Below are 230686 nucleotides of genomic sequence, written 5' to 3'. Positions count from 1 at the left end.
TCTTTTTTGGCAGCAGCACTGGAAAAAATGTGTTGGCGGCAAGAGCTTGCACCCAATGGTATACTTTTCCTTTTGCTCCTGTGGGGACGACCCCGCTCGATGTGGGGGCTGTATGGCGGGGACGACCCTGCCGCCTCAGGAGAGTGTGTATGGCGTGGATCATTCTGGTATTGGCCGGTTTGCTGGAAATCGGCTGGGCCATCGGCCTCAAATACAGCGCGGGGTTTACCCGCCTGGTGCCGTCCGTACTGACGGCTGTCTCCATGCTGGGCAGCGTGGTGATGCTGGGCCTGGCCTTGCGCACCTTGCCGCTGGGCACGGCGTATGCCATCTGGACGGGTATCGGCACCGTCGGCACGGCCATCTTCGGCATCATGGTGCTGGGTGAACCGGCCAGCGCTGCGCGCATCGCCTGCATCGCATTGATCGTGTCCGGTATCCTGGGCTTGAAACTGCTCAGCCCTCAATAAAGGATACAAGAATGAGTCTCGCCATGACGTATTTCTACCTGGGCATCGCCATCATCGCCGAAGTCATCGCCACCAGCGCCTTGAAGGCGTCCGATGGCTTCAGCCGCTTGTGGCCCAGTGTCATCACCGTGATTGGCTACAGCATCGCCTTCTGGTGCTTGTCCCTGACCTTGAAGGTCATTCCTACCGGCATCGTGTATGCGATCTGGTCCGGCGTGGGCATCGTGCTCATTTCCGCCGTCGGCTGGTTCTGGTTCAAGCAAAGCCTCGATACGCCGGCCTTGATCGGCCTGGGGCTGATCATTGCCGGCGTGCTGGTGATTAACCTGTTTTCCAAGTCCGTAGGGCATTGATCAGAAACTGCTGGCCACCCGCGCCAGGTAATACCACTCGGCATTGGGTTGCGCGTTGACGTCCGGGAACAGGATGTAGGCGTCGAATTCGGCCGTCACGGGCGTGCCGTCTGCGCGCACGCCAATTTGATCACCGTGTTTGACCTTGTCAAAGCTGGACCAGGTCTTGATGAAGCGGTCATCCGCGTGCAGCTTGTCGTGCACGACGACCATGTTCAGCGCTTCCATGTCGGCGTCGGCGATCGGTTCAGGCTGTGGCGCATCGATAAAGCCGAGGAAGGCCAGCGTGTTCATGATGGCGCGGTAGGCGACATCTGGCGCGGCCGGGTCTGCGTGCTGGCCGCATTCCAGGGTCAGGGCATAGCCACCCGTCGAGCGCATGTATTCGGTGGTGCCCACGCCATAGCGCAAGACCAGGCCCACCTGGTCGCTATTGCCCAGACGGCGCTGCACGCCCTGGCCATATGCATGCAGCCAGCCATCGACGAAGCGGCGCACGCCCAGGCGGCGCGCCAGCGCGCGTTCCTTGTCTTCATGTTGAAACGGTTGCAGCGGGCCATCGTTGTTGCGCGGTCCCACCATGACGAAGGGCTGGCTGTCGGCGTTAAACGAGTGCAAGTCGAGCAGCACGTCGTGTTGGCCCAGCAAGGGGCACAGCCAGTTGGCGATGCGGTCTTCGAAATCTTGCGGATTGTCATTCGGAAACAGATTGCGGTTCAGGTTGCGGTCGCCGCTGCGCACGCCCTTGGCGTAGGCCAGCGGGTTGGTGATGGGCACGAAGGTGACGCTGCCGGCCACGATGGAGAGGGCGCCGCTGTCGAGTTCAGCCATCACGCGGTGGATGCCCTTGGTGCCGCAGGTTTCATTGCCGTGCACGGCGCCCGTGACGATCAGGCGCGGGCCGCTGCCCTGGCCCGTGTAGTTGATGGATTTGAAGTGGAGTGCGCTGCTCATGCTGGACATATCCTATGCTGTTGCGGGAAGGGAAAGCGGGGTCGGCATATTTTAGCGGGATTCGCCGTGCACGCTTGCAAAAAGTTGGCCATGGCAAGGTGCGGCGTGGCATGATCGGCGCCACCGTTGTTTTCCCTTGCCGATTTCATGTCCAGTACGCTCCATCCTTCCCGCCTGTATGGCCTCGATACCTTGCGCGCGCTGGCCATCGTGCTCGTCTTCATGAACCATTATCTGCTGTTCGTCAGCGAGGGAGGGGCGTTTGGTTTCTGGGGAGAAATCGGCTGGGTCGGCGTGGACCTGTTCTTTGCCCTCAGTGGCTATCTGATCGGCAACCAGATTTTTGCGGCCTTGCGCAGCGAGCACGGCTTTTCCTTGCCGCGTTTCTATGCGCGGCGCTTCCTGCGCACCTTGCCCAGTTTCTATGCCGTGCTGGCGCTGTACTATCTGTGGCCCGCATTTCGCGGCGAGAGTACGCTATTGCCGCTGTGGAAATTCCTGACCTTTACGCAAAACATCAACCTGACGCCGGGCACGGCGTTTTCGCATGCGTGGTCCTTGTGCGTGGAAGAGCAGTTCTATGTGCTGCTGCCGGCCGTGGCGTTGCTGATCGCCGCCTGCCGCAAGTCCTTGTTGTGGGCCTGGCTGGCCGTGGCCGCCAGCTTGATCGTCGGCATGCTGCTGCGCGCGACTTTGTGGGATGAATATGTACAAGTGCCGCGCGGCGGGCTCGGCTATTACAAGTACATTTACTATGCGTCGTGGTGCCGCTTCGACGAACTGGTGGCGGGCGTGGCGCTGGCGCTGCTGAAAAACTACCATCCTGCCGCCTGGACGCGCCTCACGTCCTACGGTAACCGGATCTTGTTGGCGGGAATCGCTGGCACGGCGCTGATGTTTTACGTGTTTCTCACCGATCACTACGGCTATTGGGTGACCGTGCTCGGCTACCCGGCCCTGGCTACCAGTTTCACTTTGCTGTTGATCGCGGCACTGAGTCCCGCCAGTGCACTCTATCAACTGCGCGTGCCGGGCGCGGCCAGCCTGGCCCTGTGGTCGTATGCGATTTATTTGCTGCATAAACAGCTGTGCATCCTGCTGCGCCCGCTCTTGCAGGATATCGGTTACGGGCCGGACAGCCTGCCGGCGATCCTCGTGATGATTATTCTCAGCATTGCCACGGGCTGGCTTTTATATGCATTGGTGGAAACGCCGTTCATGCGCTTGCGGGCGCGCTATGTTCCCGCCAATCATGCGTGACGGCTACATCTCGATCATTACATATCGATCACGTCCAGTCCCCGTGGCGTGCCCACCAGCAATTCCAGGATCGCATGCACGCGCAGATTCGTGTCTTCATGTTCCGTGTTATAGATCAGGGCGCGCAGGCCGGGCACGGCTTCCGCGATATGATCGCTGGCGTAGGCGTTGATCAATAACAAGACCAGGTCGGTGGCGCCCGCGCCGGGCTGGCGCCGCAACCGGTCGTGGATCACGTTCAGCAGCGCGCGCTGCATGCGCGGCGTGGGATTGCTGATGTAGGCGAAGACGCTCGGCGTGTTGGCGATGGCCGCGCAGATGCGCCGCTCGATCTCGTCGGGCTTCACGTCGGAGGCGATATCGAAGTACGCGGCGTCCCAGCGCGTGCGCGCATACGGGTGATTGGGCGGGAAGGAGTCGGCCGTTTCAAAACCGCAGATGCGGCTCAGGGTTTTCAGCCAGGCTAATATAGTGGAGTTCATGCCGCGATTCTAGCGGCATTCCGCGTGTGCCGGGCCGACTCTGTATAAAGAGGGCTGACGCCCGGGAAGCGGATGAAAAACAGATTAAAGTTTCCTGTAAAACAGCCCTTGTCATTCTGGGAAAGCCTCTCTATAATGCTGGTCTTCGGGGCGGTTAGTTCAGCTGGTTAGAATACTTGGTCGACATCCAAGGGGTCGGGGATTCGAATTCCTCACCGCCCACCAGAATTTTGCAGTAGATAGTTTTTAAGCTGGCGCAAGCCGCAAGCGGTCATTTGAAATACAATGATTAACAAAAGTTTTACGGGCGGTTAGTTCAGCTGGTTAGAATACTTGGTCGACATCCAAGGGGTCGGGGATTCGAATTCCTCACCGCCCACCAGAATGCAGTTAGAGAGAAAGGGTAAACCGGTTATGACACCGCGAACTACTACCAAGCTTTGGGAGTGACGCTAGTCGAACGGGTTTCCTTTGTCTCAAGAAAGTGAAAAACGCGGCTAGTCCGCGTTTTTTTGCGTCTGCGTTTTCCTTTCAGTATTTTACCCATCACATCGCAGTTTTACCTGGCGCCAGCGCCGATATGGAGATCAATATGCTTACAATCCGACTTCCCGATGGTTCCGCCCGTCAATTTGACGGTCCGGTCACCGTGGCCCAGGTTGCGGCCAATATTGGTACCGGCCTGGCCAAGGCTGCCCTGGCCGGCAAGGTCGACGGCAAGCTGGTCGATACTTCCTACCTGATTGAGCAAGACGCGGAGCTGGCGATCGTCACGGACAAGGATGCCGACGGCCTGGAAGTGATCCGCCACTCGACGGCCCACTTGCTGGCCCATGCTGTCAAGGAACTGTTCCCGGACGCACAAGTGACCATCGGTCCTGTGATCGACAACGGTTTTTACTACGACTTCGCCTACAAGCGCCCGTTCACGCCGGAAGATCTGGTGGCGATCGAAAAGAAAATGGCGGAACTGGCCAAGAAGGATGAGCAAGTCACGCGCAAGGTGGTTGCCCGCGACGAAGCCATCGAGTACTTCAAGAGCATCGGCGAAGCCTACAAGGCTGAGCTGATCGGTTCGATTCCGGCCGACCAGGAAGTGTCGCTGTATTCCGAAGGCAAGTTCACGGACTTGTGCCGCGGCCCCCACGTGCCATCGACGGGCAAGCTGAAAGTCTTCAAGCTGATGAAGCTGGCCGGCGCCTACTGGCGCGGCGACTCGAAAAACGAGATGCTGCAGCGTATCTATGGCACGGCCTGGGCCAAGAAGGAAGATCAGGAGCTGTATCTGCACAACCTGGAAGAGGCGGAAAAGCGCGATCACCGCAAGCTGGGCAAGCAGCTCGACTTCTTCCATTTCCAGGAAGAAGCGCCGGGCCTGATCTTCTGGCATCCGAAAGGCTGGTCGATCTGGCAGCAAGTCGAGCAATACATGCGCAATGTGTACCAGGTCAACGGCTACCAAGAAGTCAAGGCACCGCAAATTCTTGACCGTGGCCTGTGGGAAAAAACCGGTCACTGGGATAATTACCGTGAAAACATGTTCATCACGGAATCGGAAAATCGCGCGTATGCACTGAAGCCGATGAATTGCCCTGGCCACATCCAGATTTTCAACAATGGCATGCGCAGCTACCGCGACCTGCCATTGCGCTACGGCGAGTTCGGCCAGTGCCACCGCAACGAGCCGTCGGGTGCCTTGCACGGCATGATGCGCGTGCGCGGCTTTACGCAGGATGATGGCCACATCTTCTGCCTGGAAGAGCAGATCGCCGGCGAAGTGACGGCTTTCCACCAGCAGGCGATGGATGTCTACACGGCGTTTGGTTTCACGAATATCGACGTGAAGCTGGCCTTGCGTCCCGATAATCGCATCGGTACCGAAGAGTCGTGGGATTTCGCCGAGGAATCCTTGCGTTCGGCCCTGCGCGCCTGTGGCGTGGAATGGACGGAATTGCCGGGCGAGGGCGCTTTTTATGGTCCGAAGATCGAATACCATCTGAAAGACAGCCTGGGCCGCGCATGGCAAGTGGGCACCGTGCAGATCGATCCGTCGATGCCGGGCCGCCTGGGTGCCGAATATGTGGCCGTGGACAACACGCGTCAGGTGCCGATCATGCTGCACCGCGCGATCGTCGGTTCGCTGGAACGTTTTATCGGTATCCTGATCGAACACTATGCGGGCGCCATGCCGTTGTGGTTGTCGCCAGTGCAAGTGTCGGTGTTGAATATTTCCGACGCTCAAGCCGACTATGTACAGGAAGTTACAACAAAACTGCGCAAAGCGGGGCTGCGCGTGCAGGCTGATTTGCGTAACGAGAAGATTACCTATAAAATACGTGAACATTCCGTACAAAAATTGCCTTACATCTTAGTAATTGGCGACAAAGAGCGGGATGCAAATACAGTGGCCGTGCGGGCGCGGGGCAATATCGATCTGGGTGTCATGTCCGTCGATGCCCTGATTGAGCGACTCAAACATGAAGTCGACACCAAGGCCTGACGAGGAAACTCGCTGCACGACCGTCTTACAAGATTTTTAAAGGAAATTACAATAGCTACTGACAAGTCACATCGCATCAATGGCGAAATCACTGCCCCTGAAATGCGTTTAAGCGGGGTCGATAACGAGCCACTCGGTATCGTAAGTTTGGCTGAAGCCTTCCGCCTGGCGGAAGAGGCAAACGTCGACCTGGTGGAAATTGCGCCTACCGCGCAGCCACCGGTTTGCCGTTTGATGGACTACGGCAAATTTAAGTATTCGGAGCAAAAGAAAGCTCACGAAGCCAAATTGAAGCAAAAGATCATCCTCGTGAAGGAAGTCAAATTCCGTCCGGGGACTGATGATGGTGACTACAATATCAAGTTGCGTAATCTCATCAAGTTCCTTGATGAAGGTGATAAAACCAAAATCACGCTGCGTTTCCGCGGTCGTGAGATGGCGCATCAGGATATTGGCTTCCGCATGCTGGAACGTCTGAAAGCCGATCTGGAGCCGTATGGCCAGGTCGAGCAGTTCCCGAAGATGGAAGGCCGCCAAATGATCATGGTTCTTTCGCCGAAGAAGAAGAAGTAAGCTACAATAGCGTTTTACTGTGAGTCGACGTGATTTGCGCCAGTCTTGGTGCGGCACCAGATTCCAGGCAGAATTTGCGCGGCCCTGACAGCAATGTCCGGGCCGCGCGAACTGTAGCGGACTCGCATCCGCTGCACAGCATGTGAAAGCAGGCATCTAAGCGCAGCGTCGTGTTGCCACCTGCAATCCTGTTATAAATGGAGCTGTCCGTAAGAGGACAGATTGCTATGCCTAAAATGAAGACCAAAAGCTCTGCGAAAAAACGTTTTCGCGTGCGCCCGGGTGGTACTGTTAAATGTGGTCATGCGTTCAAACGCCACATCTTGACCAAGAAAACCACCAAGCTGAAACGCGCTCTGCGCGGTACCACCAATGTCGCTGCGTCTGACGTGAAATCCGTCTACCGCATGATGCCGACTGCTTAATCTCACACTCAATATAAGGAGTTACTATGCCTAGAGTAAAACGTGGGGTTACAGCTCGTGCCCGTCATAAAAAGATTCTTGTTCAAGCTAAAGGCTACCGTGGTCGCCGCAGCCGTGTATACCGTGTTGCCAAGCAAGCAGTTATGCGCGCTGGCCAATACGCTTACCGCGATCGCCGCAACAAGAAACGCGTTTTCCGCCGCCTGTGGATCGCCCGTATCAACGCCGCTTCCCGTGAGCATGGCGTAACGTACAGCGTATTCATGAACGGCTTGAAAAAAGCAAATATCGAACTGGACCGTAAAGTCCTGGCCGATATGGCTGTGATGGACAAGCCAGCATTCGCTGCGATTGTCAACGCAGTTAAAGCAAAAATCGCTGCGTAAGCATCGGTGATTGCAGAACGTCATCCGTAGGGTGACGTCATAAAGAGCGGGGCAGGGGTTTTAACACCTTATGCCCCGTTTCCGTTTTTGATTGTTGGACTTTTGATAACCGAGTCCAGAATTGATGTCCAAAACAGGAAATGCCGCATGAACTCCCTAGAAGAACTCGTCGTCTCGGCCCAGGCTGACTTTATCGCCGCCGCAGACGCTGCCGCACTTGAAAACGCCAAAGCCCGCTACCTGGGCAAGACTGGCCAGATTACCGAAATGATGAAGGGCCTGGGCAAACTGGACCCGGACGCGCGCAAGGCGCAGGGCGCCCTGATCAATGCCGTCAAAGTGCAGATCGAAGACGCGCTGACGGCGCGCCGTGATGCACTGGCCGATGCCCAGATGCAAGGCCGTCTGAACGCCGAAGCGATCGACGTGACCTTGCCAGGCCGTGGCCGCATGCCCGGCGGCATCCATCCGGTGATGCGCACGTGGGAGCGGGTCGAGGAAATCTTCCGCTCGATCGGCTTCGACGTGGCCGACGGCCCCGAAATCGAGAACGACTGGACCAACTTCACGGCGCTCAACAGCCCGGAAAACCATCCAGCCCGTTCCATGCAAGACACGTTCTACATCGACGGCAACGACACCGATGGCAAGCCCTTGCTGCTGCGCACGCACACCAGCCCGATGCAGGTGCGCTATGCGCGCACGCATACGCCGCCGATCAAGGTCATCGCGCCGGGCCGCACCTACCGCGTCGACAGCGATGCCACCCATTCGCCGATGTTCCACCAGGTCGAAGGCCTGTGGATTGCCGAAGACATCAGCTTTGCCGACCTGAAGGGCGTGTACCTGAACTTCGTCAAGGCTTTCTTTGAAACGGACGATTTGCAAGTGCGCTTCCGTCCATCGTACTTCCCGTTTACGGAACCGTCGGCCGAGATCGACATCGCCTTCGGCTCGGGTCCCTTGAAGGGCCGCTGGCTGGAAGTGTCGGGCGCCGGCCAGGTGCATCCGAGCGTGGTGAAGAACTTCGGCCTCGATCCCGAGAAATTCATCGGTTTTGCTTTCGGCTCCGGCCTGGAACGCTTGACGATGCTGCGCTATGGCATCAACGACCTGCGTCTGTTTTATGAGGGAGATTTGCGCTTCCTCAAGCAGTTTAACTAAGGCGTTTCATTATTCCATGTCACTCGATGCGCTGGAGCGTGCCCTTGCATGCTCGCGCATTGAACATTTGAAAGCTTGATTATGCAATTTTCCGAAAACTGGCTCCGTACCATGGTCGATCCGAAGATGACTTCGGACGAACTGGCCCATCTGCTGACCATGTCCGGTCTCGAAGTCGAGGACGTCGATCCTGTCGCCCCGCCATTCTCGAACGTGGTGGTGGGCCTGGTCCTGGAGATGGAAAAACATCCGAATGCGGACCGCCTGAATGTGTGCCAGGTCGATGTCGGTACGGGCACCATGCTCAACATCGTCTGCGGCGCGCCCAACGTGCGCCCGGGCTTGAAAGTCGTCTGCGCGATGGCGGGCGCCATGCTGCCGCCTGGCGCCGATGGCAAGCCGTTTGAAATCAAGGTGGGCCAGCTGCGCGGCGTCGAGTCGCAAGGCATGCTGTGCTCCGCGCGCGAATTGAAATTGTCGGAAGAAAACGCCGGCTTGATGGAATTGCCGGACGACGCGCCGATCGGCCAGAATTTCCGCGATTACTTTGCCTTGAACGACTTGAAATTCACCATCAAGTTGACGCCGAACAAGGCGGACTGCCTGTCCGTGCTGGGTGTGGCGCGCGAAGTGTCGGCGCTCACGGGCGTGACCCTGAATGTGCCGCAGTTCCGCACCGTGCCGGTGTCGAGCGACGAAATCCTGCCCGTCAAAGTCAGCGCGCCTGACCTGTGCGGCCGTTTCACGGGCCGCGTCATCCGCGGCTTGAACGCCCGTGCCGCCACGCCGGACTGGATGAAGCAGCGCCTCGAGCGCAGCGGCCAGCGTCCGCTGTCGGCCCTGGTCGACATTTCCAACTATGTCATGCTGGAACTGGGCCGTCCTAGCCACGTGTTTGACCTGGCGAAGATCCACGGCAGCCTCGACGTGCGTTGGGGCAAGGCGGGCGAATCCGTCAAGCTGTTGAATGGCAACACCATCGCCGTCGACGAATGGCTCGGCGTCATTGCCGATGAGCAGGAAATCGAATCGCTGGCCGGCATCATGGGCGGCGACGCCAGCTCGGTTTCGGACGATACGGACAGCATCTACCTGGAAGCGGCATTCTGGTGGCCGAACGCCATTCAAGGTCGCGCGCGCCGTTTGAATTTCTCGACCGATGCGGCGCACCGCTTCGAGCGCGGCGTCGATTTCGCCACCACCGTCGAGCACATCGAGCGTATCACGGCCCTGATCGTGGAAATCTGCGGTACGCCGGCAACGACCGTCGGCCCCGTCGACGACCACGTGGTGAACTTGCCGCAGCGCCAGCCTGTATCGATGCGCACGGCGCGCGCGCAAAAGGTCATCGGCGTGCCGCTCAACGATGCGCTGATCGCCGATATCTTCACGCGTCTGGCCCTGCCATTCACCCTGGCGGACGGCGTGTTTTCCGTGACGTCGCCCAGCTACCGTTTCGACATCGAGATCGAGGAAGACCTGATCGAGGAAGTGGCGCGCGTGTACGGCTTTGAAAACATCCCGACCCTGCCGCCCGTGGCCGCGAACGTGATGCAGATTGCACCAGAAAATACCCGCTCCCTGTTTGCGGTACGTCATGAGTTGGCCGACCTGGGCTTCCAGGAAGTGGTTAACATGAGCTTTGTCGATGCGGCATGGGAGCGCGATTTTTCGGGCAACACCAATCCGATCAAATTGCAGAATCCGATCGCCAGCCAGATGAGCGTGATGCGTTCCTCGCTGATCGGCAGCCTGATCGCCAATGTGCGCTATAACCTGAACCGCAAGACGAACCGCGTGCGCATCTTCGAAGTGGGCGCCATCTACCAGCGCGACGACAGCGTGGAAAACGGTCCCTTGTCGGTGGCTGGCTACGCCCAGCCGAAGCGTGTGGCTGCCATGGCCTACGGCGCGGTAGCCGACGAGCAGTGGGGCCAGCCAGCCCGCACGGTCGACTTCTTCGACGTGAAGGCGGACCTGGAAGCGCTGTTCGCGCCGCTGGTCTTGCGTTTCACCAAGGCGGAGCACCCGGCCCTGCATCCGGGCCGTTCGGCCAACGTGGAACTCGATGGCAAGGTCATCGGTTTCATCGGCGAATTGCACCCGCGCTGGATGCAAAAGTACGACTTGCCGCTGGCGCCCGTGCTGTTCGAAGTGGACGCCGCTGCCCTGACGCAAAGAGTCGTGCCCGTGTACCAGGAAATCTCGAAATTCCCTGGCGCCAGCCGCGACCTGGCCGTGGTCGTCAAGCAATCGGTAGCGGTGCAGGATCTGCTCGACAGCTTCCACGCCGCCGCCAAGGCAAGCGCTGCAGCGCGTATCGTGCAAGCCATTGTTTTATTTGATGAATATCGTGGAAAAGGGCTGGAAACGGATGAAAAAAGCCTTGCTTTCCGGATTAGCTTGCAAGATACTCAAAACACCCTGCAAGACGATGTCGTCGATGGCTTGATGGCTGTCCTGATCGATGCTGCCAAGCAGGGCCACGACGCGAAACTGCGTTCGTAATACCGGACTGGCCGTCGCCTTGCGTGACGGCCTTTCCGTCGTCAACCGTAGACGAGCTTGCCATGTGGCGGGCTCGGGCGCACAGAAAAGGCAGGGCAGGAAAATTAATAACAGCGACGTTGATTCCGCCGTACTGCAATCCGCACTGGCTGCCGATTTGCATCGGGCCATGCTGGTTGCCAAGGTGCGCCAGGAAGCGGAAAAAGATTTACCCACCTTGACCAAGGCGGAACTGGCCGAACTGTTGTTCGAGCAAGTGGGCCTGAACAAGCGCGAAGCGAAGGATATGGTCGAGACCTTTTTCGACGAGATCCGCAATGCGCTCGAGCGTGGCGAGGCTGTCAAGCTGTCCGGTTTCGGCAATTTCCAGTTGCGCGACAAGCCGCAGCGGCCGGGCCGCAATCCGAAGACGGGCGAAGAGATTCCCATCACGGCACGCCGTGTCGTGACTTTTCATGCGAGCCAGAAGCTGAAAAGCATGGTCGAAGAGACCAGTCCGCTGGCACGTGCTGCCTGAGTGAGTGGCGATGAACGAGCGCATCAGTAAAACCGAGTTGATCGCCTTGCCGCCCATTCCGGCGAAACGCTATTTCACGATCGGCGAGGTGAGTGAGTTGTGCGGCGTCAAACCGCACGTACTGCGCTACTGGGAGCAGGAGTTTTCCCAGCTCAAGCCGGTCAAACGACGTGGCAACCGCCGTTATTATCAGCACCATGAGGTGCTGCTGATACGCCGTATCCGCGAATTGCTGTATGAACAGGGCTTTACCATCAGTGGCGCGCGCAACAAGCTCGATAGCCGTGGCGCATCGCATGCCGTCCTCGACGAATTGCCTGTGCTGCCGGCCATGCCTGTCGTGCCGCAGGAAGCACCGCTGGACCGCGTGTGGATACGCAATGAATTAATTGCGATTTTAAACTTGCTAAAATAAGATTTGTACCAATATAGGTCGGGTTGTCCGATACCGGCCGACTAGCTTACTTGGATTGCATGGGCTTGCCGCCCGGGCGCTGCCGCTAGCCTGCGGCGCGCCATATTTTGAATATAATGTTAATGTTGCGTTTTTGTTAGTGACGCTAAGCCGGAGCAGCGTGCAGGTTCCGGTAGTCTTTCCCAGGCCAGGAAAATTTAAGGGGAAACAATGATACGCGTTGCCATTTGTGATGATCACCAAATAGTACGAGCTGGATTCAAGCAGATTTTTTCGTCGTCAAGCGATTTCAGTGTGGTGGCGGAAGCCGGTACGGGGCGCGAAGCGCTCGATATCGCCCGCCGCGAAATATGCGATGTATTGCTGCTCGATATAGCCATGCCCGATCAGAGCGGCATCGATACCTTGCGCACGATCCGCCAGGGCCAGCCGGAATTGCCCGTGCTGATACTCAGCGGCTATCCCGCGCAGCAATACGCGCTGAACCTGTTCAAGATGGGCGCGAATGGCTATCTGAACAAGGAATGCGAAGCCGATGAGCTGATGACGGCCGTGCGCACCGTGTTCCAGGGGCGCCGCTACGTCAGTTCCACGGTGGGCGAGTTGCTGGCGCAGTCGTTCGACCGCGACACGAATGCGGCCCTGCATACGGAATTGTCGGACCGCGAGTTCCAGGTCTTCCTGCGCCTGGCGCGCGGCGCGACCGTGTCCGATATTGGCGTGGCCTTGTCGTTGAGCATCAAGACGGTGAGTACTTACCGTACGCGCATCATGGAAAAAATGGGCTTGCAATCGAACAGCGACTTGACCTATTACGCAATGAAAAACAATTTGCTTGACTAGCGCTGCGGTGCGATCATGGAAACATGATCGCTCAGCCAGCTAGCCAGCACGACTTGTGCAGTGCAGCAGTCTGTGGCGAGGACTATAATTGGCCGGCGCCGGCGCTATTTCTTGCGCCGAACCTTGCTAAGGATGCACATCAGGATGTATTTCACCGTTGAACCGGCCCCGAATCACCGCCTGCCCCTGTACAAGACGATCCTGTGCGTCACTTGCGCCTTGCTGCTTGTACTCAATGGTTTCAGCCTCTATCATAACTTGCAGTCGCTGAAGGGCACGAATGCCTTGCTCAGCCAGAGCGCCCGCGTGGCGGACCGCCTGCAGTACTTGAACGTGCTCGTGCTCGATGCGGAAAGCAGCTTGCGCGGCTATTTCATTTCCGGCTCCGAAACGTATCTGGGCCCGTCGAAGACGGCTGCCACCGAAATCGACAACGAATTGAACGAGCTGCAAGCCTTGCTCGCGGGCAGTCCCACCCAGCTGAAAAACCTGGCGCAATTAAAAAGCTTGATCCGCCGCAAGATGTCGATGCTGCAAGAGTCGATCGAGGTCTACAAGCAGGGCGGGCTGGCTGAAATCGTCAATATCTCGCGCGTGACCGATGACCGCGCCACCATGGACGAAATCCGCCTGCAGGTGGTGATCATGACGCGCGAACAGAATGAAGCGCTGTCGTCCGGCAGCGCCGCCTTTTATCATGAGTACCAGAAAGCCGTGCTGCTTGGCATCGGCATCAATGCCCTGGCCATCCTCGTGCTGATCATGTTTTACCAGCTGGTGCGGCGCAGCTTCCAGAACCGCGCGGCCGTCGAGTATGCCCTGCAAAATGCCAACGACACGCTGGAATCGACGGTCAGTAAGCGCACGGAGCAATTATCCGTGCTGTCGCGCCATTTGATCAGCGTCAATGAAGTGGAGAAGGCGCGCCTGGCGCGTGAGCTGCACGATGAGCTGGGTGCCCATTTGACGTCGATCAGCATGGACCTGGGCGCCGTCACGCAGCAACTGGCGCACACCCAGCCGGAACTGGCCGCGCAATTGCGCCGCGCCAAGGCGACCCTGCTGGAAACGGTGGAACTGAAGCGCCGCATCGTCGAGGATTTGCGCCCCAGCCTGCTCGATAACCTGGGCCTGTGCGCCGCCATCGAAAGCTATTGCGAGGATTTTGCGCGCATGAGCTCGGTTCGCTGCGAAACGGACGTGGCCATCAATATCGATAACCGCGAAGCCACCCTGACGATTGCCCTGTTCCGTATCGTGCAGGAATCGCTGACGAACATCCTCAAATATGCGCGCGCCGGCATGGTCAGCGTGACCTTGAAGCGCAATGAACACGGCCTGGTGCTGCGCGTGATCGACGACGGCATCGGCATCACCGAGGATGCGCTGCAAAAACCCATGTCGCACGGCTTGCTGGGCATGCGCGAGCGGGCCTTGCTGCTGGGCGGCACCCTCACCGTGCGCCAGGGGCCGGAAGGCAAGGGCACTTGTGTGGAAGCCGTGATTCCGCTGCCGCTGACGCCGGAACCGGAAGAGCTCGACGAAGACGCCAGCGTGTGAGTGTTTTTGGATGCAAAAAAATGGCCGGGCATGCAGCCCGGCCATTTTTTTATCTATGCAGATCAGCAGCGGTTCAGCAGCGCGACACGTCGCGCAGCAAGCGGTCGTATTCCGTCTTGGCGACCTTGTAGCACTCGCCCGCATAGCACTCCAGGCCGGCGCGGTCCAGCACCGTGATATTGCCGCGGCGATAGTGGATCAAGCCTTCATCTTGCAGTTTGCCGGCGGCGGCCGTGATGCTTTCGCGGCGCACGCCCAGCATGATGGAGATCAGCTCTTGCGTCACTTTCAATTCGTTCGATGGCGAACGGTCCAGGCGGTCCAGCAGCCATCGGCACAGCTTTTGCTCGATCGAGCTGTGGCGTCCACCGACGGCGTTCTGCGCCATTTGCGCAAACAGGGCGTTGGTGTAGCGCATCAGCAACTGGGGCAGGGCGCCGCCTTGATTGAAGGCGTCGCGCAAGCTTTGCGTTTTCAGGCGGTAACCGTAGCCGGCGCTTTGCACGACGGCCGTGCACATGGCGCGCTCGCCTGCCAGCAGCGAGGCACCCGCCACGCCTTCATGGCCGACGACGGCGATTTCCGTCGTGGCGCCATCTTCCATGACATACAGCAGCGAAATGATGGCGGTGGTGGGGAAATAGCTGTATTCCAGGTTGTTACCGTAGGCATACAGTTCCTTGCCGAAAGGCAGTTCCACCAGTTCCAGGTCTTCGAACAGCGATTCGAGCGCGGCGCGTGGCAGGGCGGCCAGCAATTCATTTTGTTGGGCACTGCTGAGGCTAACCCGCGACGCAAGCTTGATTTCCCGTCCAGCCGCCGGCATGGCGCGCGGCAGCAACTGGTTCTTCTGGACCGGGGTGATAAGTTGAGTATGGCTCATAGTATTCCTCACAGGCTTTTTACATCGGAGTGCGACTGCCGCGTTGCTGGTTAAAAAAGCTGCCGTACTCATGTGGTAACGGCGTTTTTTTTCGACCGCGCGGTGCAGATCGCGATGTAGCTACTTTAAGAGCTTATGTAAGTGGCGAACATAAGATTAGCAGTCGCCACCTTGTAGTCTCTTTTGAGGCGAAATTGTAGTCCTTGTCCTACATGCACACTTTAGCCTAACTAGCCTTGCGCCGTTCTGCGCGATTTTGTGATATGACGCGCGGCTTATTGGCGCTCCACAGGCCGGCCGGACGCACGCTGGGCAAGCCGTCGCGCATGCTTGCTGCGGGCGCCGGGCGCGTGCCTGGCACCTCGTGCTGCCCCAGGCGGAAGCGGCTGACGGCCTGCGTCAGCGCCTCGCCCTCTTGGTGCAGGCGCTGCGAACCGGCGCGCGCCTCGTCGACCAGGCCCGCGTTCTGGCGCGTCATGTCGTCGATTTGCGCCAGCGCGCCGTTGATGCGGGCGATCTCGCCATTCTGTTCGGCGCCGGCGCTGCTGATGCGCCCGATCACCACGGCCACCTGCTGTACCGCATCGACGACTTGCCGCATGGTGTTGCCGGCGGCATTGACGAGCTCGCCGCCCGCATCCACGGTGGCCACGGAATCGCCGATCAGGCGCTTGATTTCCAGCGCCGCTTCATTCGAGCGCTGCGCCAGACTGCGCACTTCGGCGGCGACGACGGCAAAGCCGCGTCCTTGTTCGCCGGCTCTCGCCGCTTCCACGGCTGCATTCAGGGCCAGGATATTCGTCTGGAAGGCGATGCCGTTGATAACGCCGATGATGTCGACGATCTTGTGCGAGCTGGCCTTGATCGAGGCCATGGTCTCGACCACGGCGCCCACCGTTTGCCCGCCGCGCAGGGCCACGTCGGCCGCCGTCGCCACCAGCGTGCGTCCCTGTCCTACATGGGCTTCGTTGCGGCCCACAGTGGCCGTCAGCTCGCGCATCGAGTCCACGGTGGCGCCCAGCGCGTCCGCTTGCGTGGCCGTGTGGCCGGACAGGGCCGCATTGCCCTGGGCGATATCGGCGCCGGCCGCCGCGATGACGGCCGCGCCGCCGCGGATTTCCTGCACCAGGGTGGCCAGGCCGTGCGTCATGGCGCCGAAGTCGCGCACCAGGTCGCCAATTTCATCATGCGCCTGCGAGGTGATGCGCTGCGACAGGTCGCCGGCCGCCGCCGCGCCGACGGCCAGGCGCAATTGCGTCACGTCGCGCGCGAACGCGGCATAGAAACCCGCGCACAGGTAGGCGGCGGCCAGCAGCACCAGCAACATGGCCGCCAGGATCAGGCCGCGGCGCGCCTCGTCGCGGGCGATACGCTGCGCCAGCAAGTCGTCCAGCGCGCTGGCCGAGGCGCCGGACAGCGCGTGCAGGGCGTCGATGGCTTGCATGCCGGCCGCGTGGAATTGCGCGCCCGAGGTCTGGTCGTAGGAGTTGGTCACTTCATTTTTCGTGCGTTCGAGGAAGGCCAGTGCCGTCGGCACGGCTTTCAGGGCCGGCTGCAGGCTGGCGCGCAAGGCCGGCTTGGCGGTGAGGATTTCGTCGAAGCGGGCCGGCAGGCGTTCCAGTTCGTGGCGCGCGATCAGGGCGTTGGCGTTGACGAGTTGATCTTCGTTCGCTTCGAACAGGCCCGTGTCGATGTAGGCCGCGCCGCGTCCGGCGATGTCGGACAGGCTCTCGGCCAGGTCGGGCAGGGTGGCCGTGAAGACGGCGCTCAGGTGGTTGGCGCCCGCGTCCGGGTCCAGGCTCAGGTGCGAACGGTCGGCCACCAGCTGGCCCAGTTTGGCCGCCTGGCGCAGCAGCGCCGTGTGCGCCGCGTAGCTGTCGCGCGCCGCGAGGCCCGCCTGGCGGCCCAGCAGGGCTTGCCACTGCTTGGTCAGCTCGGCCGCCTGCGGCAGGCCGGCGCCCGCTGGCAAGCGCGCCAGGGACGCCAGCGCGGCCGTGATGCGCGCATTGACGGCCGAGTTGTCCATGCCCGCCTTGCCGCTCAGGCGCAAGTGTTCCAGGCCGCGCCGTTGCTGCAGCAGCCGCGTGCCTTCCTGCAGCTGGCGCACATAGGCCACGCCCCGCTGCGCATCCTGCGCCTGTGCCAGCGACTTGCCCAGCTCCGAGATCAGCAGGGTGGTCGCCAGCGCCAGCGGCAGCAGGAAGACCAGGCAGACCAGCATGAATTTGGGCAGCAGGCGCAAGCGCTGCATGAGGCGGATGGCGGGGGTAAGGAGGATTTTCATCGGTTTTCCAGGGTAGGGTGACAACATTTCTGCAATGCAATGTTGCCTGCGGATTGTGACCCCTTGATGAAGTGGGCAATTTTGCTTTCCGCCCGAGTGAAGCAGTTCACACGGAAGTGCGATCCTTCTGTAAAATCGAGGGTTTTTTGCGAGGGCCATATTATGGTCACCAATATGGCCAACGAGAACGACATCACTACCCCCGATTCCAGCGACAATGCGGACAACGCCGCAGCGTCAGCCAGCAGCAAGGCGCCTGCCGTGATCGCGCGCGAAGTGGCGCGCCGCCGCACCTTCGGCATCATTTCCCACCCGGATGCGGGTAAGACCACGCTGACGGAAAAACTGCTGCTGTTCTCGGGCGCGATCCAGATGGCCGGTACCGTCAAGGCGCGTAAGTCGGGCCGCCACGCGACGTCGGACTGGATGGAGATCGAGAAGCAGCGCGGCATTTCCGTCGCCTCCTCGGTGATGCAGTTTGAATTTCGCGGCCACGTCGTCAACCTGCTCGACACGCCGGGCCACCAGGACTTCTCGGAAGATACCTACCGCGTGCTGACGGCAGTCGACTCGGCGCTGATGGTGATCGATGCGGCCAAGGGCGTGGAAGCGCAGACGATCAAGCTGCTGGCCGTCTGCCGCATGCGCAATACGCCCATCGTCACCTTCATGAACAAGATGGACCGCGAGACGCGCGATCCGCTGGATCTGCTCGACGAACTTGAATCGGTGCTGAAGATCCAGTGCGCGCCCGTCACCTGGCCGATCGGCATGGGCAAGAACTTCCGCGGCGTGTATCACCTGCTGAACGACGAGATCATGCTGTTCAAGGCCGGCGAAGAAAAAGCCGACGGCGCCTTCGAAATCATCAAGGGCATCGACAATCCGCGCCTGCAGGAGATGTTCCCGCTCGAGATGGACCAGTTGCGCATGGAAGTGGAGCTGGTGCACGGCGCATCGAATCCGTTTAACCTGGAGGAATTCCTCTCCGGCGTGCAGACGCCCGTGTTCTTCGGTTCTGCCATCAACAACTTTGGCGTGCGCGAGATTCTCTCGGCGCTGGTCGACTGGGCGCCGGCGCCGCGCGAGCGCGACGCGACCGTGCGGTCGGTGGCGCCGTCCGAGCAGCCGTTTACGGGCTTCGTTTTCAAGATCCAGGCGAACATGGATCCGGCGCACCGCGACCGCATCGCCTTCTTGCGCGTGTGCTCGGGACGTTTCGAGCGCGGCATGAAGGTCAAGCATTTGCGCCTGGGGCGCGAGATCAAGGTGTCGAACGTGGTGACCTTCATGGCTTCCTCGCGCGAACAGGTGGAAGAAGCGTACGCGGGCGACATCATCGGCTTGCCGAACCATGGCAACATGCAGATCGGCGACAGTTTTTCCGAAGGCGAGATGCTGACCTTTACCGGCATTCCCTACTTCGCGCCAGACTTCTTCCGCTCCGTGCGCATCCGTAATCCCTTGAAAATCAAGCAGTTGCACAAGGGTTTGCAACAGCTGGGCGAAGAGGGCGCGGTACAGGTCTTCAAGCCGGTGCAGGGCGGCGAACTGGTACTGGGCGCCGTCGGCGTGCTGCAGTTCGAGGTGGTGGCGAGCCGCTTGCTCAACGAGTATGGCGTCGACGCCGTGTTCGAAGGCACCAGCATCAGCAGCGCGCGCTGGGTCAGTTGCGACGACAAGCGCATCCTGCAGGATTTCGAGAACGCGCTGGGCCACAACGTGGCCTACGATGCGGCCGGCAACATGGCTTACCTGGCCACGTCGGGCGTGAACCTGCGCCTGACGGAAGAGCGCTGGCCGAAGCTGACGTTCCACGCGACGCGCGAGCATTCGGCCAAGCTGGCTTGATGTAGCGGGTGATGTCGGATTACGCGCTGCGCGCTAATCCGACCTACGCCGACCTACGCCGACCTACGCCGACCTGCCTGTTCATGGTGTGCTGCTGTAGGTCGGATTAGCGGCGGCACGCCGCGTAATCCGACACCATCGTTGGCGCAATTCAAGCCGGCATGACGGTGCGCGTACTCCAGTCGCGCCGCTCCAGCAGCAATGCCGTCAATTGCGCCGCCGTCATCGGGCGCGCGAAGAAAAAGCCCTGCACGTTGTCGCAGCCGGCTTTTCTCAAAAACTCCACCTGCTGCAGCGTTTCCACGCCTTCGGCCACCACTTTCAGATGCAGGCTGTGCGCCATGGCGATGATGGCAGTGACGATGGCTTCGCCTTCGCCGGGCAGGTCGTGCACGAAGCTGCGGTCGATTTTCAATTGATCGATCGGCAGGCGCTTCAGGTACGACATCGAGGAATAGCCGGTGCCGAAATCGTCGATCGACAGGTGGATGCCCGTGTCCTGCAGGCGCCGCATCAGTTCCACGTTGGCGTGGATATTGTCCATCAATACCCCTTCCGTGATTTCCAGCTCCAGCAAGCCATGCGGCAGCTGCGTCTCGTGCAGGATGGCGCGGATATCGTCCATCAGGCCCGGGTCGCGCGCCTGGCAGGCCGACAGGTTGACGGCCACGTGTTCGAGCGAATCGAGCAGGCCGGCCTTGCACCAGCTGGCCGCCTGGCGGCAGGCGCTTTGCAGCACCCAGCGCCCCAGCTCGACGATGATGCCGCTTTCCTCGGCCACGGGGATGAATTCGCTGGGGCTCAGCTGGCCCATCTCGCGGCAGTTCCAGCGTACCAGCGCTTCCACGCCGACGATGCGCCCGCTGCGCAAGTCGATCTGCGGCTGGTAGTGCAGATACAGTTCCTCGTTTTGCAGGGCGCGGCGCAGGTTCGCCTCCATGCGCAGGCGGCGCTGGGCGCGCAATTCCATTTCGGCCTTGAACACGGCATAGCGGTTCTTGCCCTGGTGCTTGGCGTGGTACATGGCCGTGTCGGCATTGCGCGTGAGGGTGGCCACGTCCTGCGCATCGAACGGATACAGGCTTACGCCGATGCTGGCGCTGACATATAGCTGGTGGCCTTCCAGCGCGAACGGCGCGGCCAGCACGGCGAGGATCTTGCGCGCCACGCTGGCCATTTCCGAAGCGTCGTCGGCCGGTTCGACGATGACGACGAATTCGTCGCCGCCGATGCGGCAGATGATGTCGGTGCCGCGCAGGATCGCCACCAGGCGCTCGGCGACGAGTTTGAGCAGCTGGTCGCCGCAGTGGTGGCCCAGCGTATCGTTGACCACCTTGAAGTTGTCCAGGTCCAGCAGCAGCAGTCCCACGCTGCTGTCCTGGCGGTCGGCGCGCGCCAGCGCGTAGGCCAGGGCGCCGTTGAATTCATGGCGGTTCGGCAGTTGCGTGACAGGGTCGACGTGGGCCAGGTAGTGCAAATGGCTTTCCGCATGCTGGGCGGCGGTGCGCGTGCGGCGCACCATCAGGACCGTCAGGCCGAACGCACACAGGCAGACCAGCAGGGTGAAGGCGGCAAATTGCGCCAGGCTGCCGAACAGCGGCGCCAGGCTGGCGCGCAGATACAGTGCGCCGCCACCGGGCAGGTTTTGCAGGAGGGCGGCGCTGCCGTCCAGGTAATCGATCTGCAGGCCGCTGCGCGGCGCTGCGGGCACGGCATCGCTGGCGCTGCGCGCGTAGCGGGCGAATGGCGTGCCATACGGACTGAAGAGCAGTGCTTGCCGGACATGCGGGGCGGCGGCGAGGGGCGCGAGCACCTGTTGCGCCGCCAGGCGATCATCGTGGCGCATGGCCTGGGCAGCGGCTGGCGCCAGCATGTCGGCCTGGATGCGCAGGTCGCGCTGGAGCGATGCCTGGAGGGAAAACAACTGGAAGAGGACCAGCAGCAGGCTGGCCGTGGCCAGCATGGCCGCTGCGGCCAGCAAGTTCAGCCTGGCTATCCGGTCACCGCGCAACTGCACCGAGGGCAGCATCAATGGCAGCATCATGACGCCTTCTCCTGCCGGCCCCGCTTGCTGCCGCCCCGTGTGATCCCGCCTCGCCCTGCCATACTTTGCGTTCCAGTCTGATGAAAACCGAAGTGAGCCGGAACTCTCAACGTGTTGCTAAGTGTTGCTAAGGCCGACATCTTGTCATTTTGCGGCGTGAAAGTACAGCGTACGCGGCAATTTAGTGGGCATGCCGCAAGCCGGTAGCCGCATGCAAGGCGACAAGTCAGGCGGAAAAGGCGGGACGTGTCTTTCGAATAATAATGTAATCTGAATTTTAATCCTTTTTTTAGCGGCGGGTTTTTGCCCCTAAAAACATGCTGCAGGTAAACAAAATGTCATGCAGAGTAACTTGCATGCCTGCAGCCGTCACGGCAGGGATTAACTTTTTGTCCGTATCGGCCAGTGCAAGTCATTGATTTTAATAAATTTTAATGAAGAATGCGAGAACGCTATGGCCTTGCTCCGCGAGTTCGTCCATAATCCGCTGATGATGGACGTTCTGATGCTGTTTATTTTGTCTGCTGCGGCCAAGTAAACTGCCGTCAGCAAAACCGGACGTCGCCCTAATGATCAATAGTGAGGATATCTTGGAAAAAAAACCAAAAATTATTTTGTCGTCACAAGACCTGGAACGACTGGAAGCGTTGTTGTATGCCTTGGGAAATAACTTGTCGCCGGACAAGGCCGCCTTGCTCGATGAGCTGGGCCGTGCCGAGGTGCTTGAGCCGCAAGAAATACCGCCCACCGTCGTGACGATGAATTCCACCGTGCGCTTCACGGTGGAAAACAAGGAAGAATTCTGCCTGACGCTCGTGTATCCGAAGGATGTGGAAGGCCAGGCCGACCGCATTTCCGTGCTGGCGCCCGTCGGCAGCGCGCTGCTGGGCTTGTCCGTCGGCGACAGCATCGCCTGGCCCATGCCCGGTGGCGTGGTGAAGGTGAAAATCGAGGAAATCGTTTACCAGCCTGAACGGGCCGGCGAATACCACCGCTAAGCGCGGCAAGCAGTGATGGCGGACGGCGCCTGCCGTTCGCCTGCCAGGCCGTGTTCCCAATAGTCAACTATTGCGTTGCACGCGCACCACCAGCCATCCCGCCACCACCGTGAACGTGACGATGATGGCGACGATGATCCAGAAGCCCTGCGGATGCTGGGCCAGCGGAATTCCCCCCACGTTCATGCCCAGCATGCCGGCGATGATATTGATCGGCAAGGCCAGCACGGTGACGATGGTCAGCACGAACAGGCTGCGGCTGTTTTCCTCGTTGACCCTGGCGGCAATCTCTTCCTGCAGTAATTTGATACGTTCCTGCAAGGATGACATATCGCTGAGCACCACCGAAAACTCCTCCGTCGACTGGCGCAATTCCAGACTGTCGAGCTCCGACACCCACGAAGGCGGGCGTTGCAGCAGGCGGAACAGGGCGGCCGGTTCCGGCGCCAGCAGGCGCTGCAGCCGCACCAGCACGCGCCGCATGGCGCCCAGGTCTTCGCGCTTGGGCACCAGGCGCCCGGCCAGCAAGTGGTCTTCGATATCGTCGACCCGCGCCACGGCATCGCGCACGATGTTGACCAGCACGTCAGCCTGATCGCGCAGCAGATGGATCAGCAGTTCCACCGACGAGCGGATCGGCTCGTGGTTCTTGATGACGGCCTGGCGCAAGCGCTCGATCGACTGCAGCGGCGCGCGGCGCGCCGTGATGACGAGGTCTTGCGCCACACTGGCCCACATGGTGGAAATGTCGGACGCTTCGAACGAGAAATTGTGCACCACATCGTTGACCACGGCGATCAGGGTGTTTTCTGCCTGTTCGATACGCGTCGAGCGGGAACCCTGGTGCAGCGTCTCATAGAATTCGTCGGCCAGCTGCGTATGCGTCATCAGCCATTTTTCGCTGGCCGCGTGCGATAAATTGAAATGCAGCCAGACGAATTGCTGCGCCGGCCTGGCCGCGCCATCGGCCAGCCAGGCCAGTGCGGCCGCCGAGTCGAGCGCCAGCGGCTGCGCTTCGCGGCCAAACAGGAAGCCCCAGACCAGGCCCGAGGTGTCCGAGCCGTAGGTAAAACCGGCAGTTTCCATCGCCATCGTGAATCTTTCTCGCGCAGTGTAATTGATCGTCGCGCGATTTTAATACACGGATGTGTCGGGAAAATGACAAGGCCACCGCGATGGGTGGCCTTGGTGGGGACTACAACCGCATTTTAGTCGCGGCGCGGATTATCGGGCCTGCGGTCATCGCGGTTCGGTACGCCATCGCCGTCGCGGTCGTGGCGGTTGCCATTGTCGCGGTCATGGCGGTTGGGGATGCCGTCGCGGTCGCGGTCGCCGTTCGGTCCGCGTGGCGACCAGCGGCCTTGCTCCATCTGCCAGCGGCCATCGCGCTGGTTCCAGGCGGGTGGCGCATACGCATAGCCGGGGCGTTCGGCGATCCACACACCCGGTGTCCAGGCGTAGCGCTGGCTGCGCCATTCCCAGTGGCCGGGCGCCCAGGTGTAGCCGTGGCGCGCGCGCGGGATGGCTTCGCGGCGCGGTGGCGGCGGGGCGATGCGGATGTCGTCATAGCGCACGGGCTGCATTTGCGCGGCGACCCAGCCGCCACGATCCAGGCGCCAGCGGTTGTTCTCTTGTATCCAGGCGGCGCGGCGGTACTGGTTGCCGCCGCGTTCGCGCAGCCATTCGCCGCCGCTCCAGACATGGCGCTGGCCGTCCCAGTTCCAGTAACCCGGTGCCCAGACATAGCCGGCGCGCGGCACGGGGGCGCGTTCAAAGCGTGGTGGAGGCGGGGCGTTGCCGACGACAATGCTCACGCCGAGCTGATTCTGTGCCATCGCCTGCGCCGGCAAAAAGGCCGCGGTGCTGATGGCAAGCATGGCTGCTGCGTAGAGTGCGATGGGTTTCATGGTGTGCTCCATTTCGGTGATTGCGTGAAATGGACTATAGGCGCTTGCTGGCGGTTTTTCGCCTTTGATTCAACTTATTACAATTGACACAATGCTGTGTGTCCGTGTATCCGTGGCCGATACAAATGGCGGCCTGGCGCGTGGCTATGTACGCTGCGCCAGGCGGCATACGCTCAGCATCGATGGCTCACAGGGTGCTGGCGGTGGCGTTGCCCAGCAAGGCTTGGCGTTCCTCGATCAGCGAGATTTTCTTTTCCTGTTCCGTCAGGCGCTTGGCGCTGACCACCACGACGGGGATGGCGCTCGCTTGCGCCGCAGCGGCGGTCCTGGCTACCGATGGCTGCATGAAGCTGACATAGCTGGCGCCGCAAGCGATGGCGACGGCGACGGTGAAGATGGCTTCCATGTTTTTCAACGTTTTCATGATGCTTCCTTTCGGGTGGCGGGTGGGTATGTATGCACTGTAGCCAAGGGCGCGCCAGCGCGCCATGCGGATGCGACCAACCGTGGTTTTGGCGGGATGGCCTGCAAAAAAACGGCGCTGAAATGCCAGCGCCCGGGGCTGGCGGGCGACCGCTTGAATTGAGGCCTAATTAGCCCTGTATCCGTGCATATGAATGCACTTGCCGCATGGCATTATTTAACGCTGCACACTGCCGCGCGCGGCAAGTGCAAGGCCAGCTGTCCTGCTAGAATCGGCATGGCGGCCCCGTCGCGTGGATAAAAATATCATCAGGAGTCACATATGTTCCAATTGTTTGGTTTTGGCGGCGCCCGCTGCCCGCGTTGCGAGCACAAGAACGGCGCTGCCGCCGGCTATTGCGCGCAATGCGGCTTGTCGCTGGGCGCCCCCGACAGCGACGCGGTGCTGCATGCCAACCAATGGCATCTTGCTGATGGGCAACTGGCCCTGTTCTTCGGCGTGCGCGAGCTGTCCTCGCTGTTCGGCGGCGCGGCGCGGCGCCTGCAGGTGCCGGCCGAGTCGCGCGCCTGGATCGTGCAATCGGACGCTTTCACCTTGATACCGGCCGGCGACTACGACAGCGCCGCCTTCTTCGCGCGCCTGCCCGCGCTGCTGCCGGCGCGTCCGGCCGAAGTGCTGATCGCGCGCGCCGACGCCGTGCATCTCGAATTCGACCTGCCCGGCCTGGCCAGCACGGAACTGCTCAACGTCGCCGCGTCCTTGCGTATCGATATCGCGCTGGGCCAGCCCGATGCGTTCGCGCGCCAGTTCATGCGCGCGCCGGGTGCCGTCACGCGCGCCCACCTGCACGCCTTGCTGCTGCCATCCGTGCGCCAGATTGCGCTGGAATTCATCGGCAGCCGCGCGCTGCGCGAGATGGATGCGAATGTGGATCTGCGGCCCGAACTGAACGAACGCCTGCAATCGGCGCTGACGCAACGGCTGGCGCCATCCGGCCTGGCCGTGGCGCGCGTGGAGACGCTGGCGCTACGCCATGACAAGCGCGACGGCAACGCCGACGCCGCCATCGGCACCCTGTGGCTGGGCGGCTTGCCGGCGCAGGAACTGGAGCAGCACAGCCTGGAGCGCATGAAACAGCTCGACCAGTTGTATGACGAGGAAGAGTGGCAGCGCATCCGCCGCGAAGAACTGGCGGCGCGCCATGCGCATCGCCGCGCCGAGCTGCAGCAGGATGCGACGCTGGAAAAAGCGGAGCTGGGCCACCAGGAAGCGGAGCGCCTGCAGGCGCTGCGCGGACGCCAGATCGACCTGTATGGCCGCATCCTGGAAGCGAAATCGCGGCGCCAGGCGCTCGACCACGGCGCCGCGCTGGCGCTGGGCGAGCTGGAACAGGAACTGGCGCAGAAGGGCGCACAGCGCGCCGATGAAACGGCGAACTGGGAACATGTGCGCGCGCTGGCCGCCATCAAGATGCGCAGCGAGCTGGAACTGTCGCAGCTGCATGGGCGCGAACAGATCCAGCTGGCGCAGCAGCGCTTTACGCATCAGGTGCACTTGCAGTCGATCGCGCAGCAGATCGAAAGCGCGCTGCTGATCGACGACGAGACGGGCCGCCGCACCCAGCTGGCGCGCCTGCGCCAGGCGGAGGCGGATGCGGCCCAGCGCGAGGCGCAGCTGGAGGCCGAGCAGCACCAGGCCGCCTGGCAGGGCCTGATGCTGGCGAATGCGGCGCGCAAGCGCGAAGCGGAGCGGGTGCAGGAGTGGGAAGACCAGATGCAGCTGGCGCGCCAGCGCGAATTGCTGCGCGCCGAGGCGCACAAGGATGCAGCGGCGCAGGTGCAGGCGGCGGACATCGCGGAAAAAGTCGCGGCGCTGCGGCGTGGCGGCGCGCGCGAAGACGCCATCGCGCAGCAGGAAAAGCTGTTGCGCACCATCGAGGCCGACGGCGTGCACGCGCGCCAGCTGCAGCAGCAAACGCAGCTGGCGCAGCTCGACGCGCTGGCCATCGAGGAACAGCGCCAGCAGCTGCGCCAGCTGGAACAGGAAGCGCAATGGCAGCGCGACTTGCTGGCCATGGCGCAGCAGCGCGAAAGCGATTACGCGCGCTGGAAGGGTGAATACGAAGCCCTGCTGGCGCAGCAGGCGCATGCGGCAGAACTGGCGCGCATCGATATCGACCGCATCGAGAAAATCGGCAGCTTGAGCGACACGGGCAAGCTGGCCATGGCCGCCGGGCAGAATGTAAGCGCGCTGGCGCAAGTGCTGAAAGTGCAGCTGCAGGCGGGCATGAGCGCCGAGCAGATTCACGCGCTGGCGGCGCTGGCGGCGGCCGAAAACAGTATCGCGCCGCTGGACGCCATGCGCATGGCGCAGGATAGCGTGGCGCAGGAGCGCAGCTACCTGGAAGGCCAGGCGGAACGCGAACGGCGCCAGCAGCTCGACCTGATCAATTTGCAGAACGCGGCGCACGCGCATGGCCTGTCGGCGCAGGCGCAGCTGGGTGTGGCCGTGGCGCAGGCGCTGCAGCCAGGCGCGGCCTCTGCCGCGCCGGCCCGCTGCAAGAACGGCCATGCGCAGCGCGCGGGCCATCCGGAAGATAAATTCTGCGCCGCCTGCGGCGTCGCCCTGCAGCCTTGATGGAAGCGTTTCACCCCAGATGATGCAAAAAGCACGAGACAAACTGCGGGAACTGCGCGCCCTCCATGACGACGGGCTGCTCAGCGAGCAGGAATTTGAGCGCCGCAAGAATGCCATCCTCGACGCCGAGTACGCGCCGCCCGGCGCCGCACCTGTGGCCGCGCCGCTGCCGGTGCGCCAGGGCACGGAGCTGGGCTTCATGACGGGCCAGGAAATCGGCCCGCAAAACCGCCGCTACCGGCTCGAACGGCTGATCGGCACGGGCGGCATGGGGCAGGTGTGGCAAGCCACCGACCTGGCCACGCACGCGGAGCTGGGCAGCAGCGAAATGGTGGCGCTGAAGATCTTGCCGCCGCAGTTGACGCAAAGCGCCACGCACGCCAAGCTGCTGATCGAGGAAGCGACCCAGGCGCGCAAACTCGCGCATGAAAACATCGTGCGCGTCTACGAGTGGGCGCAAGATCCTGCCACGGCCAGCTATTTCATCATCATGGAATGCCTCGATGGCGAAGACCTCGAACACTACCTGGGCCGCCAGGGCGCGCTGCCGCTCTCCAGGGTGCAGGAATTGCTGCAGCCGGTGGCCGAGGCCCTGTCGTATGCGTGGGAAAAGCACAAGCTGGTGCACCGCGACATCAAGCCGGGCAATGTCTTCCTGACGGCGAAGGGCGATATCAAATTGCTCGATTACGGCATCGCCACGCGCGTGCGCAATGCGGACAGCAGCCTGGCGCTGGACATGCCGAACGCGGGCACGCACGGCTACCGGGCGCCCGAGGCCGGCGCCAACCAGCGCCAGCCTAGCCCGCGCCTGGACGTGTATGCGGTGGCCGTGATGATTTACCAGATGCTCGAAGGGCGCATGCCTTTCGACGATGCGCGCAGCGCCAGCCATTTGCCATCAACCCCGCAAGCGCTCAATGCGGCGCAGTGGCAAGTGCTGCAGAACGGTTTTTCGCTGACGGCGGAATTGCGGCCGCTATCGGTGCAAGCCTTGCTGGAAAATCTGGAGCGTGCTGCCGGGCCGTCGCCCGAAGAACTGGCGGAACAGGCGCGCCAGCAGCAGGCGCGCACGGCGCAGCAACAACGGCAGGCGGCGCTGGCCGCCGAACAGGCGCGCGAGGAAGAGATCAAGCGGGCCCGGATACGCCAGGAAGAACTGGACCAGCGGCGCAAGGCGGAAATCCATGCCGCCGCACTGGAAAAGCAGCGGCAGGACAAACTGCGCCGCGAACAGGAGGCGCAGCGCCATTTCGAAGCGGAAGAGGCGCGCAAGCTGCGCAAGGAAGCGCTGCGCGGCCAGTTGCGCGCGCGCCGCGAAGCCGACGCCGCCACGGCCTTGCAGGAGCATCAGGAATTGCAGCGCAAGGCCATCGTCGCCAAGGCGGAGGCGGCCTATCGCGCCGAGCAGGAACGCGCGCGTCGCGCAGAGGCCAGCCGCGCCGCCGCGTCGGTCCCTGCGCCGGCATCCGCGCCGGCGCCAGCAGCGGAATCGGAACATGTGCAAGCGGTGGCCAATGCCGAAGGCATCTTGCGCGACGATTTCCTCGATGGCGCGGGGCAGGGCCCGGAACTGGTGCTCATTCCCAGCGGCCGCTTCCAGATGGGCGCGCACGAGGCGGAGCACAAGGCCGCCATCCAGGCCGGCTCGCTGCAGGCCTGGCTGGAACGCGAGACGCCGCAGCACTGGGTCGGCATCGAGCGCCCGTTCGCGCTGGCGCGCCACCCCGTCAGCGTGGGCGAATGGCGCGCCTTCGTCAAGGCGACCGGCTGGGGGGGAGGTTCCGAGACGGACTGGGACAATCCCGGTTTCGTGCAAACCGATCTGCACCCGGTGGTCGGCGTGAGCTGGAATGATGCGCAGCTGTACCTGGCCTGGCTCAGCGAGCGCACCGGGCGGCAGTACCGCCTGCCCAGCGAAGCGGAATGGGAATACGCCTGCCGCGCCGGCACGCGCACGGCCTTCAACGTGGGCGACACGATCAGCACCGAGCAAGCCAATTACGACGGCCTGTATGTCTACAACGGCGGCCCGCGCGGCGTGTACCGGGGCGGCACCACGCCGCTGGGCAGCTTCGCGCCGAATTCCTGGGGCTTGTTCGACATGCATGGCAATGTGTGGGAATGGGTGCAGGACGTGGTGCACGACAATTACGACGGCGCGCCAGTCGACGGCAGCGCGTGGGAAGAGGGCAGCGACAGCAGCCGGCGCATCCTGCGCGGCGGCTCCTGGCTGTATCACCCGCGCTATCTGCGCTCGGCCCTGCGCAACGCTTTTTCCACCGTGCTGTCGAACGACATCGTCGGTTTCAGGGTGGCGCGCACGCTCGATTAATTTATTGTTAAATATGTCATCTTGGCCGATACTTCATGCACCTTAACCGTGCCGGAGTGTCCGTGTTCAAACGCCGCCTGCTGTCCATCGTGTTCGCCTGCCTACCCGTCTCTGTCCTGGCCAGCGACTTGCCCTCTTATCCCTTCATCCATGCGACGGGGACGGCGTTCAGCTTTGTCTTGCCCGACCTGGGCGAGATCGATTTCGACGTCAGCGTCTTCGACCCCTCGCCCGAAGCGGCCACGCTCCTCGTGCAGACGCGCATTACGGAAGTCAAGGCGCTGCTGGTGGAGCAGGGTTTGCCCGAGGCGGCGGCCGGCATCGAGGTGCGCGACGTGCGCAAGGAAATCCGCAAGGGCGCGGAACAGGACCCGGCCAATCCGCAGTACCTGATCAAGGCCAGCGTGCATATCAATGTGGCGGACCTGTCGAAATGGCCCGCCGTCATGCGTCCGCTGCTGGCCATGCCCAACCTCGATGCGTTTGCCGTCACCTTCGGCGCCACCGAACGCATCCGCCTGGAAGAGGAATTGATGGGCGAAGCCGTCAAGGATGCACAGCGCAAGGCCGATGCCATGGCGCGCGGCTTCGGCAAGCGCGTGGGCGCCGTGGCCGGCATCTCCTCGGACCAGCTGAAAAACCTGGGCAATGCGGTGGGCCTGGTGCCGTCCGACCGTTACCAGCGCGCGAACAGCCGCCAGCGGCAAAATCCCGACGACATGCTGATGGTCACCGTCATGAAGATGGGGCAGACGGTGGACGCCCTGTTCCGTATCAAATAGCCTGGCGCCCGGGGAGCTGGCTGCGCAAAGCGGGCAAACGGTGTAAATTGTGGCTTTCCAAACGCTCCAAGGAACGCCATGACCATCAAAGCCATCCGCGACCAGTCGCAACCCATGCGCCACATCGTGCACGTGCGCGATCACATCATTTCCGCCGACGCCTCGGTGGCTGAAGGCGGCGGCGATGCCGGTCCTTCACCGCACGACCTGTATGACGCGGCCCTGTCGGCCTGCAAGGCGCTCACGGTGGTCTGGTACGCCAAACACAAGGGCATCCCCCTGGAACATGTGGAAGTGTCGACCGAGCGCGATGCCAGCGAAGAGCGCAAGGGCGTGTACCGCCTGGCCGCCACCCTGCACCTGAGCGGTGACTTGAGCGACGCGCAGCGCCAGGAATTGCTGGCCGCAGCCGGCAAATGCCCGCTGCATAAATTGATGACGGCTGTGACCACCGAAGTGACGACGGTGCTGGCATGAGCGCGGCCATCCTGAAAAGCCACGAAAAGGACCTGGGCGGCGGCTTTGTCGTGCGGCGTTTGCTGCCGTCCGCCGTCAAACAGGCTGTCGGCCCCTTCATTTTCTTTGACCATTTCGGCCCCATTGACGTGGCGCCCGATGCCAACCACGACGTGCGCCCCCATCCGCATATCGGCCTGGCCACCGTCACCTATCTGTTCGAAGGCGCGATCGACCACCGCGACAGCATCGGCTCGTACCAGCGCATCGAGCCGGGCGCCATCAACTGGATGACGGCCGGGCGCGGCATCGTGCATTCCGAGCGCACGCCGCACGACCTGGCCGGCCAGCCGCACCGCACGCACGGCTTGCAGCTGTGGGCCGCGCTGCCCAAGGCGCATGAAGAAGACGAACCGAGTTTCACGCACACGCCGCAAGCCGAGATTCCCGTCGTGGCGCTCGATGGCGCCATCGTGAAAGTGTTGATCGGTTCGGCGTTTGGCCAGACCTCGCCCGTGCGCACCTATATGCAGACGCTGTACCTGGACGTGGCGCTGCAGGCGGGGCGCGAGCTGCGCCTGGAAGGCTTGCCGCCGGAAGCGGCGGTGTATCCGATCAGCGGCGAGGTGCTGCTCGATGGCGTGGCGCTGGTGCCGCATACCATGGCGCTGCTGGAGGCCGGCGCCGTGCCCGTGGTGACGGCAAGCAGCGGCCCGGTGCAATTCGTGGTGATCGGCGGCGAGCCGCTGGACGGCCACCGCTTCCTGTTCTGGAATTTCGTCTCGTCGAGCAAGGAGCGTTTGTCGCAGGCGGCCGACGACTGGAGCGCCCAGCGCATGGGGAGCGTGCCGGGCGAGATGGAATTCATCCCGTTGCCGAAGGCGCCCCTGCGCCCGGCGACCTGAGTCCCTCTTAGAAACGCGCGCGCAAGGTCAGTTGCGCCTTGCGCGGCTCGCCATAGAAATTGCCCCAGGCCGGCGCGCCCACCGTCTGGTAGTAGCGCTTGTCGAGCAGATTCGTCACGGACAGTGCCGCCGTCCAGTTGCGGTCGATCTGGTACGCGGCGCGCGCGCTCCACAATGCATACGCGCCTTGCGCCACGGTCACGTCGCGCGTGACGCGCGAGCTTTCCGTCTGGAAGTTTACGCCGCCGCCCACGCTCCACTTTTGCAAGGCGCCGGGCAGGCGGTAGTCGCTCCACGCGCGCAGCATGTGGCGCGGCGAGTAGGTGCTGGCAAACATCACGCCCGCATTCGAGGTCTGCTCCAGGTACTTGAAATTGTTCAGGGTGTAGCCGGCGAACAGCTGCCAGCCCGGCGCCACTTCGCCGCTGATTTCCGCGTCGAGGCCTTCGCTGCGTACCTTGCCCGCCGAGAAATAGCACTCCGTGCCGCTGGTGCAGATATTGACCAGATCGGCCTCGGCGCGGTTGCGCTGCTCGATGCGGAACAGCGCCAGCGAGGTGTTCACCTTGCCGTCGAACAGTTCACCTTTCACGCCCACTTCCAGGTTGCGGCCTTTCAGCGGATCGAGCAGGGCGCCAGCGGCCGTGCGCTGGTTTTGCGGCTGGAAGATGTCGGAGACGCTGGCGTAGCCGGACCAGCGCTTGTCGAATGCGTAAATGACGCCGCCATACGGTGTGACGACGCCGTTTTCGCGGGACGGATCGAGATATACCTCGCCCGTGTCGCGGTACACGCTGGTCGATTTGTAGTTCGACACGCGCGCGCCCGCCACCACGGTGAGCGGGTCGCTGACGCTGAAGCGGGCCACGCCATAGGCACCCGTCTGCGTCATCCTCGTCAGACTGTGGCCACCGCCATATTGTTCTTTGCGTATCCAGGCATCGCTCGGTTCCGCCACGCCGTGATTCGGTTGCAGCGCGCTATTGGGCAGCTTCATCATGGCCAGGCTGTAGTCGCTGTCGCTTTGCAGCCGGTTCGTGCTGACGCCGGCGCTGAAGCCGTGGCGGCGGCCGAAGGCGTTGAATTTGCCATCGAGCGACAGATCGAGTCCCTTGTTGTTGGTGCCGTAGTCGAACACGCCGGCGTACATCATCATGCCGGCCATGGTAGCCGGGTTAAGCGCGCCCAGGTTGAACATGTATTTCACGTCGTGCTGTTCGCGCGTGTAATTGGCGCTGGCCTTGAGCGACCAGTCGGCATCGAAGCGGTGTTCGAATTCGGCGAAGGCGGCCGTCTGGCGGCTGTCCCAGCGGTTCCAGTCCGCGCCGAGGTAGGCCGAGCGGGGCAGTTTCGGGTCGCTGCCATCGCGGTAGCGGGGCATGCCCGAGAAAAACGGCGTCGACTTCAGTTTTTCGTAGCTGGCGCCTGTCGTCAGCTTGCTGCCGGGCGCCAGGTCGAATTCCAGCACGCCATACAGCACGTCGGTGCGGCTGTCGGCCACGTCATAAAAATAATCGCGCTGCTCGTGCGCGGCAACGACGCGGCCGCGGATGCTGCCCGAGTCGTTCAAGGGGCCGGTGACGTCGACTTCGCCGCGCACGTCGTTCCAGCGGCCGGCGCTGAGCGCCAGCTGCACCTGTTTTTCCGCCAGCGGGCGTTTGCGCACCATGTTGATGGCGGCGCCCGGCGAACCTGTGCCCTGCAGCAGGCCTGTGGCGCCGCGCACGATTTCCACGCGATCGAGCATGGCCGTGTTGCTGGTAAAACTGTTCGCCTGCGGGTAGAACATGGCGCGGTTGACGCCATCGAACTGGTACGTGTCGACCATGAAGCCGCGCGAATACACATAGCGCCCGCCCATGGGGCTGTCGTACATGGTGATGCCGGTGGTATTGGCCAGCACGGCGTCGATGGTATTGAGGTTCTGGTCGTCCATCTTCTGGCGCGTGACGACGCTGACGGACTGGGGAATTTCGCGCAGGGTTTGCACGCCCTTGCCGACGGTGACGGCGCGCGCCGCGTACGAGTTGCTGTGTTCACTGACGGGGTCGCGCTCCATGCTGGCGCTGATCGTCACAGGCGCCATGGTCTTTTCCACGCCGGTCGCCGAGGCGGAGGTTGGCGCCGCCTGGCGCAGCACATACGCGCCGTTCGGCAACTGCAGCGCTTCCAGGCCGCTGCCGGCCAGTACCTGGGCAAAGCCCTGGCCGACATTGAAGCTGCCGCGCACGCCGGGCGAGCGCAGGCCGCGCGTCTGCGCGGGATCGGTCGACAGGCTGACGCCGGCGGCGACGGCAAAATCGTTCAGGGCGGTGGCCAGCGGGCCGGCCGCAATGGTGTAGGCTTGCGGCGCGCTGGCGGCGGCCTGGCCTTGTGCCAGCGCGGGTACGGCGAGGAAGGCGGCGGGGGCGGCGCACGCCATGGCCAGGACGGCCAGGCGGATGGCGCGCGCGGCGGGATGGAGGACGGGGGTGGTCAGCTGCATGCTTGGTCTTTCTGCTCTAAAGGGATAAGGATTGGCGTATGAATCGGCTACTTACCTATCAAGCCGAAGCAGCGCAGCGAAACACCAACCCCTGGCGCAAAAAAACTGAAAATAATCAGGTTGAACGGGCCGACACCGTGGCCCAGTAGCGCGTGAAGTACGTCACTTGCAGGCCGTGCGAGGCGCACAGGCTTTCCAGCACGGCGTCGATATCGTCGAGGCGGTAGGTGCCCGTGACGGGGCGCCGCGCCACTCTGGCGTCGCAGGCGAGACGCCCGCGCCGGTAGCGCGCCAGTTCCGCTACCAGTTGCTGCAGCGGCCAGTCGGCGGCCACCAGCATGCCGCGCAGCCAGCTGTCCTGGTGCGCGGGCATGGCCAGCACGGCTGCCAGGCCCGTGTCGGAGAAGCGCAACTGCTGGCCCGCTTCCAGGCGCCGCACGGCGTCCGGGCGCGCCGCGCAGCGCACTTCCACCGCGTGTTCGAAGACGCTGACGACGCTGCCGTCCGCATCGCAGCGCACGCCGAAGCGCGTGCCCAGCGCGCGGATCACGCCGTGCGGCGTATCGACCAGGAAGGGGCGGGCATCGGATGCCGTCGTGATCAGGATTTCGCCATGGTGCAGGTGGATGCGGCGGCGCGCGGCGCTGTAGTCGATATCCACGGCGCTATCCGTATTGACCTCCATGCGCCCGCCATCGGCCAGGGTCACGTGGCGGCGCTGGCCCGGCGCCGTGCGCAAGGATGCCGTCAGGGCTTGCCATGGACCCGATTGCAAGCCCGCCTGGCCCAGCACGATGCCGCCACCGGCCGCCACCAGCACGGCGAGTATTTTGGCGGCGGCGCGCCGGCGCTGCTGTGCCGCCTGCAGGGCGGGAATCGCCAGCGCTGCCGGTATCGCGCCCAGTTGGCCGTCCATGCGCTGCAGCAGCTGCCAGGCCCGTTCATGCTCGGCGCTGGCGTCGCGCCATGCCTGCACGGCGGCCGGGTCGGCGCTGCCGCACTGGAGTTCCACATGCCAGTGGGCGGCGGCGGCCAGCACCTTGCGGCGGATGGGCGACGAAGCGGAGGCCGATGCGGTGAACATCAGGCGGCCGCCAGCAGCAGGCATTCCGTGTAGGCGCGCACCAGGTGTTTTTTCACGGTCGGCAGGGACACGCCGAGGCGCCGGCTGATCTCCACATAGCTGAGCTCCTCGATTTGCGCCAGCAGGAAGATGGTCCGCGTGCGCGCCCCCAGGCGGTCGAGCAGGCGGTCGACGGCGAGCAGGGTTTCGATGATGATGGCATGCGTTTCGGCGCTGATCGATGCCGGCTCGGCCTGCTGCGCCAGCGCTTCCAGGTAGGCATGTTCCAGCGCCTGGCGCCGGTAGCGGTCGATCAGCAGACCGCGCGCGATGGTCGCCAGGTAGCCGCGCGGCTCGCGCAGGGGCGCCAGCAGTGTCACCTCGCGCTTGCCCAGCAGGCGTAAAAACGTGTCCTGCGCCAGGTCGGCCGCCTCGGCGCGGTTGCCCAGCTTGCCGCGCAGCCAGCCATACAGCCAGCCGTGGTGTTCGCTGTACAGGGTGGTCAGGGGGATGGCATGGACGGGACTGATGGTACTCACTGCGTTCTCCAGGCAAGGGATGAGCTGGGCTGACGGAACGCGGGGTGCCGGCTGGCTGGGCTGTTTGAGAATGATACGCATTATCACATTGCCACGCCGCCGGCGTCAATTCGCGTCAGCCACCGAGGCGCCAGCGCGCTTGCCACTGTTGCAGATCCGCCCAGGCCGTCTGGAGTGCGCCAGCGGACCAGTGCAGCAGGCTGTCCAGCGCCAGCACGGTGCGGCGCAGGTGGATGCCATCGAAAAACACGTGGTCGGCCACGACGGTGGCGGCCAGCCAGGCGGCGAGGATGACGATGATGTCGTGCCGGCCGCTTTTCCACCAGCGCAGCGAGTGGCGGCGGAAAATCCACGGCACGCCCAACGGATTGGGCCAGTCGGCCAGCAGATGCATGATGCCGCCTGCGGCAAAGCCGAACAGGGGCGGCGCCCACAGGTGGTGCGGCAATTGCAGATACGTGTAGACGAGCAGGGCGATCCAGGCCAGGCCCCAGTGCGTCCAGGTGCGGTGCGTGATCCACAGCCGGTGCGTGCGCGCCCACCAGGCCACTTCCAGCCAGTCCGGCGCCGTGCCGCCCAGTGCGCCCATCACAAAGGCGAGCATGCTCAGCACTTGGTAGGGGCCACCGGCGCCAGCGTGCGCGACCAGGGCTGCGGCGATCACGCCGGCAGCCCAACCGGTCGCATGATGCGCTTTGTTGGAAGCCATAGAAAATGTAAAACGCCATGCGGGCGCTGTGTGAAATACAGGGGAATATTAACTGGATGAATATACAGTATGCAAGGGCGTAGAGGGGTGAATTTTGCAGAATATCTGGCGATAATTTGTTAAATTGTGTGTCGGCAGGGCCTGGCTAGCGGACTCTGCAAGTCATGCCGGGCATTCAAGTGTGTTATGCGACTGATAATGCAATTGGCGCAGGGCGCGCTATGCTGAAAGCAGTCTTGTGTTTTGAAGAGGTCTCGCCATGAAAATCCCGCGCGAATTGCAGATACCCGCCATCGTGTTTACGCTGGAAGCGGTGTTTATTCTGGGCTTGTCGATGATTTTCCTGGTGCTCGTTCCCCGCTAGCGGGTAGCGTGGTGCCAGGAAGCGTCGTCAGGCGGTCAGCGCGCTGCTATCGCACAGCGCCGCGCCTTCGGTGCGGATGATCCAGCATTCCGGATACGGTTCGCTGGCGAAGCGGTTGTGCCGCGCGAAGCCGCTGAGTTTATCCAGCGCAGTGGCGGTGGCCAGCGCGGTTTCCTTGCCGCTGGCGTTATCGAGGTGCCAGAAACCGCCGTTGCGGTGGAATAGCACGGGCAGGCAGCTGGCCTGCGGCGTGGCAAGGTGGCTGGCCGGCGTGGGCTGGGTGTCCGGCAGCAGCAGGTAAAAACATTCGGCGCGGGCGCCGTGGTCGATGCGGTGCAGGATCACGCCGTGCGCCAGGATGGCCGTCACGCTGAGCACGACGATGCCTTTGATGCTGGCAGACAATTCGATGCGCATGCCCAGCCGCAGGGCGACGGGTTTGTGCTTGCCGGGCCACGCGCCGTCGAGCAGCATGCCATAGCGCGATACATCCTCGATTTCAAAGCCCTGCTGTCCGCGCCGGATGATGGCATGGCGGCCCGACAGGCGGCGCGTCAAGCCATTGTTATCCTGGCCGTCGGGACTGAAATGGCTGAGCAGCACATCGGCTTCCGGGTCCACCAGTTCGAAGCGGCCCAGCATGCATTCTTCCAGCGCGAACAGGCGGATCTGGCGTTGCTCGCCCGCTTCCGGCGCCGCATTGACGAGGCAGGCGGCCTGGCTCGGGTGCGGATGGCAGTGGCTGGCGGCGGGCAGGTCGACTTCGATCAACTCCTCGTCCCAGGCGATGGTGGTAAAACCCATGTCGATCTTGCCTTGCGGCGCAGATAAATCCACGTGGGCGATGCCGGCATTGCGCGCCGTCACGTCGAGGTTGCAGCCGTCGCCGCCCGTCACGCGGGCGATCGAGGCGTCGTCGGCCATCACGCGCACATTCTTGTGCGTGCTGAGGAAGATCTGGTGGATTTCCGTCAGCGTGGCGTCGCGGCGCGGCACCAGGATGACGAAGGTGCACACCCATTTTTGCGCCACGGCGCCATCGACATGGCTGTGCACTTCCACTTCGATCTGGTATTGCCCGTGTTCCTTGTTGCGCGAGGAAAACTCGACAAACACGGGGCGCCAGTCGCCGCGCGTGGTGCGCACGAAATCATGCTGCACCTGGCCACGGGGGATCAGATCCGAGCGCAGGCGCAAGGTCAGCTGCGGCGCGCAGGCGGCGCTCATGCCGCGCAATTCCATCTTCAGGGTTTGTCGTCCGCCTGCCGCGCGGGGATCGAAGCCGCTGATGTGCAGGTGGGCTTGCACTGGCTGGTAGGCGGGCGGCAGCGTTGCCGGCGCAACGGGCGCTGGCGTGCATGCCGGGGCGGCCGCCGCCGGTGAGGAGCGGCTTACCGTTTGAGTGGCAGCATCGCGAATAACAGCATCGCGAATATCGGAATCATGCGCAGGGGCGTGCGAAAGCGCCGTTGCCGATGGCTCGGAACGGGCGCTGCGCAGTGCGGTCAACAGGTCGTAGCTGCTGGGAGCAGTCATCGCTTGCGGGTGGTTGCCCGCACAGACTGTATCCCCAGGCAAGACCCAGAACGTACAGTGCGGGTGCTCCGGGTTGCTGCATTTTTTCATGACATTCTGACTCGAATCGAGCGGGGATATTTTGCCCTTTGGTCTAAATGAGAGCTTACGCGCTTTTGCGCCTGCTTGGCAACTTTCGCGGCCTCGGAATGCGCACTTTTTGCCCAAATTCATGTCCCTGGTCACACCCCTTCATATGTGTCATGGAAACTATTGCTCAAAAACACACGTTATGTCTTTCTGGATATGTTATTTTGATATTGCATGGGGTCGCGTCGCGTCAATGCGCGGGCGCGCCGGCCGGGCATTTTTACGCCCGCGATGCGAGCCAGGGGCATTTTGCCTTATGCTGGTCGTTCCCCCAATGCTTGAATCGAGAGACGATCATGCCCGCCCAACGCCCACTCCAGCTTGCCATTGCCTATGCCGCCACCTTGTGCGTCTTCCTGGCCATCGACGCCCTGTGGCTGGCGGTGCTGATGAAGCCCGTGTACGCTGCGGCGCTGGGGCCGCTGCTGGCGGAGTCCCCGCGCTGGGCGCCGGCAGTGCTGTTCTATCTGCTGTACGTGGCGGGGCTGCTGGTGTTTGCCATTTTGCCGGGCTTGCGCGCGCGGCGCGGGCGCACGGCGGCGGCACTGGGGGCACTGCTTGGACTGCTTGCCTATGGCACCTATGATTTGAGCAACTATGCCACCTTGCGTGACTGGCCGCTGGGCCTGACGGCGATCGACATGGCCTGGGGCGCCGTGCTGTCGGCCGTGTCGGCGACGGCCGGTTATCTGGCGGCTAGCCGACTGGGGCGCTGAACGCCGCCTCGAAGCGCAGCGTCAGCAAGGTAATGTTGTCGCTATGTAAACCTGTTGGCGGATCGGAGAGGAAGTCGTCGAACAGGGCGCTGACGGCCTGGGCAGCACTCTTGCCGGCACACAAGGCGGGCCAGCGTGCCGTGAGCGCCAGCGGATCGTCACACGCCCAGAAGCCGTCGCTGGCCAGCACATAGTGGGCGCCGGGGCGCACGCGCAGCACGCGGCGGTCGCCCAGATGCCCCAGGAAGGGCGGCAAGGTGGATGCATCGAGGCCGCGCAGGGGCTTGTCGAGCTGCAAGCTGTCACTCAGGGCATTGCCTAAAATAAATGCCTGCGAGATTTGCGGATGGTGTTCGCCGTGCACGGTGGCGCGCCAGCGCGTCTCGTCGAGCGCGCCGCGCATGGCGTACACGGTGGCCGGCACGTGGTCGACGGTGAGAATGCTGGCCACGCCATCGGCAAGTTCATACAGGCGCGAATCGCCCACGTGATACAGCAGCGGCGCTTCGCCGGGTGGCACTTCCAGCAAGGTCAGGGTGGTGCCCGGCGGTCGCGCCTGGGCTGGCGTGCTCCTGGCGAAATCGTCCTGCAAGCGCGTATGCAGAGCGTCGAGCCTGGCTGCCAGGCTGGCCGGGTCGAGGCAGGCGGGCATGGCCAGCAAGCCTTGCACGGCCGCTTCCGCCGCCTCGCGCCCCTGGCCGTGGCCGCCCATGCCGTCGAGCACGGCTGCGCGCACATGGCCGCGCGGCCAGCCTGGCACCTGGCAGTGGAATGGCGCCTGCCGCGACAGGCAGACGGCGTGGCCGCTGGCATCGATCAGCAGGAAGTTGTCCTGGTTTTCGCGCCGCGGCAGGGGGCCGGCGCCCACGCTGCTGCCGGCGGCGGCATCGAGCCAGGGGCCGAAGTCAAGCGCGTCTTTGATTAAATGCATCGGTTGAACGGTCCACGCGGCCAGCAATGTTGATATAGGATACAGCTTAGCTGAAATTGTGCAGGGGCGATACCTTGCTTATCTAACAAAAAAACCTGCGACAGCAGGCTGGCGCAGGTTTTTCATGGTGCAGGGCGGCGCTTAACGGCGATGGCCCCAGCCGTGACCGTGGCCGTGACCGCGGTCATGGTAGTCGCGGCGGCCATGGTCGCGGTAGTAGCCGCGGCCCGGTTGCACGTAGACGACAGCCGGTGGGCCGTAGTAGCGTGGTGGCGGCGCGTAATACACGGGCTGTGGTGCCGGCGCGTAGTACACCGGTTGCGGCGCAGGCGCGTAATAGGTTTCGCGGTAGCCGCCACGGTAGCCGCCGCGATAGCCGCCACGGTCATAATGGCGGTCATTCGTGCTGATGCTGTTGCCGACGGCGGCGCCTAGCACGCCACCGACGATCGCGCCATTGCGCCCGCCGGTGCTGTTGCCAATGGCCGCTCCGACAACGGCGCCTGCAACGGTATTGAAGTCGCGGTCACCGGCGACTGCGGCCGAAGACACAGCCACTGCCGCTACCATTACCGCACCCAGGAGTTTCTTGTTCAACATGGCATTTCCTTCCATTCCGGCGAGATCACAATGATCTGCATGGACTGGACTATAGCTGCTGTCACCAGCTTGTTCCACGTCTAATACAACTTCTTACACTCCTGCCCCGATGGTAACAAGTCAGCGCAGGCGCGCCTGCCATTCGGGCCGCAGCAGGCTGTACATTTTGACATCGCGCATCGCGCCATTGATAAAAAACGCCTGGCGCAGCAAGCCTTCCTCGGTAAAGCCGTTCTTTTGCGCGATGCGCTCGGAGCCGATGTTCAGCGGGTCCATCAGCAGCTCCAGCCGATGATACGCATAGGCGTTGAACAGGTAATCGACCACCAGGCGCGTCGCTTCGCTGATGTAGCCGCGCCCGTCCCGCTGCCGGTCGAACAGGCGGTAACCGATCTCGCGCGAGGCTGGTGTGCGGCTCTTGAAGTGCGTGATCGTGCCGATGATGTGCTGGGCTTTGTCTTCGATGAGGAACAATTCGCTGTCCTCGGTGACAAAGCCCGATTGCAGGAAGTCGCGCCGCATGGCCTCGGGCGACTTGAATTGCATCGAGAAAAACTCGCCGCGCGAGGGCAGGTCGTTGACGAGGGAAATATAGGCATTCAGGTCGGCGGCCTGCAAATGCCGGACGTTACAGAGTGTTCCCTTGAGCATGGCGGTATCCGGTAGCGATCACGATCTTGATGGTAATCGACTCCGGGGGGAGAGGCAATCGATCCCGTAAAAGTTGCTGCAATGACAGAATAAATACGCTATCGTAGAAAGCCGCGCCTTGCCCCTGGCCACGGCGTACCCGCTTCGACCTCGTTGACTGGAATTGACACTACATGCATAGCATCCTGACTGGCGCGCCACTGCGCCGTTCCGCCTTATTCATTGCCCTTGGCTGCGCCGCCAGTGCCGGCGCCTTTGCCGCCGCGCCAGGCAATGCGCCGCAAGCGCTGGCGCAGGTGCGCGACACGGCGCTGCACAGCGACTGGGCGTATGCGCGCCTGGCCGACATGACGGATCTGATCGGCCCGCGCCTGTCCGGTTCCGCTGGCGCGGCCGCCGCCGTGCAGCAGGTGGCCGAGACCATGCGCCAGCTGGGCGCCACCGTCACCTTGCAGCCCGTGAAAGTGCCGCACTGGGTGCGCGGTGTGGAAACGGCGGACATCGTCGATTATGCGGGCCGTCCGCAGGGCGTATCGCAGCGCGTGGTGCTGACCGCCCTGGGCGGTTCGGGCGCCACGCCGGCCGCCGGCCTGACGGCGCCCCTCATCATCGTCAAAAGCTTCGAGGAACTCAAGGCGCGCGCGGCGCAAGTGAAGGGCTCCATCGTGCTGATCGACACGCCGTTCGACCAGGAGATGGCCGAGCGGGGCCTGGCCGGCGTGACTTACGGCCAGGGTTCGCGCTTCCGTTTCAATGGACCGAAGGCGGCGGCCGACCTGGGTGCGGCCGCCGCGCTGGTGCGTTCGGTGGGCGGCGCGAACTTCCGCATCCCGCATGCGGGCGCCACGGGCCTCGATGACAACAAACGCATTCCCGCCGCCGCCGTCACCGTGGAAGACGCCTTGCTGATCGGCCGCCTGGCCGCACGCGGCCCGATGAAAATGCATTTGACCCTGACGCCACAAAACCTGCCCGAGGCGGACAGTTACAACGTCATCGCCGACTGGCCGGGCACGGACAAGGCCGACGAAGTGGTAGTGGTCTCGGGCCACCTCGATTCCTGGGACCTGGCGACGGGCGCGCACGACGACGGCGCCGGCGTGGTGGCGGCCATGGGCGTGGTGGAAACCCTGAAAAAGCTCGACTACCGTCCGCGCCGCACCATCCGCGTGATCGCCTGGATGAACGAGGAAAATGGCGGCCGTGGCGGCCAGGCCTATTTCGAGGCCCACAAGCAGGCGCTCGGCAAACAGTATGCGGCCATCGAGATGGACAGCGGCGCTGGCCGTCCGTTCGGCATCAAGGCCAGCGTGGGGCCGAAGGCGGAAAAACTGTTTGCGCCGTTGCTGGCCGCCCTGCAACCGATGGGCGCGCACGCCTTCACGCGCCGCGACGCGCTGGGCACGGGCGACTTGCACCGCCTGGAAACGGGCGGCGTGCCCAGCTTCGAGCCGCTGGTCGACAGCCACAGCTATTTTCACTACCACCACACGCCGGCCGACACGCTGGACAAGGTCGACCCGGATAACCTCAAGCGCAACGTGGCGCTGATGGCGTCGCTGGCCTGGTTCCTGGCCAATATCGACGGCGAGATCGGCCGCGCGCCGGAGCAGGGCGAGTAAGCGCCTATGTCGCTACCCGACCTGAACCTGTTAATCACGCTCGATGTGCTGCTGGCCGAAGGCAGCGTCACGCGCGCGGCGCGGCGCTTGCGTCTGAGTCCATCGGCCATGAGCCGCGCCCTGGCGCGCCTGCGCGAGACGACCGGCGATCCGTTGCTGGTGCGCGCCGGCCGTGAACTGGTGCCCACGCCGCGCGCGCTGGAGCTGCGCGCAAGAGTGGGGTCCCTGTTAGGCGAGGTGCTGGCCGTACTGGGTCCGGCGCAGCAGCTGGACCCGCGCCAGTTGGCGCAGACATTCACGCTGCGTGCGAGCGACGGTTTCGTGGAAAATTTCGGCCCGGCGCTGCTCGCGCATATCGGCGCGCAAGCGCCTGGCGTGCGTCTGCGCTTTGTGCAAAAGCTGGACCGCGAAAGCGTGCAGCTGCGCGAGGGCAGCATCGACCTGGAAACGGGCGTGATCGGCAGTCTCACCAGCCCGGAAGTGCGCACGCGCAGGCTGTTCAGCGACCGTTTCGTGGGCGTGGTGCGCAACGGCCATGCGCTGGCGCAAGGCGACATCAGCGCCGAGCGTTATGCGGCCGGCCAGCACGTGCTGGTGGCGCGGCGCGACCAGGATACGGGACCGATGGACGACGCCCTGGCCGCCCTGGGATTGCAGCGCACGATCGCCAGTATCGTCGGCGGCTTTACGGCGGCGCTGGCGCTGGCCGCCGGCTCCGACCTGATCGCCACCGTGCCGGAACGGCATACGGGCAATCTGCGCGCCGGCATGTTCAGCTTTGCGCTGCCGCTAGGCATGCCCGACCTGACCGTATCGCTGATGTGGCATCCGCGCATGGATGCCGACCCGGCCCACCGCTGGCTGCGCGGCTGCGTGGTCGACGCCTGCGCGGCCCGGATCAACGCCGGCTGATGCCGCCGGCAGCGGCCTGCTGCGCGGGCCCGTCGAAGCCGCCGGCCATGGCCGTGTAGCCATGTGCCGTGGCGATGGCCACGTCGCGCTGGGCAGTCACCAGCTGCTCCTGCGTGGCCAGCGCGATGCGTTCCGCTTCGAGCACGCCGAGCAGGCTTTCCGCTCCTTCCTGGTAGCGCACCCTGGCCAGGCGCGCGCTTTCCTGCGCCAGCTGGTGCGCCTCGCGCAGTTCCGCATGGCGGCTGCGCAGCTGTACCCATTGCGCGATGGCGCTGTCGGTTTCTTCCAGTGCCAGCGCCAGCGCCTTGTCGAAGCCGGCCTGCGCGGCCAGCACTTCGGCGCCTGCCGCGCGGGCGCGGGCGCGGCGCGTGCCGCCATCGAACAGCGGCAGGGTAAAGGCGGCGCCCGCATGCCAGCGCGCCGCGTGGCCGCCATTCCAGTCGCCGGCCACGCCGGAGGCGCCGAACAGCGCGCCCAGGCTGATGCGCGGGAAGCGCTCGGCGATGGCAGCGCCTTCGCGCGCGCTGGCCGCCGCCAGCGCACGTTCGGCCGCGCGCACGTCGGGCCGGCGCAGCAGCAGGTGGGCAGGTTCATCCGTCAGCAGGGCCTGTGGCAGCGCCAGCGGCATCGGCTGGTCGAGCGCCGCCAGTTCCGGCGCATCGAGGCGCTGCCCCGTGAGGGTCGCCAGGCGGTTGCGCGCCGCGCGCTCATCAAAGTTCAGGCTGGGCAGGCGGGCGCTGGCAAGGCGCATCTGCGCCTCGGCGCGCATGCGTTCGGCCGGCGCCGCACGGCCCGCGTTCTCGCGCTCGCGCACCAGCCGCAAGGTACCGGACTGGTTCGACAGCTGCTCCTGCAGGCTGGCGCGCATCTGCTGCGCGCCGCGCAGCACCAGGTAGGCATCGACCACCTGCGCCAGGATCAGGCGCCGCACGTCGTCGCGCACGGCGGCGCGTTCGTCCGCCGTGGCCTCGGCAGCGGCGATGCTGTGGCGCACGCGGCCGAACAGGTCGAGTTCCCAGCTGAAGACGGCGTTCCACTGTACCGGCGAGGCGATGTGCGGCTGGCCGTCGCGGCTCCCGATCGCCGCCAGACGCGCGCGCCCGGCCTGGACATCGAGGTCCGCCGCTGGCAGGCGCGCGCCGCGCGCCGCTTGCGCAAATTCGCTGGCGCTGGCCAGGCGCGCGGCGGCGATGCGCACGTCGTCATTGTCTTGCCAGGCGCGTTTCACTAATTGATCGAGCCTGGCGTCGCCCAGTGTTTGCCACCACAGCGCCGGCGGGGCGCCGGCTTGCAGCTCCGGTGCGCCGGCGGCCGAGGGCAGGACCGGCAGCTGCGCAGTAGCGAGCGCCCGCGTCGCCGTGGGCGTGCCGACGCTGCAGCCGGCCAGGGCCAGCAGCGTGGCCGCCAGCAAAGGCGCCGTGCGGCGCCGGCTTAGCAAGGTAAAAAACAACGGTGTAAACAACAGGCCGGACACGGTCACGCCCAACATGCCGGCGAAGACGGCCGTGCCCATCGACTGGCGCATTTCCGCGCCCGCGCCGGAAGACAGCATCAGCGGTATCGCGCCCAGCAAAAAGGCCAGTGAGGTCATCAGGATGGGCCGCAGGCGCGTGCGGGCGGCGGCGATGGCCGCCTCGCGCGCATCGGCGCCGGCCGCCATCGCCTGGCGCGCGAATTCAACGATCAGGATGGCATTCTTGGCCGCCAGGCCGATCAGCACCACGATGCTGATCTGCGTCAGCACGTTGTTGTCCAGGCCGCGCCACGACACGCCGATCAGCGTGGCCAGCACGCAGCTGGGCACGATCAGCACGACGGACAGGGGCAGCAGCCAGCTTTCAAACAGGGCTGCCAGCAGCAGATACACGAGCAGCACGGCCAGGCCCAGCACCATGCCGGTGCTGCCGCCCGCGTGTTTTTCCTGCAGCGCCAGTTCCGTCCACTCGTAGTCGAAGCCGGCCGGCAGGCGCGCCTTCAGCAGTTCTTCCAGCGCTGCGATGGTTTGCCCCGTCGAGTAGCCAGGCTTGGTGCTGCCCTGGATTTCGGCCGCTGGATACAGGTTGTAGCGTGGCACGCGGAACGGCGCCGTGCCTTCGCTGAAGGTGGCCACGCTGCCCAGCGGGACCATGTCGCCGTTGACGGCGCGCGTCTTCAGGGCTGCCAGATCCGCCACGCTGCGCCGGTAGGGCGCGTCCGCCTGGGCGGTGACGCGCCAGACCCGGCCCATCAGGTTCATGTCGTTGACGAACACGGGCGCCATGTAGCTTTGCAGGGTCTCGTTGAGGCGCAGCAGCGGCACGCCCAGGTATTCGGCCTTGGTGCGGTCCAGTTCAACCTTGATCTGCGGGCTCATGGCGTTGAACGGCGTGAAGGCGCCCGTCACCGAGGGCAGCCTGGATGCTTCCTCGACGATGCCGCGCGCGGCCGCCTGCAAGGCTTGCGGTCCCAGGCCGCCCGTGTCGCGCAGCATCAGCTTGAAGCCGCCGCCCGTGCCGATGCCGCGCACGGACGGTGGCGGGATCACCATCACGCGCGCCGCGCTGATGGGCGCCAGCTTGCCGCGCAGGGCGCCCAGCATGGCCGGCCCGTCCAGGCCATCGCTGGCGCGCGCGCCGAAGTCCTTGAACATGGTGAAGATGACAGCCGTGTTGGGCGCCGACGTGAACGTGGCGCCGTCGGTGCCGACGAAGGCGGCCGTGTGAGCCACGCCGGGATGGCTCATCAGGCGTGCCGTGGCATCCTGCACCACTTCGCTGGTGCGCGCCAGGGTCGAACCGGCCGGCAGCTGGATCGAGACGATGGCGTAGCCGCGGTCCAGTTGCGGCACGAAACCGTGCGGCGTCGCGTCCAGGCGCCACAGGGTCAGGCCCGCCAGCACGAGGTACACGGGCAGCATCAGCCAGCGCCGCGAGAGGATGCGTCCCGTCAGCCGCACGTAGCCGCCCGTCAGGCGGGAAAAGCCGCGGTTGAAAATGCGCATCCAGCGCGCGCCCAGGCTGTTGGCATCGTGCTGCGGTTTGAGCAGCAGTGCGGCCAGGGCCGGCGACAGCGTCAGCGAGACCAGCGCCGAGATCACGGTGGAGGCGGCGATGGTGACGGCGAACTGGCGGTAGAACATGCCGGAGATGCCGTCGATGAAGGCCGTCGGCACGAAGACCGCCACCAGCACCAGCGCGATGGCGACCAGGGCGAAGCCCACTTCATCCATGCTGCGCTGCGCCGCAGCGACGGGACTCATGCCTTCCTCCATGTGCCGCTCGACGTTTTCCACCACCACGATGGCGTCATCGACGACGATGCCGATCGCCAGCACCAGGCCGAACAGCGACAGGGTATTGAGGGTATAGCCCATCGCGGCCAGCACGCTGAAGGTGCCGACGAGGGACACGGGAATGGCCAGGATGGGAATGATGGCGGCGCGCCACGAGCCGAGGAACAGCAGCATGGCCAGGCACACCAGCAAGGCCGCCTCGAAGATGGTGTCGCGCACCTTGTCGATCGAGGAGCGGATGAATTCGGTCGGATTGTAATAGGTGTGGTAGGCGACGTCCTGCGGGAAGTCGGCTTGCATTTTGGCCAGCAGGTCCAGCACGCGGTCGCCCGTGGCCAGCGCGTTCGAGCCGGGCAGCAGGCTGATGCTCAGCGCGATGGCCGTGCGGTTGTCGACAAAGCCGCTTTCCGTGTAATCCTGCGCGCCCATTTCGACGCGCGCCACGTCGCGCAGGCGCACCACGCCGCCGCCGGCATGGGCGGCCACGACGATGGCTTCGAATTCGCCCACGTCACGCAGGCGGCTTTGCGCCTGCACCTGCACCTGGAAGGCGCCGTCGCTGCCGCCGGGCGGCTGGTTCAATACGCCGGCGGCGACCTGAGAATTGGCTTGCCGCACCGCCGCGATCACTTCCTGCGCCGTCAATCCCAGCGAGGCCACGCGCGCCGGGTCGAGCCAGATGCGCATCGAGAAGTCGCGCGCGCCGCGCGTGTAGATGTCGCCCACGCCTTCGACGCGGGCCAGCTTGTCCTTGATGGCGGTGCCGATGAAGTTGGAAATGTACTGCTGGTCGCGCGTGCCTTTCGGCGAATCGAACAGCACCACCATCAGCTGGTCGGGCGATGCCTTCTTGACGGCCAGCCCCAGCCGGCGCACGGCATCGGGCAGGCGCGCTTCTGCCACCGCCACGCGGTTCTGCACCAGCGACTGCGCCTGTTCGACGTTGGTGCCCGCCTTGAACACCACGCTGACGGTCAGCTTGCCGTCGCCCACCGACTGCGAGGACATGTAGAGCATGCCGTCGACGCCGTTGATTTCCTGTTCGATCGGCGCGGCGACGGTATCGGCGATTTCCTGCGCCGAGGCGCCAGGATAGTTGGCCTTTACGGTCACCGTGGGCGGCACGATCTCGGGAAACTCCGAGATCGGCAGGCGCATGGCCGACACCGCGCCCACCACGGTGATGAGGATGGACAGCACGATGGCAAACACGGGACGGCGGATGAAAAATCGGGAAAAACGCATGTTCTCTCCTTATGCGCCGTTGGCGCGCGCAGCGGCCACCAGCACCTGGTCGCCCGGGCGCACCTTGGCCGCGCCGGAGACGATGACTTTTTCGTGCGGTCCGAGGCCGGACAGCACGATCTGCTTGTCGCCCCGCAGGCCGCCCAGTTCCAGCTTGCGTGGCGCCACCTTGCCCGCCGCGTCCACGACGAACACCATTTTTGTGTTCTGGTCGCTGAGGATGGCGGCGTCGGGCACCAGCAGGCGCTGCTGCGCCGCGCCGACGGGAATGCGCACGCGCGCAAAGCTGCCCGGCATGATGGCGCGGTTGGCATTGGCCAGGCTGGCGCGCAGGCGCACCGTGCCCGAACGGGCGCTGATTTCGTTGTCGACAAAGTCCACGCTGGCATCCTGCGCGGGGCCGCCGCCGTCGAGCGCCAGCTGCACCTTCGATGGCAGCCTGCTGTGCTGGCGCAGGCGCTGGAAATCCGCTTCCGACAGGTCGACCATGGCGCGCACGGGGCTGTGCGCAACGATGGTGGTCAGCACGCCGCTCTGCGCCGCGCCGCCGGCCACGTAGTTGCCGACATCGACGCGGCGGTCCGACACGGTACCGGCGATGGGCGCGCGCATGGTGGTAAAAGACAGTTCCAGTTCGGCGCTGCGCAATTCCGCCTGGCTCAGCATGACGGCCGCCTGCGCGCCTTCCAGTTCGCCGCGCGCCCGTTCCAGCTCCTCGGTGCTGGCCGCGCCCGTTTGCTGCAGCCGGTTGCTGCGCTCGAACTGGGCCTTGGCCAGCTTGCTGCGCGCATCGGCCTGGGCCAGGCTGGCCCGGGCACGGTCGCGCGCCGCGGCGAAGGGGCGCGGGTCGATGACGAACAGCGCATCGCCGGCCTTGACCTGCTGGCCGTCGCGAAAGGCGATCTGCTGCAAATAGCCGGACACGCGCGAGCGCACTTCCACGCGCTGCGACGCTTCGATGCGGCCCGTGTAGTCGAGGGTCGCCTGCACCATCGACGATTCGGGCAGCGCCACTGACACGGTGGGCTTGGGCGGCGGGCCGCCAGGCGCGGCCTGGGAACGGCCGCAGCCGGATAACGTGGCGTTGCTGGCCAGGGCCAGCAGCAGTAACAGCGGGACGGGCAGGGACGGGATCGGACGGGGGCGCATCATGCGGGGTCTCCGGAAGGCGTGGGGGGCTTGGCCAGGGCGCAGCCGAGCGCGAAAATGGCCAGCGCGGCGAGTATCAGCGCGCTGGCGACGGCAAAGGTGGCGTGCATGCCGCCGATCATGGCGGCTGGCGGAGCACTGGCGATATCGCTGGTGCCGGCAGCGAAGACGGCGCCCATCACGGAGGCGCCCGTGATGAGGCCCAGATTACGCGACAGATTGAGCATGCCGGAGATGACGCCGCGCTGCTCGGCAGCGATATCGACCATCACGGCTGTATTGTTGGCTGCCTGGAACAGCGCATAGCTGGCCGTCAGCAGCATGATCGGGACGACGTAGCCGGCAATGCCCAGGCTGGCGGGCAGCAGGGCCAGCGCCAGGCAGGCGAAGGCCGCGCCGCACAGGCCCGCGCCGCCCATGCGCTGCGAGCCGTAGCGGTCCACCAGCCAGCCGGACGGCACGCCGCAGAACGCCGCCACCAGTGGCCCGGCCGCCAGCACCATGCCGGTGGCGGCCGTGCCGAGGCCCAGGCCGCGCGCCAGGTAGAAGGGGCCGACCACCAGGGTGGACATCATCACCGTCGAGACCAGCATGCTGGTCGCCAGGCCGGCGCTGAGCACGGGCGCGCGCAGCATGGCCAGGCGTATCAGCGGCGCCGGCGCCTTCAGTTCGGCGCGGACGAACAGCATGGCGCCGACGCAGGCAGCCAGCAGCAGCGCCACGTTGCGCGCGCCGAAATGGCCGCGCCCCAGGGTCATGGCCAGCGCATAGGCGCCCAGGGTCAGGGCCAGCAGCACGGTGCCGCCGTGGTCGAACACGGGCCGTTTGGCGTTGGCGCCGCGCTGGTCGGCTGGCAGAAAGCGCCAGGCCAGCAGCAGCGCCACGCCGGCCAGCGGCACGTTGACGAGGAAAATGGCTTGCCAGCCGAAGTGCGCGATCAGCAGGCCGCCCAGCGCGGGGCCGAGCGTGGTGCCGACGGCCGACATGGTGCCGAGCAGGCCCATGGCGCTGCCCGTCCTTGCCTTGGGCACGGTGCTGCCGACAAAGGCCATGGTCAGCGCCATCATGACGGAAGCGCCCAGGCCCTGCAGGGCGCGCGCGGCAACCAGCAGCCACAAGGTGGGCGCCAGCGCGCACAGGATGGAGGCAATGGCAAACAGCGCGATGCCGGCCAGCAGCAGGCGGCGCCGGCCGAGCAGGTCGCCAAGGCGGCCCACGCTGACGATCAGCGCGGTGATGGCCAGCAGATAGGCCAGCACGATCCATTGCACATCCTGGAACGGTGCGTGCAGGGCCCTGGCCATGTCGGGCAAGCCCACGTTGGCGATGCTGGTACTCAGCGCGGGCAGCAGCATCGCCAGGGACAGGCTGGCAAGCGCGCCGCGCACGGGTGTGGTGACGCTACCGGCTTCGGTGGCCTGCTGCTCGGGTGGAGCGGGTTTTGACGGTGCTTGCATGGCGTGGTGGATCCTCGAATAGGGTCACCACATGGTACTGAGGGATCTGGCATGGCGGAAGACGCATCATTTGCATTGTGTTATTGCGTTTGACGCCATGTGAGGAGCGGTGCCTTCGGACTTCAATCTGAATAACCCTGCATAGCGTCCGCCGCGTCGTGGCGGATGCCCCACCACGGCAGATACGCATGGTTTTCGCCGCGCGCGCGGAACCACGGTTTGTCGTGATTGATGGGCCGCACTTTGTCGGGTGGCGACACCAGCACGCCCGTGACGCTGGCAGGATCGCTGGTACCCGCCACCAGCACCGGCTTGCCGACGTGGTTCGCATGGGCGATGCCCAGGGCGACATTGGTCAGCGCCGTGCCGGCACCCATTTCGCCCAGCAGGGCCGGTGTATTGAAGGTCTGCGGCAGGAAGTCGAAGCCCGGCACTTCCATGGTCAGCGCCTGCGCCAGCTGGCCCAGCCGGTCGGATGACGAGGGCAGGGTCCTGTTGGCGTCGTGGATGACGTAACCGATGTCTTCTTCCGTCTTGCCGCCATGGCGCGCCGCTTCGGCAAATACGGCCTGCCACGCCTGCACGGCGCGCGGCGGCTGGTCCTTGCTCAGTTCAAAGTCCGCCACGCTTTTCGTGGCCGGATAGCCTATCCACGCCAGCGCCGCCCGTTCCGTCTTGTAATCAGGGCCGGCCAGCACCAGCAGCACCAGGTTTTCATTGATTTGCATGGTTTTCGGCCGGCTCGGCGCATCCCAGTTCATGACCCATACGGTTTGCTGCGGATGCGCTTCCAGATAGGCCAGCGCGGCTTGCAGGGAGGCGAAGCCCGCGTTGTTGCCACCCAGGGTGATGCGCACATCGGGTGGGGTGGCGCGGGTCCAGAGGGTGGAGAAATTGACATTGCCGATATTGAATGTGTTGGTGATGCGTTCGCGTATAGTGTTTTTTGCCTCTTCCGGGTCCAACTTACCCGCAGGCAGGGCATATTCGACGCGGATGCCTGCCAGTTCCCGCCAGTTTTGTTTTTGATCCTTGGGATAGACCCGATAAAAGTAGGTGGGGCTGGAGTAGTAAATGTCATGAAATATGCTGGTTAATTTCCGCACATATTTATAGTGATAGCCCTTCAAGGTTTCCGTGCCATCGAGATCGTGGGCAATGGGGGCGACGGCCTGCAAGGTGCTGAACCCCCTGGGATCCGTCCTGACCATATCGTCATTTTCGTTGGGCTTGGCCAACCCCAACGTCCATAGCAGCTGCCACTCGGTCGGATAGTCGAGCCGCTGCAGGGGATTGAGCCACTGCAGGCCCACCACTTGTGCCCGGAAGGGAACGTGGGCCGTGATTGTTGGGAGATCGTCTTCTTTCTGCACAGGCTGTACGGTGCAGGCTGTCAATAGCGCAAACATGGCGAAAGCGGCGACGGCGGCTAATGTGCGCAGTTCGCGCTGACTTATTACGTAAGCCATCAATCCACCTCACTGCGAGTAGCCCTGCATATCGTCCGCCGCGTCGTGGCGGATGCCCCACCACGGCAGATACGCATGGTGTTCGCCGCGCGCGCGGAACCACGGCTGGTCGTGATGGATGGGCCGCACCGTGGCCGGCGGAAAGACCAGCACGCCCGTGACGCTGGCAGGATCGCTGGTACCCGCCACCAGCACCGGCTTGCCGACGTGGTTCGCATGGGCGATGGCCAGGGCGACATTGGTCAGCGCCGTGCCGGCGCCCATTTCGCCAAGCAGGGCCGGAGTATTAAATGTCTGCGGCAGGAAGTCGAAGCCCGGCACTTCCAGGGTCAGCGCCTGCGCCAGCTGGCCCAGACGGTCGGAGGAGCTGGGCAGGGTCTGGCTGGCGTCGTGGATGACGTAGCCGATGTCGGTCTCCGTCTTGCCGCCCTGGCGCGCCGCGTCGGCAAATAGCGCCTGCCAGGCTTGCACGGCGCGCGGCGGCTGGTCCTTGCTCAGTTCAAAATCGGCCACATTTTTCGTGGCCGGATAGCCTATCCACGCCAGCGCCGCCCGTTCCGTCTTGTAATTGGGGCCGGCCAGCACCAGCAGCACCAGGTTTTCATTGATTTGCATGGTTTTCGGCCGGCTCGGCGCATCCCAGTTCATGACCCATACGGTTTCCTTCGGATGCGCTTCCAGGTAGGCCAGCGCGGCTTGCAGGGAGATGAAGCCTGCATTGTTGCCGCCCAGGGTGATGCGCACGTCGGGTGGGGTGGCGCGGGTCCAGAGGGTGGGGAAGTGGGTGTTGCCAATGTCGAAATTGCTGATAATTTCATCTTTTATTGTCTGATGAACTTCTGCCGGATCAAATTTTCCTCCAGGCAGGGCATACTCCACGCGTATGCCTGCCAGTTCCCGCCAGTTCTGTTTCTGATCCTTGGGATAGACGTGGTAGAAGTAAGTGGGGCTGGAAAAATAGATATCGTGGAAATTGCTCATCAGCTCTTGTAAATACTTATGGTGGTAACCCTTGAACGTTTCCTTGCCATTGATATCGTGGGCAATGGGGGCGACGGCCTGCAAGGTGCTGAACCCCCTGGGATCCGTCCTGACCATATCGTCATTCTTGTTGGGTTTGGCCAGCCCCAACGTCCATAGCAGTTGCCATTCGGTTGGATAGTCGAGCCGCTGCAGTGGATTGAGCCACTGCAGTCCCACCACTTGTGCCCGGAAGGGAGCATGGGCCGTGTTTTTTGGGAGATCGTCTTCTTTCTGCACAGGTTGCACGGCGCAGGCCGTCAATAGCGCAAATAGGGAGAAAGCGGCGAGCATGGGCAGCGCAAGGAACTGTTTCATGAGTTCTCCAGGTGAATGGATAGTCTGGTGACCTGCATAGCTTGGCCAGTTGAGCCAGAGCGCAAGGCAAATGACTATGAAAGATGCGGCGAGCGCCCAGGCCAGTCGCTGGCGCGGCGTGGCAATGAATTTACGCACCGTCAGTCCTCAGCGCAAAGTTGGTGGAAGGGTCGGCAGGCCTGGCATTCTGGCGCTCGTCAACGATGCTTTCTGGCTTTTTGGCGGGACTATCTTTATCATTTGCCCATTCAAACAGAGGTACTCCTTTAAATTTCCCCTTGTTGTAATACTCGAAAAATTCTTTGTTTTTATCGGTATTCTCCAGTCCTTTTAGTATTTGCCAATCCGCCGCGACCCTTAATTCGCGCAACGCCTCCTGCCTGATCGTGCACACCCCCACCGCCACGTCATACGCCAGCGCCTTTTGCGCATGCTCGGGATTGGTCATGATGGTCGAGTGATCGGTGGCGTGGGTGTCGATGTTGGCGGCCAGGTAGTTCTGAATTTCGTTCTTGCGCCAGGCATTGAATTCCTTGCTAGCTTCCTCCGGCTTGTCCACCGCCATCACAGGCTTGCCTTTTTCGACCAAGCCGTCGCGCCTGGCCTGCATGCGCAGCATGCCATTCTGTTCGTAGCGCAGCGCCGCCTCGGTTTGCGCATCGCCCTTGCCCTGGGAGCGGTAGGGCGCATACGCGCCATCAGTTTCGGCGGCGCGGTCCTTGTGCAGGGAGTCGGCAGGGGGATCGCAGCCTTCGTCAAACTGATCGCTGATGTCGGCAAAGCGCTTCGAGTGCGGCAGGAATACCTCGGGCAGCTTGGGCGCCTTCATCGGCAGCCGCCAGGACTTGGGTGGCAGGGCGTTGATGCGCGTGCCGGCAGTCTTGGCGAGAATGATGACGATGGGCGCGAACAAAAAGGTCAGTATCTTGCGCCCGATGCCTTTGCTGGCCCGCATGCCCTTTTCGATCGAGTACTCGGCGACCAGTGAACGCGGGTGCCAGAAATCAAGGCTGTCCGGCGTCAAGGGCTGGCCATGGCGCTGCCAGATATCGTAGTCCTTTTCATTTTCCTGGCCGACAAGGTGGTTTTGCGCAAACACGCGCTGCGTGAAGATGCCTTCGCCGCCCGTATCGGCAATTTCCTGCGCCGACATGCCGCGCCAGCCTATGCCTTGCACGGGGGTGGCCGAAATCACCTGGTCGTGCGGATTGAAATACAGGGTGACCCTGCCATAGGTAGAGCCATGCAAGCCGTAGTCTGCGCGGTCGAACGCGGCCGTGTAGCTGTCCTTGCGTTCAGGCTTGCGATTGGCGCTGCACTCGTCGACAAAGGCGGCATCCTGCTGCATGGCCGAGCGTGTGCGCAGGATGTTAAAAAACGCTTTCAAGGTTTGCGTGCGGGCTTCATACTTTTGCCGGCCCGTATTGCCATGCCCATCCTTCAAGTTGCCGCTGACCCAGTTTTCCGTGAAATTGCTATCGAGCAGGCTGTAGGGCGGGTTGCACAGTACGTAACAGTCGGCCACGGCGGACGCGCCCAGCGTTTCGCCGAGAAAGGCGGCCGCCATGGCCACCATATTGCCCTGGCTATGGCAGACGATGGTGACGGGTGCGTCGTACTGGCACGCCCTGATCGACTGTACGAGACGCGCCAGGCGCCACGCGGCGAACACGAAATACGGGCGCGGCGGGCAGGCATACACTTGCCGGTCATTCGTCGGGTTCATGTGCTGGATATGCATCCACAGGAACAGTTCTTCCGACAAACCCTGGCCCCACAGATCGGGCAGGGCGCTGCAGCCGTTGGCGAACGGCCCGCCGCCCCAGTAATTCTTTTCGTTGAGATAGATGCCGTCGCCGAATGCCTGCAATTCATCGCCGTTGGCCTTGTAGCCCCAGCGGAAGCGGATCACGGGCGAATTGGCATCGTCCGCTTGCAGGAAGGTGGTGGCATTGCGCTTGGGATTGAGGAAGCCGTCATCCGTCAATTCGCGTGTGTAAGTGGCAGCCTGCATCTGCCCGGCGGCCGGGCCGGGAATTGCCAGGTCCTCATCGCGGCGTTTCAGGCGGGCATTCAGGCCTTCGCACAGGCCTTGTTCCGCCTGCTCATACCATTCACCGTCGGAATTGACGCCGTGCACAAAGATGACGATGCCGGGACGCGGCAGGCGCGTGACGGCCTTGAGCAGCGCATGGCTGAACAAGGTCGTGCCTTCGGCTTCGGCGAGCAGGATGCAATTATTGTCGAGCGTAGGGTCGGGCGACATGCGGGCGCTCCATCCAGAATGGGGAAGGGAAAACAGCTGCGCCCAAGCAAGCCCAGGCAATCTGCACTGTATGCGGATTGCCCGGGGTGAAACTTGCGTGGTGTCAAGAAAGGAGGTGCGAGGGGCGGGGAGTGCCCGAGGCAATCAGATCGCGTTCAGCGGTATTTTGAGGTAGCGCACGCCGTTGTCTTCCGGCTCGGGCAGCTTGCCCGCGTTGATGTTGACCTGGATGGCGGGCAGGATCAATGTCGGCATGTCCAGCGTGGCGTCGCGGCCCGTGCGCATGGCCACGAATTGTGCTTCCGTGATGCCGTCGCGCAAGTGGATGTTGCTGGCGCGCTGTTCCGCCACCGTCACTTCCCAGCGCGGCGCGCGGCCGTTCGGTGGATAGTCGTGACACATGAACAGCCGCGTTTGCGGCGGCAGCGCCAGCAGGCGCTGCACGGAGCGGTACAGCAGGGACGCGGAGCCGCCTGGAAAGTCGCAGCGGGCCGAACCCACGTCCGGCATGAACAGGGTGTCGCCGACGAAGACGGCGTCGCCGATCTGGTAAGCCAGGTCGGCCGGCGTATGGCCGGGCACGTGCAGCGCGCGCACTTCCAGCTTGCCAATATGAAACACCTGGTCGGGCGCGAACAGCTGGTCGAACTGCGAGCCGTCGGCCCTGGCGCCGTCCTGGTGGTAGACGGCTGCGAACGCCTGCTGCACTGTCTGGATGGCGGCGCCGATGGCCACATCGCCGCCCAGCTGCTGCTGCAGGTAGGGCGCGGCGGAGAGGTGGTCGGCGTGCGCGTGGGTTTCCAGCAGCCAGCGGCACTGCAAGCCGTGTTCGCGCACGAAGGCGATCACCTTGTCGGCCGAGGTGGTCGAGGTGCGGCCCGCTTTCGGGTCGTAGTCGAGCACGGAATCGATGATGGCGCAGTCCTGGCCATCGGCCTCGTACACAACATACGTGACGGTGGCGGTGGCGGGATCGAAGAAAGCTTGGATTTGTGGGGTCATCGCGGCGGCAAAGTACGGACAGGGAAGGGCATTATATCGCCAGAGTGCGCTAAAAAAATGCTGAGAATTGACCTTTGGCATGCGAAAAACAGATAAGGAGTGCGCGGCAGTCGTGCGCACCCTGGCGCTTGCAGCGTGGTAACCTCATCCCACAAGGAGAAATTCATGAACGATATTACTGCACGCAGCGAACAGTACCGCGGTTTTACGATTTCGGTGACCCCGCAAAAGGACAACGACGATTTATGGGATTTTACCTACCGCCTGCAGCGCGAGGGCGAGAGCGCGGCGCAAGCGATTACGCGCAGCCGCACCCTGGGCGGCTATGCGGCGCCCGAGACGGCTTGCACGGCCGGGATAGAAGTGGCCAGGACGGAAGTGGATAATCTGCTGCGTCCTTGAGCCAGCGTAAATCGTTTAGCCCGAAAGTCAGCCTGACCGTGCGCCGGCGCCTGAAACACGTCGCTAGCGGTCCCGCTTCATGCTACGATTTCCACTATTGAGTCAGTCACAAGGAGGCACCCCATGGAAAACAGTTCTAAAATTCACTATAAAGGCTGGGAAATCGTTCCCCTGGCCGTGCCCACCACCGATGGCAAATGGTCTGCCAGCTGCGACATCGAACGCGCCACTGCGGAAGGCCTGGAAGTATTCGAAGGCTCGACCATGCAGTTCGTGCGCGACGACGAGGACGGTGCCATTGCCGCCGCCTGCGAAGAAGCCGTGCGCCAGATCGACAACATCATCGCCAATCCGCTGGTGCGGCTGGCTTAGCTCCTGAATTTTCAGCAAACCTGCAGCCGGCGCCCGCCGGCTGTTTTTTTATGTGCGCGCCCGGTGGCAGTCTGGTCTGTTTCATGTTTCAATGTTTCAAATGGAATGATTGAAACATATTTGAAACATCATTGACATGCATCGTGACATGCTTGTTCCCTTGCGTGACACTGCACGCCACGCCGATACCTGGCCGTTTCCCCCGTATGGCACCGCGTACTGGCGTCCTTTCCGGGTGGATGCGCGGCCCTGGCACGGCATTTGCAATACTGATGCTCATAGCCACTCCGTGAAACATTCGGGACCATCCGAAACCCATAAGGTGAACACATGACTCAATACTCCGCAGGTGCCGCATTCCGCAAGGCCGTCCAGGAAGAATCCCCGTTGCAAGTCGTCGGCGCCATCAACGCCAACCACGCCTTGCTGGCCAAGCGCGCCGGTTACAAAGCCATTTATTTGTCCGGCGGCGGTGTCGCGGCCGGCTCGCTGGGCTTGCCCGACCTGGGCATTTCCAGCCTGGATGACGTGCTGACCGATATCCGCCGCATCACCGACGTGTGCGACCTGCCGCTGCTGGTCGATGCCGACACGGGCTTCGGTTCGTCGGCCTTCAACGTGGCGCGCACCGTGAAATCGATGATCAAGTTCGGCGCAGCCGGCCTGCATATCGAAGACCAGGTGGGCGCCAAGCGCTGCGGTCACCGTCCGGGCAAGGAAATCGTCAGCAAGGAAGAAATGGTCGACCGCATCAAGGCAGCCGTCGATGCGCGCACGGACCCGAACTTCGTCATCATGGCGCGCACCGATGCGCTGGCCGTCGATGGCCTGGAAGCGGCACTGGAACGCGCCGTCGCCTGCGTCGAAGCGGGCGCCGACATGATCTTCCCGGAAGCCATCACGGACCTGGAGATGTATGCCACGTTCGCCAAGGCCGTCAACGTGCCTATCCTGGCCAACATCACGGAATTCGGTTCCACGCCGCTGTTCACGCTGGACGAATTGCGCAGCGCCCATGTGGGCCTGGCCCTGTACCCGCTGTCGGCCTTCCGCGCCATGAACAAGGCGGCCGACAACGTCTACCGCGCCCTGCGCCGCGACGGCACGCAAAAGAACGTCGTCGACACCATGCAGACGCGCATGGAGCTGTATGAATCGATCAACTACCACGACTTCGAGCAAAAGCTCGATGCGCTGTTCGCCGCGCAAAAGAAGTAAGCACCTATACAAGAGCGGGCCTTGGGAGGCCCAGGCCCGCCGCACTGGACCGACAATCATCTTCTGGAGAACACTATGACCGCACCGCAAGTCGCTACTTTCAAGCCTAAAAAATCCGTCGCGCTGTCTGGCGTTACTGCCGGCAACACGGCGCTGTGCTCGGTCGGCAAGACCGGCAACGATTTGCACTACCGCGGCTATGACATCCTGGACGTGGCCGACAGCTGCGAGTTCGAGGAAATCGCCTACCTGCTGGTGCACGGCAAGCTGCCGACCGCCGCCGAATTGAAAGGCTACAAAGCCAAGCTGAAGTCCTTGCGCGGCTTGCCGTCGGCGGTCAAGTCGGCCTTGGAAGCGCTGCCGGCCGCCGCCCACCCGATGGACGTGATGCGCACGGGCGTGTCCGTGCTGGGCTGCACCCTGCCGGAAAAAGACGACCATAACGCGCCTGGCGCGCGCGACATCGCCGACCGCCTGATGGCGTCGTTCGGCTCCATGCTGCTGTACTGGTACCACTACAGCCATAACGGCAAGCGCATCGAAGTGGAAACGGACGACGACTCGATCGGCGGCCACTTCCTGCACCTGCTGCACGGCGAAAAGCCGTCGGCGTCGTGGGAAAAAGCCATGCACACGTCCTTGATCCTGTACGCGGAACACGAATTCAATGCCTCGACCTTCACCAGCCGCGTCATCGCCGGCACGGGTTCCGACATCCATTCGGCCATCACGGGCGCCATCGGCGCGCTGCGCGGCCCGAAACACGGCGGCGCGAACGAAGTGGCGCTGGACATCCAGAAACGCTACGACAACGCCGATGAAGCCGAAGCGGACATCCGCGAGCGCGTCGCCAACAAGGAAGTGGTGATCGGCTTCGGCCACCCCGTCTACACGATTTCGGACCCGCGCAATAAAGTCATCAAGGAAGTGGCCCGTTCGCTGTCGCAGGAAGCCGGTTCCACGAAAATGTTCGACATCGCCGAGCGCCTGGAATCGGTCATGTGGGAAATCAAGAACATGTTCCCGAACCTGGACTGGTTCTCGGCCGTGTCGTACCACATGATGGGCGTGCCGACGGCGATGTTTACGCCGTTGTTCGTCATTTCGCGCACTTCGGGCTGGGCCGCCCACATCATCGAGCAGCGCATCGACAACAAGATCATCCGCCCGAGCGCCAACTACGTGGGCCCGGAAGACCTGGAATTCGTGCCGATCAAGGACCGCAAATAATGAGCACTGCATTGACTACCCCGATGAACACCTTGCACCGCAAGCCCTTGCCGGGCACCCAGCTAGACTACTTCGACACGCGCGCTGCCGTCGATGCGATCCAGCCAGGCGCCTACGCCACCTTGCCGTATACCTCGCGCGTACTGGCCGAAAACCTTGTGCGCCGCTGCGACCCTGCCACCCTGAACGCGTCGCTGAGCCAGTTCATCGAACGCCGCCGCGACCTCGATTTCCCGTGGTTCCCTGCGCGCGTCGTCTGCCATGACATCCTGGGCCAGACGGCCCTGGTCGACCTGGCCGGCTTGCGCGACGCCATCGCGGCCCAGGGCGGCGACCCGGCCCTGGTCAACCCCGTCGTGCCGACACAGCTGGTGGTCGACCACTCGCTGGCCGTCGAATGCGGTGGTTTTGACCCCGACGCCTTCGCCAAGAACCGCGCCATCGAAGACCGCCGCAACGAAGACCGCTTCGATTTCATCGACTGGACCAAGAAGGCGTTCAAGAACGTCGACGTGATCCCGCCAGGCAACGGCATCCTGCACCAGATCAATCTGGAGCGCATGTCGCCGGTGATCCAGGTGCAAAATGGCGTGGCCTATCCCGATACCCTGGTGGGTACCGATTCGCACACGCCCATGGTCGACGCGCTGGGCGTGATCGCCATCGGCGTGGGTGGCCTGGAAGCGGAAAGCGTGATGCTGGGCCGCGCTTCGTGGATGCGTTTGCCCGACATCATCGGCGTCAAGCTGACGGGCAAACCACAGCCGGGCATCACGGCCACCGATACCGTGCTGGCGCTGACGGAATTTTTACGCAAGCAGAAGGTCGTCTCGTCCTACCTGGAATTCTACGGCGAGGGCGCTTCGCACCTGACCCTGGGCGACCGCGCCACGATTTCCAACATGGCGCCGGAATTCGGCGCCACGGCCGCCATGTTCTACATCGATGCGCAAACCATCAAGTATTTGAAACTGACGGGCCGCGACGACGAGCTGGTGAAGCTGGTGGAGCTGTACGCCAAAGAGACTGGCCTGTGGGCCGACAGCCTGGTCGACGCGCAGTATGAGCGTGTGCTGACTTTTGATCTGTCGTCCGTGGTGCGCAATATCGCCGGGCCGTCGAATCCGCACAACCGCGTGCCGACGTCGGAACTGGCCGCACGCGGCATATCAGGCGTGGTGGAAAACGAGCCGGGCAAGATGCCGGACGGCGCCGTCATCATCGCGGCCATTACCAGCTGCACCAACACGAACAATCCGCGCAACATGATCGCCGCCGGCCTGATCGCGCGCAATGCGAACCGCCTGGGCCTGACCCGCAAACCATGGGTCAAATCGTCGCTGGCGCCAGGCTCGAAAACGGTGGAACTGTACCTGCAGGAAGCGGGCCTGATGACCGAGCTCGAAACATTGGGCTTCGGCGTCGTGGCGTTTGCCTGCACCTCGTGCAACGGCATGTCGGGCGCGCTCGATCCTGTCATCCAGGAAGAAGTGGTATCGCGCGATCTGTACGCCACGGCCGTTTTGTCGGGCAACCGCAACTTCGACGGCCGCATCCACCCGTACGCGAAACAGGCTTTCCTCGCCTCGCCGCCGCTGGTGGTGGCCTACGCGATCGCCGGCACCATCCGCTTCGACATCGAAAAGGACGTGCTGGGCATCGCCCCGGACGGCAAGGCTATCCAGTTGAAGGATATCTGGCCATCCGACGAGGAAATCGACGCCATCGTCGCTTCCAGCGTCAAGCCGGAGCAGTTCCGCAAGGTGTACATCCCGATGTTTGCCGCGCAGGTGGACGACGGCATCAAGGTCAGCCCCCTGTACGACTGGCGTCCGCAGACGACGTACATCCGCCGTCCGCCATACTGGGAAGGCGCGCTGGCTGGCGCACGCCCATTGAAAGGCATGCGTCCGCTGGCCGTCCTGGGCGACAACATCACCACCGACCATTTGTCGCCATCGAACGCCATCATGCTCGATAGCGCGGCTGGCGAGTATCTGGCGAAGATGGGTTTGCCCGAAGAAGACTTCAATTCCTACGCCACGCACCGGGGCGACCATCTGACGGCGCAGCGCGCCACGTTTGCCAATCCGACCCTGAAGAACGAGATGGTCATCGAGGATGGCAAGGTCAAAGCCGGTTCGCTCACGCGCATCGAGCCGGAAGGCACGATTTCGCGCATGTGGGAAGCCATCGAGGTGTACATGGAGCGCAAGCAGCCATTGATCATCATCGCCGGCGCCGACTACGGCCAGGGTTCCTCGCGCGACTGGGCCGCCAAGGGCGTGCGCCTGGCTGGCGTGGAAGCCATCGTGGCCGAAGGTTTTGAACGCATCCACCGCACCAACCTGGTGGGCATGGGCGTCTTGCCGCTGGAGTTCCTGCCTGGCGTGAACCGCAAGACCTTGGGCCTTGATGGCAGCGAAACCTACGACGTCGTGGGCGAGCGCACGCCGCGCTCCACGTTGACCCTGCTCGTTCACCGCAAGAACGGCGAAACGCTCGAAGTGCCCGTCACCTGCCGTCTCGACACGGCGGAAGAGGTGTCGATCTACGAGGCGGGCGGCGTTCTGCAACGCTTCGCGCAGGATTTCCTCGAGTCGTCCAAGGCAGCGTAATGGCGATGTGATCGCGCAATTCACCCCAAACGCAAGGTCTGGGGTCGGACCCTCAGGGTCCGACCCCGGCATTTCGCCGTTGGGTTTAATCAGCCATTCAACGCAGGAATTTCAATGACCCACGTACCCCAAATCAAAATCCCCGCCACCTACATGCGCGGCGGCACCAGCAAGGGCGTGTTCTTCCGCCTGCAGGATTTGCCCGCCAGCGCGCAAGTGCCCGGTGCGGCGCGCGATGCGCTGCTGCTGCGCGTGATCGGCAGTCCCGACCCGTACGGCAAGCAGATCGACGGCATGGGCGGCGCCACCTCGAGCACCAGCAAGACGGTGATCCTGGCGAAAAGTACGAAGCCGGAGCACGATGTCGATTATCTGTTCGGCCAGGTCTCCATCGACAAGCCGTTCGTCGACTGGAGCGGCAATTGCGGCAACCTGTCGGCGGCAGTCGGCTCGTTCGCCATTGCCAGCGGCCTGGTGGACGCTGCGCGCGTGCCCGAAAATGGTGTCGCCACGGTGCGCATCTGGCAAGCCAATATCGGCAAGACCATCATCGCCCACGTCCCCGTGACGCATGGCGAGGTGCAGGAAACGGGCGACTTCGAGCTCGATGGCGTGACCTTCCCGGCCGCCGAAGTGAAACTGGAATTCCTCGATCCGGCCGCCGAGGAAGAGGGCGGCGGTGGCGCTATGTTCCCTACCGGCAACCTGGTCGATGACCTCGACGTGCCCGGCATCGGTATCTTGAAAGTCACGATGATCAACGCCGGCATCCCGACGATTTTTGTCGATGCGCAGGCCATCGGCTACACGGGCACGGAACTGCAGGACGCCATCAATGGCGATCCGGCCGCACTGGCCCGTTTCGAGACCATCCGCGCGCATGGCGCCCTGCGCATGGGTTTGATTTCCCACCTGGATGAAGCGGCGAAGCGCCAGCACACGCCGAAAGTGGCCTTTGTCGCCAAGCCGGCCAGCTATGTCTCGTCCAGCGGAAAACAGGTGGCAGCGGGCGAGATCGACCTGCTGGTGCGCGCCATGTCGATGGGCAAGCTGCACCACGCCATGATGGGCACGGCCGCTGTCGCCATCGGCACGGCGGCGGCCATTCCCGGCACCCTGGTGAACCTGGCGGCGGGCGGCGGCGAAAAAACCAGCGTGCGCTTCGGCCACCCGTCCGGCACCCTGATGGTGGGCGCGGAAGCGACGCTGGTCGATGGCGCATGGAGCGTCACCAAAGCCATCATGAGCCGCAGCGCACGCGTGCTGATGGAAGGTGTCGTGCGCATTCCAGGCGACGCGTTTTAGGCAGAAATACGCAGGCAGATGCTACACAGATCGTACACATAATGCGGCGGCCAGGCCAGTTGGCCCCGGCCCGACACAGATTGCACGCCTACCGGAGGAGACATGAATTTCGCAGCATTTTATCAACGCTCGATCGACACGCCAGACGTTTTTTGGCGCGAGGAAGCGGAAAAGATCGATTGGCATAGCCCATTTTCGCAAGTGCTTGATTATTCCCGCCCGCCGTTCGCCAAATGGTTCGTCGGTGGCACCACCAATTTGTGCCACAACGCCGTCGACCGCTGGGTTGACAGCCAGGGCGATGCCGCCGCGCTGATTGCCATCTCCACCGAAACGAATACCGAGCGCACTTACAGCTTCCGCGAACTGCAGCGCGAAGTGGAACGCTGCGCCGCTATTTTGCAGTCGCTGGGCGTGGTCAAGGGCGACCGCGTCCTGATCTACATGCCGATGATCGCCGAGGCGGCCTTCGCCATGCTGGCGTGCGCGCGCATCGGCGCCGTGCATTCCGTGGTGTTCGGTGGTTTTGCCGCCAACAGCCTGGCCAGCCGCATCGACGATGCGCGGCCAAAACTGGTGTTCTCCGCCGATGCCGGTTCGCGCAATGGCAAGGCGATCGCCTACAAGCCGCTGCTCGACGAAGCCATCCGCATCGCCGCGCACAAGCCGCAGCAGGTGCTGCTGGTCGACCGCCACCTGGTGCCGATGCAACTGACGCCGGGCCGCGACGTCGATTACGCGACCCTGCGCGAGCAGCACCTGGACGCGCAGGTGCCCGTCACCTGGCTCGAATCGAACGAGCCGTCGTACGTGCTGTACACCTCGGGCACGACGGGTAAACCGAAGGGCGTGCAGCGCGACGTGGGCGGCTATGCGGTGGCGCTGGCGTCGTCGATGCAGTACAACTTCTGCGGCAAGCCCGGCGAAACCTTCTTTGCCACCTCGGATATCGGCTGGGTGGTGGGCCATTCCTACATCGTGTATGGCCCGCTGATCGCCGGCATGGCCACCATCCTGTACGAGGGTTTGCCGATCTGTCCCGATGCGGGCATCTGGTGGAGCATCGTCGAAAAATACAAGGTCACGCGCATGTTTTCGGCGCCGACGGCCATCCGCGTGCTGCGCAAGCATCCGGTGGAACTGATGCGCAAGTACGACCTGTCTTCCCTGAAGGCGCTGTACCTGGCGGGCGAGCCGCTCGATGAAACCACCTCGCAATGGATCGCCGATGAACTCAAAGTAGACATCATCGACAACTACTGGCAGACGGAGACGGGCTGGCCGATCCTCTCGGTGGCAAAAGGCGTGGCCGATACGCCGACGCGCCTGGGCAGCCCGGGCATGGCCATGTACGGCTACCAGGTCAAGCTGCTCAACGAAGCGACGGGTGAGGAGTGCGGCGCCAACGAGAAGGGCGTGCTGGTGCTGGAAGGCCCGCTGCCGCCCGGCTGCATGCAGACGGTGTATGGCGACGACGAGCGTTTCGTCGAGACCTACTGGTCCACCTTCAGCGGCCGGCAAGTGTATTCCACCTTCGACTGGGGCGTGCGCGATGCGGACGGCTATTATTTTATTCTGGGCCGCACCGATGACGTGATCAACGTGGCCGGCCACCGACTGGGCACGCGCGAAATCGAGGAAAGCATCACCAGCCATCCGAACGTGTCGGAAGTGGCGGTGGTAGGCGTGGAAGACAAGCTCAAAGGCCAGGTGGCGATGGCTTTCGTGATCCTGAAAAACCCGCAGGGTTTCGACAGCGTTGAAGCGAAAGCGGCACTGGAACGCGAAGTGATGGCTGTGGTAGACCGCCAGCTGGGCGCCGTGGCGCGGCCCGCGCGCGTGCTGTTCGTGGCACAGCTGCCGAAGACGCGTTCGGGCAAGCTGCTGCGCCGCTCGATCCAGGCCATCTGCGAAGGGCGCAGCCCGGGCGACCTGACGTCGATGGACGATCCGGCATCGCTGCAGCAGATTCAGGCAGCATTGGTGTAAATGCCATGATGAGAATAGAGTTTATCAAACGATAAATTTTATTCTCAAATCCGGTCGCTTTCCTTGCGCACGACCCTGCCGACGATCAGGCATTCATTGCCGCGGCACAGCTTGCGGTGGTATTTGCGCTGGTCCGGGTTGTCCGAGGTCAGCCACCATTCTCCGATATCGCGCGCCATGCGCTTGACCACCGGTTCGCCTTCGTAATTGATGGCAAACACAATGCCATCGGCCGGCCGCTTGTCGGCCGTATTGATGATCACCACGTCGTCCTCGTACAGGGCCGGCTCCATGCTCTCGCCCTTGACCTTGATCGCCACCAGTTTTTCAGGGTGGTAGCCATTGCGCTCGACCCAGCTGCGCGGCACGCTGATGCTGCTGCCGTCGTGCGTTTCCGGTTCGATGGCAAAGCCCGTGATACCTGCCGACAGGCGCAATTTGACCTTGCGGATCGGGTAGAAGCGCGCATCTTCGCCATCGAGCACCACCACCGGCTGTACCTCACCGAGCGCGCGTGCCGCCAGCTCTGCCTGGTCGGGCGCCGCACCCTGGTCGAAGTACATGCTGTCCAGCTGCAGGTCAGCTTCCAGCTTGCGCGCGATTTTTTCGCTGAAGGCGCGTCCCTCGCGGTAGGTGGGCGAGAGGATTTGCGAGATGCGCGCCTCGCTCCAGCCGCTGACATCGGAAATTTTCTTGCGCGTGTTGTCGTAGTGCTCGCGGATCAGTGCCAGCAGGCGGTCGCGTCTGTATTGATACATATTCATCTCCACATTAAACCCGAAATTTACCGTTTGATAAATTACCAAATGCTTGACTTTAACATTAGCGATTGATAAAGTCCACTCGTTGCCTGTCGCAAACGCACTACAGCGTCTGCCGATGGGCGACACCACGGGAGGTCAGGCAGATGTTGAACAGCAGTCAGTTGGTGGAAAGCAGGGTGGCGCCGCGCCAGGGGCGCCAGTTACAGGGACGCAGCAAGAGGTCGCAGCTGCATATCGCCCGCATCGCGCAGTACATACGCGAGCAGGGCCAGGCCAGCGCGGCGCAATTGTCCGCCTTGCTGGGACTCGATGCGGGCACCATGAGCCGCTATTTGCGCCACATGTGCGGCATCGGACAGATTCACCTGGCGCAGCGCCATTGCACGGAGCCGGGTCGCCAGCGGCCCGCCCTGTACGCGCTGGGCGAGCCGGACGAGGAGGTCGACGGCTGGGCCGAACTGCCGCCGCAGGTGCGCCGCACGGCCAGTTGGTCACGCGGTGCGGCGCGCCGCGATCCGCTGGTGGCGGCCCTGTTCGGACCGGCGCAAGGGTAGGGCAGCAAGCCGCCTTCTCAAATGAATGACAGCAAGCAAGCTGCCAAGCGCAGCTTTTTTTTGCCGCAACTGAAAGCACATCATGCATATCGATATCACCGCCGCAGGGGCTGCCTGGATCAAGCTGCTGGGCGTCCCCTTGCTGGCCGCCTTCTTTGCCACCTTGCTCAGCTTCATGGTCATGTGGCCACGCAACTGCAAGGAGGCGCTCATCCGTATTTGCTCCAGCATCATCATTGCCACGTTTGCCGGCCCCGTCCTGGTGTCGGCGGTGCTGGCGTGGTGGCCCGGCTTGTTTGACAGCGCGCAAACGGTGGCGGCGCTGTATGGCTGTGATCCGGCCACGGGCTTCCTGTTCATTGCCGCACCGCTGATGGCGCTCGTCGGTTTGCCGGCGTGGTGGCTGGTGAGTGCCAGCGTGCGCTGGTTCGACCGGCGCCGCGACAAGGATATCGGTGAACTGGCGGCCGATGCGGCCGCTGCCGTCAAGGAGGTGCGAACGCGGCGCTGACGGCGCTGGCGTCCCCTTTTAGTGCATGCTCATGGCGGCGCGCCTGAAATCGGTGCGAAGGGCGAGGGCAGCATGCGCCTCATGCTGGTTTGTCGCCACAAACTGTATACAATTTCACCTGGCACGAAGCGTGCATGGCATACCTTGGTCATCCCATTCAAGGAGCTTCGCATGCCTCATCCACCGCCAGTGTGTTCCTGTCGTCCCGTTTCTCTCTTGCTTTTCCCTTTCACTTGCGCCCATCCGGGCCGCGGTAACCCAGGAAATGGAGCGTAAATGGCCTCTCACCGCTTGAAATCCATCCACCGCAGCGCTCCGGGCAGCACGCCTGCCGCGCCATCGCCCGTCGATGAAATCCTGCCAGCCGGCAAGCTGTTCACCCTGGGCTTGCAACATGTGCTCGTGATGTATGCGGGTGCCATCGCCGTGCCGCTGATCGTCGGGCGCGCCCTCAAGCTGCCGCCCGAGCAGGTGGCGGCACTGATCAGTGCCGACCTGTTCTGCTGCGGTCTGGTGACCCTGATCCAGTCCTTGGGCATCGGCAAGTACTTCGGCATCCGCCTGCCCGTGATGATGGGCGTGACCTTTGCCGCCGTCAGTCCCATGCTGGCCATGGCGAACAACCCGGCCCTGGGCATCACCGGCATCTTTGGCGCCGTGATCGGCGCCGGCGTGGTTTCCATGCTGATCGCGCCCTTCATCAGCCGCCTGCTGGCCCTGTTTCCGCCCGTGGTCACCGGCAGCATCATCGCCGTGATCGGCGTGTCGCTGATGCGCGTGGGCGTGAACTGGGCCATGGGCGGGCCGCCCGCCATGGCGCAAATTGCCGATCCCGCCTTCCTCAAGATGGCCGCTGCCGCCACGGCGGCCGGCTTGCCTGCGCCGCTTGGCCCCGTGCCGCTGATTGCCAATCCCGGCTACGGCGCGCTGGATAACATGGGCATCGCCTTTTTCGTGCTGGCCGTCATCTTGCTGGTAGCTAAGTATGGCCGCGGCTTCCTGTCGAATATCGCGGTATTGATCGGCATCATCGCCGGCACGGCCCTGTCGTTTGCGCTGGGCAAGGCCGATTTTGCCAAGGTGGCCGGCGCCAAGGCCTTTGCCATCGTCACGCCGTTCCAGTTCGGCATGCCGACCTTCGACGTGGTCGCCATCGTGACCATGAGCCTGGTGATGATCGTCGTCATGATCGAGTCGCTGGGCATGTTTCTGGCGCTGGGCGACATGACGGACAAGCGCATCACGCAGGACGACATCAGCCGCGGCTTGCGCGTCGATGGCCTGGGCACCCTGATCGGCGGCATCTTCAATACCTTCCCTTACACCTCGTTCTCGCAAAACGTGGGCCTGGTGGGGGTGACGGGCGTGCGCAGCCGCTGGGTCTGCGTGGCGGCCGGCCTCATCCTGCTCGTCATGGGCGTGATCCCGAAGATCGCGCAAACGGCCGAGTCCGTGCCGGCGTTCGTGCTGGGCGGGGCAGGGCTGGTGATGTTCGGCATGGTGGCCGCCACCGGCATCCGCATCCTGGCCGGCGTCGACTACAAGAGCAACCGCAACAACCTGTTCATCGTGGCCTTGTCGATCGGCTTTGGCATGTTGCCGCTGGTGGCAGAGCAATATGCGCAGCACATGCCGAAGGCCCTGTCGCCGTTGCTGCACAGCGGTATCCTGCTGGCCGCCATCGTTGCCGTGCTGCTCAATCTGTTCTTCAACGGCCTGGCTTCAAGCGAAAAAGCGAGGCAGCAGGCGCGCGAAAATAGTCACGGCAGCGATTGAGGCGCCGCCCTGTAGCATGAATGCGGATCAGCCGGACGGCAGCATCCTCAGCACCACGCAATTGCGCCCCGCATCCTTGGCGTGGTACAGCGCGGCGTCGGCCAGGCGCAACAGGGCGTCGGGATCGGCGGCGCCCGGTGGCGACTGGACCGCGATGCCGACGCTGATCGTCACCTGTGCCGCATCCGCACTCGCATGGGGGATGGCCAGCTCTTCGATGGCGCGCCGCAGCGCTTCGCCGATCTGGCGCGCCTCGTCTGCTCCCGTGTTCGGCAGCACGATCGAAAACTCTTCGCCGCCGTAGCGCGCCGTCAGGTCGCCCGCGCGCCGCATGCCGGCCGCCAGCGCCTGCGCGACCCGGATCAGGCATGCGTCGCCGGCCTGGTGGCCGTGACGGTCGTTGAAGCGCTTGAAGTAGTCGACATCGAGCATGATGACGGCCAGCGGCTGGCTGACGCGCGCGGCGCGCGCACATTCGGCGCGCAGCACGTCGTCGAAATGGCGCCGGTTCGACAGGCCCGTCAGGCCGTCGGTGATGGACAGGGTTGCCAGTTTGCGGTTGGCGTCTTCCAGCTGTTCCGTGCGTTCGGCAACGCGCCGCTCCAGGCTGTCATGCAGCCTGGCGCTGGAGATCGAAATCATCGCCTGTACACCGAGCATGCGCAGGAAGGCGACGCGCTCCTGCGTGAACGAGGCTTCCGCAAGCCGGTTCTCGAAGTACAGGATGCCGTCGATCTGGCCGCCGTGCCGGATAGGCAGGCACATGACGGCACGCGGCCGCCGCAACTGCACGTACGGGTCGGCGGCAAAGCGCGACACGCCCGTGATGCTGTCTTCGATGACCTCGGCGCCAGTGCGGATCACGTAGCGCAGCAGCGACAGCGGGAACTGCGGGTCGCTGGCGGCGTTCAGGTCGAGTCGCCGCGCTTGCAGGACGGTGATGCCGTCGCCATCGATATTGGCCTCCAGCTGGTAGCTGCCTTCGGACAGCAGCAGCAGGCGCGCTACCTGCGCACCGGCGTTTTCGCACACGATGGAAATGAGGCGTGTCAGCACATTGCGCAGGCCGACTTCGTTCGACAGGATCTGTGCCGCCTTCAGCAGCGACACCAGGTCGAGCGCGGAACTGCCGTGCGAGTGGGGGCCCACCTGCGACAGCGTGGCGCGGCCATCCATCCGTGACAGCAGCGCGGCGTGGCGCGCCCGCAGTTGCGTCACCTTGCCCTCTGCGCCCCACTGGCCGTAGTGCGCGATGGCGTCCTGGATGAAGACGCCGGCCACGCGCGCGTGGCCCTGCTCGGACCAGTATTCGCCGCACAGCTCATTGCCCAGCGCTTGCACGTTGACGTAGCCTGCCAGGCCGGCGGCGTCGATCGCCTGCCGGTAGTGGCGCGTGGCCAGCTGCAGGTCGTCCCGGTAGCGTGCCATCTCGGCCATCACCAGCAGATGTTTGGCAGCGCTATTGTCCGAGCCTTGCCTGGCCCACGCGGTGAGGCTCGCCTGCAGTGCATCGATCACGCTCAGCAAAGCGCCTGCATCGGGTCGCGCCGGGTCGCGCCGCAAGGCACGCAGCCATATCAGCGCGGCGTAGAAGCTCGACTCGGCAACCTTGGCCTGGCCGCGCATGATCTGGGTGACGATGCCGAGCTGGCCGGCCAGCAGCTCGGCGTCGGCGCCGTCGAACAGGTAGGCGTTGCGGATCTTGCCTTGCAAATAGTAGGCGCGGTACAGCTGCGAATCGCCATACTGTTCGAGGAAGCGCGCCTCGCTGAACGTCGCATCATCGTAGCTGTCGTGCCGGGGCAGGCGGCCCATCAGGCATTTGATCGGCTGGACCGCGGCGGCGGCGCAGCAATCGGCCATCGCCTGCTGGCCGTTGGCGCGCATCAGCGCCAGGTCATGCTCGATGTCGTGCAGCAGGTGCGGCAGATAGTCGCCGAGGATCATCCGTTCGGTGGCGCGCACGGCCGCCACCACGCCGACCTGCACGAAATCGGCGATTTCCAGCGCCCAGCCAAAGGCTTCTTCGTACAGGGCGTCGGAGCTGCGCAGCGGCTGCGTCCAGTGGCTGATGAGCGCACCGAACATCAGGCCCGTGAGTGTGCGCGTCTGCAGATTGGCACGCCGCCTGGCCAGCGCCATCGCCATCGCGCCGAAGTCGTAGCCGCGCGCCACGTCGCCGTCGTACAGCGCCAGCATCAGCGCGTAGCCGACATAGGCGACGGCGCTGAAATCGCTGTTCCCCCGTTGCATGGACAGCCGCGTCATCGACACCACCATCAGCGCGCTGAGATCCTGCTGGCCGGCGTAATAGCTGGCCATCCACAGGCCCTGCATCATCTGCATCGCGGCTACCGCGTCCGGCGCGCACATGTCGCCGGCCGCCAGCAAGGTGGCGGGCGCCTGCGTGCCAGGCAGCCGCCCGATATCGGCGAGGATGTCGTCGAAGCGCGCCTTCATCTGCGCCACGTCGTGTGGAATGTCGATATGCAGCAGCGCCAGGCCTTCGCGCAGCACGGCGATGGCGTCGAGCAGGCGGCCCTGCAATTGATACTGGTGCGCCTGGATGGCAATGCAGCGTACCTGCAGCAGCGGGTGCAGGCTGCGGGCGCGCACCAGCGGATAGATCGCCTCGGCGGCATCGAACTGCCCGCACAGGTACGCCGCTTCGGCCGCGCCCAGCTGCAGGTCGTGCCAGAGGTCGGCGTGGACGCTCCACGCCTCTGCCGGCAGCAGGCCCAGACCAATGCGCATGTGCTCCAGCGTGGCCTGGAACGCGGCCGAGCGTCGTGCCTTGATGCCAGCCTGCAAATTGAGCGCCGCCAGCTGCACGCGCTCGTTCGCATCGTCGAGCAGCGCACGGCCGGCGTTGAGCTGTTCGACGATCTCGAACAGTGTCTCGTCCTGCTGCCCCGGCGTGGCATGCAGCAGCAGGCGGCCGATGCGAAGATGGTTGGCCGCGCGGGTAGCGGCATCGGCGACCAGGTAGGCTGCCTGCTGCACCCGGTCGTGCAGGAAGCGGTAATGCACGCCGCTGTGGCCGGCGCGGGTGTCGTCATTGACGTATTTATAGCGTTCGTCGAGCGGCTGGACCAGTCCTGCATGCAGCGCCGGCCACAAGGCTTGCTGCGTGTGCCGGGGCGAGCGGTCCACTGCCAGCGCAAGCGTATCGAGCGTGAAGCGGTTGCCGCTGGAGGCGGCCAGTTGCAGCAGGTGCTGCGTTGCCGTGGGCAGGCGGTGGATTTTCTCCAGCAGCACCTCGACCACGTTGTCGGTATATTTGACCTGTTGTATCGCGCGCAGGTCCCAGTCCCAGCAATCGTCTTCGGCCCGGTAGCGCAGGTGGCCCGTCTCATTGAGCGTAGCGAGGAACTGGTTGAGGAAAAATGGATTGCCGGCCGTCTTGGTGTAGCAAATGCGGGTCAGTGGCGCGCAGTCAGGTGCCGCCACGCGCACGGTAGCGGCGACCATTTGCGCAACTTGCGCTTCGCTCAGGGGGCGCAAAAACAGCGTGGACAGGCGCACCTCGCGTGCGAGCAGCTTGTCGCGCAGCGCGATGAGGGGGTGCGCGGCGCTCACTTCGTTGTCGCGGTACGCGCCGATGAACAGCAGGCAGCATGTGTCGCAGGAGAGCATGAGCAGCTCGATCATCCGCAGCGTGGCCGCATCGGCCCATTGCAGGTCGTCCAGGAACAGCACCAGCGGATGCCCGGCGCAGGCGAAGACTTCGACGAAGCGAGGGAACAGGCGGTCCAGGCGCAGCTGGGCCTGAGCCGGCGCCGACGCGGGCACCGCGTCGGTGGGGCCGACGATCAACGCCAGTTGGGGAATCAGTTCGACCAGCACGCCGATGCCATCGCCCAGGGCGCCGTGCAGTTTGCCGGACCACTGCCGCAGCGTTGCTTCGGGCTGGCCCAGCAACTGGCGCACCAGCCCCTGGAAGGCCTGGATCAGCGAGGCATACGGGACGTCACGCTGGAGCTGGTCAAACTTGCCGGACAGGAAACAGCCGCGCCGGGCGACGATCGGTTTCTGCACTTCGTTGACGACCGCCGACTTGCCGATGCCTGAATGGCCGGCCAGCAGCAGCATCTCGCAGCGCCCCGCGGCACTGCGTTCAAACGCCGCCAGCAGCACGGCGATGGCATCCTCGCGCCCATGCAGCGTCTGCGGCACAAGGAAGCGGCCATTGTGGTCGGACAGCTTGAGCGCCTGCGCCGGCTTGTCCGCGCGGCATGCTTCGAGGTCGCTGCGCAGGCCTTGCAAGCTCTGATAGCGCTGATCGGCATTTTTTTCCAGCAGGCGCTGGATGATCGGCAGCAGCTGGCCCGGCAAGTTGGCGAGCGCCGGGTGCGACCAGTCGGGACTGCGGGCAATGTGGCAATGCACGAGTTCCATCGCGTCGCCCGCCTCGAACGGCGCCTGGCCGGCCAGCAGTTCGTAGAAGGTGGCGCCGAGCGCATAGAAATCGGCGCGCCAGTCGACCCGCCGATTCATGCGCCCCGTCTGTTCCGGCGCCATGTAACGCAAGGTGCCTTCCAGGGCCTGGAGATTGACGATGCCATGGCTTTCGTACGGCAGTTCACAGGCGATGCCGAAATCGGTCAGCTGCAGCAGACGCCGGTCGGCGTTCCACACCAGATTGGAGGGATTGATGTCCTTGTGGATCACGCCATGACGATGGACCGCTTCCAGCGCCGCGCACAGTTGCAGCGCGATGTCGAAAAAATCCTCCAGCGCCAACGCAGGCTGCGCCGGCGTCCTGCGCGCCGCCAGCTGCGTGCGCAACACTTGGTCGAGCGCCAGGCCACCGCTGTCTTCCTGCAGCATCGTCCAGCACCCGCCGTGTAACTGCAGCGCCAGCGGATGGACTACGCCAGGATGGCGGCAGCGGCGCGCGATCGCATACTCGCGCTTGAATTGCGCCAGTTGCTGAAAGGAAGGGAACTGCTGATTGGGCTTCTTGACGATCAGCGCAGTGCCATCGACAGCCCTGGCGCGATACACCCGCGAGCGGCCACCGCTGTGCAACTGTTTGATGATCTCGTGGTCGAAAAGGGAGCGCATGGGCTGGGCTAGCGTTACACAGACGGTTGCGGGAGCCTTGAGGCGCACATTTCGTGGTGTTACTTGATTGTAAGTATTATATCAGTAGGAAGTCGTGGAGTGAGGGCGTGGCACGTGGTGCGCTGGGCGGTGTTGTATAAAAGCCGGCAGGGCTGTGACGGCCGCGTGCCGGGCTTCACGCAGCAGGCTGACTAGATGTTTCTTGCGCGCTGCGGCGATGGTTTCGAAGTCCGGCACTTCCACCACGCAGGGTGCCGGCAACTGGCCAGGTCGATGGGGGCGCGTGCGACGCTTGCTTGTTTTACGGCCACGGCCAGGGTGATGGCTTGGCCGGACAGGCCGGCGTTCACGCAATGCATGATGCCAAAATGCGCGTGCGGACGCACGTGGTGGCGGGGTGCTTTCGCAGCTTTGGGCTTGAAATCAGGGTAAATTTCACGACGCCAGTTCTATAAAAGCTGAGGCCGTGTCCAAATGTCAGATCTGACCCCGGCCCCTTATTTTCCTCCCAGTAAACATCGGCCGCAATGTGAGTATCTCCGGATAAACACTGCAGGATATTACTGCGAGTTACATTGAAATAGAAAATTTTGCTATTGCGTTGACCGATTAAGTCCGCCCCCACCGAAGCGGCCTCTCTTGCCGTGCATTTATTGTCTCGTTATTTCAGATAAAATATGTCAATCGCCTTTGGTTTTTATGTAAGAGCTGGCCAAAACTGCCTCAAGTAATTTCGTGGCAAACCGATTGCCAGCCTCGATATAGCGATGATAGCGACCTTTATCAATATGGATTTTCTTACCTGGGATAGCGCCAAGTTCGGGTACTTTTTCCACTACTTCTCTGTCGGCGATACCACCACGATGCATTACACAATTACGTACGCAATACAGTTCGGCAAGTACTTTACTTTCCTCATTCCGCAACTGTAGTTCTACATTAATCTCCCCCAATAGCCAACAATACGCATCTATTACATTTGGTTGCTCTCGAGCGCTTCGCTCCATCCGCTTAAAGACCAGATTTGCACTCTCTTCACTAAGTTGCCCTACCGGAATGTCTGGTTTTCCTTTCGCGAAGCCCGCGATTATCTGTCTGGCCGTCGGTTCGTCATTTATTAGTACCGCTAACACTGTGTCTTCGACAGCTACTTCGATAGCGACCCACATGCTAAGTATTCCTTGAATATTTAATGCATGAAAATCCGCCGCAATTAGCTCGTGTGCTTTTTCTTCTATAAGCCCCTGCTGCTGTATCAGCCGGTTGTAGCTCGTAATCGTGGCGAGATCTTTCTTCTTAAGCACAATACTTCGAGCGATGGTTAAGAGCCCTCTTTGAGCGTTTGCTGCGATGACAGAGCGAGTCAAGAGTGAATTAAGCATCATTGCATCGGAAAGCAAATAAACACAGCGGCCCGCCGGGTCTAAAATCCAATTATATATTTCTTTAGTCATTGTTCATTCTCACTATTCCTCCCCCCGGGCGGGTTGCCGTCGTTAACTATTTAAATCCACCGCCGACAGGCGTCCCCGAGAATAGCAAATTACCAAACAGAAAACTACACGCATTGTCACGCCCTGGCAAATGCCTTCCCCATGCGCCAAACGTTCGTCGCCATGCCGAAAGGCAACTAGGAAAGCTGCTGCTGAGGCCGCCAGCACCGGCATGCCGGTTATCTGGCGCGCCCGCTTGAGCGCTTCCGGAGCGCACCCTGCGGCACGGCCAACCTGGACGGTGGCGATGCGTCCGACAGGTGCGCCATGCGCTTCAGGCAGGGCGCTGCGGCGGCGGCCACTGCTCCGCTCGATGCCTGCAGCAGCGCATAGCGTGCCGCTTGCCCTTCGGCCATGCGCGGTGCGTGGCAGGTCAATCCGGCCAGCGCGCCAAATTCGGCGACCGTGATGGCGCTGCCACTGCGGCAAAGGTCGGACGCCAGGCGTCGGCGACTGGCTGCCTGGACAGTTTGATCCAGGCCTGGAAGCGGCCATGCTGCACCTCCACCACGGCGGCGCTGTGCCGGCCGCGCGCGTCTTTGCGCGCAATGAGCTGGTGCCGCTGCAGGCGCAGTTCGAAGCGATCAATGTGGGCCGGCGTGGAAGTGGTGCGCTTCGCCCCGTATGACCTGGCCACAGGCGGGAAGGGCGCGCAATGAGCGACCATATCGACAACACCGACAAGATCATCTTTGCCGAGGTGGCGCGCGGCCTGGCCGCCGTGCGTGGCCGGCCCGCCCTGGTGGCGTATGGCTGCTGCCACTACTGCGACGAGCCGCTGGCGCCCGCGCTGCTGTTCTGCAATGTGGATTGCCGCGACGATTACGAGAAGGAGCAGGCGGCCAAGGCGCGCGCCGGCCGCACAGGGTGACCGCCACGCCGCGATAACCGGCAGGGCGGGGCCGCGACAGCCCAGCCGCGCCAGAGCGCCCCAGCCACCGCACAAGCCGCCCGCGAGGCGGCTTTTTCACATCCCGACAAATGATGTTGCTTCTTGAGTAAGAAAAAGACCAGTTTCAGCCCGGCGCGCGCAGTTGTCCCCCTCCACACCTACCCGCTATATAGGGCTCTTTTGACTCAAATTTGCGCCATGGCCGAAGGCGCATGAGGACCGGCGTGGCAGGGTGAAGAGGGGATGCGCGTTTTGACGCATTTTGACGCAGTATTTAATGACTTCCTGCTCTCACCACGTACGATCGCGCTATTGGGTTCTCTTTAGAAAATTTTTCTAAGTACGCGTCAAGCTATAAGGGACTGGTGCCACCTTTTTTCAAGAGTTTCGCTGCAACTCGAAACAAATCTGGCATGTCTAGGCGACCATCTTTTCGTACAAACATCACCCCAATTCGTTCTAGCGCCAAAAATAATTCGCGCTCTGAAACCTTGGTCTCGGTGGCGAACGGGGGAAGATATTTATGATCCTTTGCATCTTGTATCAAGATCGGTAACGTTTTTGCAGTTTTCCAAGCTTTGAAGACCTCGCTATCGTCTTGTGGCAGTAACAAACCCGCCAATGGAGCAAGAACGCCTTTGATCCATTTGAATTCCTGGTGCAGGTGGTCCACGCGAGTTTTGGAGGCTGCTCGAAGTCCGTGTCTAATTCCGTCTGGTGTAATGGCGCGGTCATCTGGTGGAGCGCCAAACTTTGCTGCTGAAATCATCATTCCCAAGAAGCTGCGCGGAGTAACCTCATTAAACGCATCGGCTAAGTGAACAACCGGCCAATCATAGGTTTTCCCTTTCTTGTAACCATTTGGTCCATCTGCCATATAAGTCCCCGCAAGTGCAGTCATAATTATTGTCTGTACATTGGAATCATATGCAGGAGTCCATTTTCTGGTCAAAATCGTGGATGATGTGCCGGAAGGAATCTTATTTTTTTGGAGTAATTTTTTAAAGGCCGGTTCAATGCTCAGGCGCGAGAACAACAACCCATACAAGTCTTCACGTGACCAAGTCAGTCGAACAGCACCAGTCCGTAACTTTGGAAGTTCGACAAAATGCAAAGCGTCATCATCGATTTGATCTGGCCGTATAAACAGTTTGACACGAAGATTTCTATAAGCGCGCATGGACCATACGACAGCCAAGAGTGCTTCGGTTAACATGCGCCTCCGCGGCCAACTTGTAGCCATAACGTCTAATGCATCGTAAACTACCAAGAGTACATTCTCTTGACTACGCAACCGCTCCTCATAACTTGCTAATAGAGCATCGCGCTCTTCAAAATTAGCTCCGACCTGCATTAATTCATTCCAAGACGATTTTTTCTTATTAGTAAGGCTACTTTCAGCAGCCTTAAGAATTGTTGCCCACCAGAATGCACGAGCTGTTTCTGGTCCAGAACTTATCGGAACATTCTTATCTAAGGCATCAACTGCTACGCCTCCGAGGCCGCCAACCAATCCGGTAAAACCAAATTCTACGAAAACTCGATCCAATTTTAGCTTAGGGTAGGCCTTTGCTGCAGCACGCCGCGTCTCTACTTGACCAAGTACTCCAGACCAAAAGCTCTTACCCGCACCGCGCGGCCCAACTACAATCGGTACGGCTGGATCTAGTGCTGTAGCATGGGTTTCTGGCGCATAGATTTCATCTAATCTAGGCGCATATGCCCCAACGGCGTCATTTGATACATCACCAGGAATTGCGGCAATTGCTGCACGAATCTGGTGGAAGTTATTAGTTGAATTACTCAAATTTTTCTCCAACGTGGCTTAGCATCACTGACTCCACTTTTTGTAATAACATGTGGTAAGGAGTCTTGTAAACTTGGTGGGTCATTAGCTGGTTTCGCCGATTTGGATCAAATAGAAAGAATTGGTCATCGTAAAGTACATGTAAAATATCTATGCTTTCGTCAGAAGAACCATCTTTAAGTTCTGCTTCGACAATTTCGGCATCATCGTCCCATGGGACATTACTAAAAGGTTCTGCGGCTGCAAAAAAACGATTAGATTTTTTCGTCTTGGAAATTAGTCCACACGTCTTGAATAATGCATCGCATCTAGTCGCAAAAGAAGATTCGTCATCTTCGCTATCAGTTTTCTTTCCTTGAACCATCGAAATGGTCGAGAGCCAATCTGCTTTCGCATCAGCAATTACATCAATGCGTACGAGATTACTAAGCAGTGCTTCATAACCATGAAAAGTTTGTGGTTCATCTAACCCGAATAAGAATACGTGAGCCCCCAAGCCTAACAGTGCCGATGCTGTAGTCTCATGTAAGCCTGCCCGCGCATCAACTAATATTGCGTCGTAGCGCCCTAATGCTGAGAAATAATCCGTGATCTCACTTACTTTATCGAGGAAAGTTGCAACATTTCCGTTGATGTCTACCCGCTCAGCATAGGCGCGACTGATTTTGCCAAGAATTTCACCGGGATTCTTAAGGGAGCGACGACCAAATGCTGGCACCACATCGATCCGTCCCTTCCTGTCAGCAAGTGCCGATGGCCCAATTAGATCAGCCATAAAACCATCTGAAAGTTTACCTAGTCCGATCTCAACCAATGCGTCAATCATTCCAAAATCGGGAGTAGTTCCATCGTCTAATAGCATGGATCCTATACCCGGTGCTTCTAAATCTAAGTCGATGATGAGTGTACTTTTTCCCTTTGCCGCAAGATCAGCCGCGACGATGGACAGGGCCGTAGTTCTACCTACCCCGCCTTTGATGCTGGCAAATACGAATCTAGATGGATCCGACTTTTCGGTTGTTGGAGCGCGCAGCCAATCCGCGCCAACTAGGCGCCTATCCAGCAGCCTTACCGAAATCCCTGCAGCGCTAAGTTTTAGAGAGCGTTCAGAGAACAGCTCGCTAACCCCGAAGTCGTCAATATCGGCAATCGGGCGATCAGCACGTGCATATGCTCCAAGTTCGCTTAACGCGAGCTTAGAAATGCGTGTGAGTATCTTTTTGGTCAGTTTGGTTGCTGAAAAAAATGATAACCGACCACTTGTGTCTCTCGAAAATAGGCCATCTTCTACAGCATTGGTGCCCAGTTCCTCGACAAGAAGTGAGACAAATTTAGGCAGACTGTCGTCAAAATAAATCATTCCATTAGGTCCCAATCGAATTCACCGTTTGATGTGCCTGTACCTGCCACTTCTTCACCCAAAGAGATTTGATTTGTTTCCCTGGGGCATACCGCATATCCGTGTTCCAGTGTTGAAGAAACTCTTGATTGTTCACAAATTGATGCAATGGAGAGCTCACGCGCCCCTTCAGTCGGTCTCGAAGCGCACTTTGAAGCTGAGGGTAATGCTGAAAAAAAGGGTCATCACGTTTTTGGGCTGCGGGTAAGGGTTTGATCCCTGCTTGAAGCATCATAGCCTTGACGGCGCACTCCGTTGCGATGCCATACAAATATCCCGCAACATCGCTTCGATCTGTCTTAATTAATTCCTCCGCTGCCGCAAAGTGCCTACGGGCCGAGTCTGGCAAATTTAAGGTGTATTTCATCAAGAAAGGTCCTATTACAGGCGGATAAAGTTTGCAGTTGCCGATTGTACTCGAACACCTAACCATATAACTCATGATTTAAGCATCTATTGATGCATCGTTATCAATATATTTTAGCTATTAAAATTTGTAATTCTGGCTGTGTGGTAGCGTTGTTTCATTCAGATCTTCGAAGTTCTGAGCCATCAGGGGAGCGTAAGTGCAACTCGGCGACGACTTCGATTAGGCTGCCCAGGAGTCAAACGACAATGGTCACACGCTCCTTCCCTAGCATTACAATTTGTTTTAGCGTGTCAGGACTGTAGTTCTTTGAATGAATCGTAATTTGCGTTCCATGCGCCTTTGAAAGCATCACGATCTCCTTGAGTGTATCAGGAGAGTACCCGCCGTCAGCGAATGTCATGTTGCAGCCGAGCATAATAAGGTCTTTTGCAGCTGCGGGAGATAGTGCCATGATAGCCTCCAAAAAGTTGAGTAGATTGCATCATCGCTCTGCTACCGAATAATGGCAAGAGGAAGTAAAAATTTCCATCGTTGATCCATGAGTCGGTCCTTTGTGTTGTGATCGACGCATAGATTTCCTAGAGATAGAACATGGCGAAAGACAGGTATTAGGAGCGATTTAGACGATTTTTCTTTCGCAGGTAAAGCGTAAGTCCGGATGCTAGCTATGTCGAGTATGTCCCATGTCTATTGCTTATTTGCCTCATACCTCGTTAGCTTTTGGAGCTAGCCGAGCTTGGCAGCCATATCCTCGGCGCTCTCGTTGTAATAAATCTGGAGCATGCGCAAATCCCTGTGGCCGACCATGCGCGCCAGGTCCAGCACGTTCAATTTTTTGGCCAATCGCGTGATGGCCGCGTGCCGGCTGTCATGGAAGGTCAGTCCCTCGATGCATGACCGTTCGCGCGCTTTGCGGAACAGAGCATCGAGCGAGGCTGTGGAAATGCCGAACAATGGCGCCCCGCCGGAATCCGGCAGCAGCGCTAGTAGTGCCAGCGCGCGCGTCGATAGCGGTACGTCTCGCCGCACGCCGTTTTTATTGATCGAGGCTGGCAGGCGGGCGACGGCGCCGTCAACCCAGGCGGGCATCAGTCCGCAAATTTCCCCGGCCCGCATGGCCGTCTCGATGGCGAATAGGTAGGCGACCGCCACGGCCTGGCTCTTCGTCGTCGCAGGCTCGTCGGCGAAGCCAAGTGGGTTGCACAGGCGCTCGATTTCATCCTCGGTAGGAATGCGTTCGCGTGAGGCGGCGGGCTTGGGGCGGCGCACGTCGCTGGTCGGACTGGCCGCAAGCCATTTCCATTCCCTGCGCGCAGTGGTGAAGACGTGCGACAGCAAGTTTAGCTCGCGATTCACGGTGGCGCCAGTGACCTTGCTTTCCCCGGTCATGCGTTGATCGCGCCAGGCGCCGAGCAGTTCAGGTGTCACGTTGGCCAGTTTGATGTCTTTAATCTTCTGGCCGACGATGACCACTTCGCCGATGGCGTTGAGGCGCAGCCTTTCCCAGCGCTCGCCGCGCTTGTGGATGGATACTTCTTCCAGATACCTGTCGAATGCGTCGCCGCAGCTTTTCCCGATGACGATACCACTGTCGGCGCCGCGCCGGATTTCGGTTAAGCGTTCCGACGCCCAGGCCGCAGCCTCTGCCTTCGTGCTGAATGTTTTAGATTCCCGTGTGCCGAGGATGGCGATTTCTGCCCGCCAACCGCCAACCCGTTTCCTGAATGAAGCCATGCATCCCTCTCGTTGAGGCGTAATCATGGCGTAAATTTGGCGTAATCGCTACTGCTTTTTGTCGGGTTTAATCTGGATTAAGTGAAATGCTGGGACGTAAAAAAAGCCACTAACCCGTTGATTATATTGGCTTTAATGGCTTTTTTGATGTTTCTGAATTCTGTGCGCTGGTGCCCGGAGCCGGAATCGAACCGGCACGCCCTTACAGGCGGGAGATTTTAAGTCTCCAGTGTCTACCAGTTTCACCATCCGGGCAGCGCGGCGAGATTCTAGCACAGGTGATGCGCATCACGCCATCTTGTGCCTGAGCCAGGCTATCCGGTTTGCACCGGACAGCCTGATTTTATCTACCCCCATCAAAACGTCGCCTTGAACTGCACCCCATACGTGCGCGGCTCGTTGACGATGCCCGTCAGGTTGTTGAATTCGATGGCGCCCAGTGCCTGGACCTGGTTGGTGATGTTGCGGCCGTATGCCGAGAGTTCGTAGCGGTCCCATTTGTAGCCGACGCGCAAGCCGCCTTCCAGCAATTCCTTGGCTTTGTATTCCTTCGCTTCATACAGGAAGAAGTTGTAGCTGGTGCGGTAGGCCCAGTCCGTGTAGGCGTAGAACTCGCCATTGGCGAGGGGGATGCTGTATTTCAAGGTGAAGTTGGTTTGCCATTCGGGTGCGCGCGGCAGCGGGTTGCCGTCGATGTAGGCCGTGCCCACGAAGGGGCCGACGGGGTCGGTGACGGTGCAGCCGCTGGCGGGAGTGTTCTGGGCGTTGCCGCAGCTTTGCACGTACAGCTTTTTGTCCTGGATCTCGGTGTGGTTATAGCTGCCGCCCAGGGTCATGCTGAGCGAGTCGCTGAGGTTGGCCTGGAAGTCCAGCTCCACGCCCTGGCCGGTGGCCTTCTCGGCATTGAGCAGGCGGTTCATGTTGACCACGCCGCTGCCGGCCGTCAATTGCTTGTCTTTCACGCGGTACTGGAATACGGCCAGGCTCAGGCGGGCGCGCTTGTCGAACAGGTCTTGCTTGATGCCCGCTTCCACCGACAGCACTTTTTCGGCGCCGGCCTGCGAGGGGCGGTCGGCCAGGCTGTTCAGGCGGCCCTGCATCGATGGCGCGCGGTAGCCGGTGGCGATGCGCGCGTAGGCGTTCGTTTCCGGCGTCAGCACATAGGTGCCGCTCAAGTCCCAGCTGACGTTGTGCGAGGTGTCATGCAGGTTGAACGGGCCGGCCGTGGTCGCTTCCACGCGCTTGGCCGAGAAATCCTTCTTGTCGCTCGTGTAGCGCAGGCCGGCGCGCAGTTTCAGGGCGTCCGAGACCGTGTAGTTGAGCGAGCCGAAGGCCGCGTACGACTTCGAGCTCTGGTTTTGCGTGGCGTAGGCGCTGTTTTGCGGATTGCCGGGAGCCAGGCTGTCAAAGCTGATGCTGTCGATCTGGATGTCTTCCTTGAAGTAGAACAGGCCGCCTATCCATTGCAGCGGGCCCTTTGCGCTCGATTCGGCGCGGAATTCCTGCGAAATCTGCTTGTGGTTGGGAATCACGTCGGCTGTTTCCACGACGAAAGGAATGAAGCCGGGGCCCATCGGCGGCGCGTACACGGCGCCATAGCCGCCGTCGACGTCGGCGCGGCTGAAGAAATCGAGTTTTTCGTAGCCGGTGATCGAATGCAGGGTGACGCCAGGCAAGTCCCATTTCAGGCGCATGCTGCCACCCTTGGTTTTCAGGTGCTGGCGGTTGATGCCATCGGTAGGGTAGGAGCCGTAATCGAAATTGTCGACCAGGTCGTTGGTGCCCTGTTTCAGGATGTTGGCGCGAAACAGCGTCGCCGTGCCATCGAGGTTGCGCGCGTGCACGTTGAACAGGGCGGTGAAGTCGCGCGTGGGCTTGACCAGCACTTGCAGGCGGGCGGCGCTGTCTTCATAGCCTTCGAAGTCGCGCGTGCCGGTCGGGCGCGGGTTATGCACGCGGTCGCCGCGGCGCTGCGTCTGGCCGGAAAAGCGCAGGGCCACGGTGTCGCTGACGGGCACGTTGAAGGCGCCTTCCAGGTTCTTCATGCCATCCTTGCCGAAGCCGCCGCTCAGGTAGCCTTCCGTATTGAAGACGGGCTTGGCGGAATCGAACTTGATCACGCCGGCCGGCGAGTTACGGCCGAACAAGGTGCCTTGCGGGCCGCGCAGCACCTCGACCTGGTCCACGTCAAACACGGGAAAGCCTTTCAGCATGGCGTTTTCCTGCACCACGTCGTCCATCACCAGGCCCACTGGCTGCGAGGCGTTCAGGTCGAAGTCGGTGTTGCCCAGGCCACGAATGTAGAAGCGGGGAAAGGTACGGCCGTAATCCGATTCGACCGAGACGCTGGGCGAGCGGCTGTTGAGGAAGCGGATGTCGGCACCGCCGGCCGTCAGGGTGTCGAGCTTGTCGCCTTTCAGGGTGGCGATGGACATGGGTACGTCCTTGATGTTTTCCGCGCGCCGCTGTGCCGTCACGATCACCGTTTCCAGTTGGCCAGGGCCGGCCTGTGCCGCTGGTGCGGCCGGCGCCGGGGCGCTGTCCTGCGCCATTGCCTGCAGGGGAAAGGCGGCAGTGATTGCCAGGGCAATCAGGCTGTGGCGGATGGTGCTGGCGTGTGTGCTGGCATGCGGTGTCATCATGAAACGGCTCCTGTCGGTCAAGGTTGTTCGTAAGGTCCAGGCAGGCGCAAGTCCGCTAGACGAGAAATTATGCTAGCACGGAAACTTTTGGTATTCATGCCATTTGTCGGGCAAGATTATTTATATGCGTTTCGACTCAATACGTGAATAAAATCGTATTTGTTGTCAATATCTGGCGGGTGCATAGTGGGGGGCCGGCAGGCTGGTGCCAGCGCAAAGGATGGCTTGGCCATCGAAATTTTCCCCTGCGCCAGCGCAAACATGCCGCTGCCATGGCGTGCCAGCGCACAGTGTGCAGTGCGGAAAATACGACAGTTCCCCTTTTTTCTTTCTGCCATGCGATGTTGTTGTGTTGCGACATCATGGGATGGCATCTTGCCTGCCAGCTGCTGGGCGCGGCGCATGCATGGACAATGATGTTGCGACCAGGTAGTTACAGGCAAGATCTGGCGTAGAATGTAATTTATTGCAAATTAGAAACTTATATTTCTACCATGTTAATCTTATCCGCAAGTGCGCCGCCCGTTGACGGCATCCGGCTTTCCGAACTGATCGCCGCCCTGAGCCAGGCCCTGGACATCACGGAGGGACAGCCAGAAGGCCATTGCATCCGCTGTTGCTGGATCGGCATGCATGTGGGACGCGAACTGGGCATGGCGGATGAAGACCTGTGGAATCTGTATTACACCCTGCTGCTGAAGGACCTGGGCTGCAGCAGCAATGCCGCGCGCATCTGCGAGCTCTACCTGACGGATGATCTGTCTTTCAAACAAGGCTTCAAGACGGTGGGCGACAGCTTGCCGCAAGTGCTCAAATTCGTCCTCAAGCACACGGGCCTGAAGGCGGGCCTGGCCGAGCGCTTCCGCGCCGTGATGACGATCTTGCGCGACGGCGCGCACATCGCACAGGAGCTGATCGCCACGCGCTGCCAGCGCGGCGCCGACATCGCGCGCCTGCTGCGCTTTCCGGAATCCGTGGCACAGGGCATCTACAGCCTCGACGAACACCACAATGGCCAGGGCAAGCCGGACAAACTGGCAGGGCAGGCGATTCCCTTGTTTTCGCGCATTGCCCTGCTGGCACAGGTGATCGACGTGTTTCATACGGCCGATGGCGCGCGCGCAGCCCAGGCCGAAGTGCACCAGCGCGCGGGCAGCTGGTTCGACCCGCAACTGGTGCAGGCGTTCGAGCGGGTGGCGCAGTCGGCCGCGTTCTGGTCCATGTTGCGCTCGCAGGACCTGACGGCCGCCGTGGCGGCGCTGGAGCCGGCCAACCGTTCCGTACCGGTGGACGAGGACTATCTCGACGACATCGCTGCCGCGTTCGGTCAGGTGGTCGATTCGAAAAGCCCGTACACGAGCGGGCACAGCGCCCGGGTAGCCTTGTATGCGGACATGATCGCCGAAACCTTGGGCGTGACGCCGGAGCGGCGTCGCTGGCTCAAGCGGGGTGCCTTGCTGCATGACGTCGGGAAACTTGGCGTCAGCAATAGCGTGCTGGACAAGGCCGGCAAACTCGACGCGGATGAGTGGCTGGCCGTGCAGCAGCACGCACACTATACGGAAACGATTTTGTCACGCATTGATGCGTTTGCCGAACTGGCTGTCGTGGCCGCTGCGCACCATGAGCGGCTCGATGGCCAGGGCTATCCGCGCGGCTTGACGGCCGACGACATCAGCCTGGAAACGCGCATCATCACCACGGCCGATATTTTTGACGCCATCACGGCCGACCGGCCATATCGGGGGCCGATTCCCATTCCGAAGGCGCTCGAGATCATGGCCGAGACCGTGGGCACAGCCATCGACGCCCAGTGTTTTGCCGCCTTGAAAGTGGCGCTGGAGCGCTTGCCCGACCTCGCGTAGCCGGACAGCGAGTGCCTGGTGGCGTCAGCGCGGGCTGGCGTGTTGTTGCAACGTGACAGGGGAGGTGCCAGTTGCGGCCTTCCCCTGTGCCTGTGAGCTGCTTAAAACTCTTCCCAATCGCCGGCCGTCACGGCTTCCGTTTGCACCGCACGGGGTTTTGCCGGCGCGGCCTGGCGCTTGACGGTGCTGCTGGCCGCAGCCGGTACCAGGCGCTGCGGTTTTGCGCTGGCGCGTGCTGCTGCCGTCGTGCGCGCCGGTGCCGCCACCTGGCCGTCGTGCGTCTTGAAGATGCTCACGGTTTGCACCAGGTGGCTGGCCTGGTCGCGCAGCGATTCGGCCGCCGCCGCCGCTTCCTCCACCAGCGCCGCGTTTTGTTGCGTGACGCTATCCATCTGCGCCACCGCCTGATTGATCTGCTCGATGCCGGCGGACTGTTCCTGGCTGGCCATCGTGATCTCGGCGATGATATTGCTGACGCGGGCGACACTGTCGACTACCTCGGACATCGTCGTGCCCGCCTGCGCCGCCAGCCTGGCGCCCGCATCGACACGGCTGACGGAATCGTCGATCAGCGTCTTGATTTCCTTGGCCGCGCTGGCGCTGCGCTGGGCCAGGCCGCGCACTTCGGTCGCCACGACGGCGAAGCCGCGGCCCTGTTCGCCGGCACGCGCCGCTTCCACGGCGGCATTCAGGGCCAGAATATTGGTCTGGAAGGCGATGCCGTCGATGACGCTGATGATGTCGACAATCTTGCGCGACGATTCGCTGATCAGGTCCATGGTGCCCATCACTTGCCCCACCACGGCGCCGCCCTTGCTGGCGACATCCGATGCAGTTGTTGCCAGCACATTGGCTTCGCGGGCATTGTCCGCATTCTTGCGCACGGTGCTGGTCAGTTCTTCCATCGAGGAAGCGGTTTCTTCCAGTGAACTGGCTTGCTGTTCCGTGCGTGTGGAAAGATCGTTATTGCCGGTGGAAATTTCCGCAGCGGCCAGGGACACCGTGTCGGAATCCTGGCGCACGGAGGAGACTACCGAGGTCAGCGACACTTGCATGCGCTGCAGTGCCGACAGTACGCTGACGCTATCGTTCGCTGCAACATTGAGTTTTCCGGTCAGGTCGCCGCCGGCAAGCAGGCTGACGGCGTCGCACAGCTGGCGCGGTTCGGCACCGAGTGCCTTGAGCAAGTGGCGCGTGATGAGCCAGCCTGCCAGGGCCGCCAGCACGATGGACAGCAAGCTGGCGCCGATGAGGATGTTCCGGTTGAGCAGGTAATGCGCGTCGTCTTTCTGCAAGAGGAGGGCGGAGTGCTGGTCCGTCAGCGTGAAATATTCATCGGTGGCGGCGACGAGGGCGGCCAGCAGCGGACGGCATTCCTCGTTCATCTTGACGATGGCTTGTTCGGTTTTCTTTTGCAGCGCCAGGTCCACGATGGCCAGCGCCACGGGAGCATAGCGTTTTTCGATGCTGTCGATCTTGTTGATGATGGCGCGCACCTCGTCCGATACATCCGGCTGCTGTGCCAGCTGCAGCAGGTGCTGCATGTTCTTGGCGACATTCGCATGCGCCTGCATGATGTGTTGGCGTTCGACGTCCACGTCTTCCGGCTTGGTAAGCAGTACCAGGTTCCTGGCCGCCACGGCGCGCATGTCGATCGCGTCACGCACGCGGTGCGCCGTATTGGCACGTGCCGTGATGCCGTTGACATACTGCTCAAAGTCGGCGTTGGAGTTGGACAGACTCCGCACGGACAGGATCGAGATGCCGACAAGGAAAAAGACCAGCAGGCCGAAGGCCAGAGTCAGTTGCTTGCGAACAGTTAATTGATTCATGATGCCTCTCCCAGAATACGTTATGAAATTAGAAACGGTGCTCGCGTGGTGCCGGTAGCCATATAGTGTTGGCCAGTGGGCGCGCCTTGTGCAGTGCTTTTCTATCCAGAACACGGATTCGTGGTGTGAGGATTGCGTTACTTAAAAACTGATTTCAATAATTTATTTGTTTTATTTATTAAATTCATTGTTGCATAAAAAAATCAGTAAATCAATGAGATTTTCGTGCCCCAAAACAACTAATTAGCATGGACGGCCAATGCCTGGAGGCACTGGCCGGCGAGACGCTCAAGCGGCAAAGGGCTTGACGGTCGTTGGCTCTGGCGGTCCCTGCTCAGATGGGAAATGCGCCCGCGCCCGATACATTCAGGCAGGCGACTTTGTCGCTGGAAAAGTACTTGATTTGTCCCAGGCCGATGGCGTAGCACCCGTCGCTGAGTGGGGAAATGGGGCCGGTGAGTTTTTCGCCGCTGACCAGGGTCACCACCCAGGGCGTGGTGGCCGGTTTGCCCGCGTGGGCCAGTGCGTGTTGTACCAGGTCTGACATGCTGCCTCCGATGGAAATCAAAACCCGATGATAGCAGTGTAAGGTTTCGGATAGCCGCTGTTTGCCGATACGCCGGGCCTGCGCCTTACGCGTCGGCCAGCAGATTCCTGGGCAGCGCCACCGACACCAGTTTCCAGCGCCACAGGCCGTCGCGCGTCAGGGTCAGCTCGCCGATATGGCTCTTGCTATGGGCGCGCTGCACCACGACCTTGTCCCAGGCGGTGTAGCGCAGCTTGTAGTCGGGTTTGGCATTGCGCTTGCGGCCGCTGATGTCGCTGACCTTGGCGATCGGCTTTTCGTAGCGGTCATTGAGCTTCATCAAGGCGACGATGCCTTCAGGCATCAGCATGGTATCGAGCAAGGGGGCGATGACGTCGGGGCTGATGTCGTCGGCCACTTCCGGCGCCGAGAACAGGGCATGCAGTTGCTGCCCCAGGCTGCCGCGCAGCTGCGCCAGGTCGATTTGCGCAGCCAGGGCCTGGGTATCCTCGTCCATGGTTGCTGCGCGGATCTTGTTCATGGTGAAATACGGGCTGCCATAGAAGGCGCCGGCCAGCGCGACCAGTGCCACTAGAGCGAGAAGCAACATTCTTTTCATCGTGCAATCTCTCGGATGCCTGGCGACCCGGTGCGCCTGAAGTGCGAAGTAAGTCGCAATAAATTATTGTGATTTCTGACTTCCATAACCGGCGCTCTGCGGTGTTGCCCGCTGCTAGCAGTGCTCGCACTGCGTCGCAGCAGGCGCCTTGCAGAGCATCCGGTTCTGTTCGTCATAACTTCACAATAACTTCCCACGACCTACTTGGCATTCTACATAATATTTCCTAAAATCAATATGGTGGTTTAGGTAAGTGTTGTTTTAGATCAAGTTTCGTCAGAGTAATTCCGGCGGCAAGGTAATATCCGTCAATTTCCAATCCCAGATGCCATGCCGGCGCAGCAAAAACTGGCTGGCGGCGGGACCTGCGCCGCTGCGCCGCAGCACCACTTCATTCCACGAGCGGTACGCCATGCCGAAGTCGTGGCGCTTGCCATCCGCTCCCTGCTTGCCGTGCAAGATCAATACGGTGATGCCGGGCGGCGAGACGATGGTGTCGAGCATTTCCTTGAAATCCTCGTCATTGGCCGTTTCGCCGGCCACCCGCAACTGGCGCGCCACGCTGGCGCGCACGGCGGGCAGGTCGGCCTGCTGCGCCAGGTTTTCCAGGCGCACGGATTTCGCCGCGATGCTGATGCGGTACATGGCGATATAGGGGCTGACCCAGGTGAAGCCGATGGCGGCGACGCTAAAAATGATCGCGGTGGCGTACTTTCTTTTCATGGTCCGTGTTTTTGTATGAGCTGTGCCGCCGTGATTTTACCCGGCCAGGGGCGGTGGATGGTGTAGCATTCGTGCCGGCGTGGACCATCGCGCCGCATTATTGAGGACAACCATGAATATCACTATCAATCAGGTGCTGCAGTCGTATATCGACCCGCTCACCGCCAGCGAATACGCGGCGCTCGAACGCAGCCTGCTGGCCGAAGGCTGCCGCGACGCGCTGGTGCTGTGGAACGACGTGCTGATCGACGGGCATAACCGCTACGCCATCTGCCGCCAGCACGGCATCGAATTCAAGACCATCCAGAACACCAGCTTTACCTCGCTCGACGACGTCATGCTGTGGATGATCGACAATCACCTGGCGCGCCGCAGCGTGTCGGACTTCCAGCGCGGCGTGCTGGCCTTGCGCAAGAAGGAAATCGTCGCCGCGCGCAGCCCGGCGCCCGTCAGCGCGGCTGACGCGCCGGACGGCGAAAACGCGCCGAAACCCCCCATGAGCACGCGCGAAGAGGTGGCCAAGGCGGCGCGCTTGAGCAGCAACCAGATCAGTCAGATCGAAAAAATCCAGAAGGCGGCCGCGCCGGAACTGGTGGAAGCGGTCCGCTCGGGCACGATCTCCATCAATGCGGCGGCCACCGTGGCGTCGCTGCCGCCGGAAGAGCAGGTGGCGGCCGTCGCCGGTGGCAAGAAATTATTACGCCAGGCGGCCAAAGAAATCCGCGAACAGCGCGCCGCCACGCGCACGCCGCGCGAGCCGAAGGCGCCCCACGTGTCGCAAGATACGCCGGAAACGGGCAACGAGCCGTGGGCCGAGAATGCAGCCCAGGCGCCGTCCGAAGCGGAACGCCTGCGCGGCGAGATCGCCAGCCTGAAACAGAAGGTGGTGCAGCTGCAGGCGGAAAATACGGAGTTGAACCAGCGCATAGCAGCCTTGATCGACGCATCCTGACCCTGGAGTATTGCATGCCAGTCCGCCGTGCCTTGTTTGCCGCCATCGCCTGCGGAATCGTTGCCAGTGCTCCCGCGCTGGCAGCACCCGCCGCTTCTGTTGCTGACATGGCCCGCTGGCAGGCGCAGGCCGCCAACGTCAGCATCGCGCGCGACACCTGGGGCATTCCCCATGTGACGGGCAAGAGCGATGCGGATGCCGTCTTTGGCTTGATGTATGCGCAGGCCGAGGATGATTTCCCCCGCGTGGAGCTCAATTACATCAACGCCATGGGACGGCTGGCGGAAGTGGAGGGCGAACGGGAACTGTACCGCGACCTGCGCTCGCCGCACTTCCAGGACCAGGCGGCTATGTACGCGCGCGGTCAATTCAAGGAGGTGCTGTTTTATCCCGAGGACGTGGCCAGGCACCTGGAGCGCAGGTACCGGCCGGGGGAGTGAGGCAGCCCCACGGCAAGAGCAGGGGTCGTACCCTCAGGGTACGACCCCGGTAGTTCTGCTCTTGGGTTGATTTGAAAGATCAGATCGCATCGAGCGCCGTGCGCAAGTCATGCCGCAGGTCTTCGATGTCTTCGATGCCCACCGACAGGCGGATCAAGCCGTCGCCGATGCCCAGCTTGGCCCGCTGTTCGGGCGGGATGCTGGCATGCGTCATCAGGGCCGGGTGTTCGATCAGGCTTTCCACGCCGCCCAGGCTTTCGGCCAGGGCGAACACCTCGCAGCGCTCGAGGAAGCGGCGCGCGCCGGCCAGGTCCGTATCGAGGTCGATCGAGATGATGCCGCCGAAACCGTCCATCTGGCGCTGCGCCAGCGCGTGCTGCGGGTGCGAGGCCAGGCCCGGATAAAACACGGATTTCACTTCCTTTTGCTGCTCCAGCCACTGCGCCAGCACCAGCGCGCTTGCGCAATGGCGTTGCATGCGGATGGCCAGGGTCTTGATGCCGCGCAAGGCCAAAAAGCTGTCGAACGGGCCGGCAATCGCGCCCACCGAGTTTTGCAGGAAGCCCAGCTGCTCGCGCCATTCGGCCTGGCGTTCTTCCGCGCCGACGATGGCGATGCCGCCGATGATGTCCGAGTGGCCGTTCAGATACTTGGTGGTCGAGTGCACGACGATATCAAAACCGTGTTCCAGTGGGCGCTGCACCAGCGGGCTGGCGAAGGTGTTGTCGGCCACGGCGATGATGCCCCGTGCGCGGCAGATGTCGGCAATGGCCCGCAGGTCGGCCAGTTTCAGCATCGGGTTGGTGGGCGTTTCCACCCACACCATCTTCGTTTCCGGGCGCAGCGCGGCCAGCAGGTTTGCCGGATTGGTCAAATCCACATACGTAAATTCGTGGCCGGCTGAACGCCGGCGCACGCGCTCAAATAAACGGTAGGTGCCGCCGTACATGTCGTCGCCAGCGACGATATGGCTGCCCGCATCCAGCAGTTCCAGCACGGACGAGATGGCGGCCAGGCCCGAGGCGAACGCGAACGCCGCGCTGCCGCCTTCCAGGTCGGCCACGCAGCGTTCGAGCGCCCAGCGCGTGGGATTGTGCGAGCGGCCGTAGTCCAACCCCTTGTGCACGCCGGGGCTTTCCTGCACAAAGGTGGAGGTGGCGTAAATGGGCGGCATGATGGCGCCCGTCGACGGGTCGGGCGACTGGCCGGCGTGGATAACGCGCGTGGCGAGGCGGCTCTTGCGGGGAATTTGCTGGCTCAAGATAGTGTCCTGCGTAAGTGGTTGAGAAGGTCGAAGCGGGTGATCAGGCCATAAAAGGCGGTGTCGTCGGCGACGACGGCCGTCAAGCCCCGGTCCAGCGTGGCGCGCAGGGCAGGCAAGCCGCTTGAGGGCGCCAGCGTTTCGATCTGCGTCGTCATGGTGGTGCCCACCAGACCGGCGAAATGCGCGGCGTCGCTTGATACATGCAGCAGCAAGTCCGATTCGTCGAGGATGCCCACCAGCTGGCCGTTATCGATGACGGGCAGCTGCGCCAGGTCGCTGGCACGCATGCGGTTGAAGGCGGTGAGCAGGGTGTCGCCCGGCGCCACGCTGACGACGTCGCCCTCGTCGTAGCGGCGTCCGATCAGGTCGCGCAAGTCGCCGGAAAGGGCCCGCTGCAACAGGCCCTGGTCGCGCATCCAGCCGTCGTTGTAGACCTTCGACAGGTAACGCGTGCCCGTGTCGCACACGAACGTGACGACGCGCTTTGGCGTGGTCTGTTCGCGGCAGTATTTGAGGGCGGCGGCCAGCAGGGTACCGGTCGACGAGCCACCCAAGATGCCTTCGGCAAGCAGCAGCGCGCGCGCGGAATCAAAACTTTCCTGGTCCGTGATGGTGTAGGCCTGCGTGACGCTGTCCATGTCGGCGATAGCCGGAATAAAATCTTCGCCGATGCCTTCGACGGCCCACGAGCCGCTCGTGTCCGACACTTTGCCCGTGTCGATGTATTCAGTGAGGATGGAGCCCTGCGGGTCGGCCAGCACGAATTCGAGTTTCGGCTGCGCCTTGCGGAAGTAGCGCGTCAGGCCCGTCAGGGTACCGGACGAGCCGACGCCGACAACGATGGCGTCCACGTCATGCCCGCTTTGCTCCCAGATTTCGGGCGCCGTCGTCGTTTCGTGGGCCAGCGGATTGGCCAGATTGTTGAACTGGTCGGCGAAGAAGGCGCCCGGCAGTTCGCGCGCCAGGCGTGCCGCGTAATCCTGGTAATACTCGGGATGGCCCTTGCCCACATCCGAGCGCGTGGTGTGCACTTCCGCGCCCAGGGCTTTCAGGTGCAGCACTTTTTCCGTCGACATCTTGTCGGGCACGACGAGGATCACGCGGTAGCCCTTGATGCGGCCCACCAGGGCCAGGCCGATGCCGGTATTGCCGGCGGTGGCCTCGACGATGGTGCCGCCCGGCTGCAAGCGGCCGTCGGCTTCGGCCGCTTCGATGATGGACAGGCCGATGCGGTCCTTGATGGAACCGCCGGGGTTTTGCGATTCCAGTTTCAGGAACAGCTGGCACAGGCCCGTGTCGAGCCGGGTGACTTCGACCAGCGGGGTATTGCCGATCAGCTTGTATAGCGCTGGCGGCTGGGAGGGGGATGGCATTCGATCATTCATGGTGGCTCCTGTCAGAGAAACAGCCGCTCCGGATTGTGTCCCGAGCAGCCTTCCGTGCCGCGCAGTGTAGGCGGGTGGACGAGTGCGGCGAACGAATGTTTATATGCTTGCATATGCGCCCTGCGCATATCGGCGGCAAGGTGCGCGATGCGAGTATGCGCCGTTTTTCGCCCGCTTGCCGCGCCAATGGCAGGACCATTAAGCTGCCGCAAGTCCTCCATTGCGATTTATAATCACGCCTCGAAAAGGTGCTAAACAGTATCCAGAATAATCAGACAGACAGGGCAGGCGGCAGTGGCAAAACTTTATTTCCGGTATTCCGCGATGAACGCGGGCAAGTCGACAGCCTTGTTGCAAGTCGCGCACAACTATGAAGAGCAGGGCCAGCAGGTGCGCCTGTACACGGCCGCCATCGACAGCCGCTACGGTGTGGGCAGAGTCACCTCGCGCCTGGGTCCGCAGCGCCAGGTCGATATCTTCCATGCCGATACGAATTTCCTCGATGATATTCCCCAGGTCGCCTGTTTGCTGGTCGATGAGGCGCAATTTCTCAGCACGGCCCAGGTGCAGCAACTGCACCAGTTGGCGCAAGTGAAGGGCGTGCCCGTCATCTGCTATGGCTTGCGCACGGATTTCAAGGGCGAACCGTTCCCCGGCTCGGCCTATCTGCTGGCGCTGGCCGACGATATCGAGGAATTGAAGAATATTTGTACCTGCGGCAAGAAGGCCACGATGAACATCCGCGTGGATGAACAGGGCCACCGCATCAAGGAAGGTGAACAGATCAGTATTGGCGGCAACGAGAGTTACCGCCAGGCATGCGGGCGCTGTTTCTACTCCTAAACTTTACTCGGCGACGGGCATTCCCACATCGGCATCGTCCGCCAGCGCCAGATCGCCCCGCTCGAAGGCGGCCAGGATTTCATTCGCGCGCGCCACATCGTGTTCACGCACCATGACGCGGGCGCCGCCGATGGCGGCTGCCAGCAGCATGTCGGCCTGCATGTGCTGGTCGTCCGTCAGCAGCACGTCGATGCCGGCCGCTGCCAGGCAGCCGCGGATGACGTGCGCATCCGTGGGGATCATCAGCCGGGCTATTAAAACGTAGTCGTCGTGCATCGTGTCTCCTGGCAAGGTGGGTTCGTCCCCATCTTAGCACCCGGATTGCTCTTACAGCTTGAACACGCCCACCACCTGGTTCAGCTCATGCGCCTGCTCTTGCAGGGCGTCGGCGGCCGCGGCCGCTTCTTCCACCAGGGCCGCGTTCTGCTGGGTCACCTGGTCCATCTGGGCGATGGCCTGGTTGACTTGCTCGATGCCGCTGCGCTGCTCGTCGCTCGCCTGCGCGATCTCGGCCATGATGGTGCTCACTTGCTGTACGCTGGCCACCACGGTATCCATGGTGGCGCTGGCCTGGCTCACTTGCGCGTGGCCCAGGTCCACCGTGCTGGCGGACGCCTGGATCAAGTCCTTGATATCTTTTGCGGCGGCCGTCGAGCGCTGCGCCAGGGTGCGCACCTCGGTGGCGACGACGGCAAAGCCGCGTCCCTGCTCGCCGGCGCGGGCCGCTTCCACGGCCGCGTTCAAGGCCAGGATATTCGTCTGGAAGGCGATGCCGTCGATGACGCCGATGATGTCGGCGATCTTGTTTGAGGAGCTGCGGATGGCGTCCATGGTGCTGGCCACTTGCGCCACGGCCGCGCCGCCTTCGGCTGCCAGGGTCGACGAGTCGCGCGCCAGCCGGCTTGCCTGCTGGGCGTGATCGACGTTCTGGCGCACGGTGGAACTGAGTTCTTCCATCGAGGCGGCCGTCTCTTCCAGCGAACTGGCTTGCTGTTCCGTGCGGCTCGACAAATCCAGGTTGCCGCTGGCGATTTCACCGGACGCCGTGGCGATTTGCCCGGCGCTGCCGCGCACATTGCCGACCACTTGCGACAGGTTGTCGCTGATGCGGTTCATGGCGCGCAGCAGGCGGCCGATTTCGTCCAGGCTGGTTGTGTCGAGGTGCACCGTCAGGTCGCCGGCAGCGATTTGCGCGGCGGCCGTTTCGGCGGCAGCCAGCGGGCGCGAGACGAGGGTGCGCACCAGCCAGTACAGCAGCAGGGCGAAGACGAGCAGGGCGATGAAGCCGGAAATGGCCAGCTGCTTGCGCAGCTGGCGCGCCTCAAGCGTGATTTCGTCCGTGAACGTGCCACCCGCGATGATCCATTGCCACTCCTTGAATTGACGGTAATACAGCTGCTTTTCGCGCGCGCTGGCACGCGTTTCGCCCGGCGCCGTCCACGTATAGCGCATGGCGCCGTCTTTTTGCGCCAGCATGTCCTGGATGAACAGGCGGCCATCGCTGGCCTTGAAGTCGAGCGCGCTCTTGCCTTCGCTGTTCGGGTGCAGCACCAGGTGGCCGTAATTGGCGCCGGGCGCTGTGTCGACGATATAGATGTAGCCCGTCTGGCCGATCTTGACCTGGCGAATCTTCTCTTTCAGCATGGCCAGATTCTTGCTGATATCGAGACCGATGAACAGCACGCCCACCACCTTGCCGCCCGCATCGCGCACGGGATCGTACTGGGTGATGTATTGCTTGCCAAATAAGGTGGCCATGCCAACGAAGCGCTGGCCTGCGTGCAGCGGCGCATAGCTGGGGTGATTGTGGTCGAGCTGGGTACCGATGGCGCGTTCGCCATCCTGCTTTTTCAGCGAGGTGCTGATGCGCACGAATTCATCGCCGTTGGCGGCAAAGATGGTGGCGATCACGCCCGTCTGCGCCGTGTAGCGGTCGACCACGGCCGTGTCGAGGTTGAGCACCTTGCCGCCGTTGGCCAGCGCGGGCGTGGCCTTGCCGGCCACGGCCACCATGGCGCCCGCGTCGACCGTGAACGGGCCGGGAAATTCGGCCGCGAACAGGCGCGCGAAGCTGGCTGCCTCGTTGACCATGGCCGTGTGGAACACTTGCGTGGTCGTCATGACGCTATTGAGCTCGCTGGTGACGGCCGCTTCGGCGCGCTGTTCCAGTACGGTCGAGGTGCGGATGCTGATCAAGGTCGTCAGGCTGGCGAGGATCAGGCTGACGAGGGCAAACGTGAAGACGGTAATCTTGCCGCCGACACTCCAGTGGCGGGGGGAGAACGAAATTGTAGGCATAGTGTGAGTCTGGCAAAGGGTAATCAGCTCGGCCATTCCTGGTCATGACATGACACATGGGGAGGGGATCTGGTGGGGGATGCGCTTGAAGCGCAGGCGTGCCCGCTTGGGAGCTGCGCGCGTGCAAGCAAAATTTCAGGGCGCGATGATAGCATGTTGCTTGCCTTTTGTTACTAAGTGTTTCCCGCAGGAATCATTTTTTCGCATAAAAACATCATCTGCATCAAGGATTGTAAAGGTTGGCTATTGACTTTTTTGATTTCAATGGAGCGTGTTGATCTTCATCGCTGGCGGGGGATGTGATTTTTGTCACGAATGTTTCACTTTGTAATGAATGAGACGCGGCCTTTAATCCGCGTTTAAGCTTCCAGGAAGAAACTGATCTTCCATGGGAGACTGCCTGGCCGTATCCTGTAGAATAATATGCAGACCAGTCGTGTATTCCCCTTACTGTCTTGCTGGCTGGCGCATGCATAGCTGCGCTGCCTGGAATTGATTCAACTAATTTTCGGAGAAGCCGATGAAGAAGCAAATGATGCTGGTCACCCTGGTGCTTGCCCTGTCAGCCCACGCTGGCGCAGCCCAGACGGACAAGAGCGCCGCTCCTCCGCTCACCATGAAGCCGCTGGCCCAGCAAACGCAGGCCGCCCTGTGGGCATCGCGCGTCTTGACGCGCGTCCATTACAAGGCCATGCCGCTCGATGACGCCATGTCGGAGAAAATCTTCGACCGCTATTTCAAGTCCCTGGACGCGGAAAAACTGTTTTTCGTGCAGGCCGACATCGACCGTTTCGCCCCGCTGCGCACCAGGCTGGACGACGCCATCATCAATGAAGACCTGACGGCGCCGTTTGCCATCTACAACCTGTACCAGCAGCGTTTCGACGAGCGCATGGCATATGCGCGTGAATTACTCAAAACCAAGTTCGACTTTGCCGCCGACGAGAGCTACCAGATCGACCGCGAAAAGGCCGCCTGGCCGAAGAGCGAGGAGGAAGTGCGCGACCTGTGGCGCAAGCGTGTCAAGAACGACTGGCTGCGCCTGAAACTGGCGGGCAAGGAAGACAAGGCGATCCGCGAAACGCTGGACAAGCGCTATGAAAGCTACACCACCCGTGCGCGCAAGCTCAACAGCGAAGATGTGTTCCAGATCTTCATGAATGCTTATGCCATGTCGATCGAACCGCATACCAATTACCTGGGCCCGCGCGCCTCGGACAACTTCGACATCGCCATGCGCTTGTCGCTCGAAGGCATCGGCGCCGTGCTGCAGACGCGCGATGAATACACGGTGGTGCGCGAAGTCGTGCCGGGCAGCCCGGCCGGCTTGTCGGGCAAGCTGAAAGTGGGCGACCGCATCGTCGGCGTGGGGCAGGGCGAAAGCGGTCCCATCACCGAAGTACTGGGCATGCGCATCGACGACGTGGTGCAGCTGATCCGCGGTGCCAAGGATTCCGTGGTGCGCCTCGACATCCTGCCGGCCGACGCCGGCCCGGACGCCAAGCACGTGGTCTTGCCGCTGGTGCGCAAGAAAATCAGTATGGAAGAGCAGGCGGCGAAGAAATCGGTCATCGAAGTGCGTGACAACGGCGTCAAGCGCCGCATCGGCGTCATTTCCCTGCCGACCTTCTACCAGGATTTCGAAGCGCGCCGCCGTGGCGACAAGGATTTCAAGAGCGCCACGCGCGACGTCAGCCGTTTGCTGGCCGAGCTGAAGAAGGATAAGGTCGACAACGTCCTGATCGACTTGCGCAACAACGGCGGCGGTTCGCTGAACGAAGCCGTCGAACTGACGGGCCTGTTCATCGACAAGGGCCCGGTCGTGATGCAGCGCAATGCCGAAGGCAAGGTCGACGTGGAAAGCGATACGAATGCGGGTCTGGCCTGGGACGGTCCGATGGGCGTGCTGATCAACCGCGGCTCGGCATCGGCCTCCGAAATTTTCGCCGCCGCCGTGCAGGACTACGGCCGTGGCGTGATCATCGGCGAAGGCAGCTTCGGCAAGGGTACCGTACAAACCTTGTTCAACCTCGACCGTTTCGGCGGCAGCGAGAAAGCCCGTTTCGGCGAGCTGAAAATGACCATCGCGCAATTCTTCCGCATCAATGGCGGCACCACGCAGTTGCGCGGCGTCACCCCCGACATCAAGCTGCCAGCCATGTCGGACGCGGAAAACTTCGGCGAATCGAGCTATGACAATGCCTTGCCATGGGTGGCCATCAAGCCGGCGCCCTACATGCCGACGGGCGACCTGAAAGATATCGTGCCGCTGCTGGACAAGAAACATGAAGCGCGCGTGGCCAAGGACAAGGATTTCCAGTACTTGCTCGATGACATAGCCCTGGTCGTCAAGCAGCGCAAGGAAAACCAGATTTCGCTCAATGAAACCGTGCGCCGCAAGGAGCGCGATGCCCAGGAAGCGCGCGCCAAGGCGCGTGAAAAACGCCTGATCGCGCAAATTTCGAATCCTGCCGAAGATCTGGTGGTGATTCCTGATCCGAAAGACGTGCTGAAGGGCGCGAAAGCGGCCAGCAAGACGGCCAAGCAGATCGCCGCCGTGAAGGGCGCCTTGCGCACCGACGACGGCTTGCAGGGTGACGAGCGCGCCCTCAGCGCCGAACTGGACGCCGAAACGGCCGCCAAGAGCGCCAAGGACGTGCTGCTGAACGAAGCGGCGCGCATCCTGGCCGACGAAGTGGCGCTGATCAAGGCCGATACCCGCCTGGCATCGAAGGTCTTGCCGTATGCTGCCGATGTCAAGGCGACACCGGTGGCGGCGACATCGAAGTAATGAACGTGGAGTAAGGGGAGGGGAGAGTTATCTGTTTCGCGTATTTCTATCATTCCAACAATCAATTGGATTGATATGCCGCGATGCAGCATAATGCACTTGTCTCCTCTATTCTCCTCCAAGAAAATAGATTCAGCCCGCTCTTGTAGCGGGCTTTTTTTTGTCTCAGATTTTGTGCGTTGGAAGTTGCACGTCGGGCTGGGCGGCCAGCAAGGCCGTGAGCCAGCCGGCAAACGCCTGCAGCTTGGGCGTGGCCAGCCGCCCTTGTGGCGTCAGCAGCGACATGGGCATGGGCGTCGGCGGGTGGTCGGCCAGCACGGCGACCAGCGCGCCGCTGTCGAGGTGCTCGCGCACCTGGTACACGGCCGCCTGCGCCAGTCCCAGCCCCTGCAAGGCGCAGGCGACGCTGGCGTCGGCATCGTTGACGGCGATGGGGCCGGCCATCTGCACGCGCACGACCTCCTTGCCTTGTTGGAAATCCCAGTCGAAGGCGCGTCCCGTGCGGCCCGAGTAATGCATGATGCCGCTGTGTGTGGCCAGCTCCGCCAGGGTGTGCGGCGTGCCGTGGCGCGCCAGGTAAGCAGGGGACGCGCAGGTGACAAAGCGCATCAGGCCGACCTGTTTGCCGATGAAGGCGGAATCTTGCAAGGTGCCCACGCGCAAGGCGCAATCGATGCCTTCCTGCGTCAGGTCGACCAGGCGGTCCGTCAGGCTCAGCTGCAATTGCACGTCCGGCCAGGCGGCGTGGAAGTGCGCGATATGCGGCACGACCAGCCTGCGGCCCACCGTATTGGGCAAGTTGATGCGCAATAAGCCGCGCGGTTTTGTCGCGTCGGGGCCACGGAACGCCAGTTCCGCCGCGTCGACGGCTTTCAAAATATCGATGCAGTGGCGAAAGTACTCGGCCCCTTCCGGCGTCAGGGACAGGCGGCGCGTGGTTCTCTGCAGCAATTGCGTGCCCAGGTAGGCTTCCAGCTTTTGCAGGGTGGCCGTCAGCGCGGCGCGCGGCAAATTCAAGGTCTCGGCCGCCTTGGAAAAGCTGTTGGCTTCGACGATGCGCACGAAGGTCTGCATGGCCTTGATCTTGTCCATGGGATAGCTTCCATTGTTCATTTTATGTGAAAAGTGTAAGTAGATTATGCGCTAATTATCTTTGCCCCGGTTTTGCCTAGAATGGCAGCATCCCTATCGAACCGAGGAAACAACATGAACAAGGCCTCATCTATTGCTCCCCACGACATTGCGCCCGGCATGGTGCTGCTGCTGGCCGTCGCTTCCGGCCTGATCGTGGCCAACCTGTATTACGCGCAAACCCTCGTCGGGCCCATCAGCGCCTCGACGGGCCTGTCGGCCAAGGCGGCCGGGCTGATCGTCACGCTGACGCAAGTCGGTTATACCCTGGGCCTGCTGTTTGTCGTGCCGCTCGGTGATTTGCTGGAAAACCGCCGCCTGATCATCACGGCCCTGCTGGTGACGGCCACGGCCCTGGTGGTCGCGGCCATGAGCACGGGCGCCATCGTGTTCCTGGCCGCTGCGCTGGCCATCGGCCTCGGTTCCGTGGCGGCGCAAGTGATCGTGCCGTTTGCCGCCCACCTGTCGCAGGAAGCGACGCGGGGTCAGACGGTGGGCAAGGTCGTCAGCGGCTTGTTGTTGGGTATCATGCTGGCCCGTCCCGTGGCGTCATTGGTAGCCGCGCACGCCAGCTGGCACGTGGTGTTCGGCGGCGCCGCCGTGCTGATGCTGGCGCTGGCAGCAGTCCTGCGCCGCGCCTTGCCCGTGCGCCAGCCCGTGTCGAACATGAAATATCCGGCCCTGATGGCCTCGCTGTGGCATCTGCTGCTGGGCACGCCCGTGCTGCGCCGCCGCGCCGCCTACCATGCGGGCCTGTTTGGCGCCTTCAGCCTGTTCTGGACCGTCACGCCGCTGGTGTTGTCCAGCCCCGCGTTCGGCCTGTCGCAAACGGGCATCGCTATCTTTGCCCTGGTCGGCATGGCCGGCGCCATTGCCTCGCCCATCGCCGGCCGACTGGCCGATGCGGGCCACACCTTGCCGGCCACGGCTGCCGCGTTGGCGCTGGGCATCGTCGCGTTTGCCTTGCCGATGTTCGCGCCAACATCGAAGCACCTGGCGCTGGGCTTGCTGGTGGCGGCTTCCATCGTGCTCGACATGGGCGTGGCGGCGAATCTGGTGCTGGGCCAGCGCGCCATCTTCAGCCTGGGCGCGGAAGTGCGGGGCCGCTTGAATGGCCTGTATTTCGCGCTGTTCTTTGCCGGCGGCGCGGCAGGCTCGGCCATCGGTGCCTGGGTGTACGCCAGCTACGGCTGGCCAGCGACCTTGCTGACCGGCATGGCGTTTCCGGGCCTGGCCCTGCTGGTGTGGCTGGCAGAATTTTTACCGCTGGCCACGCGCCGCCCGGCTTGAAACCCTGATGCCCGCTCATTATCACTGGCAGTAATTTCTATCATCATGAATATAAAGTGGCGTGATATGCCGCGATGCCGCAAGATGCACTTGTCTCCTCTATCTCCTCCAAGGAAATAGATTCAGCCCGCTCCCGCAGCGGGCTTTTTTTTGTCTTTTCAGATTAAATCACCACCAGGTCGAGCGCGCGCATGAAGTTCGCCGCCTGCGCATGCGTGATGACGGCGCCTTTCAGCAAGGCCGCTTCGCTCAGTTTGAAACCGTCGATATCGGCGCCGCGCAAGTCGGCGCCCTGGAACTTCGCCAGTTTGATGGTGGCGTTGCGCAAGCTGCCCCCTTCGAAGACGGCGTCGCGGAAGTCGCAGCCGGCCAGGTAGGCATCGGAAAAATCCAGCTGTTTCAAGATGGCCTTGCGGAACGAGAAGCCGCGCAAATCGGCGCCCACCAGCAGGCTGTCTTCGAAGGTGAGGCCCAGGTGGGCCACTTCCTCGAAAGACGCCCCCGTCAGCTTGCAGCCGCGGTAGGTGACCGAGGCCAGCTTGGAACGGCGCCATTTGGTGTTGTTCAGGTCGCAGCCTTCGAACGTGGCGTCGACGGCGTCGACGGATTCGAAATCGGCGCTGCCGGCGCGGCAGCGGCGCCAGGTGCTGCGCGCCAGCTTGCTGGCGAACAAGCTGGTTTCGGCAAAGGTGCAGCGTTCAAACGTGCAGCCCTGCAGGTCGAGGCGCGACAGGTCTTCGCCATCGAAGGCGCAATCGATGAAGTGGTGCACTGCTTGCGCCAGTTGCTGCTCGATGCCGGCGCGGTCCAGGGTCATGCTGCTTGCTGCGGTGTCGTGTGTTGCCATCCGTCTCATTCCTAAAGTAAAAACGCAGGGGAGGGATGGCGCGGCGGGAAATGCACGAACCAGAACACCTCCCCGGCTGGTGGTACAGCCAAGGGTCAGCGCCGTGGGTCCGCGTGGGCGGGAGCATGCCGGACGGTGCCGGGCACTTACCGGGTTACCAACCGGTGCGCTCATTTTCGATCAGCCTGCATTGTAACGGCTTGACTGCGCCCTTGCCAGTGCTGGATAAACCGGGTTAGTATCGTTGCAGGCGCATGCATTGCGCCAACGTCGCTCGGACGGATCCGGGCGCTTACGTAAAGAGATATCATGACCGACAGCCAAGCTCCGCGCAGCTTTTCGCGCATCAATCGCCTTCCCCCCTACGTTTTCAATATCACCGCCGAGCTCAAGATGGCCGCGCGCCGCCGTGGCGAGGACATCATCGACATGTCGATGGGCAATCCCGATGGCGCCACGCCGGCCCACATCGTCGACAAGCTGATCGAAACGGTGAAACGCCCCGATACGCACGGCTATTCCGCGTCAAAAGGTATTCCGCGGCTGCGCCGCGCGATTGCGCACTGGTACAAGAAGCGCTACGCGGTCGACATCGACCCGGACAGCGAAGCCATCGTCACCATCGGCTCGAAAGAGGGCCTGGCGCATTTGATGCTGGCGACACTCGACCGTGGCGATACGGTGCTGGTGCCCAATCCCAGCTACCCGATCCACATCTGGGGCGCCGTGATCGCCGGCGCCGACATCCGTTCCGTGCGCATGGGGCCGGGCGTGGATTTCTTTGCCGAACTGGAACGGGCCATCCGCGAAAGCTATCCGAAACCGAAGATGATGGTGCTGGGTTTTCCGTCCAACCCCACGGCGCAGTGCGTGGAACTGGAGTTTTTCGAACGTGTCGTGGCGCTGGCGAAGCAGCACAATATTTTGGTGGTGCATGATCTGGCCTACGCCGACATCACCTTCGATGGCTGGAAGGCGCCGTCCATCATGCAGGTGCCCGGCGCGCGCGACGTGGCCGTGGAGTTCTTTACCATGTCGAAAAGCTACAACATGGCGGGCTGGCGCATCGGTTTCATGGTCGGCAACGCGGAACTGGTGTCGGCCCTGGCGCGCATCAAGAGCTATCACGACTACGGCAGTTTTACGCCCGTGCAAGTGGCGGCCATTGCGGCGCTGGAAGGCGATCAAAGCTGCGTGACGGAAATCTGCGCCCAGTACCAGCGCCGCCGCGACGTGCTGGTGAAAGGCTTGCATGAAGCGGGCTGGATGGTGGAAAAGCCGAAGGCGTCGATGTACATCTGGGCGCATATCCCCGAGGCTTACCGCCACCTGGGTTCGCTGGAGTTTGCCAAGCTGCTGCTGCAAAAAGCCAAGGTCAGCGTCTCGCCCGGCATCGGTTTCGGCGAGTACGGCGACGAATACGTGCGCTTCGCCCTGATCGAAAACGAGGCCCGCGTACGGCAGGCGTTGCGGGGCATTAAGAATATGTTGCGTTCCGGCGACGCAAAAACGGAAGCGACAGCATAGAAGTTGCCGCATGGAATTAACTGTTGCCCCTAATATCACTACAGCGTATTTCTGACATCACGAATATAAAGTGGTTTTATATGCTGCAACGCGGCATCATGCATCTGTCTCCTCTATCTTCCTCCAAGAAAATAGATTCAGCCCGCTCCCGTAGCGGGCTTTTTTTTGCCCGTCGCCATCACACAGTGCAGGTAGGCGATGCCGTCGTCCGTTTCAGCGGGGCGGGCGTGACCCGCGCAAGACGGCCAGACGCGTTCGAGCATGATTTCACATGAGTAGCATTCATGGATATATAAAATATTATCATTATTTTTAATGGATGGAACCTTCTATGATGTGTACATACTTCATAAGGAGCACCGTCATGACCGTCACGACACACAATCTGGGCTACCCGCGCATCGGCGCCAAACGCGAACTGAAATTCGCCCTGGAAGATTACTGGAAGGGCCAAAGCAGCCTGGACGCGCTGGAAGGCCAGGGCGCGGAGTTGCGCCAGCGCCACTGGAAGGAGCAGAACGCGCTGGACTTCGCGCCCGTCGGCGACTTTTCCTTCTACGACCAGGTGCTGGACCTGAGCTTTACTCTAGGTAACTTGCCGCAGCGCGTGCGCGGCCTGGAAGGCGTGGTGCTCGACAACTATTTTCGTGTGGCGCGTGGCCGTTCGGCCAGCGACAGCGATTGCAGCTGCGTCCACGCCGGTGAAATGACGAAATGGTTCGACACCAATTATCACTACATCGTGCCGGAATTTGCAGCCGACACGCAATTCAAGCTCGACAGCAGCCGCCTGTTGCAGCAACTGGCGCAAGCGCGCCAGCTCGGTGTAAAAGCCAAGCCCGTACTGATCGGCCCCGTCACCTACTTGTGGCTGGGCAAGGCCAAGGATGATTCCGACAAGCTGGCGCTGCTGCAAGGCTTGCTGCCCGTCTACGTGCAATTGCTGCAGGAACTGGCCGCGCAAGGCGTGGAATGGGTGCAGATCGACGAACCGATCCTCGTCACGGAACTGGGCAGTGAGTGGCGGCAAGCGCTGCTCACGGCCTACGAGGCCTTGAGCAAGGACAATCACGTCAAACTGCTGCTGGCCACGTATTTCGGCAAGCTGCAAGATAACCTGGAACTGGCGTGCAAGCTGCCCGTGCAAGGCTTGCACCTCGACGCCATCAATGCCCGCGATGAAGTGGGGCCAGTCATCGCGCAGTTGCCTGCCACCAGCGTCTTGTCGCTGGGTGTGGTGAATGGCCGCAATATCTGGAAGACGGACTTGAATGAGGTGCTGGCATGGCTGGAACCCGTGCATGCCCGCCTGCAAGGCCGTTTGTGGATCGCGCCGTCGTGCTCGCTGCTGCACGTGCCCGCCGACCTGGATAGCGAACAAAAGCTCGCTGCCGATATCCGCTCCTGGCTGGCCTTTGCTCGTCAAAAACTCGATGAAGTGCACACTATTGCCGGCGCCCTGAACCAGGGCCGCGCCTCCGTGCAGGCGGCGCTCGATGCCAATCATGCGGCCGTGCAAGCGCGCCGCCAGTCGCCACGCGTGCACAATCCGGAAGTGAAAGCGGCTGTGGCGCGCATCGATGCCACATTGGGCCGGCGCGCCAGCGGCTATGCCGAGCGTGCCGCCAAGCAAGCTGCGCTGCTGCAACTGCCGCTGTATCCGACGACAACCATCGGCTCCTTCCCGCAGACGGCACAAATCCGCCAGGCGCGCAGTCAGTTGCGCAGCGGCCAGCTGGACGAAGCCAGCTACAAAAAGCTGATGCAGGCGGAAATCGCCCATTGCGTCAAGGAGCAGGAAACCCTGGGCCTGGATGTCTTCGTGCACGGCGAAGCGGAACGCAATGACATGGTGGAATATTTCGGCGAACAGCTCGATGGCTACGCCTTCAGCCAGTTCGGCTGGGTGCAATCGTATGGTTCGCGTTGCGTGAAGCCGCCCATCCTGTTCGGCGACATCAGCCGCCCCCGTGCCATGACGGTCGAGTGGAGCACCTACGCCCAGTCGCTGACGGACAAGCCGATGAAAGGCATGCTGACGGGGCCCGTCACCATCCTGAACTGGTCCTTCGTGCGCGACGATCAGCCCCGCTCCGTATCGTGCTACCAGCTGGCGCTGGCCATGCGCGCCGAAGTGCTGGACCTGGAACAGGCCGGCATCCGCGTGATCCAGATCGACGAGGCGGCACTGCGCGAAGGCTTGCCACTACGCAAGTCGCAATGGGCCGAATACCTGCGCTGGGCCGTGGAATCGTTCCGCATCACGGCCAATGGCGTGGCTGACGCAACGCAAATCCACACGCACATGTGCTATTCGGAATTCAACGACATCATCGCGCAGATCGCCGACATGGATGCGGACGTCATCACGATCGAAACCTCGCGTTCCGACATGGAATTGCTGGACGCCTTCGATGACTTCAACTATCCGAACGACATCGGCCCCGGCGTCTACGACATTCACTCGCCCAACATTCCGAGTCAGGAACAGATGGTGAAACTGATGCGCAAGGCGGCCGAGCGTATTCCCGCGCAGCGCCTGTGGGTCAACCCCGATTGCGGCCTCAAAACGCGCGGCTGGAAAGAAGTCATTCCCGCGCTGGCGAACATGGTGGTGGCGGCAAAGACCTTGCGCGGCGATAACGCGGCCTGAGGCTGGCCGGGGGGAGAGGGCAGATATAGGGAATAGCTATTTCTATCATCACAACATGCAATTGGATAATGATGCTGCGATGCGGCATCATTGCACCTGTCTCCTCTACTTCCTCCAAGGAAATAGATTCAGCCCGCTCCCGCAGCGGGCTTTTTTTTGCTTCATCGCTTAAGATACCCTTGTTTTACCATACACATAAAAGAAGGGAAGTTGATGATTTCTTTGTTGCGCGCCGTGGGCATGCTCGCGCTGATGGCGCTCGGTGCCTGTTCGGCGGAAAAACACCCGTTCGACCGCCATCTGGCCCAGTTGCGTCCGGACACGCTCACAGCGTTGCCGGATATGGGGTGGCCAGCCGGCACGCTGCTGTGTCCGATGGGCCTTTATGAGAGCGAACTGAGCGATTCGGCGCCGCATGCAGATCGCGTTAACGCGTTCCTGAAGCAAAAGAAATTTCTCGGTGAGGAAGGCCGTTGGTCGCTCATCGTCGTCACACCGATGTCCGAAGGCGACGCCGGTATCGAGCAGCTGTTTTTCAAGCGTGCAGACTATGACGTGATTAATGATCCGCAACGCATCGCGCGCGATGTGCCGACAGTGCCACCGGGGTTTGCGCCGCAGGATTGCGTAACCGTAGAGCAAGCCCGCGTGCTGGTGACGCGTGAACCAGGATCGCATCGAAAACTCATTATTTTCGGAACGGTCTGACGAGATATTGATAAAGCATATTTCTATCATCACAACATGCAATTGGATAATGATGCTGCGATGCGGCATCATTCACCTGTCTCCTCTACTTCCTCACAGGAATTAGATTCAGCCCGCTCCCGTAGCGGGCTTTTTTTTGCCCATTTTTGACCGTATCAACGCGCGCACGCTTGCTTGTCATCATGGCCATCGTGTTGCTTTTGTGCATGCTAAACTGGGCTTTCTCCAGATCAAGGTTGTTTGATGCTTCAATTATTTCGCCACACGCTGGAGTCCACGCCGATCCTCGCCCTGTTTCTCGTCATCGGCGCCGGTTATGCGCTGGGGCGCATCAGCGTGTTCGGTTTTTCGCTGGGCGTGGGTGGCGTGCTGTTCGCGGGGCTGGCGCTGGGCGCCTTTGCTCCCGGGGCCGTACCGCCGCCGATGGTCGGCTCCATCGGCTTGCTGCTGTTTCTGTATGGCATAGGTGTGCAATATGGCGTGCAATTTTTCGCCGGCTTGCGCGGCGCGGGCCAGAAACACAATCTGATCGCCTTTGCCGCCGTCATGGGCGGCCTGGCCGTGTCCGTCTGGGGCGGGCAGTGGATCGATATCTCGCTGCGTATGGCCAGCGGCGTGTTTGCCGGCGCCATGACCAGCACGGCGGCCCTGCAGGCGGCGCTGGAAGCGTCGCACGGCAATGGCGACGCGGCCGTCGGCTATGCCGTCGCGTATCCGTTCGGCGTCGTCGGCCCCATGCTGGGCCTGTACCTGGCCGGGCGCATACTAAAACCCGTGCTGACGCCGCCGCCTGCGCCCATCGTCGTGTCGGAAATTACCATCGATGAAGCGAAATTGGCGGGCGCTGCCCTGTCCGAACTGGCCGATGGCCCGCTGGCGGGCGTGCAAGTGATCGGCGTTCGCCAGGGCCACCAGAACCGCTTGCCTGATCCGGGCCTGGTGCTCGGCGTGGGCGACGCGCTGATGGTGTCGGGCACGGTGGCAGGCGTGGAAGCGGCACGCACGGCGCTGGGCCACCTGGATCCGGGCCGCTTGATGAAGGACCGCAGCGCGTTCGACGGCACGGAAGTGTTCGTGTCGGACGCGGAAATCGTCGGCGTGCCGCTGGGCGAGCTGAACCTGGCAAAAGACTTCCCGCTGCAGATCGCGTTCATCCGCCGTGGCGACGCCATGATCTTGCCGCACCCGTTCCTGACGCTGGAATTCGGCGACAGGGTGATGGCCATTGCGCCAGCGAAACATGCGGCCGACGTGCGCAAACTGTTTGGCAATTCCATCACGGCCACGGCCGAATTCAGCTATGTCTCGCTGGGCATGGGCATGGTGCTGGGTGTGCTGCTGGGCCTGGTGCCGATCCCGTTGCCGTGGATAGGCTCGTTCAGCCTGGGCCTGGCTGGCGGGCCGCTGGTGATGGCGCTGATACTGGGGCGCCTGGGCAGAGTCGGCAAGATCAGCTGGCGCTTGCCCCTGTCGGCTAATCTGGTCATGCGCAACTATGGCTTGACGATTTTCCTCGCCTCCGTCGGCATGGCCTCCGGTTTGCCGTTCGTGCAGCAGGTGGGCGCCGATGGCTTGCCCATGCTGGTGCTCGGCGCCGTGACGGTGCTGGTGGTGGTGGCCCTCGTGGTGATTTTGGGCAAGATCTTCCTGCGCCTGCCGTTTCCTGAATTGCTGGGCATTGCGGCCGGCGCCACGGGCAACCCGGCCGTGCTGGTGTTCGCCAACCGCCTGGCCAAGTCGGACCGCCCGAACCTTGGCTACGCCATGATTTTCCCCAGCATGACCATCGTCAAGATCGTCGCCGTGCAGGTGTTGCTGCATTTGTATGGGTGATTGCGGTCAATGCCAGACATCGAAACAATGCATGAACCTGACTTCCTGAATGATGGCGATAGTTCTTCTGGACGTAGTCGATACAGCCAGGAGCGCCGTAGATACCTTCCATGACCGCTCGAATGGTGGTCCCGATTTTTCTGAGGCCAGCCTTTCCATCCATTCAAGGCCAGCTTTGGGCGCAAGCCGCCAACGGCGGCATTCAGCCAGTTCCACCCGCTCCCCCTTGCCGCGCCAGCCATTGTAAAACCCCTGGCGTGTCTCCTATTCTGTTGTACAATCCTTGAGAACGGTCGTGCTTTTTTGTGCGCTGAGCTTCCTTGCGTGCAGTCATCACGGCAACCGATAAGAACAAGGAGACAGACATGGACTTGCATTACACGGCCGAGGAGACGGCTTTCCGCGACTCCGTGCGGGCCTTTCTCGACACCCATCTGCCGGCGGACTTGCAGCGAAAAGTGCGCCAGCATCTGCGCCTGAACCGTGATGATTATGTGCGCTGGCACAAGATTGTCGCGCAGCAAGGCTGGGCCGCGCCGGCCTGGCCCGTCGAACATGGTGGCACGGGCTGGACGGCCGTGCAGCGCCACATCTGGGAAGACGAGTGCGCGCGCGCCGCCACGCCGCCCATCCTGCCTTTCGGCGTCAATATGGTGGCGCCCGTCATCATGGCCTTCGCCAACGCCGAACAAAAAGCATATTATCTGCCGCGCATTTTGAATTGCGACGACTGGTGGTGCCAGGGATACTCCGAGCCCGGTGCCGGCTCCGACCTGGCCTCGCTGAAAACCACGGCCGAGCGCGACGGCGAGCATTACATCGTGAATGGCCAGAAAACCTGGACCACCCTGGGCCAGCACGCCGACATGATCTTTTGCCTGGTGCGCACGGATAGCACGGTGCGCAAGCAGGAAGGCATCAGTTTCTTGCTGATCGACATGAAAACGCCGGGTATCACCGTACGCCCCATCATCATGCTCGATGAAGAACATGAAGTGAATGAAGTCTTCTTCGACAACGTGCGCGTGCCCGTTAGCAACCTGGTCGGCCAGGAAAACAAGGGCTGGACCTACGCCAAGTATCTGCTGGGCCACGAGCGTACGGGCATCGCCGCCGTGGGACGCTCGAAGCGCGAGCTGACGTTCCTCAAGCAGCTGGCCATGCAGCAAACCAAGCGCGGCGCGCCGCTGCTGCACGATCCCGCCTTTGCGGCCAAGGTCGCCACCCTGGAAATCGAATTGATGGCGCTGGAAATGACGGTCTTGCGCGTCATCAGCGACGAAGGCAAGGGACCGGGACCGCAGGCCTCGATGCTGAAGGTGCGCGGTTCGGAGCTGCAGCAGCAGCTGACGGAACTGATGGTGGAAGCCATCGGCCCGCAAGCCTTGCCCTTCGACCCCGCATTTCTCGACGGCAGCGCACCGCACAGCGGAGGCGGCGACGACCTGGCCGCGCCGCTGGCCGCGTATTACTTCAATTACCGCAAGACATCGATCTATGGCGGCTCGAATGAAATCCAGAAAAACATCATCACGCAGATGATCCTGGGCTTGTAAGCCAGAAGGAGACGACATGGACTTCCATTTTAATCAGGAACAGCAGCAATTTGCCGACGCGCTCAGGCGCTGGGTCGACAAAGATTACCCATTTGAAACGCGCAAGCAGATCGTCCATTCGGCCGCGGGCACGTCCGATGCCGCCTGGGCCACCCTGGCCGAGCTGGGCATGACGGCCTTGCCGCTGCCGGCCGGCGCGGGCGGCTTCGACGGCACGGCCGTCGACATGCTGCTGGTGATGCAGGAACTGGGCCGCGGCCTGGTGGTCGAACCGTATTTCGCCACCGTGCTGGGCGCGCGTTTCCTCACGTTGGCGGGCGGCCACGATGGCGTGCTGGAACAGGTCGCCAGCGGCAGCCTGAAGCTCGCGTGCGCGCTCGGTGAGCGCCAGTCGCGCCACGATATGCACGACATCGTCACGAGTGCCATCGCCAGCGGCGACGGTTTCGTGCTCGATGGCGAGAAAACCGTCGTCATCCACGGCGCGCAGGCGGGTGCGCTCGTCGTCTCGGCGCGCAGCGGCGGCGGCCAGATGGACACGGACGGTATTTCGCTCTTCCTCGTGCCTGTTGACGCGCCCGGCGTTACTGTGCGCGACTACCGCACCATCGACGGCCAGCGCGCCGCCAGCGTGACCCTGGTGCAAGTGGTGCTGGGCCAGGACGCGCTGATCGGACAAAAGGGGCAGGGCTGGCCGGTGCTCGATGCTGCGCTCGACTATGGCGCCGCCCTGTTGTGCGCGGAAGCCGTGGGCGCCATGGATGCCATCTTTGCCGCCACTCTGGGATACCTGAAGACCCGGCAGCAATTCGGCGCGCCCATCGGCAAGTTCCAGGCCTTGCAGCACCGCATGGCCGACATGTTCATCCACCTGGAGCAGGCCCGTTCGATGGCCATGCTGGCCGCCGCCAAGGTCGACAGCGAGGATGCGTCTGAGCGCCGCCGCACGGTCTCCGCCGCAAAGGCGCGCGTGGGACTGGCCGCCACCTTTGTCGGCCAGCAAGCCGTGCAATTGCATGGCGGCATGGGCGTGACGGACGAATTGCCCGCCGCCCACCATTTCAAGCGCCTCTCCATGATCGCCCTGACCCTGGGCGACGTGGAGCACCATATCGAGCGTTTTATCGCCCAGCCGGGTTTTTTGCCGACGGAGACCGCATGACCGCATTGACGGAAATCAAACCCAAGCATTGGTATTTCGAAGACTTTACGCAAGGCCTGGAAATCGACCTGGGCCAGCGCCACGTGACGGAGAAGGAAATCATCGCCTTCGCCATGGATTTCGACCCGCAACCGTTTCACGTCGACCATGCGGCGGCGGAAAAAACCATCTTCAAGGGCGTCATCGCCAGCGGCTGGCACACCTGCGGCATGATGATGCGCCTGGTGGTGGACAATCTGCTCAAGCATTCGTCCAGCATGGGCTCGCCCGGCCTGGACAGCATCCGCTGGCTCAAACCCGTGCGCGCGGGCGATACCTTGCAGCTGACCTACCAGGTCAAGGAAGTGCGCCCATCGACGTCAAAGCCGGACCGCGGCATCGTCATTTCCGTGTGGAGCGTGCGCAACCAGCATGGCGAGGTGGTGACCACCGTCGAAGGCATGGGCATGTTCGGCCGCCGTCCCGTGCAACAAGGGGAGCCGTCCCGTGCGTGATATCGCCGGCATCGCCGGTTTCCAGGCGTTGGCGGGACAGCACGTGGCAGTCTCCGACTGGCTCACCATTACCCAGCAGCGCATCGACACCTTTGCCGACGCCACCGACGACCATCAGTGGATTCATGTGGATGCCGGGCGCTGCGCGCGCGAGTCGCCCTATGGCTGCACCGTGGCGCACGGCTTTCTCACACTGTCCTTGCTGCCCGCCATGCTGCAGGGCGCTTTGAATATGGCCGGCATCCGCATGGCGATCAACTACGGCCTGAACAAGGTGCGCTTTCCCGCGCCCGTGCCCGTCGGCAGCCGTCTGCGCGCGCGGCTCGACATCCTCTGCGTCGAGGACTTGCCGGAAGGGGCGCAAGTGAACTGGGCCGTCACCATGGAGCGGGAAGGGGATACGAAACCCGTGTGCGTGGCGGAGTTTTTGATGCGCTGCTATCCGTAATTACTCCGCTTCCGACGCGCAATACCTGTCCCGCCCCGTATGCTTGGCGCGGTACAGCAGGGCGTCGGCGGCGCGGATCAGGGCGCTGGGGTCCATGCCTTCGGTGGGCATGACGCTGGCCATGCCCAGGCTGACGGTGACGTGGGGGCCGGCGCTGGACCTGGCGTGGGCAATTTCCAGCGCGCGCACTTCGTCGAGGATGCGCTGGGCCACCACTTCGGCGCCGTCGCGCGTTTCCTGCGGCAGCAGGATGATGAATTCCTCGCCACCGTAGCGCGCCAGCAGGTCGGGCGGGCGCACGGCGCAGCGGCGCAGGGCGGCGCTGACCTGCTGCAGGCACAGGTCGCCCGCCTGGTGGCCATACGTGTCGTTGTAATCCTTGAAGTGGTCGATATCGGCCATGATGAGGGCCATCGGCACGCCATCGCGCGCGCAGCGCCGCCATTCGCTGTCCATGGTCTCGTTGAAGCTGCGCCGGTTGGCCACGCCCGTCAGCGAGTCCGTCAGCGACAGTTCGCGCATGGCGTCGGCTTGCCGCTTGATGGTCAGCTGGCTGCGCACGCGGGCCCGCACGACGGCCGCGTTGAACGGCTTCGTGATGAAGTCGACGGCGCCCGCTTCCAGCGCCCGCGTCTCGTCTTCGGGCTGGTTCAGGGCCGTGACGAAGATGACGGGAATGGCGCAGAGGAGGGCCGATTCGCGCAAGGCGCTGCACACGGCATAGCCATCCATACCGGGCATGACGGCGTCGAGCAGGATCAGGTCCGGCAGTTGATTCTGCGCAATTTCCAGCGCTTTCTCGCCGCTCAGGGCGAACAGCACCTCGTGTTCCTCGCGCAGCAGCTGGTGCAGGATCTGGATGTTTTCCATGGCGTCATCGACGATGAGGATGCGCCCGTTCATGGCAAGGTTGGTCCAGCTCACTTGTTTTCCTCTCGTTTCAGCTGATCGAGCACGAGTTTTTCCGCTTCGGAAAAATTCAGGGTCTCGATCGCGTTTGCCATCGCCAGGGCCGCTTCGCGGTCTGACTGTTGCAGGGCGGGGTGCAGGGCGTGGAAGTGCGCCAGCGCCTTCAGGTTATTGTTGCGGATCAATACAAGCAGTTCGGCCAGGCCGACGTGCACGTCGAGCGGCGCGCTGCCGGACGCGGCACCTGGCGGCTGGCCGCGCCGCAGGGGCGAGGGCAGGGCACGCGTCGCGTTGATGACTTCGGCCATCGCCAGTTCCAGCTGTCCCAGCAAGGCGGCCGTGGCGTGCGATGGCCCCGTTTTCAGCGCCTTTTCCGCCTCGGCGGCGAGGCTGGCGACGTGCGTGGCGCCCAGGTTGGCCGCCACGCCGCAGACGCGGTGCAGCAACTGCGCCGCCTGCTGCGTCCGGCCAGCGGCCAGCAGGCGCCGTGTTTCTTCGACGGCGTCGCCTTGCGAATTCTCAAAGCGCTTGAGCAGGGCCAGGAAGGCGCCGTAGTCGCCGCCGAAGCGCTGCAGGGCCGCCGCCAGGTCGATGCCGGGCACCGTGGCCGGCAGGTCCGGCGTTTCCGCGACGGCGTAGCCTGCCTGCACGGCGTTGTCGCCGCCGCCCAAGGGCGCCGGCACCAGCCGCGTCAGGGTCTCGATCATATCGTCGACATCGATGGGTTTGGCCACGTGCGCATTCATGCCGCTGGCGATGGCGCGCAGGCGGTCCTCGTGCATGGCATTGGCCGTCATGGCGATGATGGGCAAGTCCGGCAAGCCCAGCGCGCGGATGGCCAGCGTGGCGTCATAGCCATTCATGACGGGCATCTGCAAATCCATCAGCACCACGTCCCAGGCGTGCGGCGTGTTGGTGAGCATGTCGACGGCCAGCTGGCCGTTGGCGGCCATGGCCACGCGCGCACCCGAGTGCAGCAAGATGTACTGCGCCACTTCCTGGTTGATTTCATTGTCTTCCACCAGCAGCACGCGCATGCCTTCCAGCAAGCCCGACAGGGGAGTGGATACGGGCAGCGCGGACGCGGCGCTACGGCCATTGCGTCCATCCCGCACGGCCGTCACGGCCGCCAGCAGGCGCGCCGGGGTCGCCGGTTTCGACACGATGCCGGCCAGCATCAGGCTGTCGGCCAGGCGTTCGAGGTTTTCGCTATCCTGGTCGGCCACCAGCATGATCACGGGAGGCAGCGCCAGGTGTTCGTCGGCGCGCGCCTCGGTGAGCATGGAAATGCCATCCATGCCGGGCATGGCCGCGTCGAGCAGCACAAGATCTGCTGGCGGCAAGCCGTCCCGGCCGCTGGCGCTGGCGCGCAGCAGCGCCAGGCCGGCCTTGCCGCTGTCGGCGCTGCGGCTGTGCCAGCCCTGCGCCGCGCACCAGTCTGCCAGCATGGCGCGCACGCTGGCGTTGTCGTCGATGATCAGCAGCGACAGGGCCTTGGGCGTACTCTTGCCGGGCGGCTCGGGTGGTGGCGCCACCTTCTCGAAGCGGCAGCTGAAGCGGAAGTCCGAACCCTGGTCCAGCGCGCTTGTCACGCTGAGTTTTCCCCCCATCAATTCCACCATGCGCCGGCAGATGGCCAGTCCCAGGCCCGTGCCGCCGTATTTGCGGCTGGTGCCGCTGTCGCCCTGGGAAAACGCGTCGAAGATGCGTTCCTGTTCGGCTGCGGCTATGCCGATGCCCGTGTCGCGCACGGAAAACTCGAGCGTGGCGCTGGCCGCATCCTCGGCCACCATGCCGATGGACAACACCACTTCGCCATGCGCGGTGAATTTGACGGCGTTGCCCACCAGGTTGAGGAGGATCTGTTCCACGCGCAGGGCGTCGCCGATCAGCTCGTCCGGCACGCCGGGGTCGAGCACGAAGACGGGCTCCACGCCGCGCGCCCAGGCGCTGTTGGCCAGCAGCACGCTGACGCTGCCCAGCATGCGTTCGAGCTGGAAGCGACGCTGTTCCAGCAGCATCTGTCCCGCCTCGATCTTGGAGAAATCGAGCACGTCGTTGACGATATTGAGCAGCGACTGCGTGGCCATCTGGATCTTGCCGACATAGCTGCGTTCGCGCCGTTCCAGCGGCGACTCTTCCAGCAGGCGCGCCAGGCCGATGATGGCGTTCATCGGCGTGCGGATTTCATGGCTCATGTTGGCGACGAATTCGCTCTTCGCGATACTGGCCGCCTCGGCCTTGTCGCGCGCGCGCACCATTTGCTCGTTGAGTTCATGCAGGCGCAATTCCGTGCGCTTGAGTTCAGAGACGTCCGAGGCCAGCACGAAGAAGCCGCGCACGCCGCCGCCGTCGTCGACATCGGGGATGTAATTGGTCCACGTGTGGCACACCTGGCCCGTGGGGTCGAGCAGGTCGCGCTCGAAGCTTTGCGGCCGGCCCGCCAGCACGCCGTCGACATGGTGTGCATACACGTCGAACAGTTCCTGTCCCAGCAATTCGCGCATGTGGATGCCGGCCAGTTCGGCGCTGCTGCGGCCAAACCATTCGTTATAGAATTTATTTGCGAAGCGGCAACGCAGATCGGCGCCCCAGTACGACACCATGCCGGGCAGGTTGTCGGTGACGGTGCGGATGAAGCGCTCGTTCTGTTCCAGGCGCCAGGTGGTGGCGTGCAGTACCTCGGTGGCGCGCCTGCGTTCCGTGATATCGATCGATACCCCCAGCACGTGGCTGGCGCGCCCCGCATCGTCGCGCAAGACCACCTTGCGCGTGGTGAAGTGGCGCGTGGTGCCGTCGGCCGTATTGATCGCTTCCTGTTCGATTTCCACCATCTGCCCCGTGGCCAGCAGCTTGCGGTCGGCGCTGACGAAGGCGGCCGCCTGCTGCGGCGGGAAGAAGTCGTGGTCGGTCTTGCCCAGCAATTGCTCGCGCGAGCGTCCCAGGGTCAGTTCCGCGTGGCGGTTGACCATTTCAAAGCTCAGCTTGTCGGCGCGCTTGACGAAGACCATGGCCGGGATGTTTTCGATGATGGTGCCGAACAAATGTTTCGAGTGGCGAAATTCCGCTTCGCTGCGCTTGCGCTCGGTAATGTCCAGCCACAGGCCCGACACGCCCAGCAACTGCTGTTCCGGGCCGAAAATCGGGTGATACGAGATGATCCAATGACTCAGCTGTTCGCGCTGCCGGCCGCTGTGTCCGTTCAATTCCATGTCGACGATGGGCATGCCCGTCGCCAGCACCTGGCGCACGCAGCGCTCCACGTCCGCGCGCACGGCGTCGTCGCACAGCATGGCGCCCACGGGACGGTCCAGATGCTGCGTCACGCTGGCGCCGTGGATGGCGGCCAGGTAGTGGTTGATCATGACGATGCGCAAGTCCAGGCCCACGAACAGCATGCCGATCGGTGCCGTCGCGTACACGGTTTCCAGCAGGCGCGTGGATTTTTCCAGAGCCAGCGTGCGTTCGGCCACCAGGCTTTCAAGCTGCGTGCGGTGGCGCCGCAGGTCGCGTTCCAGCGCGCCCAGGGCGCTGGCCATGTCGGCCGATTCGCGGTCCGCGTGCTTGTTCGAGAGCAAGGGTTTGCCCTGCGCCAGCGCCTGGATCTGCAAAGTCAGTTCCTGCAGGGTGCGGGCCAGGCGGCTGCCCACGCGCCAGGCCAGGGCAAAGCCGGCACCGAGCAGCAGGGCCAGGATGACGGAACCCGTGACTACCGAGCCCAGCAGCGCCTCGGCCACCGTGCTGGTGCGCATGGTGACAGCCACCGTCCAGCTGTCGTCGGGAGCGCGGCGAAAGCCCGTGTAGACGTCCAGGTCTTCCAGGGTGGCATGGCGCAGCACGCCCTCGGGCGCCTGGCGTATCTGTTCCAGCAGGGGCGCCACGCTGCGCTGGCCCACGTAGCGTTGCGGTGCCAGAGTGCGCGCCACGTTGATGCCGTCGGCATTGATGATGGCCGCACCCAGGTAGGCAGGCAGGTGCAGTTCGCGCAGCAGCACGGGCAGGTAGTCGGGCGGGTACAGCGCCGTCAGCACATGGGCAGCCCCCTGGGCGCGCGGCAAGGGCAGGTTCAGCGCCAGCCGCGGCACCTCGTCCGGCGCCATGAGCAGGCTGGTCAGCCGCGGCTTGCCGTACTCGCGCGTGCGTTCCATGCTGGCGGCCCATTTTTGCGGCAAGGGGGGCGGTGCCTGGTTGGCGGGCAGGGCCGTATTGATCAACTGGCGTCCCCTGGCGTCGGAGACGATGAAGGCCAGGCCTGGCTGCAACAGGCTGTCGGCCAGGGTGCGCAGGGCGCCGATGTCGTCCGTCTGCAGGGCGGGCGAGGCGGCGAGGAGGCGCGCGGCCATCTGGGCGCCGTTCAAGTCGCGTTCGATGGCGGCGGCGACTGCCCGCGCCGCCTGCGCCGTTTCGCTGACGACATGCTCGCGTTCGCGCGTGTAGCTTTGCGCCACGAGCAGCAGAAACACGAGCGCCGTCGGCATGACCCAGGCGAGCACCAGCCATGAAATTCTTGAGCGTATCGAAGGCAAATCTTGCACCCGGAAAGCTCCCAGAATGGATGAGTCGACAGGCAGGCTCACGCTGGCGCTGGCTGACCTTGAATGAAAAGATGCTAGACGAAATTGATTGCGCTGACAAGCCTAGCTTCTTGAATGGAAAAAAGCTTGTGCAAGGTATACAGAAGTGAGGGTGACACCGATCCCGCCGTGGCGGCGGGATGGCAATGCAGCTTACGGGACGACGGTCAGCACGTCGACATCGATTTCCGGGCTTTCCATGAAGTCTTTTTCCACTTCGCCACGGATTTCCACCTGGGTTTTGGCGTCGATCTTGCGGTTCATGAAGACCTTGTCGTCGATGTCCACGCGGATTTCCGCCGTGCCATCGGAGAAGGTGTATTTTTCCTTGCTCACTTTGCGCAGCAAATGGCCGCGCAGCACGACAGCCTGGTCATCGACGGGATTTTTCAGGATGGCGGCCACGCTGCTGGGCGCGGTGGGGCCGGCCGTCGGTCCCACGTATTGGGCTTGCGCGCTGCCGGCCAGCAAGGCGCTGGCGGCGGCCAGGGAGACGATGAATTTACGGTGCAATGACATGGTATTCCTTTGAAAGTGACTGCCTTGTCAGAAAAACACGGCGGTGCGGGCAATGATAGCACCGGCATTGCCATCGGGTGCGTTCGCCCGCACGCTGCCCGTGCTCGCCGAAAGGCAGTGCCATGCGCGCGCGCGGGCGGCAAGTGTTTCCTTTCGGAGTGTTGAAATGCGCGAAAATCAAGCCACGGAATGTATTTTCTTTAAGAAACAACAGGTTCTGGAATAAAATACCCCCGCACGCCGCTGGTGTGCATCGTCTGAAGCATCTGTCGAGGAGCAAGCATGGCAAGGCCAGAGAAAGTCCGGCTCGGTGAAATTTTGGTGCAGCAGAAATTGCTGACAGAAGAACAGTTGGGCCAGGCCTTGACGGAACAGAAGCGCTCGGGGCGCAAGCTGGGCCGCGTTTTTGTCGAGCACGGCTTTGTCACGGAAGAGCAGATTTCGGGCGCCCTGGCGCGCCAGCTCGACATTCCCTACATCAACCTGAAGTTTTTCAACATCAATCCCGAACTGGTGCGGCTGTTGCCGGAAACCCAGGCGCGGCGCTTTCGCGCACTGGTGCTGGAAGACCGGCGCGAGGGCTTGCTGGTCGGCATGTCCGATCCCACCGACCTGTTCGCGTACGATGAAATCTCGCGCCTGGTCAAGCGCCATATCGAGCTCGCTGTCGTCAATGAAACGGAAGTGCTGGCCGCCATCGACCGCATCTACCGCCGCACGGAGGATATCTCCACCCTGACGCGAGAGCTGGAGCAAGACCTGGGCGACGTGTCCGTCGACTTTGGCGCGCTGGCCGCCAATCCGGGCCTGGAAGAGGCGCCCATCGTCAAGCTGCTGCAATCGGTATTCGAGGATGCCACGCAGGTGCGCGCCTCGGACATCCACATCGAACCGCAGGAAGGCCGGCTGCAGATCCGTTTCCGCATCGACGGCGTGCTGCACCTGCAGACGGAAGCGGACAGCAAGATCGCCAGTTCGCTGGCGCTGCGGCTAAAACTGATGTCGGACCTCGATATTTCCGAAAAACGCTTGCCGCAGGATGGCCGCTTCGCCATCCGCGTGAAAAACCAGCGCATCGACGTGCGTATCTCCACCATGCCGACGCAATACGGCGAATCGGTGGTGATGCGGCTGTTGAACCAGGGCGGCACGACCTTGCGCCTGGACGCCATCGGCATGCCGCCCCAGCTGGTGGAACGTTTCCGCGCCATCGTCAACCGCCCGAACGGCCTGGTGCTGGTGACGGGGCCGACCGGTAGCGGCAAGACGACGACCTTGTACTGCGCCCTGGCCGAACTCAATTCCGTGGAAAAAAAGCTCATCACGGTGGAAGACCCGGTCGAGTACCGCTTGTCCGGCATCAACCAGGTGCAAGTGAACGAGAAGATCGAGCTGAGCTTTGCCCGCGTGCTGCGCTCGGCCCTGCGGCAAGATCCCGATATCGTGCTCGTCGGCGAGATGCGCGATCAGGAAACGGCGCAAATCGGCCTGCGCGCCGCCATGACGGGTCACCTGGTGCTGTCGACGCTGCACACCAACGACGCCATCAGCACGCCGCTGCGCCTGATGGACATGGGCGTGCCGCGCTACATGGTGGGCAGTTCGCTGCAAGCCGTGCTGGCGCAGCGCCTGGTGCGCGTGATCTGCGAAAGCTGCAGCACGCCCTACGTGCCCACGCCGAACGAGTACGAATGGCTGCGCCTGGAACTGGGCGAGCTGGTCGAGCGCAACCAGTACTTCCATGGCAAGGGCTGTTCGCATTGCAATGGCATGGGTTACCGGGGCCGCACGGGCGTGTACGAATTGTTGGAAATCACGCGCGCCGTGGCCGATGCTGCCAACCATGCCGATCCGTCCCACTTCATGAAGGTGGCGACGGCGCAGATGGCGGGCGACACCCTGCGCCGCCACGCCGTGCAGCTGGTGGTACAGGGCCGCACGACGGTGATGGAAGCGATGCGCATCAGCAACCAGAGCGAGGATTGAGGTGCCATTTTTCTCCTACAAGGCACGCAACGCCAGCGGCGAACTGCTGACCGGCGTGATGGAAGGCGCCGACAGCGGCGCCGTGGCCGACCAGTTGTTTTCCACCGGTGTGACGCCGGTGGAAATCCTGGTGACCAAAAAAGCCGCCACCACCGGCGCCGATATCGGCTGGTGGCAAAAACTGACGGAGAAAAAAGTCAGTTCGATGGATGTGCAGCTGTTCAGCCGCCAGTTGTACACCCTGCTCAAGGCGGGCGTGCCCATCATGCGCGGCCTGGCCGGCCTGCAGGAGTCCGCCATCAGCCCCGCGTTCGGGCGCATCATCAAGGATGTGCGCGAATCGCTCGACGCGGGCCGCGAACTGTCGGCCGCCATGGCGCGCCACCCCACGGTGTTCACGCCGTTTTACCTGTCGATGGTGCGCGTGGGCGAAATGACGGGGCGCCTCGATGAAGTCTTCCTGCGATTGTTCGACCACCTGGAGTTCGACCGCGACATGCGCGCGCGCGTGAAGTCGGCCACGCGCTACCCCACCTTCGTGATCGCGGCGATGATCATCGCCATGGTCATCGTCAATATGTTCGTGATTCCCCAGTTCGTGAAAGTGTTTGCCAGCTTCAATGCCGAACTGCCCTTGATGACGCGCATCCTGATCGGCACGTCGGCTTTCATGGTGGCGTATTGGCCTTTGCTGCTGCTACTGACGATCGCCGCGATCGCCGGATTCAGGGCCTGGCTGCGCACCGTGTCTGGCCGCTATACGTGGGATCGCTACAAGTTGAAATTTCCTATCGCCGGCAAGATCATCCTGAAAGGCACCATGGCGCGCTTCGCGCGCAGCTTCGCCCTGTCCAGCACCAGCGGCGTGCCCATCGTGCAGGCGCTGACGGTGGTGTCGCAGACGGTGGATAACGCCTATCTGTGCGCCCGCGTCGAGCAGATGCGCGACGGCGTCGAGCGCGGCGACAGCATCTTGCGCACTTCGGTGGCGGCAGGCGTCTTCACGCCGGTGGTGCTGCAAATGATCGCCGTCGGTGAAGAGTCCGGTTCGCTCGATGAGTTGATGGATGAAATCGCCCAGATGTACGAGCGCGAAGTCGATTACGAATTGAAGACCTTGTCCGCGCAGATCGAACCCATCCTGATCGCTTTTCTTGGCGCCATGGTGCTGGTGCTGGCGCTGGGTATCTTCCTGCCCGTGTGGGACCTGGGCAAGGTGGCCCTGCACAAATGAGGCCGCGCATTGCGTCAAAAAACAACATCTTGGCTGGCAAAGCAGGGCAGCGCGGCTTTACCTTGTTTGAGCTGGCCGTCGTGGCGTCCGTCATCGCCGTGCTGGCGGTCGTGCTGCTGGGCCGGCTGGAGGTAGTCCAGCAGGAAGCGGAGCGGGTCGCCGTGCAGCAAACGCTGCTGGCGCTGCGCACGGGGCTGCGCATGCAGGTGCTGGAACTGTATGCGTCCGACCGGCAAAACCAGTTGCCGGCGCTGGCGGGGCAAAACCCCATCGATTGGCTGGCTGAGAAGCCGGCCAATTATTTGGGCGCCTATAGCGCGCCGGAGATGGAAAAACTTCCCCAAAGTCATTGGTTTTTTGATAGAAGTAATGCAGAATTGATATATATATTAAATCGAAGCAACAGTTTCGGTGCCAGCTATTCCGAGTTGCTTCGATTCAAGGTAAGCTTGCGGCAAGCGTCCGCTCCCCAGACGCAGCCCTCAACGCCGGTTGATGCGCCGCAGGTGGCGCTGATACAGTTGGGCGAGGCGGGCGGGCTGAAATAGCTTTTCTATTCTGCCGGCAAATTTTGCCAGTATTGTTTTTTTGATTTTTTGGAGATCAGCATGAAACTGCAGTCAATTCGTCGTTTTCAACAAGGTGCTCAAGCGGGCTTTACGCTGATCGAGTTAGTCGTCGTCATCGTCATCCTGGGCATCCTCGCGGCCACCGCGATTCCCCGTTTTAGCAGTTTGTCGTCCGACGCCCGCCTGGCGAAAGTCAACGGCGCCCGCGCCTCGGTGCAGGCCGCTTCTTCCCTGGCCCATGCGCAATGGCTGGTCGATGGCTCACCCACCACCGCGCCCGTCAAAGTGAAGATGGAAGGCCAGGACATCACCATGACGAATGGCTATCCTGACGCTGCCGGCATCGTACTGGCTGCTGGTGGTTTGGATGACTACGAATTTTCGGGAACGGGCCCCGTCTCGATCGCCGCCGATGCCGACCATCTCAAATGCGCGTTTACCTATACGCTCGCCTCGGCCACTGCGGCCGCGTTGGTGGGTCCCGCGCCGACCGCTGCCGCTGCCAAGACAGATTGCTGATGACGTAAGCTCCGCCTGCTGCGGCCATTTGCGCCGCAGGCGATCCGCCTGGCTTGCCAGGCGTTTTTCATTCTTCCAAGCATGTTTCATGCCAGCATGCCGCTCATTGCCACAGGTGTCCACGATGCTGTCTGCAGCAGGTTTGATGTTTGCCGGGCCTGCCAGCCGTGGGCGCCGGCAGCGCGGCTTTACCCTGGTCGAGCTGATTGCCGTGCTGGTGGTGGGGGGGCTGCTGGCAGCGGTCGCCATGCCGCGCTTCTTCCGGCAAGACGGTTTTGACGCGCGCAGCTTTGCCGATCAAAACGTGAGCATGCTGCGCTATGCGCAAAAACTGGCGATCGCGCAAAACCGTCACGTCTTCGTGCAGCTCAACGGCACCCGCATGGCCCTGTGTTTCAATACTGCCTGCGACTCGGCCAACCGCGTCTTGCCACCTGCGGGCGGCAACAGCGGCCGCAAAGCCACCTTGACCGCTTGCGCCAATACCACGGCATGGCTGTGTGAAGCGGCACCCGGCAAGATCAGCTACAGCGTGCCCTTGGACACCGCCGCTTTTTATTTCAATGCCCTGGGCCGCCCGTTCAAGGCAGCCGACGTCGAACCTGTTTCGACCTTTCCCGCGCGCATCAGCATCGGCATCAATGACGGCGGCATGACGCGCAACATCATCGTCGAAGGGGAGACGGGCTATGTCCATTACTAGGATAGCCGTTTTGCCGGTGCGCAGGACGGTGCAGCGCGGCGTGACCCTGATCGAGCTGGTCATCTTTATCGTGGTGGTCAGCATCGCCGTGGTGGGCCTGCTGCAAATTTTTACGCACACCACGGCCAGCAGCGCCGATCCGCAATTGCGCAAGCAGGCGCTGGCCATCGCCGAAGCCATGCTCGATGAGATCGAAGGGGCACGCTTTACGTTTTGCGATCCGATTAAAGATCCGGCAGCGGATACTGCGCAGAATGCCGCGCTGTTCCACATCGCCACTAACCCCGACGGCTGCACCACGCCGCAAAATGTCAGCGTGACGGTGCCCGCCACTGGACGGCCGTATTACAATGTCAGTGACTATGTGCGCGCCCTCAACACTGGCGAGAGCTACAAGGATGACGTGGCCAAAAAGTCGTTTCCTGACGGCTATAAGGTGAGCGTGACCATCAGCCCCGACGCGGGACTGGGGCCGGCCGATGCCATGCTGCCTTCGGACGCCACGCCCGTCAACATGAATGTCTTGCGCATCACTGTCACGGTGACTTACGGCGCGAATCAACACATCGTACTGGCCGGCTACCGCACGCGCTACGCAGGCAATGCCGTGCCATGATGACTTTTTTACACCCCCGGCAGCGCGGTTTCACCTTGATCGAACTGATCGTGGTGATCGTCATCACGGCCATCGTCGCCGGCATGGTGACGGTGTTCATCCGTGCCCCCATACAGAGTTACCTCGATGTCAGCGCCCGCGCCGAACTGGCCGACGCGGCCGATTTGGCATCGCGGCGCATCACGCGCGACGTGCGCCTGGCCTTGCCCAACAGCGTGCGCGTGACGCCCGATGGGAAGTATCTGGAGTTGCTGCTGACCAAGACGGGCGGGCGCTATCTGTCGGAAGACGACCCGAACACGATACCGGGCAATGTGCTGGCCTTCGATCCCCTCACGCCGGGCAACCTGGATGTATTTACCATCGTCGGCGCTGCGCCGTCCGGCGTGCAGACCATCGTTCCCGGCGACTTTATCGTCGTCAACAATCTGGGCGATCAGCCTCCCGTGGACGCCTATGATTGCAGCGGGCAGTGCAACCGCGCCCAGGTCGCTTCCATCAGCGGCAACGATGTTACGCTGGTCAAGAACCCCTTTGTCGCGCAAACACCCTCCATGCCTTCCCTCAGCTATCGTTTCCAGGTGGTCAGTACGGTCGTGACCTATCATTGCGCGCCGAATGCGAATGGCACGGGCACGCTGACGCGCTATGCCGGCTATGCGATCCAGGTGGCCCAGCCGGAGAGCACAGCGGCGCTGACCGGCGCGCCGTCTGCGGCGCTGATGGCCAATCAGGTGGCCGCTTGCGCCTTTTCCTTCGATACCCTGCCCAACCTGCAGCGCGGCCTGGTCAGTGTCAGCCTGACCCTGGGCGCGCCCGGCGGCAACGCTGGCCAGATCACGCTGGTGCAACAGGCACAGGTCAATAATTCGCCATGAGACTATCCCTATCTTCCATGCCGCAGCGGTGCCGGCCATGCCGTCCGGCGCGCGGCTTCAGCATCGTCACCGCCATTTTCCTGCTGGTGGTGCTGTCCGCGCTGGGCGTGGCGCTGCTCTCCATCTCCACCATGCAGCATGCCGAGTCGGCGCTGGACGTGCAGGGCGCGCGCGCCTACCAGGCAGCCCGCGCCGGCATGGAGTGGGGCGTGTACCGGCAGCGCGTCAACAACAGTTGCGAAACCAGCCGCAATTTTGCCTTGCCCGCGAATAGCGCACTGAGCGGCTTTAGCGTGACCGTGCGCTGCACGCAGGCGGCGGGCGCATTACCCCGTTTCCAGGTGATCGCCACTGCCTGCAACCAGCCAGTGGGTGGCGTGTGCGCCACTGCCAATGCCACCAACCATCCCGATTATGTGCAGCGCGTCGTACAGGCCGAGTTTTAAATACGCTACTCTCAAGGAATAATATGCAGGCAATCATCGCCGTATGGATAGCCGTTGTGGCCCTGCTTGCTTGCGCACCGGTCCAGGCGGCAACCTACGCCAACACCAGTTTTGCCTACAGCTGGATCGACGCCAGCAATCATGCCAAGCTTGGCTATAACACCACGCCCTACCGATTCAACGGTTCCGCCGGCTGCGGTACCTCGCCGCCCGTCCTTGACGACACGCTCAGCGATGCCTTGCCCATCGGTTTCAGTTTCATGTATTCGGGCGTGGCCTTCAGCACACTGCGCGTGATGACGAACGGCCGGGTGCAGTTCAATAACAATGTCACTTGCGGCTATGGCAGCCCGGTGCAGACGCTGCCGTATCCGAACAGCAGCTTGAATTACACCATGCGCATCTATGGCAACGACCTCGATCCCACCTCGAAATTGGAAGTACCGACCTACAATACCGCCTGCGCCAGCCGCCTGACTTGTTACGTCAGCTACGCCACCATCGGCACGGCGCCGTACCGCAGCTTCGTGGTGACCTGGAATAATGTGCCGGAATGGACCACGGGCACCAGTACCACTGGCTCTTACAGCCTGCAATTGATCTTGCAGGAAAACGGCGAATTCATCTACCAGTACGGCACGGCAGTGGCGGGACCTTCCGCCAAGCTGGGACAGATCGGCTGGCAGGCGGACAGCAACGATTACGACACGCCGCAGACCGGTTTTCCGGTCACCAATTCAGCGATCAAGTTCTATATTCCCCGCCCCGTGCTCGAGTACCGCATGGAGCAGCCCAGCTGGAGCAATACGCCCGAGCAAGTAACCGATACCAGCGGTAACGGGCGCGACGGCACGGTGCTGGGCGGCGCGCAGACGATCGCTGCCGGCCGCGTCTGCCGCGCCGCCAGCTTCCCCCTCAATACCAGCGCCGCCGCCATCGCCGCAGTCGACAGCGGGCTGTCGGTGCCCTCCACCATGGGCGGCGCCGGCACCATCACATTCTGGTACAAGGCCAATACGGCCTGGTCCGGCAGCGGCACGCGCGATGCGCAACTGCTCGACGCCACGCAGATCAACAACGAGTGGTTTTTTCTCGTGCGGCGCAGCACGGGCGCCCTGCGCTTCGTTGTCACGGACAGCCTGGGCAACGTGCGCGCGGTGGAAACGGCTGCCAATAGCGTGCCCGCCGGCACCTGGAAGCATATCGCAGTGAGCTGGAGCTTCAATGCGCTGGCGGCGTCCAGTAGCGACCGCCTGCGCATCTACGTCGATGGCGTGCTGCAAAAGGAGTCGGCGTTTACCACCGCGGCGGTGGTCTCGCCGCGCATCGGCAGCCTGTTCATTGGCGACAACCGCAGCGCGGTGACGGGACAGAGCGGCAGCGGCAATTCCACCGATGGCGCCATCGACGAATTGCGTGCCTATAATTACGAGGGCGGCCTGGCGCTGGTGCAGCGCGACCAGAATCTCAGCCAGGCCGGCTGCCTGAGCCATTACGCGGTGACGAATACGGGGTCGGGCCTGACGTGCCAGCAAAGCACGCTCACGGTCACGGCGCATGACGTCAATCACAATAATATCGTGATGCCAAACAACACCACGCAAATCCTGCTGACGACCTCGAACGGCATCGGCGACTGGGCCCTGATCGCGGGCTATGGCGTGCTGTCGAATGGCACGCTGAACGACGGCGTGGCGACCTATCTGTTCAACGGCGAGTACCAGGCCGTGTTTGGTCTGAGCAGCGGCACGGCAGCCACCGTCAGCGTGAATGTGACGGATGGGCAGTTCACGGAGCAGGAAGACCAGTCGCTGGTGATCAAGGCGTGCGCGGTGGCGCGCTTCAACGCTTGCGAGGCGACGTCGTCGCGTTGCGTGCCCAGCACCAGCAGCCTGACCTATGCGCGCCTCAATACCAAGCTGGCCGACACGGCCTTCAAGCTGGACCTGGTGAAGCTGAAAACGGACGCCAGCCTGGAAACGAGCTTCAACGGCAAGGCCACGGTGGATTTGCTGGTCAATACCGCCACCGGCGTGGCGCTGGGGGCGAATAACTGCCCGCTCACCCAGACGGCGGTGATTCCGCTGGGCCTGGTGGCGTTCACGGGCGGCTATTCGAGCGCCAATGTGAGCATCCCGGCCACCGCCCTCAGCGCCGTGGCGCCCAGGTACAGCGCCTACCGTGATGTGCGCGTACGCGTCACTTGCACCACAGCCGAGTGCAGCAGCGCCAACGTGGGCTGCTCGACCGACAGCTTTGCCGTGCGGCCGCAGCAGTTCACGCTCAGTTCCAACATGAGCAACAACGCCCTGAGCGGCACGCCCAGCCTGGCGGCGGGCGCCCAGTTCACCTTGGGCGCGACGGCCGTTGCCGGTTATAACGGCACGCCGCTGGTCGACAATTCCGCGGCCGGCCAGAAAATCACCGGCTTTCTCAGTGTCACCGACTACACCGATCGCCTCGCATCGACCTCGAATGCCAGCCCGTTTCCGCTGGGGCAGGCGGTGCTGGCCAGTGGTCTGGCCAGTAACAGCGGCGTGACGTACGGCGATGTCGGCACCTTCCGCATGCTGCCCGAGGCGGTGCTCGACAATGCCTACACCAGCGTCGACCAGCCTGGCGACTGCGTGATCGGCAGCAGCAACAATACAGCCGTGAATGGCAAGTTCGGCTGCAATATCGCCAACCAGGCGCAAAGCCCGGAACCCGTCTTCGGCCGCTTTTTCCCTGACCACTACGCGCTCACGGGTGCGCTGACGGCGGCCTGCGGCGACTTCACCTACCTGGGCCAGCGCGAACTGGGCGTCGTGCTGGGCGCGACGGCATTGAGCAAGGGCAAGCAGATTCTGGCGCGCTATGGCAGCGCCTATCCCGGACGCGCCAGCGTCAGCGTGGGCGCGGGCAATGCCGGCGCGGCACTGTCCATCGGCCGCCTGACGCCAGCCTTGCCCGCCTTTGCCTGGAACCAGGGGCGCAGCGGGCGTTCCTACACGACCGATGGTGGCGCATATGCCGCCGGCAGCACGCAAGTCGTGGTGGCCGGCAGCGGCGGCCTGTCGGCGGGCGAACTGATCAAGTTTGCTGGCGACGCCACCATCTACACGGTGCAGGCAGGCACTGCCGGCGCGGGTAGCCTCACGCTCGCTGCGCCTGGTCTGCAGCAGGCGATTCCCAGCGGCGCGACCGGCATCACGGTACTGCACAGCTTTGACCGGCTGGCCAGCGGCCAGGATGGCCCATACGACGATTTTTCGCTGGTGGTGGGCATCAGCGATAGCGACGGCGCGCTCATTTCCAGCGTGAATGGCCTGGCGGTCGCACCCGCCGCTAGCGTCGCCATCGGCGATACCCGGCTGCGTCATGGCCGCCTGCGCATCAACAATATGTATGGCTCGGAACAGCGTGCGCTGCTGGTGCCCCTGGTCGCGCAATACTGGAACGGCAGCGCGTATGCCGCCAATACGCTGGACAATTGCACGGCCCTGTTGCGCAAGAATTTCGGCTTGAAGGATTATCTCAACCTGACGGATGTGCAGTTGCCAGCTGCGAGCAGCCTGCCGCTCGACAGTGGCTTGCTGCAGCAGGGCGGCGGCAGTGTGCTGATGGCCAAACCCGCCGCACCCGTGAAGAAAAAAGGTACGCTCACGCTGCAGTCGCTGATGCCGTACCTGCCGGGACAGGCGCGCGAAACCATCGGCGCACTCAAGAGCGAGCCCGTGTTCTTCATGCGCGAACTATATTGAAGGAGGTGTGATTTTTCGGCGCGTCGTGACAATCGTGGTGTTTTCCTGAAAAAATATTGTCAATTATTTCTTTTTTAGCCTGTTCCTACCTGCTATGAATTAAAATTGATTCAATGCATCATTCGGACGGCACCGCTGTCGTAGCATTTCATTATCTGGATCGGTGGCATGGGTTTATTCGCAAAAGCAAAAAAACACGAGGGTTGGCTGGCGACATCATTTTCAGCGGAAGGGGTGTGCGCTGCCGTGGTCAAGCGGCGCGCGGACGACAAGCCGCTGGTGCAGGCGGCGGTCATGTATCCCGGACGCAAGCCGCTGGCGGCGGCGACCCTGGAAAAAATGCATCGCGATCTGCATGCTCAGTCGTATCGCAACACCACTTTGCTGGGCGCGGGCGAGTATCAGATACTCACGCTCGACGCGCCGAACGTGCCGCCGGAAGAGCTCAAGACTGCCGTGCGCTGGCGCCTGAAGGACATGCTCGACTTTCCAGCGGCGGACGCCACCGTCGACGTCATCGATATTCCCGCCGACAAGAACGGGCCGGGACGCGCGCAATCGCTGTTCGCCGTTGCGGCGCGCAACAATGCCGTGGCCCAGCGCCAGGCGCTGTATGGCGAATGCAAGATCACCCTGTCGGTCATCGATATCCCGGAAATGGCCCAGCGCAATATCGCGGGCTTGATGGAAACGCAGGGCCGCGGCCTGGCCATGCTGTCTTTCGATGGCGAAGGGGGGCTGTTGACCGTGACGTTCGATGGCGAACTGTACCTGGCGCGCCGCATCGACGTCACCGTGGTGCAGCTGGCCGATACCAGCGACGCCCAGCGGCAGCAGTATTACGACAAGATCACGCTGGAACTGCAGCGTTCCTTTGACCACTTCGACCGTCAATTCCATTTTATTTCCGTTGCCAGGCTGGTCCTGGCGCCGACCGGCAGCGACGGCCTGCATGCTTACCTGGCGGACAATTTGTACATGCCGGTCGAGGCACTGGATCTGACGGCCCTGTTGGATTTTTCCAGGGTGCCGGACCTGTTGAGCGCTGCCGGCCAGGCGCGCTTTTTCCTGGCCCTGGGTGCGGCCCTGCGGCAAGAGGAGATGCCAGCGTGAGCCAGCAAATCAATCTGTTCAACCCTGCGTTTGAAAAACGCAAGCAGGCGCTGTCGGCGCTGGGCTTGCTGCAGGGACTGGGGCTGGTGCTTGCCGCCAGTGCCGCAGTGGTCTGGTTTGGCGCGCGCCAGGTGGCCGCGCTGGAGCGGACGGCGGCCGACGCCAAGGTCGTGCTCGATGCACGCGAGGCGAAGCGGGCGGATGTGTTCGCGCGCTTTCCCGTGCCCGGCAAGGACCCGCTGATCGCGGGCGCGCTGGGCCAGGCCGAGGCTGACCGCAGCGCCTTGCTGGAAGCGGAGCAAATTCTGCAGGGCGGCGCACTCGGTAATACACACGGTTATGCCGATTATTTCCGCGCCTTCGCGCGCGCCAGGGTGAATGGCTTGTGGCTGACGGGCGCGAGCATCGCCGGCGCCGGCAAGGAAATCGAGATCGGCTTGCAGGGGCACGTCGTGCAAGCGGACTTGCTGCCCCAGTACATCAGCGCCTTGTCCAGGGAATCGGCGTTGCAGGGCAAATCGTTCGCGCGCCTGGATATGGCGACCGCGCAGCTTCCGGCCCAGGCCGCCGTGTCAGCACCGGCGCCGCGCTTCATCGAATTCAGTTTGCAATCGTCGGCGGCACCCGCCAGCGGCGCAGGGGCGGTCAAGCAATGAAACAGCAATGGCAACAATTTGCGCTGAAATTTGATGCGCTCAGCGTACGGGAACGGATCATGGTCTTTGGCGCCAGTGCCGCGCTGCTGATATTCATGGTTGTGTATCTGTTCGTCAATCCGCAGTTGGACAAGCGCAAGGCACTGGCCGACACGATTGCTCAGCGGCAGCAGGCCGTCGCCGCCATCGATACCGAGATGGCGCAACGGATGGCCGCGCATGCCGGCGACCCCAACCAGCAGGACCGCATCCGGCTCGAACGGATCAGGCAGGAAGTCCAGCAGATGCGGCACGCCCTGCAATCGACGCAAAATGGCCTGGTGGCGCCCGAGCGCATCGTGCCGATGCTGCAGCAATTGCTGAAACAGCAGGCCAACTTGCGCCTGGTGTCGCTGGCCACCTTGCCATCCGGCGCCATGGGGAAGGGCGGCCATGTCGCCAGCAAGGCGGCGGCGTCCGCATCTGCCGCCGCGCCTGCCGGGCAGTCGCCAGCGGACGCCGAGTCGGCGCAGGCGCCGGCCGTGCTATACCGTCATGGTGTGGAAATCGTATTGCGTGGGAATTATCTGGATATGGTGAATTATATGGATGCCGTGGAGGCCATGCCGTCCCATGTGTTCTGGGGCAAGCTTAATATGCAGGTCGAGCAGTACCCGAATGCCACGCTGAGCCTGACCTTGTACACGCTCAGCCTGGACGAGAAATGGATCGCGCTGTGATGCGCGCCCCTCGTTGCGTGCTCCTTGCGGGCGCGCTGCTGGCCCTGGCGCCGGGGGTGTTTGCCCAGGCGCTGGTCGATCCCACGCGGCCGCCCGATGCGGCGCCTGTCCTCGGTAGTGCGGTCTCTGCCGGTGCGGCGCGGCCGCAGCTGCAATCGGTGCTCATTTCCAATCGGCCTGGCGGGCGGCGCCTGGCCGTGATCGATGGCCGCAGCGTGCGCGCGGGTGACAAGGTGGGCGGCGCAGTCGTCGTCAGCATAGGCGAAGCGAGCGTGGTGCTGCGGCGCGGCAAGACCCTGGAAACGCTGCGGCTGTATCCGCAGACGGTCGGCGCAAATGATGCAATGCATGTACGAAGGAAACAGGTTCATGTCACCCAATAAACACAAGGCGGGAATGCGGAAGATATTTGAAATAAGCAAGCGGGCAAGCGTCCTGGGACTTGCTGCGGGTTTGTGCGCCTGCAACGTCGCGCCTGTGAAGCGCGACACCTACAATGCGATCAAGGAGCAGGTGGCAGGCGCAGTGGCCACCACCAACCCGGCGGCGCAGTCGGCAGCGGTGGAAAACGCACTGCTGCCGCCGGCGTCCGCGCTGGCCGCGCAGTTGCCCAAGGCGCGCGGCGTGCTGGACGAGCGTTTCAATGTCGCGTTCAACAACGTCCCTGCACGCCAGTTCTTTCATTCGCTGGTCAACGGTACGCGCTACAACATGCTCGTGCATCCAGAGGTGCAGGGCAATATTTCCGCCAACCTGAAAGATGTGACGCTGTTCGAGGCGCTCGACGCCGTGCGCGAGATGTATGGCTATGATTACAAGGTCGATGGCACGCGCATTGCGATTCGGCCCCTGACCATGCAAACGCGCATGTTCCAGGTCAATTACCTGACGGGCAACCGCAAGGGGACGTCGAATTTGCGCGTCTCTTCGACATCGGTGGGCAATGCCGGCACCAGCAATAATCAGTCGGGGCAGTCCAGCCAGCAGAGCCCGCAGAACCAGACGCAACAGCCCGGCAACCAGGTGGTGCTCGATAGTTCCAACCTGAGCACCACGTCGGACAGCAATTTCTGGGCAGAATTGAAAGAATCGCTGGGCGCCATCATCGGCGGCACGGCCGACGGCCGCAAGGTGGTGATCAGCCCGCAGTCCGGCGTCGTCGTGGTGCGCGGCATGCCCGATGAATTGCGCGCCGTCGACCTGTACCTGAAGGCGACGCAGCTGTCGGTGGACCGCCAGGTGATCCTGGAAGCGAAGATCCTCGAAGTGGAACTGAACGACAATTTCCAGACCGGCATCAACTGGGCCTCGTTTGCCTCCATCAAGAGCGGCCACACGAACCGCATCTCGACGGGCTTCATCCAGCCGGGCGGCACCCTGGCGCCGCTGCCGTTCAACGGCGGCCAGCCGCCGAACATGACGAATGGCAACGGCCTGACGGCCAGCAGCGGTTTTGGCTTGAGCTCGGCGGCCACGGCGGCCGGCTCGATGTTCGGCCTGGCCTTCCAGACCGCCAACTTTGCCGCCATGATTACCTTCCTGGAATCGCAAGGTGCCGTGCACGTGCTGTCGAGCCCGCGCATCGCCACCATGAACAACCAGAAGGCCGTGCTGAAGATCGGCACGGACGAATTCTTCGTCACCGGCGTGAGCACCACCGTGACGTCGACCGGCACCACGGGCGGCACCACCTCCAGCCCGAACGTCACCCTGCAGCCATTCTTTTCCGGTGTGGTGCTGGACGTGACGCCGCAGATCGATGACCAGGGCAATATCATCCTGCACGTGCATCCGTCCGTCAGCCAGGTCACCACCGTCAGCAAGGAAATCGACCTGGGCAGTGCCGGTTCGCTGAAATTGCCGCTGGCCGCCTCCAGCACGTCCGAGATGGACAGCATGGTGCGCAGCCAGGATGGACGCATCGTCGCCATCGGCGGCCTGATGCGCCAGGCCACCACCTCGGATCGCTCGCAAGTGCCGGGCGCGGGCGACATTCCCGTGCTCGGTGCGCTGTTCCGCAACACGGGACAGGTGATACAGAAGCGCGAACTGGTGGTGCTGATCAAGCCGACCATCGTCGAGGGCGCCAACAGCTGGAACGAGGACTTGCTCGATTCGGGCAAGCGCATCGAGGCGCTCGACCCACGCCGCCCATCGGAGCGGCGCTAAATGTACCAGGCCCATTTCGGCTTGCGCGAGGCGCCGTTCGGCCTCACGCCCGATACCAGTTTCTTCTTCAACGGCCCGCAGTCGCAAAAGGCGCTCAACACCTTGCTGGTGGCGGCGCGCAATGGCGAGGGCTTCATCAAGATTACTGGCGAAGTGGGGACGGGTAAAACTTTTTTGTGCCGCAAGTTCATGCAATCGCTGGGCCCGGATTTCGTCACGGCCTACATCCCGAATCCGAACCTGCCGCCCCGTTCGCTGATCCTGGCGCTGGCGGACGACCTCGATGTGCTGCTGGAGAAAGATGCTGATCAGCATCAGCTGCTCAAGTCGCTCAACTTGCGTTTGCTTAACCTGGCGGCGCAGGGCAAGCGCGTGCTGCTGTGTCTGGATGAAGCGCAGGCGATTCCCGTCGACAGCCTGGAAGCCTTGCGCCTGCTGACGAACCTGGAAACGGAAAAGCGCAAGCTGCTGCAAATCGTGCTGTTCGGCCAGCCCGAGCTGGACGTCAAGCTGGCCCTGCCGGAAATCCGCCAGTTGACGCAGCGCATCACCTTTCACTATCACCTGGGCCCTTTGTCGCGCGACGACGTGGATTTTTATGTGGCGCACCGCCTGCGCGTGGCCGGTTTCGATGGCGCGCGCCTGTTCAGCCGTGGCGGCGTGAGCAAGCTGTACAAGGCTTCCGGCGGCATCCCGCGCCTGATCAACATCATGGCGCACAAGGCGCTGATGGTGGCGTACGGCGAAGGCCGGCAGCAGGTCAGCGGACGCCACGTGGCGCTGGCCGCCAGCGATACCCTGGCCAGCAAGCCGCGCCGATTCTGGCAACGGCCATGGCCGTGGCTGGCCGGCACCGGCATGCTGGCCGCCGCCTGCGGCGTGAGCTGGACCTTATTGAACCGATGACGAAGATGAGCCTGTAGATGAGCCTGATTAACAAGATGTTGCAAGACCTCGATGCGCGCGGCACCCCCGATGGGCGCGGCGACGCGGCCGGCATCCGCTCCGTGCCCGAACGCGAGCGGGGCGTCTCGCGCGCGCTGGTCTTCGGCGGCGCGGCCGGCCTGACGGCGGCCGCCATCGCCCTGGGCTGGGTGTACTGGAAGCGCCCTCCCGTGCCGCCCGTGCTGGTCAGCGTGGCCAGCACGCCGCTGCCGGTGGCGGCACCGCTACCCGTGCCGGTGTCTGTACCTGCTCCTGCGGCTGCACCTGTGGCTGCGCCAGTCCCTGCGCCGGCGCCGGTCGCCACGGCGCCGCTGGCACCCGAGCCGGTGTTGCAGGCCGGGGAGACGGTCGCGCCAGCCAAGCTGCTGCGCCGCATCACGCAACAACCCGCCAGGCCTGCCGTGGCGCCCGTGGTGAAGACGCCAGCGCCCGCCACCAGCGAACGTATCCTTGGCGGCAAACAAATCACGCCGCAGCAGCGCGTGGAGAATGACTACCGGCGCGCGCTGGGCCAGTTGCAGGATGGCCGCGTCTCGGAAGCGCTGGCCGGCTTGCAGCAGACCCTGCAGCTGGACCCGCGCCACCAGGGCGCGCGCGAAACCCTGGTGCGCCTGCTGCTCGAAGCGCAACGCCCCGACGAGGCGGCGCGCCAATTGCAGCTGAGTCTGGCATTGGACCCGAAACAGCCGGCGCAGGCGATGATGCTGGCCCGCTTGCAGCTGGACAAGGCCAACGGCGGCGCAGCGGCCCTCGATACCCTCATGCGCAGCCTGCCGTACGCCGCCGACAACGGCGATTACCGCGCCTTCCTGGCCGGCGTGCTGCAGCGCGAGCAGCGCTACCGCGAAGCGGCCGAGCACTATCAGCTGGCCCTGCAGACGGTGCCTGACAACAGCGTCTGGTGGATGGGCCTGGGGATAGCATTGCAAGCCGACAACCACCCGGCCCAGGCGCGCCAGGCGTTCGAGCGGGCCAAGGGCTTGCAAACCCTGTCGCCCCAGCTGCAGGCGTTTGTCGAGCGCAAGCTGGTGCAGTTGACGACGGCTGCGGCAAAATAGCAATGACCTCCATGAAAGAAGCCAGCTTGAAGCCACATAGTTTCCTCCTAGCCCTTTGCTTTCTTGTTAATGGCGTCCATGCCGCGCCCGCCAGCGCCCCTGCCAGCTACGTACTGGAAAATACGCAGGTGCGCGACATCCGGGCGCAAGCCCTGAAGCGCGACTATCAGGTGTATGTCGCCTTGCCCGATTCCTATCAGCAGGGAAATAAACGCTATCCGGTGCTGTTCGTCGTCGACGCCAATTACGCGTTCGCCATCGTGCGCAATATCGCGCAGCGCCTGAACAAGCATGCCGGGATGGAAGAGGTGGTCGTGGTTGGCCTATCGTACGCCAACGGCGATGGCGGGGTGTACAGCCGCCGCCGCGACTACACGCCCACCACGCCTCGCAAGCACGACTACCGCTCGGACATGCCGGGGCGGCAACCGGCGTTCGGTGAAGCGAAGGCGTATGGCCAGTTCGTCTCGGGCGAGGTGTTTCCCTTCATCGCGCAGCATTACCGCGTGAACATGCAGCGCAAGGTATTTATCGGCCACTCATACGGCAGCCTGCTGGGCCTGCAATTTCTGCTCACCGAACCGCGCACCTTCGAGCATTACATCCTCGGCAGTCCGTCGCTGTGGTACGACGCCGGCATCATGTTCGAGCGCGAGCAGGCGTATGCCGCCAGCCACAAGGACTTGCCCGCGTCCGTGTTCTTCGGCATCGGCGGCCTGGAAAAGCTGGCGGCGGGCAAGAAGCGTTCGCGCGCGGAGGAAGAGGCCGACATGCTGGCGGACGTGCGCGAGTTCGACGGGAAGTTGACATCGCGCAAGTACCCCGGCCTGAAGACGCGCCTGCGCGTCTTCGAGGACGAAGACCACGCGAGCGTGTTTCCGTTTGTGCTGACACATGGCTTGCGGGCGTATTTGACGTCCGCAAAATGAAAGGTGCTCAGGGGCGCATCAATGCCGGCATGATCAGCTTGGTCAGCAATTTTTCGCTGAGCGCGTGGGCGTCGCGTACCTGGAAGTTGGTCGTGGTGATGACGACCACCGCATCGAGTTCCGGCAGGACGAGCACTTTATTGCCGCCAGAACCTGCCATCCCATAGCTTTGCACCGTGCGGCCATTGGCCGTGAACGGTTGCAGCCACCACAGATAACCGTAGTCCATGCCTTCACGCGCGTTGGCATGGGGCGCGATCGAGCGCTTGACCCATTCAGCCGGTATCACCTGCTTGCCATTCCAGCGTCCGCCGTCGAGGTAGAGCTGGCCAAGCTTCATCAGGTCCACGCTGCGCAGTTGCAATCCGCCGCCCGTCATGGCGCTGCCCTTGGGCTGGAGTTGCCATTTCACCTTGTCGATGCCAAGCGGCTTGAACAGGTTGGCGGCAGCGAAGTCCGGCACGCTCTGGCTGCTCACTTTTTCAAGCAGCGGTCCCAGCAGGGTTACGCCTGCCGTGCAGTAGCTCCAGGCGCGGCCATGCGGCGATTGCTCGGGGCGGGGCTGCCATTCGGGAAAGCCGCGGATCGGCAGGTCGGCCACGAAACGGCTCCAGTCTTCCACCAGATACATGCGCTCTTCGTTGCCGCGCGAATGCTGGTTGTCGTCGTCGCATTCGAGCAGCGAGCTCATGGTCAATAAGTCCTCGACCGTGATCTTGTCCTTGCGCGGGTCGGCATGGGCCAGCGGCCGCAGTTCCGGAAAGTGTGGCAGCACGGGAGTGTCGGCGCGCAATAGCTTGCGCTCGATGGCCAGGCCGACCAGCATGCCCGCTACCGTCTTGCCAACCGAGCGCGTGTTGCGCAGGCTGTCGGCGCCATCCTTGTCGAAGTAGTGTTCGTAGAGCAGTTTGCCATGCTGTGCCACGACGACGCTGGTGACCTGCTTGAAGTCGCCCGCGTCGATGGCGGTGGTAACGCCGTCCAGTTCGCCCGCGAGGACGTTGCTGCCGCAGGCCAGAAGAAGGGGGAGGTATCGCAACATGGTGTACTCCTGAGTTGGAAAAGGCCAGTCTAGTCTTGCAAACCAAGCATTGTCTTGGACGTTTGAAACATTTGGCGGCGATAGTTGCTGGGTGTCATGCCGTAGCGGGCCTGGAAGGCGCGGCTCATGTGGCTCTGGTCGGCGAAGCCCACGCTCAGCGCCACGTCGGCCATGCTCAGTTCCGGACGGCGCAGCAGGCCGCAGGCTTGATCGACGCGGCGCCAGCGCAGCAGGTCGCCCGGCGAACAGCCCCAGGCCTGGCGGAAGACGCGGGCCAGGTGCACGGGATGCACGCCCAGCGCAACGGCCACGTCTGCAATACGCAGATGCGTGTCGTTGGACAGGTCCATCACCGCTTCATAGGCTTGGTGGGCCCAGGCGGGCGGCGATGGGCGTGCCTTCTGGGGCGTCCTGTGCAGGCTGGCCAGCATCTCCCACGCGCCCGCTTCCAGCAGCGCGGCATCGCCGCCGCGACCGATTTCGCGCGCGAGCCGGAAGGCGGCAGCCGCGCTGGCGGTATCGCGCAACACGGTGGCGCATTCCTGGGCCGCATGCAATTCTTCGGCGCCCGACAGCTGGGCAGGGTCGAGCGATACCGTCATGAAACTGCCTTTGCCATCGACGAAGCGGTCGCGGTGCGTCGTGCCGGCAGGATTAAAGACGAGGGTGGGTGACGGCGCGCGCGCCGGGGCGTGGAGGGCGCTGGAAATATACGTGCCGGACAGGACGAAGACGAAGTGGGCATCGTCATGCCGGTGCGTTTCGACTTCGTCCTCGCCACGCGTGGCCTTCAGGCGGCGGATATCGAAGATGCTGCCGCGCGCGCCGTGATGCACATCGCCATAGAATTGGCCGGACTTGAACTGGAGTGGAGTGGTCATATCGGCATGGTATGTGCGCCCGCCCGGATGGGCGAGCGCGGGCCGACGAATAGCGCCAGACGCAGGATGAACGGTCGATTCAGGGGAATGCGCGGGATGTGGGGCGGCGCCATCAAGCCGGTCGCCAGGCGTCCTCGAAATGGCGTTTCAAACCCCCAATTGAGCAGTTTGTCGCAATGGCATGCGCTGGAAAGGGCAATGGGATAGCATGCAGTGGGCTCCCTCATGATGAGTTTGCCCGCAAGCGAGTGTTCGATGCTGGCGCTGCCGCAGTCATCAACGAATGCTTCTTCATGACCTCGACCCGGATGAAATACGCATGAAATTGACCCTTTCACCTATTCTTTCTACCTGCCTGCTTGGCACCTTGGGCGCGATCGGTGGTGCGCAGGCGGCTCCCGCCGATGCCGAACTGCTGGCTTTGGTGCAGCGCCATGCACAGGCGCAGAATAATTTTGATCAAGTTGCCTTGAAAGCCACCACGGCCGAGAATTATGTGGAAGTATCGCCGGTCGGCGAGGTGGACGGGCGTGAAAAAATGCTCTCCTTCTATGCGCCAGAGCAGAAACGGCCGAGTCCTCAACTCCAGGTCGATGAGCCGGTGGTGCGTCTTTTTGGCGATACGGCGCTCATCTCGGCACGGCTGTCCTACCGCGTCAATCAGGACGCGGCTGCCCGTACCTTCGCCTTGCGCGCCGGGTATGTGGCTCGGCTTGTCGACAAGCAATGGCTACTGGTCAGCGCACAGTACACCGGCATCCGTCCACCGAAACCGTGAGCTGACATTTTTCCGGGGGCCGGGTCTGGCGCCCGGCGTTATCCAGGCAGCTACAGGCGCGCTTCATCGCCCCACACATTACGCATGCTGAAATGCACGCCCGCATCGTCTTCATGCAGCGACGAGACGATGGCGAACTGACTGTCGCCCGTGTCGCGCGGCGTCATCTGCGATAGCTGGGCGGCGGCCAGCGGCGCGCCCAGCGGGTCGCTGAGCGGATGCACGTGGGCGGCGCCCCGCTGCGTCACCACGCCCAGTTCGCCGCTGCGCAGGCGCACCAGGGTGCCGGGTGGATATTTGCCCAGCAGCTTGACGAACTGTTCTCCCAGCAGCGGGTCGATGGCCACGCCCTGCTCGAGGAAGATGTGCTGCAGCGCCTGGTCGGGCACGATGGAACGGCGGTAGTTGCGCGCCGAGACGCGCGCGCAGTAGCGGTCGGCCAGGCCGATCAGCTTGGCATTTTGCAGGATTTCATCGGCCGTGCGCCCCTGCGGGTAGCCGCTACCGTCGTCGTTTTCATGGTGCAAGAGCACGCAACTGAGCCATTCCTCGTCGTCGACGCCGGCGCAGCGCAGCAATTCCGTGCTTTCCTGCGGGTGCAGACGCACGATGCGCATTTCTTCGTCATTCAGGGGGCCGCGCCGGTCCTGGAAGCTGTCGTGGTGGCGCAGCATGCCCACGTTCATCGTCAGCGCGGCGGCGCCGATCAGTATTAGTTCATCGTGGGACTTGTGCATGCTGCGCCCCACCAGCATGGCCAGCAGCGCCGTTTCGATGCAGTGGCGCACGGCGTAGCTACCGGCGATCTGGTTGAGCAGGATGCTGGCCAGGGCGATATCGGCATCATGTTCGAGCGCGCGCAGCAGGTCTCGCGCGATGTCGCGCACGTCGCGCTCGGCATTGCTTTCGCTGCGCAAGTCGAGCAGCAGGCGTTCCAGGCGCTGCGCCGCTTCATTGAGCAAGCGCAAGACGGACGGCTGCTCCGGCGTGCCCGCGTATAGACCCAGCTGCAGCAAGCGCCCCAGCTGCGCGCCGTCCGTGATGATCTGCCCCTTGCGCAGTTGCGGGCCGGCAGTATGGTCAGCCAGAAACAGATCCCAGGGCAGGGGTTCGCCGGGAACCAGGTCGGCCGGGCCGATGCGACGCTGTACCATGCTGTCATCCTTTGCTCCGCCGAAGCGGAGCCATGCTCGGTTATATGCTGCGCAGGCGCTCCAGCGCCAGGCGCAAGGTGTCATCCTGTTTGGCAAAGCAGAAACGCACGATGCCCGACTCCTTGCCCTGCGCATAAAACGCGGAGACGGGAATGGCAGCCACCTTGATCTCGGCCGTCAGCCATTCGGCGAACTGCGCTTCGGTCTCTTGCGAAATGGCATCGTAGCGCACGCACTGGAAATACGTGCCGTCGGCCGGCAGCAGGGTAAAGCGGCTGCCCGCCAGGCCGTCGCGGAACAGGTCGCGCTTGCGCTGGTAAAACGCGGGCAAGTCCAGGTAGGGCTGCGGCTTGGCCATGTAGCTGGCAATGCCGTGCTGCATCGGCGTGTTGACGGTAAATACGTTGTACTGGTGTACCTTGCGAAATTCCGCCGTCAGGGCAGCCGGGGCGGCCACATAGCCCACCTTCCACCCCGTCACGTGATACGTCTTGCCGAAGCTGGAAACGATGAAGCTGCGCGCCGCCAGTTCCGCGTTGCGGCTCAGGGAGGCGTGCGGCACGCCGTCGTAGACCATGTGTTCGTAGACTTCGTCGGACAAAATCAGAATTTGCGTGCCGCGCACGATGTCGGCCAGCGCGGCCACGTCGGCAGGGCGCAAAATGGTGCCCGTCGGATTGTGCGGCGTATTGATGATGATCAGGCGCGTTTTGGAGCTGACGGCGGCGGCCAGCGTGTCCCACGGCACGCTGTAGCCGGACTCTGTTACCTGCATGGCCACCAGCACGGGCACGCCGCCGGCCAGCGCGATGGCCGGCAGATAGCTGTCGTAGGCCGGTTCGATGACGATGACTTCGTCGCCCGGATGCACGCAGCACAAAATGGCCGTGGTAAGGGCCTGCGTGGCGCCGGCCGTGACGGTGATTTCCGTGCCGGCATCGTAGCCGTGGCCGTACAGGCCGGCGATCTTCGCGGCGATGGCCTCGCGCAAGGGGGCGGCGCCCGTCATCTGCGGGTACTGGTTGTGGCCGGCGCGCATGGCGTCGCTGACGAGATCGACCAGGGCCGGGTCGCAATCGAAGTCGGGAAAGCCCTGGCCCAGGTTGACGGCGCCGTGCTGGGCCGCCAGGCTGGACATGCGGGTAAACACGGTGGTGCCCACGAGAGGCAGGCGCGAGGTCAGGGTGGGAGTCGTGTAGGGCAGGGACGGGCTGTTCATGAACGGTAGGGTCGCGGTGCGTAAAGTGGAATCGTGTCCCATTCTAGCGCAGCGCGCCCCGTCGCGTGTGGGGCTTTGGCGGCTCAGCCTGGCAAGGCCCAGCCTTCCGGCAGCATGATCTTGAACATGCCGGCCTTGGCCGTCTTGCGGGCCAGTTTCAGCAGCGCCTTGTCCTTGGTGATGAGGATGTCGGCGTTGGCGTCGCGCGCCAGTTCGAGGAATTTCTGGTCATCCTTGTCCGTGCATACGGGCAGGCGCACGCCGGACACGGGTGGCGCCACGACGCTGATGTGGGCGTCGAAACGGGCGGCGGCGACGGCGCGGCTGGCTTCATCGAGCGGCAGATGTTTGTAATGCAACACGACCAGATATTCCGCGCGGCAATCTTCGCGCGTGATGGCGTGCACGGCGCCGCTTTCCATGGCCGCCAGCAGGCCCGCCCAGCGCGGGTCGTTGAAGACGAACAGGTCGAGGCAGACGTTGGTGTCGAGGACGAGTTTTTGTGGAGCAGGTATCATGTCGGCAATTCTATTCTGTAGTGATAATTTATGTTGATCGTGCTTTCGCCCGCCAAGAGTCTCGACCTGGAGACGCCGCCAACGACCACGTTGCACAGCACCCCCGATTTTCTCGACCATTCCGCGCAGCTGATCGAGCGCATGCGCCAGTTTTCCCCTAGCGAAGTGGGCAGCCTGATGGGTATCTCCGACGCCTTGTCGGCCCTCAACGTGGCCCGCTATGCGTCCTGGACCCCGCAGTTGACCGATGCGCACCAGGCCATCATGGCCTTCAATGGCGACGTGTACACGGGCTTCGGCGCGCGCAGCCTGCAGCCCGAGCAGCTCGACTACGCCCAGTCGCGCGTGCGCATTTTATCCGGGCTGTACGGCTTGCTGCGCCCGCTGGACCTGATCCACCCGCACCGCCTGGAAATGGGCACGCGTTTGTCGACCACGCGCGGCAAGGATTTGTATGCGTTCTGGGGCGATACCATCACCAATCGCCTGAACCGCACGGCCCAAGAGCAGGGCGCGAAAGTGCTGGTTAATCTTGCGTCCGAAGAATATTTCAAATCCGTCAAGCCGCGCCAGCTGGACGTGCCCGTCATCGCGCCCGTGTTCGAGGACTGGAAGAACGGCAAGTATAAAATCATCTCGTTCTACGCCAAGCGCGCGCGCGGCATGCTGGCCCGCTACGCGGCCGTCAACGCGATCCGCGATCCCGAACAGCTCAAGCAGTTTGACGTCGATGGCTACGGTTTCGTGCCGGAAGCGTCGAATGACAAGAGCTGGGTGTTTCGGCGTAAAGTGGGCGAATAGGCGCGAATGAATCAGTAACGCCCCCCAGCTGCAAAAGCTGGGGTCGTACCCGACGGGGGAATGCGTCCCAATGGGACGCATTCCGATCGCGCAGCGAACGACCCCGGTTCTTGCTTTTGGGGTTGAAGCAAGAAAAAAACCGGGCTAGCCCGGTTTTTTCTTATTTTACTGCCAGAATTTCCACCACTTGCGTTCCTTGTTCACCCCTTCCGGGCTGAGGAATGCCGTGTTCGGGTAGTTCTTGGTCAGCACGCGCAAGGTGTCGTCGCGCAGGTCGGTCAAGCCCAGCTTGTCATACGAGCGGTACATGATGAACAGCGCTTCTTCGATGGCGGGCGAAGCGGCAAAGTCGCTGACCGTCGTTTGTGCGCGGTTGGCGGCGGCCAGGTAGGCGCCGCGGCGGTAGTAATACCGCGCCACGTGCACTTCGTATTTCGCCATGGCATCGATCAAATAGTTCATGCGGGCCAGCGAATCGGGCGCATATTTACTATTTGGAAACTTGTCGACTAGTTGCTTGAAGGCCGCAAACGCTTCGCGCGTGGCTTTCGGGTCGCGCTCGGTCGGGTCTTGCTCGTACAGGAAGTTCAGGAAGCTGATCTGGTCGTTGAAGCTGATCAGGCCGCGCAAGTAGTACATATAGTCTACATTGGCGTGGTTCGGATGCAACTTGATGAAGCGTTCGACGGCAGCCAGTGCCTGCGCCTGGTCTCCCGCCTTATAATACGCGTAAGCGATCTCCATCTGCGCTTGCAGGGCATAGTTGCCGAAAGGATAGTTAGCCTCCAGCTTCTGGAACAGGCCGATTGCAGCTTCATAGTGCTGCCCGGCCATTTCTTCACGCGCCTCCGAGTATAATTTCGTAACGGACCAGTTTTTGGTCTCATCCACTTTTTCAGGCAACAAGCTGCAAGCGGACATGCCGAGCAGAACGACTGAAGCGACTACCAACGATAATTTTTTTTGCATGACGTTTTGCAAGAAGGTTTTAACCAAGATTTTACAATAGGCTGATTATAGCCGATGGGAATGCTGTGATATTAACTCCGAAGCCTAATTTGGCTGACTCCGCGTTTGACTCCCTTTCTGACCATGGCGCCGAAGATGCGTTTGACGGCGATTTTGCCGCCGACGACGCCTTCGAGATCATGGTCCCGATTACATTGGAACTGACGCCGGACGCCTGCGGCCACCGCCTCGATAAAGTCATCGCCCAGCTGGTGCCGCAATACTCGCGCAGCCGCTTGCAACTGTGGCTGGAAGCCGGTTTCGTGACCGTCGATGGAAAAGTTGCCAAACGCAACATGACCGCCTATGGCGACGAGAAGATCGTCATTCTGCCGCAAAGCGCGCCGGAAGACGAGGCTTTTAAGCCGGAAGCGATGGAATTGAACATCGTGCACGAAGATGAGCATATCATCGTGATCAACAAACCGGCCGGACTGGTCGTGCATCCGGGTCCCGGCAACTGGTCGGGTACCTTGCTCAACGGCTTGCTGCATCACTGCCCGCAACTGGCGGGCGTGCCGCGCGCCGGCATCGTGCACCGCCTGGACAAGGATACCAGCGGCTTGATGGTCGTCGGCAAGACCCTCGCCTCGCAAACGGACCTGGTGCGTCAGTTGCAGGCGCGTACCGTCAAGCGTGAATACTTTGCGCTCGTATGGGGCACGCCGAAACAGGCGGGCACTATCGATGCGTCCATCGCGCGCCACCCGCGCGACCGCGTCAAGATGGCTGTCTCGGAAAACTTTACCGCCAAGCCGGCCATCACGCACTATGAATTGATCGGCAGCGGCGAACTCGACCGCCGTCCCGTGAGCCTGATGCAATGCCGTCTGGAAACAGGCCGCACGCACCAGATTCGCGTGCACATGCAGCACCTGGGCTTCGCGCTGGTCGGTGACTCCGTGTATGGCAAGCAGCACCTGGTGTCGGTCTTCTCGCGCCAGGCGCTGCAGGCGCGCCGCCTGGGTCTCGTGCATCCGGGTACCCTGGAAGCGTGTGAATGGATCGTGCCGCTGGCCGATGATTTCGCGCAACTGATCGCCACCGCCGGCATTCCCGAGCCGGAACAGGTCTGATGACGTCGCCGTTGCCTTGCCTTGTGCCCGATTGGCCCGGCTTGCCCGCGAACGTGGGCGCGCTGGCGAGCGTGCGCGCGGGCGGCGTCAGCCAGGGGCCGTATGGTGACGGGCAGGGCGGCGGTGGCTTGAACCTGGGCACGCACGTGGGCGACGATCCTGCGCACGTGCTGGCCAACCGCGCGCGGCTGGCGGCCATCTTGCCTGCCGAACCGGCCTGGTTGTCGCAGGTGCATGGCGTGGCCGTGGTGGACGCGGCCAGCCTGCACGGTGGCGTGCCCGATGCCGACGCCAGCATCGCCACGCAGTCTGGCGCCGTGTGCGTGGTGATGACGGCCGATTGCCTGCCCGTGCTGTTCTGCTCGACGGACGGCCTGGTCGTCGGTGCGGCCCATGCGGGCTGGCGCGGCCTGGCCAATGGCGTCTTGCAGCGCACGGTGGCAGCCATGCGGGCGCAGGGCGCGACGGAGATCCTCGCCTGGCTGGGGCCAGCCATTGGTCCACAGCAATTCGAGGTGGGGCAGGACGTGCTGCAAGCGTTCCGCGACGGCGCGCGCGACGCTGCCGAGCGGCTAGTGTTGTCGAATGCATTCGCCGCCATCGATGGCAAGCCAGGCAAGTACCTGGCCGATATCTATGCGCTGGCGCGCACCATGTTGCTGCGTGATGGCGTGGCGCAAGTGGCCGGCGGGGAATATTGCACCGTCAGCGGTGCGGCGCAGTTTTACTCGTACCGGCGCGATGGCGTCACGGGAAGACAGGCCAGCTTGATCTGGCGCAAATAATCTGCACGGCAGACACTTATGTGTCTGCCGTTTTTGTTTTATCGTCTGCTGAGGCGAGCGCGCGCGCCTTCAGTTCAGCGACGCGCTCAGCCTTGCGTTTGCGTCGCCGCGAGCCCGTCAGATAGAATAGGATGGACAGCGGGATGACGCAGTACAGCACGAAGGTCATTACCCCGGCGACGATGGACGGTTCCGTCAGCGCCATGAGGCCGACGACATAGATCCAGGCAACAGCGGTCATGAGCATCATTGGTATTGGCAGTCAGTAAGAGTTTGCATGCTTTGATCCAAAAGTATTTATTTTTGACGACGTTTTAATTTCTTAATGGACTTTTACATCTATGAATATGCCCGATCCTCAAATGATGACCAAGGAATGGATGGCGCAGATCAGCAATCCTGAGCAGTGGAAGACGTGGTTCAACATGGTACCGCAGCCCCAGGGTAATCCGATTGCCGGCATTTTGCAGGATGCGGGCGCCAGCATCAAGCCGGAAGCGATCGAGCAACTGAAAAATGCCTATGTGGCCAAGCTGACGGGCTTGTGGGCTGACTTTATGGCCGGCAAGGCGCCGGAGCTGAAAGACCGCCGCTTCGCCGCGCCCGCCTGGCACGCCAGCCCCCTGTCGGCCTTCAATGCGGCCGCCTATTTGCTGAACGCGGAGTTTCTCAGCGCCATGGCCGATGCTGTGGAAGCGACGCCGCACCAGAAGCAAAAGATTGCGTTTGCGGTGCAGCAAATCGTCGACGCCATGTCGCCCGCCAATTTTCTGGCCACCAACCCCGACGCCCAGCAAACCCTGATCGAGACCAAGGGCGAAAGCCTGGCCAAGGGCTTGAGCAATATGCTGACCGACATGCAGAAGGGTCGCATCTCGCAGTCCGACGAATCGGCCTTCGAAGTGGGCCGCAACGTGGCCACCACGCCGGGCACGGTAGTGTTTGAAAATGCCCTGTTCCAGCTGATCCAGTACACGCCGACGACGGCCACGGTACACCAGCGGCCGCTGTTGATGGTGCCGCCATGCATCAATAAATTCTATATCCTTGACTTGCAGCCGGAAAACTCGCTCGTGCGCTATGCGGTAGAGCAGGGCAATACCGTGTTTTTGATGTCCTGGCGCAATCCGGACCTGAGCATGCAGCACCTGACGTGGGACGATTACGTCGAGCAAGGCGTGATCGAAGCCATTCAGGTCGCGCAGGACATTTCCGGCCAGGACAAGCTCAATATGTTCGGCTTTTGCGTGGGCGGCACCATCGTCTCGACGGCGCTGGCCGTACTCAAGGCGCGCGGCGAGAATCCGGCCGCCAGCCTGACATTGCTGACCACCTTCCTCGATTTCTGCGACACGGGCGCGCTCGACGTCTTTATTGACGAGCCGCAAGTGGCGCTGCGCGAGCAGAGCCTGGCCAAGGGCGGCCTGATGTCGGGCCGCGACCTGGGCAGCACGTTTTCGAGCCTGCGGCCGAACGATCTCGTGTGGAACTACGTGCAGTCGAATTACCTGAAGGGCAAGGAACCGCCCGCGTTCGACTTGCTGTACTGGAATGGCGACGGCACGGGCTTGCCGGGCCCCATGTTCTGCTGGTATCTGCGCAACACTTACCTGGAAAACAGCCTGAAAGTGCCGGGCAAGCTGACGGTGGCCGGAGAACAGGTCGACCTGAGCAGCATCGACGCGCCCGCTTTCATCTACGGCTCGCGCGAAGACCATATCGTGCCCTGGGGCGCGGCCTACGCCAGCACGGCCTTGCTGAATCCGAAAAAACCGAAAGCCAACCGCTTTATCCTCGGTGCCTCGGGCCATATCGCCGGCGTGATCAATCCTGCCTCGAAGAAAAAGCGCAGTTACTGGAGTAATGACCAGCCCCGCACGGCGAAGGCCAAGGCCTTGACTGCCGAGCAATGGATGGTAGGCGCGACCGAGCACGCGGGCAGCTGGTGGCCCGAATGGGCCGCCTTCCTGGCCGAACACGGCGGCACGCAGGTGAAGGCGCCCGGCAAGCCGGGCAACAAGCGGCACGCGGCAATCGAGCCGGCGCCGGGGCGGTATGTTAAAGTCAGGGCAGATTAAGTCACAAAGCGTTTTTGCCTGACAAGGCCGGCGTAATCATCGGTCTTGTCAGGAATCTACTTTTAGTTGCGTTGCAATAAATGCGGGAATCTACTACCCTGATGTGTAATGGAGCCGTTTTCCACTCTATAATGGAAAAAGTAGGCAGGTGCGAAAGCGGACCCACGTTCGCTTTTTTTTCGGATTAACTCAGTATGCGCTGCGGCGCAATAAGTGGAACTTGTGATGAGTAGTGCAAAAAAAAGTATAGACCGCCTGATTAAAAAATATCCCAACCGCCGTCTGTACGACACGCAAACCAGTTCCTACATCACCTTGACGGACGTCAAGCAGTTGGTGTTGGACAATGAGGTGTTTACGGTCGTCGATGCCAAATCCAGCGAAGATTTGACGCGCAGCATCTTGCTGCAAATCATTTTGGAAGAGGAAGCGAACGGCGCGCCCATGTTTTCGAGCAGCGTGTTGTCGCAGATCATCCGCTACTATGGCCACGCCATGCAGGGCATGATGGGATCCTACCTGGAAAAGAACGTGCAAGCGTTCACCGATATCCAGCACAAATTCACGGGCACGTCGGCCGGAAGTTTCGAAGGCAAGCCATTCAGCCCGGAAATGTGGACCCAGTTCATGAATGTCCAGGGCCCGATGATGCAAGGCATGATGAACAACTACATCGACCAGAGCAAGAGCCTGTTCGTGCAGATGCAGGAACAGATGCAGAGCCAGAGCAAGAATCTGTTCGGCACGTTCCCGTTTGTTCCGCCGGTTCCTCCGACCGACAAAAAGTAAGCTATGCGACACACTCACCGGGCGATTCGATCGCCCGGGAGTTGTATCGGCGTCATCAAATCAGCATAGTTCTGTCAGCAAGGGGCGGCTCGGGGTACAATAGCCGATTCGCCTCACCATTTTACTAGCTGCCAACTATGTCTGAAATTCACCGTATTCCCGTTCCTTCCGCCAAGCCAGAGGCCATGCTGGCCATGCCAGGTGCGGCGCCGAAAGTGGGCTTTGTCTCGCTCGGCTGCCCGAAAGCGCTGGTCGACTCCGAACAAATCCTGACCCAACTGCGCGCCGAAGGCTACGAAACGGCGAAATCCTACGCTGGCGCCGATCTGGTGATCGTCAATACCTGCGGTTTTATCGATGCTGCCGTGCAAGAGTCGCTGGACGCCATCGGCGAAGCGCTGGCTGAAAACGGTAAAGTCATCGTGACCGGCTGCCTGGGCGCCAAGAAAGATGCTGCCGGCGACGACATCATCATGAAGGTGCACCCGAAAGTGCTGGCCGTTACCGGTCCGCACGCGCTGTCCGAAGTGATGGATTCCGTCCATTTTCACTTGCCGAAGCCGCACGCGCCCTTTCTCGACCTGGTGCCGCCGCAAGGCATCAAGCTGACGCCGAAGCACTATGCCTACCTGAAAATTTCCGAAGGCTGTAACCACCGTTGCAGTTTCTGCATCATCCCATCGATGCGCGGCGACCTGGTCTCGCGTCCGATCGGCGAACTGATGATCGAAGCGGAAAACCTGTTCAAGGCCGGCGTCAAGGAATTGCTGGTCATTTCGCAAGATACCTCGGCGTATGGCGTGGACGTGAAATTCCGTTCCGGCTTCTGGAATGGCCGTCCCGTGAAAACGCACATGACGCAGCTGACGGAAGCGCTGGGCGAACTGGCCAAGACCTACGGCGCCTGGGTGCGCTTGCACTATGTGTACCCGTACCCGCACGTGGACCAGATCATCCCGATGATGAGCGGCGGCCACATCCTGCCTTACCTCGATATTCCGATGCAGCACGCGCACCCGGACGTGCTCAAACGCATGAAGCGCCCGGCCAGCGGCGAGAAAAACCTCGACCGCATCCAGGCCTGGCGCGCCATCAACCCGGACCTGACGATACGCTCGACCTTCATCGCCGGTTTCCCTGGCGAAACGGAAGAAGAATTCGAGTACTTGCTGGATTTCCTCAAGGAAGCGCAGATCGACCGTCTGGGCTGCTTCGCTTATTCGCCCGTCGAAGGCGCGACGGCCAATGCGATTGAAAATCCCGTGCCGGAAGAGCTGCGCGAAGAGCGCCGTGGCCGCGTGATGCTGCTGCAGGAAGAAATTTCCAAGAAACGCCTGCAAGCCAAGGTCGGCAAGACCGTGCGCGTGCTGATCGATGAAGTCACCCGCTCCGGCGGCGTGGGCCGCTCGTCCGCCGACGCGCCGGAAATCGATGGCGTCGTGTACGTCAAGCCGCCGTTCGAGCCGCACCGCAAGCTGGCCGTCGGCCAGTTCGTTGATGTCACCATCACCTCGGCCGATGCGCATGACTTGTGGGGCGCCGCCGAGTAAGCAGGTGTAACACTCTGTCATACGTACGGCAGGCAAGGGCATAAGCCCTTACAATCAAGGCGGACCAGCAATTGCTGACCGCCTTTTTTTATTTGCCGACGCCATGACCACTATCAAATCCCCCCAGACGGCGCTGATCCACAGCGATTACCAGGCGCCGCAAGGCTTTGCCGCGTTTCCCAATGCCATCCATCACGCATCGACCGTGCTGTTCAAGGACGTGGCGGCCATGCGTTCGGGCGACTGGAAAGAGAAGAACGCCTACACCTACGGCTTGCACGGCACGCCCACCACGTTCACGCTGGAAGCGCGGCTGGCCGAGATCGAAGGGGGCAAGTACTGCCTGCTGGCGCCATCGGGCCTGGCGGCCATCGCCATGGCGGACTTTGCGCTGCTCAAAACAGGCGATGACGTTTTATTGCCGGAAAACATCTACAACCCGAACCGCGAACTGGGACGCTGGCTGGCGCAGGATTTCGGCATCACGGCCCGCTATTACGACCCGCTGATCGGCGCCGGCATCGCCGCCTTGATCCAGGAAAATACCAAACTCATCTGGGCGGAAGCACCCGGTTCCGTGACGATGGAAGTGCCGGACTTGCCCGCCATCTGCGCGGCCGCTCACGCGCGCGGTGTGCTGGTGGCTCTGGATAATACCTGGTCGGCTGGCCTGGCCCTGCGCGGCTTTGAGCTGGGCGTGGACATCATCATGCAGGCGCTGACGAAATACCAGTCGGGCGGCTCGGACGTGCTGATGGGCGCCCTGATCACGCGGGACAGGGCGCTGCATGAGCGCCTGGCGCTGGCACATATGCGCCTTGGCATGGGCGTGGGCGCCGATGACGCCTACCTGGTGCTGCGCGGCTTGCCCACCATGAAGCTGCGCTTCGACGCCCACGATGCGGGCGCACGCACGGTGGCCGCCTGGCTCAAGGATAGGGCCGAGATCGCCACCGTGCTGCATCCGGCCTTCGCCGATTGTCCCGGTCACGCCATCTGGCAGCGCGATTTCACGGGCGCGGGCGGCCTGTTTTCCGTGCTGTTCGATGCCCGCTACACGGAGGCGCAAACGGACCGTTTCGTCGATGCCTTGCAATTGTTCAAGATAGGCTACAGCTGGGGTGGCGCGAACAGCCTGGTGATGCCGTACCGCATCGCCGCCATGCGCAAGGGCTGGCCATTGCCGGGCCAGCTGGTGCGCCTGAACGTGGGGCTGGAAGACCCGCAGGACTTGATCGCCGATATCGAGCGGGCGTTCGCGGCGATGTAGCGGCGGCAGTCGGGAGCCTGCCGCGCATGCTGTTTACATCGGTACGGGACTGTTGTTGTTCAGGTCGAGGAAGCCGCGCAGCAAGCGGTAGGCTTTCCACAGCCAGGCCACGCCCCACACGACGAACGCCAGCGGAATGCCGATGATGGTAATCCACAGCACGGCGCCGACGACGATCCAGGCCACATACCACCAGAAGGAACGGATCATCCAGCTGTGATGGCTGTACACGAAGGTCCCGGCCGCCTCGTCGCGCTTCACATAATTGATGATGAGCGGAATGAAGGAAAACGCGCCCAGCGAAAACACAAAGCTGGCGCCATGTATCAGGTACAACCACCAGGCCAGGTTCTTGGTCTGCCGGAGTGGGGTATCTAAAATAATATCTTGTGACATGCAGGCTCCTGCTTGATTGTTTGTTCAGGTTTTTATTGTAACAAGCTCTGTTGAACGGGAGCGCAATCCATGGAAAAAGGCGGAATACATTGTTGAAAGCAGATTCACATCCCACCTTGGCCGCGCGCGCCAGGTCATGGCTGCGGCGCGCCGTGCCGGCCTTGTTGCTGTGTGCCACGGCGGCCCATGCCGCCGGCCCCACCCTGGAGGCGGAGTTTGCCGCTGGCTTGAAGGAAGAGGGCCTGGCGGGCGCCGTCTGGAGCGAAGTCTTGCCCGATGGCACAGTCAAAGTCGGCGCGTCGGGCCAGCGCGATGGCGCCAAGCACCTGCCCATGCAGGCCGACACGCGCGTGCAAGTGGGCTCCGTGGGCAAGGTGGCGCTGGCGCTGGGCGTCTTGCGCCTGGTCAGCGAAGACCGGCTCACGCTCGACACGCCCTTGCAGCAGGTGCTGCCGGAACTGGCGCTGAAAAACCCGTGGCAAGCCAGCGACCCCGTGCGCATCCGCCACCTGCTGGCGCATACGTCCGGCCTCGATAACGTGCGTTTCTGGCAGGCGTTCAGCCTGAATCCGGCGCCGCAGACACCGCTGGCCGCCGCTTTTGACGGCGGGCGCAGCCTGCTGCGCGTGCGCGCCCGGCCCGGCAGCCGCTATGCATATTCGAACATGGGCTATGGCTTGCTGGGCATGGTGATCGAGAAGGTCACGGGCCAGCCGTATGAGCGCTATCTCGATGCGCAACTGCTGCAGCCGCTGGGCATGGCGGACAGCACGTTTACTTTCGTCACGCAGGCGGGCGCGCAGGCCGATCCGCGCCTGGCCATGGGCCACTTCGAGCATGGCGTGGCGCAAGCGGCCGTGCCGCAGTATTTGCGTCCGGCCGCGCAATTTACCACCACGGCGGCCGACATGGGCAAGCTGGCGCAATTTCTGATGGGCGACGGCAAACTGCAGGACAAGCGCTTCATCGCCCCGGCGCTGATGGGCGCCTTGTCCGCACCGGCCGGCACGGATGCGGCGCAGGCGGGCCTGGCAACGGGGCACGGCCTGGCCCTGGCCGTGCGCGACCGCCACAATGTGGTGGGCGCCTGCCACCCCGGCACGGCCGTGGGTTTTCGCGCCATGCTGTGCCTTTATCCTGAACAGAAAAGCGCCTTCTTCGCGGCCTTCAATACGGATGCGGAAGCAGCCGACTATGAACGCTTCAACCGCCTGCTGCTGCGCGACCTGGAGCTGCCGCTGCGCGCGCCAGCGCCGCAGGGCATGCCCGCGCCCACGGTGGAAAACTGGCAGGGCGTGTACGTGCCGTCACCCAGCCCCATGGCCAGCATGGCCTGGGTCGATGCCGTCTTCGGCTTTGCGCGCCTGAAATGGGATGGCGAGTCGCTGTTCCTGATCCCGTTCCAAGGCGAGCCGAAGGAACTGGAACCGGTGGGCGGCTTGCTGTTCCGTGCCAGCGACCGCAGCACGCCATCGCACGTGCTGATGCAGGAGGACGGCAAGCATGTGCTCAGCGATGGCTTGCGCAGCTATGAGAGGGTGTCGATGCTGCGCATGCTGGTCTTGTGGGGTAGCCTGGCCCTGGGCGCGGCGGGCTTGCTGTATGTGCTGGTGGTGGGTGTCTGGCGCGCCGCGCTGCGCCGCCTGGGGCGGGGCGACCATCTGTTCGCGCCCCTGCTGTCGCTGCTGGCGCTGCTCTTGCCGCTGCCGTTTTTCTATTTCCAGTCCTACCTGCGCCTGGGCGACGTCACCATCGCCAGCGTGCTGCTGGCGCTGGTCACGGGCGCGTTGCCGCTGAGCATGGCGTTCGGCCTGGCGCGCTGCTGGCGCAGCCGTGGCACGGCTGCCGAATCGGGCTCGTGGGCGAAATGGGATTGGGTGGCCTTGCTGGCGGCGCTGCAACTGCTGCTGGTGCTGGCCTGGTGGGGCTTGCTGCCGTTGCGGCTGTGGCAGTTGTAGCTTGTCAGGTCCAGGCAGCCAGCAGCCGGCGCCACCAGCGCTGCGCCGGCTTGGGCTGGCTGCCATGTCCGGCGCGCCCGGCCCGCTTGGCGCGATAGCTGGCCGCCGCCATCTGCAGGCCGACGCGGTCCATCGCCGCCATCGCCTCGGCTTCCTGCTGCGACAAGCCATGCTGCAAGGCTTGCACCCGGGGTTCGAGCAGGAAGGCGGCACGCAGGGCGTCGTCCGTGTACAGCCTGGCCAGGTAGGTCTCGAGTGCGGGAGAGCTCATGCGCTCCGCCCCGCGCGCAAGGCCGCGCGCGCCAGCTCCAGCTGGCCCAGCACATGCTCGAACGACGGGTAATTGCCGTCGCGTTCGACGATCACCGTCAGCGGTTGCGGCGCCAGGCGCGCCAGCTGGGTCAATAAAGCGAAGACTTCGGGCGGCACATCGTGCAAATGGTCGTCCAGCAAGCGCTGGCCGCCGCCCGGCGCGGCTATCCAGTGGCCGCCACTCAGGTGCACGGCGCCGACCCGGTCCAGGGGCAGGCGCAGCAGCAATTCCTGCGGCGACTCGCCAGCATTGACGGCATTCGCATACAGGTTGTGCAGGTCCAGCAGCAGCGGCACGTGCGCGCCGTGGATAATCTGCGCCAGCCACTCGGCTTCGTCCAAGGTGCTGGCCGGCGGGTCTATCAAGGTGGCGATGTTTTCCATCAGCGGCGCGCTGCCGACGATGCGCGTGGCCAGAGCGATATTGGCGATCGCGCCGGCGGCGCTGAGCGGCGTGCGCGGCGGCGCCGCCAGGTGGCCGATTTCCACGCCGCCGGCGCGCACGAAACTCAGGTGCTCAGACCAGGACTCCGCCTGTACCGTTTTCATCAGGCGCGCCATCGCATGCAGGCGGCGCGGGTCGGCGGGAATCGTCGAGGCCAGCCCCATGCCCACGCCGTGCAGGCTCACCGGCACCTGGCGCGCCAGGCTGCACAGGGCGGCGATGCCGGCGCGCGAGGCGCGGTAATAGTCGTCGGCGATCACTTCCAGCACATCGATGTGCGCCAGGTTGGACAGGATGCCGGCAGCCAGTTCGCCGCGCCAGCCCAGGCCGACGCGGTCGCGCGCGGTTTCCTGGCTAACTGCCACAGCCGCCACCACCACCGCAACCGCCACAGCCGCTGCCGCCGCCATCGCCGCCGCCATCACCGCCGCCCGATGACGAGTCGCCCGTGCTGCCGGACGAGGAGTCGCTACCCGTGCCTTGCCGGGGCACCGGGTACAGCTCGGCGACATACGCGTACACGGACAAGGGCAGGGCGCCGAGGCCGAAGATGGCGGCCAGCAGGGCCATGTCGGCGCTGCTGCTGCCTGCGTGCAGGCGCGATGCGCGCTGGTTCAGCCGGCCAAACAGCATGCGCAAGTCGGTCAGCAGCCGCTGCGCGCTCCAGCTGGTCGCCTGGGTGCGCAAGCCGCGCAGCATGAGCAGGAAGATCGCCAGCAGCAGCGCCAGGAACAGCAGGTTGTAGTGCTGGCGGCTGATGGCGATGACGGCCTTGACGGCAGCCACCGTCAGCAGCAAATAGTGCGCGGGCCAGGTGATGCGTGCGCGCCGGCGCAGCAGCGGCGGGCCGACCAGCAATTCCTGCTGCGTCAAGCTGTCCTGGTAGGCGCGGCACGCTGGCAGCATGTCCGCCTGCGCGGCCAGTTCCTTGCTGTGGCCCTGGCGGCCCAGGTACAGCCGCAGCACGTCGCGTTCGATGTCATGGCTGGCGAAGCGCAGACTGTCGGCGCTGGCCGTTTCCAGCAGCGGGCCCTCGGCGCGCAGCAAGCCGCGGTCGACCAGCACGATGGCGGCGATCTTCACGGCTTCGAGCGCGCCGCCGCGCAGGAAGGCGATGCGGTACGGGTCATCGGCGAGCGACAGCTGGGCATGCGGATTGCGCAATTCCTGGCGTATCAGCAACTCGCGCGCGAGGTAGTACACGAGCAGGCCGAAGATCAGGTAGGCCAGCAGGAACCAGGGCCCGCTCCAGTCGAACGGATTGACGCCGTTCACCGCATGGTCTCCGCGTGTTCGCGCAAGCGTTCGGTAATGGTCATCAGGCTGGTGAAGGCGGGCAGGGCTTGCCCCGGCGCCAGGCGCGCCGTTTCGCGCGCTGCCGACATGGTTTGCAAGGCAGCGTGCAGGGCCGGGTCGCCCAGCTGGTCGACAAACGCTTCGAGCGCCTGCTTGCCGGACCGCGCGGACTTGCCCTCCAGCTGCGCCAGCGACGCTGCGGCGGAACGCAGTGGGCCGGCCGCGTCGGCGATGGCGCCGGCCAGCTGTTCTTCGTTCAGACTGAGGAGCATATACCGTTCGCGCATGCGCACCTGCTGGTTCAGCAGCACTTGCCGTAGCCGGCGCAGCACGGCGTCGCGGCTGGTGTGCAGGCTGGCGAAAGGGGCAACGCCATACAGCACCTTGTGGCGCGCAATGATGTCGGCGAACTTGACGGCGAAGGCGTCGGCGGCCTGCGTCAATTCGTTTTCTTGCAGGAACATCACCTGCAAATCGATGGCGGCGTGCGCCATGCGCAATGGCCCGCGCAGCGCATCGGCCGATGCCGGCGTAAAGCGCTTGAGCAGCAACAGCAGGTTGACGTCGGAGGTGGCGCGCACCTGGCCATCGGCGGCCGAGCCAAACAGCACGGCGGCGGCAAGGTCGTCACCAAAGGCGCTTTGCGCGGCGGCGACGAACAAGTCCAGGTGGCGTTGTATCTCTTCTGGCAGCGATGGCGGCATGCGGTGTTCTTTCACGATGGGCAAGCTTGGTAGTCACAAGTTTGCAATATAGCAAAAATATGCCATCGTGCGCGCGCCGCCAGGCGCCAACTCAGGTCAATACGTTGAGCAAGCCATCGAGACCCACGAAGTTCAGCGCCACATCGGCTTGCGAGCGCACCACGGGCTTGGCGCGGAAGGCCACGGACAGGCCGGCGATGCCCATCATTTTCAAGTCGTTGGCGCCGTCGCCCATGACGATGGCTTGCGACGGCGTAATGCCCAGCTCCGCGCATACTCTTTCCACCGTGCGCTGCTTTTCCTCGGCGTCGACGATGCCGCCCAAAACCCGGCCCGTCAGCTTGCCGTCGACGATTTCCAGTTCATTTGCGTGCGTGTAGTCGAGGCCCAGGCGTTGCTTCAGGCGCTCGGTGAAGAAGGTAAAGCCACCGGACACCAGCAGGGTTTTCAAGCCGGCCTTTTGCACGGACGCCAGCATGGTTTCGGCGCCCGGCGATAGTTTTAAACGCTCGTCGTAGACGCGCTGCAGGGCCGATGCATCGAGGCCTTCGAGCAGGGCCACGCGCTGCTTCAGGCTGGCCGCGAAATCGAGCTCGCCGCGCATGGCCGCTTCCGTGATGGCCGCCACTTGCGGCTTGAGACCCTGCATGTCGGCGATTTCATCGATGCACTCGATGGTGATCAGGGTCGAATCCATGTCCATCGCCACGAGCTTGAATTCACTCAGTTCGCGCTGGCCCATCATGTAGGTGGCGTCCAGCTGCGCCGCCTGTGCCGCCACTTCGATGGTGGGGCGCAGCGCGGGCGAATAGGCGATCTGCTCGCAGCGCACGGCGTTCGGCCCCAGGCGCGTGACGGACGTGGGCGCGGCCAGCGCGGCGATGCGCTCGAGGCGGGCGCTATCGCCGTCCAGGCCCTGCAGGATCAGGTTCATGGTGATGGAAGTCGTGTTGGTCATGGGGCTATCCTGCATAAATGGTCGAAATGGTCTACACCGTCAATTGCTTGATGGTGGTCTTGATCTGCGTCACGCGCGCGGCCAGGTCCGGCATGGCGGCCGTGATTTTCAGCTTGTCCTGGCCATGCAGTTTGATATGGCGGTTCTTCTGGATCAGCTCGATGATGCGCATCGGGTCGATGGGGGGCTTGGCCATGAATTGCAGGGTGGCCGCTTCGCCATGCACGTCGATCTTGACGATGCCCACGGTTTTCGCCGCGATGCGCAGGCGGTGCGTCTCGATCAGCGCTTTCACGGGGCCGGGCAACTTGCCGAAGCGGTCGATCAGCTCTTCCTGGATATCGTCGATCTTCTCTGGCGTGGCGCAGTTGGCCAGGCGCTTGTAGATCGACAGGCGCTCGTGCACGTCGCCGCAAAAATCGGCTGGCAGCAGGGCCGGCACGTGCAGGTTGATTTCCGTCGTCGAGGCCAGCGGCGCTGCCAGGTCCGGCTCCTTGCCGGCCTTCAGCGAGCGCACGGCTTCGTGCAGCATGTCCGAATACAGCTGGAAGCCGATTTCCGTCATCTCGCCCGACTGGCTCTCGCCCAGCACCTCGCCGGCGCCGCGGATTTCCAGGTCGTGCATGGCCAGGTAAAAGCCGCTGCCCAGTTCTTCCATCTGCTGGATGGCGTCCAGGCGGCGTTGCGCCAGTTTTGTCAGGCCCTGCACGTCGTGCACCAGCAGATAGGCGTAGGCCTGGTGATGCGAACGGCCCACGCGGCCGCGCAGCTGGTGCAGCTGCGCCAGGCCGAACTTGTCGGCGCGGTGCATGATGATGGTGTTCGCCGTCGGCACGTCGATACCCGTTTCGATGATGGTCGTGCACAGCAAAATATTGAAACGCTGGGCGACGAAGTCGCGCATGACCTTTTCCAGGTCGCGCTCATGCATCTGGCCGTGCGCCACGGCGATGCGCGCCTCGGGCAGCAGTTCCGTCAGCATGGCCAGGCGGTTCTGGATGGTTTCCACCTCGTTGTGCAGGAAGTAGATCTGGCCACCGCGTTTGAGTTCGCGCAGACAGGCTTCGCGGATGATCGCTTCGCCTTCGCTGCGCACGAACGTCTTGATGGCCAGGCGCTTTTGCGGCGCCGTGGCGATGATGGAAAAGTCGCGCAAGCCTTCCAGCGCCATGCCCAGGGTGCGCGGGATCGGCGTGGCCGTCAGGGTCAGCACGTCCACTTCCGCGCGCAAGGCTTTCAGCGCTTCCTTCTGGCGCACGCCGAACCTGTGTTCCTCGTCGATGATGACCAGGCCCAGACGCGTGAATTTCACGTCGTCCGACAGCAGTTTATGCGTGCCGATGACGATGTCGATGGTGCCGTCGGCCATGCCCTTGAACGCCTGCGTGATCTCCTTGCCGCTGCGGAAGCGCGACAATTCCGCGATGCGCACGGGCCAGTCGGCGAAGCGGTCGGCGAAGGTTTGCGCATGCTGCTCGGCCAGCAGGGTGGTGGGCGCCAGTATCGCTACCTGCTTGCCGCCCATCACGGCAATAAACGCCGCGCGCAGCGCCACTTCCGTCTTGCCGAAGCCGACGTCGCCGCACACGAGGCGGTCCATCGGTTTGCCCGAGGTCATGTCCTTGATGACGTTGCGGATGGCCTCGGCCTGGTCCGGCGTCTCGTCGAAGCCGAAGCTGTCGGCGAAGCGCTGGTAGTCGTGCGACGAGAATTCGAACGAGTGGCCCTGGCGCAGCGCGCGGCGCGCATACAGGTTGAGCAGCTCGGCGGCCGTGTCGCGCACCTGTTCGGCCGCGCGTTTTTTCGCCTTTTCCCACTGGCCCGAGCCGAGCGAGTGCAGCGGCGCGTCTTCCGGCGACGCGCCCGAGTAGCGCGAGATCACATGCAGCTGCGACACCGGCACGTACAGCTTGGTGTCCTTGGCGTATTCGAGGTGCAAAAATTCCGTCTCGCCTTCGCCCAGGTCCATGCTGGTCAGGCCCATGTAGCGCCCGATACCGTGGTTGATGTGCACCACGGGATCGCCGATTTTCAGCTCGGACAGGTCGCGCACCATCGATTCGACCTGCGTCACGCCTTCCTGCTTCTTGCTGCCGACCCTGCGGCCGGAACCGGCATACAGCTCGGTCTCGGTGATGAAGGCCAGATTGCCGTCCGGCGTGAACAGCTCGAAGCCCGCATGCAGCGGCGCCACGCCCAGCATCAGCTTGGCGTCGGACTGCAGAAAACCGTCGCTGCCTTCCACCGGCGTCAGGTGCAGATCGTATTCGGTGAAGTACTGCTGCAAGGTTTCGCGGCGGCCGTTCGATTCGGCGCAGATCATCACGCGGCGGCCCGATTGCAGCAGATAGCTGCGCAGGTTGGCCAGCGGATCGTCGGCACGGCGGTTGACGGCGATGTTCGGCACGGGCGCCGACAGTTCGGAGGCCAGCGCGTCGTTCGATTTCGCAATCGCCAGGCGCGCATACGGCTTGGCCAGGCCGAAGAACTGCTCGTCGGACAGGAACAGCGATTCGGGCGGCAGAATCGGCCGCTCGCGGTCGGCCTTCAAAAAGCGGTAGCGCGACTGGGTATCGGTCCAGAAGCGCCCGATGGCAGCGTCGATCTCGCCCACCAGGGCCAGCGAGGCGTCGGGCGGCAGGTAGTCGAACAGGGTGGCCGTCTGCTCGAAGAACAGGGGCAGATAGTATTCGATACCGGCCGAGGCGATGCCGCTGCTGATGTCCTTGTAGACGACCGAGCGCGACGGGTCGCCCTCGAACTGTTCGCGCCAGCGGTTGCGGAAGGTGGTGCGCGCCGCTTCGTCCATGGGAAATTCGCGGCCCGGCAGCAGCCGCACTTCGTGCACCGGATACAGCGAGCGCTGGGTATCGGCGTCAAACGTGCGGATGGTCTCGATGGTGTCGCCGAACAGGTCCAGGCGGTAGGGCAGGGCCGAACCCATGGGGAACAGGTCGAGCAGGCCGCCGCGCACCGAGTATTCGCCGGGCGACATCACTTGCGAGACATGGCTGTAGCCGGCCAGGGTCAGCTGCGACTTCAAGCGCGCTTCGTCGAGCTTTTCGCCCTTCTTGAAGAAGAAGGTGTAGGCGGCGAGGAACGACGGCGGCGCCAGGCGCACCAGCGCCGTGGTGGCCGGCACGATCAGCACGTCGCACTGGCGCGTCTGGATTTCATGCAAGGTGGCCAGGCGCTCGGAGACCAGGTCCTGGTGCGGCGAAAAGGCGTCGTAGGGCAGGGTTTCCCAGTCCGGCAGCAGATGGCAGCGCAGTTCCTTGCCGCCAAACCACGGGATTTCATCGAGCAGGCGCTGGCCGTCGCTGGCCTGCGCCACCACCACGGCCAGCATCTGGCCCCGCGCTTTCAAGGCCAAAGCGGCCAGCGCCAGGGCATAGGCGTCGGATGAACCATACAGGGCGGGCAGCGCGTAGCGGTTGCCGGGCTTGGGAAGGGCTTTTGTTAAGTCTAAGGACATGCAGGCGATGACACTGGTGACAGAGGCAGTTGACAGGAAAGGCTGTATTGCGTGCGGCGCCCTTCATGAAGGCGCCAGCAGGCACGATTATAGACCATCGCCCTCATCGCCGCGCTTGAGAAAACCGTCGCGAGCGGCAGTGATTTGTGGTCAAGAAGCGCAGCCGTACGCTAGTACGGTGAGCATCGCAGGCCGCAAAGCGCGACGCGCAGCAGGTTTTATCCTGCGCGGACATTCGCGATACCGAAAGGAACATGCACCATCGGTATCGTGCCGCCGGCTGACTTCAAATGGCTCAGCTGGTCGTCGAAGAAGATATGCGGCTTGAACACGGCCAGCACGCGCGACTTGTCCATGCCACCGAGGAAAAACGTCTCGTCGGCCGCCACGCCCCAGCTTTTCAGGGTCGTCACGACGCGCTCGTGCGAGGGCGCATTGCGCGCCGTGATGATGGCAATGCGCAAGATCTTCTTGTAGCCGGGGTCGCGCCGCTGCGCCTTTTCTTCCAGGCGCTGCATGGTGGCCAGCTTCTGGAACAGGTCGGCCAGCGGGCCGGGACGGTGCGGCGTGCCCACGTTCAGGGTTTCATGGGCGTGGAATTCATCGACGTCGTTGTTGCGCTTGAAGACGGTTTCCGCTTCGTCGTCGGCGATCACGCCGTCGAAATCGAAGGCCACGCGCAGTTCTTCGTCGTTCTCGTCGTCTTCCGTGCGCGACGGCAGCACCAGGCCGGCCGGATAGTTGCAGGCCAGCGCGCTGCGCACGTCGCCTTCATTCGCGCTGAGGAACAGCGAGGCGTTGAAGGCCGGCAGGTAGGGGTAGGGCGACTTGCCCGTCATGAAGGCGGCGCGCGAAATATCCAGGCCGTAGTGGGCGATCGAGTGCATCACGCGCAAACCCGTTTCCGGCGAATTGCGCGAAAACAGCACCACTTCCACGGGCGACTGGCGCGGATAGTGTTTGTTGATGTTCAGGAAGCGGCGGATGAAAGGAAAGGCCACGCCGCGCGGCAAGACCGTGTCGATATGCGTTTCCTGGTACTTGCGGTATTCCTCGGGGCCGTTGTCGAGGTAGACCTGGTGCGATTCGGCCAGGTCGAACAGGGCGCTGGAAGCGACCCCGATCACCAGTTTGTGTTCGATAGGATATGCCATGGTCTGCCCGTTGTTTGCTTGTTGCTCATCTTATACGACTATCAACTGCGCAGCCAATAGTGGCGCGCGGCGATTTTTTGCACCAAAGCAGGGCGCCAGGCCATTTTTTTGTCCGCTGTGCAACACGCGCCACAGTAAAGAAATAAATCTTGTTCTGTATCAAGTATGTAGCAGCCAGAAAGATATTTTTCCTCTATGCTTGCAATTATGAATTCTCGCCAATTGTAACGAAGCGTACGCCCCACCCCCGCCACCTTTTATACAAATGTCAGCCGTTCTACCTGAACATGCCAGCCTCAGCCTTGCCAGCAGCAGTTTTGACTAATAAAGGACCTAGCCATGTTTAAGAATTTACTGATCAAATGGAAGTTGGCGACCCTTGTCGCCGTGATGATGGCGGCACTGCTGGTGGTGGGCGTCTGCGGTTACACGGGCATCGCCACCGTGGGCCGCGCCGTCGATGAGGTCGGCGTGGTGCGCCTGCCGTCGATCCAGGGGCTGATGATGATGAGCGAGGGCCAGACGGCCGTCGCCGCCGCCACCCTGACGGCCGCCATCTATGAAAACAATTACCAGGCACAAGACAAGTTCGCGGAAGCGCTGCAGCTGCGCACCAAGGCCTGGAGCAATATCGAGGCGGGCCGCAAGCTGTACGAGCCGCTGCCGCAAACGCCCGAGGAAGCCGTGCTGTGGCAGCGCTTCCAGGGCGAGTGGACTGCCTGGAAGGCGGACGACGACAAGGTGCGCGCCATCCTGCGCCAGCTGGCCGACAACCGCGACGAGCCGCGGCAGAAAGAGCTGTTCGTGGCGTTCTACCAGCAATACCAGGCTTCGCGCAGCCTGTTCGGCAAGGCCGAGGCCACGCTCAACGAGATCATCAAGCTCAATAACGGCGTGGCCGACGCCAGCGTCAAGGATGGCAGAGCGGCCGTGATTCGCTCGGAAAGCCTGATGCTGATCCTCGGCTTGCTGGCCTCCGCGCTGGGCATGGGCTGCGCCGCCTACATCACGCGCGCCATCACGCAGCCGATCAATGCGGCCGTGAAAGTGGCGCAAACGGTGGCTTCGGGTGACTTGACCAGCCACATCGAGGTGCACACGACGGAAGAGACGGGCCAGCTGCTGCAAGCGTTGAAAGACATGAATTCCAGCCTGGTCAACATCGTCGGTCAGGTGCGCAGCGGCACGGAAACGATCGCCACGGCGTCGTCGGAAATTGCCAGCGGCAACCTGGACCTGTCCTCGCGCACGGAAGAGCAGGCCAGTTCGCTGGAAGAGACGGCATCGTCGATGGAGGAGCTGACGGCCACCGTGCGGCAGAACGCCGACAACGCCCAGCAGGCCAACCAGCTGGCGCTGAGCGCTTCCGGCGTTGCCGTCAAGGGCGGTGCCGTGGTGGGCAAGGTGGTCGAGACCATGGACGCCATCAACGATTCGTCGCGCAAGATCGTCGACATCATTTCCGTCATCGACGGCATCGCCTTCCAGACGAATATCCTGGCCCTGAATGCGGCCGTGGAAGCGGCGCGCGCGGGCGAGCAAGGGCGCGGTTTCGCCGTGGTGGCCAGCGAGGTACGCAACCTGGCGCAACGCTCGGCGGCGGCGGCCAAGGAAATCAAGACCCTGATCGGCGACTCCGTGGTGGCGGTCGACGCGGGCAGCAAGCTGGTGGCCGAGGCGGGCAACACGATGGCCGAAATCGTCGCCAGCGTGCAGCGCGTGACGGACATCATGGCGGAAATCAGCCTGGCGACGCAGGAGCAAAGCTCGGGTATCGACCAGATCAACCAGGCCATCGGCCAGATGGACCAGGTGACGCAGCAAAACGCGGCCCTGGTGGAAGAGGCGGCCGCCGCGGCCGAATCGCTGCAGGAGCAATCGGGCCAGTTGGCCGGGGTGGTCAGCGTCTTCAAGCTCGATGGCGCACTGGCACCGGCCGTGCAGGCCAAAGCGGCCGCACCGCGCCGCGTGATGGCCAGCGCCGCGCCGAAGCGTCCGGCGCCGCCGCGTCCCACCGCAGGCCGCCCGGCCCTGCACGCCGTACCATCGTCGCGCCAGAGCGCGCCGCGCGACGACGAGTGGGAAGTGTTCTGATGGCGTGACGGCGTCAGCCTGCGCTACCGGACGGCCGCCTTGCGCGGCCGTTTTTACCTGCGCGCACGGCGGCCGCCACTTGCTAAAAAAATATCGTTATGAGAATAGCTGTTTTGCCATCTAAGCAAATCTTTTCAAAACTTAACGCGACATTGCTTGTGAGATAACTCACACTGCCAGCCGTACCACCCCTTGTTCCTGCCTCGGCCACATCCCGGCTGACCCCTTCGCCTGTTGCGTCCGGCCATACGTGGCAGGCGGCAGCCATTGCCGTCAGCCTTGCAGGCGAGTCCGGCGCGATGACCGATGCACCACACTGAAGGATGCGAATAGATGGCAAATATGAAAATCGGCACGCGTCTGCGCTGCGCCTTTGCGTTGTTGACCTTGCTGCTGCTGGCGACTGCCGCGCTGGGCATGCTGCGTCTGTCGAACCTGGAACTGCGCATGCGCGACGTGATCGATGACAAATATCCGAAAACCGTGCTGGCCAACGACATCATCAAGAATGTCAACATCATCGCGCGCTCCTCGCGCAACCTGCTCTTGATGAGCGAGCCGCAGCAGCTGGCGCAGGAACGCGCCAGCATCGCCCGCGCGGGCGCCGAGACGGAAAAGGACCTGGCGCAGCTGGACAAGGTGGTGCTGTCGCCGCAGGGCCGCCAGCTGATGGCGGCCGTGATACAGGCGCGCGCTGCCTTCAACGGCGGGCGCGACAAGGTGCTGGCCCTGCTGCAAGAAGGGGAGCGCGACGCAGCGACGAATTTGCTGCTCGGCACGGTGCGCGGCGAGCAGCTGCGCTACATGGCGGCGCTGGAAAACCTCATCACGCACCAGCATGAGCTGATGGAACAGGCCGGTGCCCAGGTGGACGCGGAATACGCCACGGCGCGCGATATGCTGCTGGCGCTGAGCGCGCTGGCCGTGCTCTTCTCGCTCGTCACGGCCTGGCTGGTCACGCGCAGCATCGTCACGCCGCTGCACTATGCCTTGAGCGTGGCGCAGACCGTGGCCGCCGGCGACCTGACATCGACCTTCGGCCGCCATGGCGGCGATGAAACGGGCAAGCTGCTCGATGCGCTGTGCATCATGAACGGCAACCTGCTCGACATCGTGCAGCAGGTGCGCAGCGGCACGGACACCATCGCCACGGCGTCGTCGCAGATCGCGGCCGGCAATATCGACCTGTCGTCGCGCACCGAGGAGCAGGCCAGCTCGCTCGAACAGACCGCGTCGGCGATGGAGGAACTGAGCTCCACCGTGCAGCAGAACGCGGACAATGCGCGCCATGCCAGCGTGCTGGCCATCGAGGCGGCGAACATCGCCGCCGCCGGCGGGCAAGCCGTGGGGCAGGTCATTCACACCATGGACGCCATCAGCGCTTCCTCGGCGCAGATTGCCGACATCATCGGCGTGATCGACATGCTGGCCTTCCAGACGAATATCCTGGCCCTGAACGCGGCCGTGGAAGCGGCGCGCGCGGGCGAGCAGGGGCGCGGCTTTGCCGTTGTGGCGACGGAAGTGCGCAACCTGGCGCAGCGCAGCGCGGCGGCGGCGCGCGATATCCGCGCCCTGATTGCCAATTCCACCCTGCAGGTCGACGCGGGCGCAGCCCTCGTCGCGCAGGCCGGCGCCACCATGCAGGACGTGGTGGCGGCCGTGGGGCGCGTGAGCCAGATGGTGGCCGACATCACGGCCGCCAGTGCCGAACAAAGCACGGGCATCGGCCAGGTCAGCCAGGCGGTGCTGCAGATGGATGAAGTGACGCAGCAGAACGCCGCCCTGGTGGAGGAAGCGGCGGCCGCGTCGCAATCGCTGGAAGGCGAGGCGGCGAAGCTGCTGCAGGTGGTCAGCGTCTTTCACTTGCAGCGGGGGCCGGCGCGCACCTTGCCGCGCGGCCGCGCGCCGGCCGTGCCGCGCCTGCTGGCCTAGTGGCGCGCCTGGCAAGGTTCTGGCTCGGCTGCGTCGCGCTGTGGCGGGCGCGGCGCCAGGCGCGCGAGCTGCAGGCGCGCCTGGACAGCGCCATCGTCGACGGCGAATTCTGCTTCCACTACCAGGGCAAGTTCGATACGGCGCAACTGCGCCTGGTTGGCCTGGAAGCGCTGCTGCGCTGGGACCATCCGCGCCATGGCCTGATCTACCCGAACGCCTTCATCGGCCTGGCCGAGCAGACTGACGCCATCGTCGCGCTGGGCAACTGGGGCATCGACGCCGCCTGCCGCCAGCTGGCGCAGTGGCGCGCGGCGGGCTTGCCCCTGGTGCCTGTCGCCGTGAATGTCTCGGCGCGCCAGCTGTGCCAGGCGCACTTGCCTGACTTCGTGCAGCGCTGCCTGCAGCGCCACGCCATTCCTGCCGGCCTGCTGGAGCTGGAAGTGACGGAAAGCTGCTGCATCGACGACATGGCGCAAGCGACGCAGGGCTTGCGCCGCCTGCGCGCGCTGGGCCTGGCCATTTCGCTCGACGATTATGGCACCGGTCATGCGGGATTGAGTCATGTCAGGATGCTGCCGATTCACACCATCAAGATCGACCGCTCCTTCATCGCCGACCTGGGCAGCAGTGGCAGCGACGCGGTCATCGTCGCCTCGACGCTTGCCATGGCGCGCGGCCTGGGCTTGCAGGTGCTGGCCGAGGGCGTGGAAAACGGCGAACAGCTGGCGCAGCTGCGGCGCCTGGGCTGCCCCCAGGTCCAGGGCTTCTACCTGCACCGGCCGGCGCCTGCGGCCGAGGTAGCCGCGCTGCTGTCCGCTGGCGCGCCGGCCGGCCGTGTAACAACGCCGCAACAAGGCGCCATGCGGCATGGCGCGGATGCTCAGTAAAATAGGTCCTCTGCAAGCCGCGTGCTTTAACACCTACTCCCCCACGCAAGAATGATAAACAGTCCCGTCCCGGCCTATGTCTTCGGCCCGTTTCGCCTTTTGCCGCTGGAGCGCGTGCTGTTCGAGGGCGACCGCGCGCTGCGTCTGGGCAGCAGGGCGATGGACTTGCTGCTGGCCCTGCTGGAGCGTGCCGGCGACATCGTCGACAAGCATGAACTGGTGACCATCGTCTGGCCCCACGCCGTGGTCGATGACGCGACCTTGCGCGTGCACCTGGCGGCGCTGCGCAAGGCGCTCGGCGATGGCCGCGATGGCCAGCGCTACATCACCACCATTCCCGGGCGCGGCTACGGCTTCCTGGCGCCGCTGGCACACACGGGCCGGCCGGCGCCCGGGATGGCGGGCGTGGAGCCGCGGCATAACCTGCCCGTCATGCTGACGCGCATGCTGGGCCGCGCCGAGGTGCTGCAAACGATGGCCAACCAGCTGCTGCAATTGCGCCTGCTGTGCATTGCCGGTCCGGGCGGCATCGGCAAGACCACCCTTGCCGTCGTCCTGGCCACGCGCGTGCTGCGCCGTTATGCCGACGGCGTGTGTTTCGTCGACCTGGCGCCGCTGGACGAGGGCAGCCTGGTGCCGCTGGCGCTGGCCACGGCGCTGGGCGTGGCGGTGCCGGCCGGCGATGCCATGCCGGTCCTGCTGGCCTACCTGCGCCCGCGCCACATGCTGATCGTGCTCGATAACTGCGAGCACGTGATCGGCGCTGCCGCCACGCTGGCCGATGCCTTGCTCAAGGGCGCACCACTGCTGCATGTGCTGGCCACCAGCCGCGAGCCGCTGCGCATCACCAGCGAGCAGCTGCTGCGCCTGCCCGCGCTGGAATTGCCGCCGGAAGATGCCGTGCCCGATGCGGCGGCGGCGCGGCACTTCGCCGCGGTGCAGCTGTTTTGCGAACGCTGCGCGGCCGTCGACGAGGCTTTCGTGCTGGCCGACGCCGACGTGCCCGTGGTGGTGGATATCTGCCGGCGCCTCGATGGCATCCCGCTGGCGCTGGAGCTGGCGGCCGGGCGCATCGGCCATTTCGGCTTGCACGAGTTGCGCCGCCAGCTCGATGACCGCTTTCGCCTGCTCACGCGCGGCGCGCGCAACATGCCCTTGCGCCACCAGACCCTGCGCGCCACCCTCGACTGGAGCTACGGCTTGCTCGATGCGCAAGAACGCCAGGTGCTGCAGGCGCTGAGCGTGTTCAAGAGCCGTTTCCGCCTGGCGTCGGCCGGCGCCGTGGCGGGCTGCGACGTGTTCGATACGCTGGCCGACCTGGCGGCCAAGTCCTTGGTCAGCATCGAGTTTTGCCGCCAGCACGTGTATTACCGGCTGCTCGACACCACGCGCGCCTACGCCAGCGCGCAGCTGTTGGCGAGCGGGGGCGCCGGCGCCGTGCTGCTGCGCCATGCGCGCCATTGCCTGGGCCTGGCGGGACACATCGCCGCCGACTGGGAACGCATGGCGCCGGCGCACTGGAGCGCGCGCTACGGCCGCCATGTCGATGACCTGCGCGCCGCCATCGACTGGGCTTTCGGCGAGGACGGCGACGTGGCGCTGGGCGTGGCCCTGACCCTGGGCGCGCAAACCCTGTTCTATCAGCTGTCGTTGATGGATGAGTACCGCGTGCGCGTCGAGCGGGCGCTCGCATGCATGGACAGGCATGCGCTGGAGGACCCCGACAGCGAGATGCAGCTGCACGCCTCGCTGGCGCACCTGCTGCTGCATACGCAGGGCGTCACGGGTACCATGCTGCGTTCGTTCCAGCGCGGCTATGTGCTGGCCATGCGCACGGACGACGCCAGCCGCCGCGCTGAAGCGATTTGCGGCATGTGGGTCTGCAGCCTGAAGATGGCCGATTTCCAGGGCGCCGACAATTACGTGGAGCAGCTGGCCGTCCTGTGCGCAGCGCGTGATGACACGGCGATGCGGCTGGTACTGGCGCGCATGCGCTCGGCGGGCGCGTATCTGCGCGGGCGGTATGCGCAGTCGGCGGCACTGGCGCGCATGGTGCTGGCACACCCCGAGGGCGCCGGACAACTTGGTTTCAACAATGCCTTGCTGGCCGACCACCAGGTTTGCCTGCGCGGCACGCTGGCGCGCTGCCTGTGGATGCAGGGCCGTCCCGACGACGCGCTGGCGCTGGCGCGCGAGGCGGTGACGGTGGGCTTCGAACACAATGGCGTCACGCTGTGCGTGGCGCTGGCCATCAATGCCATTCCCGTCGCCCTGTGGTGCGGGCAGCGGGGGCTGGCGCATGCCTGGACTTGCCTGCTGTGCGAGCATGCGGCCCGTTATGGCCTGCTGTACTGGAGCGCCTGGGGCGCCGCCTACCAGCGCCTGCTCGATGCGGGCGAGGCGCTGACGCAGTTCCCCTGGCCTTCGGTGCGCAGCTGGCCGATACAGATCGATTTGATGGCTACCTTGCACGACGCCGCCGCCGATAGCCATGCGCTGCGGCGCGCACGCACGGGCCAGGCGCCGTGGAGCGCGCCGGAAGTGCTGCGCCGCGACGCGCATCACCGCTGGCGGGCGCTGGCACCAGGCGATGCGGCCGGCCTGGAAGCGGTGCGCGCGCAGCTGGAAGAGGCGCTGCTGCTGGCCAGGGGCCAGCAGGCGCCGGGCTGGGAGCTGCGCTGCGCCACCAGCCTGGCGGCCGTGCTGCAGGCGCAAGGCCACGGCGCCGCCGCGCATGCCTTGCTGGCCCCTGTGCATGCCAGCTACGCGCAGGGGCACGACACGACGGATGTGATGGCGGCAGCAGCTTTGCTGGCGCAGTTGGCTTGAACGCTATTCGTAGGCGCCCAGCCGGCGCTGTTCCTCCGGCGTGAAACTGGCGTCGCGCAGCTGTTGCAGGGCTGCCGCATCCTGTGCGCCGCCGGGCAGGCCCGCCTGCTGCGCCTTCTGCGCTTGATACGCGATGATGCGCTGCTGCCACTGCGATTCCTCGCGGTCCAGTTCCGCCAGGCGTGCTGCCGCCGCTGGTGTGAAGGTGTTGGCGCGCAGGCGGTAGACTTCATTCTCGCCGCCGCCCTGGGCCCGCAAGGCTTGGACGGAGGCGTCCAGCTGCGCCACCCTGGCCGGTGCATCGCGCGCATCGCGCTGGGCCGGCGACAGCTTCTGGTCCAGTGCGGCCAGTTGCGCCTGGCGCTGCGCCTCGTCCAGCGTGGCGTCGCCGAGTATCGCCATGCGTGTCACGGCGTCGTCGTCATACGCGTCGCTGGCGCCGAACAGGCCCGCGCTTTCCTCGGGCGTAAAATAATTGCCGCGCAAGGCGCGCATCGCTTGCAGGCGCGCGCGCGCCGCCAGGGCCGCATCGGCTTGCGCCGGCAAGGCTTGTTCCGCGCCGGCCAGCGCCTGCTTGTAGGCCAGGTACGCGCCCAGCAGGCGCTTCGCTTCGCGGGCGGGGACGGGCGCCAGGCGCTTGTCGAGTTCCGCCTCGATCTGGCTGCGGATGGCGGCCAGCGGCTTTTCGCCCAGGCCCGCCAGGTAGTAATCGAACAGGTGGCCCAGTTCCGCGTCGACCACCAGCTTGTCGCCGGCGGCCACCGTCACGTTGCCGTCGGGCCGCGTGCCTTGCATCGAGCGCACGAACGCGAACAGGTCCGGCTCCGGTTTTTCCGGCGGCGGGGCGGGCGGTTCGCCTGGCCGCAGCACCAGGTACAGGGCCAGGGCCGCCAGGCTGGCGCCGATGATCCATTTCGCGTTCGTGCGCATCGTCGCCTCCTTACAGTCCCAGGCCTTGCAGGCGGTTGGCCTGCTGGCGGAAGACGGTGACGGGGCTCGTCTCGAACAGGTTGACGATGCCGACGAACTGGTTGACTTCATCGAGGTGGTTCATGGCGTAGTCGTCGCGGATCACCTTGCCCAGGTGGCTGGAGCAGCTGCTGACCAGGCCATCGTTCTTGACGCCGCCGAAGGCCAGGCTGATGGCGGCCAGCAGCGGGTCGCCCACGTCGAGCACATTCGTGTACGGTTGCGCGCCGCTCCACGAAAAGTAATGCACGCCTTGCACCTGATAGGCGCCTTCGCCGCAGGCCGAGGTGGGCACGCCTTGCGGATGGCGGCTATTGAAGGCCAGCGAGCCGGCCGTGGACAGGGAGGTGAGCGAGGCACCCGCGTTTTGCGGCAGTCCCTTGTTGCCCGACAAAATGCCGATCAGGGAGGCGAGCGCATTGCCCAGCGCACCGCTGGTATTGGGAATGGCGCCGCTGAGGATGTCGGCTACTTTCGAACCCTTGTTGACGCCGGCCACGCTGGTGACGGACGCCACCAGGTCGGGCCGCACGGAAGCGACATAGCGGGCCGTGGGGCCGCCGTGGCTGTGACCGATCAAATTGACCTTGGCCGCGCCCGTGGCGGCGAGGATTTGCCGCACCTGTGACAGCAGCTGCTCGCCGCGCACTTCGGTGCTGTTGGCGGCCGACACGGTGGTCACGTACACTTGCGCGCCGCCGCTGCGCAGGGCGGCGGGTACGCCATAGAAATACTCGACGGGGCCGAGCTTGTCGAAGCCGAACAGGCCGTGCACCAGCACGATCGGGTACTTGGTTTGCGTGTAGCCGGCGGCGCTGGCGCTGCCGGGCAGGATGGCGAGGGACAGCAGCAGGGTGGATAGCAGTTGCCAAAAGCGTGTCTTCATTTTGTCTCCGTTATTTGAAATAGTATGGAAATGTCGATGCTGTAGCGATGTGCCGTGCGCCGCTGCACATTCTATCGATGCATTAAATATAGCGAGCGCTCGGTTTTTTGAATGTAGCACCGCTGGATTTAAATTGCTGTGAATTGCATGATGCAGCGCAATAACTGTGGGAATTTGGCGTTGCGTCTGCGCCCATTGCATAGTTGAAAGGTCAAATAGTTGTTTTCCTGAGCTATAATCGGCCCGGCATCAGCCGTCCCGCCGTCTTGCAGCGCCGCTCAGGCGCTGTCTTACATTGCTCATACACCGTTACTTGGGAATGCACTTGTCGACCCATTTCAATTTTGAACAGTTTCAGCAGATGACGCCTTTAAATGGCGAAAACATCTGGGAATATATTCTTGACCGCCACGCGGAGCGCATCGGCGTCAAACGCCGCAAGCCGGCGCTGGAAAATCTGGAACGCATCTTCGTCGCCACCTTCCGCCTGGCCAATGACGTGGGCTTCCGCGCCATGAGCTTGCGCGACCTGTGCCGCGAAACGGGGCTGTCGATGGGCGGCCTGTATGGCTACATCACCAGCAAGGACCAACTGGCCGAAATGATCGAGGACGTGGTGCGCCACGCCACGCAAGCCTTGCCGCTGCTGTTTGCCGACGTGAAGTCGCCGCTGGACCGGCTGGAGGCGATGATACGCTCGTCGATCTACCTGTCCGAGGTGCTGCAGCCGTGGTTTTATTTCGTCTTCATGGATTCACGCGTGCTGCAGGTGGAGCAGCGCAGCATGGCGAAGAATTCGGAACTGTATGTGCAGACCCTGATCGCCGCCACCATCGCCGAAATCGAGCCGAAGCCGCAGGGCGATCCCACCTTGCTGGCCGCGCACTGCCTGGCCCTGTTCCAGGACTGGTACGTGAAGCGCTGGAAGTACCGCGCGGCGAAGGTCAATGTTGACGATTTCGCCGATAGCGTCGTCGCTACGGTGCGCGGGTATTTGAGCATGACCGCTGTGTAAACCTCGGCGGTACTTGTCGGGTTACGCCGTCCCGGCTAACCCGACCTACGATTGGTGATTGATGCAGTAGTAGGTAGGTCGGATTAGCGAAGCGTAATCCGACAAGATACCTGCGTCAGTTCGTGGTTTCGATGGGCAGCGTCTCCGGCACGGCCGCCGGATCCGTCGGCGTCTCCACGTCCATATCCAGGGTCTTGATCCCGTTCATGTCGATGAATTCGTCGTACAGCCACTCGCCATCGACCTGGCTCAGGCCTGCCGGCACGGCGCGCGTCACTTGCGGGCGCGTCGACAAGGCGGTGCGCATGTAGTCGATCCAGATCGGCATGGCCAGGGTGGAACCAAATTCGCGCCCGCCCAAGGACTTGGGCTCGTCATAGCCCATCCACGCCACCGCCACGATGCCGCCGCCGTAGCCGGCGAACCAGCCGTCGACGGCATCGCTGGTGGTGCCCGTCTTGCCGGCGATATCGCTGCGCCCCAGTTTTTTCGTCGCCGCCGCGCCCGTGCCGGTGCGGGCCACTTCGCGCAGCATGCTGTCCATCACGAAGGCGTTGCGCGGATCCAGCGCCAGGGTCTTGTCGTCGTTCGGCGCGGGCGGCTTGGTCTGCATCAGCACCGTGCCCCTGGCGTCGACGATGCGGTCGATCAAATACGGTTCCACCTGGTGGCCGCCATTGGCGAACAGGGCGTAGGCGCCCGCCATCTGCACGGGCGTGACGGAACCCGTGCCCAGCGCCATGGTGAGATTGCTGGGCTGGCGGGCCGGGTCGAAACCGAATTTTTCCAGGAAGTCGTGCGTATAGGACACGCCCAGCGCACGCAAGATGCGCACCGAGGCCACGTTCTTCGACTGCGCCAGCGCGTAGCGCATGGTGATGGGGCCGTCGAACTTGAAGTCGTCATTCTGCGGCGCCCACACCTTGCCGCCCGCCTGCATTTCCAGGGGTACGTCGTTGATCAGGGTGGCTGGCGAAAAGCCTTTTTCCAGCGCCGCCGAATACACGAAGGGCTTCATGGCCGAACCGGGCTGGCGCCAGGCTTGCGTGACGTGGTTGAATTTTTGCAGGTTGTAGTCGAAGCCGCCCACCATGGCGTGGTAGGCGCCCGTTTCCGCATCGAGCGAGACGAAGGCGGCGGCCACCAGCGGCACTTGCGTGATGGCCCAGTTGCCCTTGGCATCTTTGGCGATGCGAATCACGGCGCCCGGGCGCAGTTTGATGCCGGCGCTCGCCTTGGCGGACAGGGCAGGGGCGGCAAAGCGCAAGCCGTCACCCGTGATGGCCTTGGCGTCGCCATCGCCGATGTCGGCCAGCACCTTGCCGCTGGCGACTTGCGTGACGACGGCGGCGATCAGGCCGTCGCTGTCCGGGCGTTTTTGCAGTGCAGCATCGATGGCGTCGTCGCGCTGCTCCGGGTCTTGCGGCATGTCGATGAAGGTTTCCGGGCCGCGGTAGCCGTGACGCTGGTCGTAGGCGATGACGTTGCTGCGCGTCGAGGCGTAGGCCGCGTCCTGGTCGGCTTTCAGGATCGTCGTGTAGACGCTGATGCCCTTGGTATAGCTGTCTTCCTTGAACTGCGCAAACACGGCCTGGCGCGCCAGTTCGGCCACGTATTCGGCGTGCGTATCGAAACCCTGCTTGCCGCGGGTGTTGAAATGCAACGGCTGCGCCAGCGCCTGCCGGTACTGGCCTTCGCTGATGTAATCGAGTTCGCGCATGCGTTTCAAGACCAGCTGCTGGCGCGCGTGCGCCTTTTTCGGATTGCTGATCGGGTTGTGGCGCGAGGGGTTTTGCGGCAAGCCGGCCAGCATGGCCATTTCCGCGATCGACAGTTCCGACAATGGTTTGCCGAAGTAGGTCTGCGCCGCGCTGCCGAAGCCGAACGAGCGCTGGCCCAGGTACATCTGGTTCATGTACAGCTCGAGAATCTGCTCTTTCGACAGGGCCGCCTCGATTTTCAGGGCCAGCATGATTTCATTGAGCTTGCGCGAAGCGACTTTTTCGCGCGTCAGGAAGAAGTTGCGCGCCACCTGCATGGTGATGGTGGAGCCGCCGCCGTGGCCGAAGCCGTGGCGCAGGTTTGACAGCACGGCGCCGCCGGCGCGCACGAAGTCGATGCCGTGGTGTTCGTAGAAGCGGCCATCCTCGATGGCCAGCAGGGCCTTTTTCATCATTTCCGGCACTTGCGCAATCGGCACGAAGTCGCGGTGTTCTTCGCCGAATTCGCCGATCAGCACATTGTCGGCCGTGTACACGCGCAGCGGGATCTTCGGCTGGTAGTCGGTGATGACGTCCAGTTCGGGCAGGCGGGGGCGCACATACAGGAACAGGTACGCGGCCAGCAGCATGGCGGCGGCCAGCGCGGCGCAGCCAGCGATGATGATGGCGCGCACGGTGGCGCGGCGGGAAGGCCAGGGGAATCCGGTTCGTTTGGCAGTCAAGGCAGTCTCACGGTAGCGTGCAGGGCACGGTGGCAGCGATTATAGACCAATGCGCCAGCGCTTCCCGTGCGGGCGGGGCGGCGGGGCCTGCCTCAAAAAACCTTTTCATCGAAACGCGGCTGTGCGATAGTCTCGGCTTCAAGCAAATAGCCCGGATCTCGATCCGGGCTGTTTATTTTATACAATTAAGGATTTATTTATGGCAAAAGATGCAATGCCGAGCGCCGTGAAGCCGTATATTCCGGCCGATGCGAAGCTGCCCGAGATGACCTTCCGCGCGCTGTTCATGGGCGTCATCCTGGGGATGGTCTTTGGCGCCTCCTCGCTGTACCTGGTGCTGAAAGTGGGGCTGACCGTCAGTGCCTCGATTCCCGTCGCCGTGATCGCCATCACCCTGTTCGGCCTGGCCAAGAAGGTGGGCGGCAAGGATTCGTCGATCCTGGAAAACAGCATCACGCAAACGGCGGGTTCGGCCGGCGAGTCGCTGGCCTTCGGCCTGGGTGTGACCATGCCCGCCATTTTGATCCTCGGCTTCGACCTGGAAATCTCCAGGGTCATGCTGGTCGGTATCCTCGGTGGCCTGCTGGGCATCCTGATGATGATCCCCATGCGCCGCACCATGATCGTCGACCAGCACAAGGAACTCAAATTCCCCGAAGGCACGGCTTGCGCCGAAGTGCTGAAGGCGGCCGCCACGGAAGAATCGCGCATCGCCGCCGGCGAAAGCATCGAGAAAGACTCGGCCGCCGCGCTGGACGCCAAGCGCCGCGCGAAGATCATCTTCGGCGGTTTCGCCGTCGGCTTGCTGTATAAAGTGTTCAATATCTCCTTCAAGGGCTGGAGAGACACGCCGGGCGTGGAATTTGCCGCGCCGCTGAAGGGTGGCTCCATCGGCGCCGAGATTTCGCCTGAATTGCTGGGCGTGGGCTACATCATCGGCCCGCGCATCGCCGCCACCATGGCGGCCGGCGGCGTGCTGTCGTATCTGCTGCTGATCCCGATGATCAAGTTCTTCGGCGACAGCCTGACCACCGTGCTCTCGCCGGGTACCAAGTTGATCAGCGAAATGGGCGCCGACGACGTGCGCAGCGCCTATGTGCTGTACATTGGCGCGGGCGCCGTAGCCGCCGGCGGCCTGATTTCGCTGGTGCGCGCCATGCCCATGATCTGGCGCAGCCTGTCGGCCGGCCTGAAAGGCATCGGCAAGGGCGTCAAGAACACCTCCACCCTGCGCACGGATCAGGATATCCCCCTGAAATGGGTCATCATCGGCTGCCTGGCCATCATCGCCGTGATCACCTTCGCCACGCCGCTGCACATGAATTTCCTCGGCGCGCTGCTGATCCTCGTCTTCGGCTTCCTGTTCGCCACCGTGTCGTCGCGCCTGACGGGCGAAATCGGCTCCTCGTCGAACCCGATCTCCGGCATGGCCGTGGCCACCTTGCTGTTTACTTGCCTGATCTTCCTGATCATGGGCTGGACGGGCGGGCGTTACTATGTGACCGCCTTGTCGGTGGGCGCCATCGTGTGCATCGCCGCCAGCAATGCGGGCACCACGTCGCAGGATTTGAAAACCGGCTACCTGGTGGGCGCCACGCCGCGCCTGCAGCAGTATGCGATTCTGGCGGGCGCGCTGTCGTCGGCCCTGATCCTCGGGCCGATTTTGCTGAAGCTGAACGAGGCGAGCACCGTCTACGTGCCGGCCGCGCAAGTGGCGCCGGGCCTGACGGTCGACGCGTCGAAGCTGACGGTGACGGGCGAGCTGCATGGCCCGCAAGCCGATACGGACCACAACACGTATAAAGTCTGGCAAAAGACCGATACCGTGGGCGGCCCGGCCGGCAAGTATTTTGTCAAGGACGATGGCCAGCTGGCTTACCTGGTCGATCCGGGCATCAATGGCCATTACAGCAAGCGTCCCGACGGCTCGGAAGTGAAGAAATACGATGCGCCGAAGGCCGTGCTGATGTCCTACATCATCAAGGGCATCCTCGACCAGCAGCTGCCGTGGACCCTGGTGCTGTTCGGCGTGATGATCGCCGTGGTGCTGGAAATGGCCGGCATCCCGTCGCTGGCGTTTTCGGTCGGCGTGTACCTGCCGCTGTCGTCGACCTTGCCGATCTTCGTCGGCGGCCTGGTGCGCTGGCTGGCGGACCGCCGCAATAACAAGCTGGAACACAACGCGAACCTGAACGAGGAAGAACGCCAACTGGCGGGCGACCGCAGTTCGGGCGTGCTGCTGGCGTCCGGTTACATCGCCGGCGGTGCGCTGGCCGGCATCATCATCGCCATTACGGCCGGCGTGCTGACGCACTTCGACCAGATGATGGCCGACTGGGCCGAGCACGGCAACCCGTTCTACGCGGGCTTGCATTCGGATGCGCTGTCGCTGCTGCCATATGCGGCCATCATCGTGCTGCTGTACATCGTCGCAAGAGAGAAAAAGGCGGACCGTCCGCAGGCTTGATGCTTGAGGCAATCGAAGGAGAACCGCCCGTGTCATGACGATCCGGGCGGTTTTTTTATGCGCGCCCGATGGGCCGCGCCGCCAGCTGCGCCGCGCTGGCGTAGATCGTCACGTGCTCGGACGCCAGCTGGCGCAGGTGCTCGAAGAAGGTCTGCGCCGGAATGGCCCACGATGCTGCATCGCCGACCTGGCCGTTCACGCGCAGGCCGGCGGCATCGAATTCGCGCGCAAAATACTCGCGCAGATCGCCGCGGCCCGGATGGTCGATGCGGCGCTGTGCGACAGCTTGGTCGAAAGGGCGCACGGGCACCTCCCAGCGCCGGCCGGCGTGGTCCAGGCAGGCCAGCAGCTTTATAGCGTCTTCCCACACGGGCACGGGAAAGGCGTCGCCCATGGCGTCTTCCAGCGCGTGATAGAACGTCACCGGCCCCATGGAAATGCCCAGACCCAGCACCTTGGCGTGGTCGCAGCCGATGAAACGCTGCCACGGTGAGCCCATGCCGAAGATCGACGGCGCGCGGTGGTGTGCCTCGGTGAGACCGGCGGCATGGCGGCCCCACGCGGAGACGGAGTGCGTCGGGTGGATGCTGCGGTGGATATTGCCGCTTGCCAGAAACGCTTCGGGCAGGCGCCCCATGTGCGTGCCGTGGCGGCGCGGGTCGAACACATAGTCTTTCATTTCACAGGTGGCGCGCACGGTGCCGCCGGGCAGATAGTAGGTGGGCAGCAGCAGGGTGCCTTGCGGGCCGACGGCGTCCTGCAGGGCTCTGATCACCGCTTGCGCGCCGCCTTCCACGTAGCCCAGGTTTTTCAGCGAAGAATGGATGAACAGCGTGTCTCCCTGCGCGATGCCCAGCCGCGCCAGGCCGGCGGCCAATCCGGCGCGTGTCACGTGGCGGGCGCTGTGGTGCATGTGCCTGGCGCTGCCGGTGCGGCGCCACGTTTCCAGCGCGGCCCTGGCGGCGTCCTTGGCCCGCTCAAGCATCGCCGGCCTCCCGTGCCAGTTCCAGTTCCAGCAGGTTCGCATCGATGCAGAACTTGGCGGCCCAGTTCAGGTAAGCCCAGGTGCCGTAGTCGCCATCGACGGGAAACGAGCCCTTGACGCCGCCGCGTGCGTGCGCGGGACCGTCGATGCTGATCGAGCGCCGCACGTAACGGTTCAGGCGGCGCCCCGCGTCGAGGTAGCGCCGCTCGCCGGTGAGCCGGTACAACAGGAACAAACAATGCGCATTTTGTACGGAACCCGTGAGGCAGGCGTAATCGGCGCCAGGCTGGAAGTCCGGGCCGAGGCGGCCCGCCAGGTAGCCATCGGCCGCCACGGCGTTGGCGATGCCCGTGGCGGTACGCACGGCGGCGTCCAGCAAGTCGGCGCGCCCGGCAAAGCGGTGCGCTTCAAGCAGGCCGCGCAAGGCGTAGCCGATGGTGTGGGTCAAAGGCAGCAGCGGGTTGTCGAGGCAGTTGGCGGCGAACCAGCCGTTGGAGCGCTGTTTGCTCAATGCCCACTCGACCTGGCGCAAGCCGGCCGCGCCATAGCCGTGGCCCGGCGCGATGCGGTCCGCTTCGAACAGGCCCCATGCCACGTGCGTCTCATAAGCCTTGTCGCCGGGGCCGGCGAACGGCGTCGGATGCCGGCGCCAGCAGCCGTCGGCATCCTGGCTGTCGCGCAGCCACCTTGCCGCGCGCTGCATGGCATCCTGGTAGGCCGCGCCGTACGCCTCCACGCCGGCGGCCAGGCCAAGCAGGATCTGGCCCGTGTTGAAGGTAACGGGCACGCGTGGCAGCGAATCGATCTTCCCGCCCTGGAAACCGCCTTGCGGGAACTGGATGGCCACGCACCAATCGAGCATGCGCCGCGCCCGTTCGTGCAGGGCAGCAGCTTCACCATGATCGCCCGTGCGCCGCGCCACGGCGATCATGGTGGGGATGATGTAGCCGGTGGTCTCCGGGTAGGAGCTCGACCAGCCTGTCAGCAAATTGTAGTCGCGCGCGACGCCGCCGTCGTGTGAGCTGGAATGGTCCTGCGCCGCGCATAGCCAGGCGGTGCAGGCCTTGACGACGGCCTGTGGGCCAGGGTCGACGGCGGGCAGGCCGCGCCGGTCCGACAGCCGCTCCATGCGCGCCGCCGCCGGCAGGCTCGCTGGCGGCGCCAGAGTGTTCCTGATCTTCGCGAGCAAGGCGCGCATGGCATTCCATTTGGTGGTTGGCTCAGGCTACTGTAGCGCCGGCAGCGGGCCGGGCTATTGACTTGCCGCAAGGATCAGCGCTCGCATCGCTGCCGCCGGAATTGACGCATAATGGATACTCTACTAACGTCGACGAGGCCCGCCATGAACAGCGTCACGCTTGAATACACAGTCGTCACCAATCCCGACTCGTTTGTCGGCTTCAAGTATTACGTCAAGGCGGGGCAGGCATTCGATGCCGACGATTTTGCCTATTCCTACAAGCTGAACCGGTCTGACCTGGACCCGGACAGCGTGCTGGCCACCCGCGAGGCGGCGGCGAAGCTGCAGCTCGGCGAGTGGCTGACGGTGTCGCATTCGATTGCGGCGTAGCGGCTCCACTATTTGTTTCTTGTTTAACTTTACCGGCCCGCCAGGGACATATGCATCTGACTCTTTCAGCATTTCCTGATATCTCTATTGTTCCAACCTTGGTTGAACACGCCGAAGCGCTCGCTACCCTGGTGGGGGAAAACCGTGAACACCTGCACGCTTTTCTTCCCGCCGTGATGCAACTGGCGTGCGTCGACGATGCCAGGGTTTATCTGGAAGTCGCTGCCGCGCGCGCCGCCAGCGGTGAAGTGCTGGAATGGCATGTTTTTTCCGGCACAGCTTTATGCGGCAGCATCCGCCTGAAAGACATCGACGCAGCGGACCGCAATGCCAGAATCGGCTATTACCTGGCCCGTCAGTTCCAGGGCAGGGGCATCGCCAGCGCTGCGGTACGCGCCGTCCTGGCGCATGCGTTTGGCGCGCTGCAGTTGCACCGCATCGAATTGCAGTGCGCGGCAAGCAATCATGCCAGCATGGCGCTGGCCGGGCGGCTGGGGTTTATGCACGAAGGCGTGTTGCGTGAGGCGGAGTTATTGAATGGTGCGTTTGTCGATCTGCATGTGTATGGCTTGCTGCAGCCCGATTTTGTGCCGGAGGGTGCTGCCCTTAGCCTGGCATGAACCAGGCCCGCAGTTCATCCTCGGCCCTCTGCGCCGCCGCCTGCGTCAAGCTCAGCACGATGATCTTTTCCTGTGCCGGACGGTACCCATCGCCGTCGGCCAGCTCGATGGCTTGTTCGAAGCTTGTGTAGTCGTGGCCGAATTCACGCGGGCATTGCTGCACGATGCGCGCCGCCTTGCCGGCGTTGCGGTCGGCCAGGTTGACGATGGGATTGCCGTCATAAAACGGCTGGCCATTCGCAAACGCGGTGCGCAGATACGGCGCGCATTGGCCGTCGAGGAAGGATAAGCGTGCCTGCCACCAGGCCTCTGCCGCCGCATACGTGGCCTGGTCCTCGAGAAAATCGGCAAACAGGAAGTCGTTCATCATGGTTTCTCCGGCTAGATGCCGAACACTTTCAATATGGCGTCGCTAAACCCCTCGAACCAGCTGCCCACCTTGCCCGGCTGCTTGCCGTGGCGCGGTGTTTCTTCGTACAGGTAGACGCCGTGGTCGCCGTCGAAGCGGTCGTTGAGCAGCGCCTGCTGGCCGCGCAGGTAGGGCAGGAAGGTTTCGCTGCGCATCGTCGAGTACAGCACGTCGGTGCTAAAACCCAAGGTGGCGGACTGGCTGATGGCGCGGCCCTGGCCGGCCCGCTCCAGGCGCACGCCGCGGCAGCCGCGCACGATCAGCGTGACGGGGCCGCGAAAGACGATGAAGCGCAGCTGCAGGGTGAGCCAGGCATGCAGGCTGCCCAGGCGCCAGTGGCTCGATATCGCCAGCGGCTGGTTCGCGTCGCAGACCAGGCCGACCAGGCCGCGTGGCTGGAATACGAGTGCGCTGCCGGCTGGCAGGTGGACGATGGCGATTTCCAGCAGCGGATCGTCGCTGGCGGAAATCGTCACGGATGCAGTCACGTCGCTGTGCAGCCGCGTCAGCGCCACCATGCCTGCGGCCAGGCTCGTGAAGGGGAAGCGCCAGTCCAGCAGCCACTGCGTGCGCTTGGTGCTGCTGACGGGCGATGACTGCAGGTATGCGGGGTGGATCAGCATCTGCTGGCCAGGTTTTAGCTGTAATGCCTGCGAGACGGCGGAAATGCGCGATTCGTCCTGCTGCGGCAGGGGCAGGCTGGCATCGCCGGCTTGCAGCTCGCGCGCGATCGACAGCGGCGGCAAGCGCGCGGCCAGGGGCGCCAGCACGAAGTAAGAGAAGGCCTTGATGGCGCCGGGCAGAAGGATGGCCGACAGCACCAGCAGGGCGGCCGTGGGCACCACGTCCAGCACGGGCGCGCGCCAGCGGGCGATCCAGTTGCGCGCCAGCTGCGCCTCACTTGTGGCGATGGCCGCCTGCACGGGCGCCAGCGCGCCGGCCAGTGCCGCGCCATCGATGGCGAATGGGGCGGGGCGGGCCGCATTGTTGGTGCGCGCGCGCTGCGCTGCCCAGGCGCGATACGCTTGCAGGTTGATCTCGCGCCAGCGCTGACCCTCGGCTTCGAGCTGCGACAGCTGCGCGTAAGCGTCGCTGCCAGGCAAGTGTGCCGCGACCGGGTGCTGCGCTTCCAGTTGCCGGCGCTGGGCCAGGTTGTGCTGCAGCGCGGCATACGCGCTGACGTGTTCCGCATGCAGGCGCGCCAGCGTGTGCCGCGCATCTTCGCCTTTGACCGCCGCTTGCAGGGCGCTCAGATAACGGGCTTCCTGCGCCAGCACTTCGATTTCCACGCGGCGCGCCGCTTCCTGCTGCGCATGCAAGGCCAGCGTGTGCGTGTCGGGCAGGGGAAGGGTGAACAGCGATGGTTGCTGCCGCGCGCGCAAGGCGGTCAATTGCACCTGCACTTGCGCCAGGCGCGCGGCGATGGCCGTTTGCGAGGTTTTTTGCAGGGCGTTGACACGCGCCGTGGCGGCAGCGGCCAGACCGGCGCCATGCTGATCGGCGCCGTCGGCGGCCAGCCTGAGCGCGGCGACGGCCTCGCTGCCGGCGCTGTAGGCGCGCCATTCGGCCAGCAGCAGGCGTCCGGCCAGCAGGATGACGATGAACAGCGCGAACTGCAGTGCGTGGTGCAGCAGGAAGCGCAGCAGGGCCGTCAGCAACTGGCGCAAGGAGGTGCTGCCTTAGTTCGCCGCGCTATCGGCGTCGGCACAGCATTTCTTGTACTTCTTGCCGCTGCCGCAGTGGCACGGGTCGTTGCGGCCCGTTTTGGGTAGTTCGCGCAAGACGGTGGCGCCGGACTGGCTTTGCGCCTGGCTTTTCAGGTGGCGCTGGCGTGCCCAGGCGGCGTTGATGGCGATGACGGCGGGAATCACGCCATCCATGGCCGTTTCGGCCGCATCGTCATCGAGCTCGCTGGCAGCGGCCAGGTGCTGGAACGGCGCCAGGTATTGCGGGTGGCTGACGGCCAGGGCCGCCCACTGGGGCTTGTCCAGACTCGTGCCAAGGACAAAACCGGTGCACCAGGCGGTCACGCTCCATTCGGGGCCGCAGACGTAGATGGGCTCGAAGCTGTCCGGATCCTTCGCCAGCCATTCGACCATGTAGGCGTGATGGCGCTGCGCCAGGCTGGCCGCCCGTTCGCTGGCCTCGTCGTGTGCCGGCGCGGCGCTGCCGGCCGCCTTGTCCCAGACCCACGGCAGCCATTGTTCAGGCGTGATCTGTTTCGGGCTCAGGGCGACGGCCGTGAGGAAGCCTTCCAGCATGGACACGTCCATGGCGGCGCCGGCCAGGGCGGGCGCGGCCAGCAGGGTGTCGAGTTCGGCGTATTCGTCGTCGGAGAGGGGCGAGGTGGTGGAGATGCTGGACATGGGATTCTTTGTGTAAGTTGGTCGATGGCCGCTGGCCCTGGCCGTATTGTACCGCCCGGCAAGGGGAAAGCCGGCGCCGGAATGAAAAACGGCGGCCCGCAGGCCGCCGTCTTTATCCAAGGCAGAACGCTTACTTCACGCCGTGCATCAGTTTGTTGATCAGCGGTGCGATCAGGAACAGGATCACGCCGGCGCCCAGCAGGGACCAGAAGCCGAAGGTGTAGCCGGACAGGGCCGACTGCACCGACATGCCGCTTTCGCCACTGACGTGGCTGGCGAAGATGCCCGACAGGTTGTTGCCGATACCGGTCGACAGGAACCAGCCGCCCATGCCCAGGCCGACCAGACGCACTGGCGCCAGCTTGGTCACCATCGACAGGCCGATAGGCGACAGGCACAGCTCGCCGATCGATTGCAGCACGTAGACGGTGGTCAGGGTCCAGAACGGGATCTTGTTATCGGCGCCAACCAGGCTCGACAGAGCGAAGATCAGCAAACCGAAGGCCAGCGCATTACCCAGCAAGCCCAGGCCGAATTTGCGCGGGATCGATGGATTGACATTGTGGCGTGCCAGGTAGACCCAGACGGCGGCGATCAGCGGCGCGAAGACGATGATGGCAACCGAGTTGACGGTCTGGAAGTAGGCGGTCGGGAAGATCCAGAAGCCCAGGTCGCGGTTGACGATCTTGTCAGCCAGGAAGGTAAACGAGCTGCCAGCCTGTTCGAAGAACATCCAGAACAGGATGTTGAAGACAAAGATCAGCAGCATGGCGATGACGCGGTCGCGCGCCACTTTGCCGTTGCGGATGCCTTCGATCATCAGCATGAAGGCCAGGCCGATGAACAGCACGGTCAGGACGATTTGCAGCTTTTCAGCGCCGACGGTCAGCAGGAAGTACATCAGCGGGATCACGCACAGGCAGCCCAGGGCGACCCAGACGACGCGCATCGGGTTGCCGGCGCCGGCTTCCGGTGCGCCGATACCCTTCAGGGCGCGGCGGCCGATGAAGAACCATACCAGGCTGATCAGCATGCCGAAACCGGACGCCATGAAGACCATCTTGTACGAAGGCATGGCGCTGGTGCCGAAGATCGACTCGGCCAGCCACTGGGTGAAGACGGGCGCAACCATGGCGCCCATGTTGATACCCATGTAGAAGATCGTGAAACCGCTGTCGCGGCGCGGATCGGCTGTCGTGTACAGCTTGCCGACCATGGTCGAAATGTTCGGCTTGAACATGCCGTTACCGACGATCATCGTGGCCAGGCCCAGGTTGAAGATGTCCTGGTTCGGCACCGAGATGCAGAACAGGCCGGCTGCCATGAAGACGGCGCCCAGCAGGATCGAGCGCTGGTAACCGATGACCCGGTCGGCGATGTAACCACCGAACAGGGCGCCGGCGTACACCAGCGCGAGGAAGGAACCGTAGGTCAGGTTGGCCGCTGCCTGTCCCGAACCGTCGCCAGCATGGAACTGGGCCACGATGTACAGTACCAGCGCCCAGCGAACTCCGTAGAACGCGAAGCGTTCCCAGAATTCAGTCATGAACAACATCCACAATGGGCTTGGATGGCCCATAATCTGCTTGAACTCGGGAATAACGGCTTCCTTGTTGGGCGTAGTCGCACCGCTCATGCGGTTCCTCCTGAAAAATTATTATAGTCAATCGATACAACGAACTTATGGAAGCCTGCGGGCGGCGGGGACTCTCATGAAGAACCTCACGCACGGGAATTCCAATAGGCAGGCATTCTAATCTACAAATTGCGCTGAGCGAAGGTTTCCATTCGCATTAGCAAGAATGACTGTTTCATATTAATCAAACCGGTTTGCAGGCAAGGGCGGCCCGGGCGATTTTGCGGCGGCACAGCACAACTTGCCCGACTTGTCGTATATTAAGGTTGCAAGACCTTCGAGCATCGATTTTTAAAGGAATTTTTCGCATTATGGAACACGACGTTATCGATACTCTGGTTTCACCGGAAGGCCGCCTGGACGTGCTCTCCAAGACTGAAGTCAACAAACTGCTCGACACCAGCCAGGGCGGCCTGTACAACACTTTCCGCCGCTGCGCGCTGGCGGTCTTGAATTGCGGCAGCACCATCGACGATGGCCGCGCCCTGCTGGAGCGCTACCAGTCGTTTGAAATCTCCATCATCCAGCGCGAGCGTGGCATCAAGCTCGACATCAAGGGCGCGCCAGCCATCGCCTTTGTCGACGGCAAGATGATCAAGGGTATCCACGAGCACCTGTTTGCCGTGCTGCGCGACATCATCTTCGTCAGCGATGAAGTCACGGGCAATCCGAAATTCGATTTGCAGAGCACGGAAGGCGTGACGGACGCCGTCTTCCACATCTTGCGCAACGCGAATGTGCTGCAAACCCAGCTCAACCCGAACCTGGTCGTCTGCTGGGGCGGACATTCGATCAACCGTGCCGAATACAATTATTCGAAGGAAGTGGGCTACCAGCTGGGCTTGCGCGGCCTCGACATCTGCACGGGCTGCGGCCCCGGCGCCATGAAAGGCCCCATGAAGGGCGCCACCATCGGCCACGCCAAGCAGCGTTTGCACAATGGCCGCTACCTGGGCATCACCGAGCCGGGCATCATCGCGGCCGAATCGCCGAACCCCATCGTCAATGATCTGGTCATCATGCCGGACATCGAAAAGCGCCTGGAAGCGTTCGTGCGCGCCGGTCACGGCATCGTGGTGTTCCCCGGCGGCGCCGGCACGGCCGAAGAGATCCTGTATATCCTGGGCATCTTGCTGCACCCGGACAATGCGGACATCCCGTTCCCGTTGATTTTCACGGGGCCGGAAACCTCGCGCGAGTATTTCGTGCAGATCAACCAGTTCATCAGCGACACGCTGGGCCCGGAAGCGCAGCAGCGCTACAAGATCATCATCGACGACCCGGAACTGGTGGCGCGCGAAATGCTCGAAGGCATACGCCTGGTGCGCGAATTCCGCAAGGCGCACAGCGATGCGTATTACTTCAATTGGCTGCTGAAGATCGACCACGAGTTCCAGAAGCCGTTCCAGCCCACGCATGAAAACATGCGCAACCTGAGCCTGCACAAGAACCAGCCCACGCACTTGCTGGCAGCCCAGTTGCGCCGCGCGTTCTCCGGCGTGGTGGCGGGCAACGTCAAGGATGACGGCATCCGCTCCATCGAAGAGCATGGCAACTTCGAGATCCACGGCGACAAGTCCATCGCCGGCCCCATGGATGCGCTGCTGGCCTCGTTCGTGGCGCAGCACCGGATGAAACTGGCGGGTACGGCATACGTGCCTTGCTATACCGTGGTCCAGTAAGACTTTTCAGCCAGCGCCGTCCGTTCCCTGCGTGTGCCGGGGGCGGGCGGCGTTTTTCCATTGATGCCCCATCGTGTTCCTTCGCCGCCACAGGCAATCAAATCGCTTGCGTCATCGATGTGTGGGTGCTATCTTTGGAACCGGTTCCAAAATAAAAACATGAACGTCAACAGGTAGTGGAGAACAAGCTTGGATTCAGTACGCGGCAATAAAAAAACCCTCTCCGGCGAGCCGGCACGGCCCGTGACCATCGCCCAGGTGGCGCGCGAGGCGGGCGTGTCGAAGACCAGCGTGTCGCGCTTTCTTGGCGGCGAACTGGACGCTTTGTCCGAGAACATCCGCCAGCAGATCACCAGCACCATCGCGCGCCTCGGCTACCAGCCGAACCAGATGGCGCGCGGCCTCAAGCGCGGACGCACGCGCCTGATCGGCATGGTCGTGGCCGATATGCTGAACCCTTACACGGTGGCCGTGCTGCAAGGCGTGGAAGCGGCCTGCCAGCAGCATGGCTATACCCTGATTTTATGTAACACCGGCAATGACGAACAGCGCGAACGCCAGTCGCTGGCCGCGCTGCGCTCGTACAGCGTGGAAGGGCTGATCGTCAACACGCAGGGACGCAACATCGAGTCGTCCGACTTGCAGCAGGCGGGCATGCCCATCGTGCTCGTCGACCGCCGCATCGAGGGCGCCGATTTCGACCTGGTGGGGCTGGACAATGTGCAGGCGGGCCGCCTGGCAACCCGACACTTGATCGAGCAGGGTTTCGACGCCATCGCCTTCGTCGCGCCGCCCTTGACGGGCGTCAGCTCGCGCCTGATGCGCGCCGAGGGTTTTCAATCAGTGATGGCCGAGCATCCGGGTTGCGTGGGTGAAGTGCTGGCGGTGGACCTGGACGACCGGCCTTCCATCGACGCGCAGGTGCGTCACTGCCTGGCGCAGTGGCGCGGCCGCCGCGTGGCGCTGCTGGCCTCGAACGGCATGGTGGCGCTGGAACTGGCGCTGATGCTGCAGCGCCTCGCATTGCGTATGCCGCAGGATGTGGGCTTGCTGGGCTTTGACGAATTGCCATGGTCGCCGCTGGCGGGCCTGAGCACGATCGAGCAGCAGACCTATGAAATCGGTTTTTCGGCGATGACGTGCATGCTGTCGCGCCTGCAGGGCGAGCAGTGCCCGCCGCGCGAAGTGCTGTTGCCGGGCAAGCTGATTGTGCGCCATTCCACCCAGGTTAAGGAAGTACGCACGGGCGGCGACGCTTGAGGGAGGGGGAAGAGGGCGTTGCCCTTTTTTTTGGGAAAGTTATGGAACCGGTTTCATAGAATGTATTCACACTTGAAAGGGGCGTGGGTAGTCAAGCGTAGTAAAGGTGGAAAACGGCAAGAGACGAAATAAATCGTCCATTTGACAATATTCTCGGAAGTGCCTCGACGAGGCCGGTACCGGGATCACAGGAGACGGAAACATGAAGATGACGACACTGTTTTACACGAAGATCGTGGCTTGCGCGCTGGCCGCCACGTGCGCCCTCGGTGCGGCGGCCGATGCCGGCGCCCAGACGCTGGGCGACCTGATCAAAAAAGGCAAGCTGACCATCGGCGTGGTCAGCGGCACGCCGCCGTTTGGCAGCATCGACGCCAAGGGCGCGCCCGTCGGCTATGACGTCGACGTCGCCAACCTGATCGGCAAATACCTGAACCTGCCCGTGGAAGTGGTGCCCCTGACGGCGCCCTCGCGCGTGCCGTCGCTGGAATCGGGCAAGGTCGACTTCCTCGTGGCGACCCTGGCGCCCACGCCGGAACGGGCCAAGACCCTGATGTTCACCATGCCCTACAGCGCGTTCGAACTGGCGATCGTCGCGCCGGTCGGCGGCAAATTCAAGGCTCTGGCCGATCTGAAAGGCAAGAAGGTGGGCGTGACGCGCGGTACCACGAATGACACGGCGCTGAGCCGCATGGCGCCGGCTGGCACCAGCATTGTGCGTTTCGAGGATGACGCCACCGTCACCCAGGCCTTGCTCAGCAAGCAGGTCGACGCCGTCTCGATTCCCAGCACGATGGCGCTCGACATCATCAAGACACGCGGCGCCGGCAAGATCGAAGTCCGCTTCTCCTACTCGCTGCAACCGAACTCGATGGCGGTGCGCCGCGGCGACTTCGAGCTGCACCAGTGGCTCAACAATTTCATCTACTACGTCAAGCTGAACGGCGAACTCGACGCCATCGCGCGCAAGTGGAGCGGCGCGCCGCTGCCAGCGCTGCCGACTTTCTGATACCGCAAGCCGCACAGGAAAAGTGTTGCTCCGTACGGCGCGCCACCGTGGTGGCGTCGCCGGGGATGCGCACGCAGACAAGGAGTTGAGTATGCCGTATGAATTTCATTTCGAACTCGTCATGCAATCGCTGGACCGCCTGTTGTGGGGCGCGGCGCTGACGATACGCCTGAGCGCCCTGGCGATGGTGCTGGGGCTGGCGGTGGGCGTGTGCGCCGCCATCATCCTGAAGAATGGTCCCGCCTATGCTCGCGTGGCGGTGCGCGCGTATGTCGAGGTGATCCGCAGCACGCCGTTCCTGGTGCAGCTGTTCATCATTTACTTTGGCTTGCCGTCGCTGGGCCTGCAGCTTGACGCGAACGGCGCCGCGCTCGTCGCCATGACGGTCAACATGGGCGCCTATGCGGCGGAAATCGTGCGCGCCGGCATCGGCGCCGTGCATCCGTCGCAACTGGAGGCGGCCCAAGCCTTGGGCATGACGCGCTGGCAGGTGATGCGCCATGTGGTGCTGCTGCCGGCGCTGGAAAAAGTGTATCCGGCGCTGGCCAGCCAGTTCACCTTGATGATGCTCGCCTCGAGCGTCGTGTCGGCCATTTCCGCCGAAGAGCTGACCGCCGCCGCGCACCTGCTCGACTCGGAAACCTTCCGCAGCTTCGAGATCTACATCGTCGTGATGGTGCTGTACATCCTGCTGGCCCTGCTGTTCCGCTTCAGCTTCTGGGTGCTGGGCCAGATCGTCTTCAAACGCCGCCGCCGTCTGGGCGCGGTGCGCATGGGAGCATGACATGATCAGTGACTTTTCCTGGGATAACCTGCAATTTCTGCTCGAGGCCACGCGCTGGACCATCGGCCTGTCGCTGATCGTCTTCATCACGGGCGGCATCGCCGGCTTCACGGTGGCGCTGCTGCGCACGGCGCGCAGCCCGTTCCTGCGTTGCATCAGCGCCCTGTACATCCAGCTGGTCCAGGGCACGCCCGTGCTGATCGTGCTGTTCCTGACCTATTACGGCCTGGCCCTGTTCGGCTACAAGCTGTCGCCAATCATCGCGGCCGGCGCGGCGATGACGATCTTTGCCAGCGCCTACCTGGGCGAGATCTGGCGCGGCTGCATCGAAGGCGTGCAGCGGCAGCAGTGGGAAGCGTCGGCCGCGCTGGCGCTGAACCGCTACCAGCAGCTGCGCTACGTCATCCTGCCGCAGGCGCTGCGCCATTCGCTGCCGCCGACGGTGGGCTTCATGGTGCAGATCATCAAGAACACCTCGATCACCTCGATCATCGGCGTGGTGGAACTGACGCGCGCAGGGCAACTGGTCAGCAATGCGACCTTCCTGCCGTTCATCGTCTTCCCCGTCGTCGCCCTGATCTACTTCGCGCTGTGCTACCCGCTGTCGCGCTACAGCCATTCACTGGAAAGGAAATTCCATGCCCATCGTTGAAATTGACAATATCAGCAAGAGCTTCGGCACCAATCACGTGCTCAAGGGCGTCTCGTTCGCCGTCGAGCGGGGCCAGGTGATCGCCGTGATCGGCCGCAGCGGTTCCGGCAAGAGCACCATGCTGCGCTGTATCAACGGCCTGGAAACCATCGACAGCGGCAGCATCGTCGTGGCCGGCCATACGCTGACGGCGCGCCAGGAGCATCTGCTCGACTTGCGCAAGGATGTCGGCATGGTCTTCCAGAGCTACAACCTGTTTCCCCACCTGACGGTGGAAGAAAACGTCATGCTGGCGCCGCGCATCGTCAAGAAGGTGCCTGACGCGCAGGGCCGCGCCACGGCGCTGCGCGTGCTCAAGCAGGTGGGCCTCGATCACAAGCGCGACGCCTATCCCGAGCAGCTGTCGGGCGGCCAGCAGCAGCGTGTGGCGATCGCCCGTTCGCTGGCGATGGAGCCGCAAGTGATGCTGTTCGACGAAGTGACGTCGGCGCTCGACCCGGAACTGACGCAGGAAGTGCTAAAGGTGATGGAAGAGCTGGCGCAGGCGGGCATGACGATGCTGCTGGTGACGCACGAGATGGAGTTCGCGCGGCGCATGGCCGACGTCACCGTCTTCATGCACCAGGGATTGGTGTGGGAAAGCGGACCGTCGGAAGCCTTTTTCAGCAACCCGCAAACGCCGGAAGCGCGCCAGTTCGTCGGCGCGGGAGCGATCAAATGAGCCCCGTCCTGGTGGCGGCGTCGGCCTACGGCGCAAGCAGGGTCAGGCAACTGGGGCAAAGCCATTTCATCGACGTGGTGGCCGATGCGGGCGGCGCCGGCATCGAGATCCGCCGCGAGCTGTTTACGTCCGACTTGCCCGATCTGGAGCGCATGGGCGCGGCGGTGGCCGCGCGCGGCCTGTACTCCGTGTATTCCACGCCCATCGAATTGTGGGACGCGGACGGCTTGCTGCAGCACGCGCTGCTGCAGCAGATGCTGGACGAGGCGGCGAGGCTCGGCGCGCGCTACCTGAAGGTGTCGCTGGGCCACTACCCGGCCGCACCGGACTTGCCGGCCTTGAAGGCCCGGCTGGCGGCGGCGCCCGTGGCGCTGCTGGTGGAAAACGACCAGACGGCCCATGGCGGCGCGCTGGCGGCCATGGCACGCTTCCTGGCGGCGGCGCGCGACATCGGGCTGCCCGTGGGGCTGACCTTCGACATCGGCAACTGGCGCTGGGTGGGCGAGGATGCGCAGCAGGCGGCGCGCCTGCTGGCGCCGTATGTGCGCTATGTGCACTGCAAGGCCGTCCTGGAGGACGCGGGGCGGCTCTCCGCCTGCGCCGTCTCCGATGCCGATCCCGCCTGGCGCGCCGTCTTCGCGCACTTCGCGCCGGGCGTGCAGCGGGCCATCGAATTTCCGCTCGAAGGCGCTGACCTGGTGGCCGAAACGGGCCGCTACATTCGGATGCTGGAGGCCGCATGAGGGAACAAGAACTGCGCCAAAAGGAAATTCAAGGGGCGCATGCGCTCGACGTCGTCACCTACGGCGAAGCGATGGCGATGTTCGTTGCCGAGGAAACGGGGGACCTGGCGGCCGTGGCGCACTTTACGCGCCGCCTGGCCGGCGCCGAGACGAATGTCGCCATCGGCCTGGCGCGCCTGGGTTTGAAAGTCGGCTGGCTGAGCCGGGTGGGCGACGACTCGTTCGGCCGCTTCATCCGCGCCAGCGTGCAGGCCGAGGGTGTCGATTGCAGCCGGGTCGTCACCGTCGCCGGCCAGACCAGCGCCTTTCAGCTCAAGGCCCGGGCTGAACATGGCGCCGACCCGCTGGTCGAATACTTCCGCAAGGGTTCCGCCGCCAGCCGCCTGGCGCCCGAGCACTTCGACCCTGCCTATTTCCTGTCCGCGCGCCATCTGCACGCCACGGGTGTGGCGGCGGCGCTGTCCGAGACCAGCCTGGCGTTCGCCGGCCAGGCGCTCGACTTCATGCGCGAGCATGGCCGCACGGTGTCGTTCGACCCGAACCTGCGGCCCACGCTGTGGCCCTCGCAAGCCGTCATGGTCGAGCAGATCAACCGGCTCGCCGCCAAGGCGGACTGGGTGCTGCCCGGCCTGGGCGAAGGAAAAATCCTCACCGGCCACGAGCTGCCGCACGACATCGCCGGCCATTATTTGCAACAGGGCGCGCGCCTGGTGGTCATCAAGCTGGGCGCCGACGGTGCGTATTACCGCACGGCCGATGGCGACAGCGGCGTGGTGCCGGGCGAGCGCGTGGCCAATGTGGTCGACACGGTGGGTGCCGGCGACGGCTTCGCGGCCGGCCTGGTGAGCGCCTTGCTGGAAGGCTTGCCGCTGGCGCAGGCGGTAGGGCGCGCCAACCGGGTCGGCGCCTTCGCCATCCAGGTGGCCGGCGACATGGAAGGCTTGCCGACCCGCGCCCAGCTCGACGCGCTGGTCCAATCTTGAATCGAACAGAGGAAAAACTCGTGAAAAAACATGTGGTTGTCTATAAAAAACTGGCCGAGCCGCTGCTGGCGCGCCTGCGCGCCGAATGCGAGGTGACGTACTTCGAGTCTATCGATGCGGGCAACCGCGCCGCGTTCGCCGACGCCATCCGCGGCGCGCACGGCTTGCTGGGCGCCAGCGTGCGCCTGGACCGCGAATTGCTGGACCCGGCCGTTGACCTGCGCATCATTTCCACCATATCGGTGGGCGTCGACCAGTTCGACGTCGATTACCTGCGCGAACGGGGCATCCTGCTGGCCAATACACCCGACGTGCTGACGGAAACGACGGCCGACACGATCTTCGCGCTGATCCTGGCCAGCGCGCGGAGGGTCGTCGAACTGGCCGAATTCGTCAAGGCGGGGCGCTGGACGCGCAGCGTGGGCGAAAGCCAGTACGGCGTCAACGTGCACGGCAAAACCATCGGCATGCTGGGCATGGGCCGCATCGGCCGCGCCGTCGCCCGCCGCGCCGCGCTGGGCTTCGGCATGCAGGTGCTGTACGTGAATGGCGAAGCGGTGCCCGAGGTGGACGCGGCGCTGGGCGCGCGCCAGGTGGCGCTCGATCACTTGCTGGCCAAGTCGGATTTCGTCTGCGTGGTGCTGCCGCTGACGGCGCAGACGGAACGCATGATGGGCCGGCGCGAATTCGCGCTGATGCGCCCCGGCGCCATCTTCATCAACGGTTCGCGCGGGCGCATCGTCGACGAGGCGGCGCTGATCGAGGCGCTGCAGCAGGGCACCATCCACGGCGCCGGTCTCGACGTGTTCGAGCGCGAACCGCTGGCGCCGGACAATCCGCTGCCGCGCATGGCCAATGTAGTGGCGTTGCCGCACATCGGCTCGGCCACGCATGAAACGCGCTACGCCATGGCGCAGCAAGCGGTGGACAACCTGCTGGCCAGCCTGCGCGGCGAGCGTCCGCGCCACCTGGTCAGCTAAGAACAGTATCAACAGACAGGAACAGAGATGAAGAACAAGGTAGCAAGAGCAATCATCATCGGCGCCGGCGCCTGCAGCGGCCTGTGCTCGGCGCAGTCGAACGTGGCCATGTACGGCATCATGGACATGGGCGTGGTGTCCGAGAACGGTGGCCTTGGGGGCAGGGTGCTCAAGGTGACGAGCGGCATCGCCAACGGCTCGCGGCTCGGTTTCAAGGGCAGCGAAGATCTGGGCGGGGGCATGACGGCGATCTTTACGATGGATGCGGGCATCCTGGCCGACACGGGCGCTTCGGCCCAGGGCGGCCTGCTGTTCGGGCGCCAGGCTTTCGTCGGCCTCGCCGGCGCGGCGGGCACCTTGCGCCTGGGCCGCCAGTACACGTTTATCGACAGCAGCCTGGGTGCGCTGGACCCGTTTTACCTGGGTTTTGCGGGCAGGATGAGCAATGTCTTCACGGCCGGCTACATCAGCCGGGTCGACAATAGCATCACCTACAGCTCGCCCGTGCGCGGCGGCCTTTCCGGCGAACTGGCATACGGCTTCGGCGAAGTGCCCGGCGACGCGGCGGCCAAGCGCTACATGGGCGCGGCGGCCACCTATGCCAGCGGGCCGCTGTATGTGCGCATGGCGCACCAGGACGCCAACACCCTATCAAGCGCGCTGGTGGCGGGGACGGCGCGCAACACGGTGCTGGGCGCCACCTGGGACTTCGGCGTGGTCAAGGCGCATGGCGCCGTCGCCGTCAGCAAGAGCACGGCGGGCGCCGCCACCACGGTCGACAGCGCGGACCTGATGCTGGGCGCCACCGTGCCGGTGGGCCCGCACCGCGTCTTGTTCTCGTACGTGCGGCGCGACGACCGGCGCGCCGCCAACGGCGACGCTGCGCAGATCGGCATCGGCTACACCTATGCGCTATCGAAGCGCAGCACCTTGTATGCGGCTTACGCGCACATCGACAACCGCAACGGCGCCGCCTACCTGGTGGGCAACGCCACCGACAACGGCAGCGGCAACCAGGCCTGGAACGTGGGCCTGCGCCACACTTTTTAAATGGAGAATCGAATGAAGAAAACCGGATGGATTTTGATCGGCGCCAGCACCGTGGCGCGCGAATGGATGGTCGACGCGATTCGCCAGCAGGGCGACGCGGAAGTGCTGGCCGTGGTCAGCCGGGACGCCGCGCGCGGCGCCGCCTTTGCCGAGCAGTTCGGCATAGCCGCCAGCTATACCGACCTCGATGCGGCGCTGGCCCATCCGGGCGCGGATGCCGTGTACATCAGCACCACCAACGAGTTGCACATGGCGCAGACCTTGCAGGCGGCGCGCGCGGGCAAGCACGTGCTGTGCGAGAAGCCGCTGGCGCTGAACCTGGACGACGCCCGCAGCATGGTCGACGGCTGCGCCGAAGCGGGCGTGGTGCTGGGGATTAACCACCACCTGCGCAACGCCGCCACGCACGGCAAGGTGCGCGAGCTGATACGCGCGGGCGAGATCGGCCAGCCCCTGTATTGCCGCGTGCTGCACGCGAACAACCTGCCGCAGCACCTGCGCGGCTGGCGCCTGGATGCGCCGGAGTCGGGCGGCGTCACGCTCGACATGTTCGTGCACGATGTCGACACCCTGCGCTTCCTGCTCGATGCGGAACCGCGCCACGTCACCGCCTGCGCCACCAGCGGCGGCATGACGGTGGCCGGGCTGGAAGAGGGCCTGATGGCCGTCATCGAGTTCGACAACGGCACCCTGGTGCAGGTGCACGACGCATACAACGCGCCGCATTCGCTGTCCGGCGTGGAAATCATCGGCAGCAAAGGCACCATCTTCGCCACCGGCGTCATGACGCAGCGCCCCGTTGGCAGCATCTGCCTGATGCGCGACGGCGGCAGCATCGACATCCCCGTCGAGCATGAAAACCTGTACGTGCGTTCGGTGCGCGCCTTCCAGCGCGCCATGCGCGGCGAAGGGCAGCCGGCCGCCACGGGCGACGACGGCATGCGCGCGCTGGCCACGGCATTGGCGGCGCAGCAGGCCAGCCGCAGCCACCAGCGCGTGACCCTGGCCGATTGACGGCCTGCGGCAGACGTAAAAAAGCCGCCTGATCGCAAAATCAGGCGGCTTTTTTTGCCTTGAAGCATCGAACGCCTGAAAAATCGTAGCGAGCGGATGGGAGTTGCGGCTAAGAAGCGCAACTGTGCTGGGCACGGGGCCGCCGAGGCAGTGAGCATCGCAGGCCGCAAATCGCGACGCGCAGTAGATTTTTCAGGTGTTCATTAGTCTTCGCGGCGGAGGTGCGGGAACAGCAAGACGTCGCGGATGTTCGGCGAATCCGTGATGATCATCATCAGGCGGTCGATGCCGATGCCACAGCCGCCGGCTGGCGGCATGCCGTATTCCAGCGCGCGGATGTAGTCGGCGTCGTAGAACATCGCCTCTTCATCGCCGGCGTCCTTGGCAGCGACTTGCGCCAGGAAGCGGGCCGACTGGTCTTCTGCGTCGTTCAACTCGGAGAAGCCGTTGGCGATCTCGCGGCCCACCATGAACAATTCAAAGCGTTCGGTGATGCCGGCCACCGTGTCGGAAGCGCGCGCCAGTGGCGACACTTCAACAGGGTAGTCGATGATATAGGTCGGTTCCCACAGCTGCGCTTCTGCCGTTTCTTCGAACAGCGCCAGTTGCAGCGCGCCCAGGCCGGCCGTGGCGAACGGCTTGACGCCGAATTTCTTCAGCTCTTCCTTGATGAATTCGGCATCGTTCAACTGCTCGGCGGTGTAGCCCGGCGCGTACTTGTTGATCGCTTCGACGATGGTCAGGCGGTGGAACGGCTTGGCCAGATCGAGTTCGCGGCCGCCATAGGTCAGGGTGGCGGTGCCGTGCGCGTCGATGGCGGCCTGGCGGATGACGGCTTCGGTGAAATCCATCAGCCATTTGTAGTCGGTGTAGGCCGCGTAGAATTCCATCATCGTAAATTCCGGGTTGTGACGGATCGACACGCCTTCGTTGCGGAAGTTGCGGTTGATCTCGAACACGCGGTCAAAGCCGCCCACGACCAGGCGCTTCAGGTACAGCTCGGGCGCGATACGCAGGAACATTTGCATGTCGAGCGCATTGTGGTGCGTGATGAACGGTTTTGCCGCGGCGCCGCCAGGGATCGTGTGCAGCATCGGCGTTTCCACTTCCATGAACTCGTTCTTTTCCATGAAGCGGCGGATCGACGAGATGGCGGCGGTACGCGCCTTGAAGGTGCGGCGCGTCTCTTCGTTCATGATCAGGTCGACGTAGCGCTGGCGGTACTTGGTTTCCTGATCGGCCAGGCCGTGGAATTTGTCCGGCAGCGGGCGCAGCGACTTGGTGATCAAACGCAGTTGCGTGACCTTGATGGTCAGTTCGTCCGTCTTGGTCTTGAACAGCGTGCCCGTCACGCCCAGGATATCGCCCAGGTCATAGTGGTGCAGGGCAGCCATGGCCGCTTCGCCGGTGAGGTCCAGGGTGGCGTAGATCTGGATGCGGCCGTCGGCTTTCGGGCCGGAAGCGTCTTGCAGGGTGGCGAAAGCGGCTTTCTTGCCCGCTTCGCGCTTGAGCATCATGCGGCCGGCCAGCACCACGGTGACAGGTTCGGCTTCCAGCTCTTCGCGCGTCTTGCTGCCGTATTGCGCGTGCAGATCGGCCGCCTTGTGCTCGGGGCGGAAATCGTTCGGGAAGGCGATGCCTTGTTCGCGCAGTGCGGCCAGCTTGACGCGGCGCTCGGCGATGATCTTGTTTTCATCGGGGGCGGCGGCTTGTTCTTGGATATCCGTAGTCATGGTGTTCTTCGTTGGTGATTATTGATGATGTGGTGCCAGCGCTGGCGCCACGCTGGCAAACAGTGCGTCGACGTCGAGTGCGGAGAAATCCGGCACGATGGCAATCACGTTGTCGAAGGCGGCAAACGCTTCGGCCGGCAGGGTGGTGGTGAGTACCACGACGCGCATGCCGGCACGGCGCGCCGCTTCCACGCCCAGGGGCGCGTCTTCAAAGACGATGCAATTGTGCGGCAGCGCGCTGGCCAGCAGCGCGCCTTTCAGGAAAACGTCCGGGTGCGGCTTGCCCCGTTCCACGTCGGCGGCGCCGACGATGGCGTCGAAGCGGTGCCGCAGGTCCAGGCCGTCGAGCGTGAACGCGATGTTCTCGTCCGGCGCGGCCGTGCCCACCACCAGCCCGACGCCAGCCTGGCGCGCGCTGGTGATCAGCTGATCGAACCCGGCGACTGTAGCCAGGTGTGGTCCATACAGTTCGCGGTAGACGACTTCCTTTTCAGCCAGCAGGGTGACGTGGTCGGCATCGGCGCCCAGGTATTGGGCGATGATTTCGTGTCCCTGCCGTCCTGCCGTGTCGCGGAAAAAGGCGTCCGCGTCCAGCGCATGGCCGTGGCGCTCAAAGAACGCCAGCCACGATGTCGTGTGGAAGGCCATGTTGTCGACGATCGTGCCATCCATGTCGAACAGGAAGGCGCGCTGCGCCAGCGCCGGAGCGGATGCGTTCATCCTTATACGCCTTGTTTCAGCGAGGCGGAAATGAACTCGTCGATGTCGCCATCGAGCACGCCCTTGGTATTGCCTGTCTCGAAACCGGTGCGCAAGTCCTTGATGCGGGACTGGTCCAGCACGTAGGAGCGGATCTGGTGACCCCAGCCCACGTCCGTTTTCGAGTCTTCCAGCTTTTGCTGCTCGCTCATGCGCTTGCGCAGTTCATGCTCGTACAGTTTGGCTTTCAGCATTTCCATCGCTTCGGCGCGGTTGCGGTGCTGCGAACGGTCGTTCTGGCACTGCACCACGATGCCGGTCGGCGCATGGGTCATGCGGACGGCGGAGTCGGTCTTGTTGATGTGCTGACCACCGGCGCCCGACGCGCGGTAGGTATCGACGCGGATATCGGCCGGGTTGACGTCGATCTCGATCGAATCGTCGACTTCGGGATACACGAACAGCGACGTAAACGAGGTGTGGCGGCCGTTGGCCGAGTCGAATGGCGACTTGCGCACCAGGCGGTGCACGCCCGTTTCCGTGCGCAGGAAGCCGTAGGCGTGATCGCCCTCGACCTTCAGGGTGGCCGTCTTGATGCCGGCGACCTCGCCGTCGGACTGCTCGAGGATTTCGACTTTAAAACCCTTGCGTTCGCAATAGCGCAGGTACTGGCGCAGCAGCATCGAAGCCCAGTCCTGGGCTTCCGTACCGCCGGCACCGGCCTGGATGTCGATGAAGCAGTTGTTCGGGTCCATCGGATTGTTGAACATCCGGCGAAATTCCATGCTTTCGATGACCTTGCGGATTTCCTGCACGTCCTGCTCGATCGCTTCGAGCGTCTCGTCGTCGCCTTCTTCGCGCGCCATGTCGAACAGGTCGCGGGTGTCGCGCAGGTCGGCATCGGCACGGGTTAGCGTGAAGACGATCGCTTCCAGCGCCTTCTTCTCTTTACCGAGGTCCTGGGCGCGCTTCGGATCGTTCCAGACGGTCGGATCTTCCAGCTCTTCGTTGACTTGCTCTAGTTTCTCCGACTTGACAGCGAAGTCAAAGATACCTCCGAAGTTCGGCTTCACGGACCGTCAGGTCGTTCAGCAGGGCGGAGATGATATTGATGCGTTCGGCTTCCATAATGTTCTGGTCTTCTATGGTGAAATCAAACCTTGAATTATACGCGAGCGCGGCCGGTTTCCGCTGCCGCTGCGGCGCAATTGCGGTTGCACAAGGCAATAAAAACGTCATTTTGCTGTATTTGCGACAATATTTTTGCCTTGAAGATGGCTGGCGTGCTGCGTATGATGCTGGCGATATTGTCTTTCCACAGGAACATCTCATGTGCCACCCCCTGCGCCAACTTCCCCGTCTTGCCCTGTTACCGCTGCTGCTGGCCGGCTGCGGCGCCTTGCCGCCCGCCGCCCACGAACCGGTTCGGGCGATGGCCGCCATGCCAGCGGGCAGCAGCGCCACGCTGGCCCTGCTGGAGACGACGGACTTGCACGCGAATGTGCTTAGTTATGATTACTACAAGCTGCAGGCGGAACCGTCGATCGGCCTGGAACGCACGGCGGCGCTGATCGCCCAGGCGCGCGCGCAATTTCCGAACAACCTGTTGCTCGACAATGGCGACACCATCCAGGGCACGGCCCTGGCCGACTACCAGGCATTGGTAAAACCGCTGGCCTGCGACCAGACCCTGGCCATCTACAAGGCCATGAATCTGCTGAAAGTGGACGGCGGCGGCATCGGCAACCACGAATTCAACTACGGCCTGGCCTTTTTGAGCCAGGTGACGGGCAACCAGTTTGATGTCGACAGCGTCGACGCCGGCAAACCGCGCTGCGCCGGCCCCGCGTTCCCGCAAGTGCTGGCCAACGTCTACAGCGTCAGGACGGGCCAGCCCCTGTTTGCGCCATATCACATCATCGACAAGCAGATCACGGCGGCCGGCCCCGATGGCAAACCGGTGACCAGCAGCGTGAAGGTGGGCATCATCAGCTTTGCGCCGCCCACCATCATGGCCTGGGACAAGCGCTGGCTGGAAGGGCGCGTCTACACGCAGGGCGTGCGCGAGACGGCGGAAAAATTCATCCCCGAGATGCGCGCCCGGGGCGCCGAGCTGGTGGTGGCCATTTCGCACGGCGGCCTCGATGACAGCCCATATTCGCCCAGCATGGAAAACGGCAATTACTACCTGTCGCAAGTGCCGGGCGTGGACGCCATGCTGATCGGCCACTCGCACCAGCTGTTCCCGAACGCGGCCAGCACGGTGCCGCAGTTTAATCTGCCCGGCGTCGACAAGGCCCGTGGCCTGGTCAACGGCGTGCCTACCGTGATGGCCAATTTGTGGGGCAAGCACCTGGGCGTGATCGGTTTGCGCCTGCGCCACGACGGCAAGCAGTGGGTCGTCGACAAGAGCGCCACCACGGTGGAAGTGCGCGGCATCCAGAACGCGGACAAGAGTTACGTGCAGCCCGATCCTGCCATCGCCAGGCTGGTGGCGGAAGAACACGCGGCCACCATCGCTTATGTGCAGACACCGGTCGGCGCCACCGACTTCCGCATGTCGACGTATTTCGCCGATGTGGGCGATGTCAGCGCCATCGAGGTGGTGAACCAGGCGCAAGCGGGCTACCTGGCCGCGTATGTCAAGGCGAATTTGCCGCAGTACGCGCACTTGCCCGTGCTGTCGATGTCGTCGCCGTTCAAGAGCGGCTCGGCCGGCGTGTCCGACTACACGGATGTCAAGGCGGGCAATGTGGCGCTGAACAACGCGGCCGACCTGTATTTATATCCGAACGCGCTGTACGGCGTGAAGATGAATGGCGCGGAACTGAAAGCCTGGCTGGAACAGTCGGCGCGGCGCTTCAATACCATCGATCCACACAAGGCCGAGCCACAGGAACTGGTCAACACGGCCCACCCGAGCTACAACTTCGATACGCTCACCAGCGCCGACGTGCGCTACCAGATCGACGTCACGCAGCCGCCGGGCCAGCGCATCAAGGGGCTCACTTACCAGGGCAAGCCGCTGGACGCCAGCCAGGAATTTTTGATCGCGACGAATAACTACCGCGCCAGCGGCGGCGGCAATTTCCCTGGCCTCGATGGCAGCAAGACGGTGGTGGCCTCGCCCGACAATAACCGCGAACTCCTGATCGCTTACGTGACCAAGGAAAAAAACCTGACGCGCGCGAAAAACGGTTCGGCGCGCAGCTGGCGCTTCGCCAGGGTGGCCACGAAAGGCCCGGTGGTGTTCCACTCGGCGCCGCACATGATCGCGCTGGCGCAAGCGGCCGGCATCGGCAATGTGACGCAGCTCAAGCCTGATGATGGCGCGGGCAAGGGTTTTGCGCTGTACCAGCTCGATTTGTCGAAATGATGCTGGCAAACTTGCTGCTTGCCGCTGCCCTGGCGTCGCCCGTGGTGGCCGCGCCTGATGTCACCGCCCGGGCCAAGGTGCTGATGCGCGCGGGAGAAGCATCCCAGCCCCAGGCGCGCGCCCTGTTCGAACAGGCTGCGGGGCAGGGCAGCGGTCCCGCAGCGTACTACCTGGGCCTGATGCTGAAAAACGGCATGGGCGGGCCAAAGGACAGCGTCGCCGCGCTGCGGCAGCTGGAGCTGGCCGCGCAGCGGGGCGTGGCGCCGGCCATGTTCATCGTGGCGAACCTGCTGCTGGCCGGGGACGAGGCCAAGGCGCGCTACTGGCTCGACGCGGCCTGCGACCTCGGCTACCCGGAAGCGCTGCAGCAGAAATCCGTGGCCCTGGCCGAAGGGCAGATGGGCTACGCGCACAACGAGGCGCAGGGCCACCTGTACCTGATGATGGCCACGCATGCGATGGGGCACCGCCCGCCGGAACCCTGAGCTACGCCGGCTCTTCTTTTTTCAGCTTGGTCCGCAGGCTGGCCGCCGCTTCGCCGATGGCGAACGGGTCGCGCGACAGGATGGCCGCGCCCAGGTCGACCAGCCTGGCCGCCGAGGCGATGGCGGCCTTGACGTCGGCGATGCGCTTGAGTTGCAGTTTTCCCTTCGCGATGGCGCCCTCGATATCGCCGCGCGCCTGCTCGGCGCCTTCGGCCGTCAGGTAAATGCCATACGCGCGGAACAGGGCCACCATCTGGTCCAGGTGGTTTTCATATTGCTCCAGCAGCGCGCGCTCGTCCGGCGCCAGCGCCTCGCGTTCGCGGATGCGCAATTCCAGCACCAGGCTTGACGCCTGCGCCAGGCTGTCGGCGATGGCGTAGCTTTGGTCTTTTGTCAGTTCGGTCAGTGGGGCCATGGGAGTCTCCGGTGTGCCTGCCATTTACCAGCGGGTCGGGGCATAGAACGCCGCTTGCCGCTGCAGCGTGGCGACGTCGCGTGAAAACTGCGCCAGTTGCCGCTCCAGTTCGGGCGCCTGCAGGCGATCGAGATTGGCTCGCAGCGCGGCCACGCTGGCTTGCAGCGCGTCGACGGCGGCGACATACGCGGCGACGATCTTTTCCCTTTCCTGCAATTGCCGCCCTTCCAGGTGCAATCGCGTGCGGATGTAGTTGGCGGCCAGCGGTTCGCGCGGCGCGGCCTTGTCGACGGCGCCGCGCAGCAGGTCGAGTTCGCGCAATTCATCCTGCAAGCCGGCGCGGTAGCTGCGCTGGGCATACTCCTTGAGCGCATTGCTGACGATATCGACGGCTTCCTGCTCGTCGAGCAATTCGCGCAAGGCTGATTTCTGTGCGCGCTGGGTGACCAGGCGGCTCAGGTGTTCGCTCAATTTGACGACCTTGGACAGCTTGCCCGCATCGAGCATGGGCGCGCCGGCGCCCGGCTGTGCCAGGCCGCCCAGCGCAGCGCCGAGTCCGCCAAACTCTTCCTGGTAGACGGGCAGCTTGTCATCGGCCAGCGCCGCCAGGGTCTGCGCATAGCGCAGCAGGAGGTCATTCAGGCTGGCGATCGACACGCTGGCCTGCGCGATCGCGGCGCAATCGGCGCGCGCCGCCTGTTCACTCGCTTGCGCATCGAAACGCTCGGCCAGAATCAAGCGCTTGCGCATGGCCTTGTCCATGCAGCTGTGGACGCCGCCCGCCAGCATGGGTTCGAAGTGCTGCGACATCTTTTGCGTCTGCTCGGCAAAGGTGCGCACGGGCGCCAGCTTGCTGGCGCAGCCGGCCAGCAGCAGGCTGGCGGTGGCGCAAAGAAGCAGGGTGGAAATGGACGAGTTCTGCGGGCGCTGCATAGGGCCTCCATGCGGTAGCAGTGGCTGATTGGACCGGCGCGCATGCGCTGGCATGGCCGACCTTAGCATGCTGAGGAGTAGCAGTATTGCGCCAGATCAACAGGCCGTCGACGTCGTCCGTCAGCCCCGCACCGGTGCCAGGGCTGTTGCCAAATGTTGCGCGGCGCTCCAATTTACCTCATATTTTCCTTACAAAAGACTGACATCGGGCTAGCAATTCGGCTTTTTCTGCATGTTGCGATGCGTCATATGTAGTTGTTGCTGGTGCATGTTTACTCACCTACAATGATTTATCGATGGGGCGGTTATCCAGCGTACGACAATAAAAATAAGTGGCATTAAAAACGTTGTAACAGAGGAGATGACAATGAATTTGAAACAGAAATTGCTCGTGGCAAGTTTGGTTTTGGGTTTCTCGCAGGCGGCAGTCGCAGCCGACCCCATCAAGATCGGCGTATCGGGTCCGTTCACGGGCGGCTCCGCGCCGATGGGCGTGTCGATGCGCGACGGCGTCAAGCTGGCCGTCGCTGAAATCAATGCCAAAGGCGGCGTACTGGGCCGTTCCCTGCTGCTGATCGAGCGCGATGACGAAGCGAAGAACGAGCGCGGCGTGCAAATCGCCCAGGAATTGATCAACAAGGAAAAAGTTGCCGCCACCGTCGGCTATATCAACACGGGCGTGGCCCTGGCCTCGCAGCGCTTCTATCAGGAAGCCAAGATTCCCGTCATGAACAATGTGGCGACGGGCTCCATCGTCACCAAGCAGTTCGCCGACCAGCCGGAAAACTATATCTTCCGCAACGCGGCCAATGACACCATCCAGTCCGGCATGATCGTGCACGAGGCCATCGACAACCGCAAGTTCAAGAAAGTGGCGATTCTGGCCGACTCGACCAACTATGGCCAGCTGGGCCGCGAAGACCTGGAAAAAGCGCTGGAAAAGAAGGGCATCAAACCCGTTGTCGTTGAAAAATACAACATCAAGGACGTCGACATGACGGCCCAGCTGCTGAAAGCCAAGCAGGCCGGGGCGGAAGTGGTGCTGACCTACGGCATCGGCCCGGAACTGGCTCAGATCGCCAACGGCATGGAAAAACTGGGCTGGAAAGTACCGCTGATCGGCAGCTGGACCCTGGCCATGGGTAACTTCATCGACAACGCCGGCAAGAACGGCAATGGCACGCGTATGCCGCAAACCTTCATCCAGGACGCCAGCACGCCGAAGCGCAAGGCCTTCATCGACGCCTATGTGGCTGCCTACAAGCCGTCGGGCGGACGCATGCCGTCGGCCGTCTCGGCTGCGCAAGGCTACGATTCCATCTACCTGCTGGCTGCGGCCTTCAAGCAGGCGGGCGGCACCGATGGCCCGAAAGTGCGCGCCGCGCTGGAAAACCTGACGGACAAGGTGGAAGGCGCCGTGACAACTTACAACAAACCGTTCAGCAAAACCAACCATGAAGCGATCACGGCCGAGCTGACCGTGTTTGGCGAAGTCAAGGACGGCAAGGTCGTCCTCGCCAAGTAAGTCCGGCTAATTCCCAGTATCTAGCCGCGCAATGGCCAGCCTTGAGGAATCAGGACTGGCCATTTTTTCATCTTTCGTCTTCCGGGGAACACCATGGAAATCTTCCTGCAGCTTGTCTTCAGCGGTATCGCGCTGGGCATGATCTATGCCGTCATCGCCTTCGGCTATCAGCTGACCTTTGCCACTTCCGGCACCCTCAATTTCGGCCAGGGCGAGTCCCTGATGCTGGGCGCGCTGGTGGGCCTGTCCCTGGTGGGCACCATCCACGGCGGCCCTTACATGAGCTATTTGCTGATGGTCCCTATCGTCATCGCCTTCGGCGCCTTGCAGGGCGTGTTCGTCGAATGGATAGGCGTGCGGCCCGCCATCAAGATCAAGTCCGAATTCGGCTGGATCATGTCGACCATCGCGCTGGCCATCATCTTTAAAAACGTGGCGGAAAACATCTGGGGCAAGGACGACCTGACCTTCCCGTCGCCGCTCTCGGCCGCGCCATTCAAGGTGCTGGGCGCGAACGTGCAGCCGATGCAGGTGGCCGTCATCGTCGGTGCGCTGGCCATCATGCTGGCCGTCGAGCTGTTCAACCGCAAGTCGATCTACGGCAAGGCCGTGGTGGCGACGGCAAATGACCGCGATGCGGCCGGCCTGATGGGCATCAACACGGGCATGGTCATCACCTTTTCGTATGCGCTGTCGTCGGCCACGGCCGCCTTCGCGGGCGTGCTGGTGGCACCGTTGACCCTGACCGGCGCCACCATGGGCGCCTCGCTGGGCTTGAAGGCATTCGCCGTGGCCATCATCGGCGGGCTGACCTCGGGCGTGGGTGCCATCGTCGGTGGCCTGATCCTGGGCATCGCCGAGACCACCACCGGCTATTACATTTCCACCGGCTACAAGGAAGTGCCAGGGCTGCTGCTCTTGCTGCTGGTGCTGGCCGTCAAGCCGTCCGGCCTGTTCGGCAAAGCCGCGATCAAGAAAGTCTGAGGATCACATGAACAAGAAATTCACCATGCTGGCGCTCTGCGCGGCGGGCCTGGCCGCGCTCGTGCTGTTCCCGATTGTCATCCCCAATCCGTATTACATCCACCTGGCCGAGACCATCCTGATCTACGCCATCCTGCTGTTCGGCCTCGACATCGTCGTCGGCTACACGGGGCAGGTGTCGCTGGGCCACGCTGGCCTGTTCGGCATCGGCTCGTATGCCACGGGCGTGCTGGTGTTCAAGCTGGGCCTGTCGTTCTGGCTGGCCATCCCCGCCAGCATCGTGGGCGCGGCCGTCTTCGGCGCCATCCTGGCCTTGCCGGCGCTGCGCGTGACGGGGCCGTACCTGGCCATGGTGACGCTCGCTTTCGGCACCATCATACAAATCCTGATCAATGAAATGAGCTTCCTGACGGAAGGACCGATGGGCATCAAGATCCACAAGCCCGTCCTGTTCGGGCACAAGCTCTCCGAGGTGGAGTACTACTACATGGTCGCCGCGCTGATGGTGATCTCGCTGGTGGTCGTGCACCGCATCCTGAAGTCGAACCTGGGGCGGGCGTTTGAAGCATTGCGCGACAGCCCCATCGCCTCGGACTGCATGGGCGTGTCCGTGTATCGCTATAAAGTGTATGCGTTCGTCATCAGCGCCGGCTTCGCGGGCCTGGCGGGCAGCCTGTATGCGTATTCGGAAGAATATATCTCGCCCAATACCTACAACTTCGAGCTGACCATTCTGTTCCTGCTGGCCGTCATCATGGGCGGGCGCAAGACGCGCTCGGGCGCCTTGATCGGCGCGCTGATCGTCGTCATGCTGCCCAGCCTGCTGGCGGACATCGAGTTGTTCCGCAAGATCGCCGTGGCCGCCGCCGTGCTGGGCGTGATCGGTTCCGCCTTCATGCTGGCCAAGAAGCGTTCCACCGTGCGCGGCGTGCTCGTGCCGCTGGTCGCCACCATCGGCCTGGCCGCGTATTCCTATAAGCTGGACAATATGATCGACTGGCGCCTGACCATCTTCGGCCTGATGACCCTGTTTGTCGTGTACTACCTGCAGGACGGCATCGTCGGCTTCCTGATGAGTTTCGTGGGCAAGGGCCGGCGCCATGTGCAGGCGGTGGCCTCGCACGGCGTGGCGCCTTTTGACCACGCCCAGGGCGGCCAGCGCGGCGAAACACTGCTGCGCGTGGAGCAGGCCCTGATGCAGTTCGGCGGCCTGAAAGCGCTGAACCAGGTGGACTTGAACGTCACACAGGGCTCCGTGCACGGCTTGATCGGGCCGAACGGCTCGGGCAAGAGCACGATGATGAATGTGCTGACGGGCATCTACAAGCCGACGGCGGGCAAGGTCGAATTTGCCGGCGCCGTCATTTCCGGCCGCACGCCGTCCGAAATCGCCTTGGGCGGCGTGGCGCGCACCTTCCAGAACGTGCAGCTGTTCGGCGAGATGACGGCCACCGAAAACGTGCTGGTGGGCTTGCACAACACCTTCAAGTCGAACGTGCTGGACGTGATGCTGCATACGCCGCGCTACAAGCGCGAAGAGCGCCTGGCGCGCGAGCGGGCCGCCAGCATCCTCGAATTCGTCGGCCTGGCCGACCTGGCCAACGAAGAGGCGCGCAATCTGCCGTATGGCAAGCAGCGGCTGCTGGAAATCGGCCGCGCCCTGGGCCTCAATCCGCGCCTGCTGCTGCTCGATGAACCGGCGGCGGGCCTGACGGCGCCCGATATCAAGGAGCTGATGGCCATCATCCGCAAGATCCGCGACCACGGCATCACCATCATCCTGATCGAGCACCACATGGACGTGGTGATGGCCCTGTCGGACGTGGTGACGGTGCTCGACTTCGGCCAGAAGATCGCCGAAGGCGCACCCGCGCTTGTCCAGAGCGATCCGAAAGTTATCGAAGCCTACCTGGGCGGCAGCGCCGACACCCTGAGCCCTGCGGCGCACTGAGAGGAAGACCATGCTGACCATTCAAAATCTGCACGCCGCCTACGGCAAAGTCGAAGTCTTGCACGGCATTTCGCTTGAAGTCCCGAAGGGCAAGCTGGTGACCCTGATCGGCTCGAACGGCGCCGGCAAGACCACCACCATGCGCGCCATTTCCGGCATGCTGAAACCCAAATCCGGTACCGTCACCCTGGGCGGCAAGGATGTCACGGGGCTCGACTCGCACCGCATCGCGCGCGCCGGCCTGGCCCATTCGCCGGAGGGGCGGCGCGTGTTCGCCTCGATGTCGGTGACGGACAACCTGCTGCTGGGCGCCTTTCCCCGCTTTACGCGTTCGCGCCCGAAAGGCGACATCAAGGGCGACCTGGACAAGGCCCTGGAGCTGTTCCCCCGTCTGAAGGAGCGGCGCGACCAGCTGGCCGGCACCTTGTCGGGCGGCGAGCAGCAGATGCTGGCCATGGCGCGCGCCGTCATGCTGAACCCGGAAGTGATCCTGCTCGACGAACCGTCGATGGGCCTGGCGCCGATCCTGGTCGAGGAAGTGTTCCGCATCATCACGCGCCTGAAAGGCGAGGGCGTGACCATGCTGCTGGTGGAGCAATTCGCCGCCGCCGCCCTGAACGTGGCCGATTACGGCTACGTGCTGGAAAACGGCAGCATCTCCGTGCACGGCCCGGCCGAAAGTCTGAAGACCGATCCGAAGGTGATCGCCGCGTATCTTGGAGGAGGGCATTGAGAGGACGTTTGGCGCGCATTTCCAGCTCACCGCAGCGGCCCGCTCGCACCGGGCCGCTGCTGCCGTTGCCGCCAGCGCAGGCGGCTCTACAAGACCGCTTGCCGTCAAATCGACGGGAAACTGCGTGATCGACGCGCCGTTTGCACATTTGGCGCGCCAAACTGGCCAGGAAAGCGAATCGATGTGCACTTTCTCAATATAAAGAATAAAGATGGTCAAGTTGTAGAACGGAACTGTTACAGTATCGGAACTATTAAGTTAATATCTGGCAACTATACCGCCCACTGCCCACCGCTGATTCTGTGATCGAGAGGATTCTTTTGCGCACCAAACTCCTGCCCCTGACCTTGTTACTGGCGATCCAGAACGCGTACGCTGTCGATCCCCCCAGCGCAGGCAGCCAGCTGCAGCAGATTCCCGTCGCGCCCCAGTTGCCGAAGGCGCCGCCGGCTATCCGCGTGCAACAGGGCAATGTGCCGGCCACCACGGTGGGCGATACCACGCGCATCACGGTACAGCGCCTGCAGGTGACGGCGCCGCCCGTGTTTACCGAGAGCGAACTGATCGCCAGCACGGGTTTCGTGCCGGGCAGCGAGCTGACTCTGGGCGAGCTGCGCGCCATGGCGTCAAAAATTGCCAGCTATTACCAGAAGCGTGGCTATTTCCTGGCGCAGGCGTATCTGCCGGCGCAGGATATCGAGGATGGCGTGGTGCATATCAGCGTGCTGCCGGGCCAGTATGGGCAAGTGCAGCTGCGCAACCAGAGCAAGTTGTCCGACGGCCTGGCCGGCACGATATTGGCCGGTCTCGACGGGCAAGTGATTTCCACGCCGCCGCTGGAGCGGCGCTTGCTGCTGCTGTCGGACTTGCCGGGCGTGCAGGTCAGCTCGACCCTGGCGCCGGGGGCGTCCTTGGGCGCGTCCGACCTGATCGTCGACGTGCAGCCGGGATCGCGTTTCAACGGCAGCATCGACGTCGATAACCAGGGCAACCGTTACACGGGTCGCAACCGCATCGGTGCCACCTTGAACATCAATGAACTGGCCGGTATCGGCGACGTGGCCAGCGTGCGCGCGTTTACCTCGGCTGACGGCTTGAACTACGGCCGCCTGGCGTATCAGGGGCAGGCCGGTTTGCTGCGCCTGGGCGGCGCCTACACGTATATGGATTACAAGCTGGGCAAGGAATTTGCCGTGCTCGATGCCAAGGGCACGGCGAAGATCGCCAGCGCGTATGGCAGTTATCCGATGATCCGCTCGCGCAGCAGCAACCTGTATGCGCAAGTCAGCTACGACGACAAGACCTTCCAGGACCGCACGGAATCGACGGGCAGCGTCAACGACAAGACGGCCAGGGTGTGGATGCTGAACCTGAACGGCGACGCCAAGGATGGCTGGGGCGGCGGTGGCGTGAGCACCTATTCCATCACTTACACCACGGGCAAGATCGATATCGAGACGCCGCAGGCGCGCCTGATCGACAGGCTGACGGTGAAGAGCAACGGCCACTTCAACAAGCTCGCTTTCAATGCGGCGCGCCTGCAAAGCCTGGGCGCCGACACCAGCTTCTTCGGCATCGTCAACGCGCAGACGTCGTCGAAAAACCTCGATGTGTCGGAAAAAATGGGCCTGGGCGGCGTCGGCGGCGTGCGCGCCTATCCGGGCGGCGAGGCGTATGGCGACCAGGGCTATGTGCTGAATCTGGAACTGCGGCAGAACCTGACGGCCGTCCCTGCGTTTACATCCTTGCCCGGTCAGCTGCAGGTGCTGGCCTTTGCCGACACGGGCACGGTCAAGCTCAACCGCGACGCCTGGAGCGCCGGCGAGAACCGCCGCACCCTGAGCGGCGCCGGCGTGGGCGTGACGTGGACGGGTGCCAACGCGCTCGTCCTGAAAGCGTATTACGCACACAAGCTGGGCAATGCCAAGGCGACGTCCGCACCGGACTCCGCCGGCCGCTTCTGGCTGCAAGCAGTCAAGTACTTCTAATTAATACAAGCTAAAAAATCAGGACACCGCCATGAACCGCATCTACCGCTCCATCTGGAACCAGGCCACGGGCGCTTACGCCGCCGTGTCCGAAAACGTCAAATCGGCCGGCAAGCGCTCGATGCCAGGATGCAGCGGAGGCGGGGCGCATTTCGCCTTGACCAGCATGGCGGCGGCGCTGATGCTGGGCTACGGCAGTCTGGCGCTGGCGGGGCCGGCGGGCGGCACGGTGGTGGCGGGCCAGGCCAGCATCACCGGTGCGCCAGGTTCGACGGTGATCAAGCAGGGCAGCCAGAACGCGGTGATCAACTGGGCCAACTTCAATATCAACAAGGGCGAGTCGGTGCAATTCGTGCAGCCGAACAGCAATGCGGTGGCGTTGAACCGCGTGCTGGGCAGCGATGGCACGACCATCCTCGGCAACTTGTCGGCCAACGGCAAGGTGTTCATTGTCAACCCGAACGGCGTGCTGTTCGGCCAAGGAGCCTCGGTCAACACGGCGGGCCTGGTGGCCTCCACCTTGGATATTTCCAACGCCGACTTCATGGCCGGCAAATACCAATTTAGCGGCAATGGCACGGGTAAAGTCCTGAACCAGGGTTCGATCAGCGCGCCGGGCGGCTATGTGGCCTTGCTGGGCGCCAATGTGTCGAACGAGGGCACGATCCAGGCACGCCTGGGCTCGGTGGCCCTGGCGGCGGGCCGCGCCATCACGCTGGACGTGGCGGGCGACGGCTTGCTCAATGTCGCCGTCAACGCGGGCGCCGTGGGCGCTTTGGTCAGCAATGGCGGCATGATCAAGGCTGACGGCGGCAGCGTACTCTTGAGCGCGCAGGCTGCCGGCGACTTGCTGAAAACCGTCGTCAACAACACGGGCGTGATCGAGGCGCAGACGATCGATACGCGCAGCGGCACGATCAAGTTGCTGGGCGACATGCAGACCGGCACGGTGAACGCGGCCGGTACGCTGGACGCCAGCGCGCCGGCGGGTGGAAAGGGCGGCTTCATCGATACCTCGGCCGCGCATGTAAATATTGCCAAGGGCATCAATGTGACGACCAAGGCGGCCAATGGCCTGTCCGGCACCTGGCTGATCGACCCGGTCGATTTCACGATCGCCGCGTCCGGCGGCAATATGACCGGCACCGACCTGATGATCGGCCTGAGCAACGGCTCGGTGCAGATCCAGAGCACGGACGGCACTGGCGGCACGGCCGGCGACGTCAATGTCAACGAAGCGATTGCCTGGTCGGCCAACAAGCTGACCCTGACGGCGCAAAACAATATCAACATCAACAAGCCGATGACGGGCACCGGCACGGCCAGCCTGGCACTCGAATATGGCCAGAGTACCGTCGCGTCGAGCAATGCCGCGCATATCACGATCAAGGCCGAGGTCAATCTCCCCTCGGGCAATAGTTTCAGCACCAAGCAGGGCAGTGACGGCACCACCAAGATCTATACGATGATCACCAGCCTGGGCGCGGCCGGCAGCGTCACTGGCACCGATTTGCAAGGCATGAGGAATCTCATGTCGGGCAACTATGCGCTGGGTGCGAATATCGACGCCAGCGCCACGTCCACATGGGGCGCCAACGGCTTCATCGCGATCGGCACCAATACTACGCCATTTACGGGGCAGTTCGAGGGTCTGGGCCACGTGATTACCGGCTTGACCAGTAACACCAGCACGAGCAACGTCTCGGCCGCCCTGTTCGGTACGATCACTACGGCTGCGCAGATCCGCAATGTCGGCCTGCTTAACGTCAACCTGAGTTCCAGCGTGCCGGGCAGTGGTTCCTATGGTAATGTGGCAGGAGTGGTGGGTTCCAATAGCGGCTTGATCAACAATGCCTATGTGAGCGGCAGCCTGAGCACCCCGGGCTATGCGTATATCGGCGGCCTGGTTGGCAAAAACAGCGGCACCATCCTCAACAGCGGCAGCAGCGCCACGATCAGCGTCACCAACGCGACGCTCGATACCGTGATTGGCGGCCTGGTGGGCCTTGGCACCAAGGCCAGCAAGATCACTGGCAGTTACAATACGGGCGCCGTCACCGCTACCGCCAAGCATACCGGTGGCGGCCTGGTCGGCATTAATTACGGCGCCATTACCAACAGTTTCAATACTGGCGCGGTAGCGGTCGGTATCGACGCCGGCGGCCTGGTGGCCAGCAACCGTGGTTCGACTGCCGTGATCAACAACAGCTTCAGTACCGGCGCCGTGTCGGCCAACGGCCATGTTGGCGGGCTGGTGGGCTGGACCACCTCCTCGGCGCAGATCAACAACAGCTATGCCACCGGCACGGTGACGGGCCTGGGCCTGGGCGGTCTTGCCAGCGCCAGCGTATCCACGGGTGGACTGGTCGGCAATAACCGCTCGTCGATCAGCAACAGTTACGCCACCGGCGACGTCACGGGCGCCACCAGCTCGGTGGGTGGCGTGGTCGGCGCCAACGGCACCAGCACTGCGGGCGCCTCGGTCACCAATGTCTATTCTTCCGGCAAGGTCACGCTGACCGGCACCGTCGCCGGCACCACTGTGGCAGGCGGCGTCATCGGCTTCAACAACGCAACCGCGACGATCACCGGCGGTTACTTCAATTCCACCGTCAACCTGGGTTCCGCCATCGGCGACGGCACTGGATCGAAAACCAAGGTGAAGGGCCTGAGCGCGACAGAGATGCGCACGGGCGCCAGCTTCGACAACTTCAGTTTCACCACCACCACCGGCCAGTCGGGCAACAACTGGGTCATGGTCAATACCGACGGCACGCTGAACAATGCGGGCGGCGCGCTGGGCGCCACCGGACCGATGTTGTCGTCCGAGTACAGCACCACCATCAAATCACCGCATCAATTGCAATTGATGGCGATGAATCTGGCCGGCAATTACACGCTGGCCCGCGACCTCAATCTGGCGGCCACTGGCACCACGGGCGACGTCTGGAATGGCGCCACGTTCGTGCCGGTCGGCACCAGCACGGCGGCGCCATTCACCGGCACCTTCGACGGCGCCGCCCATGTCATTTCCGGTCTGGTGCTGAACCGTCCGGGCATCGACAGTACCGGTCTGTTCGGCGCCACATCCAGCACGGCGGTGATTCGCGACGTGGGCCTGGACGGCGGCAGCGTCAACGGCGCCACGGCTACCGCTACGCTGGTCGGCAACAATGCCGGCACCATCAGCGGCAGCTACAGCACCATGAGCGTGACAGGCACCGCCAACACGGGCGGCCTGGTCGGCAACAACAGTGGCACTGTCAGCAACAGCTACGCTTCAGGCGCGGTGACCGGCACCAATACGGTGGGTGGCCTGGTTGGCGTCAATTCCGGCGCCTTGACCAATAACTACGCCACCGGCGCGGTCACGGGCAGCAGCAATACGGGCGGCCTGGCGGGCGCCAGTACTGGCAGCGCCACCGGCAACTTCTGGGACACCTCCACCAGCGGGCAGGCCACCAGCGCCGCCGGCACGGGCTTGGGCACCACGGCCATGAAATCGCTGGCCACCTACACGGCGGCGACCTGGGACCTGGCCAATACCTGGATTATCTACGACAGCCTTAGCTATCCCTTGCTGCGCGCCTTCATGACGCCGTTGCAGGTCAATTTTGCCTTGAACAACAGCAAGACCTATGACGGCACCAGCACCTTTACGGCCACCGGTGTAACCGCCAACCGGTCTGGCGCCTATGCATCGCTGCTGGGCACTTTGAGCGCCAGCGCGGCAGGCAACGCCGTCAACGTCGGCACCTACGCCATTGCCGCCGGTGGCCTGTATTCCGACCAGCGCGGCTATATCATCAGTTACGGCGCAGGCACCGTGACCATCGACAAGAGGGCGGTGACCGTGAGCGGCATGACGGCCGGCGCCAAGGTTTATGACGGCAATGCCACAGCCAGTCTGACGGGCGGTACCTTGAGTGGCCTGGTGGCCGGCGAAACCGTCAGCTTCTCCGGCCAGGCCGGCACGTTTGCCGACCAGAACGCCGGTACCGGAAAAGGCGTGACCGTGAGCGGCATCACGCTGGCCGACGGTGCCAACCTGGCCAGCAATTATTCGGTGACCAATCCGACCAACGTGACGGGCGACATTACGCCCAAGGCGCTGACCGTGACGGGCGCGACGGCTGGCAACAAAGTCTATGACGGCAACACCAAGGCCACCGTCAGCGGCGGCGTATTGAACGGTCTGGTCGGTTCGGAAACGCTGGGCCTGTCCGGCCTGTCGGGCGTGTTCGCCGACAAGAACGTCGCTACCGGCAAGGTGCTGACCATCAGCGCCACGCTGGCCGACGGCGCCGGCCTGGCCAGCAACTACACGGTCAACAACCTGACCGGCGTCACGGCCGATATCACCCAGGCCACCATCAACACGGTGAGCAGTATCGTGGCCGCCAGCAAGGAGTATGACGGTGCTACCTCCGCCACGGTCAGCAATGCCGGCGCCACCTTTGCCGGCATGGTCAATGGCGACGTCTTGAACGTCAGCGCCACCTCGGCCAACTTCATCGACAAGAACGCCGGCAGCGGCAAGGTTGTCAATGCCAGTGGCCTGACCCTGGGCGGCACGGACGCGGCCAACTACAACCTGACCGCTGGCAGCGGCAGTGGCAGTGGTGCCATCACGCCCAAGGCATTGACCGTGTCCGGCGCCGTGGCTGGCAACAAGACCTATGACGGCAGCACGGCGGCGGCGGTCACCGGCGGCACTTTGAGCGGCATGATCAACGGCGAATCGCTCAACCTGGGCGCGCTGTCGGGCGCTTTCGCCGACCAGAACGCCGGCACCAGCAAGGCCGTGACGGTCAGCGGCGGCACCTTGTCCGACGGCGCTAACGGCGGCCTGGCCAGCAACTACACGCTCGCCAGCGTGACGGGCCTGACGGCTGATATCGCGCAAAAAGCCTTGACGGTGAGCGGCGTGAGCGTGGCCAGCAAGAGCTATGACGGCAACACCAAGGCGACCATTTCGGGCGGTACCCTGAATGGCCTGGTGATTGGCGAAACCCTGACCCTGTCTGGCCAGAGCGGCGCATTCAATGACCAGAACGCGGGCAACGGCAAGGCGGTGACCGTGACCGGCGCCACCCTGGGCAATGGCTCTGGCCTGGCCAGCAACTACACGGTCAGCAATGCCACCGGCGCCACCGGCAATATCACACAAAAGGCGCTGACGGTGACCGGCGCAACGGCGGCCGACAAGGTCTACGATGGCGGCACGGCGGCCACCGTGAACGGCGGTACCCTGGACGGCCTGGTCAGCGGGGAAACGCTGGGCCTGTCCAGCCTGACCGGCGTCTTTGGCGACAAGAATGCGGGCGCAAGCAAGACCGTGACGGTGACCGGCGGCGCGCTGTCCGACGGCACGAACGGCGGCCTGGCCAGCAATTACACGGTCGGCGCGGTGACCGGCGTCACCGCCAGCATCACGCAAAAAGCGCTGACGGTCAGCGGCCTGGCCGCCAGCGCCAAGGCGTATGACGGTAATACCAAGGCCAGTCTGACGGGCGGCACCCTGAACGGCCTGGTGGTGGGCGAAACCGTGAGCTTCTCGGGCCAGAGTGGCGTGTTTGCCGACAAGAACGCGGGCACCGGCAAGGTCGTGACCGTTACCGGCACGACGCTGGTCGACGGCAGCGGCCTGGCCAGCAATTATTCGCTGGCCAATCCGACTGGCGTGACCGGCGATATCACCAAAAAAGCGCTGACGATCACCGGTATCACGGCCACCAACCGGGCCTACACCGGCGGTACCGCGGTCAGCCTGGGCGGTACCGTGATTCTCGACGGCCTGGTCGGTGCGGAAGGCGTGGGCGTGGGCGGCATGGTCGGTGTGTTTCTTGATAAGAACGTCGGCACCGGCAAGGCCGTCACCATCACCGGTGCGGTCATGACCGTGGGCAGCAACGGCGGCCTGGCCAGCAACTACACGATCAGCAACCCGACCGGCGTGACGGCCAATATTACCAAGGCCACCATTTCCGCGGTCACCAATATCGTGATCGACAGCAAAGTCTACGACGCTGGCCTGAACGCCATCGTCAATGCGGCCGGCGCCACGTTCGGTGGCATCAAAAGCGGCGACAGCCTGACGGTCAACGCCACCACCGCCACCTTCGCCGACAAGAACGTCGGCACCGGCAAGACGGTTAATATCAGCGGCATCGGGCTGGGCGGTACGGACGCCGGCAACTACAACCTGACCACCACCACCGGCAGCAGCACCGGCGCCATCACGCCGAAGGCGCTGACCATTATCGGCATGTCGGCCGTCAGCAAGGCCTACGACGGCAACACCAAGGCCAGCGTCACAGGCGGCTCAATCAGCGGCCTGGTCGGCGATGAAACCCTGGGCGTGACGGGTTTGACGGTTACTTTTGATGACAAGAACGCCGGCACCGGCAAGGCGGTGACGGCGACCGGCACGACCCTGGTCAACGGCGGCAACGGCGGCCTGGCCAGCAACTACACGATGGCCAACCCAACCGGTTTCACGGCCAATATCGCGCCGAAAGCGCTGACGGTATCGGGCATGACGGCCGGCACGCGGGTGTATGACGGCACCACGAGCGCGACCCTGGCCGGCGGCAGCCTGAGCGGCGTAATCAGCGGCGAAACGCTGGTCTTGTCGGGCGGCACAGGTGTGTTCGTTGACAAGAATGCCGGCAACGGCAAGGCCGTGACGGTGTCTGGCGTCAGCCTGCTTGACGGCACGGGCCTGGCCAGCAATTATAGCGTGACCAACCCGACCAATGTGACCGGCTCCATCACACAAAAAGTGTTGAGCGTCACCGGTGCGCTGGCGGCCGACAAAACTTATGACGGCGCGCTCGATGCGAGCATCACGGGCGGCAGCCTGAGCGGCTTTGTCGGTTCGGAAACGGTCGGCCTGGCAAGCCTGGCCGGTGCGTTTGCGGACAAGAACGCCGGCAGCGGCAAGGCCGTCAGCATCACCGGCGGCACTTTGTCCAACGGCAGCAATGGCGGCCTGGCCAGCAATTACTCGGTCGGCCCGGCCAGCGGCCTGATCGCCAGCATCACCCAAAAAGCCTTGAGCGTCACCGGCGTGGCGGCCGCCAACAAGGTCTATGACAGCACCACCAAGGCAAGCGTGACCGGCGGCAGCCTGAACGGCCTGGTCGGCGGTGAAACTCTGGGCCTGTCCGGCCTGTCGGGTGTCTTTGTCGACAAGAACGCCGGCACCGGCAAGACCGTGACAGTCAGCGGCGCGACGCTGGCCGACGGCACCGGGCTGGCCAGCAACTACACGGTTGGCAACCCGACTGACGTGACGGCCAATATCAGCAAATCCAATATCGGCGGGGTCAGTAACATCGTCGCTGGCAGCAAGGTATATGACGCCACGGATACGGCCACCGTCAGCAATGCCGGCGCCACGTTTGCCGGCATGGTCAATGGCGACAGCTTGCGCGTCAGCGCTACCTCGGCCAACTTCATCGACAAGAACGCCGGCAGCGGCAAGGTTGTCAATGCCAGCGGCCTGACCCTGGGCGGGACCGATGCGGGCAACTACAATCTGACGGCCACCACCGGCACGGGCACGGGTACCATCACGCAGGCGCAAATTGCCAGCGTGAGCGGCATCACGGCCGCCGGCAAGACGTATGACGCCACGGATGCGGCCACCGTCAGCAATGCCGGCGCCACGTTTGCCGGCATGGTCAATGGCGACAGCTTGAACGTCAGCGCGACCTCGGCCAACTTCATCGACAAGAACGTCGGCAGCGGCAAGATTGTCAATGCCAGCGGCCTGACCCTGGGCGGGACCGATGCGGGCAACTACAATCTGACGGCCACCACCGGCACGGGCACGGGTACCATCACGCAGGCGCAAATTGCCAGCGTGAGCGGCATCACGGCCGCCGGCAAGACGTATGACGCCACGGACACTGCCATCTTGAACGCCGGCGCCACCTACAACGGCATGTTCGGCGGCGACAGCCTGACGTTTACCGCCACCAAGGCCGCGTTCAGCGACAAGAACGCCGGCACCGGTAAAACGGTCAACGTCAGCGGCATCGCACTCGGTGGCGCGGATGCGGGCAACTACACCCTGGCCAGTGACACGGCCACCGGCACGGGCGATATCGCCAAGGCGACCATCACGGGCGTGAGCAGCTTTGCGGCCGCCGGCAAGACGTATGACGGCACGGATACGGCCACCGTCAGCAACGCCGGCGCCACGTTTGCCGGCATGGTCAATGGCGACAGCTTGAACGTCAGCGCGACCTCGGCCAACTTCATCGACAAGAACGCCGGCAGCGGCAAGGTTGTCAATGCCAGCGGCCTGACCCTTGGCGGGACCGATGCGGGCAACTACAATCTGACAGCCACCACGGGCACGGGCACGGGCAGCATCAGCCAGGCGCAAATTGCCAGCGTCAGCGGCATCACGGCCGCCGGCAAGACGTATGACGGCACGGATACGGCCACCGTCAGCAACGCCGGCGCCACGTTTGCCGGCATGTTCAATGGCGACAGCTTGAACGTCAGCGCGACCTCGGCCAACTTCATCGACAAGAACGCCGGCAGCGGCAAGGTTGTCAATGCCAGCGGCCTGACCCTGGGCGGGACCGATGCGGGCAACTACAATCTGACGGCCACCACCGGCACGGGCACCGGCGCCATCACGCCGAAGGCGCTGACGATTACCGGCATGTCGGCCGTCAGCAAGGCCTACGACGGCAACACCAAGGCCAGCGTGACGGGCGGGTCGATCAGCGGCCTGGTTGGCACGGAAACCCTGGGCGTGACGGGTTTGACGGTTACTTTTGATGACAAGAACGCCGGCACCGGCAAGGCGGTGACGGCGACCGGCACGACCCTGGTCAACGGCGGCAACGGCGGCCTGGCCAGCAACTACACGATGGCCAACCCAACCGGTTTCACGGCCAGCATCACGCCGAAAGTGCTGACGGTGTCGGGCATGACGGCCGGTACGCGCGTGTATGACGGCACCACGAGCGCGACCCTGGCCGGCGGCAGCCTGAGTGGCGTAATCAGCGGCGAAACGCTGGTCTTGTCGGGTGGCACGGGTGTGTTCGTTGACAAGAACGCCGGCAACGGCAAGACAGTGACGGTATCTGGCATCAGCCTGCTTGACGGCACGGGCCTGGCCAGCAATTACAGCGTGACCAACCCGACCAATGTGACCGGTTCGATCACACAAAAAGTGTTGGGCGTCACCGGCGCGCTGGCGGCTGACAAAACCTATGATGGCGCGCTCGATGCGAGCATCACGGGCGGCAGCCTGAGCGGCTTTGTCGGTTCGGAAACGGTCGGACTGGCAAGCCTGGCCGGTGCGTTTGCGGACAAGAACGCCGGCAGCGGCAAGGCCGTCAGCATCACCGGCGGCACCTTGTCCAACGGCAGCAATGGCGGCCTGGCCAGCAATTACTCGGTCGGCCCGGCCAGCGGCCTGATCGCCAGCATCACCCAAAAAGCCTTGAGCGTCACCGGCGTGGCGGCCGCCAACAAGGTGTATGACAGCACCACCAAGGCAAGCGTGACCGGCGGCACCCTGAGCGGCCTGGTCGGCTCGGAAACCCTGGGCCTGTCCGGCCTGTCGGGTGTCTTTGTCGACAAGAACGCCGGCACCGGCAAGACCGTGACGGTCAGCGGCGCGACGCTGGCCGATGGCACCGGGCTGGCCAGCAACTATACGCTCAGCAATCCGACCGGCGTGACGGCCAATATCAGCCAGGCAACCATCAGCTCGGTGACCAATGTGGTGGCCGACAGCAAGGTCTATGACGGCGGTACCTCGGTCACGTTCGGTTCGGCCACGGCCACCTTCAACGGCATGTTCAGCGGCGACAGCCTGGGCATCGGCGCCACCAAGGCCGCGTTCAGCGACAAGAACGCCGGCGCCGGCAAGGGCGTGACGATCTCTTCCCTGACCCTGGGTGGCCTTGACGCGGCCAACTACACGCTGGCGAGCACCACCGCGACCGGCACCGGCAGCATCACGCCGAAGGCGCTGACGATTACCGGCATGTCGGCCGTCAACAAGGTGTATGACGGCAGCACCAAGGCGACCTTGTCGGGCGGGTCGATCAGCGGCCTGGTCGGCACGGAAACCGTGGGTGTGACGGGCTTGAGCGCCACCTTCGATACCAGGGACGCCGGCACAGGCAAGACGGTGACGGCGACCGGTTCGACCCTGGTCAACGGTGGCAATGGCGGCCTGGCGGCCAACTACACGATCAGCAACCCGACCGGCCTGATCGCCAGTATCACGCCGAAAGCGCTGACGGTATCGGGCATGACGGCCGGCACGCGCGCCTATGACGGCACCACGGCCGCGACCCTGGCCGGCGGCAGTTTGACGGGCCTGATAACGGGCGAGACGCTGCTGGTCTCGGGCGGCACGGGTGTGTTCGTCGACAAGAACGCCGGCAACGGCAAGGCCGTGACGGTATCGGGCATCAGTCTGCTTGACGGCACGGGCCGGGCCAGCAATTACACGGTCAGCAATCCGACCGGCTTGACGGCCAGCATCACGGCCAAGGCCTTGACGGTAGACGGTCAACTGGCTGGCAACAAGGTCTACGACGGCAATGCAGAAGCCAGCCTGTCCGGTGGCGCCTTGAGCGGCCTGGTGGCCGGCGAAAGCCTGGGCTTTGGTGGCCAGAGCGCCGTGTTCAGCGACAAGAACGCGGCCAATGGCAAAGCCGTGACGGTGACGGGTACAACCCTGGTCGATACCGCCAGCGGCCTGGCCAGCAACTATACGGTCAGCAACCCGAGCGGCTTGACGGCCAGCATCACGGCCAAGGCCTTGACGGTGGCGGGCCAGTTGGCCGGCAATAAAGTCTACGACGGCAATACAGTCGCCAGCCTGTCCGGTGGCGCCTTGAGCGGCCTGGTGGCCGGCGAAAGCCTGGGCATTGCGGGTCAGACTGCCGTGTTCAGCGACAAGAATGCGGCCAATGGCAAAGCCGTGACGGTGACGGGCACAACCCTGGTTGACACGGCCAGCGGCCTGGCCAGCAACTACACGGTCAGCAACCCGAGCGGTTTGACGGCCAGCATCACACCGAAAGCCTTGACGGTGGCGGGCCAGTTGGCCGGCAACAAGGTCTACGACGGCAATGCAGAGGCCAGCCTGTCCGGCGGCGCCTTGAGCGGCCTGGTGGCGGGTGAAAGCCTGGGCATTGCGGGTCAAACAGCCGTGTTCAGCGACAAGAACGCGGCCAATGGCAAAGCCGTGACGGTCAGCGGCACAACCCTGGTCGACACGGCCAGCGGCCTGGCCAGCAACTACACGGTCAGCAACCCAACCGGCTTGACGGCCAGCATCACAGCGAAAGCCTTGACGGTGGCGGGCCAGTTGGCTGGCAACAAGGTCTACGATGGCAATGCAGAAGCCAGCCTGTCCGGCGGCGCCTTGAGCGGCCTGGTGGCGGGTGAAAGCCTGGGCATTGCGGGTCAAACTGCTGTGTTCAGCGACAAGAATGCGGCCAATGGCAAAGCCGTGACGGTGACGGGAACAACCCTGGTTGACACCATCACCGGCCTGGCCAGCAACTACACGGTCAGCAACCCAACCGGCTTGACGGCCAGCATCACGGCCAAGGCCTTGACGGTGACAGGTCAACTGGCTGGCAACAAGGTCTACGATGGCAATGCAGAAGCCAGCCTGTCCGGCGGCGCCTTGAGCGGCCTGGTGGCGGGTGAAAGCCTGGGCATTGCGGGTCAAACTGCCGTGTTCAGCGACAAGAACGCGGCCAATGGCAAAGCCGTGACGGTGACGGGAACAACCCTGGTTGACACCATCACCGGCCTGGCCAGCAACTACACGGTCAGCAATCCGACCGGCTTGACGGCCAGCATTACGGCCAAGGCCTTGACGGTAAACGGCCAACTGGCTGGCAACAAGGTCTACGACGGCAATGCACAAGCGAGCCTGTCCGGCGGCGCCTTGAGCGGCCTGGTGGCGGGTGAAAGCCTGGGCATTGCGGGTCAGACTGCCGTGTTCAGCGACAAGAATGCGGCCAATGGCAAAGCCGTGACGGTCAGCGGCACGACCCTGGTCGATACCGCCAGCGGCCTGGCCAGCAACTACACGGTCAGCAACCCGAGCGGCTTGACGGCCAGTATCACGCCGGCCAGCCTGCTGGTGCGCGCCACGGGCGCCGCACCGCGCGTGTATGACACCACCACCAACGCCAGCGTGACTTTGGATGACAACCGTATCGCCGGCGACGTGCTGAGCATCAGTAGCAGCGGCGCCAGCTTTGCCGACAAGAACGCCGGCGCCAACAAAACGGTGACGGTGAACGGCATTGTCCTCGGCGGTACGGATGCCGGCAATTACACGGTCAACGCCACGGCGACGACCACGGCCAGCATCACGCAGGCGGAACTGGGGGTGAAGGTGGGCAATGCCGAGAAAGACCAGGGCAATGTCAATCCGGCCTTCACGGCCAGCTACACGGGCTTGCTGGGCAACGACACGCTGGCGAACGAGGTCAGCGGCAATCTGGCATTCAGCACGCCGGCCACCATCGCTACGCCATCGGGCAGCTATCTGGTGTCGGCGGCCGGCCAGACGTCGATCAACTATGCGTTGACGTACACGCCGGGCGTGCTGACCGTCAAGCCGACCGAAGCGCGGCAAAGCGCGGTGGCCAGCGTGATCGCGGCGGTCAATGTGGCGCCATCGCAGGGCAATATGGTGCAGGCCGAAGTGGTGGCGAAAGGCGAAACCGTGACCAGCAAGGAAGACGTGGTGCAGGTGGTGGCGGAGCGCGGCCAGCCGCAGCAGGGCGGCACGCCGGTGGTGCTGACGACGGCATCGGTGAACAGCAATGTCTTGCCGGGCTTGCGCCTGAGTGTGGTCGACACGGGCCTGCGACTGCCTGTGACGGCTGGCAACACCAGCATCGACAGCCAGTAAGCATGCGCTAACCGGGCTTGCCAGTGGAAGTGCCGCTTCGTGATGTCGGCGAAGCGGCATTTTTTTTGCTATGTCACCGTGAAATCGACCAGAAACTGCTTGATCGACGCTCCGTTGGAACATTTGGCGCGCCAAACTGGCCAGGAAAGCGAATCGATGTGCACTTTCTTAACTAAAAAAAATGAAAATGGTCAAGTTTTAGAACGGAACTGTTACAGTATAGGAACTATTAAGTAAGATCTGGCAACTCTACCGTCCACTGCCCACCGCTGATTCTGTGATCGAGAGGATTCTTTTGCGCACCAAACTCCTGCCCCTGACCTTGTTACTGGCGATCCAGAACGCGTACGCTGTCGATCCCCCCAGCGCAGGCAGCCAGCTGCAGCAGATTCCCATCGCGCCCCAGTTGCCGAAGGCGCCGCCGGCCATCCGCGTGCAACAGGGCAATGTACCGGCCACCGCGGTGGGCGATACCACGCGCATCACGGTGCAGCGCCTGCAGGTGGCGGCGCCGCCCGTGTTCCCTGAAAGCGAACTGATCGCCAGCACGGGTTTCGTGCCGGGCAGCGAGCTGACCCTGGGCGAGCTGCGCGCCATGGCGTCAAAAATTGCCAGCTATTACCAGAAGCGTGGCTATTTCCTGGCGCAAGCGTATCTGCCGGCGCAGGATATCGAGGATGGCGTGGTGCAAATCAGCGTGCTGCCGGGCCAGTATGGGCAAGTGCAGTTGCGCAACCAGAGCAAGTTGTCCGACGGCCTGGCCGGCACGATATTGGCCGGTCTCGACGGGCAAGTGATTTCCACGCCGCCGCTGGAGCGGCGCTTGCTGCTGCTGTCGGACTTGCCTGGCGTGCAGGTCAGCTCGACCCTGGCGCCGGGGGCGTCCTTGGGCGCGTCCGACCTGATCGTCGACGTGCAGCCGGGATCGCGTTTCAACGGCAGCATCGACGTCGATAACCAGGGCAACCGCTACACGGGTCGCAACCGCATCGGTGCCACCTTGAACATCAATGAACTGGCCGGTATCGGCGACGTGGCCAGCGTGCGCGCGTTTACCTCGGCTGACGGCTTGAACTACGGCCGCCTGGCGTATCAGGGGCAGGCCGGTTTGCTGCGCCTGGGCGGCGCCTACACGTATATGGATTACAAGCTGGGCAAGGAATTTGCCGTGCTCGATGCCAAGGGCACGGCGAAGATCGCCAGCGCGTATGGCAGTTATCCGATGATCCGCTCGCGCAGCAGCAACCTGTATGCGCAAGTCAGCTACGACGACAAGACCTTCCAGGACCGCACGGAATCGACGGGCAGCGTCAACGACAAGAAAGCCAAGGTCTGGCTGTTCAATCTCAACGGTGATAGCAAAGATAGCGTGGGTGGCGGTGGCATCAGCAATTATTCGCTGACCTACACCACCGGCAAGATCGACATCGAAACGCCGGAGGCGCGCCTGATCGACAGGCTGACGGTGAAGAGCAACGGCCACTTCAACAAGCTCGCTTTCAATGCGGCGCGCCTGCAAAGCCTGGGCGGCGAGACCAGTTTGTTCGGCAGCCTCAGCGGCCAGGCGGCGTCGAAAAATCTCGATGTCTCGGAAAAGATGGGCATCGGCGGCATGGGCGGCGTGCGCGCCTATCCGGGCGGCGAGGCGTATGGCGACCAGGGTTACGTGCTGAATCTGGAACTGCGCCAGAACCTGACGGCCGTCCCTGCGTTTACCTCCTTGCCCGGTCAGCTGCAGGTGCTGGCCTTTGCCGACACGGGCAGCGTCAAGCTGAACCGCGACGCCTGGAGCGCCGGCGAGAACCGCCGCACCCTGAGCGGCGCCGGCGTAGGCGTGACGTGGACGGGCGCCAACGCGCTCGTCCTGAAAGCGTATTACGCACACAAGCTGGGCAATGCCAAGGCGACGTCCGCACCGGACTCCGCCGGCCGCTTCTGGCTGCAAGCCGTCAAGTACTTCTAAAAACCTACTGTGCGTCGCGATTTGCGGCTTGCGATGCTCACTGTGCGTGCGCACAGCTGCGCTTCTCGGCCGCAACTCACATCCGCTCGCTACGGTTTTTTAGATGTTGTAAGTAAATGAGCAAATAAATCAAGACCACCAGGACACCGCCATGAACCGCATCTACCGCTCCATCTGGAACCAGGCCACGGGCGCTTACGCCGCCGTGTCCGAAAACGTCAAATCGGCCGGCAAGCGCTCGATGCCAGGATGCAGCGGAGGCGGGGCGCATTTCGCCTTGACCAGCATGGCGGCGGCGCTGATGCTGGGCTACGGCAGTCTGGCGCTGGCGGGGCCGGCGGGCGGCACGGTGGTGGCGGGCCAGGCCAGCATCACCGGTGCGCCAGGTTCGACGGTGATCAAGCAGGGCAGCCAGAACGCGGTGATCAACTGGGCCAACTTCAATATCAACAAGGGCGAGTCGGTGCAATTCGTGCAGCCGAACAGCAATGCGGTGGCCTTGAACCGCGTGCTGGGCAGCGATGGCACGACCATCCTCGGCAACTTGTCGGCCAACGGCAAGGTGTTTATCGTCAACCCGAACGGCGTGCTGTTCGGCCAAGGAGCCTCGGTCAACACGGCGGGCCTGGTGGCCTCCACCCTGGATATCAACAACGCCGACTTCATGGCCGGCAAATACCAATTTTCCGGCAATGGCACGGGTAAAGTCCTGAATCAGGGCTCGATCAGCGCGCCGGGCGGCTATGTGGCCTTGCTGGGCGCCAACGTGTCGAACGAGGGCACGATCCAGGCACGCCTGGGCTCGGTGGCCCTGGCGGCGGGCCGCGCCATCACGCTGGACGTGGCGGGCGACGGCTTGCTCAATGTCGCCGTCAACGCGGGCGCCGTGGGCGCTTTGGTCAGCAATGGCGGCATGATCAAGGCTGACGGCGGCAGCGTACTCTTGAGCGCGCAGGCGGCCGGCGACTTGCTGAAAACCGTCGTCAACAACACGGGCGTGATCGAGGCGCACACGATCGATACGCGCAGCGGCACGATCAAGTTGCTGGGCGATATGCAGACCGGCACGGTCAATGCGGCCGGCACGCTGGACGCCAGCGCGCCAATAGGCGAGGTTGGCAGCCGCGGCGGCTTTATCGACACTTCGGCCGCGCACGTCAAGATCGATGACGCGTTGAAGGTCACGACGGCATCGAGCCACGGCCTGACCGGCACCTGGCTGATCGACCCGACCGACTACACCATCGCGCCAACCGGCGGCGACCAGACCGGCGCGTTTTATACCAATGCGCTCAAGAGCACCAGTGTCCAGATTCAGAGCATCTCGGGCGGCACCGGCACGCTGGGCAACATCAACGTCAACGACACGATTTCATGGTCGGCCAACCAGCTGAAGATGACGGCGCAAAACAATATCAACATCAACCAGCCACTGCGCGGCTCCGGCACGGCCAGCCTGGCACTGGAATATGGCCAAGCTAACGTTGCATCCGGCAATACGAGCAAGTACAACGTCAAGGCCGAGATCGACCTGCCATCGGGGCTGAACTTCAGCACCAAGCTGGGCAGCGACAGCACGGCGACGGCCTACACGGTGATCAACAGCCTGGGCGCGGCCACCAGCGTAAGCGGCACCGATTTGCAAGGCTTGAAAAATGCGCTGAGCGGCAACTTCGTGCTGGGCGCCAATATCGATGCCAGCGGCACGGCGAACACGGCGGTGTGGGGCGCCAACGGTTTCACGCCGATCGGCACCATCGCCGTGCCCTTCACCGGCCAGTTCGACGGCCTGGGCCATGTCATCAATGGTTTGACAATTACCAACACCTCGTCGTCTGGCATTGCCGCGCTGTTCGGCGCGACCAGCACGACCGCAAGCTTGCGCAATCTGGGCTTGTCGAACGTCGCCATCACCGGCAATATCGCCAGTGGTACTTATGGCCGGGCGGCGGCACTGGTCGGCATCAACAATGGCATCATCAGCAATGCTTTTGTCAGCAGTGGTACGGTATCGGCCGCAGGCAGGACGCATGCCGGCGGACTGGTCGCACTCAATCAAGGCACCATCACCGACAGCTACAATAACGGCTCGGTGATCCTGACCACCATCAAGCACGATGGCTTTTTGGGTGGCCTGGTGGGCGAAACCAGTGCCGACAGCAAGATTATCAACAGCTATAACAGCGGTAGCGTGACCGGGCTGTTCACGGCAGCCGGTCTGGTTGCCAATAACAAGGGCAGCATCACCAACAGTTTCAATTCCGGCGTGGTGTCAGGCAAAAACGATGTCGGCGGCCTGGTCGGCCACAATCGCGCAGGTGGCATCATCACCAACAGCTACAACACCGGCGCCGT

181 protein-coding genes and 3 tRNA genes (1 of these 184 only partly in view) are annotated in these 230686 nt (G+C 63.2%); 107 read left to right on the top strand and 77 right to left on the bottom strand.

Annotated features, from left to right (window positions below):
• The first annotated feature begins 149 nt into the window (after positions 1-149).
• Both sugE and C8C92_RS18575 read left to right on the top strand, forming a co-directional pair.
• Positions 150-470: a quaternary ammonium compound efflux SMR transporter SugE gene (gene sugE, locus C8C92_RS18580; protein ID WP_070217981.1), complete on the top strand. Its 321-nt coding sequence runs from the start codon at positions 150-152 to the stop codon at positions 468-470.
• Between the two features lie 23 nt (positions 471-493).
• Positions 494-823: an SMR family transporter gene (locus tag C8C92_RS18575; RefSeq protein ID WP_116746023.1), complete on the top strand. Its 330-nt coding sequence runs from the start codon at positions 494-496 to the stop codon at positions 821-823.
• On the opposite strand, the gene C8C92_RS18570 is transcribed toward C8C92_RS18575, so the two are convergent.
• Positions 824-1777, bottom strand: a complete 954-nt coding sequence (locus tag C8C92_RS18570) for a succinylglutamate desuccinylase/aspartoacylase family protein (RefSeq protein ID WP_243420277.1) — start codon at positions 1775-1777, stop codon at positions 824-826.
• A gap of 147 nt (positions 1778-1924) precedes the next feature.
• Between C8C92_RS18570 and C8C92_RS18565 the strand changes: the two genes are divergently transcribed.
• Positions 1925-3037: an acyltransferase gene (locus C8C92_RS18565; protein ID WP_165829489.1), complete on the top strand. Its 1113-nt coding sequence runs from the start codon at positions 1925-1927 to the stop codon at positions 3035-3037.
• 17 nt (positions 3038-3054) lie between these two features.
• Here C8C92_RS18565 and C8C92_RS18560 read toward each other — a convergent pair whose 3' ends face one another.
• The gene (locus C8C92_RS18560; protein ID WP_099763279.1) at positions 3055-3519 is read right to left on the bottom strand and encodes a hypothetical protein; all 465 of its coding nucleotides are present in this window, start codon (positions 3517-3519) and stop codon (positions 3055-3057) included.
• Positions 3520-3667: 148 nt separating this feature from the next.
• On the opposite strand from C8C92_RS18560, the gene C8C92_RS18555 reads away from it, so the two are divergent.
• From C8C92_RS18555 to C8C92_RS18500, 12 genes are all read left to right on the top strand, one after another.
• Positions 3668-3744, top strand: a tRNA-Val gene (locus tag C8C92_RS18555).
• 80 nt (positions 3745-3824) lie between these two features.
• Positions 3825-3901, top strand: a tRNA-Val gene (locus C8C92_RS18550).
• Positions 3902-4111: 210 nt separating this feature from the next.
• A complete protein-coding gene (thrS, locus tag C8C92_RS18545; RefSeq protein WP_116744900.1) occupies positions 4112-6019 on the top strand; it encodes a threonine--tRNA ligase in 1908 nt (635 codons plus the stop codon).
• A 51-nt stretch (positions 6020-6070) separates the two neighbouring features.
• Positions 6071-6592, top strand: a complete 522-nt coding sequence (gene infC / locus C8C92_RS18540; protein WP_081344545.1) for a translation initiation factor IF-3 — start codon at positions 6071-6073, stop codon at positions 6590-6592.
• A gap of 227 nt (positions 6593-6819) precedes the next feature.
• Positions 6820-7017: a 50S ribosomal protein L35 gene (rpmI, locus tag C8C92_RS18535; RefSeq protein ID WP_010399216.1), complete on the top strand. Its 198-nt coding sequence runs from the start codon at positions 6820-6822 to the stop codon at positions 7015-7017.
• Positions 7018-7043: 26 nt separating this feature from the next.
• Complete coding sequence (gene rplT, locus C8C92_RS18530; protein ID WP_010399214.1) at positions 7044-7403, top strand: 50S ribosomal protein L20; 360 nt, start codon at positions 7044-7046, stop codon at positions 7401-7403.
• Positions 7404-7550: 147 nt separating this feature from the next.
• The gene (pheS, locus tag C8C92_RS18525) at positions 7551-8567 is read left to right on the top strand and encodes a phenylalanine--tRNA ligase subunit alpha (RefSeq protein WP_010399212.1); all 1017 of its coding nucleotides are present in this window, start codon (positions 7551-7553) and stop codon (positions 8565-8567) included.
• Between the two features lie 81 nt (positions 8568-8648).
• A complete protein-coding gene (pheT, locus tag C8C92_RS18520) occupies positions 8649-11075 on the top strand; it encodes a phenylalanine--tRNA ligase subunit beta (RefSeq protein ID WP_116744899.1) in 2427 nt (808 codons plus the stop codon).
• A 169-nt stretch (positions 11076-11244) separates the two neighbouring features.
• Entirely contained in the window at positions 11245-11592 is a 348-nt protein-coding gene (locus tag C8C92_RS18515) for an integration host factor subunit alpha (protein ID WP_010399205.1), read from the top strand.
• A gap of 10 nt (positions 11593-11602) precedes the next feature.
• Positions 11603-12007: a MerR family transcriptional regulator gene (locus C8C92_RS18510; RefSeq protein WP_116744898.1), complete on the top strand. Its 405-nt coding sequence runs from the start codon at positions 11603-11605 to the stop codon at positions 12005-12007.
• A 210-nt stretch (positions 12008-12217) separates the two neighbouring features.
• Positions 12218-12850, top strand: coding sequence for a response regulator transcription factor (locus tag C8C92_RS18505; RefSeq protein WP_034783185.1), 633 nt, complete (start codon positions 12218-12220; stop codon positions 12848-12850).
• 144 nt (positions 12851-12994) lie between these two features.
• Positions 12995-14410, top strand: a complete 1416-nt coding sequence (locus C8C92_RS18500) for a CHASE3 domain-containing protein (RefSeq protein WP_099763283.1) — start codon at positions 12995-12997, stop codon at positions 14408-14410.
• Between the two features lie 73 nt (positions 14411-14483).
• Here C8C92_RS18500 and C8C92_RS18495 read toward each other — a convergent pair whose 3' ends face one another.
• Both C8C92_RS18495 and C8C92_RS18490 read right to left on the bottom strand, forming a co-directional pair.
• The gene (locus tag C8C92_RS18495) at positions 14484-15293 is read right to left on the bottom strand and encodes a Crp/Fnr family transcriptional regulator (RefSeq protein WP_099763284.1); all 810 of its coding nucleotides are present in this window, start codon (positions 15291-15293) and stop codon (positions 14484-14486) included.
• 226 nt (positions 15294-15519) lie between these two features.
• Positions 15520-17577, bottom strand: coding sequence for a methyl-accepting chemotaxis protein (locus tag C8C92_RS18490; RefSeq protein ID WP_116744897.1), 2058 nt, complete (start codon positions 17575-17577; stop codon positions 15520-15522).
• A 174-nt stretch (positions 17578-17751) separates the two neighbouring features.
• On the opposite strand from C8C92_RS18490, the gene C8C92_RS18485 reads away from it, so the two are divergent.
• A complete protein-coding gene (locus C8C92_RS18485; RefSeq protein ID WP_096238552.1) occupies positions 17752-19428 on the top strand; it encodes a peptide chain release factor 3 in 1677 nt (558 codons plus the stop codon).
• Between the two features lie 151 nt (positions 19429-19579).
• On the opposite strand, the gene C8C92_RS18480 is transcribed toward C8C92_RS18485, so the two are convergent.
• Positions 19580-21472: an EAL domain-containing protein gene (locus C8C92_RS18480; RefSeq protein ID WP_099763286.1), complete on the bottom strand. Its 1893-nt coding sequence runs from the start codon at positions 21470-21472 to the stop codon at positions 19580-19582.
• Positions 21473-22062: 590 nt separating this feature from the next.
• Here C8C92_RS18480 and rnk point away from each other — a divergent pair.
• Positions 22063-22470 (top strand): nucleoside diphosphate kinase regulator, encoded by a 408-nt coding sequence (gene rnk, locus C8C92_RS18475; RefSeq protein ID WP_162835757.1) that lies wholly within the window; start codon positions 22063-22065, stop codon positions 22468-22470.
• 63 nt (positions 22471-22533) lie between these two features.
• Here the strand turns inward: rnk and C8C92_RS18470 are convergent, their stop codons facing one another.
• From C8C92_RS18470 to C8C92_RS18460, 3 genes are all read right to left on the bottom strand, one after another.
• On the bottom strand, positions 22534-23562 hold the full coding sequence (locus C8C92_RS18470; protein ID WP_180287907.1) for a transporter: 1029 nt from the start codon (positions 23560-23562) through the stop codon (positions 22534-22536).
• A gap of 116 nt (positions 23563-23678) precedes the next feature.
• The gene (locus tag C8C92_RS27835) at positions 23679-24377 is read right to left on the bottom strand and encodes a YXWGXW repeat-containing protein (RefSeq protein WP_243420276.1); all 699 of its coding nucleotides are present in this window, start codon (positions 24375-24377) and stop codon (positions 23679-23681) included.
• A gap of 187 nt (positions 24378-24564) precedes the next feature.
• Entirely contained in the window at positions 24565-24801 is a 237-nt protein-coding gene (locus C8C92_RS18460; RefSeq protein WP_116744896.1) for a hypothetical protein, read from the bottom strand.
• A 321-nt stretch (positions 24802-25122) separates the two neighbouring features.
• Between C8C92_RS18460 and C8C92_RS18455 the strand changes: the two genes are divergently transcribed.
• The 5 genes from C8C92_RS18455 (at position 25123) to C8C92_RS18435 (ending at position 31916) form a co-directional block, all read left to right on the top strand.
• Positions 25123-27438, top strand: a complete 2316-nt coding sequence (locus C8C92_RS18455; RefSeq protein WP_116744895.1) for a hypothetical protein — start codon at positions 25123-25125, stop codon at positions 27436-27438.
• A gap of 19 nt (positions 27439-27457) precedes the next feature.
• Positions 27458-29773, top strand: coding sequence for an SUMF1/EgtB/PvdO family nonheme iron enzyme (locus tag C8C92_RS18450; protein ID WP_165829488.1), 2316 nt, complete (start codon positions 27458-27460; stop codon positions 29771-29773).
• A 62-nt stretch (positions 29774-29835) separates the two neighbouring features.
• Positions 29836-30555, top strand: coding sequence for an SIMPL domain-containing protein (locus C8C92_RS18445; RefSeq protein ID WP_243420275.1), 720 nt, complete (start codon positions 29836-29838; stop codon positions 30553-30555).
• 78 nt (positions 30556-30633) lie between these two features.
• The gene (locus C8C92_RS18440) at positions 30634-31032 is read left to right on the top strand and encodes an OsmC family protein (protein WP_116744894.1); all 399 of its coding nucleotides are present in this window, start codon (positions 30634-30636) and stop codon (positions 31030-31032) included.
• Complete coding sequence (locus C8C92_RS18435) at positions 31029-31916, top strand: pirin family protein (RefSeq protein ID WP_116744893.1); 888 nt, start codon at positions 31029-31031, stop codon at positions 31914-31916. The genes C8C92_RS18440 and C8C92_RS18435 overlap by 4 nt, the downstream gene beginning before the upstream one ends.
• 7 nt (positions 31917-31923) lie before the next feature.
• Here the strand turns inward: C8C92_RS18435 and C8C92_RS18430 are convergent, their stop codons facing one another.
• From C8C92_RS18430 to C8C92_RS18410, 5 genes are all read right to left on the bottom strand, one after another.
• The gene (locus tag C8C92_RS18430; protein ID WP_116744892.1) at positions 31924-34401 is read right to left on the bottom strand and encodes a TonB-dependent receptor; all 2478 of its coding nucleotides are present in this window, start codon (positions 34399-34401) and stop codon (positions 31924-31926) included.
• Between the two features lie 115 nt (positions 34402-34516).
• The gene (locus C8C92_RS18425; protein ID WP_165829487.1) at positions 34517-35485 is read right to left on the bottom strand and encodes a FecR domain-containing protein; all 969 of its coding nucleotides are present in this window, start codon (positions 35483-35485) and stop codon (positions 34517-34519) included.
• The gene (locus C8C92_RS18420) at positions 35485-36003 is read right to left on the bottom strand and encodes a sigma-70 family RNA polymerase sigma factor (protein ID WP_243420274.1); all 519 of its coding nucleotides are present in this window, start codon (positions 36001-36003) and stop codon (positions 35485-35487) included. The genes C8C92_RS18425 and C8C92_RS18420 overlap by 1 nt, the downstream gene beginning before the upstream one ends.
• A 115-nt stretch (positions 36004-36118) precedes the next feature.
• A complete protein-coding gene (locus C8C92_RS18415) occupies positions 36119-36712 on the bottom strand; it encodes a metal-dependent hydrolase (protein WP_116744889.1) in 594 nt (197 codons plus the stop codon).
• 391 nt (positions 36713-37103) lie between these two features.
• Positions 37104-38612, bottom strand: coding sequence for an FHA domain-containing protein (locus tag C8C92_RS18410; protein ID WP_243420273.1), 1509 nt, complete (start codon positions 38610-38612; stop codon positions 37104-37106).
• A 425-nt stretch (positions 38613-39037) separates the two neighbouring features.
• Here C8C92_RS18410 and C8C92_RS18405 point away from each other — a divergent pair, with 425 nt between their 5' ends.
• A complete protein-coding gene (locus tag C8C92_RS18405; RefSeq protein ID WP_116744888.1) occupies positions 39038-39457 on the top strand; it encodes a DUF2177 family protein in 420 nt (139 codons plus the stop codon).
• Here C8C92_RS18405 and C8C92_RS18400 read toward each other — a convergent pair.
• From C8C92_RS18400 to C8C92_RS18390, 3 genes are all read right to left on the bottom strand, one after another.
• Complete coding sequence (locus tag C8C92_RS18400) at positions 39438-40388, bottom strand: protein phosphatase 2C domain-containing protein (RefSeq protein ID WP_116744887.1); 951 nt, start codon at positions 40386-40388, stop codon at positions 39438-39440. The genes C8C92_RS18405 and C8C92_RS18400 overlap by 20 nt on opposite strands.
• A 141-nt stretch (positions 40389-40529) precedes the next feature.
• Entirely contained in the window at positions 40530-40988 is a 459-nt protein-coding gene (locus C8C92_RS18395) for a glycine zipper domain-containing protein (RefSeq protein WP_116744886.1), read from the bottom strand.
• 120 nt (positions 40989-41108) lie between these two features.
• On the bottom strand, positions 41109-41639 hold the full coding sequence (locus tag C8C92_RS18390; protein WP_116744885.1) for a GNAT family protein: 531 nt from the start codon (positions 41637-41639) through the stop codon (positions 41109-41111).
• A gap of 173 nt (positions 41640-41812) precedes the next feature.
• Here C8C92_RS18390 and C8C92_RS18385 point away from each other — a divergent pair, with 173 nt between their 5' ends.
• Both C8C92_RS18385 and C8C92_RS18380 read left to right on the top strand, forming a co-directional pair.
• On the top strand, positions 41813-43261 hold the full coding sequence (locus tag C8C92_RS18385; RefSeq protein WP_116744884.1) for a M20/M25/M40 family metallo-hydrolase: 1449 nt from the start codon (positions 41813-41815) through the stop codon (positions 43259-43261).
• 6 nt (positions 43262-43267) lie between these two features.
• Positions 43268-44173: a LysR family transcriptional regulator gene (locus tag C8C92_RS18380; protein WP_116744883.1), complete on the top strand. Its 906-nt coding sequence runs from the start codon at positions 43268-43270 to the stop codon at positions 44171-44173.
• Here the strand turns inward: C8C92_RS18380 and C8C92_RS18375 are convergent.
• The 7 genes from C8C92_RS18375 to C8C92_RS18345 form a co-directional block, all read right to left on the bottom strand.
• Entirely contained in the window at positions 44160-48689 is a 4530-nt protein-coding gene (locus C8C92_RS18375) for a multidrug efflux RND transporter permease subunit (protein ID WP_165829486.1), read from the bottom strand. The genes C8C92_RS18380 and C8C92_RS18375 overlap by 14 nt on opposite strands.
• 9 nt (positions 48690-48698) lie before the next feature.
• On the bottom strand, positions 48699-49841 hold the full coding sequence (locus tag C8C92_RS18370; protein WP_116744882.1) for an efflux RND transporter periplasmic adaptor subunit: 1143 nt from the start codon (positions 49839-49841) through the stop codon (positions 48699-48701).
• On the bottom strand, positions 49838-51295 hold the full coding sequence (locus C8C92_RS18365) for an MFS transporter (protein WP_116744881.1): 1458 nt from the start codon (positions 51293-51295) through the stop codon (positions 49838-49840). The genes C8C92_RS18370 and C8C92_RS18365 overlap by 4 nt, the downstream gene beginning before the upstream one ends.
• Before the next feature lie 122 nt (positions 51296-51417).
• The gene (locus tag C8C92_RS18360) at positions 51418-52764 is read right to left on the bottom strand and encodes a hypothetical protein (protein ID WP_243420272.1); all 1347 of its coding nucleotides are present in this window, start codon (positions 52762-52764) and stop codon (positions 51418-51420) included.
• A 9-nt stretch (positions 52765-52773) separates the two neighbouring features.
• A complete protein-coding gene (locus C8C92_RS18355; RefSeq protein ID WP_116744880.1) occupies positions 52774-54102 on the bottom strand; it encodes a hypothetical protein in 1329 nt (442 codons plus the stop codon).
• 130 nt (positions 54103-54232) lie between these two features.
• Positions 54233-56368 carry a DUF3274 domain-containing protein gene (locus C8C92_RS18350; protein WP_116744879.1) on the bottom strand — a complete coding sequence of 712 codons (2136 nt, stop codon included), beginning with the start codon at positions 56366-56368 and terminating at the stop codon, positions 54233-54235.
• A 144-nt stretch (positions 56369-56512) separates the two neighbouring features.
• The gene (locus C8C92_RS18345; protein ID WP_116744878.1) at positions 56513-57370 is read right to left on the bottom strand and encodes an MBL fold metallo-hydrolase; all 858 of its coding nucleotides are present in this window, start codon (positions 57368-57370) and stop codon (positions 56513-56515) included.
• 165 nt (positions 57371-57535) lie between these two features.
• On the opposite strand from C8C92_RS18345, the gene C8C92_RS18340 reads away from it, so the two are divergent.
• From C8C92_RS18340 to C8C92_RS18310, 7 genes are all read left to right on the top strand, one after another.
• Positions 57536-57772: a hypothetical protein gene (locus C8C92_RS18340; protein ID WP_099763306.1), complete on the top strand. Its 237-nt coding sequence runs from the start codon at positions 57536-57538 to the stop codon at positions 57770-57772.
• 123 nt (positions 57773-57895) lie between these two features.
• Complete coding sequence (locus C8C92_RS18335; RefSeq protein WP_096236077.1) at positions 57896-58144, top strand: hypothetical protein; 249 nt, start codon at positions 57896-57898, stop codon at positions 58142-58144.
• Between the two features lie 330 nt (positions 58145-58474).
• Entirely contained in the window at positions 58475-59362 is an 888-nt protein-coding gene (prpB, locus tag C8C92_RS18330; RefSeq protein ID WP_071076691.1) for a methylisocitrate lyase, read from the top strand.
• A gap of 75 nt (positions 59363-59437) precedes the next feature.
• Positions 59438-60592: a 2-methylcitrate synthase gene (gene prpC / locus C8C92_RS18325; protein ID WP_071076692.1), complete on the top strand. Its 1155-nt coding sequence runs from the start codon at positions 59438-59440 to the stop codon at positions 60590-60592.
• 23 nt (positions 60593-60615) lie between these two features.
• Positions 60616-63210 (top strand): Fe/S-dependent 2-methylisocitrate dehydratase AcnD, encoded by a 2595-nt coding sequence (acnD, locus tag C8C92_RS18320; RefSeq protein WP_116744877.1) that lies wholly within the window; start codon positions 60616-60618, stop codon positions 63208-63210.
• 114 nt (positions 63211-63324) lie between these two features.
• Positions 63325-64515, top strand: a complete 1191-nt coding sequence (gene prpF, locus C8C92_RS18315; RefSeq protein WP_116744876.1) for a 2-methylaconitate cis-trans isomerase PrpF — start codon at positions 63325-63327, stop codon at positions 64513-64515.
• Positions 64516-64617: 102 nt separating this feature from the next.
• Positions 64618-66504, top strand: coding sequence for a propionate--CoA ligase (locus C8C92_RS18310; RefSeq protein WP_116744875.1), 1887 nt, complete (start codon positions 64618-64620; stop codon positions 66502-66504).
• Positions 66505-66548: 44 nt separating this feature from the next.
• On the opposite strand, the gene C8C92_RS18305 is transcribed toward C8C92_RS18310, so the two are convergent.
• Positions 66549-67262 (bottom strand): S24 family peptidase, encoded by a 714-nt coding sequence (locus C8C92_RS18305; protein WP_116744874.1) that lies wholly within the window; start codon positions 67260-67262, stop codon positions 66549-66551.
• Between the two features lie 149 nt (positions 67263-67411).
• On the opposite strand from C8C92_RS18305, the gene C8C92_RS18300 reads away from it, so the two are divergent.
• From C8C92_RS18300 to C8C92_RS18290, 3 genes are all read left to right on the top strand, one after another.
• Positions 67412-67822: a hypothetical protein gene (locus C8C92_RS18300; protein WP_133250795.1), complete on the top strand. Its 411-nt coding sequence runs from the start codon at positions 67412-67414 to the stop codon at positions 67820-67822.
• Between the two features lie 82 nt (positions 67823-67904).
• Positions 67905-68333, top strand: coding sequence for a hypothetical protein (locus tag C8C92_RS18295; RefSeq protein ID WP_071076698.1), 429 nt, complete (start codon positions 67905-67907; stop codon positions 68331-68333).
• 276 nt (positions 68334-68609) lie between these two features.
• Positions 68610-70109: a nucleobase:cation symporter-2 family protein gene (locus C8C92_RS18290; RefSeq protein WP_243420271.1), complete on the top strand. Its 1500-nt coding sequence runs from the start codon at positions 68610-68612 to the stop codon at positions 70107-70109.
• Between the two features lie 27 nt (positions 70110-70136).
• On the opposite strand, the gene C8C92_RS18285 is transcribed toward C8C92_RS18290, so the two are convergent.
• Positions 70137-75176 carry a diguanylate cyclase gene (locus C8C92_RS18285; RefSeq protein WP_116744872.1) on the bottom strand — a complete coding sequence of 1680 codons (5040 nt, stop codon included), beginning with the start codon at positions 75174-75176 and terminating at the stop codon, positions 70137-70139.
• Positions 75177-75856: 680 nt separating this feature from the next.
• Positions 75857-76630: a hypothetical protein gene (locus tag C8C92_RS27310; RefSeq protein WP_133250794.1), complete on the bottom strand. Its 774-nt coding sequence runs from the start codon at positions 76628-76630 to the stop codon at positions 75857-75859.
• 532 nt (positions 76631-77162) lie between these two features.
• Between C8C92_RS27310 and C8C92_RS27995 the strand changes: the two genes are divergently transcribed.
• Both C8C92_RS27995 and C8C92_RS18270 read left to right on the top strand, forming a co-directional pair.
• Entirely contained in the window at positions 77163-77297 is a 135-nt protein-coding gene (locus C8C92_RS27995; protein WP_279340936.1) for a hypothetical protein, read from the top strand.
• Between the two features lie 27 nt (positions 77298-77324).
• Positions 77325-77540, top strand: coding sequence for a hypothetical protein (locus C8C92_RS18270; RefSeq protein WP_116744870.1), 216 nt, complete (start codon positions 77325-77327; stop codon positions 77538-77540).
• A gap of 373 nt (positions 77541-77913) precedes the next feature.
• Here C8C92_RS18270 and C8C92_RS18265 read toward each other — a convergent pair whose 3' ends face one another.
• From C8C92_RS18265 to C8C92_RS27305, 8 genes are all read right to left on the bottom strand, one after another.
• Positions 77914-79368: a hypothetical protein gene (locus C8C92_RS18265; protein ID WP_116744869.1), complete on the bottom strand. Its 1455-nt coding sequence runs from the start codon at positions 79366-79368 to the stop codon at positions 77914-77916.
• Entirely contained in the window at positions 79361-80728 is a 1368-nt protein-coding gene (locus C8C92_RS18260; protein ID WP_116744868.1) for a hypothetical protein, read from the bottom strand. The genes C8C92_RS18265 and C8C92_RS18260 overlap by 8 nt, the downstream gene beginning before the upstream one ends.
• 4 nt (positions 80729-80732) lie before the next feature.
• A complete protein-coding gene (locus C8C92_RS18255; RefSeq protein ID WP_116744867.1) occupies positions 80733-81134 on the bottom strand; it encodes a hypothetical protein in 402 nt (133 codons plus the stop codon).
• A 238-nt stretch (positions 81135-81372) separates the two neighbouring features.
• The gene (locus tag C8C92_RS18250) at positions 81373-81588 is read right to left on the bottom strand and encodes a hypothetical protein (RefSeq protein ID WP_133250793.1); all 216 of its coding nucleotides are present in this window, start codon (positions 81586-81588) and stop codon (positions 81373-81375) included.
• A 275-nt stretch (positions 81589-81863) separates the two neighbouring features.
• Positions 81864-82871, bottom strand: coding sequence for a site-specific integrase (locus C8C92_RS18245; RefSeq protein WP_116744865.1), 1008 nt, complete (start codon positions 82869-82871; stop codon positions 81864-81866).
• A gap of 168 nt (positions 82872-83039) precedes the next feature.
• Positions 83040-83126: transfer RNA gene (locus C8C92_RS18240), tRNA-Leu, on the bottom strand.
• A 101-nt stretch (positions 83127-83227) separates the two neighbouring features.
• Positions 83228-85510 (bottom strand): TonB-dependent receptor, encoded by a 2283-nt coding sequence (locus C8C92_RS18235; protein WP_116746018.1) that lies wholly within the window; start codon positions 85508-85510, stop codon positions 83228-83230.
• A gap of 119 nt (positions 85511-85629) precedes the next feature.
• Positions 85630-85917 carry a hypothetical protein gene (locus C8C92_RS27305; protein WP_133250792.1) on the bottom strand — a complete coding sequence of 96 codons (288 nt, stop codon included), beginning with the start codon at positions 85915-85917 and terminating at the stop codon, positions 85630-85632.
• A gap of 90 nt (positions 85918-86007) precedes the next feature.
• Here C8C92_RS27305 and C8C92_RS18230 point away from each other — a divergent pair, with 90 nt between their 5' ends.
• Entirely contained in the window at positions 86008-87378 is a 1371-nt protein-coding gene (locus C8C92_RS18230; protein ID WP_116744864.1) for an HD domain-containing protein, read from the top strand.
• Between the two features lie 101 nt (positions 87379-87479).
• Here the strand turns inward: C8C92_RS18230 and C8C92_RS27990 are convergent, their stop codons facing one another.
• The 4 genes from C8C92_RS27990 to C8C92_RS18210 all read right to left on the bottom strand — a co-directional run bounded on the left by C8C92_RS27990 (position 87480) and on the right by C8C92_RS18210 (position 91078).
• A complete protein-coding gene (locus C8C92_RS27990; protein WP_116744863.1) occupies positions 87480-89210 on the bottom strand; it encodes a methyl-accepting chemotaxis protein in 1731 nt (576 codons plus the stop codon).
• Between the two features lie 334 nt (positions 89211-89544).
• Positions 89545-89757 (bottom strand): hypothetical protein, encoded by a 213-nt coding sequence (locus C8C92_RS18220; protein WP_099763360.1) that lies wholly within the window; start codon positions 89755-89757, stop codon positions 89545-89547.
• A gap of 85 nt (positions 89758-89842) precedes the next feature.
• Complete coding sequence (locus C8C92_RS18215) at positions 89843-90346, bottom strand: DUF2939 domain-containing protein (RefSeq protein WP_165829485.1); 504 nt, start codon at positions 90344-90346, stop codon at positions 89843-89845.
• Between the two features lie 285 nt (positions 90347-90631).
• Complete coding sequence (locus C8C92_RS18210) at positions 90632-91078, bottom strand: DUF2939 domain-containing protein (protein WP_099763362.1); 447 nt, start codon at positions 91076-91078, stop codon at positions 90632-90634.
• Positions 91079-91190: 112 nt separating this feature from the next.
• On the opposite strand from C8C92_RS18210, the gene C8C92_RS18205 reads away from it, so the two are divergent.
• Together C8C92_RS18205 and C8C92_RS18200 are read left to right on the top strand one after the other, a co-directional pair.
• The gene (locus C8C92_RS18205) at positions 91191-92030 is read left to right on the top strand and encodes a hypothetical protein (protein WP_116744861.1); all 840 of its coding nucleotides are present in this window, start codon (positions 91191-91193) and stop codon (positions 92028-92030) included.
• A gap of 14 nt (positions 92031-92044) precedes the next feature.
• Positions 92045-92470 (top strand): penicillin acylase family protein, encoded by a 426-nt coding sequence (locus tag C8C92_RS18200; protein ID WP_116744860.1) that lies wholly within the window; start codon positions 92045-92047, stop codon positions 92468-92470.
• A gap of 79 nt (positions 92471-92549) precedes the next feature.
• Here the strand turns inward: C8C92_RS18200 and C8C92_RS18195 are convergent, their stop codons facing one another.
• Both C8C92_RS18195 and C8C92_RS18190 read right to left on the bottom strand, forming a co-directional pair.
• Positions 92550-93731 carry a PLP-dependent aspartate aminotransferase family protein gene (locus C8C92_RS18195; RefSeq protein WP_116744859.1) on the bottom strand — a complete coding sequence of 394 codons (1182 nt, stop codon included), beginning with the start codon at positions 93729-93731 and terminating at the stop codon, positions 92550-92552.
• Positions 93728-95107 carry a cystathionine beta-synthase gene (locus C8C92_RS18190; RefSeq protein WP_116744858.1) on the bottom strand — a complete coding sequence of 460 codons (1380 nt, stop codon included), beginning with the start codon at positions 95105-95107 and terminating at the stop codon, positions 93728-93730. The genes C8C92_RS18195 and C8C92_RS18190 overlap by 4 nt, the downstream gene beginning before the upstream one ends.
• Positions 95108-95413: 306 nt before the next feature.
• Between C8C92_RS18190 and C8C92_RS18185 the strand changes: the two genes are divergently transcribed.
• Positions 95414-95962, top strand: coding sequence for a thymidine kinase (locus C8C92_RS18185; RefSeq protein WP_099763367.1), 549 nt, complete (start codon positions 95414-95416; stop codon positions 95960-95962).
• A gap of 3 nt (positions 95963-95965) precedes the next feature.
• Here C8C92_RS18185 and C8C92_RS18180 read toward each other — a convergent pair whose 3' ends face one another.
• Both C8C92_RS18180 and C8C92_RS18175 read right to left on the bottom strand, forming a co-directional pair.
• Positions 95966-96238 carry a DUF2007 domain-containing protein gene (locus tag C8C92_RS18180; protein ID WP_099763368.1) on the bottom strand — a complete coding sequence of 91 codons (273 nt, stop codon included), beginning with the start codon at positions 96236-96238 and terminating at the stop codon, positions 95966-95968.
• A 51-nt stretch (positions 96239-96289) separates the two neighbouring features.
• A complete protein-coding gene (locus C8C92_RS18175) occupies positions 96290-98260 on the bottom strand; it encodes a methyl-accepting chemotaxis protein (RefSeq protein WP_165829484.1) in 1971 nt (656 codons plus the stop codon).
• Positions 98261-98780: 520 nt separating this feature from the next.
• On the opposite strand from C8C92_RS18175, the gene C8C92_RS18170 reads away from it, so the two are divergent.
• Entirely contained in the window at positions 98781-101051 is a 2271-nt protein-coding gene (locus C8C92_RS18170) for a carboxy terminal-processing peptidase (RefSeq protein WP_116744857.1), read from the top strand.
• A gap of 165 nt (positions 101052-101216) precedes the next feature.
• On the opposite strand, the gene C8C92_RS18165 is transcribed toward C8C92_RS18170, so the two are convergent.
• Complete coding sequence (locus tag C8C92_RS18165; RefSeq protein WP_116744856.1) at positions 101217-102143, bottom strand: LysR family transcriptional regulator; 927 nt, start codon at positions 102141-102143, stop codon at positions 101217-101219.
• A gap of 114 nt (positions 102144-102257) precedes the next feature.
• Between C8C92_RS18165 and C8C92_RS18160 the strand changes: the two genes are divergently transcribed.
• Positions 102258-103472 (top strand): MFS transporter, encoded by a 1215-nt coding sequence (locus tag C8C92_RS18160; RefSeq protein ID WP_116744855.1) that lies wholly within the window; start codon positions 102258-102260, stop codon positions 103470-103472.
• Positions 103473-103635: 163 nt separating this feature from the next.
• Here C8C92_RS18160 and C8C92_RS18155 read toward each other — a convergent pair whose 3' ends face one another.
• Positions 103636-104289: a pentapeptide repeat-containing protein gene (locus C8C92_RS18155; protein WP_116744854.1), complete on the bottom strand. Its 654-nt coding sequence runs from the start codon at positions 104287-104289 to the stop codon at positions 103636-103638.
• 339 nt (positions 104290-104628) lie between these two features.
• On the opposite strand from C8C92_RS18155, the gene alaC reads away from it, so the two are divergent.
• From alaC to C8C92_RS18115, 8 genes are all read left to right on the top strand, one after another.
• The gene (alaC, locus tag C8C92_RS18150; RefSeq protein ID WP_116744853.1) at positions 104629-105846 is read left to right on the top strand and encodes an alanine transaminase; all 1218 of its coding nucleotides are present in this window, start codon (positions 104629-104631) and stop codon (positions 105844-105846) included.
• Between the two features lie 364 nt (positions 105847-106210).
• A complete protein-coding gene (metE, locus tag C8C92_RS18145; protein ID WP_116744852.1) occupies positions 106211-108499 on the top strand; it encodes a 5-methyltetrahydropteroyltriglutamate--homocysteine S-methyltransferase in 2289 nt (762 codons plus the stop codon).
• Positions 108500-108712: 213 nt separating this feature from the next.
• A complete protein-coding gene (locus tag C8C92_RS18140; protein WP_116744851.1) occupies positions 108713-109207 on the top strand; it encodes a hypothetical protein in 495 nt (164 codons plus the stop codon).
• 243 nt (positions 109208-109450) lie between these two features.
• Positions 109451-111040: a TrkA C-terminal domain-containing protein gene (locus C8C92_RS18135; protein ID WP_071076735.1), complete on the top strand. Its 1590-nt coding sequence runs from the start codon at positions 109451-109453 to the stop codon at positions 111038-111040.
• 365 nt (positions 111041-111405) lie between these two features.
• Positions 111406-112596 (top strand): acyl-CoA dehydrogenase family protein, encoded by a 1191-nt coding sequence (locus C8C92_RS18130; protein ID WP_116744850.1) that lies wholly within the window; start codon positions 111406-111408, stop codon positions 112594-112596.
• Between the two features lie 16 nt (positions 112597-112612).
• Positions 112613-113758: an acyl-CoA dehydrogenase gene (locus C8C92_RS18125; protein ID WP_116744849.1), complete on the top strand. Its 1146-nt coding sequence runs from the start codon at positions 112613-112615 to the stop codon at positions 113756-113758.
• Positions 113755-114252 (top strand): MaoC family dehydratase, encoded by a 498-nt coding sequence (locus tag C8C92_RS18120; RefSeq protein WP_116744848.1) that lies wholly within the window; start codon positions 113755-113757, stop codon positions 114250-114252. The genes C8C92_RS18125 and C8C92_RS18120 overlap by 4 nt, the downstream gene beginning before the upstream one ends.
• On the top strand, positions 114245-114700 hold the full coding sequence (locus tag C8C92_RS18115) for a MaoC family dehydratase (protein ID WP_116744847.1): 456 nt from the start codon (positions 114245-114247) through the stop codon (positions 114698-114700). The genes C8C92_RS18120 and C8C92_RS18115 overlap by 8 nt, the downstream gene beginning before the upstream one ends.
• Here the strand turns inward: C8C92_RS18115 and C8C92_RS18110 are convergent, their stop codons facing one another.
• Together C8C92_RS18110 and C8C92_RS18105 are read right to left on the bottom strand one after the other, a co-directional pair.
• Positions 114701-115624, bottom strand: coding sequence for a diguanylate cyclase (locus C8C92_RS18110; RefSeq protein ID WP_116744846.1), 924 nt, complete (start codon positions 115622-115624; stop codon positions 114701-114703).
• Positions 115621-120102: a PAS domain-containing protein gene (locus C8C92_RS18105; RefSeq protein ID WP_133250791.1), complete on the bottom strand. Its 4482-nt coding sequence runs from the start codon at positions 120100-120102 to the stop codon at positions 115621-115623. Before C8C92_RS18105 ends, C8C92_RS18110 begins: the two co-directional genes overlap by 4 nt.
• A gap of 5 nt (positions 120103-120107) precedes the next feature.
• Here C8C92_RS18105 and C8C92_RS27300 point away from each other — a divergent pair, with 5 nt between their 5' ends.
• A complete protein-coding gene (locus C8C92_RS27300; protein WP_133250790.1) occupies positions 120108-120293 on the top strand; it encodes a hypothetical protein in 186 nt (61 codons plus the stop codon).
• A 43-nt stretch (positions 120294-120336) separates the two neighbouring features.
• Here C8C92_RS27300 and C8C92_RS18100 read toward each other — a convergent pair whose 3' ends face one another.
• A complete protein-coding gene (locus tag C8C92_RS18100) occupies positions 120337-120702 on the bottom strand; it encodes a NirD/YgiW/YdeI family stress tolerance protein (RefSeq protein ID WP_116744844.1) in 366 nt (121 codons plus the stop codon).
• Positions 120703-120984: 282 nt separating this feature from the next.
• Here C8C92_RS18100 and C8C92_RS18090 point away from each other — a divergent pair, with 282 nt between their 5' ends.
• From C8C92_RS18090 to C8C92_RS18010, 17 genes are all read left to right on the top strand, one after another.
• Positions 120985-122688 carry a GspE/PulE family protein gene (locus C8C92_RS18090; RefSeq protein ID WP_099763383.1) on the top strand — a complete coding sequence of 568 codons (1704 nt, stop codon included), beginning with the start codon at positions 120985-120987 and terminating at the stop codon, positions 122686-122688.
• 1 nt (position 122689) lies between these two features.
• The gene (locus tag C8C92_RS18085) at positions 122690-123922 is read left to right on the top strand and encodes a type II secretion system F family protein (RefSeq protein WP_116744843.1); all 1233 of its coding nucleotides are present in this window, start codon (positions 122690-122692) and stop codon (positions 123920-123922) included.
• Between the two features lie 29 nt (positions 123923-123951).
• Positions 123952-124470, top strand: coding sequence for a type II secretion system protein (locus C8C92_RS18080; RefSeq protein ID WP_165829483.1), 519 nt, complete (start codon positions 123952-123954; stop codon positions 124468-124470).
• A 60-nt stretch (positions 124471-124530) separates the two neighbouring features.
• Entirely contained in the window at positions 124531-125010 is a 480-nt protein-coding gene (locus C8C92_RS27985; RefSeq protein ID WP_116744841.1) for a type II secretion system protein, read from the top strand.
• Between the two features lie 124 nt (positions 125011-125134).
• A complete protein-coding gene (locus C8C92_RS18070) occupies positions 125135-125713 on the top strand; it encodes a type II secretion system protein (protein WP_116744840.1) in 579 nt (192 codons plus the stop codon).
• A gap of 16 nt (positions 125714-125729) precedes the next feature.
• Positions 125730-126329, top strand: coding sequence for a prepilin-type N-terminal cleavage/methylation domain-containing protein (locus C8C92_RS18065; protein ID WP_243420419.1), 600 nt, complete (start codon positions 125730-125732; stop codon positions 126327-126329).
• Positions 126326-127207: a prepilin-type N-terminal cleavage/methylation domain-containing protein gene (locus C8C92_RS18060; RefSeq protein WP_099763389.1), complete on the top strand. Its 882-nt coding sequence runs from the start codon at positions 126326-126328 to the stop codon at positions 127205-127207. Before C8C92_RS18065 ends, C8C92_RS18060 begins: the two co-directional genes overlap by 4 nt.
• Positions 127204-127653: an agglutinin biogenesis protein MshP gene (locus C8C92_RS18055; RefSeq protein ID WP_116744838.1), complete on the top strand. Its 450-nt coding sequence runs from the start codon at positions 127204-127206 to the stop codon at positions 127651-127653. Before C8C92_RS18060 ends, C8C92_RS18055 begins: the two co-directional genes overlap by 4 nt.
• A gap of 23 nt (positions 127654-127676) precedes the next feature.
• Positions 127677-131396, top strand: a complete 3720-nt coding sequence (locus tag C8C92_RS18050; protein WP_116744837.1) for a LamG domain-containing protein — start codon at positions 127677-127679, stop codon at positions 131394-131396.
• Between the two features lie 168 nt (positions 131397-131564).
• Positions 131565-132509, top strand: coding sequence for an agglutinin biogenesis protein MshI (locus C8C92_RS18045; protein ID WP_116744836.1), 945 nt, complete (start codon positions 131565-131567; stop codon positions 132507-132509).
• Positions 132506-133165, top strand: coding sequence for an MSHA biogenesis protein MshA (locus C8C92_RS18040; protein ID WP_116744835.1), 660 nt, complete (start codon positions 132506-132508; stop codon positions 133163-133165). Before C8C92_RS18045 ends, C8C92_RS18040 begins: the two co-directional genes overlap by 4 nt.
• A complete protein-coding gene (locus C8C92_RS18035) occupies positions 133162-133884 on the top strand; it encodes a type II secretion system protein M (protein WP_116744834.1) in 723 nt (240 codons plus the stop codon). The genes C8C92_RS18040 and C8C92_RS18035 overlap by 4 nt, the downstream gene beginning before the upstream one ends.
• Positions 133884-134267, top strand: coding sequence for an MSHA biogenesis protein MshK (locus C8C92_RS18030; protein ID WP_099764550.1), 384 nt, complete (start codon positions 133884-133886; stop codon positions 134265-134267). The genes C8C92_RS18035 and C8C92_RS18030 overlap by 1 nt, the downstream gene beginning before the upstream one ends.
• 13 nt (positions 134268-134280) lie before the next feature.
• The gene (gene mshL / locus C8C92_RS18025; RefSeq protein ID WP_116744833.1) at positions 134281-136053 is read left to right on the top strand and encodes a pilus (MSHA type) biogenesis protein MshL; all 1773 of its coding nucleotides are present in this window, start codon (positions 134281-134283) and stop codon (positions 136051-136053) included.
• Positions 136054-136959, top strand: a complete 906-nt coding sequence (locus tag C8C92_RS18020; RefSeq protein WP_116744832.1) for an AAA family ATPase — start codon at positions 136054-136056, stop codon at positions 136957-136959. It begins immediately after the preceding gene.
• Positions 136960-136976: 17 nt separating this feature from the next.
• Entirely contained in the window at positions 136977-138056 is a 1080-nt protein-coding gene (locus C8C92_RS18015) for a tetratricopeptide repeat protein (protein ID WP_116744831.1), read from the top strand.
• Positions 138057-138082: 26 nt separating this feature from the next.
• Positions 138083-138985 (top strand): alpha/beta hydrolase-fold protein, encoded by a 903-nt coding sequence (locus C8C92_RS18010; protein ID WP_243420270.1) that lies wholly within the window; start codon positions 138083-138085, stop codon positions 138983-138985.
• A 7-nt stretch (positions 138986-138992) separates the two neighbouring features.
• Here C8C92_RS18010 and C8C92_RS18005 read toward each other — a convergent pair whose 3' ends face one another.
• Entirely contained in the window at positions 138993-140027 is a 1035-nt protein-coding gene (locus tag C8C92_RS18005; protein ID WP_099763397.1) for a serine hydrolase, read from the bottom strand.
• A 29-nt stretch (positions 140028-140056) separates the two neighbouring features.
• Complete coding sequence (locus C8C92_RS18000; RefSeq protein WP_116744830.1) at positions 140057-140908, bottom strand: helix-turn-helix transcriptional regulator; 852 nt, start codon at positions 140906-140908, stop codon at positions 140057-140059.
• Between the two features lie 319 nt (positions 140909-141227).
• On the opposite strand from C8C92_RS18000, the gene C8C92_RS17995 reads away from it, so the two are divergent.
• Positions 141228-141686: a nuclear transport factor 2 family protein gene (locus C8C92_RS17995; protein ID WP_165829482.1), complete on the top strand. Its 459-nt coding sequence runs from the start codon at positions 141228-141230 to the stop codon at positions 141684-141686.
• Between the two features lie 50 nt (positions 141687-141736).
• Here C8C92_RS17995 and C8C92_RS17990 read toward each other — a convergent pair whose 3' ends face one another.
• The 3 genes from C8C92_RS17990 to C8C92_RS17980 form a co-directional block, all read right to left on the bottom strand.
• Entirely contained in the window at positions 141737-142840 is a 1104-nt protein-coding gene (locus C8C92_RS17990) for an HD domain-containing phosphohydrolase (protein WP_116744829.1), read from the bottom strand.
• A 40-nt stretch (positions 142841-142880) separates the two neighbouring features.
• Positions 142881-144059, bottom strand: coding sequence for a pyridoxal phosphate-dependent aminotransferase (locus C8C92_RS17985; protein ID WP_116744828.1), 1179 nt, complete (start codon positions 144057-144059; stop codon positions 142881-142883).
• 83 nt (positions 144060-144142) lie between these two features.
• Positions 144143-144577, bottom strand: a complete 435-nt coding sequence (locus C8C92_RS17980; protein ID WP_096235854.1) for a putative toxin-antitoxin system toxin component, PIN family — start codon at positions 144575-144577, stop codon at positions 144143-144145.
• A 30-nt stretch (positions 144578-144607) separates the two neighbouring features.
• On the opposite strand from C8C92_RS17980, the gene yaaA reads away from it, so the two are divergent.
• A complete protein-coding gene (gene yaaA, locus C8C92_RS17975) occupies positions 144608-145378 on the top strand; it encodes a peroxide stress protein YaaA (RefSeq protein ID WP_099763403.1) in 771 nt (256 codons plus the stop codon).
• Between the two features lie 165 nt (positions 145379-145543).
• Here yaaA and C8C92_RS17970 read toward each other — a convergent pair whose 3' ends face one another.
• Positions 145544-146347, bottom strand: a complete 804-nt coding sequence (locus C8C92_RS17970) for an outer membrane protein assembly factor BamD (RefSeq protein WP_071076763.1) — start codon at positions 146345-146347, stop codon at positions 145544-145546.
• 89 nt (positions 146348-146436) lie between these two features.
• On the opposite strand from C8C92_RS17970, the gene C8C92_RS17965 reads away from it, so the two are divergent.
• Positions 146437-147462 carry an RluA family pseudouridine synthase gene (locus C8C92_RS17965; protein WP_116744827.1) on the top strand — a complete coding sequence of 342 codons (1026 nt, stop codon included), beginning with the start codon at positions 146437-146439 and terminating at the stop codon, positions 147460-147462.
• The gene (pgeF, locus tag C8C92_RS17960; protein ID WP_116744826.1) at positions 147462-148247 is read left to right on the top strand and encodes a peptidoglycan editing factor PgeF; all 786 of its coding nucleotides are present in this window, start codon (positions 147462-147464) and stop codon (positions 148245-148247) included. Before C8C92_RS17965 ends, pgeF begins: the two co-directional genes overlap by 1 nt.
• A 16-nt stretch (positions 148248-148263) precedes the next feature.
• On the opposite strand, the gene C8C92_RS17955 is transcribed toward pgeF, so the two are convergent.
• A complete protein-coding gene (locus C8C92_RS17955; protein ID WP_243420269.1) occupies positions 148264-148488 on the bottom strand; it encodes a hypothetical protein in 225 nt (74 codons plus the stop codon).
• A gap of 121 nt (positions 148489-148609) precedes the next feature.
• On the opposite strand from C8C92_RS17955, the gene phaC reads away from it, so the two are divergent.
• From phaC to C8C92_RS17935, 4 genes are all read left to right on the top strand, one after another.
• Positions 148610-150325 (top strand): class I poly(R)-hydroxyalkanoic acid synthase, encoded by a 1716-nt coding sequence (gene phaC / locus C8C92_RS17950; RefSeq protein WP_116744825.1) that lies wholly within the window; start codon positions 148610-148612, stop codon positions 150323-150325.
• A 225-nt stretch (positions 150326-150550) separates the two neighbouring features.
• Positions 150551-151114, top strand: a complete 564-nt coding sequence (gene phaR / locus C8C92_RS17945; protein ID WP_071076767.1) for a polyhydroxyalkanoate synthesis repressor PhaR — start codon at positions 150551-150553, stop codon at positions 151112-151114.
• Positions 151115-151308: 194 nt separating this feature from the next.
• Entirely contained in the window at positions 151309-152664 is a 1356-nt protein-coding gene (gene rimO, locus C8C92_RS17940) for a 30S ribosomal protein S12 methylthiotransferase RimO (protein WP_099764554.1), read from the top strand.
• Positions 152665-152767: 103 nt separating this feature from the next.
• Entirely contained in the window at positions 152768-153934 is a 1167-nt protein-coding gene (locus C8C92_RS17935) for a cystathionine beta-lyase (protein WP_116744824.1), read from the top strand.
• A gap of 33 nt (positions 153935-153967) precedes the next feature.
• Here the strand turns inward: C8C92_RS17935 and C8C92_RS17930 are convergent, their stop codons facing one another.
• Positions 153968-154330: a hypothetical protein gene (locus tag C8C92_RS17930; protein WP_116744823.1), complete on the bottom strand. Its 363-nt coding sequence runs from the start codon at positions 154328-154330 to the stop codon at positions 153968-153970.
• 92 nt (positions 154331-154422) lie between these two features.
• Between C8C92_RS17930 and C8C92_RS17925 the strand changes: the two genes are divergently transcribed.
• Positions 154423-156288, top strand: coding sequence for a serine hydrolase domain-containing protein (locus tag C8C92_RS17925; protein WP_165829480.1), 1866 nt, complete (start codon positions 154423-154425; stop codon positions 156286-156288).
• 4 nt (positions 156289-156292) lie between these two features.
• Here C8C92_RS17925 and C8C92_RS17920 read toward each other — a convergent pair whose 3' ends face one another.
• The 7 genes from C8C92_RS17920 to C8C92_RS17895 all read right to left on the bottom strand — a co-directional run bounded on the left by C8C92_RS17920 (position 156293) and on the right by C8C92_RS17895 (position 164632).
• Positions 156293-156559, bottom strand: coding sequence for a hypothetical protein (locus tag C8C92_RS17920; RefSeq protein ID WP_116744821.1), 267 nt, complete (start codon positions 156557-156559; stop codon positions 156293-156295).
• Positions 156556-157410: a DUF692 family multinuclear iron-containing protein gene (locus tag C8C92_RS17915; RefSeq protein ID WP_165829479.1), complete on the bottom strand. Its 855-nt coding sequence runs from the start codon at positions 157408-157410 to the stop codon at positions 156556-156558. Before C8C92_RS17915 ends, C8C92_RS17920 begins: the two co-directional genes overlap by 4 nt.
• Positions 157400-158320 carry a TIGR04222 domain-containing membrane protein gene (locus tag C8C92_RS27550; RefSeq protein WP_165829478.1) on the bottom strand — a complete coding sequence of 307 codons (921 nt, stop codon included), beginning with the start codon at positions 158318-158320 and terminating at the stop codon, positions 157400-157402. The genes C8C92_RS17915 and C8C92_RS27550 overlap by 11 nt, the downstream gene beginning before the upstream one ends.
• Positions 158317-159045: a hypothetical protein gene (locus tag C8C92_RS27545; protein WP_165829477.1), complete on the bottom strand. Its 729-nt coding sequence runs from the start codon at positions 159043-159045 to the stop codon at positions 158317-158319. The genes C8C92_RS27550 and C8C92_RS27545 overlap by 4 nt, the downstream gene beginning before the upstream one ends.
• Positions 159046-159136: 91 nt before the next feature.
• The gene (serB, locus tag C8C92_RS17905) at positions 159137-159979 is read right to left on the bottom strand and encodes a phosphoserine phosphatase SerB (RefSeq protein WP_116746015.1); all 843 of its coding nucleotides are present in this window, start codon (positions 159977-159979) and stop codon (positions 159137-159139) included.
• 55 nt (positions 159980-160034) lie between these two features.
• Entirely contained in the window at positions 160035-163478 is a 3444-nt protein-coding gene (gene mfd, locus C8C92_RS17900) for a transcription-repair coupling factor (RefSeq protein WP_116744818.1), read from the bottom strand.
• A gap of 218 nt (positions 163479-163696) precedes the next feature.
• Entirely contained in the window at positions 163697-164632 is a 936-nt protein-coding gene (locus C8C92_RS17895; protein ID WP_099763412.1) for a 5'-nucleotidase, read from the bottom strand.
• Positions 164633-164971: 339 nt separating this feature from the next.
• On the opposite strand from C8C92_RS17895, the gene C8C92_RS17890 reads away from it, so the two are divergent.
• The 4 genes from C8C92_RS17890 (at position 164972) to C8C92_RS17875 (ending at position 172374) form a co-directional block, all read left to right on the top strand.
• The gene (locus C8C92_RS17890; RefSeq protein ID WP_116744817.1) at positions 164972-166726 is read left to right on the top strand and encodes a methyl-accepting chemotaxis protein; all 1755 of its coding nucleotides are present in this window, start codon (positions 164972-164974) and stop codon (positions 166724-166726) included.
• 333 nt (positions 166727-167059) lie between these two features.
• Entirely contained in the window at positions 167060-168658 is a 1599-nt protein-coding gene (locus C8C92_RS27980; protein WP_116744816.1) for a methyl-accepting chemotaxis protein, read from the top strand.
• Entirely contained in the window at positions 168658-169545 is an 888-nt protein-coding gene (locus C8C92_RS17880; RefSeq protein ID WP_165829476.1) for an EAL domain-containing protein, read from the top strand. The genes C8C92_RS27980 and C8C92_RS17880 overlap by 1 nt, the downstream gene beginning before the upstream one ends.
• Before the next feature lie 51 nt (positions 169546-169596).
• Entirely contained in the window at positions 169597-172374 is a 2778-nt protein-coding gene (locus C8C92_RS17875) for a winged helix-turn-helix domain-containing protein (RefSeq protein ID WP_116744814.1), read from the top strand.
• Positions 172375-172377: 3 nt separating this feature from the next.
• Here C8C92_RS17875 and C8C92_RS17870 read toward each other — a convergent pair whose 3' ends face one another.
• Both C8C92_RS17870 and C8C92_RS17865 read right to left on the bottom strand, forming a co-directional pair.
• Complete coding sequence (locus C8C92_RS17870; RefSeq protein ID WP_116744813.1) at positions 172378-173304, bottom strand: lipase secretion chaperone; 927 nt, start codon at positions 173302-173304, stop codon at positions 172378-172380.
• Between the two features lie 10 nt (positions 173305-173314).
• Positions 173315-174229, bottom strand: a complete 915-nt coding sequence (locus C8C92_RS17865; protein WP_099763418.1) for a triacylglycerol lipase — start codon at positions 174227-174229, stop codon at positions 173315-173317.
• 319 nt (positions 174230-174548) lie between these two features.
• On the opposite strand from C8C92_RS17865, the gene C8C92_RS17860 reads away from it, so the two are divergent.
• A complete protein-coding gene (locus C8C92_RS17860; RefSeq protein ID WP_099763419.1) occupies positions 174549-175244 on the top strand; it encodes a helix-turn-helix domain-containing protein in 696 nt (231 codons plus the stop codon).
• 115 nt (positions 175245-175359) lie between these two features.
• Here C8C92_RS17860 and C8C92_RS17855 read toward each other — a convergent pair whose 3' ends face one another.
• Positions 175360-177594 carry a PBP1A family penicillin-binding protein gene (locus C8C92_RS17855; RefSeq protein ID WP_243420418.1) on the bottom strand — a complete coding sequence of 745 codons (2235 nt, stop codon included), beginning with the start codon at positions 177592-177594 and terminating at the stop codon, positions 175360-175362.
• A gap of 292 nt (positions 177595-177886) precedes the next feature.
• Between C8C92_RS17855 and C8C92_RS17850 the strand changes: the two genes are divergently transcribed.
• A complete protein-coding gene (locus C8C92_RS17850; RefSeq protein WP_243420268.1) occupies positions 177887-180154 on the top strand; it encodes an oligopeptide transporter, OPT family in 2268 nt (755 codons plus the stop codon).
• Positions 180155-180209: 55 nt separating this feature from the next.
• Here the strand turns inward: C8C92_RS17850 and C8C92_RS17845 are convergent, their stop codons facing one another.
• Positions 180210-181139: an AAC(3) family N-acetyltransferase gene (locus C8C92_RS17845; RefSeq protein ID WP_165829475.1), complete on the bottom strand. Its 930-nt coding sequence runs from the start codon at positions 181137-181139 to the stop codon at positions 180210-180212.
• Positions 181132-182337, bottom strand: a complete 1206-nt coding sequence (locus C8C92_RS17840; protein ID WP_116744809.1) for a hypothetical protein — start codon at positions 182335-182337, stop codon at positions 181132-181134. Before C8C92_RS17840 ends, C8C92_RS17845 begins: the two co-directional genes overlap by 8 nt.
• 144 nt (positions 182338-182481) lie before the next feature.
• Here C8C92_RS17840 and C8C92_RS17835 point away from each other — a divergent pair, with 144 nt between their 5' ends.
• Positions 182482-182709 carry a hypothetical protein gene (locus C8C92_RS17835; RefSeq protein ID WP_116744808.1) on the top strand — a complete coding sequence of 76 codons (228 nt, stop codon included), beginning with the start codon at positions 182482-182484 and terminating at the stop codon, positions 182707-182709.
• Positions 182676-183329 (top strand): GNAT family protein, encoded by a 654-nt coding sequence (locus C8C92_RS17830; RefSeq protein ID WP_133250789.1) that lies wholly within the window; start codon positions 182676-182678, stop codon positions 183327-183329. Before C8C92_RS17835 ends, C8C92_RS17830 begins: the two co-directional genes overlap by 34 nt.
• Here C8C92_RS17830 and C8C92_RS17825 read toward each other — a convergent pair.
• The 4 genes from C8C92_RS17825 to C8C92_RS17810 all read right to left on the bottom strand — a co-directional run bounded on the left by C8C92_RS17825 (position 183316) and on the right by C8C92_RS17810 (position 187740).
• Entirely contained in the window at positions 183316-183699 is a 384-nt protein-coding gene (locus tag C8C92_RS17825; RefSeq protein WP_116744806.1) for a hypothetical protein, read from the bottom strand. The genes C8C92_RS17830 and C8C92_RS17825 overlap by 14 nt on opposite strands.
• An 11-nt stretch (positions 183700-183710) precedes the next feature.
• Positions 183711-185405: a hypothetical protein gene (locus C8C92_RS17820; RefSeq protein ID WP_116744805.1), complete on the bottom strand. Its 1695-nt coding sequence runs from the start codon at positions 185403-185405 to the stop codon at positions 183711-183713.
• A gap of 12 nt (positions 185406-185417) precedes the next feature.
• On the bottom strand, positions 185418-186104 hold the full coding sequence (locus C8C92_RS17815) for a UPF0149 family protein (RefSeq protein ID WP_116744804.1): 687 nt from the start codon (positions 186102-186104) through the stop codon (positions 185418-185420).
• 130 nt (positions 186105-186234) lie between these two features.
• Positions 186235-187740, bottom strand: coding sequence for an oligopeptide:H+ symporter (locus C8C92_RS17810; RefSeq protein WP_116744803.1), 1506 nt, complete (start codon positions 187738-187740; stop codon positions 186235-186237).
• Positions 187741-188051: 311 nt separating this feature from the next.
• Here C8C92_RS17810 and ppnN point away from each other — a divergent pair, with 311 nt between their 5' ends.
• The 11 genes from ppnN to C8C92_RS17755 all read left to right on the top strand — a co-directional run bounded on the left by ppnN (position 188052) and on the right by C8C92_RS17755 (position 198618).
• Complete coding sequence (gene ppnN, locus C8C92_RS17805; protein ID WP_116744802.1) at positions 188052-189422, top strand: nucleotide 5'-monophosphate nucleosidase PpnN; 1371 nt, start codon at positions 188052-188054, stop codon at positions 189420-189422.
• A gap of 189 nt (positions 189423-189611) precedes the next feature.
• A complete protein-coding gene (locus C8C92_RS17800; protein ID WP_116744801.1) occupies positions 189612-190682 on the top strand; it encodes a LacI family DNA-binding transcriptional regulator in 1071 nt (356 codons plus the stop codon).
• Between the two features lie 202 nt (positions 190683-190884).
• A complete protein-coding gene (locus C8C92_RS17795; protein WP_116744800.1) occupies positions 190885-191691 on the top strand; it encodes a transporter substrate-binding domain-containing protein in 807 nt (268 codons plus the stop codon).
• Positions 191692-191782: 91 nt separating this feature from the next.
• Positions 191783-192475 (top strand): amino acid ABC transporter permease, encoded by a 693-nt coding sequence (locus C8C92_RS17790; protein WP_116744799.1) that lies wholly within the window; start codon positions 191783-191785, stop codon positions 192473-192475.
• 1 nt (position 192476) lies between these two features.
• A complete protein-coding gene (locus C8C92_RS17785; RefSeq protein ID WP_116744798.1) occupies positions 192477-193127 on the top strand; it encodes an amino acid ABC transporter permease in 651 nt (216 codons plus the stop codon).
• Positions 193114-193848 (top strand): amino acid ABC transporter ATP-binding protein, encoded by a 735-nt coding sequence (locus C8C92_RS17780; protein ID WP_099763432.1) that lies wholly within the window; start codon positions 193114-193116, stop codon positions 193846-193848. Before C8C92_RS17785 ends, C8C92_RS17780 begins: the two co-directional genes overlap by 14 nt.
• A complete protein-coding gene (locus C8C92_RS17775) occupies positions 193845-194591 on the top strand; it encodes a TIM barrel protein (RefSeq protein WP_116744797.1) in 747 nt (248 codons plus the stop codon). The genes C8C92_RS17780 and C8C92_RS17775 overlap by 4 nt, the downstream gene beginning before the upstream one ends.
• Positions 194588-195574 (top strand): sugar kinase, encoded by a 987-nt coding sequence (locus C8C92_RS17770; RefSeq protein ID WP_116744796.1) that lies wholly within the window; start codon positions 194588-194590, stop codon positions 195572-195574. Before C8C92_RS17775 ends, C8C92_RS17770 begins: the two co-directional genes overlap by 4 nt.
• Positions 195575-195594: 20 nt before the next feature.
• Entirely contained in the window at positions 195595-196554 is a 960-nt protein-coding gene (locus C8C92_RS17765; RefSeq protein ID WP_116744795.1) for a D-glycerate dehydrogenase, read from the top strand.
• A 27-nt stretch (positions 196555-196581) separates the two neighbouring features.
• Positions 196582-197604 carry a porin gene (locus C8C92_RS17760; RefSeq protein WP_116744794.1) on the top strand — a complete coding sequence of 341 codons (1023 nt, stop codon included), beginning with the start codon at positions 196582-196584 and terminating at the stop codon, positions 197602-197604.
• Positions 197605-197616: 12 nt separating this feature from the next.
• Complete coding sequence (locus tag C8C92_RS17755; protein ID WP_116744793.1) at positions 197617-198618, top strand: Gfo/Idh/MocA family oxidoreductase; 1002 nt, start codon at positions 197617-197619, stop codon at positions 198616-198618.
• Positions 198619-198821: 203 nt separating this feature from the next.
• On the opposite strand, the gene lysS is transcribed toward C8C92_RS17755, so the two are convergent.
• The 4 genes from lysS to C8C92_RS27540 form a co-directional block, all read right to left on the bottom strand.
• On the bottom strand, positions 198822-200351 hold the full coding sequence (gene lysS, locus C8C92_RS17750) for a lysine--tRNA ligase (RefSeq protein ID WP_116744792.1): 1530 nt from the start codon (positions 200349-200351) through the stop codon (positions 198822-198824).
• Between the two features lie 18 nt (positions 200352-200369).
• Positions 200370-201071 (bottom strand): HAD family phosphatase, encoded by a 702-nt coding sequence (locus C8C92_RS17745; protein WP_116744791.1) that lies wholly within the window; start codon positions 201069-201071, stop codon positions 200370-200372.
• A gap of 2 nt (positions 201072-201073) precedes the next feature.
• Positions 201074-202178 (bottom strand): peptide chain release factor 2 gene (gene prfB, locus C8C92_RS17740; protein ID WP_116744790.1). Its coding sequence is split into 2 segments (ribosomal slippage): positions 201074-202096 and positions 202098-202178, totalling 1104 coding nucleotides; the frame shifts between segments, so codons are not numbered across the junction.
• Positions 202095-202289 (bottom strand): peptide chain release factor 2, encoded by a 195-nt coding sequence (locus tag C8C92_RS27540; protein ID WP_165829219.1) that lies wholly within the window; start codon positions 202287-202289, stop codon positions 202095-202097. The genes prfB and C8C92_RS27540 overlap by 84 nt, the downstream gene beginning before the upstream one ends.
• A 193-nt stretch (positions 202290-202482) precedes the next feature.
• On the opposite strand from C8C92_RS27540, the gene C8C92_RS17735 reads away from it, so the two are divergent.
• Together C8C92_RS17735 and C8C92_RS17730 are read left to right on the top strand one after the other, a co-directional pair.
• The gene (locus tag C8C92_RS17735) at positions 202483-204426 is read left to right on the top strand and encodes a bifunctional 2',3'-cyclic-nucleotide 2'-phosphodiesterase/3'-nucleotidase (protein ID WP_243420417.1); all 1944 of its coding nucleotides are present in this window, start codon (positions 202483-202485) and stop codon (positions 204424-204426) included.
• Complete coding sequence (locus C8C92_RS17730; RefSeq protein ID WP_099763441.1) at positions 204423-204911, top strand: sel1 repeat family protein; 489 nt, start codon at positions 204423-204425, stop codon at positions 204909-204911. The genes C8C92_RS17735 and C8C92_RS17730 overlap by 4 nt, the downstream gene beginning before the upstream one ends.
• Position 204912: 1 nt before the next feature.
• Here C8C92_RS17730 and C8C92_RS17725 read toward each other — a convergent pair whose 3' ends face one another.
• On the bottom strand, positions 204913-205326 hold the full coding sequence (locus tag C8C92_RS17725) for a hypothetical protein (protein ID WP_116744788.1): 414 nt from the start codon (positions 205324-205326) through the stop codon (positions 204913-204915).
• 24 nt (positions 205327-205350) lie between these two features.
• Positions 205351-206259, bottom strand: coding sequence for a hypothetical protein (locus C8C92_RS17720; protein WP_116744787.1), 909 nt, complete (start codon positions 206257-206259; stop codon positions 205351-205353).
• Positions 206260-206626: 367 nt separating this feature from the next.
• Between C8C92_RS17720 and C8C92_RS17715 the strand changes: the two genes are divergently transcribed.
• From C8C92_RS17715 to C8C92_RS17680, 8 genes are all read left to right on the top strand, one after another.
• Positions 206627-207784, top strand: coding sequence for an ABC transporter substrate-binding protein (locus C8C92_RS17715; RefSeq protein ID WP_099763444.1), 1158 nt, complete (start codon positions 206627-206629; stop codon positions 207782-207784).
• A 93-nt stretch (positions 207785-207877) separates the two neighbouring features.
• A complete protein-coding gene (locus C8C92_RS17710; protein ID WP_071076807.1) occupies positions 207878-208768 on the top strand; it encodes a branched-chain amino acid ABC transporter permease in 891 nt (296 codons plus the stop codon).
• 7 nt (positions 208769-208775) lie between these two features.
• Entirely contained in the window at positions 208776-210719 is a 1944-nt protein-coding gene (locus C8C92_RS17705; protein ID WP_116744786.1) for a branched-chain amino acid ABC transporter ATP-binding protein/permease, read from the top strand.
• A 10-nt stretch (positions 210720-210729) separates the two neighbouring features.
• Positions 210730-211452, top strand: a complete 723-nt coding sequence (locus tag C8C92_RS17700; protein ID WP_099763446.1) for an ABC transporter ATP-binding protein — start codon at positions 210730-210732, stop codon at positions 211450-211452.
• A gap of 320 nt (positions 211453-211772) precedes the next feature.
• Positions 211773-213440: a ShlB/FhaC/HecB family hemolysin secretion/activation protein gene (locus C8C92_RS17695; protein WP_116744785.1), complete on the top strand. Its 1668-nt coding sequence runs from the start codon at positions 211773-211775 to the stop codon at positions 213438-213440.
• A 31-nt stretch (positions 213441-213471) separates the two neighbouring features.
• Positions 213472-226368, top strand: coding sequence for a YDG domain-containing protein (locus tag C8C92_RS17690; protein ID WP_116744784.1), 12897 nt, complete (start codon positions 213472-213474; stop codon positions 226366-226368).
• Positions 226369-226663: 295 nt separating this feature from the next.
• Complete coding sequence (locus C8C92_RS17685; RefSeq protein WP_116744783.1) at positions 226664-228331, top strand: ShlB/FhaC/HecB family hemolysin secretion/activation protein; 1668 nt, start codon at positions 226664-226666, stop codon at positions 228329-228331.
• A gap of 151 nt (positions 228332-228482) precedes the next feature.
• Positions 228483-230686: the 5' end (the start) of a YDG domain-containing protein gene (locus C8C92_RS17680; RefSeq protein WP_116744782.1), read on the top strand. The gene runs 9634 nt beyond the window's last position; the window shows 2204 of its 11838 coding nt (coding positions 1-2204); the start codon lies at positions 228483-228485; the stop codon falls past the right edge of the window.

The sequence above is a fragment of the Janthinobacterium sp. 78 genome, assembly GCF_003096775.1.
Lineage (GTDB): Bacteria > Pseudomonadota > Gammaproteobacteria > Burkholderiales > Burkholderiaceae_D > Janthinobacterium > Janthinobacterium tructae.
The sequence above is the reverse complement of the archived record's forward strand: the minus strand, read 5'-3'. Positions and strand labels throughout refer to the sequence as shown.

Excerpts from the sequence above, each read along its gene's own strand:
- sugE (WP_070217981.1), top strand. The coding sequence starts at position 150 with ATGGCGTGGATCATTCTGGTATTGGCCGGTTTGCTGGAAATCGGCTGG.
- C8C92_RS18575 (WP_116746023.1), top strand. The coding sequence starts at position 494 with ATGACGTATTTCTACCTGGGCATCGCCATCATCGCCGAAGTCATCGCC.
- C8C92_RS18570 (WP_243420277.1), bottom strand. The coding sequence starts at position 1,777 with ATGAGCAGCGCACTCCACTTCAAATCCATCAACTACACGGGCCAGGGC.
- C8C92_RS18565 (WP_165829489.1), top strand. The coding sequence starts at position 1,925 with ATGTCCAGTACGCTCCATCCTTCCCGCCTGTATGGCCTCGATACCTTG.
- C8C92_RS18560 (WP_099763279.1), bottom strand. The coding sequence starts at position 3,519 with ATGAACTCCACTATATTAGCCTGGCTGAAAACCCTGAGCCGCATCTGC.
- thrS (WP_116744900.1), top strand. The coding sequence starts at position 4,112 with ATGCTTACAATCCGACTTCCCGATGGTTCCGCCCGTCAATTTGACGGT.
- rpmI (WP_010399216.1), top strand. The coding sequence starts at position 6,820 with ATGCCTAAAATGAAGACCAAAAGCTCTGCGAAAAAACGTTTTCGCGTG.
- rplT (WP_010399214.1), top strand. The coding sequence starts at position 7,044 with ATGCCTAGAGTAAAACGTGGGGTTACAGCTCGTGCCCGTCATAAAAAG.
- pheS (WP_010399212.1), top strand. The coding sequence starts at position 7,551 with ATGAACTCCCTAGAAGAACTCGTCGTCTCGGCCCAGGCTGACTTTATC.
- pheT (WP_116744899.1), top strand. The coding sequence starts at position 8,649 with ATGCAATTTTCCGAAAACTGGCTCCGTACCATGGTCGATCCGAAGATG.
- C8C92_RS18515 (WP_010399205.1), top strand. The coding sequence starts at position 11,245 with ATGCTGGTTGCCAAGGTGCGCCAGGAAGCGGAAAAAGATTTACCCACC.
- C8C92_RS18510 (WP_116744898.1), top strand. The coding sequence starts at position 11,603 with ATGAACGAGCGCATCAGTAAAACCGAGTTGATCGCCTTGCCGCCCATT.
- C8C92_RS18505 (WP_034783185.1), top strand. The coding sequence starts at position 12,218 with ATGATACGCGTTGCCATTTGTGATGATCACCAAATAGTACGAGCTGGA.
- C8C92_RS18500 (WP_099763283.1), top strand. The coding sequence starts at position 12,995 with ATGTATTTCACCGTTGAACCGGCCCCGAATCACCGCCTGCCCCTGTAC.
- C8C92_RS18495 (WP_099763284.1), bottom strand. The coding sequence starts at position 15,293 with ATGAGCCATACTCAACTTATCACCCCGGTCCAGAAGAACCAGTTGCTG.
- C8C92_RS18490 (WP_116744897.1), bottom strand. The coding sequence starts at position 17,577 with ATGAAAATCCTCCTTACCCCCGCCATCCGCCTCATGCAGCGCTTGCGC.
- C8C92_RS18485 (WP_096238552.1), top strand. The coding sequence starts at position 17,752 with ATGGCCAACGAGAACGACATCACTACCCCCGATTCCAGCGACAATGCG.
- C8C92_RS18480 (WP_099763286.1), bottom strand. The coding sequence starts at position 21,472 with ATGATGCTGCCATTGATGCTGCCCTCGGTGCAGTTGCGCGGTGACCGG.
- C8C92_RS18470 (WP_180287907.1), bottom strand. The coding sequence starts at position 23,562 with ATGGCGATGGAAACTGCCGGTTTTACCTACGGCTCGGACACCTCGGGC.
- C8C92_RS27835 (WP_243420276.1), bottom strand. The coding sequence starts at position 24,377 with ATGAAACCCATCGCACTCTACGCAGCAGCCATGCTTGCCATCAGCACC.
- C8C92_RS18460 (WP_116744896.1), bottom strand. The coding sequence starts at position 24,801 with ATGAAAACGTTGAAAAACATGGAAGCCATCTTCACCGTCGCCGTCGCC.
- C8C92_RS18455 (WP_116744895.1), top strand. The coding sequence starts at position 25,123 with ATGTTCCAATTGTTTGGTTTTGGCGGCGCCCGCTGCCCGCGTTGCGAG.
- C8C92_RS18450 (WP_165829488.1), top strand. The coding sequence starts at position 27,458 with ATGATGCAAAAAGCACGAGACAAACTGCGGGAACTGCGCGCCCTCCAT.
- C8C92_RS18440 (WP_116744894.1), top strand. The coding sequence starts at position 30,634 with ATGACCATCAAAGCCATCCGCGACCAGTCGCAACCCATGCGCCACATC.
- C8C92_RS18435 (WP_116744893.1), top strand. The coding sequence starts at position 31,029 with ATGAGCGCGGCCATCCTGAAAAGCCACGAAAAGGACCTGGGCGGCGGC.
- C8C92_RS18430 (WP_116744892.1), bottom strand. The coding sequence starts at position 34,401 with ATGCAGCTGACCACCCCCGTCCTCCATCCCGCCGCGCGCGCCATCCGC.
- C8C92_RS18425 (WP_165829487.1), bottom strand. The coding sequence starts at position 35,485 with ATGTTCACCGCATCGGCCTCCGCTTCGTCGCCCATCCGCCGCAAGGTG.
- C8C92_RS18415 (WP_116744889.1), bottom strand. The coding sequence starts at position 36,712 with ATGGCTTCCAACAAAGCGCATCATGCGACCGGTTGGGCTGCCGGCGTG.
- C8C92_RS18410 (WP_243420273.1), bottom strand. The coding sequence starts at position 38,612 with ATGACTGCTCCCAGCAGCTACGACCTGTTGACCGCACTGCGCAGCGCC.
- C8C92_RS18405 (WP_116744888.1), top strand. The coding sequence starts at position 39,038 with ATGCCCGCCCAACGCCCACTCCAGCTTGCCATTGCCTATGCCGCCACC.
- C8C92_RS18400 (WP_116744887.1), bottom strand. The coding sequence starts at position 40,388 with ATGCATTTAATCAAAGACGCGCTTGACTTCGGCCCCTGGCTCGATGCC.
- C8C92_RS18395 (WP_116744886.1), bottom strand. The coding sequence starts at position 40,988 with ATGTTGAACAAGAAACTCCTGGGTGCGGTAATGGTAGCGGCAGTGGCT.
- C8C92_RS18390 (WP_116744885.1), bottom strand. The coding sequence starts at position 41,639 with ATGCTCAAGGGAACACTCTGTAACGTCCGGCATTTGCAGGCCGCCGAC.
- C8C92_RS18385 (WP_116744884.1), top strand. The coding sequence starts at position 41,813 with ATGCATAGCATCCTGACTGGCGCGCCACTGCGCCGTTCCGCCTTATTC.
- C8C92_RS18380 (WP_116744883.1), top strand. The coding sequence starts at position 43,268 with ATGTCGCTACCCGACCTGAACCTGTTAATCACGCTCGATGTGCTGCTG.
- C8C92_RS18375 (WP_165829486.1), bottom strand. The coding sequence starts at position 48,689 with ATGCGTTTTTCCCGATTTTTCATCCGCCGTCCCGTGTTTGCCATCGTG.
- C8C92_RS18370 (WP_116744882.1), bottom strand. The coding sequence starts at position 49,841 with ATGATGCGCCCCCGTCCGATCCCGTCCCTGCCCGTCCCGCTGTTACTG.
- C8C92_RS18365 (WP_116744881.1), bottom strand. The coding sequence starts at position 51,295 with ATGCAAGCACCGTCAAAACCCGCTCCACCCGAGCAGCAGGCCACCGAA.
- C8C92_RS18360 (WP_243420272.1), bottom strand. The coding sequence starts at position 52,764 with ATGGCTTACGTAATAAGTCAGCGCGAACTGCGCACATTAGCCGCCGTC.
- C8C92_RS18355 (WP_116744880.1), bottom strand. The coding sequence starts at position 54,102 with ATGAAACAGTTCCTTGCGCTGCCCATGCTCGCCGCTTTCTCCCTATTT.
- C8C92_RS18350 (WP_116744879.1), bottom strand. The coding sequence starts at position 56,368 with ATGTCGCCCGACCCTACGCTCGACAATAATTGCATCCTGCTCGCCGAA.
- C8C92_RS18345 (WP_116744878.1), bottom strand. The coding sequence starts at position 57,370 with ATGACCCCACAAATCCAAGCTTTCTTCGATCCCGCCACCGCCACCGTC.
- C8C92_RS18340 (WP_099763306.1), top strand. The coding sequence starts at position 57,536 with ATGAACGATATTACTGCACGCAGCGAACAGTACCGCGGTTTTACGATT.
- C8C92_RS18335 (WP_096236077.1), top strand. The coding sequence starts at position 57,896 with ATGGAAAACAGTTCTAAAATTCACTATAAAGGCTGGGAAATCGTTCCC.
- prpB (WP_071076691.1), top strand. The coding sequence starts at position 58,475 with ATGACTCAATACTCCGCAGGTGCCGCATTCCGCAAGGCCGTCCAGGAA.
- prpC (WP_071076692.1), top strand. The coding sequence starts at position 59,438 with ATGACCGCACCGCAAGTCGCTACTTTCAAGCCTAAAAAATCCGTCGCG.
- acnD (WP_116744877.1), top strand. The coding sequence starts at position 60,616 with ATGAACACCTTGCACCGCAAGCCCTTGCCGGGCACCCAGCTAGACTAC.
- prpF (WP_116744876.1), top strand. The coding sequence starts at position 63,325 with ATGACCCACGTACCCCAAATCAAAATCCCCGCCACCTACATGCGCGGC.
- C8C92_RS18310 (WP_116744875.1), top strand. The coding sequence starts at position 64,618 with ATGAATTTCGCAGCATTTTATCAACGCTCGATCGACACGCCAGACGTT.
- C8C92_RS18305 (WP_116744874.1), bottom strand. The coding sequence starts at position 67,262 with ATGTATCAATACAGACGCGACCGCCTGCTGGCACTGATCCGCGAGCAC.
- C8C92_RS18300 (WP_133250795.1), top strand. The coding sequence starts at position 67,412 with ATGTTGAACAGCAGTCAGTTGGTGGAAAGCAGGGTGGCGCCGCGCCAG.
- C8C92_RS18295 (WP_071076698.1), top strand. The coding sequence starts at position 67,905 with ATGCATATCGATATCACCGCCGCAGGGGCTGCCTGGATCAAGCTGCTG.
- C8C92_RS18290 (WP_243420271.1), top strand. The coding sequence starts at position 68,610 with ATGGCCTCTCACCGCTTGAAATCCATCCACCGCAGCGCTCCGGGCAGC.
- C8C92_RS18285 (WP_116744872.1), bottom strand. The coding sequence starts at position 75,176 with ATGCGCTCCCTTTTCGACCACGAGATCATCAAACAGTTGCACAGCGGT.
- C8C92_RS27310 (WP_133250794.1), bottom strand. The coding sequence starts at position 76,630 with ATGACTAAAGAAATATATAATTGGATTTTAGACCCGGCGGGCCGCTGT.
- C8C92_RS27995 (WP_279340936.1), top strand. The coding sequence starts at position 77,163 with ATGCTGCACCTCCACCACGGCGGCGCTGTGCCGGCCGCGCGCGTCTTT.
- C8C92_RS18270 (WP_116744870.1), top strand. The coding sequence starts at position 77,325 with ATGAGCGACCATATCGACAACACCGACAAGATCATCTTTGCCGAGGTG.
- C8C92_RS18260 (WP_116744868.1), bottom strand. The coding sequence starts at position 80,728 with ATGATTTATTTTGACGACAGTCTGCCTAAATTTGTCTCACTTCTTGTC.
- C8C92_RS18255 (WP_116744867.1), bottom strand. The coding sequence starts at position 81,134 with ATGAAATACACCTTAAATTTGCCAGACTCGGCCCGTAGGCACTTTGCG.
- C8C92_RS18250 (WP_133250793.1), bottom strand. The coding sequence starts at position 81,588 with ATGGCACTATCTCCCGCAGCTGCAAAAGACCTTATTATGCTCGGCTGC.
- C8C92_RS18245 (WP_116744865.1), bottom strand. The coding sequence starts at position 82,871 with ATGGCTTCATTCAGGAAACGGGTTGGCGGTTGGCGGGCAGAAATCGCC.
- C8C92_RS18235 (WP_116746018.1), bottom strand. The coding sequence starts at position 85,510 with ATGACACCGCATGCCAGCACACACGCCAGCACCATCCGCCACAGCCTG.
- C8C92_RS27305 (WP_133250792.1), bottom strand. The coding sequence starts at position 85,917 with ATGCGCCGCGCCCAGCAGCTGGCAGGCAAGATGCCATCCCATGATGTC.
- C8C92_RS18230 (WP_116744864.1), top strand. The coding sequence starts at position 86,008 with ATGTTAATCTTATCCGCAAGTGCGCCGCCCGTTGACGGCATCCGGCTT.
- C8C92_RS27990 (WP_116744863.1), bottom strand. The coding sequence starts at position 89,210 with ATGAATCAATTAACTGTTCGCAAGCAACTGACTCTGGCCTTCGGCCTG.
- C8C92_RS18220 (WP_099763360.1), bottom strand. The coding sequence starts at position 89,757 with ATGTCAGACCTGGTACAACACGCACTGGCCCACGCGGGCAAACCGGCC.
- C8C92_RS18215 (WP_165829485.1), bottom strand. The coding sequence starts at position 90,346 with ATGTTGCTTCTCGCTCTAGTGGCACTGGTCGCGCTGGCCGGCGCCTTC.
- C8C92_RS18210 (WP_099763362.1), bottom strand. The coding sequence starts at position 91,078 with ATGAAAAGAAAGTACGCCACCGCGATCATTTTTAGCGTCGCCGCCATC.
- C8C92_RS18205 (WP_116744861.1), top strand. The coding sequence starts at position 91,191 with ATGAATATCACTATCAATCAGGTGCTGCAGTCGTATATCGACCCGCTC.
- C8C92_RS18200 (WP_116744860.1), top strand. The coding sequence starts at position 92,045 with ATGCCAGTCCGCCGTGCCTTGTTTGCCGCCATCGCCTGCGGAATCGTT.
- C8C92_RS18190 (WP_116744858.1), bottom strand. The coding sequence starts at position 95,107 with ATGCCATCCCCCTCCCAGCCGCCAGCGCTATACAAGCTGATCGGCAAT.
- C8C92_RS18180 (WP_099763368.1), bottom strand. The coding sequence starts at position 96,238 with ATGCACGACGACTACGTTTTAATAGCCCGGCTGATGATCCCCACGGAT.
- C8C92_RS18175 (WP_165829484.1), bottom strand. The coding sequence starts at position 98,260 with ATGCCTACAATTTCGTTCTCCCCCCGCCACTGGAGTGTCGGCGGCAAG.
- C8C92_RS18170 (WP_116744857.1), top strand. The coding sequence starts at position 98,781 with ATGAAGAAGCAAATGATGCTGGTCACCCTGGTGCTTGCCCTGTCAGCC.
- C8C92_RS18165 (WP_116744856.1), bottom strand. The coding sequence starts at position 102,143 with ATGGACAAGATCAAGGCCATGCAGACCTTCGTGCGCATCGTCGAAGCC.
- C8C92_RS18160 (WP_116744855.1), top strand. The coding sequence starts at position 102,258 with ATGAACAAGGCCTCATCTATTGCTCCCCACGACATTGCGCCCGGCATG.
- C8C92_RS18155 (WP_116744854.1), bottom strand. The coding sequence starts at position 104,289 with ATGACCCTGGACCGCGCCGGCATCGAGCAGCAACTGGCGCAAGCAGTG.
- alaC (WP_116744853.1), top strand. The coding sequence starts at position 104,629 with ATGACCGACAGCCAAGCTCCGCGCAGCTTTTCGCGCATCAATCGCCTT.
- metE (WP_116744852.1), top strand. The coding sequence starts at position 106,211 with ATGACCGTCACGACACACAATCTGGGCTACCCGCGCATCGGCGCCAAA.
- C8C92_RS18140 (WP_116744851.1), top strand. The coding sequence starts at position 108,713 with ATGATTTCTTTGTTGCGCGCCGTGGGCATGCTCGCGCTGATGGCGCTC.
- C8C92_RS18135 (WP_071076735.1), top strand. The coding sequence starts at position 109,451 with ATGCTTCAATTATTTCGCCACACGCTGGAGTCCACGCCGATCCTCGCC.
- C8C92_RS18130 (WP_116744850.1), top strand. The coding sequence starts at position 111,406 with ATGGACTTGCATTACACGGCCGAGGAGACGGCTTTCCGCGACTCCGTG.
- C8C92_RS18125 (WP_116744849.1), top strand. The coding sequence starts at position 112,613 with ATGGACTTCCATTTTAATCAGGAACAGCAGCAATTTGCCGACGCGCTC.
- C8C92_RS18120 (WP_116744848.1), top strand. The coding sequence starts at position 113,755 with ATGACCGCATTGACGGAAATCAAACCCAAGCATTGGTATTTCGAAGAC.
- C8C92_RS27300 (WP_133250790.1), top strand. The coding sequence starts at position 120,108 with ATGAAATTCTTGAGCGTATCGAAGGCAAATCTTGCACCCGGAAAGCTC.
- C8C92_RS18100 (WP_116744844.1), bottom strand. The coding sequence starts at position 120,702 with ATGTCATTGCACCGTAAATTCATCGTCTCCCTGGCCGCCGCCAGCGCC.
- C8C92_RS18090 (WP_099763383.1), top strand. The coding sequence starts at position 120,985 with ATGGCAAGGCCAGAGAAAGTCCGGCTCGGTGAAATTTTGGTGCAGCAG.
- C8C92_RS27985 (WP_116744841.1), top strand. The coding sequence starts at position 124,531 with ATGAAACTGCAGTCAATTCGTCGTTTTCAACAAGGTGCTCAAGCGGGC.
- C8C92_RS18070 (WP_116744840.1), top strand. The coding sequence starts at position 125,135 with ATGCTGTCTGCAGCAGGTTTGATGTTTGCCGGGCCTGCCAGCCGTGGG.
- C8C92_RS18060 (WP_099763389.1), top strand. The coding sequence starts at position 126,326 with ATGATGACTTTTTTACACCCCCGGCAGCGCGGTTTCACCTTGATCGAA.
- C8C92_RS18055 (WP_116744838.1), top strand. The coding sequence starts at position 127,204 with ATGAGACTATCCCTATCTTCCATGCCGCAGCGGTGCCGGCCATGCCGT.
- C8C92_RS18050 (WP_116744837.1), top strand. The coding sequence starts at position 127,677 with ATGCAGGCAATCATCGCCGTATGGATAGCCGTTGTGGCCCTGCTTGCT.
- C8C92_RS18045 (WP_116744836.1), top strand. The coding sequence starts at position 131,565 with ATGGGTTTATTCGCAAAAGCAAAAAAACACGAGGGTTGGCTGGCGACA.
- C8C92_RS18035 (WP_116744834.1), top strand. The coding sequence starts at position 133,162 with ATGAAACAGCAATGGCAACAATTTGCGCTGAAATTTGATGCGCTCAGC.
- C8C92_RS18030 (WP_099764550.1), top strand. The coding sequence starts at position 133,884 with ATGCGCGCCCCTCGTTGCGTGCTCCTTGCGGGCGCGCTGCTGGCCCTG.
- mshL (WP_116744833.1), top strand. The coding sequence starts at position 134,281 with ATGCGGAAGATATTTGAAATAAGCAAGCGGGCAAGCGTCCTGGGACTT.
- C8C92_RS18020 (WP_116744832.1), top strand. The coding sequence starts at position 136,054 with ATGTACCAGGCCCATTTCGGCTTGCGCGAGGCGCCGTTCGGCCTCACG.
- C8C92_RS18015 (WP_116744831.1), top strand. The coding sequence starts at position 136,977 with ATGAGCCTGATTAACAAGATGTTGCAAGACCTCGATGCGCGCGGCACC.
- C8C92_RS18005 (WP_099763397.1), bottom strand. The coding sequence starts at position 140,027 with ATGTTGCGATACCTCCCCCTTCTTCTGGCCTGCGGCAGCAACGTCCTC.
- C8C92_RS18000 (WP_116744830.1), bottom strand. The coding sequence starts at position 140,908 with ATGACCACTCCACTCCAGTTCAAGTCCGGCCAATTCTATGGCGATGTG.
- C8C92_RS17995 (WP_165829482.1), top strand. The coding sequence starts at position 141,228 with ATGAAATTGACCCTTTCACCTATTCTTTCTACCTGCCTGCTTGGCACC.
- C8C92_RS17990 (WP_116744829.1), bottom strand. The coding sequence starts at position 142,840 with ATGGTACAGCGTCGCATCGGCCCGGCCGACCTGGTTCCCGGCGAACCC.
- C8C92_RS17985 (WP_116744828.1), bottom strand. The coding sequence starts at position 144,059 with ATGAACAGCCCGTCCCTGCCCTACACGACTCCCACCCTGACCTCGCGC.
- C8C92_RS17980 (WP_096235854.1), bottom strand. The coding sequence starts at position 144,577 with ATGATACCTGCTCCACAAAAACTCGTCCTCGACACCAACGTCTGCCTC.
- yaaA (WP_099763403.1), top strand. The coding sequence starts at position 144,608 with ATGTTGATCGTGCTTTCGCCCGCCAAGAGTCTCGACCTGGAGACGCCG.
- C8C92_RS17970 (WP_071076763.1), bottom strand. The coding sequence starts at position 146,347 with ATGCAAAAAAAATTATCGTTGGTAGTCGCTTCAGTCGTTCTGCTCGGC.
- pgeF (WP_116744826.1), top strand. The coding sequence starts at position 147,462 with ATGACGTCGCCGTTGCCTTGCCTTGTGCCCGATTGGCCCGGCTTGCCC.
- C8C92_RS17955 (WP_243420269.1), bottom strand. The coding sequence starts at position 148,488 with ATGACCGCTGTTGCCTGGATCTATGTCGTCGGCCTCATGGCGCTGACG.
- phaC (WP_116744825.1), top strand. The coding sequence starts at position 148,610 with ATGATGACCAAGGAATGGATGGCGCAGATCAGCAATCCTGAGCAGTGG.
- phaR (WP_071076767.1), top strand. The coding sequence starts at position 150,551 with ATGAGTAGTGCAAAAAAAAGTATAGACCGCCTGATTAAAAAATATCCC.
- rimO (WP_099764554.1), top strand. The coding sequence starts at position 151,309 with ATGCCAGGTGCGGCGCCGAAAGTGGGCTTTGTCTCGCTCGGCTGCCCG.
- C8C92_RS17935 (WP_116744824.1), top strand. The coding sequence starts at position 152,768 with ATGACCACTATCAAATCCCCCCAGACGGCGCTGATCCACAGCGATTAC.
- C8C92_RS17930 (WP_116744823.1), bottom strand. The coding sequence starts at position 154,330 with ATGTCACAAGATATTATTTTAGATACCCCACTCCGGCAGACCAAGAAC.
- C8C92_RS17920 (WP_116744821.1), bottom strand. The coding sequence starts at position 156,559 with ATGAGCTCTCCCGCACTCGAGACCTACCTGGCCAGGCTGTACACGGAC.
- C8C92_RS27545 (WP_165829477.1), bottom strand. The coding sequence starts at position 159,045 with ATGCCGCCATCGCTGCCAGAAGAGATACAACGCCACCTGGACTTGTTC.
- serB (WP_116746015.1), bottom strand. The coding sequence starts at position 159,979 with ATGAACCTGATCCTGCAGGGCCTGGACGGCGATAGCGCCCGCCTCGAG.
- mfd (WP_116744818.1), bottom strand. The coding sequence starts at position 163,478 with ATGTCCTTAGACTTAACAAAAGCCCTTCCCAAGCCCGGCAACCGCTAC.
- C8C92_RS17895 (WP_099763412.1), bottom strand. The coding sequence starts at position 164,632 with ATGGCATATCCTATCGAACACAAACTGGTGATCGGGGTCGCTTCCAGC.
- C8C92_RS17890 (WP_116744817.1), top strand. The coding sequence starts at position 164,972 with ATGTTTAAGAATTTACTGATCAAATGGAAGTTGGCGACCCTTGTCGCC.
- C8C92_RS27980 (WP_116744816.1), top strand. The coding sequence starts at position 167,060 with ATGGCAAATATGAAAATCGGCACGCGTCTGCGCTGCGCCTTTGCGTTG.
- C8C92_RS17875 (WP_116744814.1), top strand. The coding sequence starts at position 169,597 with ATGATAAACAGTCCCGTCCCGGCCTATGTCTTCGGCCCGTTTCGCCTT.
- C8C92_RS17870 (WP_116744813.1), bottom strand. The coding sequence starts at position 173,304 with ATGCGCACGAACGCGAAATGGATCATCGGCGCCAGCCTGGCGGCCCTG.
- C8C92_RS17865 (WP_099763418.1), bottom strand. The coding sequence starts at position 174,229 with ATGAAGACACGCTTTTGGCAACTGCTATCCACCCTGCTGCTGTCCCTC.
- C8C92_RS17860 (WP_099763419.1), top strand. The coding sequence starts at position 174,549 with ATGCACTTGTCGACCCATTTCAATTTTGAACAGTTTCAGCAGATGACG.
- C8C92_RS17855 (WP_243420418.1), bottom strand. The coding sequence starts at position 177,594 with ATGCTGCTGGCCGCGTACCTGTTCCTGTATGTGCGCCCCCGCCTGCCC.
- C8C92_RS17850 (WP_243420268.1), top strand. The coding sequence starts at position 177,887 with ATGGCAAAAGATGCAATGCCGAGCGCCGTGAAGCCGTATATTCCGGCC.
- C8C92_RS17845 (WP_165829475.1), bottom strand. The coding sequence starts at position 181,139 with ATGCTTGAGCGGGCCAAGGACGCCGCCAGGGCCGCGCTGGAAACGTGG.
- C8C92_RS17840 (WP_116744809.1), bottom strand. The coding sequence starts at position 182,337 with ATGCGCGCCTTGCTCGCGAAGATCAGGAACACTCTGGCGCCGCCAGCG.
- C8C92_RS17835 (WP_116744808.1), top strand. The coding sequence starts at position 182,482 with ATGAACAGCGTCACGCTTGAATACACAGTCGTCACCAATCCCGACTCG.
- C8C92_RS17825 (WP_116744806.1), bottom strand. The coding sequence starts at position 183,699 with ATGATGAACGACTTCCTGTTTGCCGATTTTCTCGAGGACCAGGCCACG.
- C8C92_RS17815 (WP_116744804.1), bottom strand. The coding sequence starts at position 186,104 with ATGTCCAGCATCTCCACCACCTCGCCCCTCTCCGACGACGAATACGCC.
- C8C92_RS17810 (WP_116744803.1), bottom strand. The coding sequence starts at position 187,740 with ATGAGCGGTGCGACTACGCCCAACAAGGAAGCCGTTATTCCCGAGTTC.
- ppnN (WP_116744802.1), top strand. The coding sequence starts at position 188,052 with ATGGAACACGACGTTATCGATACTCTGGTTTCACCGGAAGGCCGCCTG.
- C8C92_RS17795 (WP_116744800.1), top strand. The coding sequence starts at position 190,885 with ATGAAGATGACGACACTGTTTTACACGAAGATCGTGGCTTGCGCGCTG.
- C8C92_RS17790 (WP_116744799.1), top strand. The coding sequence starts at position 191,783 with ATGCCGTATGAATTTCATTTCGAACTCGTCATGCAATCGCTGGACCGC.
- C8C92_RS17785 (WP_116744798.1), top strand. The coding sequence starts at position 192,477 with ATGATCAGTGACTTTTCCTGGGATAACCTGCAATTTCTGCTCGAGGCC.
- C8C92_RS17780 (WP_099763432.1), top strand. The coding sequence starts at position 193,114 with ATGCCCATCGTTGAAATTGACAATATCAGCAAGAGCTTCGGCACCAAT.
- C8C92_RS17775 (WP_116744797.1), top strand. The coding sequence starts at position 193,845 with ATGAGCCCCGTCCTGGTGGCGGCGTCGGCCTACGGCGCAAGCAGGGTC.
- C8C92_RS17770 (WP_116744796.1), top strand. The coding sequence starts at position 194,588 with ATGAGGGAACAAGAACTGCGCCAAAAGGAAATTCAAGGGGCGCATGCG.
- C8C92_RS17760 (WP_116744794.1), top strand. The coding sequence starts at position 196,582 with ATGAAGAACAAGGTAGCAAGAGCAATCATCATCGGCGCCGGCGCCTGC.
- C8C92_RS17755 (WP_116744793.1), top strand. The coding sequence starts at position 197,617 with ATGAAGAAAACCGGATGGATTTTGATCGGCGCCAGCACCGTGGCGCGC.
- lysS (WP_116744792.1), bottom strand. The coding sequence starts at position 200,351 with ATGACTACGGATATCCAAGAACAAGCCGCCGCCCCCGATGAAAACAAG.
- C8C92_RS17745 (WP_116744791.1), bottom strand. The coding sequence starts at position 201,071 with ATGAACGCATCCGCTCCGGCGCTGGCGCAGCGCGCCTTCCTGTTCGAC.
- C8C92_RS27540 (WP_165829219.1), bottom strand. The coding sequence starts at position 202,289 with ATGACGTTTTTATTGCCTTGTGCAACCGCAATTGCGCCGCAGCGGCAG.
- C8C92_RS17735 (WP_243420417.1), top strand. The coding sequence starts at position 202,483 with ATGGCCGCCATGCCAGCGGGCAGCAGCGCCACGCTGGCCCTGCTGGAG.
- C8C92_RS17730 (WP_099763441.1), top strand. The coding sequence starts at position 204,423 with ATGATGCTGGCAAACTTGCTGCTTGCCGCTGCCCTGGCGTCGCCCGTG.
- C8C92_RS17725 (WP_116744788.1), bottom strand. The coding sequence starts at position 205,326 with ATGGCCCCACTGACCGAACTGACAAAAGACCAAAGCTACGCCATCGCC.
- C8C92_RS17720 (WP_116744787.1), bottom strand. The coding sequence starts at position 206,259 with ATGCAGCGCCCGCAGAACTCGTCCATTTCCACCCTGCTTCTTTGCGCC.
- C8C92_RS17715 (WP_099763444.1), top strand. The coding sequence starts at position 206,627 with ATGAATTTGAAACAGAAATTGCTCGTGGCAAGTTTGGTTTTGGGTTTC.
- C8C92_RS17710 (WP_071076807.1), top strand. The coding sequence starts at position 207,878 with ATGGAAATCTTCCTGCAGCTTGTCTTCAGCGGTATCGCGCTGGGCATG.
- C8C92_RS17705 (WP_116744786.1), top strand. The coding sequence starts at position 208,776 with ATGAACAAGAAATTCACCATGCTGGCGCTCTGCGCGGCGGGCCTGGCC.
- C8C92_RS17700 (WP_099763446.1), top strand. The coding sequence starts at position 210,730 with ATGCTGACCATTCAAAATCTGCACGCCGCCTACGGCAAAGTCGAAGTC.
- C8C92_RS17690 (WP_116744784.1), top strand. The coding sequence starts at position 213,472 with ATGAACCGCATCTACCGCTCCATCTGGAACCAGGCCACGGGCGCTTAC.